The organism is Sphingobacteriaceae bacterium, from assembly GCA_016715905.1.
Taxonomy (GTDB): domain Bacteria; phylum Bacteroidota; class Bacteroidia; order B-17B0; family Aurantibacillaceae; genus Aurantibacillus.
Genome location: JADJXI010000017.1, coordinates 1 through 230,686, shown reverse-complemented (window position 1 = coordinate 230,686; position 230,686 = coordinate 1). Strand labels below are relative to the sequence as shown.

The window sequence follows — 230,686 nt, the reverse complement described above, 5'->3', positions numbered from 1 at the left end:
AAATTATTTTAAAGAATCTCTTAAACTGGGAAAAGAAATAAAAAATACAGCAGGTATAATCAATTCATTAAACAATATCGGCTATGTATACTTGAATCAGGGTAACATACCAAAGGCTGTTGAATTATTTAGGGAATGCATTAAAGTGGAGGAAAAAAACAAAGATTTTAAGAATCTCTCAGGATCCTTAACCAACCTGGGTAGTTTATATGCAGATCAAAAAGACACTTTGGAAGCTATGAAATATTATAATAGCGCTCTAAAAATTCAATTGCAACATGGATTAAAAAAAGAAGGGGCTGTAACGCTCATCAATATTGGAAGTTTATATTCCGAGGTTAACAAAAACGAATTGGCTCTAAATTACTATATCAAAAGTTTAGAAATAGCGCGTCAAATTAATAACCTGTACATTCAGGCCTATTGTCTTCAGAACTTGGGGAGCTTATACTTCAAACAACACGATCTCGAAGCCTCTTTAAATTCGCATACAGAAAGCCTTGTTCTTAGAGAAACGATTAAAGATGAAGCCGGTATAGCCCAATCTCTTAATTGGCTGGGGTCTATTTATTTGGCACAAAAGAAATATAGTAAAGCTAATGAGGTTACTACAAAAGCCCTGCAAATGAGCAAGAAAATCGGATACCCTGAATATATTAGTGGGGCTGCCAAAAATTTATGTGAAATTTATAAAGCAACCAGCAATTACAAACTCGCCTTAGAGAATTATGAATTATTCATACAAATGCGCGACAGCATCAATAATGAATTTTCCCGCAAAGCTTCCATCAAATCACAACTTAAATACGAATACGAAAAACAAGCAGCTGCCGATTCCGTTGCACACGCAAAAGAATCAGAAATTAAAAATGCCGAGCTCGCCAGACAGAAAGCAGAGATCTCGGCTAAGAAAAATCAACAATACGCTTTGTTTGGGGGACTGGGATTAGTGATGGTCTTTGCAGGTTTCATGTTCAACCGCTTTAAAGTCACGCAAAAACAAAAAGGTATTATAGAAAGTCAGAAGGAGATTGTTGAAGAACAGAAGAAATTAGTGGAGGAGAAACAAAAAGAAGTGTTGGATTCAATAAAGTATGCTAGAAGAATTCAAATGGCACTTATACCAAGTGATAAATGGGTTGAAACCAACTTAAATCGTTTGAAAAAATAACTTTTTTATCTTAGCCTTAGTTTATGCCTTATCATATTCATTTCATCTTAGTGTTTTTTCTCGCCTTTAATGGAGGAATGAAATATTTTGCGCAAACACCACAATTAGATTCTCTTAAACTTGCATTAGATGATTTGTCTAACAGTCAGGAAAGTGTATCAAACGATTCAACTCGTTGCCTTATTTTAGTAAAATTATTGGAAGCTGAAAAAAACGATGCTATTTGGCCGAAATACAATGAACAATTAAAATCCATTGCGGAAAAAAATCTTGCAAAATTAACTTCCTCTGATTCTGAATATGAAACGTATAAACTATATTTAGGAGATGCACTTAATAACATAGGATACCTGAATAGAAAACACGGAGATGTATATAAGGCTTTAGAATACTACAACGAAAGTTTTAAAATTCAGGAAGAAATCAAAAACAAAGAGGGAATTGCCTATGTATTAAACAATATGGGAAACATCTATCATTTCATAGGTGACATTTCAAGAGCACTGGAGTATTATAGCAATAGCTTAAAAATACAGGAAGAAATTGAAGATAAAGTAGGAATGGCACTTTCATTAAACAATATTGGAGCCATTTATAATTCTTTAAATGATATTCCTAGAGCTTTGGATTATTTTGGTGAAAGTTTAAAAATACAAGAGGAAATAGAAGATAAAAGTGGAATAGCTTTTTCATTAAGTAACATTGGGTTTATTTATTCCGGCCAAGAAGATTTTGCATTGGCACTAAATTATTATAATAAAAGCTTAAAAATACAGGAAGAAATTGGAGATAAAATAGGAATTGCAATCACATTAAATAATATTGGTGGCATTTATAAATCTCAAAAAAATTACGTTAATTCTTTAGCATATTATCATAAAAGTTTAAAAATTCAAGAAGAAGTTGATGATAAAAACGGCGCTGCTTATACGTTAAGTAACATTGGCGTTACTTATCTTTATCAAAAAAATTATTCAAAAGCATTAGACTTTTGTTTAAAGTCAATGAAAGTTAGCAAGGAACTTGGCTTCCCTGAAAATATAAAGGCTGCAGCAATTACTTTGAATAAGGTTTACAAAGCCACTAATAATCACAAACTAGCACTTGAAAATTATGAACTCTATATCCAAATGCGTGACTCTATTAATAACGAATCAAATCGCAAAGCTTCCATTCGTTCCCAACTCAAATACGAATACGAAAAACAAGCTGCTGCAGATTCTGCTGCACATGCTAAAGAAAGTGAAGTAAAAAATGCAGAACTCGCAAAACAAAGCGCAGAAATAAAAGCTAAAAAAAATCAGCAGTATGCCTTGTTTGGAGGATTGGGATTGGTTATGATCTTTGCGGGATTTATGTTTAACCGTTTTAAGGTAACTCAGAAACAGAAAGGAATCATTGAACATCAAAAAGAAATTGTGGAAGAGCAGAAGAAATTAGTTGAAGAGAAACAAAAGGAGATCTTAGATTCCATTCAATACGCGCGAAGAATACAAATGGCACAAATACCTTCAGAGACGCAGGTTAAAACAATGCTGAATAAGTTAATAACCGGAAATTGAAATGACAATTTTTATCCGCAAAATACTAGGTTTTTATTTATTGTTTTTTTATTTGGAAAATGCAATGGGTCAGTATATTTTGTCGGATAGCCTAACTTTAAAATTAAAAAACTTTACGCATGATTCTTTAAGATGTGCATTTCTTGAGGGTATAATTGAAGAAGAAAACGATCCGTCGGTTTGGATGCTGTATAATAGTGAATTGATTAGAATTGCCTCTGCCGCAAATAAAAAATATCCCGAAACACATCCATTACATAAGTTATTTACCCGATTTTGGGCTTCCGGAATTGGAAATCAGGCCTATTATTATCAAATGACGGGCGATAGTAAAAAAGCTATCACATGCTATGAACAAATATATTTGATTTATACTAAAAGTAATTCCAAATCATTAATGGCACTCACGCTAAATAATCTTGGTGTGGTATATAATAATTCGGGGGAGGTTGAAAAAGCAATTGCTTGTTATAACAGCGCGCTAAAAATAAATGAAGCCTTATTGCAAAGTGATTCGGGTATAAAAACGAAAAAACGGTATTCGCAAACGCTTACTAATTTGGGAACCATTTATTCACAACAAGGAGATCTTAAAAAAGCGGAAGAGTTTCTAGTTAATGCCGCAAAAATTCAACATGAAATTGAAAATAAATCAGGCGAAGCTGTATCATTAACCAATTTGGCTTCCTTATACGATACTGAAAAAGATGCCAATAAAATAAATAAATTAATCGGTGAAGTTTTAAAAATTAGAAAGGAAATTGGTGACACAGAGGGAATGTCGGATTCTTACATTACCATAGGGGCGGTATTATTTGATAATGGGAATTACGATTCGTCCTTATATTATTTTGAAAAAGCTTTGAAATTGCGTAAAAAACTGAATTATAAAACCGGAATTAGTTCCTGTTTAGATTATATTTGTAACGCGCATAAAAAACTTGGACATCTAAAACAAGCTATAAGTTATGGGGAAAGCGCATTTCAATTAGCTCGGGAAAGCAAAAGTCCGCGCCACATCCGCGAAAGTGCACTTTCATTGTATTATCTTTATAATCAAACAAAAAATTTTAAAAAGTCACTTGAAAACTACGAAATCTATATACAAATGAGCGACAGTATCAACAACGAATCAACCCGCAAAGCCAGCATAAAATCTCAACTCAAATACGAATACGAAAAACAAGCGGCTGCAGATTCTGTTGCACATGCTAAGGAAAATGAAGTTAAAAATGCAGAGCTTGCTAAACAAAGTGCCGAAATTAAAGCCAAAAAAAACCAGCAGTATGCTTTGTTCGGAGGATTAGCTTTAGTCATGATTTTCGCTGGTTTTATGTACAATCGTTTTAAAGTAACTCAAAAACAAAAAGAAGTTATAGAAAGGCAAAAGTTAGAAGTGGAAAGTCAAAAGCATTTAGTGGAGGAAAAGCAAAGAGAGATTTTAGATTCTATTTATTATGCTAAACGAATTCAGCTGGCCCAGATTCCATCCGATAAAAGGGTGTTGTGGATGATCACTAAAGTGATAGGAAAAAATAGCAATTGATTAAAATACATTTACGAAATTTGAATATGGAAAGAACAGCTGGTAGCAGCAGGAATTACCAACAGACAAAGTTCAAGAAAGTAATAATAGTTTTTTTACTTTTAATCTGTAGCCAAATTTTTTCTCAAAAAAGAGAACTTGATTCGATTTTAAATGTACTCAAGCAAAAAATACACGATACCATTAGAGTTACTGCGTTGCATAGTTTGTGTGGTTATTATGCGAATAACAAACCCGATACTTCTATACAACTTTGCAAAGAAGGTCTTAAAATTTCCGATCGTATAAATTACAAATTAGGACAAGCCGACGCACATGGCTGGTTAGGCTTCCTTTACCGAAACAAAGGCCTGCATAGTGCTGCCTTGGAGCATCAATTCAAATGTATAGCTATTCTCGAACAACTGGGTTTAAAGAACAGACTGGCTACTTCTTATTCCAATATAGGAGGTATTCTTTTTTCTCAAGGCGAATTTGATCATGCAATGCAAATCTTCAGAAAGAGTCTGAGTACTTATCTTGCAACCGGTAATCATACAATGGCGGCAACTCAGATCCATAATATCGGAGGCTGCTTTAAAAACCTGGGTAAGGATGATTCAACACTGACCTATTTTAATAGGGCCCTAATCATTCGCGAAAAATATGGTTCACCGGCTGATCGGGCCAATTCTTATTCAGGCCTTTCAGTGATCTTTTCTGATAAAAGTAATTTTGATTCAGCCCAATTTTATCTTGAAAAAGTGCTTGCTATTGATAAAAGTATCAATGCCATTTATCCATTGGCTATGGCAGAGGTCAAAATGGCCATGTTGTTACATAAAAAGTCACAAGACCCTGTTTATTCTACTCAAAAAGCTCAACTCTTGAAAAAGGCCTTGGTGTACGTGAATCTTGGATACCAAAAAGGCAAAGAATTAGGTTTTCCTGAAGTGATTAGTTCAGCTGCGAAAACACGATTTCGTTTACATAAAGAAATGGGGAATTTTAATGAAGCCTTGAAGGATTATGAATTACATATTAAATTGCATGACAGCATTCAGAATGAATCAACACGCAAAGCGAGTTTGCGGGCACAAATGAAACATGAATACGAAAAACAGGCCGCTGCCGATTCGGTGGCGCATGCCAAAGAATCAGAAGTAAAAAATGCTGAACTTGCTAAACAAAGCGCAGAAATAAAAGCTAAAAAAAATCAGCAGTATGCCTTGTTTGGAGGATTGGGATTGGTCATGATCTTTGCAGGCTTTATGTACAATCGTTTTAAAATTACTCAAAAACAAAAGGGGATAATTGAAAGTCAAAAGTTAGAAGTAGAAAGTCAAAAGTATTTAGTGGAGGAAAAACAAAAAGAAATTTTAGATTCTATTCATTACGCCCGCCGCATTCAAATGGCGCAAATACCAAGCGAGAAAAGGGTATCTTCAATTATAAAACGTATGAGAATATAGTTTTTTCTGTTAGTTTTATAGCGTGTTTCATATGCTTTTCAGAGTCTTTTTAATTTATATAGTATCTGTATTGTTATCAAACAGGTGTGGCAATCTCTCAGCACAGAATAAACTGGTTGATTCGCTTAATGTGCTTTTAACGAAAACTTCCGCCGACACTTCAAAATGCCTCCTGTTAAGTCAAATGATTGAAGCTGAAAGCGACGATAATGTATGGCCTACTTATAATGACCAATTACTGCGTATTGCAGAAAAAAATCTAAACATGCCTTCAGTTTCAGAAAATGAAAATTTAAAAATGATATACCTAAAATACAAGGCTGACGCACTCAATAATAAGGGGTATTTGTTCAACGTTCAGGGAAATTTTGAAAAAGCTTTGCAAAATTATTACCGCAGTTTGGATATCCGCGAAAAAGTAAAGGATCAAAAAGGTATAGCAAATTCACTAAGCAATATTGGCGTTATTTATTTTAATCAGGGAAAAATCTCAAAAGTGATGGAGACTTACGAAAAAGGTTTGTCCATTCAAAAGAATATAGGTGATAAAAGAGGGCTCGCACTCACCCTGAACAATATTGGATACTTGTTCCAAAGTCAGGGCGATATTGCGAAAGCGGTGGATTATTTTCATCAAAGTTTGGTGATACAGGAGCAAATTGGTGATAAATACGGGCAGTCTGTTTGTTACAACAACATCGGCAAAATGCTTGAAATGCAGGGAGAGAATGCTGATGCTATGAAAATGATTATGATGAGTTTAAAATTGAGGCAGGAGATAAATTTTAAACAAGGAATTGCTGAATGTTATGTGAATATTGGACTTTTGAATAATAAATTGGGTGATAAACACAAAGCCATGGAGTATAACTTTATGGCCTTAAAGTTGCTAGAGCAAATTGATAATAAGAACGGAATGGGCTATGCACTAGCCAATATTGCGCGAATTTATTTTAATGAAAATAAACTAGACTCGGCACAAAAATATTTTGCCATGAGCGGAAAAATACGCGACGAAGTAGGGGATAAAAAGGGCCTGGCCGAAGCCTACTACAACATGGGAACCATCTCATTAAAAATCGGCAAAATAGCAGAAGCAAGCGCCCATTTTAAAAAAGGATTGCAAATGGGGCAGGAACTAGGATATCCTTCAGATATTAAAGATAATTCGGGTCAATTATACAAAATCTACAAATCGCAGGGAGATGCTAAGAATGCCTTGGTCATGTACGAATTGCATTGTCGTATGAATGATAGCTTAAACAACGAATCGGCCCGCAAAGCCAGTATAAAAACCCAACTCAAATACGAATACGAAAAACAATCGGCTGCAGATTCTGTTGCACATGCTAAAGAAAGTGAAGTGAAAAATGCAGAGCTCGCTAAACAAAGCGCAGAAATAAAAGCTAAAAAAAATCAGCAGTATGCCTTGTTTGGAGGATTGGGATTGGTCATGATCTTAGCGGGCTTTATGTACAATCGTTTTAAAATTACTCAAAAACAAAAGGGGATAATTGAAAGTCAAAAGTTAGAAGTAGAAAGTCAAAAGTATTTAGTGGAGGAAAAACAAAAAGAAATTTTAGATTCTATTCATTACGCTCGGCGAATTCAAATGGCGCAAATTCCTTCTGAAAAAAGGGTGAATGCCATGATTAAAGCTAGTCGTACTAATTGTTAATTCAGTAGCAAATTTTTTTAAAAAGAGAAGTTAGGCCTTATTTTTCGACCAGTTTTAGGTTAGTTAAGACGAGAAACCCACATAATGCCCAATAACTAATCTTTTTTTAATTACTTTCATCCTGCAAAATTTTACACGATTTACACACATGGAAAATTATAGTTTAGAAGCATCCCCAAAAACACCTGAAATTAAATTCGATTTAAAGCAAGGTTCTCTGCAAATTAAAGGTTGGTCGGTGCCCGAAAATGCATTGGAATTTTATATCCCTTTAATGGATGCCTTAGATAAGTACGCCGATATAGCTAAGCCTACAACAAAAGTGAATATAGAATTGGAGTATTTCAATACCAGCACTTCAAAATCTATAATGGGCGTTTTAAAAAAACTCGAAAGAATTCACAATGGCGGAAGTGAGGTAACCGTTAACTGGCATTATGATAAAGATGATGAAGATATGCTTCAGGCTATGGAAGACTATAAGCAAGTTGTAAATATCCCTATCCAGGGTATTGTAATACCGGATAAGAATTAATTCTTTTCAAGCCTGTCATCTTTTTTCAAACCTTAAATTTTATCATTCGAGTTGCGTGTGCTGCATACGCAAAACCAAAATTTTAGGAAATGTTCTTCTAATTCTATACTTTCGAGTGTAAATGCTAAGTTTTAGTGCGCTCCACCAGGAGTTAGATAATTCTTTGAAAGACCTACCGGAGTCTAAAATTAAATTTTGGAAATATGTGGAACTAATTGTGAATTATTGCGATACTCTGGGAGATAAGATTCATGATCTGCAAAAGGATGCCCTGGCACTCAGCCGTAAACTAAATTTTAAAGAAGGGGAGTTTTTGTGCAATTACATCACGCAATATCAATTATTACTTTCAACAGGCTCGGTGAATGAGAAAGTGATTTTAAATAACGAAGCACTCATTCAAGAATTAAAAAATGATGAAAATGCTTTAACCGTAGCCTTAAATTTAAATGCTTATGTACATTGGTTTAAAGGAGAATACGAAACGGCCTTTAAAACCTTATTCAAAATTTTCCAACTCAATTTAAAAAATGAAAATAATTTTATAGCTTGGGTGTATTATGCCCTGGCAATTTTTTATGTAGACACGAAGGATATACCCAGTGCCAGAGAAAATTTAGCCAATGCCAAACAGTTGTTTGAAAAAGAACAATGCGATTATGGTATTGCCCGTGTAAATAATGCACAAGCCACTAATGAAATTCATTTAAAAAATTTACAACTGGCTCTTGAACATTTAAGGATATCCGAAGCCATTTACCGAAAATTATCGCATTATACCGGCTTAAGCCGAACCTTAAATGACTTGGGGCTGGTTGAAAAACAAAAGGGAAATACAATCGAGTCTTTGGGGTATTTGAAAGAGAGTTTAAATTATCGCAAACAATTAAATCATATTCAGGGATTAATAACTACCTATACGGAGTTGGGCGAAATTTATTTAAACACAGAAAAATACGAAGAAGCGCTTAATTCATTTAATGAAGCCCTGCAATTAATTGGCAAAAACGGATCTAAACAAAAAAAAATAAGGCTACTTAAGTTGTTGTATGTTTTAAATAAAAAGAAAAATAATTTGCAAGAGGCTTTAAGTTATTTTGAGCAATATTTTGAGGAACAAAATTCACTTTTAAGTGATGAAACAAGCACCAATATTAAACGCATGATCACCAGTTTCGAAAAGGAAAAATCTGATAAAATTGCCGAAATCGAAAGAACTAAAAATTTGGAACTGAAAGAAGCAAATACCTTAATTGAACATAAAAACAAGGAAATATTAGACAGCATTTACTATGCCCAGCGCATTCAAATGGTACAAATACCCACCGAAAAGGCCATTGCACAAATGCTAAATAAAGTAAGAAAATTATAAGGCCGGTATTTGCAGCATATAAAAATTTTTATATTTTTAATCTGTAAAATCTTCATCTGAAAATTAAGGCGGTATATCTACTTCTTTTTTTATCACAATTTGCTGTTTCATTCGCGCAAATCGAAATGGAAAGTTTGCCGGAACCGCCTGAATTTTTATTAACCAATTATGCTTTTGAGCAAACTCCTCATCCCGATGTTACTAAAGTTATATCGCTGGTTACAGAAGTAGAAAATAAAAATAAATTTATTGAGTGGTTTAGTCCCGATTCAACAGCCAGCTTGCCCTTTGGAATCATAAAGCAAAAAGGAGCAATGCGCTATGTAATTGCGGTAGATTCCATGCAGTTTAAAAAAAGTGAAGCCACTTTTTCTGCCTTTGCAGCCATAGATTTTCCCGGCACAACAAAAAAAATTGCTTTCCGAGCCTCCAATGTAAAATTCAATCCCAGCGGTGTATTAAATGGCGATCAGGCCAAATTATTTTTGGTGGGAGAACAATATATTAAAGTAAACTCTGCTGTAACTCTACATCTTTTTGAACATAATAAAAATTGGGTGGAGTGGAATTGCGGCGGTTTTAAAGCCATTAATTTAAGTGGCGAATTTATTTTTAGAAAGTCCTTGTTAGTTGCGGATGATAATGAAAAAGTAAAAACTACAATTAAAGGTGATATTACTAAAGATACTGTTGTTCGCGCAGTTTTTAATGTTTATACGGAAGATATTCAGAACTTTATTTGTTCTGCAAAAATTTCTCCCTTTAAATTAAGATGGTTAAAAGATTGGTCTTTTGTAGTTAATGATGCCACCTTGGATATGAGTATAAATGCAAATTCTCCGGTTATGGCTTTTCCTGCAGGATACGAAAATCCAAATTTGCCATCACTCAATGCCTGGCGAGGTTTTTATCTAAAGTCGGTAAAAATTACTTTACCTCCCGAATTTTCAAGTCAGGGTCAACGTCGTCAAATTTTAGCTAATAATATTATTATTGATGAAACCGGTTTAAGTGGTTATATAGAAGGCAAACCAATCTTAAGTTTAAATGAAGGAAGTATGAGCGGTTGGAAATATTCTATTGATGAATTGGGTGTAGGTTTTGTAAGAAATCAGATATCAGAAGGACATCTCACCGGCTTAGTGCATTTACCCATTACGGATGAAAATCAAAATTTGAAATATAAAGCAGCAGCCTTTTACAATTACGGAACCAATGAATTGGATTTTAATTTTATGGTGAAGCCCGAAAGAGAATTTAAGATGGATGTTTTTGGTGCTAATGTAGAGTTGACTAATAATTCTTCTATAAGCATTATAAAAAGAAATGGTTACTATAAACCAACCGCGCTTCTAAATGGTAAAATAGGATTTGATCATGCTAATTTCAGTACCGCCGGAAATACAATGATGTTTAGTGATTTAAGAATTAGCACGGAGGAACCATTTATACATGGTGGTTTATTTTCTTTAAATACCAGTGGTAATAATCCGGCAAATACCCATCGTTATCCGGTTTCTTTACAAGGCATCACTTTTGGTATAAAAGATAAAGCGCCAATTCTTGGATTCAACATGTTATTCAACCTGGTGGATGAGGCCGAAAAGAGTATAAGTGCTGGCACAGTGGTTTATATAAAAGGTAAAATCGAAGCGAAAGATGAACAATTTCCGGCGGATAATTTTAGACCGGCAGTGACTTTCAAAAAAACAAAATGGATGTTTGATAGAATTTATTTGGGAGGAGTGAGTGTCGACGTCCAAACACTACCTTGTACCATAAAAGGTTCTTTCGAACATAAACAAGATTTTGGAGAGTATGGTGAAGGTTTTTTTGGTAAAGCTGAGGTAAAAATTGTAAAAGTAATTCAAGATCCCATTGCAGTAAGTGCAGGATTCGGAAGGAAAGAAGATTTTAAATATTTTTTTCTGGACTTTATGGTTCCTTCTAAATATATAGTGCCCGGAACCCCCATGGCCCTTTCTCATTTTATAGGAGGGGTGTCTTATCACATGAAACCCGATAAACTAACGGAGCCGGAATATGTAGCATTAAGAAAAAGTTTTAATACAAATAACCCTTTTGCTTTAAAATATACCCCCGATAAAAATACAAAACTGGGTTTAAAAGCAGGGGCAAGCGGAGAGTTTACCGTAAACGAAACTTTATGCAACGGAGATTATTTTTTAAAATTAAATTTTAATGAGCATTGGGGATTAAGTTATATTGGATTAAGTGGAGAAATAAGAGCTTTGGCAAAATCTGATGATGTGGATATTCCAATTAAAGGAAAAGCAGCTATGGATATAGACTTAGACGCAAAGTCTTTTGATTTTTTAGCACAAGTGAGCGCCAGCGCATACGAGGTTTTATCCGGCACCGGTTATTTTAAATTTCACACCGAACCGGCTAAATGGCATGTTTGTTTTGGAACACCTTCAAAACCTATGAATATTAAATTTTTAAATTTTGCCGGCACTCCAACTTATATTATGACCGGTAATGATATTGAGCCGGCTCTACCTGCCCCAAATTCTATACAGCAACATTTCGGAAATGCATTTGTGAGCAGAGATGCTGAAGATTTATCGCGAGGTAAAGGTTTATGTATAGGCTCCAAAGTACATTCCAATATTTATAAAAATTTTCATTTTTGGTTTTTTAATGTAGAAGGCTTATTTGATTTTGATTTAGGTTTTGACATGATGTTGCGGAATTACGGTAAAAATGCTCGTTGTAGTCGCACTGATAAAAACGTAGGGTTCTTGGGATTTCAAGCAGAAGGGAATGCTTATTTGGTTTTTCACCCTCTGGTTCGGGTTTATGGTTATATTAAATTTCCATTCAATTGTCCGTATGATAAAGAAGTATGCGTGTGCGGAATTTGTGAAACCGTTAAAGTTAAATGCATATTGGAAGAGGATTTCAATTTTAAAGTATTCGAAGGAGGCATGCTATCCATTTTACATGCACAATTTCCAAAACCAATTTATTTCAACGGAACATTTTCTGTGCCTTTTGCAATTTGTGGAAAAGTGGACGGAAGATTTGATTTCAATTATGAATACGGTCAAAACTGCGGACCAATAATTAAGTAATGAGATTATTTTGTTTGTATATTTTTTTATTTTCTTTAACCTTTTCAATATTTGCTCAAAATTTTGAAGTCCGTTTTTTTGTTAAAAAGGACAGTGTTTTATTTCGTTTGCTACCAAATTCTAAAGCCGATTTGGATAAATACACCGAGTGGCCAATTCAAATTTCTCGTATAGATAAAAACGGAAACGAGAAGATTTTGCTCGATAAATTTTATCCGTATTCCATTATCGATACGGCGCATTGGCTTCCTCTCATTAGAAAAGATAAAAATAAATTCGGCTTTACTTATCAAAGTTTATTCGGAAATGTAAGTAAAGAAAAATTACCGCAGCAAAAAGCAAAAGACGAAAAAATGATGTATGAATTTTTATTGTTATCCTGCGATTTTGATAGAGAAGTTGCAAAAGCTTGCGGATTGTATTTTGCAGATAATGATTTTGTTTCGGGACAAACGTATACCTATGTGTTAAAGAATTATACCGGACCAAAAAATTTAAAAAAATTTAAGGAGATTGAGATTAATACTGCAACATTAAGTGCGAAAAAAGAAATGAGTCAGGTTTCGCACAAAACAAAGTACAACAAAATGGAATTGAATTGGGATGTGAAAGCCTTACAAGAATTTTATTCGGGATTTTATGTAGAACGAAGTGAAGATAACATACATTATCAATTTGTACATCAACAACCTTTAGTATTTATGGGTGAAGAAAATAAACAGAAAAAGAAATTAATATTTTATAGAGATACAATGCCTGTACTAAATAAACAATACACGTACCGAGTAAGAGGCTTAAATTATTTCGGAGAATTTTCTGCTCCTTCTAATTTAATTAATACTATCGCCAGTCAGCCTATTCAATCTTTTCCGCTTTTTGATAGTGTAGAAGTTCTGGGCAATAAAGATGTTTATTTGAAGTGGAGAATGGATGATACAGCTGAAACAAAATTTATTCAAAAGTTCATCCTCACAAAATGTAAAACCGAGTCGGGGAAATATAATACGGTAGCTGAACTTGCAAATGCTTTAAATTATCGCGATACAGCTTTAAAACATTCTTATTATTATAAAGTTTTTGCACTTACGCAGGCCGGCGATACTTTATCTTCCTTTTCTAAATTAGTTGTGATTACTGATTCTATTCCTCCTGATGTACCTAAAGGACTAAATGGCAAATGTGATAGAGATGGAAATATTACTTTACAATGGTTGAAGCCCAAGGATGAGAATTTGCTCGGTTATAAAATTTTCAGAGTAAATGCACTAAACGAAGAGCCCGTTCAAATTAACAGCCATTTTATTAGTGATACTGTGTTTAATGAGAAACTCGCCTTAGATAATTTATCACATTTTGCTTATTATGCTATTGCTGCAACCGATAGTAATTACAATACTTCGCAATTAAGTCCTTTTATCAAAATTAAAAAAACAGATACCATTGCGCCGGTGAAGCCAATCTTGCTGGGAGTGTCTGCTAAACTCAATGGAGTAAAACTAAAATACAGTGTTGCACAAGAAGAAGAAATATTAAAGCATGGAGTTTATCGAAGAACAAAAAATAAAAAATTTGAATGGATAGCTGCACTTAATTCAGCAGATACCTTAAATTACATGCTAGATACAACAGCTGTTAATGGCACCATGTATGGTTATGTTATTAAATCAAAAGATGAAAGTAATAACGAGTCGGTTTCCAATGAATTATTTATTTTTTACGAAAGCGGATTCAGGCCTAAAATAAAAGATTTTAACGCCGAGGTAGACCGCAAACAAAAGCACATTTTATTAAGTTGGAATTACGAGGCCAAAGAAATAGAAAAATTCATTATTTACCGTCAACAGAAAGGAAAAGACATAGAAATATTAAAAACCCTTGAAGGTAAAGAAAGAACATACAAAGATCAAAGCCCTCAGATGGGAAATATTTATTCTTTCCGAATAAAAGCCGTAATGTTAAACGGTACAGAAAGTTTATTGAGTGATGTTTTGGTAAGGGAGTATTAGTTATTGAATTTAATTGATTTTGGGCTAAGTAGTTCAGATTCCTTTATGTAGTTAACTTTCAAATTCATCTACGGGTCAATAGTCAGTCCTAATTTTTTTGCTGTTTCTTTACTACATAACAGATAGTTTAAATAATCACTCTTTTCAATTTTCTTTGTTTGCCGAATTCCCTTGTTCTCATCAATATTGAAATACAAATACTCGTATTTATTTACCGCATGGTATATATAATCTGCCACCGCTTCATTCAAAACTTCAATCAAAAAAGTGGGTTTAAATTGAGCTAAGTTCTTCATAAACCCTTCTAATACTTGAGGCTCATGTGCCTCAACGTCTATTTTCAATAAATCAATGCTTTTCAAATTATTTTTCTGAACGAAGCTGTCTAATTGTAAGGCTTCTACATTTATTGTGTGATTTTCTATTAAATAATCTTCAATAACAATATTACCATCAAGGTTTGAAACAGCATTTCTATAAGCTTTAATATCGTAGTTATTAAGTTCAATATTTTTTTGCAGCAATTTAAAAAACAAGGGCTGAGGTTCAAAAGCATAAACTTTCGCATTGGGATTAATTGTTTTAGCAATCAAGGCGTATATTCCGGTGTTTGCTCCTATGTCGTATATGTGATTTGAAAACTCGCATAAACGCATCCAAAGCTTAATGGATTCTTTTTCCCACTTTCCGGTTAATCCTTCCCAAAAAATTTCATTCTCTAATTGATAACCGTTGTGAATTTTAAATTTTTTAGTGTGATTAATTTTTACCTGAAAAGCTTGCTTAAAATAAAGATGCTTATAAACCGATTCTTTTGGTCGCCAAAAAATCTTTAATACGCTATAGATCTCCCTTTTAAATGGGATTATTCTGTAAAAAGATTTTAGTATTTGATTCAAAAGTATTTTGTTGTTTAATGGATACTAAATTCCGGCTCCGGATAAAAAAAACAATGAAATATAATTGTTAGCTTTTACTTCAACCTAAACAAAGATAAAAGAAAATTGTTATTAATTATTTTCAATTCGTTTCTATTATTAAAAATCTAATTGCAACTTGGCGGCTTAATTATGAGCGGAAAAGAAATACGATTAGTGCTGTTACTTGCTTTCATTCAGTTTACCGGTATTGTTGATTTTATGATTATGATGCCCTTAAAACCTTTATTAACGGCAGAGTGGGGCGTAACACCAAAAGAATTTGGCGTGCTTGTATTTTCTTACGGATTTGGCGCATTTATTTCATCTTTGATTTTTGTAAATAAAGTGGATTTGTATGACCGTAAAAAAGTTTTACTTTTAATTTATACCGGGTTTACCATTTGTACTTTTCTCTGCAGTGTTTCTACTAGCTATGCATTTTTATTAACTGCCCGATTTGCTACCGGTTTATTTGGCGGTATTGCCAGCTCTGTTATCCAATCTATTGTGGGCGACGCTATCCATCCATCTAAACGCGGACAAGCCATGGGGGTATTAATGACAGGTTTTTCTCTAGCCAGTGTTGTGGGTGTGCCCGGAGGTTTGTACTTGGCTTCTGCTTACACCTGGAGTACACCATTTCTGGTTTTGTCTTTCATCTGTTTTGTGGTTTGGTTGGGTGTAATTTTTATTGTACCCAATTTTACCAATCATCTGGCTACGGCAACAAAAATGAGTTTGGTTAAATTATTGAAAAACTTATTGTCAGATGCGAACAAAATAAAAGCACTGCTTCTTACTTTCACTATTGTTTGTTCTCATTTCTTAATCATTCCTTTTTTAACGGATTATTTTACGGCTAATTTAAAATTTGATTTCAGAAGCACAGTTCCCTTAGTTTATGTGGTTGGTGGCTTGTTAAGTGCTTTTATTTCTCCGCTGGTTGGGAAACTGAGTGATAAGTACGGCCGACAAATTGTAATTACCATTCTTACTTTTTTAAGTTTGATACCAATTTTAGGAATAACAAACCTGTATACTTCTTCTGTTTTTGTTTTGCTTAGTGTAACGGCCACCTTCTTTATTTTTAGTGGCACAAGAATGATTATCAATTTAGCGCATGTTACATCTACAGTAGAACCCAAACAACGTGGCGCTTTTTTAATTATCAATTCATCCATCCAACAATTTGGAACATCTATGTCATCCTTAATAGGCGGATTTATTGTTATGCAAAATGCAGATGGCACTTTGGTAGGATACAAATACCTTGGCTACGGTGCAGTAATTTTGGCATTTATTGCCCTGTTCTTATTTGGGAAAGTGAAGGCGGTGGAGTAAGGTTCCCAAGCAGGCTCAGATTGTTTTTGATACAGCGTCTACCGAAATATTGCGCCCGAGCGATGACCGAGTTCGCCCGCTTACGCTTGCTTGCTGGTTAGTGGCTGGTGCTTTAATGCTTAATTTTTTAAAGGGCTTTTATACCATAAAATAATTTCCCAGAACAAGCAATAGCCAAGTACCCAGGCTTTGTACTCCTTACTACTGTGATCCACAAACCTTGGTCAGAGATTTTGTATTTTGAAATCATACCTGCGTTGTCCCAAAATTCAATATTATTATCTACACCATTTTTTAACTTAAACGATTTATTAACTGTAGTATAAGTACTGGTCGGATTTATACAGTATAATGAGTCGGTGGAGGAGGAAGTATAACTAACAATAGAACTATTTAATATTAGAGAGTCTATTGTCGAACCTTGATAAGTGATTTTGCAAACAGGATTACCATTAAATGTATAGGTGTTTGTGCCACCGACAAGGTCTATTGCAGTTAAAGTCAGAGTAATATTATTATACTCTGGCACTGGTGTCGGAACGCTTGGTGTATTCTCAGTTTCGGTTTCTTTCTTTTTACATGAAATAAAAATCAGTAATGTAAACGCAGTGAAGATAATTAGTCTGTTCATAAAGTTATATTTTAATCGAAGATAAATCTAATAAATTAAACGTCAAAGCAAATGTTAGTCCGTCTATAGCACTTGCCCCTAACGGTTTCGGCGCTGGCGCAGTTGGGTTTCCGAAGATTCAACTGTCTACCCCGACAAAACTCTATACCGAAGATACACGGTTTTTAGCGAGCCGCAAAATAATGTCCAGAAGGGACAACTTGTCTGCGCGCGAGCGATGACCGACGTCCCCGCATAAGGCAAATGTGCTGTTAGGTGCTGGGTATTTAAACTATAGCTGTTCTTTTATAATTTGAATTACATTTTGAGTATAATCAGAACCGCCTCCAACATCGTAATAAATAATTTTTCGGTCAGTATTTCTATAAATATATGTTGTTGGAAAAAACTCAACAGGTATAGCTTTTGTTAAATTTTTATAGTTAAACAGAAATTTAATCGAATTATTTATTTTTTTAACTATAGAAATTGTTTGTTTATTTATTGGGTCATCTTCATTATAAGCAATTATTTGTAAGTCGGCTTCAGAAATTGAATTTCTTATTTTTTGCAAATTCTTCATGTTCGCTATACAAGGTGAGCATCCTTTGTACCAAAATTCAACAAGGACAAATTTGGACTTAATGTCTTTAGATGATATTAAAATACTTGAAGTGTCTTTACCTGAAAATTCAGGGAAGTATTCAATGTTCGGCTTCAATTGTTTATTATTTTTAACCGAGCTGTTATATGGAATGAAATTTTCTATTGTTTTTATTATTTCATTTTTTTTGGAGTTTTTGTAACTAAAATAATAAACAATTGAGTCATGGGATTCACCAACGTGATTTATAGTAGTTGGATGATTTGACGTTTTAAAAATTCTATAATCTTTTTTTGAAATATAATACTTATTTAAATTCGATTTTATCATTGTCGAACTATCCTGATTGAAATATCGTAGAGTATCTACAGTTTCAATAAGTATAAAGTCTTTGAAATTTTTCCTATTTATTATTAAGCTGCTTTTGTTATTTAGAATATCTCTAAATTCATTAGGGTTAAAGATAAAATGTGGTTTTAGTTTAGCTTCAATTGGATAAAAATCATAATTAAGTAACTTATAATTCGTGAATTTTTTATCTGGTAAATCGTTATATCCAAAGTGTTTTGTATTTCTTACCGCAATAAATCTTTTTTTGTAATCGATTAAATAATGAATATCTCCTTTTATTTTTCTTACAAAAATTTCACTATAAAAGGTGTCACAAATATTATCCGAACTTGAAAAATAAAGTCGTTTTAAATTGTAGTTAAAAGCTTTAAATTTATGATAGGAATTAATGACAGAGTCAGCCAACGATGATTGACCAGTCAATATTTGTAATTGCAGTATAAAAATAGTCAACAATAAAGTATTTTTATTGTTGACTATAATTTTTGAAATCATAAATCGTTAACATTAATATTTGTTGCTTTTATGATAATTGTACCTGATTTTGTGAAATCAGTTGTTCCTGTGCTATTTCCTGAACCACATCCGTCTGATACAGCTTTACAGTCAGTACAAGATCCGGAGCAACCAGTTGAGTATCCCTTAGGGTCACCCGCGTTGCTACCTTCATTGTCTGTCCTACAAGTTGTGGTTAAATCGTTACAGCGTTTTTGACAATAGATTTTGCCTGTCGTGCCACCATTAACATTACTACATGGTTCGGTTCCGGGTTCAAATGGTATGTGAAAAATTGTCGAACCTGGAATACCATCAATTTTAATAGTGTCCCCATCAAAACGAAAAGGTACATCGTTTGAAATAAAGTGTGTTGTCTTATCGAAGTTCTCATGTCCATTCACGATTGAACGTTCAATATCTGCGCTTCCATCGGTATTAAATTTCACTTTAACTCTATAAATCACACCTGTTATGGCATCTTTTGAAAGTAGGCTTAAATTTTTATCTACTTTAGCTTTAATATTCTCATTATTAATTGGGTCTATTTGACTAATTGGGTCTTCGTTGTCGATTGATTCTGGATTTGTAGCTAATTTTTGACAAGAAATAATTGAGACAATTAGTGCTAGTGTTAGCCCAAGGATGGTAATTCTTAATTTTGAATTCATAATTAATGGTTTTTAATGTTTAATCAAGTTTATAAAGATATTTCAATTAATGTAATTATTTAACAATACTTTATACCTTGCACCTAACGTTTGGCAGCTAAAAGAAGTGGCGGGTTTGGAACACTCAACTGTCTATACGCACTAATGGTAATTAGTTGCACAACTGTTTATATTCGCACTTCCCCGCCATTTATTTTAGGTGCTGTTAGCAGCTGGGTTACTTTTTCAAATCATAACGGTCTGCATTCATGATTTTTGTCCATGCTTTTACAAAGTCGGTTACAAATTTTTCTTTGTTGTCGTCTTGTGCATAAACCTCTGAATAAGATCTTAAAATTGAATTAGAACCAAATACTAAATCAACTCTTGTAGCAGTCCATTTGATTGTTCCGCTTTTTCTGTCAACGATATTGTATAGGTTATCAGAAACAGGTTTCCAGGAATAATTCATATCGGTAATATTTACAAAAAAGTCGTTGCTTAATACACCTTCTTTGTCTGTGAAAACACCGTGTTTCGTTCCGCCATAATTTGTTCCTAAAACACGCATACCGCCAATTAATGAGGTCATTTCGGGAGCAGTCAAACCCATGAGTTGTGTTCTGTCAAGAAGTAATTCTTCAGGTTTAACGGTATAGTCTTTTTTAAGCCAATTTCTGTAACCATCATGAATTGGTTCAAGCACTGAGAATGATTCCGCATCTGTCATTTCTTGAGTTGCGTCTCCGCGCCCATCATTAAAAGGCACTTTAATCTTTACACCGGCATCTTGAGCTGCCTTTTCAATTGCGGCACTTCCACCTAATACAATTAAATCAGCGATGCTTACTTTTTTACTTAATCCATTTTGGATTTCTGTTAGTTTATTAAGAACTTTTTCTAATCGTTTTGGTTCATTTCCTTCCCAGTCTTTTTGAGGAGTTAAGCGAATTCTTGCACCATTTGCACCACCTCTGTAGTCAGAACCTCGGAAAGTTCTTGCGCTGTCCCATGCTGTATTAATTAGTTCTGTTCTGCTTAAACCACAATTCAGAAGTTTTGTTTTTAATTCTTCAATTTCTGAATCAGTTAATTTGTAATCAACGGTTGGAATTGGGTCTTGCCAAATTAAATCTACTTTTGGAGCATCAGCACCAAGATAACGGCTTTTCGGGCCCAAGTCACGGTGCGTTAATTTAAACCAGGCCCTTGCAAAAACTTCTTCAAAATATTTAGGGTCTTTATAAAATTTCTCAGAGATTTTTTTATACTCAGGATCTATTTTCATTGCCATGTCGGCATCTGTCATCATTGGATTTCTTCTTTTTCCTTTAACATGTGCATCCAATGGTTTATCCTCTTCTTTGATGTTGATAGGTTCCCACTGCCATGCACCGGCAGGACTCTTTTTCAATTCCCATTCATAATTCAACAATAAGTGGAAGTAAGTGTGGTTCCATTTATCAGGAGTTGTAGTCCATGCTCCTTCCAAACCACTTGAAACTGTATCTTCTGCATTGCCTTTCCCTTTGGGATTCATCCAACCAAAACCTTGAGTTTCTAAATCTGCACCTTCAGGATTTGAACCTAAAATAGAAGCGTCGCCGTTACCATGTGCTTTACCAATGGTGTGGCCACCGGCAGTTAACGCAACTGTTTCTTCATCATTCATGGCCATGCGTTTAAATGTTGTTCTAACGTCTTTGGCAGTTTTTAAAGGATCTGGTTTGCCATCAACACCTTCCGGGTTCACATAAATTAATCCCATTTGCACTGCAGCCAATGGATTTTCAAGTGATTCGCTTTCTGTGCTATTTGAATAACGAGATTTTGCAAGCCATTCTTTTTCTCCACCCCAGTAAATATCTTTTTCAGGATGCCAAATATCCTCACGTCCACCAGCGAAACCAAATGTTTTGAATCCCATCGATTCATAAGCCATATTACCGGCTAAAATGAAAAGGTCAGCCCAAGAGAATTTGTTGCCGTATTTTTTCTTTATAGGCCACAAAAGCCTGCGCGCCTTATCGAGGTTCACATTGTCAGGCCAACTGTTAAGTGGCGCGAAGCGTTGATTGCCCGTATTTGCACCACCACGTCCGTCTGCTAAACGATATGTTCCTGCTGAATGCCAAGCCATACGAACCATCAATCCTCCGTAATGCCCCCAATCAGCCGGCCACCAGTCTTGGCTTTCTGTCATTAGTTTTTTAAGATCGTTCTTTAACGCTTCAAGATCAAGTTTTTTGAATTCCTCAGCATAATTAAAACTTACTCCTAAGGGATTTGTCTTTGTGTCGTGCTGATGTAAAATATCAAGATTAAGCGCATTTGGCCATTTGTCCATCACAGAATTATGCGTTTCTGTATTTGCGCCATGATGAAATGGGCATTTTCCTTTTTTTGAATTTTCCATAGTGTTTTATTTTACTAATTATACCGAGTTTATTTATTTAAAAAGGAAGAATACATCCAAACCAATTTTTCTTGTAAGCGAATATAATCACTCATTAAAGCATTCGTTCCTTCATCATCTGCGTCAGCCGAAATCGCAAGCAGTTCTCGTTGAAGTATAATGATTATTTGAAAGGAAGCTAAAATGTCTTCAACGGCTTTTATGCCATCACTCACTTGTGCACTCTCTTTTATTTTTGAAGTTGCGCGATAATCCGCATAATTATGTTTTGGCGTATGACCTAATGTCAATATACGTTCTGCAACTTCGTCTATTTTTAAAAGCAAGTCATTATATAATTCTTCAAATTTCAAATGTAGTTCAAAGAATTTCTCACCTTTTATATTCCAATGGTAACCACGAGTGTTTTGGTAAAAGATAGAATAATTTGCTAAAAGTTCATTTAGTTTTTCTGCTAAATGTTTTGCTTTATTGTTGTCGATTCCGATTCGATTTGAATTGTTCATGTTTTGCTTATTAAGTGAATAAAAATATTATTTCAAAAGTCGCTTTTTTATTTTTTAAATTCTGTATCAAATGTTACTAAGTCAAATATTGTCTGCTCATTTTTGACGATACTCATTGTCTTTTTAACCTTGCTGCTAACGGTTTGCGCACTGGCGCAGTAGCGGTTTTTGAAACACTAACCTGTCTAAATGCACCATATTTATTAATTGCACTACTGTTCATATTCGCACTTCCCCGCTATTGCACCAGTGCGCTGTTAGGCAATCGTTGCTTTATTCGCTTCTGCTTGTCACGGTCATTTTATATAATTGTCTACTGTCTTTAAAAGTGCGGTGGCAGAGATTTTTATTTGATTTTTTCTCGTTACTGTGCGTTTGCTTTTGGCATATCTTTTTGTTTGTGTGTCGGCTTAGCTCTTTTGCCCCGCAGGAACGAGGAGGCAAATGTGCTAAATGTGTGTTGGCACAAAAAGTATGACAAAAAATTAAAGGGATTCGATAAACTCTTTTACATTTTCCCAAGTCCACTCTTTGCAAGTCACACCATATAAATTGTCTGGTTTGTCAGCGTACGTTGCTTCCTTAATATAAATTCCAAGCATTTTAATTTTTTCCTCTTTAGCGCAGTCAATTTCCCACAATTCGCCTGTTGCTTTCTTTGTATTCTTTGATACCAAAGCAATAAAACCATCACAGCCCTTTATTTTAGTTCTACAATTAGTTTTCCACTTTTCATCCCATGGCTCTTTGACTGACATGTCAACGAAATCATACGGAACATTTTTATTCTTTGCCTGACCTGTAAACAGATTTTTTGTCACCTCGTCTTCAATTGCAAATGCAACGAATACTCTTTTGTTTGCCATATTTATTTAGTTTTAGTTAACAATAACACTTAGGTAATAATTGATATAAATGATAACCGAGATAAAGTATTTCAATAATCCCAACGATGATAATAAAAGTTCGGAAATACTTTATAACCTTTGTTTCTGTTCTTGTATTTGGTTCATACTTTATATCCTCGGTTAAAATTTTCCATTCATCTTCAAACATATTTGTCCGAAGTTGTTTTTCAATTTTATCAATCACCTTGAATTTTCCTGTGTTGAGTTTTCCGTAAGAGTCTATTAGCTTTTCCCAGAAATAAGAAACTAATAATGACATAGAGGTTAGGACAATCATTCCAATTGTTGCAGCAATCGTAAAACCGAATGTTTTACCTAAAACAAAACCAACAGATAGAATAGAAGATGTTATTGTAAAAAAAAGATTGTTCACCTTCATTCTACTTTCTGTTACTTTTTCAGTTGAGCTAACCATCATTTTGTACTGCTCAAATTTTAATTTTCTATCATCTTCATAGGTCTTTGCGAGGAATTTGAAAGATTGGTCTGCTTTATCAAACACTTGAAATCCTTGACAGAATAAAATGGATTCTTTCGAGGCTGTTGAAAGTTTGTAGCCAATAATTTGTTTGTTTAAAAATTTTGCTTTTGCATATTCCCATTTGATTTGTTCACTTTCAAATGTATCGGCACCAATTACGAAAACTATAAAATCAGATTCTTGCATCTTTTTTTCTACAAGGATTTTCCAGTTTTCTGAATGTTCCGTTTCTTGTTGTATAGCAATAGAATTTTCAGAAGCCGACAGCAAGTCATTGATAACGGCTTCTGTCGCTACTTTATCAGTACTTCTATTGCAAATAAATAATTTCATTATTTAATCGAGTTTAAAGTCTTTTCTAAGTTCCCCCAAGTCCATGTAATTATCTTTTTTCCTTTTAGTTCAGGAGGTATCGCCCCTTGGTCATTCTTTCTTATATGCATTCCAATCACTGGCACTCCTTCTTCTTTTGCACATTTTATTTCCCATCTTGCACCGCTTGAATGCCAAGTATTTTTGCTCAAAAGAACAATCATGCCGTCACATCTTTTAATTTTTGTTCGGCACTTTCTTTTCCATTCATCATTATTCCAAGGTTCTTTCACGGACATATCTACAAAACTAAATGGTGATCTTTCCAATTTCGCTTGTTTAACAAGATGGTCACGAGAAATTTCATCTTCAATAGCAAAGCTTATGAAAATTTTATTTTTTTCAGTTTTAGTTGTTCGTTTCTTAGATGGTTCTGAATCATCTGAAAACGCTCTAGCAATTAATGCTACTAATCCTGCTCCTATTAATATTGGCCACATATTATTTGCATTTTATCTCGGTCCCATAAATCGATCACCATTAAAGTGAATCATATGTTCTGGCACATCTGCCAACCATACTTCAGTTTCCCAAGCAATATTGTTTGAATGCTTTTTGAATTCAGCGAAATCAGGAAACGCTGTTACATAAATCTTTCCTGCTTTGCAATTCTTTAAAAATTCTTCGAGTTCAACAACTCGCTTCGGAGAAACAGGACCGTGTGAAGTAACTGCTTCAATTAAAAATAGCCAGTTTTTCGTGTGGTCATAAATAATAACATCGGGAAGTTTACTATGCTGATTTACTGGAATGCCTAATTCTTTCAGCATTTTTTCGTCAACGTATAAATCTTTTTTAGCGGTGTCGCCTAAATATAAAACAGAACCACCATTTGCAAAACGGGCAGCAAAATTGTGAACTATAGCTGCTTGAACTTCATTGTGTTTTCCGGATGACAATTTTAAAGTTTTACCATTGCTTAGTTTAACCGGTATTAAAATCTGTTTTCGTTCCTTTTTATACTTTTTAGATAGATCGCCTTCTTCTAATATGAATTTGTCAACTGCTTTCTTCCAATCTTTCGTTCCAAAAGTCTTGATGGCATCCAATGCGCCTTGTGTCAATGCGTAGTGAGCATTCGGACTATTTACGGGTAGTTTAGGATTATCAGGATTGTAATCTGCAATTCTTGCTTGAACAAATTGATGTAATACTTGTCTGCGAAAAGTTTCACGAGAATTGGGAGCATATTCTTTACTGTAAACTTCGTGTACAAAAGCCATAATTCCTTTTGAAACTTTCTGACTTGTTCTTGTAGCTTTAATCCATTTATCTCTTGGTTTAATACCGCATAAAGCTAAAAGCGTATACGCAGAAGTATCATTTTGCTGCGCTGTTGGCAGACCAAGTTCTTTCAAAATCTTTTTTGCATCGTCTAGTTTACTCATATAGGCTTGTTGAGAGTTCAAATTGTTCAATTACTATTTTGTTTGTGTTTTCAACTGAAAAATCATTTGAAAGAATAATGTTATTTCCGATTTCTTTTATTGTTTCAAGTTCGGGCAAAGGAATTTCTCTAAGCTCGGTTGCACTTACATTTACATTCCCGTTAAAAATTCTGAAAAACGAATCGAAGAGTGTACTATTTAACAATGCACATAATCCAACAATTTCATTTCGATCCAAATGACCTTTTGGGCGATAAATATAATTTACCTTATTCTCAACACCAATATATTCTGATTTAATGAAATTGCAGAAATACGGAGCCGCAATTAAACGGCTTTTGTCATCTTTACTGCTGAAACGTCTAAGTAAAATATAATTTTTGTTTGGAATTAAAATTGATTTTGATTCGTTTTCAATTCTTACATATTGTCCCTTTTCAGGCTTTGGAAGAGGCCATTCCAAAATCATTTGCTTTACATTATGCAACCAAAATAAAGGTGCAAGGAATACTGTTCCATTTTGATAATTGTCTTGAATATATTCTTTGCTTCTAAAGCCTACAACTGGTCCCGTGGATATTTGAATATTATATTTATTTAAATTGCCGTTCCAGTTTTTAAAAATGTTTAAAATGGATTCTTCAAAATCATTAGTCGGCAAATAAAGAATTTTTTCATTTGAACTTAAATCAATCAATACTTTTTGCTTGAATGTTTTTGTTTCGGGTGTAAGGATGTCTTTTAGTCCTTGTGATGTAGAAACAACAGCATTATGATTAGGATTGTTCTTTTCTTTTCGCTTCCCTTTAATAATTACAGTCTCTTGTAATACTTTGTCTCTGTTAAAGGTGTCTTTACGGGAAACAAATAAATGTACATTGTCAATCTCAATAATTTTAAAAAAATATTCACGGAACAATTTAAAATAACTTCCCGAAGCGTAGCTTCGGGGGGTTATAAAAATTATTTCTCCGTTTTCTTTTAAAAGCTTTGCAGAAACAGCCATAAAAATGGCATAAATGTTAGGATGTCCATTAACAACAGTTTTAGCTACAATTGAACGCTTGTCGTCTATTGGTAGTTTAAAATATGGTGGGTTAGAAATAATTATGTCAAATGGTTCTACTTTTTCTGAAAATAGATTTACATTTTCTGAAAGGCAGCTTGCATTTTCCAAAACAAAGTCCTTAGTATTTATTGAACAATTAAAATCAATCTTTTGGGTTTGCAACCACTCTTTTAAATATTCTAGTGATTTTTTAGATAGTGGAATTAAATCATTGTCCGTTTCATAAACCAATAATTCTATTGATTTCAAATTCTTATTAGATACAAGGTGTTCTATTAAGGCGCAAGTTAAAATTGCTGTTCCACATCCAGGGTCAAGAATTCTCAAAGATTTGTCCGAGGAGTTTGCAAAGGATCCCATCAGCGAAGCAATTTCTCTCGGTGTAAAAAACTGTCCTTTCTCTTTTTTATGTTCCTGATTAACTAATGAAGCATAATAAATCCCTAACCTGTCAGCAAAGTGACTAGGAAGCTCGTTAGCTATAGGGTGTATGGATTTATTATTTACCATTTTTGTTTTTGATGATATAATTAATTTTTCTTTCTGCCACCTGCATAGCTTTTAAAGCTACTTCTTCGTCTTGTACTTCATAAACTAATTTGTCACTTAGAAATGCAACAAGTAGTTCGTTCTCGTCTTTGCCGAAAAATTTTGCAAACCGTTTTATGTGGTCTCTTGTGGGCATTCTTTCGTTTCGCTCAATTTTACTTAGCAAGGCTTGGTCAATTTCTATTTCCGCAGCAACTTGTCTGAGTAAAAGAGATTTCTGTTCTCTCAATTCCCTAATTATTTCGCCTATTCTTTTCAATTTGTATGTATTTGACTTGACAACTAATGTCCAAAAGTATTAAAAGAATTTGAATTGTCAATGAATAATTATTAACAATTGATTATTTGAAATTATGAAGATATTTAGGGTCTTTACAATTATTGCTTTCGCTGAATTTAGGCGCTACTCTTTCTTTCCCCCAAAGTTTATTCCCTGCTCTTTTGGGGTTATTTTGGTAGAAAGTATTCCTTTCTTCAAAGTACCTATTTATTGCCTGCTTGCATTCTTCTACAGATTGGTAATTACTATTATGAATAATCGCCCTTGACATTCCACTAAAAACAGATTCTATTACATTTAAAAATTGTGCACAAGCGGGTAGCGGAGCAAGTTTAACTTTTGGTTTTTGTTTTCTTTTGTTATTTTCTTCAACTTTTTCGTAAAGTTTTTTTGATGCATGCCAAGATGCTGCATCCCAAGAGAAGTAAATGCAATCTTGATCTGAATATTTTGATACTAATATATCAAGAAGCCTAATCATTTCATCAGTATCTTTTTTTGTAGAATAAAAATGAGTCATTTGGTTAGTTGATAATTCTAATGCACCAGTCATTATTAGCCATCCTTTGCTTTTTTGAAATTGTTGAATTATTTTCCCTTGTCCTGGTAAAACTCTGGATTTTCCACCTTGCATTTTTATTGCAAATGGACCATATTCATCAATAGAAAAGAATTTTTCATTTGGTCCCAATGTAGAAAGGATGGCAGTAATTTGTTTGAGCTTTTCTTTATACTCAGGATCAGTACTTGTCAATACTTTTTTAGCAGTCCTAAACCTGAATCCTTGATTTTTGATAATTCTTATGATGTAATTTTTTCCAATTGATAGATTTTTTGATCTCATAGCAGCATGGATATCTGGAATACGCCAAGTCGTTCTATTAAAGCCGTAGTCTTTTGGAGGAGAGTGAAGAATTGAAAATATTGCTTCTTTATATTCGTCCTTTTCAAATTTTCTTTTTCGATTACCACTTAGTGTACTTCCATCGGGATGTTCTTTAAGTTCTTTTTCCCACTCATAGTATGAAGATCGGCCTATGCGGAATTGTTTAATTAATGTCCTTTTAGAACCGCTTGCATTTCCTATGATATTCACTATTTTTTGTTTTTCTTCTACTGTTAAATGATTATACACTTTATATAATCCGTTTCTTTTTAAGATATCTTTATAAATATCAATTGTTTCAAGCAGTTTATTTATTATTTTCTTTTGATTTTCAATTACAAGTTGCGTTAAGTTTTCCAATGAAGGATTTGGTCGTTTTATCATGCTTATTATTGTTAAGAGGGTGGGTAAATTTTTTGGCGTATGTTTTTGATAGTGTGGTGGGCTTTAGCTCTTTTGCAGGTGGTGCGAAGCAAGTTTTTAAAATGCGTAATTTCCCCTACGCATTTTAAAAACTAACCTGCAAATGTGCTAAAGGAAGCGTGGGCTCAAAAACTATGACAAAAAATTGTGTGTCGGCAAAAATCAAATAAAAAATCTCTGAAGGGTCGGCTTTTGCTTTTCTGTCATCTCAGTCAAATTACCGTGAAATTGTCTGCCGAAAATGTGTCGCCCCTTTTACTGTCGGGTCTGTTTAGCAATGTTGCCTAACTTCCCGCTAACCGCATAAACAAACGCTTACAAATAATTATAAGCATTTGTTTTAGCTTACTCAAAGATATAAGAAAATTAATAATGGCAAGCACATCCAATTTTATAAATTCACTACCTTTAAACCTGCCATGAAAAAATATAGTTTTATTTTAATTTATTTGTTATTCGCTTCCAATTTGTTTTTTGCTCAAACCCAGAAAAAAGAAGTTTATGAATTAAACTGGTTAAAGGATAAATCCTGGCACCTTATACAGGATAATGAAATGCCCGCGTTTACGGTTCAATTGTACACACCGCCAAACGAAACTATTGATAATTGGAGCGTTTTGGGAAATACTACCCACTATAAAAATGTGGAGGATATGCCCCTAGATACCCTTATGTATAAAATGTTTTACCAAACCAGAAATTTATTTTCTCAGGCACAACTTCATTTTATAGCTAAAAATGAAAATACCAAAAAAAACTGGATACTTTTTTATATGGATGTGCCCGAAGTAAGTGCCGAAAAAGCCGCCGATTCTCAAATACTTCATCTAACAATTGGTAAAAATGGAATTTACAGCAGCATCATTACCGTAAAAAAACGTCATTTCACCGACTCCGAAATAAAAAAATTCAGTGCTTTTCTTCGTAAGAGTAAGCTCGTTTACAAGTAATTTGTCGGCTATTTTTAGCCTTTGCGCTAAAATTCCCCCTATATTGGGGGATATTCATCTAAAAATTTAGAAAAATTGACCTTGAACTGTATTTTTGCAACGTAATTTTTTAGGATACTACCATGAAAAAGCTAAGCGTATTATTAAGTTTTGTGTTGCTGTTTAACTCAGTTTCTTTTAAAGCGGATGAAGGCATGTTTTTGGTTCATTTACTCGGCGAAAAAGTATACGCCAACATGGTGAAGCGCGGATTAAAAATGACCAAGGAACAATTGTATAGTGCAAACACAAACAGTTTAAAAGATGCTATTTTATTATTTGGCAGAGGCTGCACGGCCGAAATCGTTAGTAAGGAAGGCTTAGTGTTTACCAATCACCATTGCGGATATGAAGCCATTGCGGCAGCCAGCTCAACCAGTCATAATTATTTACGCGATGGCTTTTGGGCTAAATCAAAAGGAGAAGAAATTCCGTCAAAAGGTTTAACGGTTCAGTTTTTGGTTAAAATTGAAGATGTAACAGCAAAAGTAGAAGAAGCAATAAAAAATATTCCTCCCAATGAAATTTCCAGTAAGCTAAACGGAATTTTAATGGAAATGAGTAAAAAAGCTTCGGAAGGAAGTGAATATGAAGTTAGAATAAATTCTTTTTTTAAAGGAAATCAGTTTTTACAATTTACTTATCAGCGGTATAAAGACATCCGATTAGTTGGAACTCCGCCGGAAAGCATTGGAAAATTTGGCGGAGATACGGATAATTGGGAATGGCCACGCCATACCGGCGATTTTTCCGTATTCAGAATTTATATGGGCAAAGACGGAAAGCCTGCCGAATATTCAAAAGATAATGTTCCCTTTATTCCTAAACGTCATTTGGCGGTTTCATTAAAAGGAATAAAAGATGGTGATTTTGCCATGGTGTTTGGTTACCCCGGAAGCACAAACCGTTACGAAACATCTTATGGCGTTAAGTTAAAGGTTGAAATTGATAATCCAAGCATCGTAAATTTAAGAGACGTTAGATTAAAATGCATGTTTGCTGAAATGATTAAAGACCCGGCCGTAAAAATTCAAATTGGTAGCAATTATGCCTCTATTGCTAACTATTGGAAGTTTTTTGACGGTGAGGCCAAACAACTCACCAAATTAAAAGTGTACGAGCAAAAGCAAAAAGATGAAGCAGCTTTTGAAGTCTGGGCCAAAGGAAAACCGGAATACGATAATCTATTTAAGAATTTTGCTGATGCGTACGAAATGTGGACGCCATTTGCTAAGCATCGAATGTATATTATGGAAGGTATTAACGGTTCACCATTAATATCCTTTGCGGCTTCCTTAAAACAGTTGGAACAAACATTAGCGAATGAAAAATCCACGGATGAACAAAAAAATAAATTAATTGCAGCCGTAAAATCAGCTCATGATCATTTTATGGAATCTGAAAATATTAAATCGGATGAGTGTATATTATCGGCTGTTTTAAAAATGTTTTATAAGGATATCCCAGCATCGCAAAAACCAAATGAGTTTTTTACTAAACTGGAAGCAGATTATGGAAAATTAGATTGGGAAGAAACCTACGAGAAATTTGCCAAAAATGTGTTTGAAAAAACAATCTTTTTGAATAAAGATAAGTGGAATGAATTTATAGCTAATCCAAGTGTTAGTGCGCTAAAAAGCGACCCGGCCTATGCAGTTGCCTCATCTTTTAATGATAATTACTTTGATAATTACAATAAATATTTTAATGAATTCAACGCGCAGAAATATTTATTGGAACACAAGTATTTAAAGGGGGTAAATGAAATGAAAAAAGGTCAGGCTATTTATCCGGATGCCAATCAAACCATGCGCGTTTCATACGGCACGGTTGGTTCTTATTCTCCACGTGATGGTGTGAAGTATGATTATGTAACTACTTTAAGGGGATTAAAAGAAAAATATAAACCGGGCGATTATGAATTTGATGCTCCGGCTAAATTGATGGAATTGATAGAGAAAAAGGATTATGGGCAATACATCGATAAAGTTCATAATGATATTGTGGTAGGCTTTATTACTTCAAATGATATAACCGGCGGTAATTCAGGATCACCCATCATGAATGCCAAAGGCGAACTTATTGGTTTATGTTTTGACGGTAACTACGAAGCTTTGGGGCATAAAATTGCATTGGATAAGAATCTCACGCGTACCATTAATGTAGACATTCGCTTTGTATTATTTGTCATTGATAAATTAGGCGGGGCCACTAATATCATCAATGAATTAACGCTGGTGAGGCAATAAACTTCTAAATTTAGGTTAATGCGTAAGTGAGTTAAACCATTCCACTTAACTGCATTTAAATCGTTTTTAATTAACCCAAAGGAGATTATTTTGTTAAATGCGTTCTATTACCTATCTTAGTTGTATGGGGCGCCTAAGTAAAATCGATAAACTCACTATTAAACTTAAAAAGGAATTAACTAATCCTAAGATTTCCGGCATTAAAAAAATGTATTTGGTTGAAAAAATACGCATGTTGGCCGAGCACATGGTGAAGAAATAATTCGTATTAATTTTTTCTGAAAATGATTAGCACCGCTTCTTCTATTGAACGTGTTCCATTTAAAGTTAACAGACTTCTGCAAGTTAGTATAACGCTTTTCATAGTCTTCTGGCTATCAACTTTAATCGGAACTACCAATTTGGCAAATTGGATGATTGAAAACACACTCACCTTTTTATTTTTGATTGGTTTGTTTGTTTCGTATAAAAAATTCAAGTTTTCTGATTTATCCTATTTAATTATCACGCTTTATCTATTTCTTCATGTTTATGGCGCTAAATATACTTATGCTGAAAATCCGTTCGGGTATTGGTTAAAAGAAACATTTCATTTGGAAAGAAATCACTACGATCGCATTGTGCATTTTAGTTTTGGGTTTTTATTGGCCTATCCCATGCGTGAATATTTTCAAAATCATTTTCAATGGCCGTCTTGGGTGTGTTGGATTTTGCCTTGCGAAATTACACTTTCTTTCAGCGGAGCTTATGAAGTGATAGAGTGGGCGGTAGCCGATTTATTTTTTCCGGAGGAGGGAATTGCGTATTTAGGAACACAAGGAGATATTTGGGATGCTCAGAAAGATATGGGTTTAGCTTGGCTGGGGTCAATATTAATTATGGGTTTTGTGTATTTACTTAAAAAAATATTAGGCAAAAAAAAATCCCTGTAATAAAACAAGGATTTTTTTTAAAATTGATTTATGCTTTTAAGGCTTATTATTTGGCGTATTTGTTTTTCCTTCAACGGTATTTCCTGAGCAATGACACTCATTGGTGTTAATGACATCCAAAGATCCTTCAATTACACAATTACGGATGGTCGTGTACAAACTTCCATCGGAAGTAACTTTTCCTTCGATGGTGCAATTTTGAACAGAAAGAGATGACGCAGCACTAAAATCAATTTTTGCAGCTACATTGCTTCCGCTTACCACAACTGTGGAATTGGCAACAGCCGATTCTATTTTACTCAATATTTTTGAACCGTCTGCAACAACCAGGGTTCCTCCGTTAACTGTAACTTTACCATCAACCGTTCCGTTTATTAATACGTTGGTTCCCGCTGCCACATCCACTTTTTCGTTGGAGTTGGTGATCACCGTTCCTTTATCTAAAACAGAGAGAACAACGGTCTCGCCATTCGCATCTGTTTCAAACTCCACCAAATTGCCAACATTCACGTCTTCTCCATTGGCCGTAACCGGATTTCTGAATTCAAAGGTTGATCCAATTTCCATCGGCGGACTTGTTGGATCTGCTGACCCGCCTCCGTCAGTTACTGATATTTTACCCATTGTAGAACCTGATCCTACAGCCGGTTTTCTTACTACTATCCCTTTTGCCATAATCTTAAATTTTAATTAAACTTTGTTTTATTTGATACAAGTATAATGAGTTATTTCAAATATTAAAATAATTTTACCTAAATTGTCCTATTCTATGAAAATAAAGCTGTCCAGGGTTTATTTTTTTCTTTTTCTTTTCCTGATAGGTCAGGCATTGAAATCTAACATAGATTCTTTAAAGAACCTGTTAAGAAATGATCCCAAGAATAAGATGGAGATCTATTCTGTGCTTTGTTACAAGTATGTTTTTTTAAATCCTGATTCTTTACATCGATACAGCGATTTAGGTTTGGCATTGGCTAAAAAGAAGGGTTACGATAAATATGTAGCGCATATTTTAAATTGTTTGGGCACTTCTTATTATGAGATCGGTAAGTTCGACGTAGCCCTTGAGAATTATATTCAATCCCAAAACTTATTTGAACAATATAAAGATGATGAAGGCAAAGTTATGGTCATGGGAAATATTGGACAGGTTTATCAAGAGCAGGGTCTATTTGAAAAGGCACTGAAACAACTTGAGGATTGTCTGGAATTTTCAAAGCAAATTAAATATCATGTTGGCTATGCAGGCACACTCAGTAGCATCGGTCTATTGTATTACAGACAAGGCAATAAACAAAAAGCCATCGACTACTTTCAAGAAAGCTTAAAGGAATATACATCACTGAATGATGTTCCTCGGATTATGGAAGGACTCAACAATGTTGCTGTTATGTATCAGGAATTAGGAAAATACCAAGAAGCATTGAAGAACCTGGAGACTTTTCTTGATTATTCCCGTAAAATGAATGATCAAAAGAATATAGCTGTTTCATTTCATAACATCGCCTTGGTATACAAAGACAAAAAGGACCTTAATTACGCTATCAAATATTTAGATAGCAGTATTAACATATCCAAGGCTATCAGAGATTTTGATGATCAACGGGAGGCTTATTCTTCGCTTTCAGAAATTTACAAGGAGAAGAATAATCTGGATAAAGCATTGGAGTGTTTTCAACTTTCAGCTGCAGCAAAAGATTCTTTACTTGCCCAAACCCGCGCCAAGCAACTCATTGAAATGTCCACCAAATACGAAACAGAGAAAAAAGAAAAGGAGAACATCAGGTTAAAAGCCAAGCACGAACAAGACCTTGCAGTTGCCGCAGAGAAAGAAAAGAAATTGAACGTGATCACATATTCCATTACCATTGGCCTGATCCTGGTTGTCTTATTCTCTTTTGTCTTGTCACAACGTTTAAAGGTCACCCGACAGCAAAAGCGCATCATTGAAAAACAAAAACATTTGGTTGATGAAAAACAAAAAGAAATTTTGGATTCTATACATTACGCGCAACGCATTCAACATGCTATTTTAGCAAAAGAAGAAGATATTCAAAAGGAATTTCCGCAAAGCTTTTTATATTACCAACCCAAAGATATAGTAGCCGGGGATTTCTACTTTTTTGAAAGCACCAACACCCATGTATTTTATGCGGCCGCAGATTGTACCGGACATGGAGTGCCCGGAGCGTTAGTAAGTGTGGTTTGTGCAAACGCTTTATCCCGTTGCGTTTTGGAGTTTGATTTAAGTGACCCAGGAAAAATATTAGATAAAACCAGAGAATTGGTGGTAGAAACTTTTAAAAAGAGCGGACAAGATGTAAAGGATGGAATGGACATTTCATTGTTGGTGAAAGAAAAGAAAGGTGGAAAGTTTACATGGGCCGGGGCAAACAATCCGGTATGGAAAATAAACTTTAACACTAAAGGTATGGAAGAAATTAAGGGGAATAAACAACCCATTGGATTAGTCGAAAATCCAACGGCTTTTACTACCCATGAAATCAAAACGAATAAAGGAGATACTTTATTTGTATTTACCGATGGCATGCCCGATCAGTTTGGTGGACCCAAAGGAAAAAAATATAAATACAAAAGATTACAGGAAAAAATATTAGAATCACAGGATTTAAATTCCACTCAACAATGCACGTTTTTGAAAAATGATTTAATCCAGTGGATGGGAACAAATGAACAAGTAGATGATATTTTATTAATCGGAATAAGAGTTTAACTTATTCTTTGTTTCACTGCTTCAAATAAAACGATTCCGGTTGCTACCGATACATTTAATGAAGCGGTTTTTCCGGGCATAGGAATTTTTACCTGCGCATCGCTCCTTTTCAAATACTCGTTACTTATCCCGCTCTCCTCATTGCCCATAATAATTAATACCGGTTCTTTAAAATTAACCTCGTAAATTAATTTGTCGGTTTTTTCATGGCAGGCAATAATTTGTAATCCGCTTTCTTTTAAATAGGCCAGCGTATCTTTTAAATTTTCCTCTCTGCAAACCGGTATTCTATGCAATGCTCCGGCGCTAGTTTTAATGGCATCTCCGTTTATTAAGGCTGATCCTCTTGTTGGAATGATTATGAAATCAACTCCCGCGCATTCTGCTGTTCGGGCTATAGCTCCAAAATTTCTTACATCAGTAATTCTATCCAACATTAAAACCAATGGCGTTTTACCACTTTCAAAAACTTGAGTTAATAAGTCTTCAACTTGGTAATAAGTAATTTCTGTTAAGTAAGCAATTACTCCTTGGTGATTTCCGGTGGTTAATCGGTTTAATTTTTCCGGCGGTACAAATTGTAAAGGTATATTCTGGCCTTTTAATGCGGCACGTAGTTTATGGTACAACTCATTGGATAAACCTTTTTGCAGTAAAATTTTTTCAATTTCCTTACCGGCTTCCAAGGCTTCAATTACGGCACGGGTACCAAATATCAAGTGCTCTTCATTCACGATGTAAAGAACACAAATTTTGGGGGTTTTAACAAATGTTATTCTATTTTCAATGCATGGCATGGATGCTATATCTTGATTATATGAAAGATGGTTTTTTTATTTAAGCATTCCTTGTATCTTTGAGCCTTAATTCATGGAAGATTTAAAAAACAGAGTAGAAGAGGCTTTAAATACCATTCGTCCTTATTTGGAAGCTGACGGTGGTAATGTGGAGGTAGTTGACATCAGTATTGATCGGGTATTGAAGTTAGAATTAAAAGGTGCCTGTAAAACCTGTAACATGAGTCATATGACCATGAAGTCTGGCATTGAAGAAACAATTAAACGTGCCGTTCCTGAAATAAAAGAAATTATTGCTGTAAACACGTAATCAAATACTCCGGTAGTTTGAAAAATATCAAATTAAATGAAACTCACACAAAAGTTAGCACAAAGTAAAAGCACCTTATTTTCTATTGAAATATTACCTCCTTTAAAGGGGAAAAGCATACAAAGTATATATGATGGGATTGATCCGCTCATGGAGTTTAAACCTGCCTTTGTGGATGTAACTTACCATAGGGAGGAGTACATTTATAAAAAGCGTGAAGGAGGATATTTAGAAAAAGTGAGTACGAGAAAGCGTCCGGGTACTGTTGGTATATGTGCCGCAATTATGAATAAATACGATGTTGAAGCTGTTCCGCATATCATTTGCGGTGGTTTTACACGCGAAGAAACGGAAAATGCATTAATAGATTTGCAATTTTTAGGTATTGATAATGTATTAGCGCTTCGAGGCGACAGCATTAAATCGGAAGCTAATTTTATACCGGAGCCGGGCGGACATCCTTACGCACTCGATTTAGTTAAACAGATTAAATGCATGAATGATGCGATTTACCTGGATGAGGAAATGAAAGATGCTGCACCTACAAATTTTTGTATTGGAGTGGCGGCCTACCCCGAAAAACATTTTGAAGCCCCCAATTTAAATAGTGATTTAAAATATTTAAAAGCCAAGGTGGATGCAGGAGCAGAATACGTGGTAACACAAATGTTTTACGATAATAAAAAGTATTTTGATTTTGTTGAAATTTGCCGTAAAAACGGAATTAATGTTCCTATTATTCCAGGCTTAAAAATATTAAGTTCTAAAAAGCAAATCACTACATTACCAAAAATATTTCACATTGATATTCCCGAACCTTTTCATGAAGAATTGGAAAAATGTAAAGACGATAAAGCCGTAAAAGAAGCTGGTATTAATTGGTGTATTCAGCAATCCAAAGAATTGGTTAAAGCCAATGTGCCTTGTTTGCATTTTTATACCATGGGCGCCTCAGAAGCCACCAAACGCGTTGCGAAAGAAGTGTTTTAATTAAACTATTTATTTTTTATCAATTGGATTTTTACAATGGAGAAATATTATTAATTGATAAACCTTATACTTGGAGCAGCTTTCAGGCGGTGAATAAATTAAAACACGCCATTAAAAATCACCCATCATTGATCATTGAAGGTACAAAGGTAAAACCTAAAATTGGTCATGCCGGCACACTCGATCCTTTAGCTACAGGTTTACTTATTATTTGTACCGGGAAAAAAACTAAAACCATTAATGAGTGGATGGATATGGAAAAAGAATACACCGGCACTTTTTTTATTGGTGCTACAACACCTTGTTTTGATTTAGAAAAACCGGTTGATTGTACTTTTCCAATTGATCATATTTCCAATGATTCTATTTTTCAAATAGCTAAACAATTTGTTGGTATACAAAATCAGGTTCCACCATTATTCAGTGCAATTCAAATTGATGGCAAACGGGCTTATGCCTTAGCGCGTGAGGGAAAGGAAGTAGAATTAAAAGCTCGAGAAATTGAAATAAAAGAATTTGAAATTACACGAATAGAATTACCGCAGGTGGATTTTAGAGTCGTTTGCAGTAAAGGAACCTACATCAGAAGCATGGCCAGAGATTTCGGTTTAGCCTTGAACAGTGGAGCTCATTTGTTAAAATTGAGGAGAACAAGAATAGGAGATTTTAAATTAGAACATGCAGTGGATCCATTAGAATTTGCGGAAAAAATGAGAAGTTGATGTCAAAAAAGCTGAAACAGAAAGAATATATTCCTAAATTTATTATTCTGTATGAGCTGGAAGCATAAGATAACCCTGTTTTATATTTGCATACTTTGCTATTTTAATCACGCAATGCTGAACGCTCAAGTGGATCAAAAAAGGCAAGCAAGAGCAGACTCAATTGAAAATCTATTGCCAAATCTAAAAGATACATCACTTATTATAGCAAATATTAAGTTAACTAATTTCTACTTAGAATTCAAACCGGTTAAAGCTTTGGGTTTTGCCAAAAATAATATTGCCGTAATGCGTAAATCAAAGAATAAAAATTGGGTGATAAAAGGATGGAACAATTATTTACAAACAGAATATTATTTTGGAAGTGTTGATACTGTATTATCTTATCAGGAAGAATGTTTCAAATTAGCGTTAGATCAAAAGGATACGGCAAGTTATTGCAATTTTATGATAACGTTCGCTTCTGCCAACGATAAACAAAATAAAAGTACTGAAGCTGTCAAATTAAATATTCAAGCTGCCACATTAGCTACTAAACACAATATTCCTAAGATTTGTTCTCGAGCATATCATAACATTGGCACTAATTATTTGCATAAATCGGAATATGATGTTGCAATCGATTATTTCTTAAAGGCTAGGGAATATAAGTTAAAGGAAAAAGAAGAACAGGCCCTTGCAAGTACTTTAATGAGTATCGGAATTTGTTATGCCGAGTTAGGGTCGTTAGATTCTACAAAAAAATACTTTTTGGAAGCCGAAAAGATAGCTTTAAAATTCAACAACAATAAAACCCTGGCCTCCATTTCGGAAAATTTAGCCAACGTTTATATGCTTGAAAAAAATTATGACAAAGCTAGAGTATTTTATTTGAAATCTTTAAAGGCAAAAGAAGCATTAGGCGATAAGCATGAATTGATGTTGACCCATTCTAATTTAGCCGGTTTTTTTCTCACTTTGAATGATCCTACGCAAGCGCTGCATCATTTGGAAATAAGCTCAAACCTTAATTCAGAATTCAATGATTTACTAATCGAGCAAATAAACTTTGAACATTTTGCAAGCGCATATTCACAAAAAAAAGATTATGAAAAGGCTTATTTATTTTCTAAAAAGCAAATTGATGTAATTAATAAGTTAAACAAAAAGGAATCGGCAAAACAAATTGCAGAAATGAATTCTAAATACGAATCAGATAAAAAACAACTTCAGATCGATCAGCTAAATATAGAAACAAATTTTAAAAACGAAGAAATTAAACACCAAAGGAATATTTCAACACTAATTTCGTTTTTAGGAATTTTAATTCTTGTGTTTGCAATTGTTTTATTCGTTGGGTTTAGAAATAAAAGAAAAGCAAATGCATTGTTAAGCCGGCTTAACAGTGAATTGGAGCATAAGAAAACTGAGATTGAACATCAAAACCAAGAACTTTCCCAAAAGAATAAAGAAATTCTTGATTCAATTTATTATGCGCAACGTATTCAAAACGCTCTTTTACCCTCGTTTCAATTTATTGGTAAAACCATAAATAGATTAATTAAAAATGATTGATTAGATTATTCTTTTTTTTGTCTAATCTCTTTTCTATACAATCAAATAATTTTCAATTTTACTTATTGCCCGGTTTCTTTTTTAGCTTCCATCAGATCCATTCGTTCTTCACCTTTCATAGCTATTACAAAACAATCTTTAAAACCTTTTTCTCTCAGTACATGTTGATGTGCAGCAGCCTCTTTCATGGTTTTAAAATTTCCGGAAGTATATTTTAATACGTTTTTCTGTTTGTAAAAAGCTCCGTCTTTTATATCACTAAATTTTTTTTCATTTAAATTAAGTTCAGCATCACTACTGGCAAATTGCACTTTAAATCTTATTTTTTGTTCGTCAACTACTTTCTTTTCTTCTTCCGGTTTTTTTTCTTCAGACTTTTGTTGTTCCTTAAATTTTTCAGCTATAGCTTTTGCATCTAATGAATCCTGGTTTTGTTCTGCTATCTGTATTGTATCCGCCTTGTTTTTTTCGTTAACAATTAGCGAATCTTTATTTACCAACTTTTTTTCTTCTTTTGGTTTTTCGTCTTCTTCATCTTCTTCATCTTCATCGTGGTGTTTTTGTCCCGGTATATTTCCGGCTTTAATATTTTCATTTTCTAAGGGTTCCTGTTTTTCAATGTCATCGTTATATTCTTTTTTATTTCCGTCTTGTTCATCTTTATACCTTCTTAAACCCCTGAAGATGGCTTTGGCCAAGTAATCCTGGCCTTGTTCGCTGGCTAAAAATTTTTCTTCCAACGGATTGGTTAAATAACCTATTTCAGTTAAAATACTCGGCATAGATGTTCTCCATAAAACCCAAATGCTTTGGCGATGTACACCTCGATCATACCGTCCCGCTTTTTTAGTGTATTCTTCTTGTAATTTAACAGCCAAACTCGCGCTTTGTAATACATAAGCTGAAGTGTAATTGCTCATGATGATGTAACTCTCTTCACTCTCCGGATCAAATCCGCCGTATTTGGTTTCATAGTTGTCTTCTAAAAATATAGCGGAGTTTTCTCGCGTGGCCACTTTCATCTTTCCTTCTTCATTTTTCAGTCCCATCACATAAGTTTCCGTTCCAAAGGGAACTGGATTAGGTTTTTCTACCGGCACATACTTCCCTTTTTTGTTTTTGTAGGTTTTTACTCTTTTTTTACCGGTTTTTTTGTCCTTTATGTAAACTACTTTTCCGGCTGCATTGCAATGAATAGAAATAAATAAATCAGCTTTATTTCTATTCGCAATTTGTGCTCTTTCTTCTAATTCAACAAAAACATCTGTGGTACGGGTATAAATAACTTTAACATCTTTTAAGTTATCTTCTATCAATTTACCCAGTTTTAAGGCCACAGCCAGCGATACATCTTTTTCTTTATGGGAAACCCCATTACATCCCGGATCTTTTCCTCCATGTCCGGGGTCAATCACAATAATTTTAATACCGCTGCCTTTTCCTCTAGGCGGAATGAAAGAAATAGACAGGACGAATAGGCCTGCTATCAGGGATAAATATTGTAATTTTTTAACCATCTCTCTTCTATAAATTAGCCTTTTTCACATAAACAATTGTAGCTTTGTATGCTTAGCCAATTTGTAATCCTTTTGGTTTTTAAAAATATCTTTTTACACTTGACGAAAACGTTAAATAGCCAAGTAGTTTTCTTCCTGCTTCTGTTAATATCTTTCACTGTAAAGTATAACGCGCAAACCAATCCCTCGGATACAATAAAAACATTTAAACCCGATACCTTAAATACGGTTGAAAATGAGGAATTAGAGGGAAAAGTAAGTTATTTAGGTGAGGATAGCATGGTTTTCATTATGTCAGATTCTAAACTCTATTTGTTCGGTAAAGGACATGTAACTTATGGCGACATCGATTTAAAATCTGAATTTATTGAGGTGGATTATAAAAAAAATATAGTAACGGCATTTGGAAAAAGAGATAGTTTAGGTAAAGCTGTTGGTCATCCTGTGTTTAAGGAAGGAGATGAAGAAATGACAGCCGAAAAAATTATGTACAATTTAAAAACCAAAAAAGGAAAAATATTTAATGCTTTAACACATCAGGGAGAATTACTTGTTTTGGGAAGCGAGATTAAAAAAGATAGTACCGACGTTATTTACATGAAAGATATGCGTTGTATTCCGTGTAAGGATGAGGATGCAAGAACAAAATTTCGGGCAACCAAGGCAAAAATTATTCCAAATGATAAAATAGTAACAGGCCCACTTTATTTAGAAATTGGCGGAGTGCCAACTCCGCTTGCATTACCGTTTGGTTTTTTCCCAAATACCAAAAAGCAAAAAAGCGGAATTTTATTACCCATGCCGGGGCAATCTGCCTCGCAAGGCTTTTTTTTACAGGAAGGCGGATATTATTGGGGCATCAACCCGCAAACCGATATGATTATTAAAGGAGATATTTATTCCAATGGAAGCTGGGCAGCGCGTACTACAAATAATTATTATGTTTTGTATAAGGCGGCCGGAAGTGTTAACCTGGGATACAAATCTTTTAATTTTGGCGATAAGGATGTGCCCACTTCATACAGTAAGGATAAATCATATAGCGTTGCGTGGGTGCATAATCAGGATAATAAAAGCAATCCTAGTGTGCGATTTGGAGCGAATGTGAATTTTGTAAACAACCAACGTATAAATAGAATTAACGCCTTAAATTCCGGCGAATTTTTAAACAACACTTTTCAATCCAATATTAATTTTACAAAATCCTTTAAACTCACTTCACTAAGCATCAATGCCATGCATAGTCAAAACAGCCAAACAAAATATGCTGAAATTACTTTACCCGGTTTAACGTTTAACGTAAATCGCTTCTTCCCTTTTAAACGCGAAAATGCAGTAAGGCAAAATGTTTTTGATAAAATAGGGGTGAATTATTTATTGGAAGCAAGAAATACTTTGTCCGGGGCCGACACCACCTTATTTCAAGGTGATTTAAATAAAAAATTGCGTTATGGCATTAAACATTCATTACCTATATCTACCAATTTTAATTTGTTTAAATACATTACGATTACCCCGGCCTTAAATTTTAATGCGGTAATGTACACGCAAAGTACAAGTAAAAGATTTGAAAATGATTTTATAGCACCTAAAGTAATTAGTGATACCACCACCGGTTTTGTAGCCGGCTATGATGCGAGTTACAGTACCAGTATGAATACAAAAATATATTTTGATTATTTATATAAAAAAGGCAGACTATCGCAGGTTCGTCATTTAATGATTCCAACACTGGCTCACACGTATCGACCCGATTTTGGAAAAGAGCAATATGGGTTTTGGAAAAAAGTACAAACCGATACCATTGGAAATTTTACGCGTTACAGTATTTTTGAAAAGTCATTATTTGGAGGGCCGGGTATAGGAGAACAAAATGCGTTATCCATTAATTTATACAATACCTTGGATGCTAAAACTAAAAAAATGTCAGATTCAGGTTATGTCTACAATAAAATCTCGTTATTACAAGAAGCCAGTATTGGAGCTTCCTATAATATGGCTGCCGACAGTTTTCACATGAGCGATATAAGAACATCGGCACGTACAAAATTGTTTAAACAATTTGATGTACAAGCCAGTGCTTTTTTTGATCCCTATGCTTATGATTTCACCACAAATCGCCGCATAAATGAATTTGCGTATAATACCGGCGGTCCGTTAGGGAGATTTAAAAATGCTAATTTTATTGTGAGCACTTCACTAAGCAGTAATTTATTGGAAGCGGCCAAAGCAAAAAGAAATCCAAGCATCACGAATGGTGTTGAACAAGGCGCTGCAAATAATTTAGTAAAAGATGAAAAATTACCTTGGAATTTGTTTATTAATTATGGACTCGAATTAAGAAATATAGAAGACAGGGTAATTTACCCCACACATTCTCTAATGTTTAGCGGTGACTTAATGCCTACTAAATTCTGGAAAATTGGTTTAACCAGTGGGTTTGATTTTACCTCTCAAAAAATTAGTTATACCACGGTTAATATTTATCGCGATTTAAAATGTTGGGAAGCGCGTATTGATTGGGTTCCGTTTGGTTCAAATAAAAGCTATCGCATTGTAATCAATTTGAAAACAGCCATGTTGCGTGATTTTAAAATTCCGAAACAAAGCAGACCTTACGATAATTTTTAAGATGAAAGCAATCGTCTTTTACACACTTTTACTTTTAGTATACGAGGCTACCGCTCAAAAAAAAGATACTATTTTGTGGGTAGAATCAGAAAGATTAACATGGAATGATTTTCAAGGCGAACCCGAAGCGCGTTTTGCGGTAGCCTCAACCGCTTATGATATATTGTTGAACATTCAACAAATAAATCAATATACAATGGTGAGGGTTGAAGCTGTTTTTTTTAAGAAAAAATCCTGGAAAAAGAAAAAATGGATTTCAACGGAAGTTTTAAATCACGAACAATTGCATTTTGATATTGTAGAACTTTATGCCAGAAAACTCCGAAAGAAAATTGCGGGGTTGAAAATCAAAAAATTTGAACAACTAAAAAACACCATTCAACAACTTTATGAAGAGAATGATGAAGAAATGGATCGTTTTCAGGATTTATATGATGAAGAAACCGACGGATCAATGAATGGTGAAAAGCAAAGGGAATGGGAGTTAAAAATTGCTAAAGAACTTAAATTGTACCAGCAATACGCCAAAGTTTTGCAAAGGGTAGAATAGACTCAAACCTTCGAATTATTTTAATTTCACGCTTGGATCACTCTTTTTTTAATTCGTTTTTTATGCATACATTTGTGCCACGTTCTTTATTATACTTATCAAGAAAGACTGAGGGACACGCCCGTAGAAGTCTTCCCAACCCTTTTAAATTTAAGAAGCAGGAAGTAAGATTTAAAAATTATAAATCTTAAATCTAATATCCAAAATCTTAAATCATTAAAGAAGGTGGTAAATCGTGCCGGTGTAAACCGAAAAAGATAAGTCAGAGCTATATGAATTTTTAAACAATCATAAACCCTTCTGACCAAATTCAGAGGGGATTTTTTTTATATGACAAAAATAGAACAAGAACTTGAAACACGTGTATTGGTTATTGATGGAGCCATGGGCTCTCTTATACAACAATATAAATTGACGGAAGAAGATTTTCGAGGAGAAAAATTTAAAAATTTCCATAAAGACCTTAAAGGAAATAATGATTTATTATGCATCACCCGTCCGGATATTATTTTAGAAATACACAAGCAATACTTAGAAGCCGGCGCTGATATTTTAGAAACCAATAGTTTCAGCAGCACCCGAATTTCCATGGCCGATTATGATTTACAAGATCACTGCTATGAATTGAATTTAGCTGCGGCAAAAGTAGCCCGACAGGCAGCAGATGAATACACGCAAAAAAATCCAAATAAACCCCGTTTTGTGGCCGGAGCCATGGGCCCAACTACTAAACTATTATCGCTTTCGCCGGACGTGAATAATCCCGGCTTCAGGAGCATGACTTTTGATGAACTTTATGAATCTTACAAAGAGCAGGTAGAAGGTTTGGTAGATGGAGGAGTAGATTTATTATTATTCGAAACCATTACAGATACTTTAAATGCTAAAGCAGGTTTATTTGCGGTTCAAAAAGTATTTGAAGAAAAAGGAATTAATTTGCCGGTGATGATTTCAGGCACCATTACAGACGCGAGCGGAAGAACTTTATCCGGACAAACTACCGAGGCTTTTTTAAATTCAGTTTCACACGTAAATTTATTAAGTGTAGGATTAAACTGCGCATTGGGAGCAAAAGATATGCGGCCGTATTTGGAGGAATTATCCAATAAGGCCCCTTTTTATGTTTCAGCTTATCCCAATGCAGGATTACCCAATCAATTTGGAGAATATGATCAGGATGCTCACGAAATGGGACATCAAATTGAAGATTTTTTAAAAGCAGGATTTTTAAATATAGTTGGAGGATGTTGCGGAACAACACCAGAGCATATTAAAAAAATAGCAGACTTGGCAAAAGAGGTAAAGCCCCGTAAAAAACCTAAAGCCGATTCATTAATGCACTTAAGTGGCTTGGAACCGGTAACCTTAAGGCCTGAAAGTAATTTCATGAATGTAGGTGAAAGAACAAACGTAACCGGTAGTAAAAAATTTGCGAAGCTCATTATCGACGGAAAATATGAAGAGGCCTTAGCAGTGGCGAAAGATCAGGTGGAAGGAGGAGCGCAGGTTATTGATATTAATATGGACGAAGGGATGCTCGACGCCGTTAGTGCCATGACCACGTTTTTAAATTTAATAGCATCAGAACCGGATATAGCCAGGGTGCCAATAATGATTGATTCCAGCAAATGGCATGTGATTGAGGCAGGGCTAAAATGTATTCAGGGGAAAGGAATTGTAAACTCTATTTCTTTAAAAGAAGGCGAAGCGAAATTTATTGAACAGGCTAACCTTATAAAAAAGTATGGAGCAGCAGTTATTGTTATGGCTTTTGATGAACAGGGGCAGGCAGACACTTATCAGCGAAGAATTGATATTTGTAAACGCGCTTATGATATATTGGTTCAAAAAGTAAATTTCCCTCCACAGGATATTATATTTGATCCTAATATTTTCCCGGTAGCAACCGGCATGGACGAACATCGGTTAAATGCCCTTGATTTTTTTAACGCCACCAAATGGATAAAAGAGAATTTGCCACATGCCAAGGTGAGCGGGGGAGTGAGTAACGTTAGTTTTTCGTTTAGAGGAAATGATCATGTGCGCGAAGCCATTCATGCCGCATTTTTATACCATGCTGTTAAAAACGGAATGGACATGGGAATTGTGAATCCGGCCATGTTGCAGATTTACGATGATGTGGAGAAAGAATTACTGGAAATGGTGGAAGATGTATTGTTGAATAGAAGAGACGATGCCACCGAACGCTTAATTACAAAAGCCGAATCTTTAAAAGGAACAGGTAAAGTTAAAGAGGAAAAAAATGAAGAGTGGAGAAAAGGAAGCGTGCAGGAAAGACTTACCCATTCATTAGTGAAAGGTATTACAGATTATATTGAGCAGGATATTGAAGAGTGCCGTAAGCAATATGATAAAACCCTTTTAGTTATCGAAGGGCCGCTAATGGATGGAATGAATGTGGTTGGTGATTTGTTTGGTGCAGGGAAAATGTTTTTACCACAGGTAGTAAAAAGCGCAAGGGTAATGAAAAAAGCCGTGGCTTATTTATTGCCCTATTTAGAAGCAGAGAAAAAGTTAAGCGGTAATGTTACTAAAAATAACGGTAAAGTTTTATTAGCCACAGTAAAAGGAGATGTGCACGATATCGGTAAAAATATTGTGGGTGTGGTAATGGCCTGTAATAATTTTGAAATTATTGATTTAGGCGTTATGGTTTCCAAGGATAAAATTCTGGAAGAGGCTCAAAAACATAAAGTAGATGTAATCGGACTTAGTGGATTAATCACACCTTCACTTGATGAAATGGTTGACGTGGCTAAAGAAATGGAAAGATTAAAATTAAATCTTCCTTTATTGATTGGCGGGGCTACTACTTCTAAAGTGCACACTGCAGTTAAAATAGCTCCTCATTATTCTCATCCGGTGGTGCATGTAAATGATGCAAGCCGAAGTGTACCTGTAGTTAGTAATTTAATTAGTAAAGAGTTAAAAGAAGCTTATGTGAAAGAAGTAAATGCTGATTATGAAAGAGTGCGTGAGCAAAATAAAAATGCACAAAGTCAGAATAAATTTATTGCTTTGGAGGAAGCAAGAAAAAATAAGGTCAAAATAAATTGGAACGAGTTTAAACCGGTTGTGCCAATCAAAAAAGGAAATATTGTTTTTGATGATTTCCCTTTGAATGAATTGGCAAGTTATATAGATTGGACGCCTTTCTTTCACAGTTGGGAAATGAAAGGTTCTTATCCAAAAATATTAAAAGATCCAACCCGGGGCAAAGAAGCGCAAAAGTTATTTGATGATGCACAAGCTATGCTTCAAAAAGTCATTAAAGAAAAATGGTTAAGGGCTAAAGCGGTGGTGGGTATTTATCCGGCACACCAATTGAATGAAGATGATATAGCTGTTTACGATGAAGAAAACAAAAAACAAATTTGCACATTTCACACCATTCGTCAGCAAACTAAAAAACCGGCCGGACAATCCAATATTGCCTTAGCTGATTTTGTTAAACCTAAATTAAGCGGCGCAAATGGCGAGGCTATTGATTATATAGGGGCATTTGCCTGTAGTACCGGATTTGGTATTGATGAACGAGTAGCGGCATTTGAAAAAGATCACGATGATTATAGCGCTATTATGTTAAAAGCCATTGCCGATCGATTAGCAGAGGCATTTGCCGAATGCTTACATCAAAAAGTACGAAAGGAAATTTGGGGATATAGTAAGAATGAAGAATTATCGAACGAAGAATTAATTCAGGAGGTATACAAAGGCATTCGTCCCGCTCCCGGATATCCTGCACAACCCGATCACTTGGAAAAATTGACAATTTGGAAATTACTTGATGTAGAAAAAAATACCGGAATTATTTTAACCGATAGTTTGGCCATGGTGCCTACAGCCGCAGTAAGCGGATTGTATATTGCCCATGAAGAAGCTGCTTATTTTGGTGTTGGAAAAATTACTAAAGAACAGGTTGCCGATTATGCAAAGCGTAAAAATATTCCGTTTGAAAAAGCTGAGAAGTGGCTGGGTCCGGCTTTGGGTTATTCTTAATATTAATTTTTATATAAATTAATCATTGACTTTGTATTTCATCTAATTATGATTTAACTTGCTTCAATAATAAGTATATGAAGTTTTTTTCAATAGCTCTGATTTTATTTTTATTGTGCCCATTTCAGGTGTTTTCCCAAACAGAAGAAGTTTTAGTAAAGCAATTAGCACAAAAAAATCATGATACGGTTCATGCAAGAATACTCACCCAACTTTTTGCGTTGGGTATGATGAAGAACGATACTACCTACGGACATCAACTTTTATTGTTTACCCGCGAAAAACTTAAAAATAATGCGTTGGATGATTCAACAAAAAACAGAATTACCAGAGCGTTAATGGTTGGAATTGATAACATGGCTTTCCTTACCCAGCAAAGTGGAAATGGATTAAAAGCCATTAATATGTGGGAAGAAGTACTGGAATTAAATAAAAGTGTAAATGATGAATCAATCCTAGGTGCTACACTTTTGAATATAGGATATGTGCATGATCATAAAGGAAATATTCCGGTTGCATTGGATTATTATCACAAGGCCCTGCATTATTTGGAAAAAACAAAATACATTGACGGATTAGGAGCGGTATTCAATAATTTGGGATCTATCTATCGTAAACAAGGTGATTTAGATAAAGCAATTGAGTTTCAAGAGAAAGGTTTGAGTTTACAACACGATGATAATAACGCTGGCGCTGCTATTATGTTAGCTAACGTGGCGGGACTGTATTGGGAAAAAAAGGAAGCTGAAAAAGCCATGAAATATTGGGACAGATCTCTTAAAGCAAATGAGAAACTCAATAATAAAACGGGGATTGCTAACGTGTACGCTCGTTATTCAGATGTAGAACTTTCAAAAGGTAATTTCAAAGGTGCTCTTGAATATTTAAATGATGCATTGAAATTGCAAGAGGAGATGAATAATAAAATGGGAATTGAAAGAATTTATGGCTCAATGGGCCATATTTATTTTCTCCAAAAGGAATATCTTAAAGCAAAGGAAGTAACCTTAAAAGCTTTTCAAATGGCAGAGGAGTTTAAATATCCTGCGGAATTGGTGGGTATTAGTAATGGTCTTACAGAAATTTACGCAGCATTAGGTGATTATAAAAAGGCTTACGAAATGGAAGTTTATCATAAGCAAATGAGTGATAGCGTGAATAGTGAAAACGCAAAGCGTACAGCTTTACGAAAAGATTTTGAATATGCTTTTCAAAAACAAGTAGTTCAAGATAGCATTAAAGCGGTAGAGGAGAAAAAAGTGTATGAGGCTGAAATCAATCACCAGAAATCACAAAGTATGGTTTTGTATTTTGGCATTGGCCTAATTGCTGTATTTTCAATTTTTATGTATAATCGTTTTCGTATAACACAAAAGCAAAAAGCTATAATTGAAAAACAAAAAGCATTGGTAGACGAAAAGCAAAAAGAAATTATTGAAAGTATACATTATGCCAAGCGCATACAACAAGCTTTAATGCCCAATGAAAAAACTATCCGGAAAAAATTAGATAATTTTAATTAATGGCGTTTAACGAAAAATTAAATAATCGAATCCGAGAAGAATTACAAAACTTACCCAATGTGGAAGAAAAATACATGTTTGGTGGTGTATGTTATATGGTGAATGGAAAGATGTGTGTAGGTGTGGTGAAAGATGACATGATGTGTCGAATTGGTCCGGATGCTTACGAATCTGCACTCGAAAAAAAAGGTTGTAATGAAATGATATTTACCGGAAAACCCATGAAGGGTTATGTGTTTGTTAATGAAGAAGGAATGAAATCGGCCAAAGATTTTAAACATTGGATTGGTCTTTGTTTAAAATTTAACACAGAAGCGAAAGCAAGTAAGAAGAAAAGGAAATAAGGTTTAGTTATTCTCGGTGTATTTTTTAAAGTTGTTTAAAATCAATTGCCAACCTTCTTTTTGCATCTCTGCCGGATTTTCGGTTTCCGGATCAAATATTACTTCCAATTTGGTTTTATCTCCTAAAGAATTAAAAGATACTTCGGCTTGTCGGCCTTCACCTATTTGTGAACCCATGCTGTATGTTATTTTTTCTTCCGGCTTCACTTCATTATAAGTCACTTCAAAATCAAAACCAAAGCTCCCATCTTTAGCCTCCATTCTCGAAACTTGTTTTCCGCCAACTCTGAGGTCGTTAGTCGATTTTGGGCAACACCAATCGTCTGATGCAAAATTCCAATTCACAATATGTTTAGGATTGGTGTAATATTCCCAAACCTTTTTTATAGCTGAATTAATTTGCGCACTTACTTTAATTTTTTCCATGCTTTTTTAAGTTTTCTTGAACCCTGAATTTAATAATTTTCGTTATTAACCTAACTGGTAGTTTTTCATTTAAAGCAAATTGAACTGATCCCTTTCCTTGTTTGTATTTAGCCATTTCATCTTTAAATGCACTATGGCCACTAGGGGTAGCGTAGAAGCCGATGTGATTTTCATAAGCTGCATAATAGACCAAAGGTTTTTTACAAAGCTTATAAGCCGGCATACCGTATGAAATACTTTCTTCTGCGTCCGGAGCACACTTTTTAATTAAGTTGCGGATAAGACTTAATTGATTTTGGACATTTGCTGAAAATTGTTGAATGTATTCATCTACCGAATTAATTTTCTCCACAAAACAAAATTAAAGTGTTTACTGATTAATACTTTTAGTGCTTTTCTTTTTTGAAGGGATGATATAACCTAATCGCAATCCGCCCGTAAATGAAACGCCAACCACTGGTACTCTGAGCCAGCCGTAATAATTGTTCATTCTTCCTTCGCCATAAGCATAAAATGCATTGAAAGAGGAAGAATTAAGAGCAGTGCTAAATTCTGAATTGGTATAACGAAAGGATTGCATGGAATATCCAATTCCAACAAAACAATCTAAGGTTAACAAATTGCCTAATATTACTTGTCTACCAAAATTTATAAATCCACCATATGAATAAGTGTTTATGTCCGTTGTGATAATAGAGTAAGTAGGTTGTGTATATGCACCACTATTTTGATAATTGTAAACTCTTGCTGAAACATCCTGATAATTTAAAAAAGAGTAAGCTAAATCAAGTTTTATGTAAGTTCCCTTTAATGGATGAGCGTATCGCATGCCTTTAATGGCATAGTCTTGGCCAATAAAAAATTTCAAACCGGGTTTAAAATATGCACCAACATGGTAAGCGTCAATATTTAAACGCACTGAAGTGCTTCCGTAGTCAACAATTGAGGAATTAATAAATCCAGCCTGCACATCCAGATTCATACCTACCCTTATTACTTTTTCATAGGCAAAACTTATGTGATTAAGTGCTGAACTGAATGGATGTATTTTTATTACCTGACGATTATTAATTATAGATGCGTGTTCTTGTTCTAGAGAGAGCTCATCCGGAAGTATGATTTCAGAAAAGCCTCCGGATAGTATATATTTTCTTACTTTAAATTTATCGAATGTGTAAATAGGACCATTCTCGTCACCAATTCTACAGCGCATTTCGTATTCATTAATCTCATAGATTTTGCAGGTAATTTTTTTACCATCCACCATGTATAAGGTGTCTTTGAGCGCTACATTTTGTGATTTTCCGACAACAGACACCAGAAAAAGTAAACTGAAAAAAATAATCTTTTTCATTTTGTATTTATTTATACCGCCGTGTGTGTAAACGGGTATTTATAGTATTACTAAAATAGAACAAATTCACAAGTAACCCAACAGGTAAACGTTAAATCTTTTGTTCTTATTGTATAAAAACAATTTTTAGTCTAATAATTGTCTTGAATGGGCGCTCGGCTTGCATTTTTTTGCATTACTAAATATATAATAGGCAAAATACCGGCGGTATTGATTAAAGCCAAACAAATAAACCAACCCAATTGATTATTTCTACCGGCCTTCCACATGGCAATTAGTTTCCAGGTTAATTCCCAAAGAGCTAAAAGAATAATAATAGGTAAAATTAGTGTGAGTGAATCACTCATGTTTATTGATGCTTCCATATATAAAATTATTAATAAACTAATTTATTCAATTTTTTGTAAATAGCTCGATTTAACTTCTGTTAAATAAACCCGAAGAAAAATCACAGTGCTGATCAGCTAATAATCAGGTATTTATATTTAAATCATGATTTTTTATGGAAAATGCAAAACCCCAACATCTAAATATAAAAGTAAACATGAAAGCCATGGAAAATAAAAATATGATTATCCGAATTCCTGAACCTTGCCACGAAGACTGGAATAAAATGACTCCTGAAGAAAACGGAAAGTTTTGTGGGTCTTGTCAAAAATCTGTGCTTGACTTTTCGAACAAAACAGATGATGAAATTAAGGATATACTGATGCATTATAAGGATCAGAAAGTATGCGGACGATTTAAATCTACACAAATTAACAGGCCATTAAATTTGAGAATTAATTTGAACGAAATTCCCCGTAATATAAGCGTCACCCGCTTGTTTGCCTTGGCTTTATTACTTTCGTTTGGCAGTCATTTATTTGCTTGTTATGATGTGCAGGGAAAAATGATTGAGTCGTTTGAAATGTTTGCCGGGGATGATAAAAATAAAAGAGTTGTTGGCGAAGTAGAGGCATTACCAAAGGAAAAAGAAAAAGAAAAAAAGAAGGAGAAAGAAAAATGTACACCAACAATTAAAGGTGATGTAGATATTACTATGGTGGCGGGTGGATTACGTGTGGTGTATGAAGAGCCTCAACTAGCGGATAGCACCAAAAATATTAATCCTATTGAAGAAGAAAAATATATAAAAGGAAAAATAAAACAACCGGAAATTATTGAGAAGGAAGTGGAAATTAAGGAAGTAGAAATTGTTGAGCCCATTAAAGATTCTATACTACTTATCACCGAACCTATTGAAGAAACGTATATTGAATTACTTGGTGAAGTAATGGCTGTGAATACCGTAACGGAAGAAGTTATTGATAGCACGAATGTGAATGTTGGAGTAGAAGAGGCCGATATCATTGAAGTAGAAAATAGTTGGAATGTTTTTCCGAATCCCGCCAAAGGAGATTTTACTGTTTCTTACGAATTAAAAAAGCAAAGTTATGTTCGGGTAGATGTACTTGATTTGCAAGGAAAATTAATCAGCTCATTGGTTGAACCGGCACAACAGCACAGCGGTAAATATCAAATGCCTATAAATTTGGATGTTCCCAATGGAATTTATTTAATCAGCTTACAAATAAACGGAAGTTTAAGCAGTAAGAGGATTGTGATTGAGAAGTAGATTAGCCACACCCATTCAAAAAAGTGAATGATGTACTAAAACAAATAACAAATATTTAACCCGGCGAACCCCAAATGTTTTTTGCCAGCAATAAATTTATTTAAATTGTCAATTTTTATTTTATTGTTAAAATTTATATAAGATAATTGTAAACTCATTTGTATTGAATTTAATTTAATTCCAATTGAGGTAGAATAAGAAAAGTTTAGGGTTGAATTTATTCTATAAGTTTCTTGTATTTCTTGTGAATTACTATGCTTTATGCTATACCAACCATTTGGGTTTTCCGGAGTAATATAACTTGGGTCTTGTAAATAACTATAATATATTTCAGTTTGAGTGTAACTAGTAGAGTATGATTTTCCTAAATGGCTAGAAATTTTCAATGAAATAGAATTCGCAAAGAAAAATCTGTCCCATTCACACACATGTTCCAAATGTGCCCCCAAGTTTAAAGTTTTGAGGTTAGTTTTAAACGAATCCGATAAAAAAATATAACTTATTGCACTGACTTGTCCTGGACCTTTAAAATCGGAAATATAACTTTCTAATGGCAAAAAAAGTGTTCCCAAAGAAATTCCGACAAATATTTTATTTTTTTTTGGAATTTTATAAGCATTAATCAAGTAACTAAAATGACAATCAATTTGAGAAACTGAACCAAAATGATACTTAACTTCCATTTCGCTGTATTGCATATTCTGAAAAGGCGCATAATTATAAGAAGCACCTATTTTAATTCTTTGTAATTTACTCCTTAAAGTGTCAGCACCTTTTAAATCAGACAAAATAAACAGGAAAGAAATTAAGGTTATAAAAGATTTTAATTTGAATTTCATTTAGAGTTAATACGAAAAGTAAAGCTATTCCGTTGGTTTATGTGTAAATTATTTTATTTGAATGCCCATTTAAAAATTACACTACATTATATATTGCTTATTATAGTATATGAATTTCATGAATACGATAAATAAAAACGTCCATACCCGACCAAGTTGTTTGTTTTTCTCGGCTCAATCCGTTTTTTTCTGCAACGCGCTGTGATTTTAAGTTGTTCACATTTATAATGGAAATCACGGACTGTGTAAGTTGATGCTCAAATGCAAAATTGATAAATAGTTTGGCTGCCTCAGGAGCAAACCCTTGCCCCCAGTATTTTTTAAAAATGTGATAGCCGACTTCAATTTCGCTTTGTTCATCCACGGTTTGTAAAAGTAAACCACATTGTCCAACAAAGGCATTCGTTTTTTTATCAACTAAAGCTTGTAATCCGAATTGTTGATTTTCATAGCGTTTGAGTTGTTTCTCAATCCAAAGTTTAGCGCGCTCTTCTTCACTAAGTTCACCGGCATAGGGAAAATGTTCCATGGCTTCTTTATCTCTGAAAAAATTTGCCCAACTTTCGAAATCCTCTGAAATTAATTTGCGAGTGAGAAGTCTTTCGCTTTGTAAGTTATCTTGATATAAATAATTGGGCATAGTATTTATTTTTTAATAAGCCATAGTATTCGATCGTATGATAAAGTATAATGAAATAGTACAATAATTCCGAAAACGATACTGTATTTAGCAAATCCGGATTTATAAATCAATAAGGCAGCGAAAGTAAAAATAAAAAGTTCTATAAGTAAGCGAACAAATCCGCTAACTACTACCGGGGCATTGCCTGAACGACTGGGGTCTTGAGGGACATTAAAAACTCCCCAAACAATTGCAAAAGCCAAGGGTAAGGCGAAAGCAAAGATGAAACGATACCACTGATCGCTTTGTTTATACCCCCAATAACCCATTGCAAAAAGCGCAGTTAATTCTAAAATAAAACGAAGAGCAAGATTAAGTGCATGAGAGCCCATTTTGTCTATTATTGTTTTATGAATTTATTTTCGTTTTGGCTATAGCCTGATTTGTAATTATCAACTTTGTCAATGGCCGGAAAGGGAAATTCGTCAATTCCGAGCAAGGTATCTCCCGAAAGTCTTAGGGTTAAATTATCCTTGGAGATATTTAACTCACCGGTTTTTCTTTTCAGTTTAATGGTAATTTTAGCATTTCCGGGCGAGTAACTTTCTTTTTCGGTGATGGAGTATTTATTTTTGGTTAATACCGTTCCGTTTTTCATAAAAATAGCTTCTCCTTTATCATTTAATTCGAATGTAACCGAATAACCCGTTGTGTTTGGTGTTAACGAAGTGCTGGTATTACTAAAAATATTATTATCATTTAACATCGTATAGCTCCAAGTGTAATTACCAATAAAAGCAGCATATTCATTTTTTAGTTTATTTTTCTTGCAAGAATAAAAAGCAACTACAAGCAGTAAATAAGATAATTTGGTATTCATGGTTTGCGTGTTAATGTTTACATGAAGGTAATAAATTTAGGCCTTAAAAAAATAAATTCATGAAAATTAATAAAGCGTATATCGAAAGAGGATTCATGCACGAAAACATTAGAATATAATTTCTTAATTTTTTGGAGAGACTAAGTTTTGAATTTTTGAGTCATTTCGTTAAATCAATTTTCCAAATAAAATATTATCCGGTAAATAAGCGGAACGGAAATCGGAATGAGGACAAGTCGAATCAGCATAAATTTTAAAGAGAGTTTGTTGTGCTTAAATAACGCCAATAGAAGGGCTATGGACCAAAGTCCCGCAAAAATTAAATCGAGATAGCGAAAGTAGTGAGCAAGAAATATTTGTCCACTGGAATTGAGCGTCCACCAGGTGTTGAGGTTAAATGGAAAGGGTATTAATTCCCAAATAAATGAAAGTATATAAACTAAGTCGTAAATAAAATAAGCAATAAAAAATTCCTTTACTAGGCCTTCGGGTTTTCGTATTAGGAAATTTATAAAAAAGACGAATAATATTATTTTAAAAACCTGAAACGAAAGGATTAAGGCGTGAGGTGTTGTTCCGCAAGGCACACTATGATCCGACCAGTTTTCCTGAAAGTTTTCTTCATGAAATAAGTGAAGAACGGTAAACGAAAAAAAGTTATTGATTATCCGGTAAAAAGCGTAAGAAAAAAGATAAATTAAAAGTTTACGTTTATCTAGTATTTTTATTTGCTTAAGGATATTATTCAATGAATTTTTAATTATTTATTCCTGTTGTTTTTTTAAATTCTGAAATTATATTGGCTAAATAAATTGAGACAAGAAATTTAAGTACAAGCGAGTTGAAATTTATTTTAAGTATTGCTGTTTTATTATTTAATTGGGAGCAAGTTTTCAAATTTTTCCGCCAAATATGAATTTTTTAATGAGCTTTTATCAGTGGTTTCGAAAATGCCGATAGACATAAGTTCATCTTTTAAGACTATTCTTGGGTTTCTCATTTTTTCTTTTTAATTTTTTTACCTCTTTATCAAAGTCAGAAATAAATTTTTGGTCTTGAATCTTTCTGAATTTTAAATATTCTGATTCAGCTTTTTTAATGGCTATTTCGTGTGATATTTTTCCCGGATTATTCAATAAATCATAACGATTAATTTTTAAAAACGAATCCAATGCTTCAATCCACTCATTCATTTTCATTGGAATATTTCTTTCTGCTTGTAATTCAGCAAAATTCAAGTATAATTCGACAAGTCTGTTTAATTCACTTATTTCCTTTTCCGATAAATAGTTTTTTGCAATGTTTGTATCTGACTTCAGAATTTTTCCGTCAGGTGAATTCTTCCAAGTAGTTAATCCCATATTCGGGTTTTCAGCGTTTGCTCTTTTTTCAATAATTTCTGCCGCTGTATTTCCGGTAACTGCCCAATGAAATTTATTTTGAACGGTTTTATAAAAGTTTAAAGTTAAATCTGATTTATAATCGTAATCAATACTACATTGAGCATATATATCGGTTATTTTTTGATAAAATCTTCTTTCTGAGGCTCGGATTTCCCGAATTCTCTCCAGTAATTCTTCAAAGTAATCTTTGCCAAATACCTGACCACCTTGTTTTAATCGTTTGTCGTCTAGAACAAATCCTTTAATAATAAATTCTTTTAATGTCTTGGTAGCCCAAATACGGAATTGAGTTGCTTGTTTAGAGTTTACTCTGTAACCGATAGCAATTATGGCGTCAAGATTATAAAAATGGGTTTTATAATTTTTACCATCAGATGCAGTTGCCGAGAATTCCTCGGTAACTGATTCCTTATCTAATTCACCTTCTTTAAAAATATTTTTTAAATGAAGTGAAATATTATCAGAGCTACATCCAAACAGATGTGACATTGCCTTTTGAGTAAGCCACACTGTTTCATCATTAACGAATACATCAACTCGTACTTCGCCATCTTGTGAAGTGTAGATTATGAAATCAGATTGATTTGGTGTAGATTTTGCCATAAAGTCTAATTCTAAGTTAAAGAAATTTTGTATAAACAAAATCGTTTATATTTAATACATTTTTTCTTCTTGATCTTGCTTTAATTTTGCTCGTATTTGTAAATAGTATTTAATCTAAATTTATTTCTTATAATTGCAATAACACAAACATTGGGTCTAAAATTCAACCATTGGAAACGCTTGTTTAGCCTCTTAAATTTAATGTTTTATTAAATATGTTTTCTACAATTTTACGACCAATTAATTTAGAGTCATTTACCACAAATACATTTTTTGCATTTGCAATATTCAAAACACCAATAAAGTTTTTTAGTCTCTTCCTAGATGCTTGCAGGGAACCGTTTTCAAAGTCTGAGAAGTTGAATTGAATTTTTTTCATTGTGGTTAGGTTCAGTTCAAAATAAAATTCATCTTTTAATGTGGTTTTTTCAGGAAATTTAAAATAATAGCAAAAATTGCTAATAAAGTACTGATAATCCATTTTAAGTTTGTAAAGTCGTTCTTTATTAACCAGTTCTCTTTTTTAAGATAACCGCCTTTACTTAAATACTCTTCTCCTTTATTTGAGATTTTAAATCCATAGACGTCCTGTCTTGCAGATCCAAGTCTTGGCCTTTCGCCTAATTTATATTTGTCAACATATCCGTCTTCTTCCAATCTAATAAATGCACTTTCTGCTTCATGTATTTGAAGACTTAATTCATTTGCCCATTGATTAATTGCTTTGTATTTTCCTGTATTCACAGAAAGATGCAATAAAACACCTTGAACTAATTCTAGGGGGATTTATTTACCATATTTGAATTGAATCGATTGAATTACCAAGTTTATAAATCATGAAGGATTTCACACATCTTATAGCTTGTTACAGCCTATTAATTTGCTCATTTCCACTTCTATGCAAATTTACTTTCTCTTATTCACTTCTAATTTTTTAATACAGTAGTCTTATCAACTACTTATTAATAAAAATAATTTTGAACCAAACCCAAAAAAACCACGGCCCTCACCGTGGTTTTTTTCAAATCAAATCAAAACCAAAAATTTTTATTGAATGAGAATTTTTAAAACTCAATTGGCAAAAAAAGCGGTTAGCTATTCTAACGCTACGCATCTTCCCGCAGCTAACCGCCCCTAAGTTTTTATCCGGCCGCTTCTGCTTTCAGCGCCTCTTTAATTTTATTTTCTATCTCTTCGGCTAAATCCGGGTTTTCAATAAATAAAGCTTTAACCGACTCTCTTCCCTGTCCTAATTTAGTATCGTCATAACTAAACCACGATCCCGATTTTTTAATTATTCCTTTTTCTACTCCAATATCAATTATTTCTCCAACCTTACTAATTCCTTCTCCAAAAATAATATCGAACTCCGCCATGCGGAAAGGGGGAGCCACCTTGTTCTTAATTACTTTTACTCTGGCGCGGTTACCACTTACGGTTTCTCCATCTTTAATTTGTGAAATTCTGCGAATATCCAAACGTACCGATGCGTAAAACTTCAATGCATTTCCACCGGTTGTTGTTTCCGGATTCCCAAACATGATTCCAATTTTTTCGCGTAACTGATTAATAAATATACAGCAGCATCCTGTTTTATTAATGGTGCCCGTTAACTTACGCAAAGCCTGGCTCATTAATCTCGCCTGCAATCCCATTCTGCTGTCACCCATCTCTCCTTCAATTTCAGCTTTGGGCGTTAAGGCCGCAACCGAATCAATCACCACTAAATCTACAGCACCACTTCGTATTAAATTATCGGCAATTTCTAAAGCCTGTTCTCCATTATCAGGTTGTGATATTAAAAGATTCTCGGTATTTACACCCAGCTTCTCAGCATAAAATCTGTCGAAAGCATGTTCCGCATCAATAATGGCGGCAATGCCTCCTGTTTTTTGCACGTTAGCAATAGCGTGTATGGCCAACGTAGTTTTACCGGATGATTCAGGTCCGTATATTTCTACTACGCGCCCTTTTGGTAATCCCCCAATACCTAAAGCAATATCCAAACCTAAAGAGCCTGTACTAATTGCTTCAATGTGTTCTACCTGGCTGTCGCCCAATTTCATGATGGTACCTTTACCATAGGTTTTTTCTAACTTATCTAAAGTTAATTGAAGAGCCTTTAATTTTTCGGCGTTTACCGTTTTGTTGATCTCCTCTTCCATAAGATCTTCTGCATTTTTTCTAGCCATATATTTATTTTTTATTTTTTTCCTTTAATAAAACCGCTCATCGGTTTTGTGCTTAAGTTAAGATAAACTGTTTACTTCCCCTTCACTTCTTTTCACTCAGTTTACCTTAACTAGTGCACAACAAAGGTATATGCAGAAAGTAGCAAAGCCTTGCTACAATTTGTAGCTAAATTGTTAAAAGCTGTAAAAGCCTAGTGCCGCAAGGCTTCCAGCGCCTAATAAATTGTAAAACGAATAGGTGCGGTATTAGTTACACAAGCTTTTAAGCCGTTAAAACTAAGTTTAAGAAACTGCTCTTCCAATTCTTTTTTAACTTGTTTATTTTCTGTTTGCGCATTGGCCTCAATCACCTGACCGCTTTCATTTACTTTAAACAATACATTTACTTGTATAGATGATTGTTTACCCTGGGCTTGTTCCGACAGGTTAATGTTTTTACGAATTTTTTCCATGATCGATTCGTGTTCTTTTCCGTTGTGGCCTTTTAAAATTCCTAAACCGGTAATTAGTAAGGCCGTAATTAAAATTATATTTTTCATAATATAGGGTTTTAGTAGTTTGACGAAGCACAGGCTTATTTTGTTACATGAAATGTTTTAAAATCTGTTAAACGTTTTAATGTTTGGACATAAATCACGCGAAATGGGGTAGGGAATAATAATGTTTTTGGTGGAATTTTTATTTGGGCGTGCCCCCCAATACGTAAAACGATTTTGTTTATGTTCAATTAACGTTTTACTATTGGGGGTCGGGCTATTCGCTGCAATCTTTTGTTCGTTCCTCACAAAAGGATTTTCGCTTCTATCCCTCACGCAAAACTCGTTTTTGTCATACCGATACATGCAGAGGTGGTGTCAATGCTTCAATTTAATTTATCACCAAAACAAGCAATTATAATGACGATTTTGTCATGAAATAATAAATAGTTTTATTTTTTCTTGATAAATCCGCCGCGATGAAAAAAAAGCTTGAAAATGAATATTATCGCCCTCAAGGAAATTCTGTTAAGAATTTTGAGATAAATTTTTCTGCGGGTAATTTTAGATTTTATTTAAGCATTAAACTATTTAGCACTATTAAAATTACGGAGCCACGTCAGCGTCAAATATACATAAACGCAGTATGACGCCTTCGTGGCGACAATAAAAAATTTATATCAAAATTTAAGAATTGCCTTGAAGGCTTGATTTCTTTTGTTTCTTTTCTTTATCAAGAAAGAAAAGAAAGAGAAAGTATTGAGTTTTTAATTTTGCCTTGTCAGCTCAGCATTACAAATCGGATGATCATCCCTTTAATTACTTTTTCTATTAAATAAAAAAACAGGACTAGTAAGCCCTCAATCTTAAATGGCTTGCTTATTCGGTCAATATTTGGAATTGCCATGTCGCTATAACTTATTATATTTACTTATTCAATAAACCATGGACAGAATAGAAATACTAAAAACCTATAAAATTTATATTGGGGGTCAGTTTCCGCGTACGGAAAGTGGAAGGTATTATGAACTGAAAAATAAAAAAAATACCATTGCTAATATTTGTCTATCCTCTCGTAAAGATTTTCGGAATGCAGTGGTTGCTGCACGTAGTGCATTTAACAGTTGGAGTACCCGTGCCGCTTTTAACCGCTCACAAATAATTTACCGTATTGCTGAAATGCTGGAAGGCAGAAAAGCACAGTTTGTTGAAGAAATGTTAAGCATGGGTATACCCAAAAAAACGGCTGAAGCAGAAGTAAAACAAAGTGTTGACCGCTTAGTACACTATGCGGGTTGGTGCGATAAATACAAACAATTATTCAGTTCAGTAAATCCGGTTTCAACACCGCACTTTAATTTTTCAGTGCCTGAACCTATGGGCGTAATATCTGTTATTGCTCCTGAAGAAAGTACCTTACTTGGATTAATAAGTGTGATATGCCCGGTGATTGCCGGCGGAAATACCTGCGTGGTTTTAGCCAGTGAAAAATTACCGCTTTGTGCCATCAGTTTTGCCGAGGTATTGGCTACCTCTGATTTACCGGCCGGCGTGGTGAATATTATTACCGGTACCACTAAAGAATTACACACACATTTTTCTTCACACATGGATGTAAATGCTACAGTGTATTGCCGAAAAAGTAAGGAAGAAATAAAAAGTATTGGTGAAAATGCATCGCTTAATGTAAAGAGAACTTTTTTTTGGAACAAAGATTGGACCAAACCCGAAAATCAAAATCCGTATTTGATTATGGATTTACAGGAAATAAAAACCACCTGGCATCCCATTGAAAATATTGGTGCCGGCGGGGCAAAGTATTAGCCTTTTCAAATAATTTTAACGCTATTTAGCAGTCTAAACACGTTCATGGCGTTAAACTGCGTTAATCCTAAAATCGGACTATAAAATAGCTTTTACCTTTGAGCCTAATGGAAAATGCAATGCAAAAAGTTTCAATTCCTAGTTGGATAAAGTGGTTAAAGTATTTGGGCGTATTCACAGTTATATTTGGCGCCCTGGATCCTATGGAAGGTTCTATTCTAATCACTATTGGAGCGGGTTTACTTTTTTTGCACGCTAAATTAATGCACGCCTCAAATTTTAAAATTTACTTCATCCTCTTTCTTAGTATTTTATTTGGTGTGGCCGCACTTTTTATTATTTCTTCTTTTGGAGGATTGGGTCCACAAAACTTAAATATGTGGTGGGGACTTTTAATTTTACCCTATCCATTAGGCTGGTTAACCTTAATTATTTATTTAGCCTTACAAGGCATTAAATCCATCAAAAAGTAAATTCCGGCCTAATATTTAAGGTAAATTATTTTCCAAATTCAAAATTTTAATTAATTTCATTCTGTATTTTATTACACTCGTTTATGTGCGAGAATGGAATTGAAATATCAAAAAACAAAAATAAAAAGCTTCTGAAATTAAAGAAGTACAGCTTTCTTTTTCTATTATTGTGCTTAAGCCAATTTATTTTTTCTCAAATTTATCCGGTACAAATCAGCACGCAATTGATTCCACCCTATAGTGGCTATTTACCAGATTATGCTAGTCCAGGCGCTGAAAAACTAAAACTGATTCTGCAATTCAATGATTTTTCACAAACTCAGTATAATATTAAATTGCAATTTGAAATAAAAGGGAATGGCTTTACTTTAAAAACAAAATCATTTTATAATCCGGCGCCCATTACTTTAATTCCGGGTCAACCCTTACTTTTCACTTCGGTAGATTTAGCCCCGTATTTAAATAGCAGCAATCTCGATTTTTTAGGCATCAATCAATCTCAATACGAGCAGCGCATGAGTTTACCCGAAGGTTATTATTCCATTTGTGTAAAAGCTTTTGATTATAATAATGCACAGCCCATTCAGGTAAGTAATGAGGCCTGTGCCCAAGCCTGGTTTACCTTAAGTGATCCTCCTTTTTTAAATTTCCCCCTTTGCAACAGCACTGTTAAACCATTAACGCCGCAGAATATTTTATTTCAATGGACACCCATGAACCTGGGCTCACCAAATAGTGGTTTAGGCACTTCTTATGAATTTTCTTTGTTTGAATTCCGGCCCGATACCAATGCCAATCCTAATCAGGTTGTACAAAGTACGCGTCCGATTTTTACCTACACCACCAACCAAACATTCTTTAATTATAGTTTGAGTGAGCCTAATTTAAATTTGTATCAAAAATACATTTGGCGGGTGCGGGCCATGGATAACAGCGGAAGAGATTATTTTAAAAACGAGGGTTACAGTCAGATTTGTACATTCAGATACGGAAGTGTGCAGAACGTTATAGGCGAAGTAATCAAACTGGAATTAAATGCGCATGCCTTAAGTCACCGTTCCGGACAATGTTACTGGAATAAACAAAGTGCATTCACCCAATATCTTTTACAGGTAAGAAAACAAGGAACCGAATATTGGTTTGATTATGAAAATGTAAATGGTATAGAACGTATTTTAAATTTAGAAGAAGGAACCGTGTACGAAGCCCGGGTACGCGGAGAAGGAAACGGAATACAGGGAGAATGGAGTAATACGGCCACTTTTAAAACCGAAGAAGCTCCGCAATACAGCTGCAACGATCCCCAACCGGAGTACAATACAGCTCCGCCAGAAGCTTTAGCGTCCAATAAAGCCATACCCGGATTAATTTTTCAGAGCGGACAGTTTGAAGTGAGTTGTATTAAAATTCAAAGTACAGGCAGTGAAGGTTGGTATAAGGGCGAAGGTTATGTAAAAGTATTCGGAAAACGAATTCGTGTAAAGTGGGATAATATTTATATTGATGTGGATGGAAGAATGCAGCAAGGCACCATTGATGCCTTAACCGATGGCATTGATCAATGGCTGGAAGATTGGGACTTGAAAGTGGCAGAGCAAAATGCACATTATACCAACGGGGAAATTGATACGGTATTTATTAAAGGCAATCAAATTTGTTATACCTTTCAAGGAAGTGCGGAAAATATATGCATTCCTTTTAATCCCAATTCCAACATCACGGTAGTGAGAGATGGTGAAGGAAATGAATACATCATACAAACTTCGCCCCCTCCGCCTAAAGTAAAAGGTCCATTCAATTATTTAACACTGAGTAATGATAGTTTAGCAGCGAGTGATAGTATGAAAGTAGAATTTTTAGCCGCGGATAATCAAAAATTTGGGATGGATATCAAACAATACGCTGCCTTTATTCAGAATTACGAAGTCATACCACTTAAAAACAAAAAGAAATATTTTGTAGCGAATAAGAGTATAGGTGTTTCTTCCAACGATGAGGTTATAGCTGTTTACACGCTCCCGGAAAATACGGGTGCGTTAACTTTTAAAACAAAAAGCGGAGAAGCCATAACGGTTAATACCGGTCCGTCGGCCAATACCTTGCGTTTGCAAAACATTCCGGCTGATGCCGAATGCATTTATGCCTGGTATAATAATAAAAAAATAGGGAAACTTAATATTCACGCATTGGAGCAGTATAATAAAAAAGTTGTGGTAGTTCCCGTAAATGGCACTGCGGTTCCGGAAAACTTACAGGCACAGTTGAATGCTGTTTACAAACAAAGCAATACCACTTGGTCGTTAAGTGTGGCGCCCAACTTCACTTTTGATTTAAAAGACGGGAAACTGGAATCGGCCGATGCAGGAATATTGAGTAAATACAGTGAAGAGATGAGAGCCTTAAGAACAGCTTACCGGGAAAAAGATACCGCTTACGATAAAGAAGCGCTTTATTTATTTATAGTGAATGAATTTACTAACGCCGAGCAATTGGGTTATATGGCCAGAGGCAAAGCCATGGGATTTATTAAAAGCGGGGCGGTCCTAAAAACTATTGCCCATGAATTAGGACATGGAGCCTTTGGCTTTGACCATACTTTTCCTACAGCAGAAAAAGCAAGCACCAATAATTTAATGGATTACGGAAATGGAATACAAATGGTATTTGAGCAATGGATGCAAACCAAAATTTCTCCCGAAAAATTCAATTGGTTTGATGAGGAGGAGGATGGGAGTTTTTGGGGCAATGAACGCGGTGCCGAAGATATTTTTAAATTGATCGCCAAAATTAAACTTCATTATAAAAAAGGAAGTCAATTTCAGCTTAACAATAATACTTTAACCGAAACAGCTAAGAATTGCTTTCTTGGAGGGAGCAGTTATGATTATATAAAGGTTCAAATTGTAAACTTATTAAACGAACAAGTTAAACCAAGAAATAAAATAATTGCGGATAAAGCCGTGATCGAAAAAGGTGGGCCAAGCGTTGACATCGTTAATGTAGATGATAAAATAAAAATTGCTGTGCCACCGTACAGGATTCAAATGTTGATCAACTATTTAAAAGATACAAGTATTTATAAGAATCTTTTGGTTTTTGTAAACGGATACCGACCAACTGTTAATTTCAACGATGGATTATTAATTCCAAACTTAACAGAATACGTAGACACAGAAAATAAATGTGAAATGGGAGATTGCCGGGGCTACTGGAAAGGGTTGGATGCAAGATTTATCAATAGAATTGGCACGAAAAATGTAGTTTACTTTGACGGACATCACAGTGTAAAAACTTCGAATCATGAATCTGTTAGTTCTTATTTAGCCGGAAATATATTGTCGGATAAAATAAGATTGTTAGTTAAATTAGACCCTATAAATGTTGCTAACAATTATAAATTCGATAAATCTTATTTACACACCAAAGAAAATATTTCAGGATTTAAGATTAGGGAGGCAAGTGGGGCAATTGCAGCGTCCAATTTAATTTCAAAAATAAACACAGGCGATATAATTTTTAATAAAGAAAAAGACACGGTTGATGTGGTTGCCCATAGTATGGGATATGCCTACTCAGTAGGTTTAATTAAAATGTTAAAAATTGCGGGATTTAAATTCGGAAGATATTATATATTAGCACCAGAAAACGCATGTAGCGGAGGAGTTGAATTAAATATGTTTACAGAAGTTTGGCAATACGGCAGTAATTTAGGTATGCAAAACGAGGACCCTCCATGGTTGCAGGATGGGGTGGCACCGCAATGTAACGTGCAGGGGATTGGATTAAATCTTCCCGGATTTTCTTCAAAAAGAATTGAAATACCAAGAGAAGTTGAAACCAAGAGTTATTTAGGTTCACATTCTATAGGGAATTATTATTGGATATTTAATATTAAAAATGTTGCTGGTACACAAGGAGCTGGTTATGTTAAAAAAAGAAATTAAACTTATAATATTATTTTTTCTGCTTTTAAGTTGTAATAATTTGCAACAAAAAGACAATACAGATTTATACTTTCAAGTGAGTATTAACTCAAGTAGTGATACAGTCTATAAGGAAGTTCAAAACAATATTAACGATTCAGTATTTCATTGGAGAATAAACAAATTAAGTGAGTATACTCAAGAAATTGGTGTGACAGATTTTATTGTTGATTCATTAATTTGTTTTAATAAAAGTGCCAATAAAATAATAGTAGCAACATTATGGCGAACTTATGTTAATCCAAGTCCTACAGCTGCTATTGGAAAATTGCTAGGAGAAAAAATAGGGGATAAATGGTATTTTTTTAGTTCGAGCTCTTCAATATTTATTCCCAATGAAATGAAAAAAAAAGATACTACCAGTTATTTTTCATATCAACAACTTCATGAAATTGCTTTAAAGGAAGTATATAGTGGATATTTAATTAACGGGCAAATCAATGAGAATTGGTTTAAGGCGCATTTTGAGGGGATAGCCTGGGGAGATTTTAAAAATCAAGGTCCGGAAAATGATTGGTATTTAAAGGGGAGAAGATTTAAAACCGAGAAAGAGTTTTGTGAAGCCATGCATTTAAGTAATGTAAAAAACAATTGGTTGAAAAGAGACACCACTAAACCCATCATTCCACTTCCTGAAAAAAGTTTACCATAATATTTTTGGTATAGATTCTTCGCCGCTTTCATTTTTCATGCAATGCGGCTCAGAATGACAAATCGGATTCTTATCCGGCCAAGCCTGTCACTTCGAGTAGCGAGGCACGAGCGTATCGAGAAGTGTTACCCATGTCCAGGTCTCGATACGAGCACACCGAATGCACAAGCTTTACTCGACCTGACTTGAAGTTTTTATTAATACTAAATTAGATTTAAAAGTGTGGAAAAAAATACTTTTTTATCTTTACCCTCGTGTGGCAATACGGCAGTAATTTAGGTATGCAAAACGAGGACCCTCCATGGTTGCAGGATGGGGTGGCACCGCAATGTAACGTGCCGGGGATTGGATTAAATCTTCCCGGATTTTCTTCAAAAAGAATTGAAATACCAAGAGAAGTTGAAACCAAGAGTTATTTAGGTTCACATTCTATAGGGAATTATTATTGGATATTTAAGAAAAAAAGCAACGAAGAAGGTTATGTTAAACCTCGTAATTAAATTTAAAATATTAATTCTGTTCATTTTATTATATTCTTGTAATGAACCTGAAAAACCAAATTATAAATTGATTTCAAAAAAAATAATTGGTGAAACAGAATTTAATATAATTTACCAAAATGCATCTGACAGTATTAATTCGTGGACTATAAATAAGTTGGGATATTATAAATTTTGTGGTGATTCAAAAAATTGTTTTTTAGACTCTTTAATTTGTTTTAACACATCAAAAACGAGATTTATTGGATGTGTATTAAAACAGCAGTTGTTAGAATATACCGAAGCCGACGACATTGATTTGTTTTATGGAGAGTTTATTAATTCTGAATGGTTTTTTTTTGATGGATATAATATTATTATTCCTCGTGACATGGTTAAAGGTCATCCTTGGAATAAACCTTTGTCTTATCAACAACTTCATGAAATTGCTTTAGAAAAAGTGTACAATGGATATTTAATAAACGGACAAATCAATGAGAATTGGTTTAAGGCGCATTTTGAGGGGATAGCCTGGGGAGATTTTAAAAATCAAGGTCCGGAAAATGATTGGTATTTAAAGGGGAGAAGATTTAAAACCGAGAAAGAGTTTTATGAAGCCATGCATTTAAGTAATGTAAAAAACAATTGGTTGAAAAGAGACACCACTAAACCCATCATTCCACTTCCTGAAAAAAGTTTACCATAATATTTTTGGTATAGATTCTTCGCCGCTTTCATTTTTCATGCAATGCGGCTCAGAATGACAAATCGGATTCTTATCCGGCCAAGCCTGTCACTTCGAGTAGCGAGGCACGAGCGTATCGAGAAGTGTTACCCATGTCCAGGTCTCGATACGAGCACACTGAATACACAAGCTCTACTCGACCTGACATTATAATTTTTTTATAAATCCCGCAAGAAATTTACTTTTTCTTTTCAGCAGCTTTAGCGTCGGCTTTAATCTGTGCTTCTTCTAATTGTTTTTTACACTTTGCTTCTGCATCATCTATAATCTTCTGTACTTTTTTATCGGCTTCCTGTTTTGCTTTTTCGGCTGCTTTTTTAGCGGCTACTTTGGCAATTGGATTAGAAGCTTGTTCAACTAATGCATCGGCTGCTGCATATCCATCTTGTTTGGTTTTTTCGGCATTGGCTGCAGCTTCGGCCTTTTGTTTTTCACATTCGGCTTTGGCATCTTCCAATATTTTCTTCGCTTCTTCCGCCGCTTTATCTATAGCATTATTGACTACTTGTGTAGTAACTGTTGCCACCGTGCTCTTTGCATCATCTTTTAATCCGGTAGAAACGGTTGGTTTAGTTACAGTACCTCCAAAATTAGCAGTAACATTTATTTTATCACCCACGGCTAAATTAGTTCCGGCTTGGGCATTGGCTTTTTTCAATAAATCATCCATAACTCCGGCAGCCGCTCCTCCCATCATACTTTTTGGTATTTGCATTTTCCATTTATAATCAATGGTTTGATCAAAACCGGTGCTACCGCTAATGTTAGTTGGGATATTATTAATTTTAGTATCAAAAGGTTTCATTATTAATCGTCCACCCTCTATTAAATAATTTAAATTCAAATTATCTACATTCATGCTTTTAAGTTGTTCCATTTTTAAAACTTCACTTAATTTCATGAATGGAGGAAAGCCGCCCACAACTACTTTATCGGTTTTTAAAGTTCCGTTTGCTTTTACGGCATTTAAGTCAGGCTCCATTTTACTGTTTAAAGAAGTGTTAAAGTTTTCAAGTGTTGCCGTAAACTTTCCTTTTGCATATTGAGCTGAAGGTGCCATGGTTTTTAAAACATCAAATGAATTGTAAGTTTTTTGGATGTCAAAATTTTCAATCTTTAAAGTTAAGCCGGTGGTTGGTTTAGTTGGATTTGAAGTTTCATAGAAGCCATTGATGGTTAATGCGCCATCCATCACGTTCATTCTTAAATTCGTCATGTCCACTTTTTTATTCTTCACCTCAATATTTCCAACCATATTTTCTAAAACCAAATTAGTGTATAACACTTTTTTCACGTTGGTATTCATCACAAAATCAATATTTCCCGGCACATGCATCACTTCGGCTTCGGTAGTTGCAGTTGCTACTGCAGTTTCGGTACTTGCCGCCGTAGTTGTTGTTTCTGATGAACCCATCATTTCATTTAAGTCCATTAAATTACTATTCACATTGAAGTGACCGGTAATTAAATCATCTTTAAAAATAAATTGCATAAAGTTTTCGATTTTACCATTAGCCATAATATCACTTTTTCCTAATTTGGCATCAAAGGCTGCCAGTTCAACATATTGTGTGCTGAAATTTAAAATCATGTTTTTCAACTGCACGGCATATGGTAAAGTAGTGCTACTGTAATCCATATTTGAAATTTCTAAACCTCCGCTGGCTTTAAATTTTTCATAGTCCTGTTTTTCAATAGCACTTAAATTACCGGCAATGCTGATGTCAGATTTAATGATACCGTTTAAATTATCTCCTTTTTCCAACGGAATAAATTCTTTAACCGAAGCTAAATCAATTTTACCTTGAATGTCGGCTCTTAAACCCGGATCAGAAATTGGGGTTTTAACATGGGCGGCTAAATCAATTGGATTGCCGGCCATTTCTACATGAAATTTACTTACATCAATTGTGGTGGCATCCAGCTGACCGTTAGGATTTAAAACTTTTATATCAATATTTACATTATTCACCGACTTAGGTAATGCCGGATATTTAAACATTCCGTTTTCAACCAACAAGTTTACACCAAAGGCCGGTAAAGAGGAAGCGTTGTAAACACCTTTTGCATTTCCATCTAAAGCCATTTTTCCGGAAGCTTGTAAGCCTGCAAAATCTTTGGTGAATACGGCAGGTATTAAAGAGAGTATAGATTTAAAGTCGGCCTTGTTGGCTTTAAATTTAAGATCCATAGTAATGTTAGTGTCGGGCATTTCAACATATCCATCTAAGCCTAATGTTAATTCATTCAAACTAAATTCATTTTCTTTAAATGCGAATTTCATTTTAGGCATATCCATATCTAAATCGGCTTTCACCCGCGTTTTAACTTCGGTTAAATAATTTACACCGCCCATAGCAAAAGTAGTTTTAGCTATTTCCAATAAATTGCTTAACACAAAATTATCTTGCGTGAAATCTCCATTTAAGCTGTAGTTTAAATCTTCCAATTTGCTGTACATGCCTCCTTGCTGATCATCATAAACTATATGTGCATTTTCAATTTTAAATTCTTTAAGTTTCAATGAAAATTTAGTTTCCTCGCTACTTGTTTCTTCCGGCGCTGCTGCACTTGAGTCGGCTTTTGCAATATCCCAGTTTGCTTTACCATTGCTCAATACTTTTCCTAAAATTCGTGCTTTATTAATTACAATGGAATTTATACTGTAAGGTCCGCCACTGATTACGCTTTTTAAATTTAAATCCAGGCGTAATTGATTAATGGATGCTAAAGTATCATTGGCAAAATCATCAACGCCTACGACACTTACCTTGTTTATTTCAAATCTGAAATCAGGGAAAGTTGAAATTAAACTCAAATCAAATTCGCCAAAATCAACTTTTGCGTTCAAAGCATTGTTTGCTTCATCTTTCACCAAGGCAATAATTTTATCCTTAAAAATAAAAGGAGCAATAATGATTAAAATTAAAAGAAGCAGAAATGTAATTCCCGACCATTTTAATATTCTCTTAAAAAGTGATTTTTTGGGCTTGTTCATATTCATAAGGCATTAGATTTGGAGCTTTAAAGATAGAAAGAAAATCAGAAAGGAGACAATTGATTTTCCCGAATCAATTCACGGCCGAAAATGCACAAAAAAACCCCCCGATAATTCGGGGGGTTCACCTTAATTAAACCTCATCTTTATCCAAGATAAGCCTTTAATAGCCTGCTGCGTGAACCGTGTTTTAAACGGCGTACCGCTTTTTCTTTAATTTGTCGAACACGCTCGCGCGTTAATTCAAATTTTTCTCCAATTTCTTCTAAGGAATGGGCATGTGAGCCGTTTAACCCAAAAAATAATTTCACCACATCCGCTTCTCTTTCTGTTAGTGTGGCCAATGAGCGCGAAATTTCCTGTTGTAAACTTTCATTCATTAAAAATTTTTCAGGACTTACAGCTTCATCATTCTCCATTAAATCATATAAACTGCCACCATCTTCATTAAGATTTAAAGGCGCATCCATACTCATGTGACGGTGATTATTACGCATGGTATCCTGAATATCCTTCGGTAACATATCTAAAGCTTCACTCACCTCATCATAGCTGGGTTCTCTTTCCAAATCCTGCTCCATTTTAGAGAGTGCTTTATTTATTTTATTAATGGCTCCAATTTTATTTAAAGGCAAACGTACAATACGGCTTTGCTCTGCTAAGGATTGTAAAATACTCTGACGAATCCACCATACAGCATAAGAAATAAATTTAAAACCACGGGTTTCATCAAAGCGTTGCGCTGCTTTTATTAATCCTAAATTTCCCTCGTTAATTAAGTCGGGCAAACTCATGCCCTGATTTTGATATTGCTTAGATACCGAAACCACAAAACGTAAATTGGCCTTTACCAATTTATCCAAAGCTTTTTGATCGCCTTGTTTAATACGCTGGGCCAAAACCACCTCTTCTTCAGCCGTTATGAGTTCCACGCGGCCAATATCTTGCAAGTACATATCAAGCGAAGCGGTTTCGCGATTGGTAATCTGTTTGGTTATTTTTAGTTGACGCATAGTGTTGCTTTTTTAATTTATACGTAATTATTAGATATTACGTTGGGTGTAAAGTTTAGTTACAGGCTAAATAAATATTAAATGCACCTTGTTAACAAGATAAAAGGGGTATTGACTGAGTGAAAAAGGGCTACTATTGTTAAAATATGACTTGAATTTTGTTAAAATTGGCTTAAAACCATTGGTTTTTAATTCCGAAATTGCTGCCATGTTGCGCAAGCTATATATCCGAAATTTTGCTTTAATTAACGAAATGGATGTTCATTTTCCGGGGCACTTAAGTGTGATAACCGGCGAAACCGGAGCAGGGAAATCTATTTTTATTGAAGCCTTATCGTTGGTGTTGGGTAAACGCGCCGATACCGCCAGCTTAAGCAACAAAAATAAAAAATGCATTATTGAAGCGGAATTTGATGCCGGAGACTTAGATTTAAAAGCATTTTTTGAAAGAGAAAAACTGGATGAAGAAAAAATTTTAATTCTCCGAAGAGAAATAAATCCGGAAGGAAAATCGCGAAGTTTTTTAAATGATACACCGGTAAATTTAAATGCCTTAAAATTTTTATCCGAAAAATTAATTGATGTGCACTCACAACATCAGAATTTATTACTGAATCAAAATAATTTTCAATTGGAATTATTGGATGTCTTTGCCGGGACATCGGCCGAATATAAAGCCTACCAAAACAAATTTACACAATTACAAAAAATAAAAAGTGATTTATTGGTATTAAACGAGCAAGAGAGTCAAGCAAAAAAAGAATTAGATTATTATCAGTTTTTATTTAATGAGTTAGAAGAAGCCGGATTAAGTGCCGGACAATTAAAAAAACTGGAAGAAGAAAGTGCAACATTAGAAAATGCCGAATTCATAAAAGGCAGTTTATTGAAAGTAGCCGCTGCGCTGAACGATGGAGATAAAAATTTGTTGAATGATTTGCAACAGGTAAAACAAACATTGCAGGCCTTATTAAAAATCTCCGCTAAATACAATGGGTATTATGAAAGAATAAATTCTGCTTATATAGATTTAAAAGAATTAAGTGCCGAGCTGGAAGATGAAGGAAATGAAATTGCCTTAAACGAAGAAAAATTAAATGGGATAAATGCAACAATAGATCAGATAAATCGTTTACTCAAAAAGCATAACGTTAAAACAGAAGAAGAATTGTTGCATACAAAACTGGAAATTGAAAGTAAATTGAGTTTATTTAGTTCAGTTGGAGTGCAAATAGAAAAATTAAACCACGAATTAATTACTTTGGAAAAAGAATGCGACGTCCAGGCTAAAAAACTGAGTAAACATAGAAATAAAGCCATTGCTCCTTTAGAAAAAGAAATTATAAAAATCTTGCATGAATTAGCCATGCCTAATGCGGTTTTTAAAATCGAACTGGGTGAGCAAAGCATTTTAAGTACCACCGGATATGATAAGGTGCGCTTTTTATTTTCAGCCAATAAAGGAGGCAGCCCGGCAGAATTAAATAAAGTGGCCAGTGGAGGTGAGTTATCGCGCTTAATGCTCAGTTTAAAATCTTTAATGGCTGATAAAAAAGAATTGCCAACCATTATTTTTGATGAAATTGATAGCGGCGTAAGTGGCGATGTTGCAGATAAAATTGGGAATATATTAAGCACGATGGGAAAAAACAGGCAGGTTATTACAATTACGCATTTACCTCAAATTGCCAGTAAGGGAAATCATCATTTGTTTGTTTTCAAAAAAGATTCTGACAAAGCCACTGAATCGTTTATGAAAGAATTAAATAAAACAGAACGAATAAATGAAATTGCCAAAATGCTCAGTACCGGCAACCCTACTCCATCTGCATTAAAAAATGCAAAAGAGCTACTTAATGTATAATAAATTAATTCTTTTCCGTACGGATACTGATTTTATGTTTGAATAATTTCAGGCATAAATACTATATTTACAACATCAAAAAAAAAGACAATGGCTTATAATTTATTAAAAGGAAAAAGAGGAATAATTACCGGCGCTTTAGATGAAAATTCTATTGCCTGGAAAGTAGCACTAAAAGCACATGAAGAGGGAGCAAGCATAGTATTAAGCAACGCACCTATTGCCATGCGTATGGGAGCCATCAATAAATTGGCTGAACAAACCAATTCAAAAATTATACCGGCCGATGCAACGGTTGTTGCCGATGTAGAAAAATTATATACCGAAGGTATGCAGACTTTAGGCGGAAAATTTGATTTTGTGCTTCATTCTATAGGAATGAGTGTGAATATTCGCAAGAATATTCCTTATACCGAATTAAATTATGAGTATTATCAAAAAGGAATTGATGTTTCTGCTTTATCCTTTCACAAAATGTTAGCAGCTGCTTATAAGCTGGATGCTTTGAATGAGCATGCATCCGTAGTGGCGCTAAGTTATATTGCCGCACAAAGAGCCTATCCCTTTTACACAGATATGGCAGATATAAAGGCCATGTTAGAAAGTATTGCGCGTACTTTTGGTTATCACTATGGTAAATCTAAAAAAGTAAGAGTAAATACCGTTTCTCAATCACCAACTCGTACCACTGCAGGTAGTGGAATTAAAGGTTTTGATGATTTTTATAATTTCGCAGATGCGCAATCGCCTTTAGGAAATGCTAGCGCGGATGATTGTGCAAATTATTGCATTACCTTATTTAGCGATTTAACCCGCATGGTAACTATGCAGAATTTGTTACATGATGGAGGTTATTCTACTACCGGCGTAAGTCAGGATCAACTGAATATGTTAGGTGCTAAATAATTCTTACTCATTTTAAAAAGGAAGCGGGAAAATTATTTTCCCGCTTTTTTTATTTTTTCATTAAGGTAGCCCAATCTATTTTGCGGGAGTAATACATGACAATACTTAAGATAACAAATAAGCCTAAGCTGCCCATTAACAAGGCATAGTCTTCTAACTGTATTAAAGTAAAAATAAATCCGTACAGTAAAGTTAAATTACCACCAATCATCATCGCTAATTTTTTATCCTTTAAAACCCCGGAAGTATACCAGGAAATTAAACCAATAGTCATAATACTTGCAATAACATAAGCATAGTTATAAGGGATGTGTTCAGAAATGGAAAGTAGTAAAACATAAAAAATACACAATGCAAAACCTACCAATAAATATTGAATAGCATGAAAATATTTGTTGTTCATTAACTCTAGAAAATAGAAAATTAAGAAAGTAAGCGTAATAAATAAGAGTGAATACTTCATGCTTCTGTCCGTTTTTGTGTAGTTATCGGTTGGAATTTTTAAATTAATTCCAAAAGCAGAGCCTTCTATATTATGTTGGTTACCTAACCATTGTTGTGGAAAATTTCTATTGAGGTGTAAAACTCTCCAGTAAGCATTAAATCCTTTTTCATCAACTTCTCTTTTATCGGGAAGAAATGCACCGTCGAAACTCGGACTTGTCCATGGGGAAGAAATATTTACTTCGGTAGTTTTACCGATTGGAGAAAAATAAACATATTCAGACCCTTTTAAATTTAAACTGAAAGAAAAAGTATTTTTTTGTTGTAAAGTGTCTCTGTTTATTTTTATTCGTGTATTAATTCCGCTATATAAAACATCTTTGGATTCTAATCCTGAATTAAAAGAGTATTGTTCATCATTCCATTTAAAATCAACAGCCTCTTCAATTCCCCTTAAATCACTGATGCCAATAGATACAAAAGCATCTTGCCATAAAATATTTTGTTCAGGAACATTTAAATCTTTGATATCAAAGTGATCAAAATCGCCTTTAAATTCTATTTTAGAATTATAAACGGCAACTTGAAAAATCCCACGATATCGCATTTCTGGCGCAAGGCTTCCGTTTATTTTTAAATTATTGGGTAAAACATGTGCATATCGTTTATAAGAATGTACTCCTAATGAATCGCGGTAATATTCCAGAAAAGGAATACTGATAATAGGTCCGCTTATGGTTTGCCGGTCAGCCCATTTACTGCTCACTTCGCGTACAGCTTCTTCCAATCTTCTTTGTCTTTCGTGCACCATTTCATTAATTAAAATAGTAGGAATTGCAAGAAGAAGGATTAATAAAAAGATAACGCCGCCTTTTAAGGCCATGGCGTATTTGGGTTTTTCGGGTTTAATTTCCATTAATTGGGTAATTAGTTAAAGGGGGATTGAATACAAAGTAAACGTAAAAGAACCGGAAAAAGTATGGATTTAAGGAAAATTAAGAAAATAGGTAAAGCTAAACTTATGAAATGAATTTTAAGTTCATTTTATAGCCTTTTCCTTTTTGTGAGCGAATGATATTACGTCCTAAGGTTTTTCTGATGTTGTAAATATGAACATCAATGATTCTTTTATCGGCCACGGATTCATCGTTCCAAATAAGTTGAGCCAATTCTTTTTTGCTGAAAATTTTATCGGGATGTTGATGCAGTAATTCAAAAAGTTTGAATTCTTTTTTAGGTAAGGTGAATGATTTATTTTTAACCAGGATTATAAATTTTTCTTCATCAACCTGAATATTGTGTTGTGTTTTTTTAGATTCTACTTTAAGGCGTGAAATTAAGTTTTTTAAAAAGGGTAAAAGTACAGCCGGTTTTTTATGAAAACTGATAAAGGAATCTATTTCCGAATTAAAGGCCAGTTCCTGAATAAAATCATCCTGTTTGTCGGAGTAAATAATAGTAAAGGGTTTATGACTACTTTTTAATTTTAGAATTTCGTTTGCAAAAGTTATTGCATCTAAGGGCTGAAGATCTAAATTTAATAAAATTATATCGGCATTATTTTCTTGCAGGTACTTCATCCCTTCTTCTTCCGAATTGAAATAAAAAATATTGGCAAAGGTCTGTTTTAAAACATCCAATGTTTTATAAATGTTTTGAATGGAATTATCAATAAAAACGATATTATTTTTATTCGGGATCATCTAAATCAAATATCCTGTTAGGAGTTTAAACTATCGGGAAGAGAAGGTTAACTTAACATTAAATTATTCTATGCTAATTAAGAGCCGTGTTTTCTTAAAGAGATATTAAGCAGATTAAATACGCTACGGCAGTCAGCAATACTTTTTTTATCGGGTTTAGTTGTAAATCCATTACGTAAATTTTTAAAGAGCTGTTCGTTATTCTCAATCCAACTCATAACTAATTTTAGATTTTTTCGATTGATATTGTTTTTCAGCTTACTTCCCGGATTGCATTCCTGGTAAAGAATTTGAACGATTTTTTTTGGTTTAACCTCAATGGATTTTTGCTCACAAAACGTGTTATACAACTGATGAAGAAGTTCAATATTGAGCTGGTAGTGCAGGATATAAGCTTCTATCAGAAAATTTTTATCAGCTGCTTGATCTATTTTATCAAGTTTAGCGTGAATGTGTTTTGGAGTCATAGTTGGGATATAATAAACCCGTTGTTAACTCAATAACAACGGGTAATAAAGAATAAGAATAATATTATTTAGAAATAATTAGTTTAACAACTTCGTTGCCATTAATGCTGCTCAAACGAACAAAATAAATGCCGGTTTGTAAACTTTCAGCATTGATATCAATGTTGTTGTAACCAAAATTAATGGATTGATTAACAGCCGGAGTTAAAACAATTTTTCCGGTAATGTCTAATACTTCAACATTTACATTTATTGTTTCGTTAGTGCTTGAGTTGATAAACAATTTAGCATTACCATTACTTGGATTAGGAGAAAGTGTAATAGTTGTAAATTGCTCTTTGGTGTACTTTGCTAAATTCACAAAACCACCTGTAAATACACCCGGTGCAGTAAATGTAGCACCAGCTGATGCGGTTGAAGCTGTATTTAAACGTAAATCAGGCTTAGTTCCAAGAGCTGGAAAAGCATTTACCCAATTAACCTGCGCTTTAGTTTGAGTAGAATCGTTATTTCTTGCAGAGAACCATGAATAAAACGAATAAGGAGCAGAGATTACATTGGTGTTGTTAGCGAAATCAACTAATAAATTGCTTTCAAAGCGAGCGGTATCTCCTGTAAAGTTATTTTCAGTTTCTGCTGCTTCAATTGATAAACCTTTTTCCCAACCGGTAATTAATGAATTGTAGCAAGATGTTGCCGTATTTCTACGTAAACGAAAAGCTTTTTCAAATTTCTCACCTACCGGTAAAACAACTGTTCCGCTTCCTTTTGCACCAATAATAGTTAAGTTCGAAAATTTAGGAGCAGTTAAAGGTTGTGCAAATGAACCGGTACCATCGTTATCAGATTCGAAACAGTTTGAGTCACCGGCAGCATCCGATAAATCCGGATCACGAACAGCAACTGCAAATTGAATACGACCTCTGTAACCAAAATCAGTATCAAAATCATCATCTAAGTTTCTGTAAGAAACTAAATATTTAGCATCTACTGTTCCACCAAACCATTCAAAAGCATCGTCACCATTAAATGAAACTTGTACATAACGAATAGTAGTAGCTTTACCAACTGATCCCATAGTTAAACCATTAATTTCTTTGTTTGGTTGTAAAGGAATACCTGAAAACTCAATTCGGCAATAAGTAAGTGTACCTGAGTTATCATTATCATCACTTCCGCCATGTTCAGTGTCAGTAGAAACGGTTAAACCTTCAATATTGGCAATTCCGCCGGGTTGGTTATTGATGGCCTTTCCTAAAATAATTACTCCACCCCAATCGCCTTCAGCTCTATTTCCTACTGCTTCATTTGAAGTAAATACAATCGGTGCTGTTTTAGTACCTGCAGCATTAATTTGCGCACCTTTTGTAATAATTAATGTTCCTTGTGAAGTTTTATCACCTCTGATAATTGTTCCGGGTTGTATTGTTAATACAGCATTGTTCTTAACAAAAACTTTATTTACTAATAAAACCACACCGCTCCAAGTTGTGTTTGAAGTTACATCGGCCGAAACTGTAGTTGTAGTTGCAGGATAAGCTGTGTTTTCAGGATCCCAGTTACACCATCCATCAGTCCAATCTGTAGCGGGCGTATTATCAGTAATAGGAAATGCTCCTTTGTACGTTGTGCCAGTCCAAAAAGCCTGAGCACTCATTAATGCGGTAGCACAAATTGCTATACCGGTTAAATAAATTTTTTTCATTTTTTTGTTTTTAAAATTATGGTACAAATTTACGTCGGGAAGCAACAGGCATCATTAAGCAAAACTTACTAATCGTTTATGCTATTGTTAACATAACATTACCAATGTAAATTTTGTTGAAGAATTTTTAGAATTTAAATGACACGCCTAAAGAGAAGGATTGACCGAATGTAGTTTCTTGCCAGGTATTATCAAATTCTTTATTATAGCTTAAATCTTTTTTACCGTCTTTATCAATATTTTGATAGAAAATTAATTTTTGCGCTAACATATCTCTAACGTTAAGTTTAATTGTTAGTCTTTCTTTAAACGTTTTGCTTAGCTGCAAATCAATAACATGTCGGCCTTTTTCCCAAACATCCGGTTCCTGCACATTACCTACAATAAATATTCTACGTCCCACAAAATTATAAGATATACTGGTTGACCAGTTTTGAGTGGGATGTGAAAAGGAAATTCCGCCATTTAAAATAAATGGCGATTGACCTTGTAGCGGACGCTCATCTCCTATAGATCCAATGATTTGACTAACATCAACCTTGGATTGGATATAGGCTAAATTAGTGAAGAATGTGGTGTTATTTAAAAATACACTTGAATCGGAGTGTAGTAGTGTTCCTAATTTAAATCTATATTCGAGTTCGGCACCATAATTTTCAACACGGGGTACATTGGTATAATATAATTCATTCCCTCCGGATACTCCGGTTCGGTTAACTAATTCAATTGGATTTTCAAATTCCTTATAGAAGCCACTAACGCTTAGCAACTGTCCGGCACCCGGATAAAATTCAAAGCGAAGGTCGTAATTATTAATTACAGCTCTTTTTAAAGTTGGATTACCGGAAAGAATATTATCGAATAAGAAATTATAAAATGCAAATGGGGCTAGCTCTCTGAATTCCGGTCTAGAAACAGTTTTATAATAGGCCGCTCTAATATTGATTTTATCAGTTAAAGAATAAACGGCATTTATCGATGGTAATGGATCAATCACTACAGTGTCTGATGCAATTAAATTGTTGGTGCCTAATTCAAAATATTTAAAGGATTGTAAATACGATTCAACTCTTACGCCACCTATGAGGCGGAGTTTTTCATAAATTCGGGTATCAATCATTACGAAGCCGGCATGCAAAAGAGATGAGGCTGTATAACTATCACTTACTTTAGTAGCTTCATCTAACTTAAATCCACCCTTTCCGTTTTCCATTAATCCCAAGTGATTTGGCGCAAACAAAGTATCGGGGTGTGATAAAAGCAGGTAAGAATCAAAAGAAGCCTTAGGTGTTGTTGTTTTTCTGTATCTGGAAAATCCCATGTTTCGAACTGTAAATTCCCGATCTCTGTACTGATGCATTCCGCCTAACTTAAATTCGGTTTTAATATTTTTGAAATCAAGCGGTATAGAGACGTCGTACTTACCACTGTATATTTTTTCATTGGTGTATGCCCAAAACATATTTCCGGCTGCAGATGGAATGGTGCCGTTGTTTTGTACTACCGCAAAATATTTTACTGATGTATCACTTTCTTCTCGGGCAATTTTTTGATACATGAGTCTTCTCATGTTCGGAATGGATCTTTTAATTTCATTATAACCACCAATGTAATTAAGTTTTATTTTATTTTTTGGGAAATAATGAGTGCCTTCCATCTGACTACTTAACATGATATTTTGTGAAAACCAATAATTGGTTGCTTTTTCCCAAATTGGATCGCCCGAGTTGTTCAATAGAAAATCAAGATCTCTCCCGCCTTTTCGAATATTTACTCTATCGTCCGAATTAATGCTATATAAATTTTTAAATCCAAGCTTATGATTTTCGTTAAACTTGTATGCAAAATTCATCAAAGCGCTATTGAGTATAGTTTGCGAATACACGGTATCCGTTAATTCAACTTTCTTCAATACATCCGCCCCGGCGGTTCCTTGTTCTTCAAATTCTCTTCGTATATTTTGAAAAGTGTTGTTGTTATTTCGGTAACTGTACGCAAAAACAAATCCAAAATCTCTTTTAAATATTTTAAATACTCGTCCTATGGAATATTGCAAGGTTAATCGGGGTAAGGCATTTTTTGTTTTAATGGCCCAACTTGGAGTCATTAATTTAGCTTGTTCAGCTTTTCCATCAGAAGTTAGTGTTTCATATTCTTTTTGGTCTTTAATATCTTTTGGTAAATCTCTGGTTCCATCATCAAAGCCCAGCCAATCATACTTACCACCTTCGTATGTTTTAAATGGTTTAAAAGTAGTTAGTGTTTGATATCCGCCGCTGACAGAAATATTTTGAAAGTTTTTTTCAGGAATACTTTTGGTGGTGATATTAATTACCCCGCCTGCAAATTCGCCGGGAGTTTCGGGTGTTGCCGTTTTTAGAATAACCAAATTATCCAACATTTCTGCAGGAAAAATATCAAAGGCAAATGCTTTTCTGTCACTTTCAGAACTTGGCAAAGGTGCTCCGTTAATATAAGCTGCATTATATCTATCATTTAAACCGCGAATAATGGCAAATTTATTTTCCTGAATACTAGCTCCGCTTACGCGTTTTAATACATCGCTGGTATTTCTATCCGGTGTTTTTTTAATGGTTTCGGCACTTATTCCATCGCTCACACTGGCATTATTTTTTTGCTGAAGAACTAAAGCAGTATTATTTTCTTTAATGAGTGTAACTACCACTTCTACTTCGGCAAGTTCACCGGAGCCGGAAGGATCTAATTGAACATTTATATTATTTACATCGTTAGGTTTAATAACAATATCTGTTATTTTTTTTGTGGTGTATGAAATATAATTTACAACTAACGTTACTTTGCCTGGTTTAATATTAGAAATGGTGAAATTTCCGTCAAAGTCAGCCATTGCTGCATTATTTGTTCCTTCAATAAAAGCGGTTGCGCCGGGTAAAGTTTCACCTGTTTTTGAATCTACGATTATACCTTTAAGTGAACCGTTTTGAGAAAAGAGTAAATATTGTGTGAAAAAAGTAAAAAGAAAAAATAAGTAACGTTTCATTGGCATTATTATAAGTGACAAAATAAAGCATGTAAGATTACTGGTATATAAATTTCATGTTACCAAAGTTTTATGTAATTAAAGGATAATTCGTCATTATTTAATATTTACTTAACTTTGAACTGACAATTCATTTTTACATTTAGCGCAGTATTTACCGAATGGATAATTCACAATATAAAATTTTACTGGTTGATGACGAACAGGACATTATCGAATTTTTAAGTTATAATCTTAAAAAGGAAGGTTACCAGATTTTAACTGCGGGAAATGGTAAAGACGCCATTAAAATTGCCGCATCAGAAATTCCGCATTTAATTATTCTCGATGTGATGATGCCGGATTTAGATGGCATTGAAACTTGTAGAGAAATCAGAGAACAAAAAGGTTTGAAGGATGTGCTCATTGCATTTCTTACAGCCAGAAGCGAGGATTACACACAAATAGCGGGATTTGAAGTTGGAGCCGATGATTATATTACTAAACCTATAAAGCCTCGTGTTTTTATTAGTAGAGTTAAAGCACTATTGCGTCGCCTACAAAGCTCAGAACCCAAAGAAGCTAAATTAGAATTTGGCGAAATCCGTATTGATAAAGAAAAACATCTAGTATATAAAGGAAAGGAAGAAATAAACTTACCTAAAAAGGAGTTTCGTTTATTTGAATTATTAAGTAGTAAACCCGGGAAGGTGTTTACAAGAGAATATATTTTGGAAAAGGTTTGGGGTGAAGATGTTGTGGTGGGCGATCGCACCATTGATGTGCATGTTCGTAAATTGAGAGAGAAAATTGGCGAAGATTATTTCAAAACCGTAAAAGGTGTAGGATATAAATTCGAATTTTAATTTTTAATTCTAAAAAAACAGCATCTTTGTAAACTGATGCTGAACACTTCAAAAGCTTCATTAGGATTTATTTTTGCAACAATTTTAATTGATTGTACCGGTTTTGGCATTATTATTCCGGTTATTCCCAAATTGGTTGAAAAGTTAAGTGGCGCGGATATAAGTGAGGCCAGTACCATTGGCGGTTTGCTGATGTTTTTATATGCCATCATGCAATTTATTTGTTCTCCTGTTCTTGGTGGTTTAAGTGACAGGTACGGAAGAAGACCTATACTTTTAATCTCTTTATTGGGATTAGGATTAGATTATTTTTTATTGGCATTTGCTCCTAATATTAGTTGGTTGATTATTGGCAGAATAATAGCCGGAATTTGCGGAGCAAGTTTTACCACTGCTGGCGCGTATATTGCAGATGTTAGTCCGCCGGATAAACGATCTCAAAATTTCGGGTTAATTGGAGCCGCATTCGGCATAGGGTTTATTTTAGGCCCATTGATAGGTGCTTTGTTTAGTAAAATTGATGTGCGAGCCCCGTTTATGGCTGCCGGTGTTTTATCACTTTTGAATTTTTTATATGGATTATTTTTTGTTCCTGAATCCTTAAGTAAAGAAAACCGAAGAAAATTTGATATTAAAAGAGCTAACCCTTTGGGCACATTTGTAAATTTAAAAAGGTATCCTGAAATAATATTATTGGTGCTGGGTCTATTAATTCTTTTAATTGCCGGAAAAACTATTGAAACGATTTGGGGATATTATACCATTAAAAAGTTTGATTGGTCAGAAGCTGAAATTGGCTATTCTTTAGCTTTTGTAGGTGTACTCATTTCTATTGTGCAAGGCGGTTTAATCAGATGGGCCATTCCAAAATTCGGACAAGTAAAGTCTATTTTTATCGGATTAATATTTTATACTATAGGTCTTATCGTTTTTTCTTTCGCCAATTCAAGTTGGATATTATATGTTGCTCTAGTTCCTTATTGTTTAGGCGGATTAACAGGTCCTTCATTGCAGGGAATAATTTCAAATCGTGTTCCGGCTAATGAACAAGGAGAGATTCAAGGAGTATTTACGGCATTGATGAGTATTGCCGCTATTATTAGTCCACTCATCATGACTAATTTGTTTTATTTCTTTTCGAATAATCAAGCACCTATTTATTTTCCCGGAGCATCGTTTTTACTTAGCAGTATATTGTGTATCATAGCGGGATTTATACTTTTTGTAGGATTACGGCGAAAAAGCGCTAATTAATCATATAATTTAACAAATAAATCTTTTTTTTGAGTCTATTTTAACAAAAAAATTAAATTCATTTTGTTTTTTCCTGCTAATAATAAGGAATTAACACATTGTAGGTTTTGAATAAAATAGTATATTTGCAGTCCTTTTTTAAAGGAGAAAATTTGTTGGATGGGGAAGAGTCAATACAAAATAGCGTTTGGCGGATTACCGGTTGGAAACCACGAATTTGAATTTGAAGTTAAGGATAAGTTCTTTCAAAATTTTGAGTATAGTGAAATTGAAAAAGCAGATTTAAAGGTAAAAATGCTTTTGATCAAACAAAACAATACGCTAAAAGCTGAATTTAATATAGAGGGAACGATAGGAGTTGATTGCGACCGTTGTTTAAAATCTTTTGATTTACCTGTAGAAGCAAACGAAAGTTTGGTGATTAAATTCGGAAATCCCGAAGAGAGTAATGACGAAATTTTAGTTATTAATGAGGGAGAAACGGAATTTGACATTTCACAATACTTGTATGAATATGCTTTACTTGCTTTACCTGCAAGGAAAGTACCTTGTGAGATAGACGAAAAAATTTTCAAATGCGATAAAGCAACATTGAAAAAGTTAGAGAGTTATTTTCCGGGAAATGAAAAAACAGAACAAAACCCCTTGTGGGAACAATTAAATAAATTAAAGAATAAAAATTAAATAAAAACAAAAAGCCATGCCAAATCCAAAACGAAAAATGTCACGTGCACGTAGAGATTCTCGTCGCGCAACGTATAAGGCACCAAGCATGACCATATCTACAGATAGTACAACCGGCGAAGCGCATTTAATGCACCGCGCGCATTGGTTCGAAGGAAAACTTTATTACAAAGGAAAAGTAGTAATGGAAAAAGCAAATGCCTAGAAAAAATAAAAGCAGATTATTTAAATCTGCTTTTTTTATTTTAATAAGCGTAAGAGTTAATTTACCGAGCCAAAGTTTTTAGTAGATACGATTGCGCCTGACTCATCCCAATTGATCCATTCTCCGGTTTTTTCTCCATTCAAATAATTCATTTCAAATCTTTTATTTCCATGTTCATCAAACACCAACCAATTGCCATGTTTTTTTCCGGCACTATAAAATCCAATAGCTGAAACAATTCCACTTTCATTATAACGAGTCCATTTATTTTCTTTTAATCCATTTTTATACTCCCCGGATTCCAAAACTTTCCCTGAAGCAAAATAATAAGTTGCCGTTCCATCTTTTTTTCCTTCCTTAATATTCATTTCAAAACGAACACCTTTTTCATTTGAAGCAAATACTCCGGTATATAAGGTGCCATCGGTATTAACAAATAAACCTTCTTGGTTAAGTTGCTGGGCATTAAGGCTTATAAAGCTTAAAAATCCCATTATTAATAATACTGCTTTCATCTTAAAAAACTAAACGGTAGTTTAGATTTGCAACCGTTTGCTAATACAAAATTAAGACAGAATTTTCCTCTTAATGTTAAGGAAATCAAATGATAACAATTAATTTACTTACAAAAACAATAAATTTACGTAAGTGTTTGATTACAAAACTGTTAAAGTGATGAAAGTTGGATGTCGGAAAATAAATGAAGTTCGGTCGACTTAATCTGCTTGGGCAGATAACCTAACACTTCAATACTTAAGGTATACTCTTTATTATTTTGCAAAGCAAAAGTGTATTGCCCTTCTAAATTACTGAAATAGGTTTGATCTAATTCAACAATACGAATAGTGGCACCTGAAATTTCTTGTCCGTTTGTATCAATTATTTTGCCGCAAAAGCTTTTATTGTTTTTATTATTGCCCTTGTTGTTTTCATAGGAGAAACCCTGTAAAGACAACAGTAAAAGGAAGGTAATAATAACTGTAAATTTCATGTCACAAATTTGCTACATGATTATGTAGTTTAGTTTATCTGAATATTATGAAATTGTTAAAGATCTAAGGAAATAAAAAACCCCCCGAGTTTCGGAGGGTTTAACTTATTTGTGGGTGCTTTCGCTACTTACAGTTAATTTTGCGCGGCCTCTTTTGCGGCGAGCGGCTAATACTCTTCTTCCATTAGCAGAAGCCATACGCTTTCTAAATCCGTGTTTATTTTTTCTCTTTCGCTGTGAAGGTTGAAATGTGCGTTTCATGGCTATAACAATTTAATTTATTAATTTTTTAAAAAGGACTGCAAATATACGTTCTATTTAGAATTAAGCAAAATTTGAACTAAAAAAACTTAAAAAAAAGCCGGTATTACAATAGAATGACAAGAACTCTAAATATTGCGGTATTTTTGTGCCCCATATGGCAAAAAGAGGCCGCAGAGGAGGGGGACCGGCACATTCCGGGGATGAAGACCTTCCTAAAGCAAAAATAAGCATGGCTAACCTAAAACAGTCTTTACGGCTGTTTTCTTACCTGAAAAGGCAAAAATGGAAGTTTTTTGCTGGAATGCTCTTTTTAATAGGTACTGCATCGGTTGGCTTATTATTCCCGGTTAAAGCCGGCTCCTTATTTGGATTTTTTGATAGCAATCCCGATCATTTGGCAGAGAATAAAGAAAAATTATTTGAATTGGGAATTACACTATTAATAATCCTGGTTGTTCAGGGCGTGTTCTCCTTTGGTCGGGTTTACTTTTTTACTTTAGTTACCGAAAACATATTGCAAGGGTTAAGAAATGATTCTTTCAAAAGATTAATACAAATGCCCATGCATTTTTTCTCGAAGAACCAGGTCTCGGAATTAAATAGCCGCATAGCTACCGATATTAATGTAATTTCTGAAGCCTTTACCATTAACATTGCTGAACTAATTCGACAAACGATTGTTGGTACAGGCGGACTTATATTAATGATTTTATTGACGAAATGGGAAATTGCCAAATGGTTTGTTTTTATAATTCCTCCGCTCACCATCATTTCTATTTTATTCGCTAAAAAAATCAGAACCTACTCAAAAAACTTTCAGGAAAAAATTGGCGAAGCTAGTGTAATTGTTGGTGAAGTATTATCCGGCATTGTGAATGTAAAAACATTTACAAGCGAAGCGCATGAAATAAAAAGGTACAATGAGAAAACCAAGGATATTAAAAATTTTGGTTTTCGTTACGGTGTTTTCAGAGGAACTTTTTTTGCATTTGTGGTTACTTTTGTTTTTGGAACCGTATTTTTTATTCTTTACGTGATGGTTGAAATGGTGATGAAAGGTGAATTAACTTCTGAACAATTCGGTCAGTTTTTGATGTTGGCTTTATTTGTTGCGGGTTCTTTAGGAGGATTACCCGAACAAATTGCTTCTATACAAAGAGCCCTTGGTGCAACAGACCGGGTATTTGAATTAATTGATGGACAAATAGAGGAAATTAATTTAACCGATGTAGATACAAAGGCATCCAACACAAAAGGAGAAATTGAATTTAAAAATGTTTCATTCAATTATCCAACTCGTCCGGATTTTGATGTGCTAAAATCTATTTCATTTACGGCTTCAGGAGGCGAAACTGTTGCATTGGTTGGAAGCAGTGGTTCAGGTAAAAGTACTATTGCAAGTTTAATTTTACGATTTTATGATCCGCAAATTGGTGAAATTTTAATTGACGGCAAAAACAGTAAAGAAATTGAATTAACAGAATTAAGAAAACAAATTGCAATTGTACCGCAAGATGTGATGTTGTTTGCCGGCACTATTAAAGATAATATTTTATACGGGAAACCAAATGCAACGCAAGAAGAGGTGGAAGATGCGGCACGTAAGGCAAATGCATTTGATTTTATTCAATCTTTCCCGGATAAATTTAATACATTGGTTGGAGAAAGGGGAATCCAGCTATCAGGAGGCCAAAGACAACGAATTGCCATTGCAAGAGCAGTATTAAAAAATCCAAGAATATTAATTTTAGATGAGGCCACCAGCAGCTTAGATAGCGAAAGCGAACACTTGGTGCAAGAAGCATTAGATAAATTAATGGTGGGAAGAACAAGCGTGGTTATTGCCCACCGCTTAGCCACAATCAGAAACGCAGATAAAATTGTTGTTTTACAAAAAGGTACTGTACAGGAATCAGGTAAACATCAAGAATTAATAAAAAATGAAGATGGATTTTATCACAAGCTTAGCAAAATGCAATTTGAGTTAAGCTAAAGGCACAATGTTGTGATTTTCTGAAGTGTAGTATACTACTTCCGTTTTTTTTCTTTCTGCAATAAACTTGGCATACACTTCTTTATAGTCTTTTCGAAGATTAATTACTTCATTAAAATTCTCATTCATCTCCATCAAAAGTTCACATCCTTCTCTTATGGCGTGTTGCCCACCGGGAAAGTGAGTGACATAATCTGCTAAATTATTTTTAATACAATAATTAAAAAACAACGGATTGGCTTTCTGATCAATCAATATTCTTACACCACAAACGGATGCAATGGACAAATCCAGTACATCATCAAAAAAGTAGGCTACTTCTTCGGGTTTAATTCCTTCTTTTTCGCAAATAAATTCAAGAGCTTTTATTTTATGTGAAATTTTTGAAAACGAGTAATTAAAATTTTCGCGTTTAGTAAAAAAGGCGGCCATGTTGTTTTTTTCTCCGCTAATAATTGCTGATAGTGGAACTTTACCTGAAGTGAGGAAAAAAGAGAAACGTAATAAATTGGTGCCCATACTATCCACTTCACTAAAATTACTTCCTGCATCACTTTGTTTTTCGCCATTATTAAAAACGCCGTCCCAATCAAAAAGTAAGGCCTTAATTTTTTGCGATTTTTTTTTGAGTTGCGATTTGTCAATCACAAATTCCCCTTTAAAATCACGTAATTTAACCGACATATTACATTCCTTTCATGTCTTGTATATCCAGCATTCCTACCGGTTTACCTTGGTGAGTAACTACAATGGTATCCACATTGGTTTTTTTAAATAAACTGTTAGCTTCATTCAAAAGCACATCTCCGTCAATTGAAATGGGGTCACGATATTCTAAATCACTTAATTTTTTGTTAAGTATGTCGCGCCCTTTATCCATTAATAATTTGCGTAATGAACCGTCGGTGAATACACCTTTAATAGTCCCATCTTTTTTTACAACCGTAATTGCTCCAAAGTTAAACTCTGTCATTTTTATAATGGCATCGGTTAAACTGGTATCCTCTTGTACGATAGGATTAACACCATTAATGGCTTCTTTCACTTTAACCATCATTAAGCGGGTATCCATAATAAATTGATCTGTACCAACCGTAGTAAAATTGTTTTCGGTTAATTGTTTTAATATTTTTAATGGAACAGTAATTGTATGTACACCAATATTAATGGCATTTCTTACGTGCTCGGCTGTTCTTACCGAAGAAAACATAATTTTAGTATCATATCCATAACGGTCTACAGCATCCACACATTGTTCAACTAACGCTAATGCATCATGCCCTTGGTCTTGTAAACGACCAACCAGTGGACAAACATAAGTTGCACCGGCCTGCATGGCCATATAAGCTTGTTGTAAAGTATAAACCAAATGCACATTCACTAAATAGCCTTTGCTTCTTAGTAATTTACAAGCGCGCACGCCTTCTAATGAAACCGGAATTTTAAATACCGTTTTTTTAATATCAAGTCCCAATTTAATCTGTCTTTCTGCTTCCGCTAAAATTTCTTCAGCGGAATTGCCTAAAGCTTCAATTTGAAGAACCGGAACAATTTTGCTCAATTTCACAATAGTTCCGTCAATATCTGTAATTCCTTCCTTTTGCATAAAGGTTGGTGTGGTGGTAAGGCCGTTTAAAAAACCAAGTTTAAAACCCTCTTCAATTTCTTTGAGGTTAGCTGAGTCTAAGTATAATTCCATAGTTTAAAATAATGACGTAAAGAAACGAAAAAAATTGAAATTTAGCTTTAGCTTGATATACAATATATTAAACAAAAAAGGCCGCCTTTTGGGCGACCTTTTTAAAAAATCAGAAAGGATACTATTTAACAATAACCAATTTTTCTTTTAGTAAACCTTCTTTAGTATTTACCAGAATGTTATATGTTCCCGAAGCAAATTCACTGGTATTAATTTTAATTTCACTTGAACCCATATCAACTTGGGCCCCTTTGTTGTTATACACTACTTTTCCGGTGATATCCATGATAGTAATATCAACTGATGAAGGCGCATCTAATAAAATACCAACTAAGGCATAATCTTTAGCCGGATTAGGATAAACACCAATTTTATTGTCTTTCTCAAATGTTACAATACCATTTGGAGTTTGATAGAATGCAGAACCGGATTGTAAAACATCATTACTGATTTGATCCTGTACAAATACAACATATTCATATTTAATAAATGTACCACTCCAGAAATCAAAAGAACCCTGTGCTGGAGTAGCTGCTGATGTCACATTGTGAGTGAAATTAACAGTCTGAACGGTTCCGTCAACAGGCGTGAAAGCTGTACCGTTTGCATCCGGCAACATCTTACGCATTATGTGATAATAATTTTTTTGCGAAGTTGATGCGCCAGGGTAGTTATAGAAGTCTTGTAAAATGACCTGATGAATCCTTAACGGTGATGCAGAAGGAATTCCAACGAAAGGAGTAATATCTGCACTGCCTGATAATACACCGCCGGATAAACTTAAAGAGGCAGTAATATTTGCAAAAGCAGGTGCGTTTTTAGCCACATCAATTTCAGCCTGATTATGATTATTCATTTCTGTTATACCGTTAGTAATTGCTGTTGGAGCACCGGTAATATCATAAAAAGTTACACGAGCTGCTGAATGCGAATTATAGCTTGGATCGTTACCCGGACTCGGCCAATTCACCTGATTTTTTATCAAATTAACACGACCACCTGTATTTGGATTATTACTATTCAATAACGGGTCAAAAGTTTGATTTAATGAAGCGCAAGGCCCACAGGTAGAGGAAGTAAATTCTTCAATTAATGCATTTCTTAATGTTGTTTGTGAAGCAACATAAATGGTTGCAGAAGTTGTATCATTAACCAAATTGGTTTCAGCTGTACCATTCACTGAAGTAACCCAAACTTTCACTTTATTTGCTCCCAAAGGTATATTGGCAGGTGTACTAAAGGTGTATGCGCTATTTGCATTATAAGTCAAAGTTGGCGCAAAGGTCATCGTTTGTGTAACAACTGCTCCATTATTTACCTTGTAATTTAATACAGCATTTGTTGCCGTAATTGCGCCCAAATTTTTAAACGTACCACTTATAGTTTGTGTACCAGCGCCTGACATATAACGAGTAAGATTATTTATTCCAATAACTGACCCATCAGAGCTGGGTGGAACAATTACCTTCACATTGTCAAGAAATAAAACAACCATGTCATTCGAGTTATTTCTATAAGCTACATGTACACTCTGTCCTGCAAAAGCGCTTAAGTCAACAACTCTATGTGTCCAGCTTGAATTTTCAGCAGCAATTGTAAAAAGTGTGTTTGTGAAATTGGCCACTAAAGTGCCTGTATTTGAAAGAAGAACTTGATATCCGTCTGGAAAACTAGAATTGCCAACAACTGCATCCCATTCTAGATAAGTGTTAGTTGGAACAGTAAAATTTGGTGTTATCAACCAATCATTGGCAGTATTTGGTGAAGTATAATAGGAAGTGCTAACACCAACTTTATTATAGATTCCATCTTGCAGATTATACGTTACCCAGGCATTAGAACCAAAATTTAATGCGTTTAATGATGAATGCACAGTAAACCCATCAACATTGTTTTGCATCCATCCGGCAGGCAATGCTGGCGGTGTTGGCGATTCGAAATTTTGAGTGAATACCTGAGCATTCATCAATCCTGAACCAATTAATGCGATTGCTAATAATTGTTTTTTCATGTTTTTATTGTTTTTAATTAAAAGTTAATTGGAGATTATTATTTTTTTAGTCATTTTTTCTTCACCTTGTTTAATTTGTAAAAAATAAATACCCGAATTTAAATCAGATACATTAAAATCGAATGAATTATTTCCTGACGTAGTTGTTCTGATTTCAGAGATTATCAATGCCCCTAAAGAATTGTAAAGAGAGAGTGTGGTTTTTTTAATTTCCTTGTTTTGCAAATTTATTGACAACACTTCAGAAGCCGGACTAGGGTAAACAAGCAAAGAATTTATATTTTTATTTACTTCATTAATGCCAACCGGGGCATTGTATCTTAAATCAACATAAAAATCATTTCCTTCTGCAGAAATGCGGTATCTTACTTTAGACTCTCCAACAACAGAAGCTTCGTCTAATTTCGGAAGAAAAGTAAATGTACTACCACTGGTCATTTGAGTAGTTGCAGTAATTATACTAGGAATGTAACAATACGTGTTGAAACAGAAATAGGCCTCTGCTTTATCATTTACAGTAACAGTATTCATTAAATCCTCATATTTACGAACACTAACCGTGATTGTATTTGCGCTTGTGTTTTTTATTTCAAAGTGAAAAGAAAAATCTGTACCACCGGCAGTGGTTGTTTTTTGAAAAATCTGATTATTTGAAACCAGCGCGTTAGCATTATCAATATCGCGAACTTCAATAGGAATTTGAGCAAATAAGCGACAAGACACAGTTAAAAAAATTAATGAATAGAAATGTTTCATAAAATGGATTTAGATTATCAAATATATTGAATTTAAGAATAATATTATTTGGATAATTGTTAAACTGAATTGATTTTCCTCAATGAATCAGGAAATTATTTGAATGGTGGTAATACCGATTTAATGGTAATCTCAATAAAAAAAGCTGTCCCACATGGAACAGCTTTTTTTAGATAATTTAGATTGTATTATTTAACAACCACAAGTTTTTCAGTTAAAATACCTTCTTTGGTTTTAACAGTTACCTGGTAAGTTCCGGTTGCAAATTCAGATGTATTAATCATGATTTCATTTGAACCTTCTTCTACCTGAGCACCTAAATTAGAATAAACTAATTTACCGGTGATATCAGTAATGTTAATGTCAACAGCAGAAGCGTTGTTTAACTTAATACCTACAACTGCATAATCTTTAGCAGGGTTAGGGTAGATGCCAATAGAGTTATTGTCTTTAAATTCAACTACACCAACACTCATGGTGTTTGTGAAAGCTGAACCTGATTGCAATACCTGATCATTTACCACGTCTTGAATCCAAACAACATACTCGTAAGCAAATGTTCCGGTGTTATACCAGAAGTTTGAAGAACCTTGCGCAGGAGTTGCTCCACCAATGTTAGCATAAGCTACGGTATGATTAGTTGTAAATGTTTGAGCAACACCATCGGCAGGAGTGAAGTTTGTTCCTGCAGCCGGGTACATAGCTCTCATGGCGTGGCTATAGTTCTTTTGCGAAGTTGACGCACCTGGATAATTATATTTCTCCTGCACAATTGCGTGATATACTTTAATTGGAGTAGCAGATGGAATATTTACAAATGGAGTAATCGTTGCGTTTGCTGTAATTGCATTACCCGTAATAGTAATTGTTGGAGTAATTGTTGCAAATCCAGGCATTGCTTTGGCTATGTTAATATTAGTTTGATTTCCGGATCCCGGTGAACCATTAAATAAAACGGTAGGAGCTGCATTAACGCCATAATAATTTCTTCTGGTTAATACATCCGGGTTATAACTTGGATCATTCCCTGGAGAAGGCCAGTTAACTTGATATTTTACAGCATTTAAATTATTAGTTCCAGTATTCACACCGTTTGAAGCTAATAATGGATCGAAAGTGCTGTTTAAGGAAGCGCAAGGACCACAAGTAGATGAAGTAAATTCTTCAATTAAAGCATGGATAGTTACCGATTGAGAAGCTACAAAAACGGTAGCATAAGCAGTATCATTTGAAGTTACAACCTCATTTGAACCATTTAATGCGCTCACCCAAACTTTTACGTTATTGGTTCCTAAAGATAAGCTGGCATTCGTTCCAAAAGTAAATGAACCGGTTGAGAAATAAGGAATATTCACATTTAAAGTTTCAGTAACAACGGCACCATTGTTTACGTTGTAATTAACCACTGCTGTTGTAGCAGTTGCATAACCTAATTCTTTTAATGAACCTGAAATGGCTTGTGAACCTGCACCTGCACGGTAACGGTTTCCTGCACTAGCCGAAATCATGTTACCTTCTGTTGCATTAGCAGGTACAACTACTGAAAAGTTATCCAATGCTAATTGCCATTTGTTGTTTGAGATTTCATGAACTGCTAAATAAACAGTTTGATTAGAATAGGTATTCAAACTAACTCCATGTTGAGCCCAAGGGGAACTCACACTGCCATTTAATAAATCATCCTCAGCAGCAGTTGAAAATAAAGCTGGATTTACTGTAAAGTTTGATACAGTTGTTCCTGTCGTTGAAATACGAATCTCATATGCATTTTTTGAAACTGCATCAAATGAAACCGCTTCCCATGCAAAACATGCGTTAACAGGAACTGAGAACGAAGGAGAAATTACCCAATCATTTGACGTACCTGCTGGGGTATATCTGGACGTGGTGATTAAAGAAATACTTTTTGTAGAGGGAAATCCGAATGCGGAAGTAATGTTTCTTGTAACACCGGCATTTGTACCGAAATTATAAGAAGCCACTTGAGTTGAGGTGGTTAATCCATCAACGTTGTTTTGCATCCAGCCTGCTGGCAGACCTGGAGGCACAGCAGAGTTGAAATTCTGAGTCCAAGTTTGAGCTTGGCTCAATCCCGAAATCAATACTGCAATTGCGAGTAGTTGTTTTTTCATTTTTATTGGTTTATTGTTAGTTATTAATTGTGAACTTTTTTACAATTCTGTTGGAGTCATTTCCGATCTGAACAAAATAAATGCCCGATTGAAAATTTTGTGAATCGATAGTAACCGTGTTTTTTCCTTTATTGATTTGAATGAATTTTTCACTTTGAACAGCACCAAGGGTGTTGAATATTTTTACAGACACTTGGTTTAAATCTACCAAAGCATTTACATGAATAAATGAATTTCCGGAAGATGGATTAGGGTAAACCGATCCTACATGGGCAAAAGAGAAATTACTTTCTTTAAGGCTAGCCGGTGGATTATATTTAATCTGAAAAATAATAGCATCTGATGTATTATTAGCATCAAAAACCTCGTAATCAATATTAGAAACACCTTGTGCGCTTGCTTCATCGAGTTTAGGTAATAAACTGAACGATTGTCCTGCAGATAAAACCGTCACCGTGGTAGTCACTACATCGCTATAGCAATAAGTATCAACACAATAATAAGCAATTGCATTATCTCCAACGCCAATTGTATTTAAAGTATTATCTGTTCTTCTGATCCCAACCGTTTTTGTGGAAGCGCTCACGTTTTTAACTTGAAAATGGTGGGTTTTTGTGCTTGAAGCAGCAACCGTAGCAGTAAATACTTGGCTATTGGTTACTAAGGCTCCTCCATTATCTTCATCTTTAATTTCTAAAATAGTTTGTGCCTGCACAACTTTTAAAGAAAAAGCAATAAATAGTAATAAGTAAATTTTTTTCATTTCTATATCCTTTTAAACTCGGGTCTACAAATATAATGTTTTAATAATACGATGCAAGTAGGAAGTTCGTTGAAAGGTTTTATTTTAATTTAAATGGTTTTTAATTAACTGTTTGAAAAACAATACGATAAAATTATTATTCATCTAAATTGAATTTATCTTTATTTTAGATGCCTTATGTTTTCCGGAACAAAGCCCAACAGGGTTTTTGATTCGTATCTTAAAGATTTTGATACTGTAAAAATCCGACAACTCAGCGGATTTAATGGATCTTCTTTTGCCTTTTTTGTAGCATCCTACTTTTCAAATTTTTCGAATTCTTGTATTCTTATCGCTTCCGATAAAGAAAGTGCCGCCTATTTACAAAACGACCTGGAATCGTTAATGCCAAATGAAAAAATTCTATTTTTTCCGGAATCTAGTAAAATGCCTTACACCTTGGAAAAAACAACCAACGCATCTATTCAAGAACGTACCGAAATCATGAATTTGATTGCTAGGGATAATTTTAAAGGAATACTAGTAACTTATCCCCAAGCAATCTGTGAAAAAACAGCACATAAACAGCGCTTAAAAGAAAACACGCTTGAAGTTAAAATTGGAGAAAAATTATCGCCTGATTTTATCAGTGAATTTTTAATGGAATCTAAATTTAATCACGTAGATTTTGTTTTTGAACCCGGCCAATATAGTGTACGGGGTGGAATTATTGATATTTTTTCTTTTGCCAATGAATATCCATACCGTATTGAGCTTTTCGGTAACGAAATAGAAGCCATTAAAACTTTTGATCCCGTATCTCAGCTTTCAAACGCAACTTTTAATTTTATAACTATAATACCTAACCTTTCAAACGATTCGTTTGCTGAACATCGGGTAACTGCCTTAAATTATTTTAACGCTGAAAATTGTTTGTTATTTATTGAAAATGAAAAATTGCTTTTAGAAGTTTGTGAAGATAAGTATTCAAGCGCGCAAAAAATATTTCAATCACATACAGGCGAAATACAACAATTGCCTCCGAATGAACTCATAGCAAATGCTGCAGAATTGCAAAACGACCTGGAAAAATTTCGAAAAATTGTTTATGGAATCGCTGAAAATAGTAATGAACAAGTCTTAATTTTTAATCAGCAACCACAACCTTCTTTTCACAAAAACTTTGATTTGCTGCTGCAAAATCTGAAAGAAAATAAATCGAAGGGCTATACCAATTATTTTACTACGCATAACAACCGACAGGCTGAGCGCTTAAACAGCATCTTTAATGATTTGCTGGCCAAAGAGCATCGAACTGCAGATTCAATTATTTTACAAGTTCCACTCAATATTCATCAAGGATTTATTGATCATCACTTGAAAATTGCCGTTTACACCGATCATGAAGTCTTTGATAGATACCATCGATTTAAACTCCGAGAATCAAAAAATAAAAATGCCGAAGCTTTCACCTTAAAAGAACTTTTGTTATTACAACCCGGTGATTATGTTACACACATTGATCATGGTATCGGAAGATTTGCAGGCCTTCAAAAATTAAATATTAATGGAAAAACACAGGAAAATGTTAAGTTACTTTTTAAAGATAATGACACCTTATATGTAAATATTCATTCTTTACACCGCATCAGTAAATACAGTGGCAAAGAAGGCACCGTGCCCAAAATTAATAAACTGGGCAGCGCCGCTTGGGCAGCACTAAAACAAAAGACAAAGAAAAATGTAAAAGCCATTGCATTTGATCTTATCAAATTATATGCCGAACGTAAAACCCGTCCCGGACATGCATTTCCCCACGATAATTACTTACAACACGAACTGGAAGCCTCTTTTTTATTTGAAGATACACCCGACCAAATAAAAGTTTCAGCTGAAGTAAAAAAAGATATGGAGAAACCAAATCCAATGGATCGGTTAATTTGTGGAGATGTAGGGTTCGGTAAAACGGAAATTGCTATTCGGGCAGCCTTTAAAGCTGTATGCGATAGTAAACAAGTTGCAGTTCTTGTGCCAACAACCATTTTAGCCTATCAACATTACAAAACATTTAGCGATCGTTTAGCCAATTTGCCGGCAAACGTAGAGTACATCAGTCGATTTAAAACAGCTAAACAACAAACTGAGATATTCAAGAAATTACAAGAAGGCAAAATCGATATTATAATTGGAACACATAAACTGGCCGCCAAACAAATAAAATTTAAAGATTTAGGTTTATTAATTATTGATGAGGAACAAAAGTTTGGCGTAGGTGTAAAAGATAAATTAAAGACACTCAAAACAAATATTGATACACTTACTCTTACGGCAACGCCAATTCCGCGAACACTTCAGTTTAGTTTAATGGGTGCGCGAGATCTTTCTGTTATTTCAACACCACCCGCGAACCGTTATCCTGTTCAAACCGAATTACATTCATTTGATGAAGAATTAATTAGAGATGCCATTTCTTACGAGTTAAATCGGGGAGGCCAAGTATTTTTCGTAAACAATAATATTCAAAATCTGGATGTAATAGCAGGAACCATTCGCCGGCTTGTACCAAAAGCAAAAGTAGTAACCGGACATGGACAAATGAAAGGCGAAGACTTGGAAGAAGTTATGCTTGGTTTTATGGAGGGCGATTATGATGTGCTTGTGGCTACCACCATTATTGAAAGCGGATTAGATATCAGTAATGCAAATACCATTATTATTAATGATGCCCAAAACTTCGGATTAAGCGATTTGCATCAGATGCGAGGACGAGTAGGAAGAAGTAATAAAAAAGCCTATTGTTATTTATTGGCTCCTTCACAATTGGTATTAACCGACGAAGCCCGAAAAAGATTGAAGGCTATTGTTGATTTTTCTGATTTAGGAAGCGGTTTTCAAATAGCCATGCGCGATTTAGATATACGCGGTGCCGGAAATTTATTGGGCGGAGAACAAAGCGGATTTATAAATGAAATGGGATTCGATACATACATGAAAGTATTGAATGAGGCAATAGAAGAATTAAAGGAAGAAAACTGGTTTAAAGAAATTGCTGAAGCTGATAATACGAATAATACCGGAGTATTCTCTCGCCAATTTGTAAAGGAAACAATTATTGAAACAGATTTTCAATTACTTATTCCGGATGCTTATGTTTCAAGTACAACCGAAAGATTGGTGTTGTACCGAGAACTGGATAATATTATGAATGAGCAAGATTTGTTGCAATTTGAAACTTCAATTCGAGATAGGTTTGGACCCATTCCTCCGGAAACCAAAGAATTAATTAATGTGGTTCGAATACGTTGGTTGGCCATGAAGCTAGGATTTGAAAAAGTAGTTTTGAAAAACAATAAAATGCTCACGTATTTTTTAAGTAAACAAAATAGCGAGTATTTTAATACGCCAATCTTTACCGCGGCCCTGCAATTTGCACAAAAGAACCCGTCACTTTGTAAAGTTAAAGAACAAAATAATCGTTTATGGTTAATCATAGAAGATGTATCTTCGGTGAAAAGAACAATTGAAATATTAGACAGAATTTCCGAATTAACTTCATTAGAATTTAAAAGTGAATAAGAATAAACGCTATATAATCATTTTGATTGTTGTTTTTGGATATATCATCCTTCAATTTATGGCATGGGAAATTATGTTTGTCAGAAAAACAAATGAAATCACCGACCTTAAACAAAAATTAATTGAGCTTTCAACAACCAATAGCGATCAGATAAAAACTGAATTAACGCAATTACATGCTAAGAAAAACAAGCAGATTATTATGATAGTAGGTGAAGGCACGGTTTTTTTACTTCTTTTGCTTATTGGGGTTTATAAAATCAAACAAGCGGTAGATAAAGAACAACAGCTCGCTTTTCAGCAAAGAAATTTTTTCTTAAGCGTTACACATGAATTTAAAACACCGTTGGCGGCAACTAAACTTCAACTTCAAACTCTATTAAAACACCAGTTAGAAATTGAGCAACAAAAGGACTTAATCCGAAGTGCCTTAAACGAAACCGATCGATTGAATTCATTAATTGAAAATTTATTATTCGCCAATCAACTCGATTCAGGCCTGTTTACTTTTAAACCTGAAAAGATTAATTTAAGTGAATTAATAGTTGAAGTTTGCATTCGATATTTTGGTAAAGAAATAAATAGAGGTGAATTAAAGTTTGATTTGCAAAAGGATATTTTTGTTGAGGTAGATAAACAGGCTTTTCCTTCTGTTCTGATTAATCTAATCAGTAATGCCATAAAATATTCGAAAGAACAAATAAACATTCAGTTTGTTTTAAAGAAAGAAAAAGAAAACGTGATTTTACAAATTAAGGATAACGGTATCGGAATTAGTGATGAAGAAAAGAAAAAAGTATTTGATCGGTTTTACAGAAGCGGAAATGAAGAAACACGAGAAAGCAAGGGAACAGGTTTAGGTCTTTATATTACCAAATTTATAGTTCAAAATCACAATGGTATTATTCAAATTATGGATAATAAGCCCAAGGGAAGTATTTTTGAAATACAATTGAATGCATAAATATTTAAAATACTCGGCCTTTGTATGCGTTTTATTTTATGCTTGTAATAATGAGCTAAAAAACAGTCAAGAGACAAAGGCTTGTACGGTAAATCTTTTAAACTCTAATCAGCTTAAATACGCGAAACTTTTTTCATTTGCCGAAAACAAATTTCTAAAAGTAGTTTATGTGTATGATGATGAAAGCAGAGAAGATACAATTGGGGTATACTATTTATTAAAAGACAGCAGTTGCCGACTAAATACCAAAAAAAATAATTATATTTTTAATTCACCACTTCAAAAAATTGTTTCATTAAGTTGTGTATATAGCTTAATGCTTACCGAATTGAACCAAATTGATAAATTAGTTGGCATTGAAAATATTGATTATTACAATAATCCAGATATTATTTACAAATACAAGCAAGGCGAATTAACCGAATTGGCTAAAGGACCAAAACTGGATTTAGAAAAAACCATTCAATTAAAACCGCAAATTGTATTTGATTTTGGCATGCAAAAACCTGAATTTGATTCCAAACTGCGTAATTTGGAAATTGAGCAGGTATTTGTTTTTGATCATTTAGAAAAACACCCACTGGCCAGAGCAGAATGGATTAAGTTTTTTGCCTTCTTTACAAACGCTGAGCATTTGGCCGATTCTATTTTTCAAAAAACGGAAGAAAAATATTTAGCCTATAAAAATATTGCATCACAGCAACAAAATAAGCCCTTAGTATTAACTGAAGTTAAAACGGGAGAATTATGGTATGTGCCGGGCGGAAAAAGCGGTATGGCTACATTGCTTCAGGACGCAGGGGCTAAGTACGCCTGGAGTGAGAATGAGAAATCGGGTAGTTTACCTTTGGGATTTGAAGAAGTAATATCTAAATCTCAACAAGCTGATTTTTGGATAAACCTGGCATTTATTCAAACTAAAAAAGATTTAATAAATCAAGATAAAAGATACGCCGATTTTAAAGCTTTCCAAAAAAGTAATTTATTTAATAATACTTTACACCTCAATTCATCAGGTTATAGCGATTACTGGGAAAGTGGAATAGTTTATCCGGATAAAATATTAAGCGATTTAATTCAAATATTTCATCCTGCTTTACAAGATTCAATACAGGCAGAATTAAATTATTATAAAAAAGTACCGGAATGAAAGAAGGGATTCTTGTAAAATATATAATTATAGTGGCCGCTCTCTTCTTAACAATTGGGCTAAGTTTATTTTTTGGGGGCACGGCAGAATTAAATGAATATATTTTTTATGCTATACGATTACCTAAATCCATTACCGCATTTGCTGCCGGTGCTTCACTTGCTGTTGCAGGTTTAATTCTTCAAATCATTTTTCGAAATCCTTTAGCCGGACCTTATGTGCTAGGAATAAGTTCAGGCGCTTCATTAGCAGTTGCTTTGATTACCATGGGAGGAACCGCTTTTGGTTTGGTACAAAGTCAAATTGGTAGTAAAAGTATTATTCTTCTTGCTTCTGTTTTAGGGAGTTTAGCCATTATGCTGGTTATATTAATACTCGCAAAAAAAATAAATCGAAATGTAATTTTATTATTAATCGGAATTATGATTGCACATTTTTGCGGTGCCTTTCAAGGCGGATTGTCTTATTTTGCAAATCCGGGAGAACTTAAAAGTTTTGTGATGTGGAGCCTGGGTTCTTTATCGGATACAACTTTGCTCGATTCCATTTTGTTTTTTTCCCTAAGTTCCTTTTTCATATTTAGTGTTTTTTTATATGCAAAACCTTTGCAAGCTTTTTTAATGGGACAAAATTATACGGTTGCCTCCGGAATTAATTATGCAAAAAAACGATTCGGACTTATATTTATTTCCTCTGCGCTTACCGGAATAACTACAGCTTTTTGCGGTCCAATAGCCTTTGTAGGGATTTCTGTTCCATTAATAGCAAGAATTGTTTTTAAAACAGCTAACCAAAGTATTCAAATTTCGGCTTCAATTATTATTGGGGCAACGCTTGTTTTATTTTCTGATGTCATTTGTCATTTATTCCCCGATTTTACATTTCCAATAAATATGATAACCACACTCTTAGGAGCTCCTTTTGTTATTTATTTATTATTAAAAAGTAAAAATATTTAGATGAAAAATGAAAGTGTCATATCAATAAAACAGGCGGGTTTTGGTTATCGATCTCGCTCAGATTATTTTGTTTTAAAGGATGTTAATCTAATTTTGAATAAGGGTGAGCTTACCGGAATTATTGGCTTAAATGGTAGTGGTAAAAGCACATTTATTAAAAGTGTTTGCGGATTACATAAGGCATTAACCGGAGAGGTAGAAGTTTATAGTCAAAATATTTATTCATTAGATGTAAATGAAAGATCTAAATTAGTGTCTGTTGTATTAACTGAACGTAATTCCGGATTTAATTTAACTTGTTTAGATGTTGTGCGAATGGGAAGAATTCCATTTACGAATATGTTTGGGAAATTAACCGGTACCGATAATGAAATTGTTGATAATTGTGTTAAGCATTTGGGATTGGAAGAACATAAAAGTAAATTGTTGGAAGAATTAAGCGATGGACTATATCAAAAAACCATGATAGCCCGTTGCATGGCCCAACAAACATCAATTATGCTTTTAGATGAACCGGCCGCTTTTTTGGATTATGGTGCCAAACACGATTTATTTAAACATTTACGGGATTTATGTGTAATTCAACAAAAGTGTATTTTATTTAGTTCGCATGAACTTGATCTGATTTTAAAGTATTGCACAAACGTTTTAATACTCCATAATTCAACGGCACAGCTAATTCCGGTGAATGAAGCGATGAATCACAAATATTTTAAAGAAGTATCCGGTGGGTATATCTGAAAAATAAATTGTTGTTGCGTGTGAAATATTTTTATTTTTGCATCGCTATTATGAAAACTCTCCCAAAAAGTCAACTTCAAGTTAAAAGATCTCGTTTGCCTAAAGCCGGAAAAGGATTATTTACTAAACAAGCCATTAAAAAAGGCGAGGCCGTAATCGAATACAAAGGTGAAATTATTAATTGGAAAGAATATAGCATTCGCGTTAAAGAAAACCGCGATGGGTATTTATTTTTCGTAAATAACAAACATTGCATTGATGCTTATCCTACACCGAAACATATTGCCAGATACGCTAACGATGCTTCGGGTCTTGTTCGGGTAAAGGGATTGAGAAATAATTGTGTTTACGAAGTGCATAATAATAAGTGCTTTATTGTGGCTACCCGAAACATTGAAGCCGGCGAAGAAATATTTGTAGATTACACAAAAGAATACTGGGATTCTGTTCGATACAATATCAAGCACGGTTTTGAGCCTGCGCTTTAATTTTCTTTTTATAACTTAAGGGCTGATTTAGATGAGCAAATTCTTAATAGTCGGTCTGGGAAACATTGGCGAAGAATACGCCGAAACCCGTCATAATATTGGTTTTAAAATTGCTGATCAAATTGCTAATGAGGCTAAAGTTAAATTTAATTCGGAGCGATTAGCAGATGTGGCTTTAGTTAAACATAAAGGTAAAACCTTGATGCTAATTAAACCTACAACTTTTATGAATTTAAGTGGTAAAGCGGTTAATTACTGGCTCCAGGAAGAAAAAATTAAAACAGAAAACATGTTGGTTTTGGTTGATGAGTTAGCCTTGCCATTTGGAAAAATAAGAATCGGTCCTAAAGGAAGCGACGGGGGTCATAACGGTTTAAAAAATATTCAGGAAACATTAAATACAACAGCGTATCCCCGACTTCGATTTGGGATTGCCAACGAATTTGGCAAAGGCGGGCAAGTAGATTATGTTTTAGGGAAGTGGGGAAAAGAAGAATTAAAAACACTGGATGAAAGAATAAAAATTGCGGCTGACGCAGTAAAGGATTTTGCCTTTATTGGTTTGCAGAGAAGTATGAATATTTATAACGTGAAATAATGTTTTTTAAAGATATTATAGGTCAACAGGAAGCAAAAACTCGCTTAATAAATATGGTGAGGGAGGGTAGGGTTCCGCACGCCTTAATGTTAACCGGTAAGCAAGGTAGTGGTGAATTGCCGGCAGCCATTGCCTTTGCCCAGTATTTACTTTGCTCCAATCAACAAGCAAATGATTCATGTGGCACTTGTCCTTCTTGTCAAAAAGTAAGTAAGTTGGCTCACCCCGATTTACATTTGTCTTTTCCGATTTATCTTTCAAAAACCGAAGGAATAAAATCTTGCGATGATTTACTGGCAGATTTTCGCGATTCGGTGTTGCACCAACCTTATTTAAATTTAAATGATTGGTTTAATGAAATTAAATCAGAAAACAAGCAACCGGTTATTCCGGCAGAAGAATCGGCTAATATTTTACGGAAACTGAGTTTCACCAGTTATGAAGGCAAGTATAAAATTGCATTAATCTGGTTAAGTGAAAAAATGAATGCCGAGTGTGCCAATAAATTATTAAAAGTGCTGGAAGAACCTTCTGAAAAAACAATATTTATTCTAACCAGTTCGGCGCCTGAGCAACTTTTACCAACTATTTTATCTCGTGTTCAACAAATTCCTTTTTACAGTTGTACCGATGAGGAAATTGCAAATGGACTAAGGCAACGATATAATAGCACACAAGAAATTGCGCAGCAAATTGCCTTATTAGCCAATGGTAATTTTGGTGAGGCCATAGCCCTCTTGCAACATCAAGATGAAAATGTATCTTTTTTATCCAATTTTCAGGAATTTATGCGCCTGGCTTTACGCTTTGATGCAGCCAAAGCTTTGGATTGGATTGAAGTGAATGCAAAAATTGGAAGAGAAAAACAAAAGCAGTTCATTCAGTATGCGCTTGAAATATTCAGAGACAGCCTCATGTTCAATTTCGGAGATCAGTCTTTAGTACGCATCAGTGGTCAGGAAAAACAATTTCTCGAAAAATTTGCCCCCTTTATCAATCAAAAAAACTACGAGCAATTGGTAGAGGAATTTAACAGCAATTATTACTATATTGAAAGAAACGCCAATCCTAAAATTTTGTTTATGGATTTGCTTTTAAAAACCAATGAGTTGATCAATAAGAAATAACACGCCAATGATTGTTTAAACAAATCCCCTGTTTTTTCAACTCTTACCCTTCATTTCCATTAAAATTGTAATTTTAAATCCTCAATTAAAAAAAAATGTCAATTCAATTAAGCGAACAAGAAGAACTTAGAAGGTCTAAACTAAAAGAATTAACCGCCATGGGTATTGATGCTTACCCCGCCGAGGAATTTAAGGTGAATGCTAATGCCGCGGATATTAAAGAAAATTACGAAAGAGATAAATTAAATTACAAAGATATTTCTATTGCCGGCAGATTAATGAGCATTCGCGATATGGGCAAGGCTTGTTTTGCGGTGATTCAAGATGGAGGAGGGCGCCTTCAAATTTATGTGCGTAAGGATGATATTTGTCCGGGTGAAGATAAAAGTTTGTATGATGTGGTTTGGAAAAAATTAATTGATATAGGAGATATTATTGGTGTGCAAGGTTATGTGTTCACCACTAAAACAGGCGAAATTTCTTTGCATGTTACCAGCCTAAAGATTTTATGTAAATCCTTAAAGCCACTACCCATTGTAAAAACGGATGATAGTGGAAATTCATTTGATGAGGTGAGTGATCCTGAGTTCAGATACCGCCAACGTTATGTGGATTTAATTATTAATCCGCATGTACGCGATACCTTTAAGAAAAGAACTCAATTGATGAATTCAATTCGCAATACGCTAAATAATGCCGGATTATTAGAGGTAGAAACTCCGGTTTTGCAAAGTATTCCGGGTGGTGCAACGGCACGCCCCTTTATTACGCATCATAATGCTTTAAATATTCCTTTGTATTTACGTATCGCTAACGAACTTTATTTGAAAAGATTGATTGTGGGTGGATTTGAAGGGGTTTATGAATTTTCAAAAGATTTTAGAAATGAAGGGATGGACCGAACACATAATCCTGAGTTTACTGTGCTTGAGTTTTATGTGGCGTATAAAGATTATAACTGGATGATGAAGTTTGCAGAGGAATTGCTGGAAAAAGTAGCCATGGATCTTTATGGCCAAACAGAAGTAACTATTGGTGAAAAGAAAATTGATTTTAAAGCGCCGTTTAAACGCGTTACTATGTTTGAAGCTATTCAAGAGCATACCGGTTTTGATATTAGTGGAATGGATGAGGCTGGATTAAGAGAAGTGTGTAAAAAATTAAATATTCATACCGAGGCCAGTATGGGAAAAGGAAAATTAATTGATGAGATTTTTGGTGAAAAATGTGAAGGACATTATATACAACCTACATTCATAACGGATTACCCGGTTGAAATGAGTCCGCTCACCAAAAAACATCGTACCACAGCCGGCTTAGTTGAGCGATTTGAGTTGATGATAAACGGAAAAGAAATTGCAAATGCGTATAGTGAGTTAAACGACCCTATTGATCAACGCGAACGTTTTGAAGAGCAATTAAAATTACAAGAGCGCGGCGATGATGAGGCTATGTTTATAGATCATGATTTTTTACGCGCATTGGAATATGGCATGCCGCCTACGGCAGGTATAGGCATTGGCATTGATCGTTTAACGATGTTGCTCACAAATAATGTGGCCATTCAGGAAGTATTGTTTTTCCCTCAAATGCGACCGGAAGTTACTAGCGTTGAAAATCCTGCTTAGGATTTTTTAAGCGAATCTCTTATTTCTGTTAAAAGTTTTTCGGTAACTGTTGGTTCAGGAACGGGAGCAGGCTTTGCATCTTCCTTTTTCTTGGCGGCATTAATTCCCTTTACTACCATAAATAAAGCAATGGCCACAATAATAAATGAAATTAAAGTGGATAAAAAATTTCCGTATTTAATGGCTGTTCCCGGAATGGTAAGTTCTGCCAAATTGGTTAGGTTGGCTGCTGATAAGGCGGGTTTTAAAACCGCAGGTGTAATAATGTCATCCACTAATGATCCGATAATTTTACTAAATGCGCCACCTATAACAACACCAATGGCTAAGTCAATTACGTTTCCTTTAATCGCAAACGATTTAAATTCTGATAAAAATCCCATAATTCTTTTTAGTTAGTTTCTAAAACCTTTAATAATTCATCCAATTTAGGGGTAAGAATAATTTCTGTTCTTCTGTTTTTCTTTCTTGCTTCAGCCGTTTTCGAAGCATCAAGCGGAAAATGCTCTCCTCTTCCTGCTGAGGTAATTCTTTCGCCGTCAATTTTCGCACCTCCTAATATAATTTTTGTTACTGAGGTTGCACGCATTACACTTAAATCCCAATTGTCTTTTATTTCGCCTGCACCTTTCATGGGCACGTCATCGGTATGTCCCTCAACCATAATGTTAATATCCGTATTGGATTCAAGCACTTTGGCCACATTTCTCAGGGCCTCAACGCCTCGGGCCTCTACATTTGTTTTTCCGCTGGCAAACAATAAGCTTTCATCCAGGCTCACATATACTTTCCCGTTTTTTTGCGTAATCGTTAATCCTTTATTTTCAAATCCTAATAAGGCATCGCTCAATTTTTTTCTTAAATCAGCAGCTGCCTGATCTTTTTTCTTCAAAATGTCTTCCAATTCGTTCACTCTTTTTTCTCTTTGTTTCAGCGCAGTGCTTAGTTCATCCAATTCAGCTTTTTGCTTATTTAACCGCAATTCCAATCCTTTTAACTCATCTTCTTTTCTCAATAGGGCCTCTTTGGTTAATTGCAAATCTCCGCTCAGTTTAGCATTATCGCTTGCGCTTCCAGCCAATAATTTATTTAAGCGGTCCATTAATGATTGGTTTAACTGATCCAATTTATCGTATTTTCCGGTGAGGTTTCGGTAGTTACTCCCTACAATATTGGTATCACGTTTTAAACCGTCATTTTCTTTTTCATAACGGGTAAATTTTTCTTTTAACTCAGCCAATTGAGCTTCTGTTTCCTGAGCTTTCTTTTTAATATCGGCCAATTCGGTTTCGCAAGCTTTTTGTTTGGCTTTGCTTTCTTCTAATTGTCGAGCCGGCACGCAGGCAAAAGCAATTAAAAAGCTTAATATTCCAATGGCAAAATAATTTTTCATCATGTTTAAAATTAATGCGAATAAGTTTCAGCTTATGATACATTATGAAAGGGTTTTGAACTATAAAATGTTTACAAAATCAGTACATTTGAGGGTAGTTTAAGGCTACCATAATGTGATGGGTATCAATCGTAAAATAAAAATAAGTGCTTCTTTAATACTTTTCCTCTTTGCTACAAACTGCTTTTTGTTGTCTCAAAACAATAAAACCGATGTGATAATAGACTCGTTATTGCAATCCTTAAATAATGCCAATAGCGATACCTTAAAAGCTGATATATACGTTGAGTTATCTAATAATTTCAGGAGAACCGACCCGGAAAGAGCTATTCAATATGCCGAGAAAGCACTTTTAGTTTATCAAAGAATGAACAACCAAAATGGAATTATACGGGCTTACCTGGTACTGGGCACGGGTCATATGAATAAAAGTAATTATTTATCAGCATTTGATTATTTAAATAAAGCTTCTGATATGGCAATTGAGATTGGCGATAATAAAAGTTTGTCAAGAGCTAAAAATAATATTGGAATAATTTATATGAAGCAAGAGAATTACAAAATGTCTCTGAAATACTATCAAGAATCACTTAAGTTACGTAAGGCATTGGGCGTAGGCAATGAAATAGCCCCATCATTGAATAATATTGGAAATGTTTACTATTACCAGGAAAATTATGAAGAGGCACTTAATTATTATCAACAGACTTTGTTGTATTTCGAACCGGCAAATAATGGTTTTGGGCTAGCCGGAGCCTATGGAAATATTGGCCGGGTTTATGAAAAAATGAATAAAACTAAAGAGGCGCTCCATTACTACCATAAATCATTGTTTTATTGGAAATCGATAAATGATATTCGTGGCATGGGCTCGATACAAGTCGAAATTGGATCTTATTTTTATGAGGACAATATTTTAGATAGCGCTCAATATTATGTTTCAAACGCGCTTGAAAATAGTCTTAACTCTAAAGATTGGATAAATGTTATTGATGCTAAGATTGTCTTAGCCAAAATCTATATAAAAGCAAAAGAATATAATAAAGCTAATCAAAAATTAGACGCATGTTTAGAATTACTTAAACAAGAAAAGAGCCCTTCAAAATATGCAATTGCATACAATGTTTACAGCGATTTGTGCATAGCAAAAGGAGATTTTAAGTCGGCTTTAGAATACAAGAATTTAAATATTCAATACAATGATAGTTTCAATTTCGAAAAATTTTCAGCGGAATTGGTTAATCAAGAGTTATCGGCTGAATTTGCTGAAAGAGAAACTAAAATTAGGGAAGAACAACTCAGAAAGAATATAATAACTGAAGAAAGAATTAGAGGGCAGCGAATTATTATTTGGATAAGTGTTGGAGCCGGAGCGGTGGTTTTTATACTTTTAATATTTTCATTTAAAGCTTATTTGGATAAAAAAAGAGACCATATTATTATTGAAAATCAAAAAAAGCTGGTAGATGAAAAACAGATGGAAATTATTGATTCAATTACTTATGCTAAAAAATTACAACAAGCTTTGTTGCCGGGAGATGAAAAATTGAAAAAATCTTTCCCCAATCATTTTGTACTTTATTTACCAAAAGATATAGTGGCCGGCGATTTTTATTGGACTGCAGAAGTAAAAGTAGATGAAAATAGCGCAAACAAATTGAATTATTTGGCAGTTTGTGACTGCACAGGCCATGGGGTTCCGGGCGCATTTATGAGTTTACTGAATATTGGATTATTAAGTGAAGCTTTAAAGGAAAGAAATATTCATGCGCCTCATTTGGTTTTTGAATATGTTAGAAAACGACTTATTGAAAGTATTGGTAATGAGGGGCAGCAAGACGGTATGGATGGGATATTAATTTGTATTGATGAGAAAAATCATCAAATTAATTATGTTGCTGCTAATAATGCTCCCCTTCTGGTAAGCAAAGGCATAGCTAAAAAACTTCCTGTTGATAAAATGCATGTGGGGTTAACTCATGTTTCCAAACAATTCACTTTACAAACGGTTAAGTACGAAAAGGGAGATGTTTTGTATTTGTATACTGATGGATTTGCGGATCAATTTGGCGGTGAGAATTTAACGGGAAATAAAAATCGCGGAAAGAAATATATGCTTTCAAACTTTAATAAATTTTTAACTTCTATTTCAGACAAGGATACCAAAGAGCAATGTAAATTATTAAATGATGAGTTTCATAATTGGAGAAAAAATTTAGCTCAAATTGATGATGTACTTGTGGTTGGAATACGATTATAACGAGGATATGAAAATTAACACATTAGAGGAATACCAAACTGCTTACCAAAAAAGCGTAGAAAAGCCGGAAAAGTTTTGGGGGGAAATAGCTCAACACTTTGTTTGGAAAAAGAAATGGACCAAAGTGTTGGAGTGGAATTTTAAATCACCGGATATTAAGTGGTTTATCAACGGGAAATTAAATATTACCGAAAATTGTATAGACCGCCACTTGCCTGCAAGAGCAAAAGACACAGCGTTTATTTTTGAAGCCAATGAAATAAATAGCAATCCGCAAATAATAACTTATCAAACATTGCATGATGAGGTTTGTAAATTAGCAAATCTGCTGTTGGAATTGGAAATTAAAAAAGGTGATCGTATATGTATTTATTTACCAATGATACCTGAAGCTATTTATGCATTGTTGGCATGTGCTCGAATTGGCGCTGTGCATTCCGTTGTATTCGGAGGTTTTAGCTCACAATCGTTAACTGACAGAATTAATGATAGTTCTTGTAAACTTGTTTTAACTAGTGATGGTGCATTTCGAGGGGCAAAACAAATTCCAATGAAAAGTACGGTAGACGAAGCTTTAAAAAATTGCTCTTCGGTTAATCATGTGATAGTGAAAAAACGGACGCATGAAAAAGTAGAAATGGTAAAGGGAAGGGATTTAGATTGGGATACTGAAGTAATTAAACAAAAAAGCACTTGTAACCCCGTTGAAATGGATAGCGAAGATCCTTTATTTATTCTTTACACATCAGGTAGTACAGGTAAACCTAAAGGTGTTGTGCATTCAAGCGGTGGATATATGGTTTATACTGCTTATACTTTTTTAAATGTATTTCAGTATCAAAGCAACCAAATTTACTGGTGCACTGCTGATGTGGGTTGGATTACCGGACATTCTTATATTACTTACGGTCCGCTATTGTGCGGAGCAACTTCTGTGTTATTTGAAGGAGTTCCAAATTATCCTGATGCGGGCCGATTCTGGAATGTGGTAGATAAATATAAAGTAAATGTTTTTTATACAGCGCCCACAGCTATTCGGGCTTTGGAAGCCGCCGGATTGGATTATGTGAGTCCATACCGTTTGGATTCTTTACAAGTTTTAGGGAGTGTAGGGGAGCCAATTAATGAAGAAGCCTGGCAATGGTATTTTAAAAATATAGGAAAAGAAAAATGCCCAATAGTGGATACCTGGTGGCAAACAGAAACTGGAGGAATATTAATTTCTCCATTGGCAAATATCACAAAAATAAAACCCGGTTTTGCTACTTTACCTTTGCCGGGCATTCAACCCCTTTTGGTGGATGATAAGGGAAATGAAATTTTAGGTAATGAGGTGGAAGGAAATTTATGTATTAAGTTTCCTTGGCCTTCTATAATTAGAACTACCTACGGCGATCATGAACGCTGTAGACAAACTTATTTTGCAACGTACCCGAATTTATATTTTACCGGTGATGGATGTAAAAGAGATAAGGATGGATATTACCGAATTACAGGAAGAGTAGATGATGTAATCAATGTAAGTGGTCATCGTATCGGTACAGCGGAAGTGGAAAGTGCAATAAATGAACACCCTAACATTGTAGAGTCTGCAGTGGTGGGATATCCACATGAAATTAAAGGTCAGGGAATTTATGCCTATTGCATAGCGTTGGATGCAAATGTACCGGTAGAAAATATGAGGAAAGAAATATTGGAGTTAGTTACTAAAATAATTGGTCCTATAGCCAAGCCAGATAAAATTCAAATTGTAAGTGGCTTGCCTAAAACAAGAAGCGGGAAAATTATGAGACGAATTTTACGTAAGATAGCGGAGGGTGAAATTCATCAGTTGGGCGACGTTTCTACACTACTCGACCCATTGGTGGTGGAAGCCATAGTGAAGGATAGGTTATAAAGAAAAATAATTTGTAACTTTGGTAATAGCATTCGCATTAACAGTACTATGAAAATCGACCTTGTTGCAGAAAAAAAAGAAATTCTACACCGTTACAAGGAGTTAATTAAAGCTTGTAAGCGCAGGCTCGAAAAGGGCGATAAGGAAATTATCCGAAAAGCATTTGAGGTAGCCGTTGAGGCGCATAAAGAAATGCGTCGCAAAAGCGGCGAACCCTATATTTATCACCCCATAGCAGTAGCTCAGATTTGTGCAGAAGAAATCGGACTTGGCGCCACAAGTGTGGTTTGTGCTTTATTGCATGATACCGTGGAAGACACGGATTTAAGCTTAGATGATATTAAAGGACTGTTTGGTGAAAAGGTTTCGCAAATTATAAACGGATTAACAAAAATATCTGAAGTTATTGATCACACTTCTTCTCTTCAGGCCGAGAATTTCAGAAAAGTGTTGTTAACCATGAGTGAAGATGTGCGGGTTATTTTTATAAAACTGGCAGACCGACTTCATAACATGCGCACACTGGAGCACATGAAGCGTGATAAACAAATTAAAATTGCCGGAGAAACTCTTTTTTTGTACGCTCCTCTGGCACATCGTTTAGGATTGAATGCCATTAAAACGGAACTGGAAGATCTGGGATTAAAATATACTGATGCCGATTCATATAATGACATAGCTTTAAAATTACAGGAATCGGAACCTGAACGAAAGAAATTTGTACAAAAGTTCATCGAACCATTAAAGGAAATTTTAAGTGAACAAGGATTTAAGTTTAAAATTTTTGGCAGACCAAAATCCATTTTCAGCATCTTTAATAAAATTAAATCCAAACAAGTTACTTTTGAAGAAATATATGATTTATTTGCCATTCGAATTGTTATTGATACACCTCTAGATCTGGAGAAATCCGATTGCTGGAAAGTATATTCTATCATAACAGATTTTTATCATCCAAGCCCTGATCGACTTCGCGATTGGATAAGCACTCCAAAAAGTAATGGATACGAAAGCTTACATACAACAGTTATGGGTCCGGAAGGAAAGTGGGTGGAAGTTCAAATCAGAACCGTTAGAATGGATGAGTTGGCCGAAAACGGATATGCAGCTCATTGGAAGTATAAAGAAAGTGCTGCGGATAAAGAAAGTAAATTAGAAGGTTGGTTGTCGAGAGTGCGAGAAATGTTAGAGAGTCCGGATCCTAATGCACTGGAATTTATCGATGATTTTAAATTGAATTTATTCAGCGATGAATTATTTGCTTTCACACCTAAGGGAGATATGAAAACTCTCCCTGTAGGATCAACGGCATTGGATTTTGCATTTGAAATTCACACCAAGGTAGGAGAACACTGCATAGGTGCAAAAGTTAATCACAAATTAGTTCCATTAAGTTATATATTAAAAAGTGGTGATCAGATAGAAATCTTAACCAGCAATAAACAAACACCTAAAGACGATTGGCTAAATTTTGTAATTACTGCCAAAGCGAAGTCTAAAATAAAAAATTCATTAAAAGAGCAACGTAAAAAAGTAGCAGAAGGTGGTAAAGAAATTTTAGAAAGAAAGTTCTATAAAAATAAATTGGATTTCACTTTGCAGAATGTAAATGATTTTTGTAATTATTTAAAATTGCCATCCTCATTAGAATTATTTTATCGTGCGGCCTTGGGAAATGTAGACACTAAGGAAATCAAACAATTTATTAAATTTAAAGAAGCGCCACTTAAAATTGGTAAAAAAGGGGATGCGCCAAAATTAGAACAATTGGTTACCAATGCCAGAGGTTCTTCCAACATGTTGGTGATAGGTGATGATTTGCAAGAATTGGATTATAAGCTTTCACCTTGCTGTAATCCCATTCCCGGCGATGATGTTTTTGGATTTATCACCGTGAGCGAAGGAATTAAAATTCATAGGGTGAACTGCCCCAACGCCATTAAATTACTTTCAAATTATGCTTATCGCGTGGTAAAAGCGAAATGGAATAATGAACAACTCATATCATTTTTAGCCGGAATAAAAATTTCCGGTACTGATGAATTAGGCATAGTAAATAACATTACCAAAGTTATTTCAAATGAAAATAGCATAAACATGCGTTCAATTAATTTTGATACCGAGGATGGAATTTTTGAAGGAACCGTTATGGTTTATGTACATGACACCAAACATTTAAGTCATTTATTGGAAAAGTTGAAAAAAGTAAAGGGGGTAAGAAGAGTGGAAAGAATTGACGAGAAATAATTAAATCTCAATTATATTAAACGGAAAATTGAGCATGGATGAATAATCCTCACCTGCTTCTTTAATAGAATCATCTCCTTTTTCGTAATGCCAGTTTATTTGCGGCTGTTTTATTAAAAGCGACTTAAAATATTTGGCCAGCATTTTTGATGAAGTTGTGTTGAAATAATCAAGCTGAATATTTAAACTTATGTTTTCATTTTTGGTTTTAATGATACATTGTTCCGTCAGCACTTCAAGCTGATTGAAAAATTCATCAGGATTTTCAGGAATAATTTTTCCTTTAATACTTATAATTCCTTCGTCTTCGGAAGCTACAACTAGCGGAGTATGTTGAGTTTGAGGAATTACCACAATAGAGAATCTAAGTTAACTGTTTGAATACAAATAGCCTATTTTTTTCGTCAAATCAAGAATCTTATCGGACAAAGATTGGTTATTATTCAATTAAGACTTAATAATACGAGGTTTTAGTTTTGTGGCCGGATTTCCTTGATAAATCCAATAAGCTTCCAGGTTTGATGTAGCAATACTGCCAACCGTTAATAGACTATGAGACCCTAACTTTACACCTGGGCAAATAACGGTTTTGGCTCCGGCCCAGGCTCCTTCCTCTAAAGTTATTTCACCAATAATTAAATCAAAAGTTGTTTTTTTGTAATTATGATTACCACATAGTAACAAAGCGCCTTGCGACACGCAAGAATTGTTTTTTAAGGTTACTTTAGCCAGATTGTCAATCCAGGCATACTCTCCAATCCAGACATAGTCACCAAGATGTAATTTCCAGGGATATTTAATGGTAACGTGCGGTTTAATAATCACATTTTTGCCAACATATGCACCAAACAAACGTAACAGAAATCTTTTAATATTGTAAAAGGGAAAAGAAGATTTAAAGAAAGTAACGCTTGTTAAATACCAAAGCGCCCTCTTTAAAATACTTCCGGGTTTATACCATTTATTATTAAATGTGGCCAGATTAGTTTTTAATGCTTCCATTAAACATGTTTATATATTGTTGTATGGTTTCTTCTACTTTCATTTTACCGCTAATATAATTAATTGCCTGCTTACTTCTTTGGTTAAATTTATGTTGATCTTCTTCGGCTAATGTACGGATGGCATCAATAAAATACTGTTTTTGGGTTAAAGGAAATGCAAAACCGCAAGCCTTTTCATTCATGTCCGTCCAAGGTGTTTGATCGCTACATATCACCGCACAACCACTCATTAAACTTTCTACAATGGAATGGCCAAAATTTTCATTTAATGTTGGTAAAAATAAAGCATGATAATTTGAAATTGTACTTTGAACTTCATCAAAAGCAAGTTGCTTCTTATACTTTACTTTAATATTATTTGGTAATTTTTGAATTAAGTCAAAACATTCATTCCAATAAGATTCATTTTCCATGTTCCCGTAAATATCATATACAATTTGATACTTTGAGGGTATTTTTGCTAAAATTTCAAGAGCAAAATGGAGGTTTTTTACGCGATCTATTCTGGATAAATAAAATAGTTTTAATTCATGCACGTTTTTGATTCTAATATTAGAATTAGGCAAACCGGCATTTATGTTTGATATGATATTTACTTTTGCTTTTGGAAATTGCTTTTTAACAAATCGTTCTTCTAGCTTATTGCTGGCATGAAAAGTAATGTTTCTGTACAGATTACTTATTTTAGCAACCAACAAGAATATATATTTTTTAATCGCCTTAAGGTGTAATGCTCCGGGACTCAACATCCCTCTTGGAGCTAAAATGATAGGACAATTTATTTCATTTTTGTTTTTAGCTTTTATGATACCAATAGAAAATAAGTAAGACCAAAAGCTATTCAGGTAAACACAATCGGGTTTATAAAGTTGTATCTGAGCTATAATATTGCTCATATTCATTTTTTCGGGAGAGAAATAATAATACTTAATGTTACCGGCTTCTATAAATTGATCTGTTTTAATATTTTTATATTCTACATCACTTCCTAAATCTTTATTACTGGTAAATATGCATATTTCAAATTTATCTTTTAAAACTTCTGATAAAGATTGAATGGATCTAACCGGTCCGCCGGCTTTAGTGCCTGGTAAATACCAATCCATTAATATGGCTATTTTTTTATTTGTGTTAGTATTCAATTTTATTTAATTGTATCCAATGGTTTAAAACAACCAAATGCCAGATTCTGCTCCAGGTAATTTTTTGATCTCCATTCAAAAACCTCTCCCACATCAATAATAATTCGTCACCTTCAAATAATTTTCTGCCGGCCAGTTCTTTAATATTACTGTCGCAAAAGGTTTTTAATTCATTTTTCATCCATTCTTTCCAGGGGAATGTAAATCCCATTTTGGGTCTATTAATAACTTCAGAAGGTAAAAGATCTTTAAAACTATCGGTTAACAATTTTTTTGGACTGTGAGGATATTTAAACTCATCCTTAATATTCAAAACATACTCCACCAAAAGATGATCTAAAAAAGGCTCCCGTACTTCTAAAGCAACCGCCATACTCATTTGATCGGTGTCGCGCAGCAATATGTTTTGTAAATAGGTTTGAATTTCAGCTATGGAAATTGCACTTAAAAGCCATCCTTTTTGTAATGGAACTTTTTGGAGAATTTCTTTAATTTGATTATCCGGCTCTGCCGTTTTTAAAAGTTTTGTTAATTCTTTTTTGGTATATAAACTTCTGTTTAAAGGGAAAGAGGTTTCAAATGATATTTCTTTTTCAGAAAGCAATTCAGCTATTTTATCTCCGCTTACTGATTTTTTCTTTTTCTGAATAATTAAACCGGCAGTTTTGCGGGCAACACCAGGAACATAATTCAGCCATTGTTTTTTGCTAAGTTGATCCATTCTTTTAAAAACATCGTATCCGGCAAATAACTCATCACCGCCAATTCCGCTTAAGGCCATAGTTACACCCGCATTTTTAGTAGCCTTAGAAACCGCATAAGTATTAGGGCCATCTCCGCTCGGATGGTCCATGGCGTTTAAGGCTTCAGGTAAAAGTTTAAGAAATTCGCTTGGTTTTATTTTTATTTCATGATGCTGTGTATTGAATTTTTTGGCAATGAGTTGAGCGTATTTAGATTCCGAAAAATCACTTTCGTCAAAGCTGATATTAAAGGTGTTTATTTTGTCGGCACTCAATTTACTCATTAAACCAACCACTATACTTGAATCAATACCCCCTGATAAAAATGCACCAAACGGAACATCGCTTACCATTCTTCTTTGTACCGAGTGCGTTAATAATTCCTGCACCTTTAAACAAACATCTTCATATGCAGCATTTGAATTAGTGTATTGGGGGTTAATTTGGTAGTATTTACTTTGCGTCAGTTTACCATTTTGTAATTCTAAATAATGACCCGGCTCAAGCATATAAACACCTTGAATGAGGGTGTTAGGCGCATAAACTGTTTGATACATGGCGTATTCGGCCAAACTTTTTTTGTTTAATGTAAATTTTTTAAATCCACAGTGAAGTATAGCTCGTAATTCACTCGCAAATAAAAATGCTTCTGTTCCATTATGAAAATAGAAAGGTTTTACACCTTGCCGATCTCTTGCTGCGAATAATTTTTTATCTATTTTATCGTATATAACAAAAGCAAACATGCCATTAAAGTACTTAAGGCAATCTTTACCCCAACGCAAATAAGCTGCAAGTATTACTTCGGTGTCGCTGTTTGTTTTGAAAAAATACGGATTTTGATGGCTTCCCTGAGAAGTCCGTTGTAACTCTAACTTAAGTTCGGCGTAGTTGTATAATTCACCATTATAAACAATAACATAACGGTTATCGTTGGTGTGTAATGGCTGATTGGAATTTGGGTTGGGGTCAATGATAGATAAGCGTCGATGGCCTAAACAAACAGGGGCGTTATACCAAATAGCATCGTGATCAGGCCCTCTGTGAGCCTGACTATTATTCATGTTGGCAACATATTGTTTTAGATCGGCCTCGGAGCGTGTTTCTGATACTATGCCGGCTATTCCACACATGTTTTAATGAATGCCAATAGCTTTTAAAAATTTTTGATCGGCCAACATTCGTTTAACTCCTTCTTCAATGCTTATTAACTCCTTCTTCAGAATTTCTTTCATTTTGGTATTATCAGGTTGTCTTCTGGTCATGTCGCCTTCTTTTAATGGATCAACAAATTTAATTACAGATTGAGATTGCGTTAATTTAATAATTAGTTCAGCCAGTTCTTTAATAGATAGGAGTTGATCGTTACCGATATTTATCACATCATTTATTAGTAATTTGTTTTCAAAAACTTTATGGCAAACTTCAACAGTATCATCCACGTAAGTGAATGTACGGGTTTGAGATCCGTCGCCGTAAATGGGTATAGGTGAATTTTTTAATGCCAGTTCTAAAAAACGGCTTACCACAAAATCGGTACTTTGATTAGGACCATAAGTATTAAAAAAACGAAAGATGGTATAAGGTAATTTGTAGGCTTGCCAATAACTCCTAAAAAAACATTCTCCAACATTTTTTACTACGGCATAAGGAACTCTTGAATTTAAAGGGGTGCGATGTTCATTTTGAGGTAATTCAACGGGTTCACCATAAACCTCAGAGCTGGATGCGAAGTAAACATGTTTAACGGAGGAGTTTTTGGAAAGATCGAGTACGTTTCTAATTCCATCAATATCATTTAAAACACTAATTGGATTTTGTTGCGTACGTTCAACGCCAACAACAGCTGCAAAATGAAACACATAATCAAAATTATTGGCCTGCATAATTTCCGATAAGTCTTTTAAGTTGTTTACATCCGCTTTAATAAATTTCCAATTAGGATTTGTGGGAGGAGGTAATTTTTCTTTAAAGCCTGTCGAAAGGTCATCAACTATTACCAGATAATTGTTTGGATTGCCAAGTATTTTTTCTGCCAATGCACTTCCGATGTTTCCGGCGCCACCGGTTAATAGGATTTTATTTACGATTGAACTCATTTGTAATTTTCTTTAATGTATTAATCCAGTTTTCCGGATTTATTTTTTGTGCAAGCAAATGGCTGTATTCGCCCATTTTAACTAATTCTTGTTGCTCTAAAGATAACACCTTTTTGAGATTGTTCTTTAATTCATTAACGTTTTCTTTCCGAAACGAATAGCCGTTTTTGCCGGATTCAAGAAATGCTTCCGACGCTCCAACTTCCTGGCTAAGTAATAATGGAAAACCTGCCGCTGCAAATTCTTGTACCACCACGGCCCAAGGTTCAAAACGACTTGGAAGTATAAATACTCCGGTTTGCTCCATTATAGATATTAAATCGTCGGGTTGTATGAATCCAAAATGTTTTATTTTGGGATGTATTCGAGGTTTAACACTTCCGGTTCCTACACACCATAATTCCCATTCGTGATTTTGTTCATCACTTAATTGTACAAATGCCTCCCATAATTCTTCAATCCCTTTAAAATCGTAGTATCTGCCAACATAAATAAATTTTTGAGGAAAATTTGTTTTTTTCTTTTCGAATTGTTGTAGGTATGCAGCATTAAATTTTTTGAGGTCACAACAGTAAAAGTCCAATAAAATATTGTTCTTTTTAAATCCAAGTTTTGAGGCATACCTAGCTTGTTGTTTACCGGGCACCCAAATGTGTGAAAACCGATTGGTTAAATAAGCTCTGCTTAAAAGTGTGGCTGTTAATTGTTTTACAGTTCCTCTCCATTTGGTATCTAAAGTAATTACAGTTGGAATTTTTTTAAAATAAGGTTTAACCTGTTTTAAATAATCTTTATCAATCCAGCCACTACAAATTATAACATCCGGTTTTATTTTTTGAATTAATTGGGTTAAACCCGCGAAATCATAGTCGCTTTTATTATAAACTTTTAAAGCCTGGCCAAAATCAAATTGAAAGGGAGCTTCTTTATTTACAGGCCATCGAATAATGTGAACTTCATTTTGTACACTTAAGGCCTTGCAACAGGAAATAAAATAATCTGCCAATTCGGTATATAAAAACAAATAGGTCATGCCGGTCAATTAAATGATATTCACTTCGCGTTCAAGCGCTACTTCAAATTTATCAAATACTTTCTGCATTACATAAGCTGACAAATCGTAAATGGATTGGCCGTTTGCCTTGTCTTTATTTACTAATACCAAGGCTTGTTGTTTATGAACGCCGGCGCCATTCATCTCAAATCCTTTCAGCCCGCACTGTTCTATTAACCAACCTGCAGCTAATTTTATATTTCCATTGGCCAACGGATAAGAAACTATATCCGGAAATTTATTTTTTAAGGATTGAAATTTATCCATAGAAATTTCCGGATTTTTAAAAAAGCTACCGGCATTACCAAGTACTTTTGGATCGGGTAATTTACTTTGCCTTATTTGAATTACGGCTTCTGAAACATCTTTTATTCCCGGATTTTTCACGCCTTTTTTTTCTAATTCCTGTTGTATGGCCCCGTAGCTTGTGTTCACAACAGCATTTTTAGTTAACTGAAAAGTAACCGAAACTATAATAAATTTATTTTTTAATTCTTTTTTAAATACACTCTCCCGGTAGTTAAACGCGCAATTTTCTTTATTGAATATTTTTAATTCACCGCTTTTTAAATCTACAGCTTCTAATTCAACAAACGTATCTTTTATTTCTACTCCGTAAGCTCCAATATTTTGCATGGGTGATGCACCTACACATCCCGGAATTAATGATAAATTTTCAAGTCCGCCCCATCCTTTATTAATACAATACATTACAAAATCTTGCCATACCTCACCGGCCATGGCTTTAACTTTAACCGTATCCGTATTTTCCTCGGTTATTTGAATACCTTTTAAACTGTTTTTTAATACAAGGCCTTCAAAGTTTTTAGTAAATAGTAAATTACTGCCACCGCCAATAATCAATACCTGATTTTTTATAAATTGTTCCGTTTTGAGTACATCATAAAGTTGATTTATTTGCGTTATTTCAGTAAAAAAACTACAACTACAATCAACCCCAAAGGTATTGAGGTGTTTTAAGTTGAAGTTCTTTTTTATTTCAGTCATGAAGTAAAATTATATAATTATTTAGGCTGAATATTTCTATCTTTAACCCAATATCAACAAAGCGTTTGTTTACAACCAAAAAGAAAGTTATAGTTAGTGTTATCAATGATTTGGTAACCGATAACAGAGTACAAAAAACCTGCGGCGTTTTAGCGGAATCGGGTTATGAAGTGCTTTTGGTAGGCAGAAAATTAAAGAATTCATTACCGGTTCCGAATTGGAATATGCAAACCAAGCGTATGAAACTAATATTTACTAAGGGTCCGCTTTTTTATCTTTTTTTTAATATTCGTCTTTTTTTTATACTACTGTTTACAAAAGCCGATTTACTTTTTGCGAATGATTTAGACACCTTATGGCCAAACTTTATAGTTTCTAAAATTAAATCTATTCCGTTAGTTTATGATAGTCATGAATTGTTTTGCGAAGTGCCAGAGCTTAAAAACAGCAATTTGAAAAGAAAAATTTGGCAATCATTAGAAAGTAATATTGTTCCAAAATTAAAATACTGCATTACCGTAAATCAAAGTATTGCCAATATTTTCAACGAAAAATATAAGGTTCATTTTTTTGTTATCCGAAATATTCCACAAAAGCCGAATGTAAACACAAAATCAAAAGAACAATTGAATTTACCGGCTCAAACTAAAATTATTCTGATGCAAGGGGCGGGAATTAATGTGGAGCGTGGGGCTGAGGAGTTGGTTGAAGCCATGAAGGAGGTTAATCAGGCTTTGTTATTAATTATTGGAGGTGGCGATGTTTGGAGCAAGCTTGCTAAACTAGTTGAAGTACATCAATTACAGGATAAAGTCATATTAATAGACAAGATTCCGAAAGAGGAATTAATAAGTTATACTTTGGTAGCTGATTTGGGCATTAGTATTGATAAAAATACAAACTTGAATTATTACAATAGTTTACCAAATAAGCTTTTTGATTATTTACAGGCCGGCATTCCGGTTTTAGCTACACATTTGCCGGAAATAGAACGGATACTTAATCAGTATAATGCCGGTTGGTTTATTGAAAATCACCTTCCCTCACACATTGCGGAAAGGATAAATTATATTCTGGGCTCTGAAGAATTAGCAATTAAAAAAACTAACGCATTGCGGGCCGGAATGGAATTAAACTGGGAAACTGAAAAGGTGAAATATTTAAAACTTATAGAAGGAATTCAATTCTAAATTATTAATTTTAAACTTATGGAATTTTCTGCAGAACAAATTGCACAATTATTAAACGGAACCGTTGAAGGAGATGCAGGTGTTAAGGTAAATAACATTTCAAAAATTGAGGAAGGAAAACCTCAAACGCTTTCATTTTTAGCAAACCCCAAATACTACGCTTATATATATACTACCGATGCCAGCATTGTTTTGGTAAACCATACGCTAAAGTTGGAAAAACCAGTAAAGAAAACATGCACGCTTATTCGAGTAGAAAATGCTTACGAGGCTTTTGCCAAACTGCTTCAAATGTATCAACAGTTTAAAGCAAATAAAGTGGGCATTGAACAACCTAGTTTTATTCATCCCAGCGCACAATTGGGGGAGACCTGTTATATTGGAGCATTTGCCTACTTGGGTGAAAACGTAAAGTTAGGAAACAACGTAAAAATTTATCCGGGCGTAAGCTTGAGTGATAATTGTGAAGTGGGGGATAACAGTGTTCTGTTTGCCGGCGTAAAAGTTTATCATGATTGTAAAATAGGAAAAAATTGCACCATTCATTCGAATACAGTTATTGGTAGTGATGGGTTTGGTTTTGCGCCCAATAGTTCAGGTGAAATTTTTGAAAAAGTGCCTCAAATTGGAAATGTAGTAATTGAGGATTATGTAGAAATTGGCTCTAACAGTTCAATTGATAGAGCAACTTTAGGCTCTACTATTTTACGCAAAGGAGTGAAGCTGGATAATTTGGTACAAATTGCGCACAATGTTGAAATAGGAGAGAACACGGTAATTGCTGGATTATCAGGCGTGGCCGGTTCAACTAAAGTGGGTAAGAATTGTATGATTGCCGCTCAGGTTGGAATTGTTGGACATATTAGAATTGCTGATGGAGTTAAAATAGCGGGGCAATCGGGTGTGGCCGCTAGTATTGAAAAAGAAGGTGAAATTGTACAGGGTTCTCCTGCCTTTCCTGTTTCGGATTATCGCAGAAGCTATGTGTTATTTAGAGGTTTGACTAAACTAAATGATAAAATTAATAACTTGGAGAAAAAAGTATTTCCGAAATGAAACTTGATATTTTAGCAATAGGCATACACCCCGATGATGTAGAATTGTCGTGTGCAGGAACTTTATTGAAACATAAAGCGCTCGGGAAAAAAATTGGTGTTTTGGATTTATCACGAGGAGAATTAGGTACCAGAGGAAATGCAGAATTGCGAACGCAAGAAGCCGAACAAGCAGCAAAAATTTTAAATTTGGATGTACGCGTTCAATTAAATTGCAAGGATGGTTTTTTTGAAAATAATGAAAGCAATCAGTTGATGATTATTGAACAAATCAGAAAGTTTCAGCCGGAAATTGTGCTCTGTAATGCCATTACCGATCGTCACCCAGATCACGGAAGAAGCGCCAAATTAGTAAGCGACGCTAGCTTTTATTCGGGTCTTATAAAAATTAAAACAAATAACGACGAGAAGGAGCAAAAAGCCTGGAGACCAAAAGCTATATATCATTACATACAAGATTATTATATACACCCTGATTTTGTAATTGACGTTAGTGATTTTATGGAAGTTAAACTCCAATCTATTTTAGCATATTCCTCTCAATTTTATAATCCTAAATCTAACGAACCGGAAACGGCAATTTCTTCCAAACATTTTTTAGATACCATAAAGGCAAAAATGAATATTTGGGGGCGATCAATAGGAGTAGAATATGCCGAAGGATTTACCGTTGAAAGATATCCGGGTGTAAATACTTTGTTTGATTTGTTATAACTAAAAAATAAAGAGAACCAAGGCTAAGTAAACCAGTATTACCAACCAAAATCCGGCTGCAATTCCGGCCATCCAAACGCCTCTACGATCATAACCAATGGCTAACGTGAATGCGGCCAAAGCTACTCCAATAATTAACGCGCTCATTGCAATAGCAATTCCTACGGAACCCGGAATAAAAAAACCTAGAATCATTAATGGGATAAGTAAAAAACTTACAAAGGCCAAGCCATTTACCTGAGTGATACTCAGTTTATATTTTTTAGCCGGTGCATTTTTTTTAACCCGTGTTTCTTCAATTTTTTGAAAAGACCTATTACTTTTTTTGTGTTCACCGGTTTTAGGTAAAGAGATTTGCATGTGCCGGATAACTTTTAAATTTTCCGAATTTTCAATTTTCACATATTTTGCTAACTCAATTGTTGTGTGCTGTTCTGATTCAAACGGAACTTGCTTTTTAATAAATTCTTCTTTAGAGGTAAATTTATTTTGATGCCAAATATTAATTCCTGCCAATTGAAATTTTCTATGAATTGCACAAGATGAAAGTAAAAGTAGCATCAACAAAATGCCGATAATAAGAGTAGGGGTATTGAAAAATTTATTTTGCAAGAAATCTTTTTATATAAGCGCAAACTTCAACAACTCCTTCGAGATTCAACGTGTGCCCAACATTTTTAATTACAATAAATTCAGAATTTTGAATGTGGGTGTGAACTTCTTTGGCCATATGAAGTGGAATTAATAAATCCTTCTCGCCGTGAATAATTAATGTGGGGTTTGAAATTTTTAGAAGATCTTTTCTATAATCTCGTCGTTCACCTGTTGCTTTCATCAATTTTAAAATGGCTTCGGTATTTTCGTTCACTCCTTTTCTTGCTTCTTTCATAACCTCCATGGGAATAAGCGGATTATTAAAATATTCTTCACTTAAAACATTCGGTAACATGACATCCAATAATAAATTATAACCTCCCATTTCCAAAGCTCTTGTCCAACTTAATCCAATGGCCTCAAAATAGGGTGTTTTATGCGCAAAAGTGGAAAGTAAAATTAGTTTATTTACGCGTTCGGGAAAAAGTAAGGTATAATTTTGTGCTACTAAGCTTCCGTATGATAATCCAACCAATTCAATTTTCTTCAATCCTTCTTTTTCAATCACACAATTTAAATCATTGGCGTGTTGGTCAAAATCTCTCCACTCGGAGTCTTTATCACTTTGCCCCTGAAAAATGAAATCAAGTAAAATAATTTTATAATCTTCTTTAAAAACAGCGCTCACAAAAAACCAGGATAAAGTACTTTGCGTTAATCCATTTAAAAACACAATGGCTTTATCAGATGAAAAATTACCCTGAACTTCGTAATATAGGTTGAGATTATCTTTTGTTTTACAGTACATCATCCGGATAATTTATGTTTACTTTTGTTTTGAATACTTCTAATTTTATAGTTTTTCCCAATAGGATGGGAAAATTTTCTTTTACATGTCCGGCGGGGAAATCAAAACATACCGGATAATCATATTCAGCCACCGCTTCTAAAATTATTTGTTGAGCGGTTTTTCCAAAGGGAATGGCGTTATCTTTCATCTCAGTAAATCCGCCAACAATCAGGCCTTTCAATTTTTTTAATTTTCCATTCCTTTTGAGTTGCATCATCATTCTGTCTAAATGGTATAGGTACTCATCCAGGTCTTCTAAAAATAAAATTTTATTCTTGGTGCTTAAATCCGAGTCGGTTCCGGCTAAAGCATATAATAACGATAAATTACCTCCTACAATTTCTCCTTCGGCTTTTCCAACTCGATTCAACGCATTTGGCTTCACATTGTAATTTGTTTTTATTCCAAACAAAACTTTATGTAAAGCATCCAGGCTTTTTTTGTCTTTTAAAAAATTAAAAGGCATGGGTCCATGAATAGAAGGAATACCCTTATTATTTAGCTCAGTGTGTATTGCGGTAACATCGCTAAAACCAACAAACCATTTCAAGTGATGTTTAATATTTTTTATTCGAACTTGATCCAGAATGCGTATAGTGCCGTAACCACCGCGAGCAATGAATACAGCTTTAGCCACAGGATGGTCTATTGCCCATTGTAAATCAGATGCGCGCTGCAGGTCAGTTCCTGCAAATTGATGCCGCGATTTAAACAGATTGGCGCCCAACTCAATTTTTAATCCCCATTTTTTTAATTCAGCCACAGCAGGTTCAATTTCTTTTTCAGAAATTTTTCTGGCTGTGGCAATAATTAATACGGTATCTCCTTTTTTTAAAAAAGCAGGGGTTTTCATTTTCTGCCTTTGCGCTTTGATTTGGAAGGGCTTTTCTTTTTAGATTTTACGGGTTTAACCGTTTTTTTGGCTAGTTTATTTTGATATTCAATATTAGCCAGATTTTGTAAATATTTTTTGGTCTCCGGCTCATTTGCCACTTTCACGTGAAACCAAAGCTCGCCACTTTTAATTCTGTAAATCTGCATTTCAGAAACACCGTATTTTTCGGCTATTTGTTTAAAAGTAAGTTTACGCTTTGGATCCCAAATTAATTTCTTTACCGCTAAAATCGATTTTTCATTAAATACTTTTGAAGTATGACTTTTAGTGAACGCACGTTTTTTTCTAGATTTAACGGCATTCGGGCTAAAGGTAACGTGCTCACGATGCTCTTCCGGGGTAACCCATTTTAAATTGGCAGCGCTATCATTTAAATAATTATGATCTTTATGAATAACCATGGTTTTTTTGCTGGAAGAATTAGCTAAAAATGCCTTAGCGACTTCTTTATAAACAAACAACGTGCGTTGTTCTCCATTTATCTTAAAGTTGTAACGGTAAACGCCATTTTGAGGTTTAAATGATCTTGCTTCATACTTCCCGTTTGCTTGTTTAACACCAAATCGACCTTTGTTTGAAACTGCATAAGTAACCGAAGGTTTTTTACCTTTAAAGGAAATTACTTTCCATTTTTCATTTTTAAGACTAGCCATGATTTTAATTTAATTTTAAATTGTTAATATGTATCTTTGTGCTAAGTTAAACAATTAAACGTATTATTCAAATCTAACGGTTAGCAGTATTTTGTATGTCATCAGATTTTAAGCGAACTTTAGTTACTGCAGCCCTTCCGTATGCAAATGGGCCGGTACACATTGGGCATTTGGCCGGATGTTACTTACCGGCGGATATCTATGTTCGTTATTTACGAAGTGCCGGAAAAGATGTGATTTTTGTTTGTGGAAGTGATGAACACGGTGTTCCAATTACTATTAAGGCAAAAAAAGAGGGTATTACTCCTCAACAAGTGGTGGATAAATACCACAAAATGATGGGTGATGCTTTTAAGGAATTTGGCATTTCTTTTGATATTTATTCGCGAACTTCTTCTGAAACACACAAAAAAACAGCTTCTGACTTTTTTGAAGTATTGTACAATAAAAAAAGTTTTACTGAGCAAGTAACGGAGCAATATTTTGATGAAAGTGCAAATCAATTTTTAGCGGATAGATATATTACAGGAACTTGCCCGAATTGTAAAAATCCGGACGCCTATGGAGATCAATGTGAAAAATGCGGGTCTTCTTTAAATCCAACCGAATTATTAGATCCTAAGTCTGCTTTAAGCGGAAATAAACCGGTATTGAAAGAAACTAAAAATTGGTTTTTACCTTTAGATAAATTACAGCCAAAAATTAATGCTTACCTCGAGCGGCATAAAGATTGGAAAGTGAATGTTTACGGGCAGTGTAAAAGCTGGTTAGAAAGTGGTGATGGTTTACAACCCAGAGCCATGACCCGAGATTTGGATTGGGGAGTGCCCGTTCCGGTTCCGGGAGGCGAAGGCAAAGTATTATACGTTTGGTTTGACGCTCCTATTGGATATATTTCTGCCACAAAAGAACTTTTTCCTGATAAGTGGGAGCAATATTGGAAAAGCAAGGATAGCAGATTGATTCATTTTATTGGTAAGGATAATATTGTTTTTCATTGTATAATTTTTCCGGCTATGTTGATGGAACATGGTGATTTTATATTACCGGATCAGGTTCCTGCTAACGAGTTCCTAAATCTGGAAGGAGATAAAATTTCTACTTCCAGAAATTGGGCCGTATGGCTACATGAATATTTAATTGATTTTAAAGATAAACAAGACAGTTTGCGTTATGCCCTTTGCTCTAATGCGCCGGAAACAAAAGATAATGATTTTACCTGGAAAGATTTTCAACTCAAGAATAACAGTGAATTAGTAGCTGTATTCGGTAATTTTATTAATCGCACATTGGTTTTAACCCATAAATTTTATAACGGTTTGGTGCCTGCAGCTTCTACTTATACAAAGGAAGATTTAATTGTGTTGGAAGAATTAGCTAAAGCGCCTGCAAAAATTAGCAGCGCTATTGAACAGTTTAAATTTCGGGAAGCAGTAAGTGAATGGATGAATGTGGCTCGACTTGGAAATAAATATTTAGCAGAAACTGAACCCTGGAAACTAATTAAAACGGAAGAAGAAAGAGTAAAAACGATTATGAATGTGGCTTTGCAAATTTCCTGCAACCTGGCCATTTTAGCCGAGCCATTTTTGCCTTTTACTTCTGAAAAATTATTTAAATTACTAAACCTTTCGCCGTTAAAATGGCAAAGTGCTGCTAATACTTCTAACATAAATAGTGGGCATTCAATAAATAAAGATGAATTGTTATTTTCAAAAATTGAAGATGAAGAAATTAAAAGGCAGATGGATAAATTAAACGAAACTAAAACTAATTCAACTTCATCGGCAGATTTAGCTTCTTTAAAAGGGGAAACATCTTTTGATGATTTTTTGAAAATGGATATTCGAGTGGCTACTATTTTAGAAGCCGAAGTAGTTCCTAAAACCGATAAATTATTGAAACTGAAATTGGATACCGGAATTGATATACGAACCGTGGTTAGTGGTATAGCTCAATATTATAAACCTGAAAACATTATTGGACAAAAAATAGTTATGCTGGCAAACTTGGCACCTAGAAAAATTAAAGGAATTGAAAGCCAGGGTATGATTTTAATGGCTGAAAATCCCAATGGTGAACTTAGTTTTGTTACTCCAACCAAACCTGATAGTTTAAATGGTGCAATTGTTAAATAAATATTTAATTGTACTTGGCCTGCTCTTTACAACCGGGTATTTTGCGCAAATTGATCTCGATGGAAATAATAGTAGAGATTACAAAAACAAAAAACAATTTGAAAAGTTCTATAAAAAGAAAAACCTGGTTGGCAACTGGCAAATTAACCAATTCAAAAAAGGGGCCTTAGTGGTTAAGTTAAAAACAAATTCAACTTTAATCGATCAACTCGAGAAAGCCGGAAAAACTGAATTGGCAGAAGAAAAACGGGTAGAAAATTTTATTTACAACAGAATGGTGATGGAAGCCTTTAAAGATAAATTTACCTTTTGCAAGGTTTATTTTATTTTTAGCCACTTTACAGATAGTTTATTGAACGGCGCAAGAAAAGGAATATTTTTAGACACTAATTTAAGTGTTAATCAAACTATAGTCATGAATGAGATTTTTTATTTGATTGGAGAGCGGGATCGAATTTATAATTCTTCGATTGGATTTGTGCCCGAAGATTCAGCTCGTTTTGTTAAAGAAAACGGAAATCCAAGTGGGTATGATGTGCTGGCTGTTATTAAAAATAAATACGGACATCAATTAAAGAAACCATTCCCATATGTATGTGGTTACGGAATAAAAAATAGTGGAGCTATAAGCCATACTTTTGTGAAAGAGATTCCGGTTTATTATTATCGGGATTCGCTTTTTAAATACAGAATATTGATTGACAAAACTCAACTGGCCGATTATAAAGCCAGTGAAAAAAAAGTATTTAAAAGAGCTCCGGCAGGTGCGCAAACTTATATTATTAAAAAGGAATTCGCCTTTGAAGTATTAGCATCGGGTGTTGAACGATATAATGATGAGGTGAGTAGTTATTACCAAGCGAGCCCTCCAATTCCTGAGGATCGTATGCCCGAAAATATTAAAGTGTACTTATATTAAAGAAGTTTTAGTTCTTTCAGGAGATCTTCCAAATCCATGTTTTTTTGCAGTAAATAAGCCCTAATACCACAGGCGCCGGCTCCTTGTACGTGCTGTATAGAATCATCAATAAAAATTGTTTCTTCTTTATTTAATTTATTTTCTTTTAAAACAAGTTCAAATATTTCGGCATTTGGTTTTCTTAAGCCCACTCTGCAGGAATAATAAGTTTTATCAAAATAATCCCCAAAGTTTTTTACGCCATGTTCTTTATAAAGTTCTTTTTCGAAGGAGGAGATGTGCGTTTCATTGGTGTTGCTTAAAAGGAAGGTGTTGTAATTTTGTTTGGCAGCAACTAAAACATCCAAACGTTGTTCGGGAATGTCAAGCAGCATAGCATCCCAAGCCTGCATTAATGGTTTTAGGTCTCCATCATAGTTTAACTCAGCACTTAATTCATTAAAGAAAGTTTGCTCGGTAATTTTTCCGATTTCAAATAAATCAAAAAGCGGGTGTTGTTTAGCCTGGGTATAAAGTTGGCTAAAGGATTTTCCGCTTAATTGAGTCATTTTCTCAATAGTTAAAGCGTAATCCAGGTTAATGATTACACCCCCTAAATCAAATATGATATTTTTAACCTCTTTCAATTTAGAATACTGCCCTTGAAATTAAGTTTTTTTATTTTGCTATTCATGCCTAATTGCATATTTTTGCACACCCTTATTTATTGGGGGTCATATCCGGTCCTATAGCTCAGCCGGTTAGAGCATCAGACTCATAATCTGAGGGTCCTTGGTTCGAGCCCAAGTGGGACCACAAAGCCCGAAGAGATTCGGGCTTTTTTATATGGAGAAGTTTTATACGATATATGTTATTTATTCAGACGCTAAGAAAGTAAAGTACACTGGCTATACGGATGATTTGGATAGAAGATTAAAAGAGCATAACGAAGGTATATTAGGAAAATTCACAAAGAATAAAGGTCCATGGCGATTAATTTATCAGGAAGAAGTTGATAATATAATTGAAGCAAGAAAAAGAGAAAAATATTTAAAGACGGGTTCAGGAAGAGATTTTATTAAGTTAAAAACGGGATATTGAAATAGGAGGGTCCTTGTCCGGGTATCTGCGCCATCTGAATTCTGCGAGCGTATTGTATGGAATCTAAAATTTCTTTTTGTTTCTCTTCAATCTCTTTATTCTTAAGCTCAATTAATGTTTTTTGCTTTCTTGTGGCTTTTAAGGTTTTGAAGACATAGCCGGCAAAAACAAGTACCAATAACAAGCCCATAGCTACAAAGCCAATAATTATATTTTGCCTGGTATTCTTTTCTTCTGCTAGTGCTTGTTGTTTTTCTAATTCTTTTTTATGTTCTGCCTTTGCAACTTCTTCTTGCTTTTCATAAGTGTATTGCATTTGTTTTTTGATACTTGCTTTTTGAGTTTCTTGATTGTTAATGCTATCTCTCATTTTAATCTCCAACTCATACATTTCAAAAGCTTCTTTGTATTTGTTTTGTTTTTGGAAGATTGTTTTGAGCATCTTGGCTGATTTATTAATAATCTCAGGAGCGGCTAATTCTTTAGCCAGTTGCATTCCCCTACTGGCAAAAACCAGCGACTCTTTTATTTGCCCTTTTTTAAAAGTCAGGTGAGCTATGTTATTTAAAGAGAATGCTATTCCTTCTTTATACCCAATCTCTTCATTAATCTCTAAAGCCCAATGAGCATACTTCAAAGCGTTGGGAATGTCGGCTTGGTTATTATACACACCTCCAATGCCAGCTAAAGAGAATGCTATTCCTTCTTTATCCCCAATCTCTTCCTTTATCTTTAAACTCCTGTTAAAATACTCCAACGCTTTGGGGTAGTAACCTTGGTCGTTATAAAAATTCCCAATGTTATTTAAAGAACTTGCTATTCCTTCTTTATCCCTAATCTCTTCCTTTATCTTTAAACTATTGTGCCAATACTCAGATGCTTTGGTGAGGTCACCTTGGTAATAATATATGATTCCAATGTCGTTTAAAGAACTTGCTATTCCATTTTTATCCCCAATCTCTTCTTGGATCTTTAAACTCTTGTGATTATACTCTAAAGCCTTGGGGATGTCGCCTTGGATTCTATAAATAACTCCAATGTTTCCTATGGTACTTGCTGCTGCTTTTTTATCCCCAATCGCTTCAAAAATCTTTAAACACTTACGAAGATATTCCAATGCTTTGGGGATGTCACCCTGTTCCTTATATATATTACCAATGTGGTTTAAAGAGGTTGCTATCATATTTATATCCCCAATCTCTACTCTCATCTTTAAACTCTTGTGAAAATACTCTAGTGCTTTGGGGATGTCTCCTTTGTATTTAATATCATATGCGATACAATTCATGGCATCCGCAAGGTGTTTTAGGTAAACCTTTTTGGGTTCTGAATTATTAGCAATGTTTTTTTCTGCAAGTACTTTTAATTGCTCATTAAAAGCCAGCCAATCCTTATCACTTGCCGTTTCAACTAAGACTGACAAAATATTACATCTTGTAGTATCATGCTTAGCATTTTTAAGAACCAACTTTAAAGAGTCTATGGTTCGACTTTGCTCACCACTAGTAGTTCGGTTCTGCCCAAATGAATTGAGTTGAAACAGAAGAATAAATATTAATGCAATGTTTCTCATCCGCTCTTTTTCAATTTATTTATCATTACTAAAACCCTTTTCTCACTCGGTATCTGAGCCATTTGTATTCTTCGCGCGTATTGAATGGAATCTAAAATCTCTTTTTGTTTTTCTTCTATTTCCTTGTTCTTGTGTTCAATTAATGTTTTCTGTTTTCTTGTGGCTTTTAAAGTTTTAAAAACATATCCGGCAAAAATCAGTACCAATAACAAACCCATAGCAACTGAACCAATAATAATGTTTTGCCTTGTGTTTTTTTCTTCTGCAAGTGCTTGTTGTTTTTCTAATTCTTTTTTATGTTCAGCTTTTGCAACCTCTTCTTGTTTTTCATAAGTGTATTGTATTTGTTTTTTAATAGCTGCTTTTTGAGTTTCCTGATTATTAATGCTATCTCTCATTTTAATTTCTAATTCATACATTTCAAAAGCTTCTTTGTATTTGTTTTGTTTTTGGAAGATTTGATTGAGGGTGTATGCTGAGTGTTTAATATTTTCAGGATACCCTAATTCTTTAGCTGTTTGCATTCCTTTCTTGGCAAACACTAATGCCTCTTTTACTTGCCCTTTTTTTAAATTCAAATTAGCAATGTTGTTTAAAGATCGTGCTATTCCTAATTTATCCCTAATCTCTTCCTGAATCTTTAAACTCTTGTGATAATACTCCAAACCTTTGGGGATGTCGCCTTGGTTGCTATAAGTACCTCCAATGTTGTTTAAAGAAAGTGCTATTCCTTGTTTATCCCTAATCTCTTCATAAATCTTTAAACTCTTGCGATAATATTCTAATGCTTTTGAGATGTCGCCTTGGGCTTGATAAATAAATCCAATGTTGTTTAAAGAAGTGGCTATTCCTAGTTTATCCCCTATCTCTTCTCTAATCTTTAAACTCTTGTGATAATACTCTAGTGCCTTTGGGATATCGCCTTGGTTGCTATAAATACCCCCAATGTTGTTTAAAGAAAGTGCTATTCCTTCTTTATCCCCAATCTCTTCATAAATCTTTAAACTCTTGTGATAATATTCTAATGCTTTTGGGATGTCGCCTTGGTTGCCTGCCAAATACCCGATGTAATTCAAGGCATCGGCTAGGTGTTTTAAGTACAACTTTTTAGGTTCTGAATTATTGGCAATATTTTTTTCTGCCAATACTTTTAATTGCTCATTAAAAGCCGGCCATTCTTCATCACTCGCTGTTTCAGCTAAGATTGATAAAATATTACACCTTGTAGTATCGTGCTTTGCATTTTTAAGAGCCAACTTTAAAGAGTCGATTGCATGGTTTTGGGCATTGATTTGGAGATGCTGAAACAAGTTCAGCATGACAATAAGAACGAATATTTTCAACTTCAAATTCAACACTTTTTTAGTCTTTGCAAAATATTTCCAACCCTTTTCTCCGAAGGAATCTGCGCCATTTGTATTCTTCGCGCGTATTGAATGGAATCTAAAATCTCTTTTTGTTTTTCTTCTATTTCCTTGTTCTTGTGTTCAATCAATGCTTTCTGTTTTCTTGTGGCTTTTAAAGTTTTAAAAACATATCCGGCAAAAATCAGTACCAATAACAAACCCATAGCAACTGAACCAATAATAATGTTTTGCCTTGTGTTTTTTTCTTCTGCAACTGCTTGTTGTTTTTCTAATTCTTTTTTATGTTCTGCCTTTGCAACCTCTTCTTGTTTTTCATAAGTGTATTGCATTTGTTTCTTAATGGCAGCTTTCTGAGTTTCCTGATTATTAATGCTATCTCTCATTTTTATTTCAAGCTCGTACATTTCAAATGCTTCTTTGTATTTGTTTTGCTTTTGATAAATACTTTTTAGTATTGCTGCTGAATTTTTTACATTTTCAGGATAACCAATTTCTTTTGCTGTTTGCATACCTTTAACGGCATAAATAAGTGCCCCCTTAAGCTCACCCTTTTCCATCATTGAATTGGCAATGTTGCTTAAAGTATATGCAATTCCTCCTTTATTGTCAATTTCCTCATTTATCTTTAAACTCTTGTGATAATAGTCCAAGGCTTTTTGAATTTCGCCTTGACGTTTATAAATATTTCCAATGTAGTTTAAGGATCTTGATATTCCCATTTTGTCCCCAATGTCTTGCTGAATGTTTAGGCTCTTATTATAATTCTCTAATGCCATAACGACTTTCCCTTGGTTGGCATATATGCCGCCGATGCCACCTAATGCTTTGGCTATTCCTTCTTTATCCCCAACTTCACTCTTAATTTTTAAAATTTCCTGAAAGCACACTAATGCTTTTTGAATATCGCCTTGGCTATAAATAACAACTGCAATGTTGTTTAAAGTATTTGCCATCCCATCTTTATCACCAATTTCTTCAAAAATCATTAAACTTTTGTAATAATATTCTAGCCCCATGGTTATGTTGCCCTGGTTTTTATAAACACGACCAATGTTGCTCAGAGTAATTGCTACTCCTTCTCTGTCTCCAGCCTCCTCCATAATATTCATAGCCTTCTTATAATATTCAAGCGCCCTAGGCGCATCTCCATGATTATTCGCCGTAATTCCTATATAATTTAACGAGTATGCGAGGTGTTTTAAATAAACCTTTTTTAGACTTCCGCCATTTAATATGTTTTTTTCTGACAATAATTTTAATTGCTCATTATATTTTGGCCAAACCTTTTCGTCACTCCAATATTCGTCAATCAGCGAATACAATATAGAACACCTTGTTGTATCGTGCTTAGCATTTTTAAGAGCCAACTTTAAAGAATCAATAGTTCGGTTCTGCCCAAATGAATTGAGTTGAAACAGAAGAATAAATATTAATGCAATTTTTCTCATCCCCTCTTCATCAATTTATTTATCATTACTAAAACCCTTTTCTCACTCGGTATCTGCGCCATCTGAATTCTTCGCGCGTATTGAATGGAATCTAAAATCTCTTTTTGTTTTTCTTCTATTTCCTTGTTCTTGTGTTCAATCAATGCTTTCTGTTTTCTTGTGGCTTTTAAAGTTTTAAAAACATATCCGGCAAAAATCAGTACCAATAACAAACCCATAGCAACTGAACCAATAATAATGTTTTGCCTTGTGTTTTTTTCTTCAGCAAGTGCTTGTTGTTTTTCTAATTCTTTTTTATGTTCTGCCTTTGCAACCTCTTCTTGTTTTTCATAAGTGTATTGCATTTGTTTCTTAATGGCAGCTTTCTGAGTTTCCTGATTATTAATGCTATCTCTCATTTTTATTTCAAGCTCGTACATTTCAAATGCTTCTTTGTATTTGTTTTGCTTTTGGAAGATTGATTTGAGGGTGGCGGCTGAGTTTCTAATAGTCTCAGGGAAGCCAATTTCTGTACTTATTTTCAATCCCCTTTGAGTATAAATAACGGCATCGCTTAATTTTCCTAATTGATTATATTCATATCCCAAATTGTTTAAAGCATATGCAATTCCGTCCTTATCTCCAACCTTTTGACTACTTGCTAAACTTTTTTGGAAATACTCTATGGATTTATTTAAGTCACCTTGATCAGAATATATTGTCCCAATATTATTATATGAAATTGCCTTTCCATTTTCATCACTAATACTTTCGTAAATACTCAAACATTTAAGGAAATATTCCAAAGCTTTAGGTTTATCCTCAATTTTATCGTAGAGATTTCCTAAGCAATTTAAAGCAGAGGCAGTGCCTTTTATTGAGCCAATACTTTCCATCAAGTTTAAACTTTTGTTTAAATAATTTAGGGCCGAGGTAATGTCATCTAATTGACTGTAAATATTTCCAATATTAATTAAAGTTCCAGCTACACCTACTTTGTCGCCAATTTCTTCAGAAAGTTTAAGGCTCTTATGTTGATATTCTAAAGCCTTTGATATATTGCCTTGGTTTTTATAAATATTCCCAATAATCATTATCGAAAGCGCCATTCCTTTTTTATCACCTATTTCTTCTTTAATCTTAAGACTTTTTTCTAGATATTGGAAAGCTTTATTAATATCTCCTTGACCTTTATAAATTGTACCAATATTACTTAGAGTCATTGCCATCCCATTTTTATCACTGGCCTTGTCGTAAATTTTTAGGCTTTTAAGGTAAAATTCTAGGGCTTTTGGGATATCAGATTGACTATTGTAAATTATTCCAAATTGATTTAAGGCTCCGGCTTTTTGTTTTAAAAAAAAGAGCTCATCCGTTTTATTTTTATTGGCTAGATTTAGCTCGGCAATTTGCAATCTCTTTGTTACAATTTCTAGTTTTAATTTTTTGTCTGACTCAGCATTGAACAATAACTTAAGTGTTAAACACCTTGTACTATCTTGCTTGGCATTTTTAAGAGCCAACTTTAAAGAATCAATAGTTTTACCAGCCTCGCCGGCAGGCGGGTTCTGCCCAAATGAATGGAGTTTACAAAAAACTAATACTAACACTAATACTATGTACTTAGAGGCCATGCGCATTAGGAATAAAAGTAATAATTACTATTCTGATATTTTCCTCAAAATATTACACATTAATACTAAATTATTCAGGTAATTATAATAATGCCACGTCGCTTTATTTTGAATCTATAGGAGGGATGGCATATGTCAATTCTTATAGTAAAATCTTTCATTATTTAATAGAATACAATCAGCTTTATAAAGATAACACCACAATGTTAATTAATTCTTCACAGGTACAAAATTGCCTGATTGCATTTGTCTAATTTAGTAGCTCATGAGCGATCAATTAACAAGAAAGCGGGTTAGGACATCAGGCATTACTGTGGTAATAAGTCTTGCACTGGTGTTATTTATGCTGGGATCTTTAGGTTTATTGGTAATTAATGCCAATAAACTAAGTACGCATTTTAAGGAAAATATAGGATTTCAGGTGTATTTAAAAGATACCGCCAGTAGCGCCCAAACGGATGGTTTGATACAGGAAATTTCTAATTCAAGATATTGCAAAAGCGTTGCATTTATTAATAAGGAACAGGCTGCCGAAAAATTAAAAGTGGATTTGGGCGAAGATTTTGTGTCTTTTTTAGGTGTGAATCCGCTTTTGAATAGCATCGATATTAAATTAAATGCCGACCAGGCGAATACAGACACTTTGTTGCATGTTGAAAAATATCTTTTGCAAAAACCTTTTGTAAAAGAAGTGGTTTATCAAAAAGACATGATTAATAATTTGAACAAAAACACAAAGGCCATAGCATTTTTTATACTCATTTTTAGCGGAGCCTTATTGGTGGTTGCCATTGCACTCATTAATAACACCATTCGCCTTTCCATTTACTCAAAACGATTTATTATTCGAACGATGTATTTGGTTGGCGCAACACGAGCTTTTATAAGCAGGCCATTTATCTTTACCGGAATACGGCAAGGTATTATTGCAGGCATTATTGCGGGAGTTTTATTGGCCGGTTTTTTAGTATTGAGCACGCGCTTTATACCAGACTTATTACAAATTCAGGATGAAAATATTTTGCTTATTTTATTCGGCGGATTACTAGTTCTTGGGGTGTTTATTTCGGCTTTCAGTGCTATGTTGGCTGTACTCAGGTATCTGCGCTTAAAAAGCAGCGATTTGTATTTTTAAGTTATTTAACCTCTTTCCTTTTCCATTTTTTGTATCTTTACTTTCGTAAATTTTTTATAAAATGGAAAATAATTTTAATTTCAGAAACACCAATATTGAACAGTTAAGTGCTGAAACGGTTACCAAACAAAACACCTTGTTAAGGTCGGCTTTTGCCTGGATGGGCCTAGCCATGGTACTAACTACATTATCGTCTTTATTATTTGCCTTTGTTCCGGAATTAACTTCCTTATTATTGGTAGAAACGGAAATGGGTGTAAAGCCAACCACGTTAGCTTATGTGGTGATGTTTGCGCCATTAATATTTGTTTTTGCTATGGGTTTTGGCGTAAATAAAATGTCTTTACCGGTTTTAATAGGAACTTTTGTTACCTATGCTATCATTAATGGAATTAGTTTTAGCTTCATTTTCTTTGTTTATAATATCGGGTCTATTTTTAAAGTATTTTTAAGTACATCTGCTTTATTCGCTATTATGGCCATTGCAGGTTATACCACCAAAACCGATCTTACTAAAATGGGAAGTATATTAATGATAGGGGTAATAGGTATAGTAGTTGCTTCATTAATAAATATGTTTATGCATAGCGCTCAAATGGATTATATTATTTCCATTTTAGGCGTTATTATATTTACCGGATTAACAGCATACGATGTTCAGAAAATTAAAAATTTGGGAGATACAGTACAGGGAGATTCAACTGCAACCGGAAAATTGGGTATTATGGGCGCCCTAACCCTTTACATCGATTTTATCAATCTGTTTTTATTCTTACTGAGATTATTCGGCGGCAGAAAGGATTAAAAATCTTATTTATTTTGGCGAATAAACCGGTTTCTGTTCTTTAGGATCCGGTTTTTTTGCTTTATCGTTTTTGGTTTTTTCTTTTCTTATATCCACATCTTCTACAGTTACCCATTTTCCTTTCTTCAATTCCAACGCATCAAAACTTCCGTCAGGTCCATAGTATTGTGGTATCCCTTCTAAAATATCTCCTTCTTTGCGGGGTGCTAAATGGCTATAAATTATTTGTCCTCGTTTCTCATTGTATTTTACGCTCATGCTAATATCAGCACTGTACTCAAACATTAATCTTCTTGGATTTTTTTTAGCAAACTTAAACACATCTTTCCCGAATACAGGAACGCCGTTACTTCTAAAATAAAGCACATCAATAAATTTCCGGCTCACCAACTTATCATTCGGGTCAAACCCAATTAAGGTATAATACCCATCGCATGGAATTACCGAATAATAAAGCATTCCAAACCATTTTCCCGGATTCCCAATATAGGTTTCAGGGCTTTTTACCAATGGAGACTGATCGATTAACGTAAAATGTTCATAGGCTTCTATCGTTTCGTGTTTCAAAAAACCTTTTTTAATGCGTTTACTGTTATTCACTAATAAATAACCAAAAAAAGCATGCGTTCCATCGTCTTTAAATAAATTCCAAGTGATGAGCATAAATTTTTTATCCTTTGGCACCAGAATTGAAACTTCTTTTAAACTATCAAACGAATAATTAATTATTTGTGGATTACTTATAATTTCGTTCCAAGCGCTTAGGTATTTTTTGTTGGTTTCAATTCTTTCTTTTTCAATTTTACTTAAAAACCCTTTTTCAATAGCTTGCAATTTTAATTCAGTTTTTTTGAAAACCTGAAGCAATGAATCGTTAGTCCCAATTAAAGATAAGGGGATAAAAAAAAGAAACAGAAGCCGATTAAACATTACTTTTATAACGATATTGTGTTACAAAGTTACAAATAACCTCATGCTTTTACTCATTCGATATATCAGATTATGCATAAGCTATTGTTTATTTGTCTTTTTTGTGATTGCAGGTCTATATTACGATACCAGCATGTATTTAATGGGTCAGGCGAGAGGACAATTATATATATTAACTCATACCATTACGTTTGCAGAATTTGCCGAAAAGAATGAGCTTACTGAGAGGCAAGTGGAAAATCTTGAACAAATTGAAAAGATAAAAAAATACGCTATAGATAGTTTGGCGTATAAAGCCACCTCAAATTATAATTTTATTTACAACCAACAAAACGCACCAAGTCTTTGGGTAATTACGGCTAGTGAACCTTATCGCTTAAATGCCTATTATTGGAATTTTCCTATAGTAGGAAAAGTAAGTTATAAAGGTTTTTTTGATGAAAAAAAAGCAAAAGCTGCGTTTAATCACCTGCGTTGCTTGGGTTATGATGTAGACTTACGAGAAGTAAGTGCTTGGAGTACCTTGGGTTGGTTTAGCGATCCCATAATGAGTAATTCTTTAAACCGAAGTAAAGCCGAAATGTGTGATCTGCTTTTCCACGAATTGTTTCACGCCACCTATTATAAAGCTAACGCGGTAAATTTAAATGAAAACCTGGCTTCGTTTATTGCTGAAAAAGCAACCATAAAGTATTTGCAAAAAGATACATTTGCTATCCGTAAATATTTAAATGATAAAAAAGAAAGAGAAATAATTAATGCGTTTATTCTGAATGAGGCAAATGAACTTCGTAAATATTATGATACTATTTCCGAAAAAACGGACAGAAATATATTAAAATTAAAGCGAATATATCAAATCGCGGAGCGACTTAAAAATATTCAGTTGGGCAACCAACAACTCATTCAATATCACGTAAAAAGTATGATGGAACAAAAAAATGCCTATTTCATAGATTTTGAACAATACAACAGTTTGCAGGATAGTTTGGAGCAGGTTTTTAACAAATTTTATAAGGGCAATCTTAAAAAACTGGTACAAGATTTGAAGCAAAATTAAACAATCGTTACATTTGATAATTAATCGTTTATGAGAACTTTATTTACCACTTTTATCCTTTCCTTTTTTGTGCTGTTTAGTAAGGCGCAATACGACATTAAAATAAATTTTAAAGGCTGTAAAGACACAACAGTTTATTTGGTTACGCATTTATGGCAATCGAACAGCATTGTGGATTCCTGTAAAAAAGTAAAAAACGGTGTAATTCGTTTTCAGGGAAAAAAACCTTTGGAAAAAGGATTTTATATTTTAGTGAATCAGGAGAAGAACACTACTTTTTTTGAATTTTTTGTTGGGGAACAACAAAAGTTTTCTATTAACTCAGAATTTGAAAATGTAAAGAGGTCTTTGAAGTGTACCGGTAGTAAAGAAAATGAGTTGTATTTTGAATACGAGCGTTTTTTTGCTGACAAAGACGCTGAATTTTTAGGATATATCAATGAATCCAAAGGGAAAAGTAAAACCGATAGCGCCGCTTTTATCGCTGAAAAAATTAAAAAATTACAGGAAGAATTAAAAAAGTTTGATCCGGTTTTTAAAGAAAAAATTAAAGGAACTTTAGTAGAAGAATTTTTCGCTATTAAAACCGAGCAACAAGCAACGGATATACCAAAAGCATCTAACGGTAGACCGGATAGTTTATATCAATACTTTTGGTATAAAAATCATTTCTGGGATGGAGTAAATTTAGCTTCAGATTTTGCCATTCACACCCCTCATTTGGATGATAAGGTAAAAAGATATTTTGAGCAAGTAACCGTTCAGCATCCCGACACCGCAATCAAGGAAATTGGTTATGTAATGCGAAAATGTAAACCCGGAACTTTGACTTTTCAAATGTTATTGGGGCATTTCACATACAAATACGAAACCAATAAAACGATGACCTTTGACCGCAAAGGGAATTCTATAACGTATGAAAAAGTGTTTATTTATCTGGTTGATTCATTTATAGCCAACGGTAAAGCGAAGGGTGTATATACAGATGAAACCGTTGAGAAAATAAAAGAGAAGGCAAACAACAACCGGAATATATTACCAGGCGCAGTTGCCCCTGATATTTTTGTGCTCGATACCACGGATGGAAGGGAAATTATAAAATTGCGTTTTGATACCTGCAGCAATAGTTCAATTCTTACCCGCTACTATGAGCAACACGCTGCGCGATTATCTACCATGTGGAAAACATTGCATCAGGTAAATGCTAAATATACCGTATTGGTTTTTTGGGCTTCTGATTGCGGACATTGTAAAACAGAAATGCCACGCCTGAACGATACGCTTAAAACGATCAAAGGGAAAATTGATTTTAAAGTTTTTGCGGTTCAAACCAAAGATGATTTTGAGCCATGGCGTAAATTTATTATAGATAATAAGCTTGATTTTATAAACGTATTTGATCCGGTACATATTAACAGTTATCGCACTAAATATGATGTAGAGGCCACACCGGTAATATTTTTATTGGATAAAGATAAACGCATCAAAGCAAAAAAGATTGGTGTGCCGCAAGTTGTTGAACTATTAGAGATATTCGATAAAATAGAAAAAGAAAATTCAAAAGAAAAATAACACGCATTTAAAATCGTTACTCATGAATTACAAAAAGTATTGCACTAGTGTTTTATTATTTTTCGCCTGTTCATTTTATTTCGGGCAAGGCTATGAAATCAAATTAAATTTTAAAGGGAACAAAGATACCGTAATGTATTTGGTAAAATACACCTGGGATCAGCAATACGTAGCAGATACGGCTAAAAAAATTAAAAACGGACAAGTACTTTTTAAAGGAAAGAAAAATTTAGACAAAGGTGTTTATACTTTAGTGAGTCAGGCTAAATCTGTTTATTTCGATTTTTTTATTAATGAGAGTTCAAAGTTCGGCATCAATGTTTCATCTGATGATATTGTGAATACCTTACAATCTGTAGGAAGTAAGGAGAATGAACAATTTTTCTCCTACATTAAATTCATTACCAATAAAAACAAGGAATTACAAAAAGTAAAGGAACAAACGAAAGGGATGAGTCAGGTTGATAGTGCTAAATTTATGATGGAGAAAATAAGCATGCTTAATACTGAAGTGAGGAAATTTGATTCTGATTTTTTAGAAAAAACAAAAGGCACATTCATTCACGATGTGATGAATTTAAAATCAGAGAAAGAAGCAAAAGAAATTCCGCTTGCTAAAAACGGAAGGCCTGACAGTTTATTTCGGTATACTTATTATAAAGAACACTATTTTGATGGCATTAATTTTAAAGATGAGCGCTTAATTCATACTCCGTTTTTTGACGACAGAATCAAAAGGTATTTTGAGAGCGTTATTGTAACTCATCCCGATACAGCCATTGTTGAAATAGATCGCTTGTTAAGTAAATGCACCAAAGACAGTTTAATTTATAATAGTTTAATAGGATTTTTCACCTATAAGTATGAGCAAAGTAAAATAATGGGATTTGATAAAGTATTTGTTCATATGGCTGATAAATATATTATTCCGGGAAATGCCAGTAAAATTTATTCAGCCGAAACAGTTTCAAAAATAAAAGAACGCGTGGATATTTTAAGAGGATTGTTGTTAGATGCCAAAGTGAGCGAATTATATATGATTGACACTACTTATGGCAAGCAAGTAATGAAGATGGGATTTGATACGGCCAAAACAAGTAAGTCGGTTACTGATTTATATTATAAAAATCTGGAGAAATTAACTCCGATGTTTAAGACGCTATATTCGGTAGAGGCCAAGTATACGGTATTGGTTTTTTGGGCATCAGATTGCGGACATTGCCAAACTGAAATACCAAAGCTTCAGGAAAATTTGAATACTATTAAAGGAAAGATTGACTTTAAAGTGTTTTCAGTTCAAACTAAAGAAGATTTTGAGGAGTGGAGGAAATTTATAATTAAAAATAAATTAGAATTCATCAATGTGTTTGATCCCATTCACTTGAATAACTTAAAAGAAAGATTTGATATTTATTCAACTCCGGTTATATACATATTGGATAAAGAAAAGAAAATCAAAGCCAAACGTTTGAGTGCCGATCAGGTATTAGACATGCTCAAACTAATGGATTCACACGATAAGAAGTAATTTAAATTTTATAAATCACTGCTTTCTGTTTTCAAAAGCTCAATGTCGGATATTAATTTTAAAACTTCGGCATGATCTGTGCCGTCATACATTCCACGAATCCTGCCTTTTTTATCTATTAATAAAAACATTTCACTGTGTAAAAACCCCTCCGGACTTCCATCGTCTTCAAAAGCATTTACCATATACCCGTTGGCAGCAAGTGCATAAATATCTTTTTTATCTCCGGTAAGTAAATGCCATTTATTTTTTAATGCCCCGTAAGTGTTTGCATAGGCCTCAAGTACCTCAACACTGTCGTGCATAGGATTTACACTGTGAGATAGAATTAAAACAGAATCATCATTCGCAAATGCTTTTTGTACATCAATCAAATTTTTACTCATTTCCGGACAAATACTCTGACAAGTAGCAAAAAAGAAATTGGCCACGTAAATTTTATTTTTTACCGTTTGTTCTGTAACGGCCTCATTAAATTGATTAGTGAAAGAAAAGTTTTTTATGGTATGAAAAACGGTGTCATCTTGTTGAACATACTTGGCGCCAAAAACAGGTAGTACTTTTTTTTCTTTGGATTTGCCACAAGCTAAAAAGAATATGGCAATAATTAGGGTACTGATATTAAGGATTAGTTTTGATTTCATTGCTTTCAATCAATTTTATTTTTTCTTCTTTTAATCTAAGGTGTGTGAATTCGTCAATCAATCTTTTTATTTCAGATGCAAATCTCCCGTCATAGTAACCTCTGATATTTCTATTCGCATCAATGAGAGCAATATAACCGTTATCTACATAATAGGGTTTTCCTGCAAAAAATTCTGCGTTTTTTTGATAAAAATTTATGCTATCCATCACCAAAAAATTTAGGTTAGCGTATTGAGTAAATTTTTGAAACACTTGTTGCGATTCAGGGATGCCCGTATTAGATTTCCCGATAATAAATACAGGAACTTCCTTTATTTTTTCGTATTTGTAAGTGAAATACTCATTAAAACCTAAAAACCGATAGTCTTCATTTTTAAAAGATTCATCCATAAACTGAACTACAAAAACCGGATATTTTATCGTATCAATATTAAAAACAACTAATGAATCTTTTCTGATATTGAAATGATTATTTATTTGGTAAAACAAGGAATCACCATTAGCCTCCACTTTTTTGGGACCATAATAGTTTAAACGGTGCGAATGAATGGTGCTGCTTTCAAGAATTAACCAAAATAAAGATGGAAAAGCAATAATAAGCAGTAGCAACCATTTTTTGTTTTTCATTTCTTTAAAAATAGACGACAAAGATACAATAAAAAACCCGGCACTGTAAAGGGCCGGGCTATTATAAAGTGCATATAATTACTCAACAATTAATTTTCGTGTGGATTGACGCGGACCTACGGTGGTTTTTACCAGGTAAACACCTGGGTTTAAATCACGAATAGAAATATCCGTTTTTATGGTTGAAACATTATCTAATATAATTTTCTTTTCCATTTTTCCGGTTACACTATATATTTCTATAAAGCTATCTTCATTTGAATTATTATATAGGTTTACATGAAACGCGTCTTTTGCCGGGTTAGGAAAAATTTGAAATGTTGCATCAAAATTTTTCTCATTTAATCCGGTTAACACCGCGTTATTTACATGTATTTTTACCGTAAAGTTTACTGTAGGGGTTACTATGGTTTCTGTTTCTCTTTCATAGCTCACGGTTACCAACGGAAATTTTTGTCCGGTTTGATAGTACGAATAATCTGTTGAATTAATATCATTGGTGTAACCAAACGACGGAACTAAAAGTTGTAAAGTTTGCGTCATTTTTATTTGAAGTATATTATTCATTGGAAAGTTACCCGGTAAATTTAATGAACCTGTTCCGGTAGCTTGTGTGGTAATCGTTCCATCTACGGTTCCTGTATTTCCTCCAACGCTAAGTGTGCCTGAATAAAAGTCCGTAACACTATATCCCATGGCCACGGGCCATTCTATAACTTTTGCTGAGTTAGTATATGAAAGTACAACACCCGAAACTTGCTCCATACCTAACAATTCAAATTGAGGCGTAGGGCTAGCAACAGACTTCCAAAATAATTTATCTGCACCTTGTAATTCCACAAGCGTACTGCCAGGAAAATTACTTGCACTTGGAATGGAACCTGCGTTGGAATATGTGCTTATAGCGTTTACTGTAGTTTGAGTGAAGGCGCCAAAATCCCAATTTAATCCAGCGCCGGTATTTTTAGGAACAACTCCAACAGAGTCGTATTTCTTTTTTGAATTTACATCGCCTTGGCTTGGCTCATTAGCTAATGCAGTTAATGTTTGTGCGTTACTTATCGCGCATAACAATACAGAACATAAGGTTAAGTAGATTTTTTTCATATTTCGTTATTTAGTGTTTAATAAATTTTTTATGAATAATTCCTTTGTTAGTTTTTATTTCCGCAATATAAATTCCGTTAGCCATGTTTTCGCAATTTATTTTTTTCGTATCGAGATACTGAACAATTAATTTTCCTTGTGCATTATAAATAGAAATATTTTTCACTTCGGCGGCTATAAAATCAATGTTCAGTTCATCACTTACCGGATTTGGAAAAAAAGTTATTTGGGCCTGATCTAAGTTATTTTCATTCACGCCAATTACGAAATTATTTTTATTACCAATAACCTGGGCAGAAACTGTTGGTGATCCGGCTCCGGTTATACTCATGGTTTGGTAATTGATACTGAGAATTGGAAATTTTTGTGAAGCATCGTACCAACTATACATGGTTTGACGGATTGATCCCGTGATGATAAGCGCATTGAAATTGGTAATTTGAGTGCTCTTTAATCGTAATACATTGTTAAAGGTAACGCCGTTGGGTAAAATTAAAGTTCCATGTCCATCGGCCACAACAGTAGCATTTCCACTGGCGCTCCCGCTTAAAGAAAAAGTAAATGCCCCGCTGAAGTTATCGGTAATTACATCTTGATAAGTAAAAGGGTAACGCATGGATACGGCTGTATTACTGAAGTTCATTGTTATCGATGTAGAGTTTACCCCTTGAAATTCTGTTTGCGTTGACGGACTAGTTACCGATTTATAAAAGGTGTTTAATAAGCCTTGATTTTGAACTATGGTACATCCCGGGTAGTTAGTTGACGCAGGAATAGAGGACGGATCTACATAGGCCGAACTAATACTGTTGCCGGTTGCTGCTAAATTGGAGTAAGTCCAAACAGTGTTGGCTCCTGTTTGACTAACATTTAATCCATTGGTATAATAACTCGTATCAACAATATATGCTCTGCTGGTATCACCAATAACGGGTTCGAAAACCGCTTTTGTCATAACCAATGTTTGCGCATTGGCATTCAAATAAAACGAAATGGAAAGTAGAAGTAGAAGTTTTTTCATAATAATAATTTAAATTAAAAGTAGTAAATTTTAAGATTCCTTTTACAAGGGCTTGTTTTTTGATAAAATCAATATTTTATGGCTTAAATCGAGTGGGTTCGAATGAGTTAAAATTACTTTAAAAAAGTCGCTTCCATACTCATTATAATACTGCGCAAAATTCTCTGTGCGCTCTTGAAGTTCTCTTTCCGGAAACAATTTATCTAATACATTTTTCAATTGATTTAACGCGCCGTCTGATTTAAGCTTTACGGCTTTGTTAATTTTAGATTGTAAATTATCAATGCCTTTTAAAACAGTTTGCAATTCAGCTGAAACGGATCCTTCTAGGGTGGGTTCAAATTTTTTCATTTTATCCTTAAGTTCCGTATACAGCAATTGGAGTTTAAGCTTCTCTTCTGTTAATTCAAAATATTGAGGTAAGGATTGAATAACTTGTTTTTCTAAATCAATTTCATTAGAGAAAATATTTTCAGGAGAAAGATTTAATTTTTCCATTTTCAGAGCAGTCTTTTCTTCCACCAAAGTAAAGGAATCTCTGGGTACCAAAACCGGAAAAAATAAATCGTGTTTTTCAAACATGGTTTTGTACTGCAACCAATAAGCTAATTCTCCCGCCCCTCCAACATAGGCTAAATTCGGAAGTAAAAATTGCTGATACAAAGGTCGGGTTACAACATTGGGACTTATATTGATTGGGTTGTCAGCTATATGATTAAAAAATTCAGTATCCGTAAATTGTTTATCTGTATTTAATACCCGGTATTTTTTATCTTCATAAACAATTCTTTCCCTACTTTGCTCACTTGCATAAAAGAAATTTATCTCTCTTGGAGTAACCTGAACTTTATAATTTAAATTCTCAAGCTGCTCATTGGTTTTTTGCACCTCATGATGTGAAATTTTTTCTTTTATATCGTGGGTAAATAAATGCATTGCTGCTTCTTTAAAAGCTAAGTCATCTCCATCCACAATTACTAAACCATACTCGCCGAATAAATTATTAACCAGAAATCGTGCAGCGTCTTTCAGGTTATCATGTTTTAAATAGGAATTTTCAAATAGAGACTTTAAATAATCAGAATGCATTGTAGATCCTAATAATGTTTGATAGTCTGAAAAAACCGCATCAAGTGTATTCGTATTTAAATGACCAACTGAACCTTTGGCATCGATATTCCATTGTAATTGTTTTTTATAAATATTGAAATGGTTAATTTCATCAAAGTCGTGATCCTCACCCGCAAGCCAAAAAACGGGAATAAAATTTGTAAGCGGAAATTCTTTTTTTAATATTTGAGATAGACGAATTACCGAAATTATTTTATAAATAAAATATAATGGACCGGTATTTAAACATAACTGATGGCCGGTTGTAATTGTAAAACTGTTCTGTTTACTCAGCAATCTTATATTTTCTTCACTTTCTTTTGTAGAATTTTTAACAAGGCCATGTTGTTTTAATAAAATTTCAGAAAGAATACTTTGTGGAATTGTTTTTTTGATCGGGGAAGCAATCGCTTTTCTAAATCCATCAAGCGATGGATAAAATGAATAAAAGGATTCCGTTTCTGATTTTTTATTGAGATAATCTGCAATCAAAGCATTTACAGAACGAGTGTGCTGTAATGGAATTTTTACAGGGTTTTTCATTTTATATTTTGCTGCCAAATGCAAGATCTCCTGCATCTCCAAGTCCGGGAACAATATAAGCTTGCGCAGTTAATTCCTCATCTATTGCGCCACACCAAAGTGTAAAATTAGTGTTTGGCATATTTGCTTTAACATACTCAACACCTTGCTTACTACAAATTGTAGAAACTAAATGGGTGTGCGCAGGCACTCCTCTTTTTAAGAGCGCTTTGTAAGTTAATACAATAGAAGAGCCCGTTGCGAGCATGGGGTCACAAAGAATAAGTGTTTTGCCATTTAAATCAGGACTGGCAACATATTCCAAAGCAATTTCAAAAGTGTTATCCTTGTGATGTCTTCTGTATGCACTGATAAATGCGTTTTCGGCTCTGTCAAAAAAATTAAGTATTCCAAAGTGTAAAGGCAAACCGGCTCTTAGTATAGTTGCAATTACCGGTTGTTCTTTAATTAACTTACTTTCTGATTCACCTAAGGGAGTTACTGTAGTTTGCGAATCATATTTCAGAGTTTTGCTGATTTCATACGCGCAAATTTCACCAATTCTTTCTAAATTTCTTCTGAATCGCATAGGATCTTTTTGAATGTTTTTATCTCTTATTTCTGCAAGAAATTGATTAAGTATAGAAGGGTTTTGAGAAAGATTGTGAACCATAATTTTTATTTTTTCTAATTTACGTTTTTTGCTTTGAATAATTAGCATTTTTCGATGATCATGGCATAACCCTGACCCACACCGATGCACATAGTAACTAAAGCATATTTTTTATTATGAATATGTAAATCAATAGCTGCCGAATTTAAAATGCGGGCACCGCTCATTCCTAAAGGATGTCCTAATGCAATAGCTCCCCCATTCACGTTTATCCTTTCGTCATTATCCGCTAATCCCCAGGCGCGGGTACAAGCTAAGCTTTGTGCGGCGAATGCTTCATTTAATTCAATTAAACCCATATCTTTCATTTGTAAGCCGGCCAATCGAAGGGCTTTATTGGCTGCTTCTACCGGACCAATTCCCATAATACGCGGCTCTACACCCACTGCAGTTCCGGATACTATTCTTGCTAAGGGTTTTAAATGATAATCTTTAATGGCTTGTTCTCCTGCTAAAAGCAAAGCGGCTGCGCCATCGTTTAATCCACTGGCATTGCCGGCGGTTACGGTTCCATCTTTTTTAAACGCAGGTTTTAATGAAGCAAGTTTTTCTAAAGCAGAATCGGGTTTTGCAAATTCATCATTTGAAAAAACAATCGCATCACCTTTTTTTTGAGGTATACTTAAGGAAACAATTTCTTTTTCAAATCGGCCAGATTTTTTTGCTTTTGCTGCTTTTTGCTGACTCCAAAATGCAAATTGATCCTGATCGTTTCTATTAATTTTATATTTCTCGGCCACGTTTTCTGCGGTTTCACCCATAGAATCCACTCCGTAAATTTCTTTCATTTTAGGATTTATAAATCTCCAACCGAAACTACTGTCAAACATTTGCTGATCTCTTCCGAAAGCACTGCCTGCTTTGCTCATTACCCAAGGTCCGCGAGTCATATTTTCAACTCCACCTGAAATCATCAATTCCTCATTTCCGCTTTGAATAATTCTTGCCGCATCCATACTGGCGCTTAAACCACTTGCGCATAAACGATTCACGGTTTGACCCGGAACCGAATGTGGAATCCCCGCTAATAGCGAAGCCATTCTGGCCACATTGCGATTATCTTCTCCGGCCTGATTTGCACAACCCAAAATTATATCCCCAACTTTAGAAAAGTCAATTCCTGTATTTTTGTTTACTAATTCTTTTAATACAAAGGCTGCTAAATCATCAGTTCTTACGGTTGATAAAGTTCCGCCAAAATTTCCGATTGCGGTTCTTACTCCATTAATTAAATAAGCCTGTTTCATAATAATAATATTCCCTAAAATTAAATATTATTATCAGAAACCCGCATCGAAAAGCAAATTATTCCAAATAGAACAATGATAATTTTTTTTAAAGCAGTATCACTCAGCCTTGTAATCTTTTTTGTGTTCAGTGTTTGAAGTCTCTATTTCATCGGTATCATCTTCCGCTTCTTTTAATTCACTATGTTTTTCTTTATCCAGATTTACATTTACCACCACGGCCGGAGGCGCAGGCTGTGAAATCCAAATGGTTCCGTTCCAGAAGCGATAATGATTTCTCCAATTATCCCAATACAAATTATACTTCGGCCAATAAACCCATCTGCGATGATAAGCGTACGCCGGGCGCCAGTGCGGATGATAGATCACCACTTTTGTAGGACGATAAGGACTGCGTTTAACAACAACCGCTTTTCGGTGTGCATGATGCTTATGAGGGTGGTGACGTTTTTGAGCCTTAACATAGCAAACCGAAAAAACTAGGCTACTTATTAATAAATATTTAAATAATGTTTTCATGTTTGTTTGACTTTACAAAACTATAAAGGTTTAATCCCAAATTTTTGAAGTTTTGTACACCATACCCTTAAAGAGTGCGATTTTATTTTGTTTAGCGTTATATACAGTGATTTGATAATGCCCTAATTTTTCTGATTCTGTAACACATTCGGCAATTGCGGTTATTTCTTCTCCTTCATGCAGAGGCTCAATGTGAGCAATGGAGGTTTCTATACTCACGCTTTTTTTACCTCCCGAGTTTGAAGCAAAAGCTAATGCACTATCTGCAAAACTGTAACTTATTCCGCCATGAGCAATACCAAATCCATTCAACATTTCTTTGCGAACTTGCATGGAAATTTTACAAAAACCCGTTTTTACTTCTAAAATTTTAATACCCAACCACTGACTAAAAAAGTCTTTATCCATCATTTTGCCAACTATTTGCTCGGGTTTCAATTTATTTTTTTGGCTTCCAGGGTAATTCAGTTATTTTATTGGAAAAAGCTATCCATCGCGATAACATAAAGAAATAATCAGATAGGCGATTTAAATATTGAATATATAATTCATTAATTTTTTCCGTTTGAGTAAGATGTATAACCGATCGTTCTGCTCTTCTGCAAACACAACGAGTAATATGACAATAGGAAACATGCAAATGTCCTCCCGGAAGCACAAATGATTTCATGGGTGGAACTACTTTGTCCATTTCATCAATAGCAGTTTCGAGTTTTAATACATCTTCTTCATCAATTTTAGGTAATTCCATTTTATTCTTAACGGGATCGGCAGCTAAACCCGCGCCAATGGTAAATAATCGATCTTGAATATCAATCAGTAAATTTTTTGTTTTTTCATCCTCTAAACAATCTCTTAATAATCCTACATAAGAATTCAATTCATCTACATTTCCATAAGCTTCAATTCTTACATGATGTTTTGGTAAACGGGTACCGCCCAATAGGGAAGTAAGGCCTTTGTCGCCGGTTTTGGTGTAAATTTTAGATGACATGATAATATAAACTTACTAAATATTTAATGTAAAACAAATTGAAATTAAAAGGTAATACTCAAATTCACATTTGGCATTATTGGTAATTGATTGATGGTTTTAAAAGTAAAACGATCTACATAAAAAATATTTTTTCTGTTATAGATGTTTGTTGCTCCGGCGTTAAGTTCAAAAGTTGTTTTATCGCTGTGCACGTATTTATATTTAAACCCTATATCCAAGCGATGATAATCCGGTAATCGGCCGCCGTTTAAGGTTGAAGGAATGTAATTTAACTGCCCGTTTGCCGTATTGAAATTGTAGTTGATATTACCTTGTGGATTAAATTGATTGATGAAACCCTGTGTTTGAGTAAACGGAAATCCGGTGCCCATATTCCATCTTGCGTTTAATTCAAAGTTTTTCTTTTTGCCAAAAGTGTAAGAGCTAACCAGGTTTACGTTATGTCGTCTGTCGAAATTCGGAGGATAGTTCAACACTGTTCCGGTATTATTGTTACCAACCCATCTGTCGTTAAAAGTGAGGGAATATACAGCCCAGAAATAAAATTTCTTTTTATCGTATTTCAAAACCACATCAAAACCGCGGGCTCGGCCTTGTTCTACAACAAAGTCCTTTTTATATTCATCGGGTCGGTACTCATTTTCTTTATTATCGTCATAAATTTTAGAGCGGTTGGTATTGATGATTTGATTAAATATTTTTTGATAGGTTTCTATATTAAGTTCAAAAAATTTCAGGAAGTCAAACTCAATACCGCCAACCATATGATTTGATTTTTGAACCGTGTTCTTCATGTCTTGTACGGCTCCGGTGTAGTCTATGTATTTATCGGCAACCTGGTCAACGTTAGGTGCATTAATGAAGCCATAAAACAAGTTTACCACATCTCTGTCGCTGTTTGCGCTGATTAATGTTTGACTATAGTAACCTGCTGCCGCTTTTAATCTTATTTTTTTAGTGATGTTTATTTTAAGGGCAGCTCTTGGTTCCGGTGAAATAACATTTAAACTGGCATATTGTTGTAAACGAAAGGATGGTTCAAAAACTATATTTTTTCCTCTGTTCATGTATTTAAATTTAATATAGCCTGCATCATCAATGGTTTGTTTATTTAATTCTATTTTTGCGAAAAACGGATTAAGTAAAGTAAATTTGGTTGTAGTTACAATGCCTTCAAAACCAAATCTCAATTCCTGTTTACCTATATATTTCACAAATGAAAAACCGGTATTCACACTACTCACTTCGCTACTTTTGGTGTCGGTTTCCAAACTGGGATTAACAAAATTGATGTTATATTTTGAAAACGCAAAAACGCCTTCAACCAATAAATTGGAAGATGGGGGAACGAGAACGAAATTAGAACCAGCACCAATATTTTGCCAGTTAAAAGTAGCCACATCACTGTAATCAACTTTATCATTAAAACTAAAACCAAACAAGCTAAACTTGCTTCCGCTGGTAGAGTTCACCGACATTTTTCCAAATAAATCTGTATAATAAAAAGGCAAACCGTTTGGATTAGCGTAGCTATACAAAATTTTAGAAGTTTGCGGGAGATAGGAGTGTTTAGCAGATAATAAATAAGAAATGCTGGTATTGCCATCGTCGGTTAATTTTTTAAAAGGACCCTCAAGTGTGGCCTTTGCTCCAAAAGTAGAAAGTGAAACTTTCCCACTTGCTCTTTTTTTATTTCCATCTCTTGTAGTTACATCCATAATGGAAGAGGTCCTTCCTCCATATTCAGCACCAAATCCTGCACTATAAACATCTGCATTTTTCATGATGTCACTATCAAAAACCGAGAATAAACCGATGGAGTGAAATGGATTATAAACTATTAAACCATCTAAAAGAACTTTATTTTGAACGGGTAATCCTCCACGAATGTATAATTGTCCACCCTGATCGCCCGTAAAAACTACTCCGGGTAATACCTGTAAATATTGAGCAATATCGGGTTCACCAATACTTGGGAGTTTATTTATGGCTATTGGATCAATTTTTTGAACGGCAACAGTGGTGTTTTCAATTTTTTCGGCAGCGGTGGTTGAAACCTCAACTTCATCCAGTTTAACACCGCCCTTTTTAGCATAGAATTTTTTATTTAAAAATTCACCAGCCTTTATTTCAACACTTTCCGAAATGGTATCAAAATCTAAACTGGTAACTAAAAGCGTATAATTACCCGGTTTCACCCGGTTAATACTAAAAAATCCATTTAAATCGGTATTGGCGCCAATAGTAGTTCCTTTAAAATAAACATTGCAAAAAGGAACAGGTTCTCCATTCGCATGATCATACACAAATCCTTTTATAGCACCGGTTTGAGATTTACCACCGAAAGATGCCAGCATAAGAATAGAAGCAAGTATGATTTTATAAAAATGGATAAATGGGACACGCAAAAACATAGAAATTATTAAGTATCAATTTAAGAATGGTAAATGTATTAAAAAAAGACTATTAAGTTTGGGGGAATGTGTAAGAAATGTTAGATTTTTAAAATTTTTTAGATGGAGAAAAACGACCAATGCATTGATTTTATCTTCCAATTTTCTTGGCGATGTGAAACCAAAGAACTAAATTTATCGTAAAGAATTTTAAACACCCTTTATTATGAGGAATATATATATTTTAATTTTCAGTTTAATTTGTTTGATTGGGAAGTCGCAGTTTACTTATACTTGGACTAACTTGGACGGCGACTTTGATTTTGATAATGCAAATAATTGGGATTGTGGTTTTGGTCCTGGATTTGGAGTACCCACATTTGCTGATAATGCATTTTTTAATGCAACAAACACAGATGTATGTAACATGCCAAGTAACACACAAGTTGTATCTTTAATGTTGCTTTCAGGGTATACAGGAACGGTTGATGCAAGTTCAATCGACCTAACTATGGTTAATTTTAATGTGCAAGCCGGAACGTTTATATCACCATCCGGTTCATTACACGTAAGTGGAAACATGACCAAAGGTGCAGGAGGAACTTTTAACGCAAATTCGGGAGTAGTACATATCGATTTACAATCGGCCTCTGCAAGAAATATTAATGGTGCTTTTAATTTTGCTGTGGTTAGTTTAACTGCATCTAGTTCAGCTGGTAACAGAGTGATGAATTTTGGCACAACCGGCACCTCATCTTGTACCACCTTGGAATTAAATTGCGGTACATATCCGCTTGCACTAAGAGGTATTATGAATGTTTCCGCCGGGTTGAATATTACAGGTACCTCAACTGTTATTACTACATCCACCCTATCATCAAGTCAAAATACAGGAACAATATTGTTCGTAGGTGGAGGTGCAAAAACTATTGTAGGAACCGCAAGTGCCATGCAAAATCCCATACCAAATGTAAGTTTTAATACTACAGGTAGCGTGGCTATGAGTGGACATATCACGATTTCAAGAACCTCTGCCGGCGCTGAAACCGGTGGTACTTGGAACGTTACGAATATCGGTAGTTTTATACCCGGAACATCAACGGTTACCATGAAAGGGGGAACTATTACAGCCGGAACCACAAGCGCCAGTGAAGCAAGTTTTGATCATTTATCCATTTTAACCGGAAGTACGGTTAGTTTCGCCGGAAATAGTTGGGTAAATGTAAGAGGTGATTTAGTCAATAATGGAATAATTACACCTAACACAAGTTTACTTCGTTTGACAAATACAACCGCTCAATCCATTGGTCCGGCAACTACAACATTGAACGCTTTAGAAATTACAAACTCAGGAACGAAAACATTGGGTGGTTCTGTGATTATTTTAGACTCCGTAAAAGTGAATGCCGGAACATTAGCCAGCGGTGGAAATTTAAGGTTAAGATCAACTAGCTCCTTAAAGGGTAGAGTGGCTGAAATTACGGGCGGAGGTTCAATCTCCGGAAATGCAATTGTTGAAACTTTTATGCTTGGAGGAACAACCGATTGGGCAAATTTAGGAGTGAGTGGCGTAACGGGTCAAACTTTTGGTAGTTGGTATGGTCCAATTCCAATGGCAATTGAAGGTTCATCAACAGGTGTTACTTCAGTAGGAGGTAACTATTTTGAGTCGGTACAAAGTTGGACAGAATTTGATGGATATGGTTATGATACTACGATTACTTTGGGCTCCCCAATTACTGTTTCAAAAGGATATTGGGTTTATTTAGGAGATAATTTCGGAACAACCGGAAATATTACTACTGCCGTTACCGGAGCTTTGGTTCAGGGAAATCAACCAATATTATTAACAAGAACCCCGGCCGGAGCAAATCCGGGGTATAATTTAATTGCCAATCCTTACGCTTCTCCAATTTCATGGACTAAACTAAGAAACGGAAATGCCTCTGTAGCGAATGCAATCTATATTTATAACGCGGATATTGGCGCAACAACTTCCTTTGTGAACGGAGTTTCCAGTCATGGTGTTGGAGTAGGTGCACAAGACGATATTCCAATGGGTCAAGCTTTTTATTGTGAGGCATTAGCAACAACTGTTATAACCGCACAAGAATCCAATAAAAATTCAAACAATACAAATGCCGATCAATTATTAAAATCGGCAAACGTAAATCAAAGTCCAAATCAAACATTTTGGTTGAAATTAGAAGGCGCCAATGATTATGACATGACCGCTATTAATTTTATTGACGGTGCTTCTGATAATTTTGATCCTGAAGTGGACGCTCATAAAATTTATTCTTCTCCGGGTTATATTGGTTTTCCAGGTCAATGGAATAAAAGAACGGCTATCGCCAGCCAGATTGGAAATGAAGAGTATTCTATTAATTCTGTACAACGTTTAAATAATCAAAGCACAGTAATAGATATAATTACTCGTCCGTATTTATCCGGTAACTTCAGTATCAGTGCTGAAAATATTGAGAACATTGCTTATGGGACTTGCATGATGTTAAAGGATAAGGCTACAAACACTACTCATGATTTAAGAAGTGGTCCTTATTCATTCTACCTTAGTGATACAACTTACACGGCTCGTTTTGAGTTAACGGTTTGTGGTGTGAATGCTGTAGCCAATGTAAACAATCAGGTTATCAGTGAAGAGTCTATTACAATAGGACAAGATAAAATCGCAGCTTATGTTAATTTAGCTTTCCCTGCTCAAACAGAAGCTTTGATTTCGGTTTACAATATCTTAGGACAAAAAATTATTAAAGACAAAAAAGTAGTTACCACAAAAGAAACGGTACGATTAGACCTTCCTTCCAATAATGAGATTTTAATCATATCTGTTAAAACAAATGACAGAACAGTCACTAAAAAGCTAGTTCGCTAGTTGAATATAATCCTTAAAAGCCTCGTTTTTTAAAACGGGGCTTTTTTTTGTCCGCTTTTGAACAAGATTTCCATAAAAGTTGATAATATTTTTGTTACACCCCCCTTTTTTTAGCCACCTGCATCAAAAAATTGATTTTTTTCTTTGTACACCCCCCTTTTTTCACATACTTTTGTCAAAAAAAACAGAAAAACATGAGTACACGAAGAACTTTAGCCATGCAGGATGTAATAAATAGAAAACCTGTAGAAGTAAATCAAACAGAAAAACCCGTTAGTGAATATTTTGGAGCCAATGTGTTTGGTATTGATGCCATGCGTACATATCTAAGCGAAGAAGGTTTCACTAGTGTAACAGAAGCCATGGAAAAGGGAACAGCCATAGATCGAAAAATTGCCGATCAGGTAGCTGCGTGTATGAAAGCCTGGGCGCAAAGTAAAGGTGTTACCCATTACACGCACTGGTTTCAGCCTTTAACCGGAACTACTGCAGAAAAGCATGATGGTTTTTTTGAACCCATTGGCGGCGGAAGAGCCATTGAAAGATTTAGTGGCTCACAATTGGTACAACAAGAACCTGACGCCTCCTCGTTTCCAAATGGAGGTGTACGTAGTACATTTGAAGCCAGGGGTTATACGGCCTGGGATCCAACATCACCTGCTTTTATTTGGGGAAATACTTTATGCATACCTACTATATTTGTTTCATATACCGGAGAAGCGTTAGATTTTAAAACCCCTTTATTAAAATCACTTTCTGCGTTAGATAAAGCCGCCACAGAAGTTTGTCAGCTCTTTGATAAAAATGTAACTAAAGTTATTGGAACGCTTGGTTGGGAACAGGAATATTTTTTAGTAGATGCAGCGCTTTATCACATCCGTTATGACTTGCAACAAACCGGACGTTCTTTGTTTGGTCACGCTTCAGCAAAAGGACAGCAATTGGAAGACCATTACTGGGGCTCTATTCCGGAGCGTGTATTGGCTTATATGAAGGACTTTGAATACGAAGCTCATTTATTGGGAATACCGGTAAGAACCAGACATAATGAAGTGGCGCCGGCACAGTTTGAATGTGCGCCGGTTTTTGAAGAAATAAATATTGCGGTTGATCATAATCAATTATTAATGGACGTCATGGAAAAAGTGGCTATTCGACATAACTTTAGAGTACTCTTACACGAAAAACCTTATGCCGGTGTAAACGGTAGCGGTAAACATAATAATTGGAGTTTAGCTACAAATACGGGCAAAAATTTATTATCTCCGGGCAAAACGCCTAAAACAAATTTACAATTCCTTACTTTTTTTATCAATACTGTTAAGGCTGTACACGAGCATGCTGATTTAATGCGCGCTTGTATTGCATCCGCCAATAATGATCATCGTTTAGGAGCTAATGAAGCTCCTCCGGCCATTATGAGCGTTTTCTTAGGCGAACAGTTAAATAAAGTGTTGGAAGAAATTGAGGTAAGTGTAGGAGATAAAAAATTAAGTCCGGAAGAAAAAACAGCTTTAAAATTGAGCATTGGAAAAATTCCGGATATTCTATTAGACAATACAGATCGAAACAGAACTTCGCCTTTTGCCTTTACCGGAAATAAGTTTGAATTTAGGGCTGTAGGTTCATCTGCCAATTGCGCGGGAGCAATGACCGTATTGAATACCATTATGTCCGATCAATTGCAACAGTTCAAAACGGAAGTTGATCAATTAATTAATAAAAAGAATTTGGACAAAGATGATGCCATTTTACAAGTATTAAAGAATTACATTATTGAGTCTAAAAAAATACGATTTGAAGGGAATGGCTATGGAGATGAGTGGAAAGCGGAAGCTAAAAAACGAGGGTTGAGCAACATTCCAACTACGCCCGGAGCTTTAGAAGCCTTTGTTTCACCAAAAACAATTAAGTTATTTGAAAGCCAAGGTATATTGAATCACCGGGAACAAGAATCGCGCTATGAAATTTATCTGGAAACTTATACCAAAAAAATACAAATCGAATCCAGAATTATGGTGGATATGGTAAGCAACCAAATTATTCCCGCTGCGCTCAATTATCAAAAAAGTTTAATCGAAAATGTAAATGGATTAAAATCATTTTTAAAAGAATCGGAATTTAGCAAAACAGCATCTACACAAATCGAATTAATTAAAGAAATCAGTGAAAGAGTTTCTATAATTAAAAAGTCGGCGGATGAAATGACGGAAGCCAGAAAACAGGCTAATCAATTAAACAGTGCAAAAAAGCAAGCGCACGCTTATTGTGATAAGGTAAAGCCTTATTTTGAAGAAATACGATATAATGTAGATAAACTGGAAAACATCATTGATGATGCCATTTGGCCATTAGCGAAGTACAGAGAGATGTTGTATTTGAGATAGGAAAGCCATTTAAAAGTCAATTTAAACCATAAAAAAACCCCGATATAAAATATCGGGGTTTTTTAGTAACCTGAAATAAATTATTTCAAATGCTTTGATAAATGTTTAGCCATATCAAACATTGACACTTGGTTAGCGCCATTGAAGATAGCTTTTAATTTAGCATCAGAATTAATCATTCTTCTGTTTTTAGAATCTTGAAGTTTGTGTGATTTAATGTAGTTCCAGATTTTTTTCACAACTTCAGTACGAGGTAATGCTTTGCTTCCAACAACTTCAGCTAAAGCTGAGCTTGGAGTTAATGCTGCCATAAAAGCTGCATTAGGCTTACGGTTAGATTTTTTCTTTACTTTTTTAGCAGGCTTTTTCTTAGCTGCTTTTTTAGCTGGCTTCTTAGCCGCTTTTTTTGCTACTTTTTTAGCAGGCTTTTTTGCTGCTTTTTTCGTTGCTTTTTTTGCCATTTGTTTTTAGTTTTTAAGATATAATGAAGCAAATCTATGCGTTTTTCTATAGGGGAGGTAAAAAAATAATTAACATATTTCACTTTTGATACCTTTTTGAGACCAGTTTCTTCATTGGAAGATTAAAGATTCAAGTGGTTCAAAAACTTCACTTTCTCCAATGAAAATCACGTTTTTCCCAATGGAAAAAAAACGATTTTTTTCAATCCCCCAATGCGATTTTAAATTGTGAATAAAGTTTTTTTTCGACCTAATGACGGGTTTTGGTTAATAAGACCCGTACTTTCATTGGTAATTCTCCTATTTCACCGTAATTGCTAACCACCTTTTATTGGAGAAAGTCGATACTTAATAGTAAATGGGGGGGGTAGCTTTATAATAGAGTCTTGCAAAAAACAGAATAGGCATTGCATTTAATTAGAAGCTTTTGCTTCCTTCTCGTATTAAAATGACTCCATCGCTAAATCCTCCTTATTTAAGGCATTTAATCCAATAGGCATTTAAAAGAATAAAGGAATAAGAAAGATGAGGGATTTTTTTCGCTTAAACTTAGTTTGTCAAACACATAATTTAATCAACCAAAGCAACCACTTTTAATTCAATGGCAATGGGTGTCGGTAGCTTATTTATTTCAATGGTAGTTCGGCAAGGTTGATTTTCTTTGAAGTATTCGGCCCATAAGGCATTGTACTTCGGAAAATCATCTTTCATGTTGGTTAAAAATACAGTAACGTCAATTATCTTATCCCAACTGCTACCTGAATCTTCTAAAATATATCTGATGTTTTTAAATACACTGTGGCATTGCTTTTCTATATCATAGGACACAATGTTACCCATTTCATCCAATTCAACACCTGGTATTTTTTTAGTCCCTTTTTCCCTCGGCCCAACTCCACTCAAAAAAAGTAAATTTCCAACTTTACGCGCGTGAGGATATAATCCAACAGGCTCTGGCGCTTTTGATGATTCGATTTTTGTATTCGACATAAGCCAAAAATACTAAATATACTAAGGTTAAAAAATAAAAAGAAATGAAAAGTGGCATATTTATTTCCACTTAAACTGTGTAACTTTAGACTAGATACTATAAAGACAAATTTTATGAAAGTAAATCAATTATATACCAACTGCCTGGCTCAGGGCGCCTATTATATTGCGCACAAAGGAGAAGCTGTAATTATTGACCCATTAAGAGAAACGGAACCGTATTTAAAAATTTTAAAGGAAAACGGAGACAAACTAAAATATATATTTGAAACCCACTTTCATGCGGATTTTGTAAGCGGACACGTTGATTTAGCAAAAAAAACCGGCGCAACCATAGTTTTTGGCCCTAACGCAAATACCGATTATAAAAGCTATGTTGCAAAAGATAATGAAGAGTTTAAAATTGGCGACTTAACACTACGGGTTTTACATACACCGGGACACACTTTGGAAAGCAGCAGCTTTTTATTATTGGATGAAAATGGCAAACCTCAAAGTATTTTTACCGGCGATACTTTATTTATTGGGGATGTTGGAAGACCCGACTTAGCTATTAAATCGGATTTAACACAAGAAGATTTGGCCGGAATGTTGTTCGATTCTTTACGCACTAAAATTATGAATTTACCGGATGAGGTAATTGTTTATCCGGCGCATGGCGCAGGTTCTGCTTGCGGAAAAAACATGAGCAAAGAAACTTTTGATACTTTAGGAAATCAAAAGAAAACTAATTATGCTTTACAAAATATAAGCAAAGAAGAATTTATTAAGGAATTGACTACAGGAATTTTACCGCCGCCGCAGTATTTTTCTAAAAACGCCATGTTAAATAAGGGGGGATACAAGGAGTTTGACAGTGTGTTAGAAAGTGGAGTGCGTCCTTTAAGTCCTGCCGAGTTTGAAGAAAAAGCTAAAGAAAAAAATGTATTGATTTTAGATGTAAGAAAAGCGGCTGATTTTGCAAAATCGCACGTGCCTAACTCATTATTTATTGGCTTAGACGGGCAATTTGCCCCTTGGGTTGGAACAATAATAGAAGATTTAAATACACCTATTTTAATTGTTACACCGGAAGGAAAAGAAGAAGAGGCCGTAATGCGATTGAGTAGAGTAGGATATGATAATAGCATAGGGTTTTTAGAAGGAGGGATAGAAGCTTGGAAAAATGCCGGTAAAAAAACGGAACAAATAATTTCTATTACGGCCAATGAATTTGCGCAACGGGCAAAAAATTCAAAAATAAATATATTGGATGTGCGAAGGCCGGGCGAACACGAAGCACAGCATCTTGAAAATGTTAGCAATAAGCCATTGGATTTTATTGTTGATTGGCATGTTACTTTAGATAAAGAAAAAGAACACTATATACATTGCGCCGGAGGATACAGAAGCATGATTGCTTCTTCCATTTTAAAAAGAAACGGTTTTAAAAATTTAATAGATGTAGAAGGCGGTTTTTCTGCTATTGCAAAAACAGATTTGCCAACTACCAGCTTTGTTTGTCCGTCTAAAAAGGTATAGATAACCTTGTTCGCATATTTTTTATCGAATAAGCGCCATTCAACAATAAATCTTTATCTTTAGGGGTGTTGAATTCGTTAGAATTATTTGATCAGGGATTATTAATTAAAATAAATTCTCTGCATAACGAGTGGTTGGATTTAATCATGTGGAAGTCCAGCCTAACTATTTTCTTTTTGCCTTTCCCAATGCTAATTCTTTATCTGTATTTTAAACGATACAAGTTAAGAAATACCATTGCCTTGATTTTGTGTTGCGGCATTTCTATAACCTTAACCGATGTGAGTACAAACCGGGTAAAGCATTTAGTGAAAAGATACCGACCCACGCATCATGTTGAAATAGGACCTAAACTTCATTTGGTAAACGAGTATGTGGGGGGGAAATATGGTTTTTTTAGCAGTCACGCTTCCAACACTTACGGAATAGTTACCTTATTGTATTTTGCAACTACTTGGATTTATCGAAAAAGAAGAGTTTTGTTTTTTCTGATTCCCCTGCCGGTAATTTACAGCAGAATGTATCTGGGTGTTCATTATCCATCGGATGTTTTTGTGGGCGCTTTGAATGGATTTTTAATGGGATATTTTACTTTTTTATTATACAGAAAGTATTTTTTTAAATCACCATTGATTAATGAGTAAAATTATTTTTTTTATTTTTTGCAGCTCGGCGCTTTTTTCACAACTCCCCGAAACGGACTTGATACTCTTTAAGCTGAAAAATGTAAAGAACGAATTAATAATTACGGAATCTAAAACATTAACAAACCGCCCCGGATACGATAATCAACCTTCATTTACAGCCGATCAAAAAAATGTATTTTATGTAGCTATTGGTGAGGATAAACAAGCAGATATTTACAGCTGCGATTTCAAATCCGGCAAAACTATGCAAGTCACCAAAACGGCCGAAAGCGAATATTCTCCTACTTGGCACGCAGATAAAAATGTAATACACGCTGTGGTTGTTGAAAAAGACAGTTCACAACGCATTCACGCCTATGATGTATTATCCAGAAGTGAAAAAGGTTTATTATTTGATGAGGATTCAATTGGGTATTTTACATATTTGAATAGCGATACCGTTTTATATTATAAACTCACACAACCGCATTCTTTGCGTATGCGAGCTTGTTCGTCCGGGCAAGATCAGTTCATTGCGTCTTCCATCATCCGCGGATTTAAAAAGATAAACAGGCACAGTTTTATTTTTGGAATTAAAGACAGTACTAAAGTAGATTTTTATACCTATGATTTTAATTTAGCCAAAGCGTTTTATTATTGTACTTATCCCAGTTTGGCAGAAGATATTATTTGGCATCCACAATGGGGTTTGTTGAAGTCGGAGAAGAATCAGATTTTAAGATTTTCAGAAGAAACGAAACAGTGGACCACTTTTTTGGATTTAGAAAAATTCGGAATTAAAACTATCACCCGTTTTATTTTTGATAAAAAAAATAAATACTTAATCGTCGTAAATAACAAATAAAGTATGTTGGCATTTGCAATTTATTTTTTGTTGTTATTACTGATTATTTTAAGAGGCTCACGTATTACATTATTTCACGATGAAATAATTAACAGAAAAAACTTTACTTTCTTTTTTATTCTTAAAGTATTAGCGATTCCCGCCTTCTATTTTCTATTTTTAAAATTGTATGGCGGAATAGAAAAATTTGACGCCGGTAAATTCTTTTTCGATGCAAAAACAATTGGAAATTTCGCATTTCAGAATTTTCCGGAATATGTAAAAACGATATTTGGTTTACAAGATGAAACCGAAGGAGGTCATTTTTATAAAATGATTATAGAACCCACTTTTAATTGGGAGAATGGTGCTGAAAAAGATTTTTTTTATAATGATAACCGAGTTGTTATCCGAATTCATGCCATCATCCATTTGATCGCTTTCAACTCCTATTTTGTACATGCCTTATGGGCCTGTTTTTTTAGTTATATCGGCTCAGTGCTTATTTACAAGAGTTTAAAAAATTTCTTTCCGGGCAAAGAAAAACTCTTTTTTGTTTTAATTTGTTTTTTTCCCTCTCTTTGGTTGTATACCGGCGCATTATTGAAGGAGCCCTGGTGTGTGTTTTTTTTTGGCTCCATTATTTATACTACCAAACAATTAACTGAACGTGGATTTTCAATTAAAAGAATACTGGCATTCGCGTTTTTACTTTTAGTTTCCATAATGCTTAAACCTTATATATTATTTTTTGGGTTAATTTCATTTCTTTTGTTTTATGCCATTCAAACTAAAGTTATTGCAAAATGGAGAATAGCAGTTTTTACCGGAGCAATATTGGTATTGGCATTAACGGCAAATCTAACGGTATTACAAATAAAAAAGATTTCCTTGTATGATGTTGCAGTTGGTAGATTGTTAAGGTTTGACGATGTGGCCAAAGGCGGAATTTTTTTAACGGATACTCAACAATTGATTCGTGTAGATTACGATTGGAACCTGTTAAGTAAAGATTCTCTCAGCAAAAATCATTTCAAATTGAAGAAAGGCACTCCTTATGTTTATTGGGAGTTCAGTCACAAGAATGATACATTACGAAATTACTTTAATACCAACACCACTTCTTCTTACAGCTTGGCTTATGTTATTCCTAAAGCCGGCTCCAATATTCAGGTAAAACAAAATAATGCGGCATATACACTTTTAAATAGTTTATATTATACTATGGCTTATCCCTTATTTGTAAATGCAAAGGGTGCAGTACAATATTTAGCATCTTTTGAAAATCTGATCTTGTTATTATCCGTACTACTAATTATTAGCGGATGTTTATCTTCTTCCAAAGAAAAATTTCCGACGTATTTTTTTCTTTTTCTAAGCCTTTCCATTTTTATGTTAATCGGATTTACTACCCCTAATAGCGGCGCAATATTAAGATACAGAGCACCTATGGCCATTTTTTTATTGGCGGGGGCGCTGTATTTTGTGGATTTTTTTAAAATAAAGCAGGGTAAATTACGTTTCTGATTAAGTGTTATCTTTAAGGCATATTCATGAAAAAATTATTTCGTAAAAAGCAGATTAAAGATATTCTGGAAAGAGCTGATGTGGATAAAGAGCACAGTTCACTTTCTCGTCATTTAGGGGTAAGAGATTTAACGGCTTTTGGTATTGCAGCCATTATAGGCGCCGGTATATTTTCTACTATTGGTAAAGCCAGTGCAGATGGCGGACCCGGAGTAATTTTCTTATTTATTTTTACGGCAATAGCTTGTAGTTTTGCAGCTTTTGCATATGCTGAATTTGCTTCCCTTATTCCGGTGAGTGGAAGCGCTTACACGTATAGTTATGTGGCCTTTGGCGAATTATTTGCCTGGATAATCGGATGGGCATTAATTATGGAATATGGAATTGGAAATGTTACTGTAGCCATTTCCTGGAGTGATTATTTTACTTCACTCATAAATAATGCTACTTTCTTTAAAGTAAGTGAATGGCTATGTCTCGATTATTTTACAGCCAAAACAAATTATAATGAGGTAAGTGCCCTGTTAATGAGTGGCACAACAATGGAACAAATTTCAGCAAATTCGGATACAAAAGGATTAATGGAAGGATTCACTGCATATTCAAATGCTCCAAAATTATTGGGATTAAGAATAATTTTTGATTTCCCGGCTTTAATTATTAATGTACTCATTACCATTTTAGTTTATCGTGGTATTAAAGAAAGCAGAAATGCGAGCAACATCATGGTTGCTATAAAATTGGTTGTAGTAATATTAGTAATTGTTGTAGGGGTTTTTTACGTGAATACCGAAAATTGGGATCCGTTTTTACCTAACGGGATAGGAGGATTATTGTCAGGCATAAGTGCCGTATTTTTCGCATACATTGGTTTCGACGCTATTTCAACTACAGCCGAGGAATGTAAAAATCCACAACGCGATTTGCCGAGAGGAATTTTGTATTCCATAATCATTTGTACCATATTGTATGTAATTATTGCTTTAGTAATCACCGGTATGGTTAAGTATTCCGAATTAAATGTTGGCGACCCCTTGGCTTACGTTTTTGAGAAAATAAAAGATTTAAAATGGTTAAGTGGCGTAATTGCGGTTAGTGCTGTGGTGGCCATGGCCAGTGTTATGCTTGTTTTTCAATTGGGTCAACCTCGAATTTTTATGGCGATGAGTAGAGATGGACTTTTACCCAAAAAGTTTTCTAAAGTTCATCCGAAATATAAAACGCCGGGCTTTTCTACCATTGTAACCGGATTACTGGTTGCAATTCCTATCTTTTTCGTAGACATGAATATGGTTACAGATATCTGTTCAGCCGGAACGTTATTTGCCTTTATGCTGGTTTGCGGCGGCGTATTAAAATTAAGAATGGATAAAAATGCGCCCGAATCTAAATTCAAAACGCCTTACATCAATTCAAAATATATTGTGCCCGGATTATTTGTGCTATCCTTTGTATTACTTTTTTTATTCAATAAATCATGGTTAATTGAAACATTTGTTATTCATAATTCCGCGCAGTTCATAGAAAATATACCCATGTATTTTTTCCTGCTCGGATTTGGAGTATTTTCGGTTATGGCCTTTAAATTTAATTTCTCTTTAATTCCATCATTAGGCTTATTGTGTTGTTTTTACATGTTATCACAACTGGGTTCCAAAAACTGGCTCTATTTTACCATTTGGTTAATCATTGGCTTAATCATTTATTTTTTATACGGAAGAAAACACAGTAAACTAAATTCATAAAAATGACAGTACTAATTACAGGAGCAACGGCAGGTATTGGTAAAAGCACAGCTGAAATTTTCGCAAAAAACGGATATGATTTAATTATTACCGGAAGAAGGGAAGATCGCCTTTTGGCATTTAAAAAAAACCTGGAGTCACAATATAAAATAAATGTGCAAGTTTTAAATTTTGATATACGAAATCAAAAAGAAGTTCAGCAAGCAATAGACTCTTTGGGAGAAAATGCGAAGCGGATTGATATCTTAATAAACAATGCGGGTTTAGCCGCAGGTTTATCTGCTATACAGGATGGAAATTTAGATCATTGGGAAAGAATGATTGATACCAACGTGAAGGGTTTACTTTATATGTCTAAAATAATTGCTGGAAAAATGATTCAGCGAGGCAGTGGACATATCATCAATATCGGTTCAATTGCAGGCAAAGAAGTTTACGCTAATGGCAATGTGTACTGCGCAACAAAACATGCCGTAGATGCTTTAACTAAAGGTATGCGTATTGATTTGTTGCCACATAATATAAAAGTTACTTCGGTTAGTCCGGGTATGGTGGAAACGGAATTTAGTATTGTTCGGTTTGATGGTGACGAAGAGCGCGCAAAAAATGTATATAAAGGCTTGCAGCCACTTTTGCCGGAAGATATTGCCGAAACTATTTATTGGTGTGCAACTCGTCCGGCCCATGTAAATATTAATGATATTTTAATTATGCCGGCTGCACAAGCTTCCTCTATTAATGTACTTCGTAAAAGCGATTCATGATCAATAGAATTGTAATATTTTTGATATTATTTTTTTTCTCCTCTTTTATTTTTGCTTCGCCTCCAAAAGGTGGAGTAAACGGTCAGGGATTTCGTTTCGGTTTTGGACCCTGTGTAGGATTTTATAAAATTAACACCAATCATGCACAATCTCCTTCGGGACGCATGAGTGCTTGCGTTAATTTTAAAAAAGAAATTCGCTGTGATCGCGAACATAAAGTGTTTTTTCTTTTTGGCGTTGAATATTTTTTTCACGGTATAAATTTTCGTTCTTACTATTTTGATCAGGATACGTTGCAGTTGTACGATAAAAAATTTGTTTACGATTACAGCTTGTTTATTCAGGAAATACAAGTGCCATTACAAATGAAATTTTCATTTAATCGAGAGAACAATACTTTGTTTAGTCCGTACGTAGCCTTAGGCTATCATTTACGAATTTTATTACCGACAAATGTTACAGTGAAACAAGACGGCAATCAAATTTTAAAAACTAGTGAAACCATGTTGTTTAGAAATAAAGTAATGAGCGACCGATTAAATTCATTTGTGAGTATTACAGCAGGATGGCAAAAAAATACGATTAATAATTCAAGAAGCGGAATTTTTATTGAAGTAAGCTATAAACAAGGCTTTTCACCTTATTATTTTCAATCTAAGTATGCGGCAAATTCACTTTGGATAAACAGCTCACACTTATCTCTACAGGTAGGATTAAAATTTTGAGATAAATCCGTTTAGGCCTATAAAACGAAATATATTATTCAAAATATCTTTACGGCCCCATTTAATAATTGTATTTTTATAAAAAATTTAACAATGAAAAACTATATTATTTGTCTGATCTCAATTTTGATTGTATTGAACAGCCGTGCTCAGCTAACAGAAAAAAATTATGTGATTTTTAATAATCAAGAGAAGACAAAGACCGTTGATGATGTTATTAAAGAAACAGCTCAGATGGATGTTGTTTTTTTTGGTGAAGAGCATAATGATTCTGTTGCGCACTACATGGAACTAACTTTATTAAAGAAAATGCATGAATTGCATAAAGAAAAATTGGTGTTGTCATTAGAAATGTTTGAGCGTGATTGTCAAGTTGTTTTAAATGAATATTTGCAAGGAAAAATTAAAGAAAGTCATTTTAAAAAAGATGCGCGAGCTTGGTCAAATTATAAAGATTATCGCCCTCTTATTGAATATGCCAAGGCAAATGGAATCCGAGTTGTTGCTGCAAATACTTCTATGCGTTATGTGTCCATGGCAAACAAAGGAACGCAAGCTGCGCTCTTAACATTGAGCCCTGAGGCAAAAAAATGGATCGCACCTTTACCAATTGATACAGCAAAAGGTGCTTATTACGAAAAATTAAAAGATATAATGGGCTATAATTCTCATGAGCCCGGCATGTCGGCAATGATGCCAAAATCATTAAACGGACAATCAGTTTGGGATGCAACAATGGCACATTCAATTGCAGAAGTGCTAAACGAAAAGAAGGGTTATAAAGTATTACATTTGGTCGGCAGATTTCATGTAGATGAGAAATTTGGAATTTGCGAGCAAATTCTGAACTATAAGAAGGATGTGAAATTTACTGTTCTGACCGAACAAACAGATGAAAATTTCCCAAATATTAAATTAGGAGAAAATAAAAAGTTAGGAGATTACATTATTTTTTCAGATCCTAAAGTTCCTAAATCATATCCCGATAAATAAAATGATAGTTTGTTGTTATTTTATCGAATGAATAAAATCAATAACGCCATTCATAAATACTTCCTGATCATCCCACATGGCCAAATGACTGCCGTTTGGACAGTATAAATAAGTGCCATTCTTTACCAACTTACTCTGTTCTTCCATGGCTTTAGGATCCATCGTGTCGTACTTTGCGCCAATCATTAAAGTGGGAATTTCAATTTCCACTAATCTGTTTTTTATATCCCAATATTTTAATCTACCGCTAATTCCAAATTCACTGGGTCCTTGCATCAACGTGTAAATTTCATTATTCGCGTGTTTAAAGGATCGGTTTAATCCATCTGGCCATTCATCCAACCTGCATAAATGTTGTTTGTAGTAATACTGAATTAATAGTTCCATGTATCTCGGATTGGTAAAATCTTTTTTACTTTCTAAATCCCTTATTTCACTTAAAACTTCGGGTGGCATTTGTTTGGATAAAACTTCATCAGCATATTTTCCATATTCCGGAGCGCTGGCCATCATGTTCGCAACAATCAATCCCTTTAAATTTTTTTGATATTTAAGTGCATATTCCATACCTAATATCCCGCCCCAGGAATTTCCTACAATAAAAAAGTTTGAACTATCTGCATTTATAGCTTTTCTTACTTGTTCAACTTCCTCCACAAAACGCTCGTTAGTCCATAAACTGCTGTCAGTAGGTTGATCGCTGTAGTAAGAACCCAATTGATCGTATTCGTAAAATTCAAATCCCTCGCGCAGAAAGAAAGTTTCAAAGCATTCCATGTATTCATGTGTCATGGCCGGACCACCATGAAGTAATAATATTTTCACTTGTGGATTATTACCAAAACGTTTGGTCCACACCTTAAATTCACCAAGCGGCGTTTGGATGGGAATGCGTTTTATACCGGCGGCTTCCGGACTTTGATTATAAGAGAAGTAATTTGAATTTTCGTTTTGTTTAACCGGTTCAGGAGTAGAGCAGGAAACAAGTATTGTAAGAAGAAAAAAGTAAAGTATCTTAATTTTCATGAATAAGGGAATTCAATTTATCTGTTTAAAACGTAAATCAGCATGCTTTTTGAAAAGATACCTGTCCATTCATAAATTTTACTACCGGTTCTATAATCTTTTAAATAATTTCCGGATATTTCATATAATTTGCTTCCGGTTTTGTAATCTTTTAAATACGTTCCGCTCCATTCGTATAATTTACTTCCGGTTTTATAATCCTTAATGTATTCTCCACTCAACTCATAAATTTTACTTCCGGTTTTGTAGTCTTTGATGTAATTACCATTCAATTCACAAAGTTTACTTCCGGTTCTATAATCTTTCAAATAAGTTCCGTCCCATTCGTATAATTTGCTTCCGGTTTTATAATCCTTTAAATAAGCTTGGCTTTTTACATGATTAGTGAAAAACAGGATAGAGAGTATTAAAAATAATTTTTTCATAAATAAAATAATAGACTAAGCTAAAATTACGGAAGAAAAAAAGAATTAACAATCTTTTTTATTTTGGAAATTATGTATTAAAAAATACATCATAGCCATATCTGCAAATCATGAGACTTACAATAAGTAAAAATATTTTTCTTACAAAAGAATTACCTTTTTTAAAGGCCATGCGTGTTCCTAAAAAGTTGCCCGCCATATTACAAACGGCCATTAAAATAGCTAATTCAATCAGGTAATTCCCATTTTTGATAAATACAATTAAAGCGGAAATGTTGGTAATGCAATTGATAATTTTAGTGTAAGCCGAGGCTTGTATAAATTCAAAGCCGAGTATAACCACAAAGCCCAATACAAAAAAGCTGCCGGTACCCGGGCCAAAAAAGCCATCGTAAAATCCAACTACCAAACCGAGGATGCTACCCCATAAAAGTTGTTTACGTAAGGATAGATTTTTAGATTGAAATTTGCCTAAATCTTTTTTTATAAAAGTGTAAACGGCAATTAAAATTAAAATAAAAAGTATAACCGGTTTTAATTGCTTAGAATCAACATAGCTCACCAAGCGCGCTCCAAAAAAAGACGCGATAAAAGCAAAAGCTGAAATTGTAATTAATAAAATATAATTGAATTTTATTTTTCGGGAGAATTGAACGGCTGCAACGGATGTGCCCGCAAGCGCTGCAATTTTATTAGTACCAAAAAGAGTAGCCAGGTTGGTATTCGGGAAATTAATTAACAACATCGGAATTTGAATGAGTCCGCCTCCGCCAACTACCGCATCAATAAATCCCGCAATAAAAGGAAAGATAATAAAGGAAAGCAGGATTAAAAACGAGTATTCTGAAAATAGATTCAATATTATATTATTTCTGAAGGCTTACATTAATACGCCGTTTTTAGCTTCTATAGGCGGTGGTATATCTTTTTCATTCAACATTTCTTTTAAATCAATTTCTATGGTTCGGCAAATAGATAACATGGGTACATCATTGCCCAAACCTTCAAATGGATTTTCAGAATAATCACCAATCAGTTCCATCATAATAAAAACCCAACCAACAATAATAGTAAAAGGTATAGAAAGCCAGGCGCCCCATTCTGATAAATCATGAAATTCGGTTACTAAACCAAAAGGCAATAGAAAAATAAAGATGCCGATAAAATAAAAACTTAAGCTGGCGTACTGGCGGGGAAGTGGAAATTTTTTAATCCGTTCGGCCATGCCTTGGTGTGTATAAAAATCGTTCAGCACTTTTTGCATTTCCATATGCCTGAAATCATCTATGATATTTTTTTCTCTTAGCATTTTTAGTTCCTGAGATTGGCTATCTATGATTTGGGTAGCGGTATTTTGACTATTAATGAGTTTATCATACTCCTCATTGGATAAACATTTAGGAAGCGTATGTTCAGTTATTTCATCGGCATAAAGTCCTTTACCGAAAGTTTTCATGCGTTTTTCGGTGAACTTTTTCATGTAGCCTCCTTGTCCTAAATGTTCCCAGGGTGTTGGAAGTAATAATTGACTGCGTAAAGAATACAACCAACCGATATGACGATAAATTAATTTTTTATGCAAGCCTTTTAATTCTTCATCACTTAATTTTTGTTCGGTGAACTGATTGGACACGTAGGCTTTTACATTGGTACCCCACATTCTACTGCTGTTTACAATAGCGCCCCATACTTTACGGGCCTCCCATAATCTATCGTATGAACTGTTGTTTTTGAAACCCACGTAAAACGCAACTGCGGTGCCCACTAAACTTACCGGTAACCAAGGCACTTTAAAACCCTGAATATTTTTTGAATGTAGATATTCAATGAATATTGGAACAGATATTGCCCAAACGGATAACCAAAGAATATGGAATCCGGAAAATGTTAGTATTGATTTTAGATTAAAATTCTTTTTTACGTACATATTAATTATTTATTATTCCCAAACATAAACTCGTTTTACCCGTGCGGATACTCCTGTTAATACTTCATAAGTAATGCTATTTGCGCAATCGGCTAAAGCTTTTAGTTGATTAAAATTTTCAAAAACAATAACCTCCTCACCCTCATTACAATTTAATTCGCCCAAATCAATCATACACATATCCATGCAAATATTTCCAATGGTTTTGCAATATTTTCCTTGAATATAAACACCGGCTTTTCCATTACCATAAACTCTGTGAAATCCATCGGCGTAACCAATAGGTATGGTGGCAATTCGTATTTCTTTTTCCGCTTTTCCGCTTCGGTTATAGGATACCGTTTCTCCGGCATTTACGGTTTTTATTTGAGAAACTCGGGTTCGTAAGGTGCCAACGTTTTCAAGCTTTTTTTGTTCTTCCTTATTCACGCCAATGCCATGCATTCCAATACCTAATCGCACCATATCAAAATGCGCATGGTTAAATCGGCTAATTGCACCCGAATTACAAATGTGACGTAAAAATGTATAAGTAATTCCTTTTTCTATTCGCTCACAAATTTGAGTAAACTGATTAATTTGTTGATTGGTAAAATCATCCAAATTAGAATTATCACTAGCACTTAAATGAGAAAAAACCGATTGCACTTTTAGTTGAGGATGTTCATTTAAAAAATGTATCAATGCATCTACATCCTTTTCTTCAAATCCCAAACGATGCATGCCCGTATCAATTTTAATATGAACCGGAAATGCAGTGGCATTACCAACGCGATCGAGGGTATCACAAAATTCTCTTAAAGTTTTAAAACTGTACAATTCGGGTTCTAAATTAAATTGTATGATGTCATCGTAAGCTTCACTTTCTGGACTCATAACCATAATGGGTAAATGAATTTGAGATTGACGTAGTTCTACCCCTTCATCCGCATAGGCCACTGCCAGATATTGCACGCCCTGGTGTTGTAATGTTCTGGCTAATTCGCTTCCGCCTCCTCCATAACCCATGGCTTTTACCATACACATGAGTTTTACTTTTTCGCCCACTAACAATTTATAATAATTGATATTGTGGGTGAGTTTATTTAAATTAATTTCAAAAACAGTATCATGACTTTTTAATTGCAAAAGATGAGAAATTTTTTCAAAGCCAAAACTACGTGCTCCTTTCAATAAAATAGTGGCATCACTAAATCGAAATGAGATCTTTCCGAAATTTTCAATAAACTCTTCTGTGCTCTCATAAAAAACCGAATCGGCTTTCAAAAAAGACCGGAAGTTACCGATTTTTTTTCCAATGCCTACGATTGTATCGGCTTTAGCTGACTGTAACAGACTTGCTATTTCACGATACAATAACGTGTCGGGCATACCCGATTGTTCAATATCCGAAATAACAATAACTTTTTTTAGCCTTCTGTTTTGCTGCTGTAAAAAAGCTAATGCAATTTTAAGCGAATCTAAATCTGAATTATAATAATCATTAATTACTAAAGAACGTTGAATAGCATTTTTAATTTCTAAACGAAGTGCAACAGTTTGTAGCCAAGGAATTCTTTTTTGAATTTCCTCATCATTAACCAACAGCGTTCTTAAGGTTTGCACGCAGGTTACTACATTTTGAATACTAGCCGAATCAGTAAACTGAAAAGTAAATTGCAAAGGTGGATTTCCGCCAATCTCTATTTGATTTCCATTTATACTAAATCGAACATCTGTATCATTATTTTCAGAAATACAAATGCACTTACTTTGAAGAGATTCCGGGATTTCCGATTTCTTTAATCCATTTGTAATAATTTGGTTGGAATTTTTTGCCAGTAAAAGTTTTTCAGAAATTTTTTCTTCCCGGCTTTTAAATCCCTCATCATGTGCTGAACCAATTGCCGTAAATAAAGTTAGCGTAGGGCGGATTATTTCTTCAAGAACCTGCATTTCTCCTTTGCGTGAAATGCCGGCTTCAAAAATAGCGAGGGTATGCGTAGGATTTAAATTTAAAATACTAAGCGGAACACCAATTTGTGAATTATAACTTTTAGGACTTCGACAAATGCTATAATCAGGTTTTAATAATTGATAAAGCCATTCTTTTACAACTGTTTTACCATTGCTTCCGGTAATTCCTATAACCGGAATATTAAATTTTGAACGATGAAAAACAGCTAACTGCTGCAGGGCTCGAAGAGTATCTTCCACCACTATAAAACCAATTTCCGGATTTCGAAAATCAGTAGTATTAAAACTGTTTTTTTGAACTAAAAAACTTTGAACCCCGCTTTTTATCAATTCGGCAATATACTGGTGACCGTTATTTTTTCCCGATTGAAGGGCAATAAATAAAACAGATTGGCTGGAATTTAAATTACGACTATCCGTTAAAAAAGTATTAATTTTTTGAAATGATGAACCGTGCACATTTCCATGAACAACATCAGCTATTTCCTTTAACGTGTACATTTATTTGTTGTTGTTTTTATGAAAGCAGGTTCTGCAAAGGGGAGTGTAACTTTCTGTTTCTCCCAATAAAACTAATTTATCATTATCAGTGATGCGATGACTGACATAAGCCAGTTCGCCACACTGCATGCATATGGCATGTACTTTAGTTACATACTCAGCAGTAGCCAATAATTGAGGCATTGGACCAAAAGGTTTTCCGGTATAATCCAAATCCAATCCTGCTGCAATTACCCGTATTCCACGCTTGGCCAGTTCGCCACACACATTTGATAATTCATTGTCAAAAAATTGGGCTTCATCAATTCCCACCACATCCACATCATTAGCCAGCAATAAAATATTGGAACTATTAGGAACAGGAGTGCTCATAATTTCAATTCCCGAATGACTTACTACTTTCAATTCGTCATATCGGGTATCAATCATGGGCTTAAAAATCTCAACTTTTTGTTTAGCAAACTGCGCTCGCCTTAATCGTCGGATTAGTTCTTCGGTTTTTCCCGAAAACATACTGCCGCATATAACTTCCACCCAGCCTCGTTTATTACCGGTATTATTGTTTTCTAAAAACATTGTTTAAAAGGCGTTAAAAACAAAACTTAAATGTAAGCCAAGCCTTAGTAAAATCAAACTAATTTTAAGTTAATTATTCACAAGCCATGATATTAGAAAGAACATTAAACCGTATACAAGCTCAAATTAATGATCTGGCACCAACGCTGGAGTTGTTTGTTGAAGAGAAAATTCAACCAACTGTGCATGAATGCGAAACTTTGCAAAAATTACTGGTGAAATTACAGGAAGATTTGGCTGTTTATACCTATCATAAAAGAGAAAAGGACATTTCGCCTTCCTTTAATATTCATGCTAAAGTAAGTAAGCAGGAAGATGCATCCATGCCAACAAAACAAGCAGAACCGGAAGTGAAGAATGAGGGAAGCGTTGAATCTAAAATTGTTGCCGCCATGTCGATTGGGGTAAATGATAAATTCAGAATCATTAATGAATTGTTTAAACAAAATTCAGCGGAATACAATATAGCAGTTGAACAAATTGGCAGTTTGGTAAACTGGACGGAAACCGAATTGTATTTAAACAGTTTAAAGAGCATTTATGGATGGAAAGATAATTCCGAAGTGATGATTTTATTTTATAACCTGGCCAAAAAAAGATTTTTATAATGCGTACTATTTTCTTTGTTCTAATTTTCTCAAGCAGCACTTTTTCTTTTTCACAAGATACGATATACGCCAGAAAAGTTATTAAAGAACTTACATCCAAAAAATATTCAGGTCGGGGTTATTTAAAAAATGGTGTAGAAAAGGCTGCCATATATTTGCAATCTGAACTTAAAAAATATAACGCTATTCCATTATTTACTAATGATTATTTTCAAACTTATTCGTTTAATGTAAACACTTATCCGGATGATTTATTATTAAAGTTAAACGGGAAGGAATTAAAACCCGGAAAAGATTTTATTATTGCCCCGGAAAGTAATTCTTTAGATGGAATTTTTCCGCTGACAAAAATTGATAGTGTTACTTGGAGAAATGAAAGTCATGATTACCCCTTGTTTATTGAGCGCAAGAAAAAACTTACTTTTTCTGTTTCTACACACACGGCTCCTTATTGCAAATTTGAAGTATTAGAAACGAGTATACCCAAAGGTAATTTAGTAGCAGAAGTTGAGGTAGAGAACAAATTCAGCATTGATTACAAGTGTAAAAATGTATGCGGTTATTTAAAAGGTACGCAAAATAATGATACTATGATTGTATTCACGGCCCATTTCGATCATTTAGGTGGTATGGGTAAAAAAGTATTTTTTCCGGGCGCCAACGATAATGCAAGTGGAGTAAGTTTTGTTTTAAATCTGCTAAAATACTACGTAAAGAATCCTCCTAAATACAAAACTTTGTTTTTGTTTTTTTCGGGTGAGGAGGCCGGCTTATTAGGCTCACAATTTTTTACAGAGAGCAAAGCGGTTGATTTATCCAAAATCAAATTTTTAATAAATTTGGATTTACTCGGTACGGGTGAGGATGGTATTATGTTGGTGAACGGAGCGATTCATGAAAAGGAATTTACCGCAATTCAAAAAATTAATGCCGAAAAAAATTTAGTAAAGGAAATTAAAAAAAGAGGGAAGGCAAGGAACAGTGACCATTATTGGTTTAGTGAAGCAGGAGTGCCGGGTTTTTTTCTGTATACCTTAGGCGGTGTGAGTTTTTATCATGACATTTATGATCAGGCCAAAACTTTATCCTTGGCCGATTATAACGATGTTTTTAAATTAGTCACTACATTTATTAATCAACTATAATTTTTTATTATGTCATTTATACAATCTAATGTAAACGGTCATGTTTTGTTTATTCGTTTAAACAGGCCCGATAAATTCAATAGCTTTAACCGGGCCATGTCATTACAATTAATAGGAGAATTAGAAAAAGCGAAAAAAGATCCTAACGTACGCTGTGTTTTGATAAGTGGAGAAGGAAAAGCTTTTTGTGCCGGACAAGATTTGGCAGAGGCCTTAGACCCTAATGGCCCCGGGATTCAAAAAATTGTAGAAGAGCATTACAATCCCATTATATTAAGAATAAGAAATATTGAAAAGCCGGTGATTGCATTAGTGAATGGTGTAGCTGCCGGGGCGGGTGCCAATATTGCCCTGGCCTGCGATATTGTTTTGGCAAGTAAAAGCGCGTCATTTATACAAGCATTCAGTAAAATTGGGTTAATTCCTGACAGTGGAGGAACATTTACCTTACCGCGATTAATAGGCATGCAATTAGCCTCGGCATTAATGATAACCGGAGATAAGTTGAGTGCAGAAGCTGCTAAAGGATTTGGAATGGTGTATCAGATTTTTGAAGATGCAGAAGCCCAAGATGCCGCTTTGCGTTTTGCGGAGAATATCGCTGCTATGCCTACCAAAGCCATTGGTTTTACTAAACGATTATTAAATCAATCGTATAGTAATAATTTAGAACAACAACTAAATGCAGAAGGAGAAATTCAGGTGCAAGCTGCCAATACTTATGATTATAATGAGGGCGTAAAAGCTTTTTTGGAAAAAAGAAAACCTTTGTTTAAAGGAGAATAAGAATTAAGAGAAGCCAGGTAATATTCCGCCGGCTGCTTTTTTCATTTCTTCTTCATTTAATTTTTCTGCTTTTATTAAAGCTTCGTTAAGGGCCTTTACTATATTTTCTTCTAAAAATATTTTATCTCCATGTTGAACTGCAGAAGCAATTGTTACGGATAATACTTTTCGATTTCCGTTCACCTGCACTTTAATATCCCCACTTGCAGCCTCACCTTCCACAAGAGTTTGTTCTAATTTATTTTTAATTTCATCTGCCAGTTTTTTTGCTTCTTTCAACTTAGCATACATGTCGCCCATTTTTCCAAGCATAGCATTTATTTTAAATGTTCAGGAATCAAGCAAACAGGAATTGGATTCATTTTATGCAAATTGGTCCTATTTCTGTTTAAGTAAATTTCCATTATTTTATTTTGTTTATCATTGAGGGGATAGTTCATCTTTTTTTCAATGTATTCCATGGCCCATTCCAATTCCGCATAGGTAGCTCCAATCTGATCTTCGTCGCTTCTACCATCCGCAAATAAACCATCAGTTGGCGGTGCAACTAGAATGCTGTTGACTATTCCTAATTCTTTGGCCATAGCGTAAACTTGCGTTTTATATAAATCAGCAATGGGTGAAATATCAACTCCACCATCACCATACTTAGTGAAAAAACCTATTCCAAAATCTTCCACTTTATTTCCGGTACCGGCAACCAATAATTTATGATGTGAAGCAAAAGCATACAAGGTTGTCATTCTTACTCGAGCCCGAGTATTTGCCATAGTTAAAAAATCCTGAATGGAATTGGGCAAACTTTTTTCGTAAGCTTCTAAAACGGATGTAAGTTCAACGGTTTCGGTATTTACATTTTTAAAGTTTTTCATTAACCAAGCAATGTGTTCGTTTCCGCGGTCAAATTCACTTTGGTTTTGCCGGATAGGTAAATTCAATACGGTGGTTTTTTCCCCTGTTAATGCACATAAAGTAGAAGTAAGGGCGCTATCTATTCCTCCCGAAATTCCAATTACAAACCCATTTGTTTTTGAATTTTGAGCATAATCCTTCAACCAATTAACAATGTATTTTGAAACTTCGGAATACTTCATTAAGAAATAATTGTTTGTAAAGTTAAAAAATTGAACGGTATAAAAGTGAAATCTAAATTATATTTGTTTAATGGACGCCAGGGCGGTACAATTTCAACGCAATTCGGAAATACTTAAAAAGTATTTACCTGAACAGGCTGTGCCTATTATAGCCGAGTGGATTATCACCTATGATTTTAAACTGAAAATTAAGCGTGAACGAAATACTAAGTTGGGAGATTACATGAGTCCGCTTAACGGAATGAATCATGTGATTACCATAAATCATAATTTAAATAAATACTCTTTTTTAATTACGCTAGTGCATGAAATAGCACATTTGGTTACCTACAATGAATTTAAAAATCGGGTAAACCCGCATGGCGTGGAATGGAGAATGAATTTTAAAAAGTTAATGGTTCCATTTTTAACTCCTGATATATTTCCAATTGAAGTTTTTTCGGCTTTAAGAAAATACATGGCTAATCCTGCAGCTTCCAGTTGTTCGGATATTGATTTGTTAAGGGTATTGAAACTTCATGATGAAAATACCGGAATGGTTTTTGTAGAACGTTTGCCTGCAGGTGCAGTATTTCTCTATCGCGAAAATAAAATTTTTAAGAAAGGTGAAAAAATTAGGAAGCGGTACAAATGTGTTGAAATAACAACCGGATTTGTTTACCTGTTTAATCCTTTAACCGAAGTAAGTTTATTCGAAGAAACTAACGATTTATCAAAGTTGTAGTTAATATTACATTTGATTTTTCAGTATGTTTCCCATCGATAATATCCAGCAATAAAGTAGACGCATTTTTACCTATTTCCTCAATTGGTTGCGATACCGAAATTACCGGCCGGTCTATAATATTAAATAAATCAATGTCATCAAAACAAGCAATTTTGATACGGTCAGATAATTCTGCAAATTCCTTCTTTTTTAACTCGGTTAAAATTGCCGTTGCGATATTATTATTCAAGGCAAAAATGGCGTCTACATCTTTTTGATTTTTTAATTCCACCAATGCATTATAAACATCTTTTTGAATATTTTCAAAGTGAATCGGTTTAATTAAATTTTCATTTATAGGTAAATGGTGTTTGCTTAATGCATCCTTATAACCGTTTATACGATCTTCTATTGTACTTAAAAAAGTGGGTGTTATAGCAAAGCAGGCAATGTTTTTGCAATTATTACTTATTAATTTACTAACTACTTCCAGTGAACCACCATGATTATCAATAATCACATAGTTCGCTTGAAAAAGTGGGATTAAACGATCAATAAAAACAATAGGGGTATTATTAAATCTTGGCTTGTCGTAAAAGGATGAATCTTTAAAAGTTGTGGCAATTATAACTCCGTCAACTCCTTGTTGATTGATCATCATTTCCACTAATCTTTTTTCTTTTTCTTCGTTTTCTTCGGTACTACAAACCATTAAATTATACCCTCGGTCAAACAAAACATGTTCAATATTTTTGGCTATGGTAGAATAAAACGGATTAGAAATATCAGCAACAATTAAACCCACAAAAAAACTTTTGCCGGTACGTAAAGCCTTCGCAAATTTATTGGGTGTATAATCCAAAAGAGCCACCGCGTCAAGTACAGCGGCTTGTGTTTTTTTGCTTATTCCATATTGATTACCTTTTCCATTTAAAACCATTGATATAAGCGTTTTGGAATATCCCAGTTGCTTGGATAAATCTTCTAATTGTAATCGTTTCATAGTGGAGTTTTTTAACGTTAATACTAATTTAGCAAGATTTTTAGGTTATCTAAACTAATTTTAGGAAAATTTAAAAGGTTTTAGACAGGAATCCAAGAATTCACGATAATGTAGGGTAATTTATAGTTGAAAAGCGGATTTTGCGGCATTGATTTTCATTAACAAGTTTTTAAGGCATTGCGTGAATAAACACAGAATAGCTTAGGTTTGTGGCTTTAATTTCCAATTCATAATGAAAGTATCTAAACTAGCACAAAACATCATTGGTTCCGAAATAATAAAAATTGCCGGTGAAGTAAATGAAAAAATTAAAGCAGGGGAGAAAATATACAATCTCACTATTGGCGATTTTAATCCTAAAGAATTTCCTATTCCACAACTTTTAAAGGAATTTATTATTGAAGAGTATAATAAAGGGCAAACCAATTATCCGGCTGCAGATGGAATGCTTGAGTTGAGACAAGCCGTTTCAAAATTATTAAAGGAGCGTGGTGGATTAACATATGCTCCGGAAGAAATATTAATTGCCGGTGGAGCTCGACCAATTATCTATAGCATTTTCAGAGCCCTAGTTGACGCAGAAGATACTGTAATTTTTGCTGTTCCTTCTTGGAATAATAATCACTACACTTATTTAAATGGTGCTAAACCCATAGTTATTGAAGCTACCCCGGAAAATAATTTTATGCCGCAGGCCAAAGATATTGCACCGCATATTGCTGAAGCGCGATTAGTTGCTTTATGCTCTCCTCAAAACCCAACCGGAACAGTTTTTACTAAAGAAGGTTTAACCGAAATTTGTGATTTGGTTTTAACCGAAAATAAAAAGAGAAAAGAAGGCTCGAAACCTTTATACTTAATGTATGATCAAATTTATTGGGCCTTAACTTCAAAGAATGCCGAACATTTTGACCCGGTAAGTTTGCGTCCGGAAATGAAAGAGTATACCGTATTTGTGGATGGAATTTCTAAATCATTAGCAGCAACGGGGGTTAGAGTAGGATGGAGCATGGGCCCAAAATTTATTATTGATAAAATGAGGGCTATACTTACCCACGTTGGCGCATGGGCGCCAAAGCCAGAACAGTTAGCTACAGCCCGATTTCTTTCTGACCTAAAACAGTATGATGAGTTTTTAAGTGTACAAAAAGAAAAAATTAATGCCCGCTTAATTGGATTTTACAATGGATTTCAGCAATTAAAAAAAGAGGGTTTTTCAGTTGATGCCATTGCGCCACAAGCCGCTATTTATTTAACGGTTCGGTTTTCATTGAAAGGAAAAACAACAGCCGATGGTAAAAGTATTGCTAGCACTAAGGATATTACGAAATACTTGCTGAATGAGGCTAAAATAGCTATTGTTCCTTTTTATGCCTTTGGTGCAGATGAAAATTCGGAATGGTATCGCCTTTCCATCGGAACCTGTAATTTAAAGGATGTGGATGATGCTATAGAATCTTTACGGAATGCTTTGAAAAAATTAAAGTAAGTCGGTAATAAACCGACTTACTTTTTTATGAAATTATTCTACAATAAATTTTCTCACCTGCTCTGTATTCCCATTTTTAAATTTTAAAAAATAAATTCCGGGTGTATAATTTTGAACTGGCATAGTGAATTCATTTTCTCCTGTATGAAATTGCGTCTTTTGTTCTACAATTACTTGACCTAAGCAATTAATAATAAACACTGAAGTATTCGATTCTTTATCTAAACTAACTTTAAGTGTAATGTGATTAGTAGCCGGATTTGGATATAGTAAAAATACACTTTCCGTTTTACTCATTTCTTTCACCCCAATAGTTTGATTAGAGAAAACATAAGATAAAAGAGCACCGGTGTACCAGGTTTGATTATTGGTTAACTGGCCATATGGATTGCTGTTAGTTACTGTAAAGGGTGTTTTAATATCTACCGTACTGGAAATAGGAGTTGATATAACCGCAGCGCTTCCTGTTATCGGCGACATGTAATGTAAAGTTGAGCGGGAATTGATATTCGGATTTATAGTTCCGGTTCCGGGAGCAGGTTTACTTACATTTATTTCTGTTGCCGATAATTTATAAGCATTAACCGCACCTCTGGCACTCAAACATCTTGATTTAATGTTTGGTAAAGTATTCCATTTGTGCGAACCGTTAGTGAAGTTAGTATCTGTTTCACTCCATGAAAACGTAATGTAATTTCCTTCGGGCGTTCTGCCCAGTTGAATTCTAGGATCCATATTCACTTTAGCGTTATTTGTTCCTGTTGGATCCCATGGGTTTTCTAAATAACCCGAGCTTGTTGAAGCTGCACCCGGATCTTCAGTGGTTAATGAATCTAATGTAACAGCTTTCCAGTTTCCTGTTCCATCACCAATAAAATCATAGAGGTAAGGTCTAAGTCCGGCTCGGTGTCCCCACAAGTATCGAGCACCCGGATTAATAGACATGGTGTATTGTGCAATATAATTCAGTGAATCATTATGAGCAATTGCCCCGCTGCAAACCGTTGCGCCAATGTGTAAAAATCCGGCGGAATCAACCGCTAAATCAAAATTATTAAAATAAGGTAATGCGATAGTATCTGTACCTGATACTACACCGGCTAAATGACTTGTAACGTCATTCATAGTTGGGGAATTGAAATTTATACCATTTACTTCAGCCCAACTTGCACCGCTATTTACTGTTTTAAATATTATGGGTTGATATCCTCTGTTAGATAAGGTTGCCGTGTTTTTAGCACCAAGCATAACTACATAACCAATCGTTCCATCTTGGTTCCAGGCCATTTGTACATCGGAGGAAATTACTTTAACGCCTTGTGTGGTAAGAATAGTTGCGGGAATCATAGTATCGGTAGTCCAATTGAAAGTACCGGCAGCAAAAGTTCCTTTTACTACAGCAACTCCTCGCATGTTGGCCGCATTGCCCAAGGTGGTTTGATCATTTTGTATTAAAGCTAAAGAACGAACAGCCCCATCATTGGTGGAACTGAATCCATATCTTGACCAACCATGTCGGGTTTGCGTATTAGAATAACTGGGAAGTGAAAAGGAAAGAAATTGTTGTGCATTGGTATTGGGATCTGCTGTGGTATTATACAAAGTGGATCCGGCTACCGCCAGTTTTTTACTGGCGTAAAAATTTCCGGTAAATGTACTATTCGAAACCGTTGGTCCCATGCCAACTATATAAGCGTTATCAATATTTGAATTTCCAACCGGATTATATATTCCACCTTGTGGATAACGGCCTGCATGTGTACTTCCTGCCCAAATGCAAGTGCTATCCCAGGTATTTCCCCAATTTAAACTTACTTCAGCAACAATTACTCCGCTTTCACTGCCAGCAGGTACAGCCGGCGTGGCAGTGTAAAAATTACTTTTCCTGTGAACGTAACTTACGGCATTAAGTGCCGGGTTGTATTGCAGCGGCTTGGAATTACTTACCAATTGACCATAAACATTCATCGAACCACATAAACGACTCCAAACAATAGAACTAGGCGGCTGATTGCTTTTATTCGCATTTTCATCCATTTCATTTTTAAGTAGAGGTGTTTTTAGTTGTGGTTGATGAATGGGGTCATCCGTAATATGCATTGCTCTGGATTCATTTCCATTTATAAATCCGCTTGGTTTCAATTTAGAATGAGAAGATTGGGCATACATTTGCGCAATGGCAAATACACCCAGTAATGGGAGTAAATTTTTTTTCATAATGTAAGGATTTAGTTGTTACAGAGATTATATTAAAGTTACTTTATTCTGCTTCAAAACAATCGGGATATTTTTAAATGCGCATTCTAAACAAATAGGTGGTTCAATATTTAGAATAAGTGGTAATAAAAAAGCCGCTCTTTTGGAACGGCTTTTATTCAGAGAAAGGAAGAATTTATTGTATTATCAGTTTTTTAGTGCTTACAGACTTGCCTGTATTTACTTGAACTAAATACAAACCGGATTTTAAATCGGATAATTGGAGTTCATATGTATTTGCGCCTGAATGAGCTAAAATCTCTTTGGAATACATAATCTGCCCAATGATATTTAATACTTCAATTTGTATTTTTTCATCCTTAGGTAAGTCTAAGGTGAGTAAAGTATTACCATTACTTGGGTTTGGATATAAATCCATGTTACTTACTTCGTGACTTAAATTATGTTGAAATCCAGTACAAATAGTGAGCCCTGCAAATTCCATGGTAACAGCGGAGAACCAATGTCTGTTTTCAGTTAATTGAGAATATGGGTTACTGTTTGAAACCGTGTATGGAACTCTTAGTTGCACGGTATTCGAACCTAAACAATTCACGTACAAACATGTTGGTGATTGAAAATGAAACATGGCTCTGTTTGCTACATTAGGATTAGCGCTAAAGCCGGGTCCGGGAGGTGTTGGTTTGGTTACGTTCACTTCAGTTGGCGAAAGTGAATTAATAGTTCCTGTTACCATAGCTCTGGCTTTAATATTGGGTTGAGTATTGTATTTTTTTTGTCCGTTGGTAAAATTCGTGTCTGATTCGGCCCAAGAGTAAACGATATAATTTCCATCGCTTGTTCTGCTTAATTGTAAACGTGCGTCGGATGATACTTTTGAATTTTGATCTATATCCCATGGGTTATCGGTATAACCGCCGGCTGCAGGCACAGAGCCAGGAACCTCGGTTGCCATAGAGTCAACCAGAGTAAATGTCCATGTACTTGTTCCATCTCCAATAAAATCGTATAAATAAGGGCGGGCCCCGGGAGTGTGCGGCCAGTTATATCCATCCGCACCAAAATTATAAGTATATTCTAAAGAATCATTGTGTTGTGAAGCCGTTCCAACTAAAGTAGAAAAAATATGCAATTTATTATTTACATCTACACTAACATCATAACCTTCGTCTACTTTAAAAAATGGAACTTCTAAAGTTGGATTTACATTAACAGCGGCAATGGATTGTTTAACCGGAGCAAATGCAGGAGCATTAAAGTCTATCCCCGGAATTAAGGCCCAAGAAGCTCCGGAATTAGTTGTTTTATAAATTATGGGTTGCCATCCTTTATTAGAACCGGTTGCCGTTGCGGCAGCACCTAAAAAAACTACGTAGCCATGTGTTCCACTTTGGTTCCAGGCCATTACCGGTTGATCCCAGGCTTGTTTAGTTTGATTTGTACGTGTTACAAAATCTGGTATAATTGTATCGCTGGTCCAAACAAATGTTCCGGCATTAAAAGTTCCCTTTACTATGGCGGCACCTCTAAAATCTGTTGGTGCTCCGGCACCACCATCATAACCGTAATAACGGTTTGCAATGGTGCGAACAATTCCGTCATCAGTTGCACTGAAAGAAGGTCTTGGAAAATCATGTTTGGCTAAACCAGGCGCAAAGGGCGGTGTATTAGCAATAAATTGTTGTGCTCCCGGTGCAGCACTAGCTGTATTATCATAATTTCCCATGCCTAATTGTTTACTGGCGTACCAATTTCCTGTCCAAGCAGTTCCGTCAGTTATCGGACCCATCCCTACTATATAAGCGTTACTCATTTGTAAATTACCCGGTGGATTATAAATTCCACCTTGCGGATAGCGGGCTAAATTACTTCCATTACTCCAAAAGCAAGTACTGTCCCAACTTTGTCCCCAACTCGTGCTAATTCTTGCAATCATTGCACCGGTATTTGATACCGGCAATGCAGTATAAGTACTCCCCTTTCTATGAATAAATGAGATGGCATTTAATTTTTCATTATAATTCAGTGGTCGATTCTGAGAAGATAATACGCCATAAATGTTTTCTGAACCTCCAATTGCTGTCCATGTTGCGGAAGGTAAGGCTCCGGGTTTGGCCTGGCTTTGATCAATAATGTTATTTGATTTAGTATTTGTTTTAACCACTGAATTACTTTCGTGTGGACTATTATACTTATCATATTTAGAAGCCAACTTTTCGGCCATATTGGTGTATCCGGTTATGGATTTAAATTTAGCCTGTTGGGCATTTAACTGTAGTGATAATAAACCAACAAGTAAAAACGAAATTTTATTTTTCATTAAAATGTATTTAAAAAAAAACGTCCCGTTTTGGGCGGGACGTTTTTAAGTGAATGATTAAAATTATTATTCAATAATTAATTTTTTAGTGCTTGTTGCATTACCAACTTTTACATTAACAATGTACATACCTGCACTTAAGTTTTCTAATGAAACATCAGTTTTGTTTACACCAAACTGACCTTCAAATGAAGAACTTTGAACTAATTGTCCAACTGTGTTGAATATAGAAACATTTACATTTCCGCTTTGCTCTAAGTCAACTGCAATGGTAGCTTTTGAGTGAGCAGGGTTAGGGAAAATTTCTATGTTCTTAACATTGTAAGCTAAATTTTGTTGAATTCCGGTACATGTTGTCAATCCGCCAAACTCTAATGTTCCTGCACTCACCCAATGTCTGTTTTCAGTTAACTGTGAATACGGATTACTGTTTGTAACAGAGAAAGGAACTTTAATTTGAACTGTGTTAGATCCAACGCAATTCGCAAACAAAGCTGTGGTTGACATGTAATGGAACATAGCACGGTTAGATACGTTCGCATTAACTGAGAAAGTACCCGGTACTGCAGGAGTTGGCTTTGTAACGTTAATCTCTGTTGGAGACATAGTCATTGAACCAGCTGAAACTAAAAGACAACGTGCTTTGATGTTTGGAAGGGAATTCCATTTTTCCTGAGCATTGGTAAAGTTAGTATCAGACTCCGCCCATGAATAAATAATATATTGTCCGCTTACATCTCTACTTAATTGTATACGAGAGTCAGAAGAAACTTTTTGGTTACTGTTAGCTGGATCTGGATCCCATGGATTAGCGGTATAACCGTTTGATGTACTTGTTGCACCCGGACCTTCAGATGAAAGTGAGTCAACAACAATCACTTCCCAAGGTGCTGAACCATCACCTACGAAATCATATAAATATGGTCTGAAACCAGGCGTGTGACCCCAGCCATAGCCATTTGGTGTAAATTGGAAAGTATAATTTAATGAATCATCGTGTGCTCTTGCAGTTCCTACAATGGTAGAGGCAATGTGTAATTTACCATTTGCATCAACTACAGCGTCATAACTTTCGCCGATGTTAAAGAAAGGAATTCCTAAAGCGGTATTAGTATTTACAGATGCAATGTAGTCAGTTACTACAGACATACTAGGAGCAGTAAAGTCAATTCCTGAAATTTTAGCCCAAGAACCGCCACTGTTAGTTGTTTTGTAAACGATTGGTTGCCATCCTCTGTTTGGAGAGTTTGGTTGTGCAGAATAGGTTGCATCAGAACCAATAAATACAACATATCCAATTGTTCCGGCTTCGTTCCAAGCCATGATAGGTTGACCCCATAGGTTATTTCCTGATACACTACTTTGAATAGTCGCAGGAATAATAGTGTCGCTGGTCCAAGTAACATTACCACCAACAAATGTTCCTTTTACAACAGCTGCACCTCTAAACCCGATCGGTTGACCGTTACCATCGGTGGCGTCATAACGACCACCAATTGATCTTACTAATCCATCATCGGTTGAAGCGAATGAGTAACGAGAGAAATCATGTTTTTGTAATCCAGGAAGGTAAGGAGGAGTGTTAGGAGCAAACTGCATACCGTTACCGGTAACTGCTGTAGCGTTATAGTTAGCTGAACCTAATTGCTTTGAAGCATAGAAGTTTCCAATCCATCCCGAACCATTCGTTAAAGGACCCATACCAACACCATATGCATTACTAATGTTAGTATTACCAGCAGGGTTGTATATACCACCTTGAGGGTAACGTGCACGCATTACTCCGTCATCAGATGCCCAAATACAAGTACTGTCCCAAGTTGAACCCCAGTTTTGCGATAAATGCATTACAATTGAACCGGAAGTACTAAAAGGTAATGTAGTATAAGTACCACCTTTTCTGTGTACAAATGAAACCGCATTCAATTGGTCATTATATTGTAAAGGTTTGCTATTAGAAACCAATACTCCGTAAATATTCATTGATCCTGCAATGGCTTTCCATTGAACAGTAGGAGCCGCAACAGCGCTCATGTTTTCGTCTCCGGCAGATGTAACTTCAATGTTACTGCCGTTTTGACTTGGAGCTTGTTTTGCAGTATGAGCAGCTGCCGGCTCATGAGGATTGTTTACAGTTGCATATTTAGAAGCTAATTTCTCAGACATATTTACTTCGCCTGTGATAATAGCTTTTGCACGACTGTTTTGGGAATAAGACGTTACTGCTGCAAGTAAAGCTGTCCCAAGTAGTAGTTGTTTTTTCATGTTATTTGGTTTTAGTTGTTTTCTTTAATTTTTAGAAGTAGCTAAAGTAATAATTAATACTTAAAAAACGTAAAAATTATAAGCAGTAAATGGAGATTTCTGCTAATTCTTTATGACAGTACGAGAATAAATGATGAAAGGTTGGTAATACGGTTGATATAACAAGTTAAATTCGAGATTTTAACAAAAAAATGAAAAAAGCCATTGATATTCAATGGCTTTTATTTTTATTGCAAGAATAAACTATTTTTTATTTACCGAGTCTGCTAAATCGGTTCCGGCTTTAAACTTCACCACTTTTTTTGCGGCAATTTTAATTTCTTTACCGGTTTGCGGATTTCTTCCCGTTCTGGCTGCTCTTTTTGCAACTGTAAAAGAACCAAACCCAACTAATCCGATTCGTTCTCCTTTTTTTAGTGCTTTGTTGATCGATTCAATCGTAGCATCTAATGCACGACCGGCGTCTGCCTTGGTTAACTTTGCTCCTGCTGAAATAGCATCAATTAATTCTGCTTTGTTCATTTTTTATAAATTAAGTTTATTAATATTAGTCAAGCGAATTTATAGTAAATAAGGCATTAATAAAAATGCTTATCAATAATATTAAGGCAATGTTGAAAAAGTAAATTATTGTTGATAAGCAGTCGATTTTTTTTTTGATCGTAAAATTATTGTAAACAATATCCGCTTTGAAATTTAAATCCTCTTAAAAAATCAGCGCTTAACATTCTTTTTTTTCCTTGCTGTTGCAATTCTATTATTTCAATAATTCCATCTTTGGCAAACACCATAATTTTATAATTTTCAATTAAAAGTGTACCTGCTTTTTCAGCATGTGATTTTAATTGATAGTTTGATTTTAATATTTTCCACTCCGAAAGTTCTTTATTCTCCAGCATTAATATGGAATAAGCACCGGGATAGGGAGATAATCCTCGTATTAAATTATGAATACTTTTTGCTGAATTATGCCAGTTTATTTTGCAGTTTATTCTATTCAATTTAGGAGCGTGACTAATTTTTGTTTCGTCCTGCTTAATAAATGGCAGTTCAATTTTATTTTCATCGGCATTACTTATCGCCTTAATTGTTTTCACAAGCAATTGCGCTCCGGTTATTTTTAATTTATCGTGCAAATCACCGGAGTTTTCAAAATCTGCAATTTCAATTTTTTCCTGAAATAAAATATTTCCCGCATCAATTTCATGCACCAGTTTAAATGTAGTTACTCCTGAATAATTTTCGCCATTGATAATACTCCAATTAATGGGAGCCGCACCTCTATAGGCAGGTAATAAGGAAGCGTGTAAATTATAAGTACCTAACCTTGGCATATTCCAAATTATTTCGGGTAACATTCTAAATGCCACTACAATTTGCAAATCGGCGTTAATGGCTTTTAATTCTTGTGCAAAATCGGAGCTTTTTAAATTGGCAGGTTGTAAAAGGGGTAAGTTGTGTGTTAGTGCAAATTTTTTAATCGGACTTTCAGTTAATAATTTACCTCTGCCGGCAGGTTTATCCGGCGCGGTAACAACAGCTACAATATTTAATTTGTTTTGGATTAATGCCTCTAAACTTGCCACGGCAAATTCAGGAGTTCCCATAAAAACAATGCGCATGTGTAAATTTAAGCACTATTGTTCGGATTCATTCAAAAAAAAACCGCAGATATAAATTACCTGCGGTTTTAAAAGTAAAGTAAGAAAATTATTCAATAATAATTTTCTTAACGCTTTTGTGTCCTTGGCTCTGAACGGTCAAGAAATAGATTCCAGAAGCTAAATCACTAACATTTAATGAAACTTTTTCTCCACCAGATAAACCTGCTTTTACCGGTTTGCCCAATACATCAGTTATTAAGAAGCTATAATCAATTACACCTGTAATATTGATGTTTAATTGATCTTTAGCCGGATTAGGAAATACATTCATTGAATTAATAGCTGAAGCAATTTCATTTACACCTGCACAAATAGAAACATCAACTGTTCTTGTTGTTGTACTTGTACTTCCTGTATTGTTTGCAATTAATGTAATAGTATATGGCCCTGTAGCTGTAAAAGTTATAGAAGGGTTAACAGCATTAGAGTTAGAAATAGAAGCTGCAGGATTTGTGCTCCATGTGTATGTAGGAATTGGAGCGCCTGTTGAGTTATTAGTCATGGTAACAGCAACACTTGCACATTGACTTGCATTTACTGTAAAATCAGCAACCGCATTAGTTGGAACGAATAAGTTCGGTCCGCTGTATTTAAATACGCCACCTGAACTGGCTAATGTATTACTACTAAATGAACCTACCCAACCCACTTGTGATGAAGCAAAATCAATGGCTAAGTATCCGATGTTTTGGCTATTCCAGCTATTCCAGGTAACACCGTTATCTGTTGAAAAAGAAAGTAACTGGTTACCTGCACCGTTTCCGCAAGACGCGAAATAAGCAGTTCCCGGAATTGCACAAAAATCATTTAAACCAAAGTTAGGATCAACGTTTGGAATTAAATTCCAAGTTGCACCACCATCAGTTGTATTAAATAAGGTTAAAGTACCTTGTCCTGTTGGTCCCCAATAGCAACTAGCTAAACCATAATTTTGATTTACAAAAGCTACATCTGTTACACCTAAAGCTGCTCCACCACCAATGGTTGAAGTTAACGCAGAAACTGACCAGGTTAAACCGGCATCAAAAGAGCGATACATACGGTTTTTATTGGTACCAAACCAATGATTTGTAGTACCCTCTTTACAATATACATTAACAAGACCATATTCACCTGCTGTTGGGTTAGGAATATTGGCGCCTGGAACCTGAGTCCAAGTTGCACCTGCATCTGTAGTACGATACAATTCCATTTCACCTCCAATAGCATCACCTTGTAACATACCTACAGAAGGTGTCCAAAATGAAACTACATTTAAAAAAGATTGTCCGGCAACAGAATACATATTAGGAGCTAACATATTCGTCCAAGTTGTTCCACCATTAGTAGTTGTATGCGCGGCACCGCGATCGGTAGTCCCTTTTAAGTAAGCAGAAACCCAAGCTGTGTTTCCATCAATACCTTCCATGTTAGCCATAATATAAGTATTTGTGTCAGCATAAGTGTTTCCTGAAGTAAATGTTGTTCCACCATCTGTACTTTTAGCCCACCAATTGTAATTTTGATTAGGAGCTCCACCGTTATATCCGGTTACCCAAACTGTATTTACATCAATGGCATCTAAAAAGCGAATACCGGCCGATGTAATGGAAAAGCTTGCGTTTTGTTGAATTGTCCAACTTGGGCTTGGCATTGGTTGTCCAAATGCAGCAGTTAAGCCTAATAGACCTAAAATTGTAAGTAATGTTTTTTTCATGTTATTATTAATTTTCTTGATTGATTGATAAAATTAGTGAATTTTTTAATTAAAAAATCACTTTTTTTATCGGGTATACCTTAAATACTCTATTTTTGCGTAAATTTTTTATGATATCAACAGATATAGCAATTATTGGTGCAGGCCCTGTAGGTTTATTTGCTGTATTTGAAGCCGGATTATTAAAAATGCGATGCCATTTAATTGATTATTTACCCAAGGCTGGCGGACAGTTATCTGAAATATATCCTAAAAAACCCATCTATGACATTCCGGGCTACCCTTCTGTTTTAGCACAGGAATTAGTAGATAAATTATTAGAACAAATTGAACCTTTTAAACCCGGATTTACTTTTGGAGAACGAATTGAGAGTTTGGAGAAAAAAGATGAAAGAGATTTTTTGTTAACCACAAACTTAGGAAATGTAATACAAGCCAAAGTAGTAGTAATTGCAGGAGGTTTGGGCTGTTTTGAACCTCGTAAGCCTGAAGTGACAGGCTTGGAGAAATTTGAAAACGGAAAAGGTATTCATTATATGATTATTGATCCGGAAAAATTCAGAAATAAAAATATTGTGATAGCCGGCGGAGGTGATAGTGCGTTGGATTGGGCAATTTATTTAGCTGATATCTGTGCAAATTTAACGCTGATCCACCGCAGTGAAAGTTTTAGAGGCGCACCGGATAGTGTAGCTAAAGTGATGAATTTGGCAGCAAGCGGTAAAATAAATTTAAAAGTTAATTCAGCCATTTCAGCAGTTGATGGAAACGAAAATTTGGAGTTAGTTGAAATTCAGAATTTAAAATCAAGCGAAAAAGAAAAAATTAAAGCAGATTGTTTAATACCCTTATTTGGTTTGAGTCCTAAATTAGGCCCTATTGATAATTGGGGATTAAATATTGATAAGTCAGCTATTGAAGTTAATACAGAAGATTACAGTACTAACGTACCGGGTGTTTACGCCATTGGCGACATAAATACTTATAAAAATAAATTAAAATTAATTTTATGTGGTTTTCATGAAGCTGCATTAATGAGTCATAGCGCTTATAAATATATTAATCCGGGCGTGAAATACACCATGAAATACACCACGGTGCAAGGAGTTAATGAGTTTTAGTTATAGATTGAGTTCGTTTAAGCAATTTTGCAAACAAATTTCTGCCCCATAATTTTGTTTCCACCAGCTCGCTAAATACTCTTGTTCTGTTTGACCGGGAGTTGGAATTAAAATCAAATTATTTTTTTTCATTTTATTTAAATCCATTAAGGTGCTAAACCCGCTTCTGCAAATTATTTTATTTGAGGAAGCAATTTTTTGAGATAAGGTTTTTGCATCGGGATTTATTACCATACTTACGTTTGGAATTTGCATGTTTATTTTTTGCGGACTAACTAATGCAAATTTTTTGGTGGGGTGTTTTTTACAAAGTATGAGCAATTTAGTGAGAAATATGTTTTGTTGGGGCTGCGGTCCGGAAAGGATTATGCAGTAATCGAATTCTAATTTCGATTCTAAATAAATTAATCTGGATTGTGGATTTATATAACGCACTTTAGTATGAAAATGTTTTCCATGTGAAAGCGCTCCCGACAAATTAAGTTTTTCGTTTTCAAAATCAGGAATCCATAATTCATCAAAATTTTGTAGCCACGATTTATTTATTTTTTGCAGGTAGGTATTTAAAAAAGGTGTTTTCAAAAAAACTTGATGACTAATTATTATGTTGTGTGTTTGATTGGAGAATAAACCGTAACGGCTATCGCTGATCACCACTTCAATTTGGTATTTAGCAATTAAGGCGTTTAATATTTTTTTTTCTTGTGCTACAATCGATTTTATTTTATTCGCTTGTAAAAATAATTTTAGCCAAAGGGGTAAAAAAGAAGAGTATCTTATATTATAGGCGGGTAATTCTTCAAAAGTTAAATCCGGAAATTCAGATTGAAAAAACGGTTTTGTTGCAGAGCACACCCCTAAAATTATTTTGTTTTCTTTTTTTAGTTTACGAATGATAGGAATACAGCGCGTGGCGTGACCCATGCCCCAATCCAATGCAGAAATAAATATTTTTTTTCCGGTAAACAGAAATGTTCAACTGTATTTAGCAAAAATGGAGGCCAAGATTTTATTACTATAGCAAAGGGCAATCATTACTCATGCGGATTTTGGTAAATACAAACTTTACAATCAAGCAAGTTGTATCTATCCAAAGTAAATACCCGCTTGATTTAATTAGGCATCAATTTTTGCGTACTTCGCGTTTTTCTCAATAAATTCTCTTCTTGGTGGAACTTCATCTCCCATCAACATGCTAAATATTCTGTCTGCTTCAGCAGCGCTGTCAATATTTACTTTTCTCAGGGTTCTGGTAGTTGGGTCTAAAGTGGTTTCCCATAACTGTTCTGCGTTCATCTCTCCCAAACCTTTATAACGTTGGATATTTACACTATCCGTTTTATCGCCACCCATTTCTTTTACTGCAAGTTCTCTCTGTTCCTCATTCCAGCAATAACGCTGATCTTTCCCTTTTTTAATTAAATACAAAGGAGGGGAGGCAATATACACATGTCCTTTTTCTATTAATTCTTTCATGTGCCTGAAAAAGAAAGTAAGAATTAATGTGGTGATGTGCGAACCATCCACGTCGGCATCACACATAATAATAATTTTATGGTAACGTAGTTTTTCAATATTTAAAGCTCTTTCATCCTCGGTGGTTCCTCTGAATACGCCGAGTGCTGTAAAAATATTTTTTATCTCTTCGTTCTCATATATTTTATATTCCAATGCTTTTTCTACGTTTAATATTTTTCCACGCAATGGAAGTATAGCCTGAAACTCACGATTTCTGCCTTGTTTAGCTGTTCCGCCTGCAGAATCACCCTCTACTAAAAACAATTCACACAAAAACGGATCACCGCTGGCGCAATCTGCTAATTTTCCCGGTAATCCGGATCCGGTCATCACATTTTTTCGCTGAACTAATTCACGGGCTTTTCGGGCTGCATGACGTGCCGTGGCCGCTAAAATTACTTTATCAATAATGGTTCGTGCTTGTTTCGGGTGTTCTTCCAAGTAATTTTGAAGAGCTTCACTAATCGCCTGGTCAACTGCCCCTATAGCTTCATTGTTTCCTAATTTTGTTTTGGTTTGTCCTTCAAACTGAGGTTCCGCTACTTTTACCGATATAACAGCTGTTAACCCTTCTCGAAAGTCATCTCCGCTAATTTCAAATTTTACTTTAGATAATAATCCGTTTTTATCTGCATAATTTTTCAGTGTACGTGTTAATCCTCTTCTGAAACCTGATAAATGTGTTCCTCCCTCGTGTGTATTAATATTGTTTACGTAACTCTGAATGCTTTCTGCAAAAGAGTTATTATAAAGCATAGCTACCTCAACAGGAATAGTTCCGCTGTTATTTTCAAAATAAATAGGTTCTTCAATTAATTTTTCTTTAGCTCCATCTAAATAAGTAACAAACTCGCGTAAACCGCCCTCGCTGTAAAAAACCTCACTAATCGGATTACCATTTTCATCTTTTTGTCTTTCATCTTCTAATGTTAAACGGATTCGCTTATTTAAAAACGATAATTCGCGTATACGATTAGCTAAAGTGGTGTAATTATATTCGCCGGTAATAAATATGCTTAAATCGGGCGTAAATGTTACTGTAGTGCCTCTTTTATCTGTGGTTCCTACTACCTTGGCCGGATAAAGTGGCTTACCTTTCGCAAATTCCTGTTTTGTAATTTTTCCATCGCGATGTACCTCGGCAATTAATAAATCCGATAATGCGTTCACGCAACTTACACCAACACCATGTAAACCACCAGAAACTTTGTACGTGTCTTTATCAAATTTACCTCCGGCGTGTAAAACTGTCATTACAACCTCCAGGGCGCTCACGCCAAGTTTAGGGTGAATGTCAGTTGGTATTCCTCTTCCATCGTCTGTAACACGTATTGAATTATTTTCCAATATGGTTACTGTGATATTTTTACAATGTCCGGCTAATGCCTCATCTATGGAGTTATCTATTACTTCATAAACTAAATGATGTAGTCCTTTAATTCCGATATCGCCAATATACATGGCCGGTCTTTTTCTTACTGCTTCGAGTCCTTCTAATACTTGTATATTATCCGCCCCGTAATTCGATTTTTCTGATGAAATCTCTGACATAAAATGGTTCTGTTACTTATTTTTTATTAACTTTTAAATATACCTAAAAATTGGCTTATATCGCTCTAAAATTCCACTTGTTTTTACTAACAATGTGTTAAAAAAATCGATTAAAAAAATAAGGTTATTTTTGTTACAAATCGTTGTTATGTTGTGGCATTTTTTGCGTTACCTGCTTACCTTTATTTATCCAACTTTTTACAGTCGGATACAAACCAGAAATAAGCATTTTTTGCAAAAAAAAGGACCAGTAATTGTAGCCATGAATCATCCGAATGCTTTTACTGATCCGGTTGCCGTTATTTTTAATATATATCCAACCAGATTATATTATTTGGCAAGGGGCGATGCCTTTAAAGCCGGATTGGTGACAAGGCTTTTAGAGTCTTTGGGAATTGTTCCTATTTTTAGAATTCAGGATGGCGGAAAGGAAGGATTAAAGAAAAATGAAGATGCTTATAGGCGAGTGAATTATTTGTTGGACAGGGATAAAAAAATGGTGGTATTTGCTGAAGGTTTATGTATTCAGGAAAGAAGATTGCGCCCGCTAAAAAAAGGAGTTGCCCGCATGACCTTTGGTGCACAAGAATATTTAAAAAACAAACAATTACTGGTAATACCGGTTGGTGTAAATTACAGTCAGCCCGATAAACTGAGAAGTACTATTTTTTATAATGTGGGCGAACCTTACACTTTGGATAAATATATGGCGGAGTACAACGTGAGTGAAGCCAAAGGATATAAAAGTTTTTTGAATGAGCTGGAGGGTAAAATGAAAGCATTAATTACCCACATTAATAACAGTGAATATGATGAAACCGTTATACTGATTGAAAAGATGTGCAAATCAGCCTTTTTAAAAAGTCAAAATTTAAACAAGAAAGACCTTTACGATGATTATAAGGTTACCAAACAAATTACTGAATTAGTTAATAGCGCTGAAATTAATAATAAGGAGGTATTGGATGAAGTTAAAACTAAAATTAAACCTTATTTCAAAGCACTTCATAAAGCCGGAATGCGCGACTGGATAATTGATCCGCAAAATAAAGAGTATTTAAAAACGCTAGCTGTGTTGTTGAGGTGTTTTATAGTAATTATTGGTTTCCCGGTTTATTTAACGGGATTGTTATTGAATTATTTACCATTTAAATCAACCGAACTTATTACCAAAGCGATTTTGAAAGGGAATAAAGAATTTTATTCCTCCATTTGGATTGGCTTGGCTACTTTTATCTTTTTGATTTATTACGTGTTATTATTTATTGTGGTGTATCATTTCTCTTCTATCGTATTATATCCGATACTGGCCTTTTTAACAGCAGGAATAACCGGTAAATTCGCCTTACACTTTCATTATTATTTTTTGAAATTTTTAGGCATAATAAGAGCTGTACTAAACAAAAGGAAATTTTTTGAACTGAGCACTAATAGAGCATCAATTGTGGAATTAATTAACAAATTTTAATTAAAAGAATAAATAGCTTTGGCATAGGATTTGAATCAAATGGATTTAAATATGAAGCATAAATCAAATAAAAATTTAATATTTCTAATTTCAAGTATTGGAATTTTGTTTGCGTTTGCTCCTTTACAAGTGCCTCAGCTTTTTATTCCTGTACAAGCGTGTTCGGTAAGTGCCGAACCTTTGCCGGTTCAAAAAAACATAGCATTTAGAGAAGGGGAAGTTTTGACCTACAGAATGCACTATGGTGCATTAAACGCCGGTATGGCTGTTTTGGAAGTGAAACCGGATTTAATTGAAGTAAACGGCCGAAAAGTTTATCACATTGTTGGCAATGGTTTTACAATTGGTAGCGCCGATTGGTTTTTTAAAGTGAGAGACCGATACGAGACTTATTTAGATAAAGATGCTTTATTGCCCTGGTTGTTTGTAAGGCGAGTTGATGAGGGCGGATACAAATTCAGTCAGGATTACAGTTTTAATCATTACACTAAAAAAGTGGATATTGGTAATGGCGAAAAATTTGATGTGCCGGTTGGCGTGCAGGATATGGTTAGTGCATTTTATTCAGCCAGAAATATGGATTTAAGTAATGCTAATCCCGGTGATATTTACACGATGGAATGTTTTGTGGATAAGGAATTGTGGCCGTTAAAAATAAAATTTGTTGGACGAGAAGAAATAAAAACCGACTTGGGAAAATTTAAGTGTTTAAAGTTTTGTCCAATTGTACAAAAGGGCCGTGTTTTTAAAAAGGATGAGGATTTAACGGTTTGGATAAGTGACGACTTAAATCACATTCCAATGCGGGCTCAGGCCAAAGTATTAGTAGGCAGCATTAAAATGGATATTACGGGTGTAAAAAATTTATCAAACCCAACCAGTAAAGTAAATTAAATTTTCAAACCAATTAAAATCATGTCGTCCGTTTGCGGCATACTGGCTTTCCAACTATTTATTGTATTATAGATATATTGTTTTTGCTCTGCCATTGGTAATTTCGAGGCTTGCAGTAATATATCGCGAAATCTTTTCATGGATAATTTTTTATTATCAGGGCCACCATGTTGATCGCGTATACCATCGCTAAATAAATAAAAGCTACAAGCAGATTCTTTTAATAATGTTTGGGCTGTAAACACGGTGTCAATATTTTCTCCAATGGATATACGTTGAGACCTCAGGTCAACTAGTTCATTTGGAGTAATCATAATCGCATCTAGTTTTGCGCCGGCATAATACACTTTTTTGCTTTTCATTTCGATGGAGATCACTGAACAATCCATTCCGTCTCTTACATTTTCAACATCCAAACTAAGTTGACGATAAAAAATATTGTTTAAACGCGTAAGAATTTCTCCGGGATTCCATAACATTTCCTCATGCACAATTTGATTGAGTAAGGATGTTCCTACAACACTTAGTAAAGCGCCCGGCACTCCGTGACCTGTGCAGTCACCCGCAAAAACGATTAAATGATTTTTACATTTTCCAATCCAATAAAAATCTCCACTCACCTTATCTTTTGGTTTGGTATAAATAAAACTTTCCGGAATGGATTCGTTTAACTCATTAGCGCCAACAAAAATTGCCTTTTGAATTCTCTTCGCATAAATAATACTATCCAACAACTCTGCTTTTTGTTCCTGAATTTCTTTCGTGCGTTCTTTAATTATTTTCTCCAACATGTCTCGCTTTTTGGCGTTGGATCTAAATCTTAAAAAGACGAAAAGAACAAAAACAACAAGCAGTGTAATTAGTAAAACCGGAAAAAACCATTTGGTTTTATAAAATGGCGGAACTATATTGATGTTAATGACAAAAGGTTCCATACACCAAATCTGATCTGCATTGGCTCCCAGCAATTCAAAGCGATATTGTCCCGGCGGCAGGGAGTTAAATATTAAATAATTTTCTCCAACAGGTGAGCGCCATTCATTTTCAATAGGAAGTAATCTGAATTTAAATCTGTTTTTTTCGGGAAGATTAAAATCCAATACCGTAAAATTAATGCGGAAAGTATTTTGTCTTTCATTTAAAACAAGCTCATCATTACTCTGAATATTATTGAAGGTTAAATTATCAGAGAGCACTTCAAATTTTGTAACATCAACTTTAGGTGAAATGAAATGGGACACTTGAAAGTCGGGATTCATGATAGACAAGCCATTATGTGATGCTAAATACATGTAGCCATCCAGTAAATCAATTTTATGAACAACATTAGAAGGCAGCCCGTCATCGGTGTTCACTTCCGTAATTTCTTTCGTATCTAAATTATAACGAGTTAAGCCTCCATTACCGGTAAACCATAAACTGCCTTTGTACAATAAAATTGACGATGGCTCAGAAAAATATTCATTATTCTTATTATAAAGTATTTCATACTTGTTATTTCCAGTCGAAAATTTTATTAATCCTAAAAATTGTGAACCCAAAACCACTTCGTTATTATCAGAAACCACGGCACAACTGATGTTGCCGGTGTTTGGTAAATCTATACGTTTTGTTTCGAGTGTAGTTGGATTTAATTTAATTAAACCATTTTTGAAACCGAAGTATAAATTACCGCTGCAAAAGAAAGTGCTGTAAAATACGCCATCAATATTATTCAATCCATCTACAACATTAATTTTTTGAGATTGTTTATCGAAATAAAATATTTCGTTTTTTCCTCCTATCCAAATTCTGTTTGAGTCGATTGGGTCTTGCATACCCGAAGCGCAATAATGTTCTTGAAGTCCGTAATAATATTTTTCCTTTACGGATTCATTTTTAAAAACGAGTTTTTGAAAATTATTTTGACCAAGCACATACACATCGCCGTTTTTGTCTTCAATAAACTGGTTAACGAATCGTTCTATATTTTTATACTCTGCATTTGGTCCGAAGTTTATGGCTTTACGCGTTTTTTTATTATAAATTGAAAATCCTTCGCCATCTACTCCAACAAAAACCGTTTGATTTTGCTTTCTGCTTGGTAATACTGCAGTGAGCATGTTGCCCATTAATGATTGCTTAAAATTTTGCGGATCTTTTTGGATGATATCAATATTGGGCCTTTTGTTAGTGATTTTTTGTAGGCCTACATCTGAACCAATCCATAGGATATCATTATCATCTCTTAATAAAGCCCAACACTTATTACTCATTAGGGAGTTTGGTAAATCGGGACTATGACTATAAGTTTGAAATTCCTTTTTATCAATATCAAAAGAAGTAATGCCGTAACTCCAGTAACATTGCCAAATGTAATTATCTTTGGTGTGTGTGTACGAAACATTTGAATAGAATCCGTTTGGGGCCAGATAAAAAGTACTGTTATTAGTTCCGGGATTGATACAAGTTAGGCCATTGTCGTTCGCTACCCAAATATTACCCAAATAGTCTTCAGAAATTCCACAATGATGTGTTTTATTTTCAATATCAATTTCATGTAGTCTACGACTACTAAAATTATAACGAAAAACTTGATAAATTAAACCAGAGCTTTTTCTTATTCTTGCGCCTATCCATAAATTCCCTAATCGATCAACGCACATACAGGTAATATGCCATCCTTCTAACAATTTTGAGTTGCGATGGGAAATGGTTTGTAGTTGATTTTTAGTTTCATCAAATAATAAAATTCCGTCGCCAGTACCAGCAACTACAGTTTTACTAACTGCTGTTAAACAATTGATATTATTTTTTAAACCTGCATTTTCTTCTTTCTCGTTGAAATAAATTCTCTTGAACTGATCTGAATCGTAGTTGTAAATGTTTAAACCATTACGAGTACCTATAAAAACATGATTGGGCTCATTTTGATAAAAAGAGGTAATTGCGGGATTACTCAAAGAACTCGAATCATTAATTAAGTAACGGTATCTGGTAAAGCCGTATCCATTATATTTATTTAATCCGCCGATGGTGCCTACCCAAAGGTATCCCTTTGAGTCTTGAAACAAAGCACTTACAAAGGGGTTACTCAGGTTTTTGGTGTTTACTTTATCAATAATCTGTGTTTGTGAAATAAGTGTTTGACTTGAGGAAAACACAAGAACAAATAAATAGTAATAAATTTTTTTCACACGCAACATAAATGGCACAAGTGCATATTCAAATATACAGAATTATTATGGGTTGATTATAATAGCCCGGATAAGATTTGACCGAAACGATAGATGTCATAAAAGGAGTTATACAAAGGAACCGGAGCACAGCGTATTACATTTGGTTCTCTCCAGTCGGGAATTACTCCATTTTCGATTAATCCTTTATATAAATTCTTGCCATAGCCATTAGCAACTATTGAAAGTTGACAACCTCTGTTTTTAGCAGGTGTTATTATTTCAAGGCAATTGTTTTTAGTGGTATTAATTTCATGAATTACTTCTTCTAAAAAGTTGACCAGCTTTTTGCTTTTTTCATTTAATTTTTTCATTCCAACTTCATCAAAAATATCCAAACTTGCATTGCAGGCAGCCATACTTAGAATTGGAGCATTACTCAGTTGCCAACGTTCGGCAGTTTCGATGGGCACAAATTTTTTATCCATCAGGAATCTTGTTTTTTTATCATGTCCCCACCACCCGGCAAAATGCGGAATTTCGATATTAGTTAAATGTTTTTGATGCACAAAAGCACCGGCCACGCTTCCCGGTCCGCTATTTAAATACTTATAAGAACACCAAACTGCGAAATCAACATTCCAATGATGTAATTCCAATTCTAAATTCCCGGCAGCGTGTGCAAGATCAAATCCAACAAAAGCTCCTGCTTTATGACCGGCTTCAGTGATGGCTTTCATATCAAACACTTGTCCGGTAAAATAATTAACGCCACCCATTAGAATTAACGCAAGTGAATCCTTATGTGTTTCTATGGCCTTTAAAATATCTTCTTCCCGGATATGATATTCTCCTTCTCTTGGACTAACTTCAATTATGGCATCCTGCTCATTAAACCCATGCGAAGTGGCTAATCCGGCATGAAATTTTACCTGAGATTGCAAAGCATACTGATCGCTGGGAAAAGCTTTAGCTTCACATAAAATTTTATAACGTTTAGCGGTAGGGCGATAGAAAGAAACCATTAATAAATGCAGGTTAACTGTAAGTTGGTTCATCATTATCGTTTCTTCAGGCAAGGCGCCTACAAGAGTAGCCATTTTTTGCGTGAGAATTTCGTGATAAGAGAGCCATGGATTTTTGGCCAGAAAATGACCTTCAACGCCAAACTTAGCCCAGTCGTTTAATTCCTGTTGCAGGTATTGAGCGGTGCTTTTTGGTTGTAACCCCAAAGAGTTTCCGGTGAAATACACCACATCTTCATTATTATGTTGCGGAATATGAAACTTTTCGCGGTAAGCTTTTAGAGGATCAAGTTGATCTAGTTCAAGAGCCCGTGATTTGATTTTATTTTCAGTTGTCGATTCTTTCATGCCCAACAAATTTACAAGAAAAAAGTAAAACGAGTTTGATTTAATTTGGCTTTAGAATTAGCATTATTTCGAATTTATTTTCTCCCATTTTGCTTTAAATGTATAAGTGAGCACCTGAGCGCGTTGAATTGCTAAATCAGCCTTTTCACCTTTAAAATTTTCTGATACTGTTCTAGTCCAAACTTCAAGCCAAATATCAAACATGGGTAAGTGTATCGGTAAATGCAAATGTTTATCAAATACATTAGTTTTATATCCCTCTTCCTCTAACAACACAAAAGACCAGAATTGAACAATATTAGGAATGTGTTTTTCGAAATTTAATCCTTCGAATGGCGGTTTCATTTCGTCTATTTGCAGTAATGCGTTGTAGAATTTTTTTATTAAAAACTCTATGTCATTTTTACTCTTAATGTCCTCCATACGACGTGTAAGCCTTACTTGAGTTCGGGTTCTTCTGTTTTGGGAATAAGTTCATCCAATGGTTTAGATTCCATTTCTTCAGCACTTTTCTTTTTTTTCGCTGTTGAATTTTCGGTGGTGCCGGCGAGTCGTTTCAGAATATATCCGGTTTCGCCGGTTGTACTGAATTTAACTTTTAAAAAATAGTTGGTGATTTCATAAACGTTATAATTTTTGCCTCCCGGCAAATTGCCAATTACTTTGGAAGCAATATTTGGAGATTCATACACCTCACAGTTATTTGGAACAAACCAAGCAGAAATCGCTTTCTGTTCCGTGGTTAAAGAAGAAGTATTTATTACTATGGAAGGTGTTGGTGTTGTTGAATTCACAATTGCTGCCAGCGTTGGGCTAGCTTCTGTTATTAATTTAAGAGAATCAACTGCTGTAGAATCTGTTCTTGTTTTTTCAGGTAGGATGGAATCTTTAACAACAGGTATAATTTCAGGGTTTTGCTGAGGTTGAATATTTTCAATGGGCTTATCCAACTGTTCTGTTACTGTATTTGAAGCGTTTTTAATTTCTATAAACTTATAAAGAATGATAGATAGAAGTAAAATAGCAACTCCAAAAATTACGGGAATAATAATATTACGTCCAATACTTAAATTAAAGTTTGGTAAACTGCGAGGTTTATGCGAACTTTTATTGTATTCCGAATAAGATTCAAACTGTATAAAAGCATCTTCTCTATAGGGAACGGTCCGATCTTTTAATCTCGAGCGTAGGTTTTTTTCGTCTATTTCGTAATTAAAAGGACTGCTCATACTTGGTTTGTCTCAAACTTTTTTCAATATTTTTTTGTAAATTGAATCGTGCTTTTTCCAAATTACTTTTAACTGTTTGTTCGCTCGCTTCAAGTAATCGTGCTGCTTCTTCTATGCTATAACCTTCAATAATGTGTAAATTAAATATTAATCGTTGCGATGGCACCAATTGCTGTAAAGCTTTAATCAGAATATCCATATCAACTGTGTAATAGTCTATAATTTGGTTGGCATTAAAAAGATCATAATCACTACTCAATTTTTGTGTAGCGTACACGGTGCTGGCAACATAATATTCGCTGCGTAGATTTTTAATTTGCCGAATAGTTTCTTGTATAACTTCTTTCTCCAAAAATTCAGGCAAGTTAATCTGTGTGTTTTTAGATTGTTGCAGTTGTTGCAGTGCAAAATTAAATGCAACGTGAAAAATCTCGGTGGCCTGAGCCTGACTTTTACAATAACGCTGAACTAAAGCAAATAATTTCCCGTAATGCGTTTCAAAAAGGTATTTTTTACATGCCTTATCATTTTTGTGCAAGCCCTGTATGATTTCAGTTACGGTCATGAAAAGGGTTCTTTTATCTCCTTTAACGAATTTACTTTAAATAAGTTGCAAAACTACCACATTTTAAGCCTTTTCCAATCAGAATTTTAGAGAATAAGACAATATGAAGCACTTATATCCATTTAGGGGAAACAAATGGAGATGGTTTCAATAGATTTCTATTAGCTATATAAAAATCTAATTTAATACAGCAACCTTTTTTTAAATTATTTCTTCATAATTATTACTGTATTGGTAATCAACACGCTTATTCACTTCATCTTTTTTTCTCCATTTTGAACTGTTTAAAACTAAGCACCACATGTTAATTCATTATCTGATTCGCCTGACCTTTTTTTTAAATATTTGCATTTACTAAAATCAACACACACATTATATAATATATTAAAGAGATCTTACGCATTATGACCGAACCAATTCTAGCAGAAAACAAGGACCGTTTCGTCCTCTTCCCGATAAAGTATAAGGACATTTGGGAATTTTATAAAAAAGCCGAAGCCAGTTTTTGGACGGCAGAAGAAATTGACTTGGCCTCAGATTTACAGGATTGGAATAATAAATTGAACGATAATGAAAAACATTTCATTAAACATGTATTAGCTTTTTTTGCAGCCAGCGATGGAATTGTGAATGAAAATTTAGCGATAAACTTTACTAATGAAGTTCAATATCCGGAAGCCCGTTGTTTTTACGGATTCCAAATTATGATGGAAAATATTCATTCGGAAACCTACTCCCTTTTAATTGATACGTATATAAAAGATCCGGTAGAGAAAGATTATTTATTACACGCAGTTGATACAGTGCCTTGCGTGAAGGAAAAGGCAGATTGGGCTTTAAGGTGGATAGGTAATGGCAGCTTTGCTGAAAGGCTAATTGCCTTTGCGGCAGTAGAAGGAATATTTTTCTCCGGTTCTTTTTGTTCTATTTTCTGGTTAAAAAAGCGGGGTTTAATGCCCGGCTTAACTTTTAGCAATGAACTAATTAGCAGAGATGAAGGTTTACATTGTGATTTTGCATGTTTATTATATACTAATCATGTAAAAAATAAATTGCCTAAAGAACAAGTTACTAAAATCATTGTTGATGCGGTAACTATTGAAAAAAAGTTTGTGGTTGATGCAATTCCGGTTAAATTGATTGGAATGAATTCAGACCTCATGTGTCAATATATAGAATTCTGTGCCGATCGATTACTATTGGCATTGGATTGTGAAAAATACTTTAACGCTTCAAATCCATTCGATTTTATGGAAATGATTTCGTTACAAGGAAAAACCAATTTCTTCGAAAAACGTGTGGCAGAATACCAAAAAGCAGGCGTGATGGGCAAAAGCGAGGAAAATAATGTATTTAAGCTAGATGAGGACTTCTAGAAAAATACTGGTAGGTTAAAATCCCCAATTCAACAGATGTGGCTTCAAATTGAGCCGGAACGAACATTCCGGCAAGGGAATTTCAGCCTCAAATGTTAAAGTTTGGAGAAAAAAAATAATTAACCGGCAGATTGTTGAAATGTTAGATAAAGTAAAAATCGGGAAGACTGAAAGCAAGCGTAACTTGTAAGTCCGAACTGAAATAAAAAAATAAAGTATTAATCTCAAAAAACTAAATTAAATTCTGGCCTATGTTTGTAATTAAAAGAGACGGAACCCGCGAATCGGTAAAATTTGACAAAATCACAGCACGTGTACAAAAGTTAAGTTACAGTTTGGATCCGATGCATGTGGATTCTACATTGGTAGCAAAAAAAGTAATTGATGGTGTATACGATGGTGTAACTACTAGTGAGTTAGATAATTTGGCTGCAGAAACCGCAGCTTCATTAACGGTCCGTCATCCTGATTATGCTCAGTTAGCTTCCAGAATTGCTGTGAGTAATTTGCATAAAAATACCATTAAGAGCTTTTCAAAAACAATTGAAGCCTTATATAAGTATATAGACCCTAAAACCAACACGCCGGCGGCCTTAATTGCTGAGGATGTTTATGAAATTGTAAAGAACAATGCGCACACATTAGACTCTTCTATAATATACGATCGTGATTTTGGCTACGATTATTTCGGATTCAAAACGTTGGAGCGTTCTTATTTATTAAAAATGAATGGAAAGGTTGCTGAGCGTCCACAGCACATGCTTATGCGTGTTGCGGTGGGAATACATAAATCAGATATTGAGTCGGCCATCAGAACATACAATTTAATGAGTGAGCGTTGGTTTACACACGCAACACCAACCCTTTTTAACGCAGGAACACCAAAACCACAAATGAGCTCATGCTTTTTATTGCAGGTTAAGGAAGATAGTATTGATGGTATTTATGATACATTAAAAAATTGTGCTAAAATATCGCAGAGTGCCGGAGGTATTGGTATTAATATTCACAATGTAAGAGCAACAGGTTCATATATTAAAGGTACCAACGGAACCAGTAACGGAATTATTCCAATGCTAAAAGTGTATAATGAAACTGCACGTTATGTAGATCAGGGTGGCGGAAAACGTAAAGGATCCATAGCAGTATACTTGGAGCCATGGCATGCAGATATATATGACTTTTTGGATATACGCAAAAATCATGGTAAGGAAGAAATGCGAGCCCGTGATTTATTTACGGCTTTGTGGATTCCGGATTTGTTTATGAAAAGAGTGGAAGAGGAGGGAGACTGGAGTTTAATGTGTCCAAATGAATCACCGGGATTAAGTGATTGTCACAGTGCCGAATTTGAGGCTTTGTACACAAAGTATGAAAAGGAAAAACGTTTCCGTAAGCAAATAAAAGCGCGTGAATTATGGGCAGCCATTATTGAAGCGCAAATTGAAACCGGAAATCCATATATGTTGTTTAAAGATGCAGCTAACTCAAAATCAAATCAACAAAATTTAGGGACCATTAAATCATCAAATTTATGTACTGAAATTATTGAGTATACCAGTAAAGACGAAGTGGCTGTGTGTAATTTAGCTTCCATTGCATTACCTCGATTTGTGGATGAAAAAACCGGAACATTTGATCACAATAAATTATTTGAAATTACTTATGTAGCCACAAAAAATTTAAATAAAATTATCGACCGTAATTATTATCCGATTCCTGAAGCCAGAACTTCCAATATGCGTCACCGTCCTATTGGATTAGGCGTTCAAGGATTAGCGGATGCCTTCATTTTAATGCGTTTCCCTTTTGAAAGCGAAGACGCTAAAAAATTAAATGCGGAGATATTTGAAACTATTTATTATGCGGCATTAACGGCTAGTAAAGATTTGGCGAAAATTGAAGGACCTTATGAATCGTATCAGGGATCACCTATTTCCAAAGGAATTTTCCAGCACGATATGTGGAGTGTAACGCCAAGCTCAAGATGGGAGTGGGATACATTAAGAGAAGAAATTTTACAATTTGGTGTTCGCAATAGTTTATTATTAGCTCCAATGCCTACTGCAAGCACTTCTCAAATTTTAGGAAACAACGAATGTTTTGAACCATATACGAGCAATATTTATACGCGTCGTGTTTTAAGCGGAGAGTTTGTGGTTGTGAATAAACATTTGTTGCGCGATTTAGTGAAATTGGGAATATGGAATGACAATGTGAAAAACAAAATCATAGCTGCAAACGGATCCGTTCAAAACATAAACGAAATTCCGGATAACATTAAAGAATTATACAAAACAGTTTGGGAAATTAAACAAAGAACTATAATTGATATGGCTGCCGATCGCGGCGCATTTATTGATCAGTCTCAATCTTTAAATTTGTTTATTCAGGATGCTAATTTTGCCAAAATGAGTTCAGCTCATTTTTATGCTTGGAAAAAGGGATTGAAAACGGGTATGTACTATTTACGCACAAAAGCAGCAGCGGATGCCATTAAGTTTACAGTTGATCAAAGTGCATTACAAAAACCGAATTTGATTCTAGGCAACGAAGATCAGTTATTGGTTGATAGAGGTCAATCTCATGTACTCACCCAGGAAGAAATAAACGCACAGTTAGCCTGTAGCTTAGACAACCCCGAGGCTTGTGACTCTTGTGGATCATAAAAGTGATCGTTAAATTTTAAAATCCCCTGTTTTGCTCAGGGGATTTTTTATTTCACTCATTTAACCCCGCTTTAACAATAAATAGCAAAAATTTAAATCATCATTCTGTATTATTGTATATGAAAAACTCCTTTCTAAAAATCACCCTAATTTTTGTTTCGATAATTTTATTAGTCCCTAAAAATTTCGCTCAGCAAAAACCAGCAGAAAAATCACCGCTAACCTGGTATACAAATCTGATGGAGGCTCATGAAATATCCAAAAAGAAAAAGAAACCCGTGTTTGCTTTTTTTACGGGTAGCGACTGGTGCGGCTGGTGTAAAAAATTACAGGCAGATGTTTTCGCCAAAAAAGAATTTGTGGATTGGGCAAAAAAAAATGTGATTCTTTTAGAAGTTGATTTTCCGAGAATGAAAGCATTAGATCCGGCCTTGCAACAGCAGAATAATAATTTGCAACAATCGTTTGGCGTAATGGGGTATCCTACCATTTGGATGTTTAATATGATAAAAAATGATAGTGCTAAAACTTTCGGTATTGATCCGGTTGGTTCATTAGGTTATCCTGTAGGAGCATTACAAGGAGCAGAACAAATCAAATTTCTCCATACGGCAGATTCTTTGCTAAACAACTATAAGGCTAATAAGAAAAAAGGAAAATCGTAATTAACGATTAAATGGAATTGAATACCAATTGACCTTCGCTATTTTGAAATAACAAGTTTACTGTTGTATTCAGCTGTGCCGTTACTTACTTTCACAAAGTAAATCCCATCATTTAAAAACGATAAATTCAAATTTAATTTATCTTCAATAACTTTTGCAGAATAAACAATTTTCCCTGTGCAATCATTAATTAAAACTTCTTTTTCACCGGTAATTGGAAATTGAAGATTTGTATGACCTGAAGTTACCGACGGGAAAATTGAAATTTCATTTAAAGAATTTTCATTATTTATGGAAATCACTTTGGATACAGTAGAACTTCCGTCAAACTCAAATTGACGTAAACGATAATAATTAATTCCTCTATTTGGTTTTGTATCCGTAAAACTGTATTCATGAATTACGTTTGAATTACCGCTTCCGTTTAAATCACCAATTGATTCAAAAGATAATCCATCTACACTTTTTTCTACTTCAAATTTCTTATTATTTTTTTCATTTCCGGTTACCCAATTTAAAACATTAGCGTTTTTGTTTTCTGATGCGGTAACTGTAAATTCAAGTAACTGAATTGGAAGAATAACAGAGGTGTTAAAATCATCAAAATAACAAATAGTGGTGCAATAACTTCTAAAAGAAATGCCGTTAGGAACTAGTGTAGCTATATTTGTATTTACAGTAGCTTGCAAAACCATGGCGTTGTCATATAATCTACCAGTTACATTTGTAGTAGTATTCCAGGTTAACTCTAAATAATACCAATTAGCCGTGTTATAGGTGTAAGGTGTGGTTGCTAAATCGGTGTATCCCCAGCCGGCATTGGCCTGAATAATTAAACCACTGGTGTTAGGGGCAAGTACTAATGACCAACCTCCGCCGCCTGTAGCTCCAAAGCCCATATAATTTCTTTGATTCCCCTTGGCCCATACCCCTAAAACATCACCCGGATTTCCAATAGAAACATCCGTTCTATAAAACCAAGGATAACCACTGGTGGCCGCTTGCCATCCAAAAGCCCCCGAATAAGCCGCAGCTGCAGCTTTTGTTCCGTTATTTGTTCCGCTTCCTATTAACCAAGGCGACCAAGTCCAAGTTCCTGCTGCCTCAAAATCTTCAATTACCTGACTTTGTAATCCTAAAGAAGATATGAATATTGAAAAAATTATTAATTTGATTTTATTCATTTTAATTAGTTTACGTTTATGTTAAGCAATTCAAGTGATAATATTTGAGGGAGTGAATTTTGTGCCGGAAAATATTCATTCGGAAAAATTTCTTTTCCTACAAATGACGTATTGGAATTGTTAGTTGAACATGGCGTGGCATTTAATGACGATTGCGCATTTAAAGTAATAGATACAGCATTGGCCGGTTCCCAACCTTGATTAGCTGAAAATATTTTAGGAGTAAAAGTAATAGTTACATTATTATTGGAAGTGTTATTGATTTGCAACAATACCTCATCTCCGGTACTGCAATGATTGATTCTATATGCAAACTCAACATTGTTTTGAGTTGTAATTGGAATCATAGATGCACTATGTGCACCTGAACAATTCTGTCCAAAAGCACTGCCTTGAACATAAAACATTCCAATAAAAAGAAAGAAGTAAAATTTAATCATGTATGAGTATTAAAAATAACAACAACAAGTTAAAATTAACCTGGAATTATTGCAAATAATTAACTACCCAACAATTATTAAAACGTTTTAGTATTAAGAATTTGCCACTCAACCTTGAATAATCGAATATGCAGGGCAGAATTTCATTGTGTTTTTAATTCGTAGTTTTGGACTATGAATAGATTAATACTTCTGATTGTACTTTCATCAAATGTTTTACTTGCTCAAAAGGCTAAAAAAATAAAGGCCGAGGATTTAATAAATTGTTGGTCGCGTTCATTTGAAGATGAAAATCAAAACGCAAAGGTAGCCGCATTCAGAAATTGCGATTATCAATTTCCTCCACGTATTTATAGACCAACTGTTAAACTGGAAGCGAATGGAAAATGTCAGATTCTGCATATTGGAGAATCAGACATACGTTCATTTAAAGAAGGAACCTGGACGTTTTCAAAGCGCAAAAAAAGAGTAACAGTTATCAACGGCAATAAAGTAATTGAAATGAAATTCCGAATTAAAAAAATGGAAAAAGATTTTATTATTTCAGATTGGGAATTGTAGTTACTGAATTACAATTATTTTTTTACATAGGATTTTATTTGGAGTTTTTACTTCTAGCCAAAATATTCCGGCATTTTTTATTTCCACATTTGTATGGTTTGAATTTGTAACTTCTACTTTTTCTTCAAAAATTATTTTTCCGCTTAAATCCATAATCCGAATTTCCGATTTCTGATCAAAAACTACCGTAAATTTTCCGCTTCCCGGATTTGGATAAACTAAAATTTCATTTTCCGAAAATGAATTACTTTGCAAGTTTGTGCAAAGTGCAACTTCTTGAGTAAAGGTGGTGAAACTAGTACACGTGCTAATACTGTCATGACTTGAAACGGAATAAGTGCTGCTTACAGTTGGACTAATCACTAAAGAATTAGAAATAATGTTACCCGGATTCCAGGTATAAGATGTAGCGCCCGAAACATTTAATGTAGCTGTTTCTCCCGTACAAATTAATGAGGAACTTGAAGATGGAGTGATGTTACCTGCAGAGGCGTTATACACTTTCCAAATTTCGCATGAATCTAATACTCTGTTCCAAATGGCAATATCATCTAGCTGCCCCTTAAAATTTTTACCGCCCCCAAAAACACCATTGTTTTCAGCGCCAAACCTCATATTTGCTATTAAAGTTCCGGTTGGTGCGGATGTAAATGTATGAGATAGTACTCCGTCCGAATAAAATCTCCATTCGGTATTTGTTCTTATCACCAATAAATGATGCCATGTAGTAAAATTTGGAACTACAGTAAATCCTACAGAACTATTATTAATATCAAAAGTTCCGGCGCCAGTGCCTAACATATAAGTTATTTTTTGATTGCTTCCGTTCGGTGCGTGATTAAATAAAACCCCTTCCTGAAAAAACGGATTGATGCTGTAAAAGGTTTGTGATGCTTTTGTATAATCTCCCGTTTTCCACCACATTGAAATGGTATGCGGTTCACTAGAATTAAAGAAATTCAAAGTTGAATTTATATAATCATTTACTCCATCCAAAGAAAACGAGGATGCAGCATTATTAAATCTATCCGGCTTTAATGTTGGTCCGTTGAATGCTGCGCAGTGATTTCCGTTGCCACTCATATCTAACGTGTTTCCATCAAACGGATACCAAGCCACTAAGCTTGATGTTGGAATATACGCAGGTAATTGTGCAAGGAGTTGAATACAGAATAAAAAAGCAAGACCCGTGATTTTAATTTTCATGATAATTTTTTTTAAAGATAAATTTTATTCCTTTTATATTGAATAAAATAAATATCAAAACAAATTTAAATCGATTTTTATAATAATTGTAAGTTTATTGCTCAAAATGCGTTAAAAGCAATCACGGAGGCATGGGTCCCGAATAATGGATGCAAGGAGAATCTGAATTCACAAAACATTTTTTATGAAACGTAATTTGCAAATCATACACCGGTTGTGCATCAACATGAATTTGTAATAATGGGATAGTCCACCATTGGGCATAACACGAAGAATCGATATTTAAATGTGAGTTTTTTGAATTTTTGATTGAAATCTTTTTAGTTTGCTCTTCGCATACTATCATGTAATTTCCTTTTGGTAAATGAAAAGAAAAACCCCCGGTTGAGTCGACAGTAAATGAAAATAGTATTTTAGACTTTAAGTTATTGCTCTCTCCTTTTTTTACAAAAAGTTTTTTTCCTACGTAAGGTTTTGCTCTGTTACACTCATCTAAAACTTCTTTATTTGGCATTACACCACCGCAATAACTGTTAGTATAAACAACTTTACCTTTTATAGTATAGGTTTTATTGTTTTGAGTACGAGTTTGCGCAAATAAACCGAATTGCAAAAGAAGAAATATATACGTTGTTGCTTTCATGTTTATAAATGAAGATGATATTTTATATACAATTCCATAAAAAATAATGGCTCCCCGGCGGGAGCCAATAAAAATTTGTGTTGTTTTTTATCCCCATTACCCTCTTGTATCAGAAGAGCATAAAGGTTAATCCGATTTCGGCACAGGCCTTCATTAAACGGAAACAAACACAGCATTAATACCTCATCATCCAAAAAAAGGTTTCAAGTTTTATTAAATTCAATTATTAAAAATCATGACTTAGTTGATTGGTAGCCTTTTGCAAAATTTCAAAGGCATTCTCAGCCATTAAATTTTCCCGATCAAGTGTTGGATTAATTTCAACCATTTCAAAGCAAATAATTTTTTTACTACGCATAATGTAATAAATCAAATTTCCGGCTTCTTTTTCAGTAATTCCATTGGGCACCGGTGTTCCGGTTCCACTCGAAATTCTGGAGTCCATACTATCTACATCAAAGCTCACATAGATTAAATCACAATGGTCGAGATAATTTAAGGATTCAATGGCTACACGTTCCACTGCTTTTTTACGAATTTCTTGTAAAGTAAATATCCTCACTTTATTTTTCTTGATGAGGTATTCTTCCTGGGGTTCAAAATCTCTTAAAGTAATGAAAACCAAATCGCTATAATGAACTTTTGGACAAATGCCACCTAAATTTTTTAATTTTTCCCAGTATTCAACTGTTTCATCATCCGGTCTGTTTTGTTGTCTGTCTTTGTTATCTTCCCCTAAAACACAGGCAAGTGGCATACCGTGCATATTACCACTTGGGGTGGTGTAAGGACTATGAAGGTCGGCATGGGCGTCAATCCAAATCACTCCAAGTTTCTTTTCGGGGTGAGCTAATCGAATCCCACTTATGGTCCCTAAGGCCGAACTATGATCGCCGGCTAAAACTATGGGTATTTGTCCACCCTTAATGGTTTTTTGTAATTCCTTGCTAATACGATCGTTAAGATTATAAATACCTTTAATTCTCTTAGCATAATCATGTACAACGGGTTCCAATAATAAGTTGTTTTCAGTAGGTATTTCTACTGATTTATAGCGTTTAAAGAATGGACTACCGAAATCTAAGGCGGCTATTTTAATAGCATCAACCCCCATACTTGAGCCCCTGGTTCCGGCTCCAATTTCACTTTTTACTTCAATAATTTTAATCGGTTTTATCATTTTTTCCGTATTATTTTAATATTTGGTCTATTTTTGTATTAAAGTAAATCACTTACATTGCTCAATAGAGGGTGTAAGTAACTAAGTTGAATCTTATGAATAACCTTTATTCTAATCTTATTACACAAACATTTAACTTTCCTCAGGAAGATTTTCATGTTGTGGATGATGAACTGTATTTTAACGACATTCCCCTAATGGAGGTCATTAAACAGTATGGTACTCCTCTCAGAATCAGTTATTTGCCTAAAATCGGAGCTCAAATTCAAAAAGCAAAAAGGCTATTTAATGTGGCCATGGCTAAAGTTGATTACAAAGGCAAGTATGTATATTGTTATTGCACTAAAAGCTCACACTTTAGTTTTGTGCTGGATGAAGTTTTAAAAAATGAAGTGCACATTGAAACTTCTTCAGCATTTGATTTACAGATTCTCAAGGAACAATTTCAAAAAAAGACCTTAAACAAAGATACATATATTATTTGTAACGGGTATAAACGCAATTTGTACAAACAATATATTACTGAATTTATCAATGATGGTTTTAATGTGATTCCGGTATTGGATCACCTGGAAGAAATTGATTATTACAAGAAGCACGCAAAAGCCGAAAAAATAAATTTAGGAATTAGAATAAGTACAGAGGAAGAGCCATCCTTTGCTTTTTACACTTCGCGTTTAGGAATTCGAAATTCTGAAATCATGAAATTGTATAAAGAAAAAATTGAGCCCAATCCAAAATTTAGTTTAAAGCTGCTTCATTTTTTCATTAATACAGGAATTAAGGACACTATTTATTACTGGACAGAATTAAACAAGTGTTTGAATTTATATAAAGAATTAAGGGCCGTTTGTCCGGAGTTAGATTCCTTAAACATTGGAGGTGGAATGCCAATTCGCACATCCTTAAGTTTTGATTACGATTATGAGTACATGATAGAGGAAATTGTAGAGCAGATTAAAGCATTTTGCGAACAAAATGAAATTCCTGAACCGCATATATTTACTGAATTTGGATCTTTTACAGTAGGTGAAAGTGGAGCAACCTTATATTCTATCATTGATCAGAAACAACAAAACGACAGAGAAACCTGGTATATGATTGATAGTTCATTTATAACCACACTTCCGGATACCTGGGGAATTAATCAGCGTTTTATTTTGTTGGCCATTAATCAATGGAACAAGCCCTACATTCCGGTTAATTTGGGAGGATTAACTTGCGATAGTATGGACTATTACAATACGGAAGCGCACACCAATCAGGTGTTTCTTCCTAAACTGGACAAGAATGAAAAAACACCACTTTACATTGGCTTTTTTCATACCGGTGCCTATCAGGAAGCATTAAGCGGATATGGTGGCACACAACATTGTTTAATACCTGCACCCAAGCATGTTTTAATTGACAGAGATGAAGAAGGTAAATTAGTAACTCGCTTATTTGCCAAGGAACAAAGCTACAAGAGCATGCTAAAAATACTCGGTTACTAAATCAATTGAGGTAACTCTAATATTTTCTTATTCTTCCATTAGGCACAATGTACTGTTAACTACTTTTGAATTGTTTGATGATTCAATTTAAATATTAGAGATCAAACTCCTTATCTTTGCTCTGAAATTCTGCTGCAGTAATTATGGCGCTATTTGATTTTTTAACCCAAGACATAGCAATTGATTTAGGAACCGCTAATACAATTATTATTAGCAATGATAAGGTTGTTGTGGATGAACCCAGCATTGTGGCAGTTGACCGAACAACCGGTAAAGTAATTGCTGTGGGTAGAAATGCACAAATGATGCATGGTAAAACCCATGAAAACATTAAAACCATTCGTCCACTCAAAGACGGGGTGATTGCAGATTTTCAAGCGGCAGAAGAAATGATTAAGGGAATGATTAAAATGATTAACACGGGTAATCGTTTTTTTAAACCTTCTTTACGTATGGTAATTTGTATTCCAAGCGGAATTACAGAAGTAGAAAAAAGAGCGGTTAGAGATAGTGCTGAACATGCAGGTGCAAAAGAAGTTTATATGATTCATGAGCCCATGGCCGCAGCAATTGGTATGGGTATTGATGTGGAAGAACCCATGGGGAATATGATTATTGATATTGGAGGTGGTACATCTGAAATTGCCGTAATTGCTTTAGGTGGAATTGTGTGTGATAAATCTATTCGTATTGCCGGCGATGATTTTAATGCCAACATTGAAGAATACATGCGTAGGCAACATAATATTTTGATTGGTGAACGAAGCGCAGAACGTGTGAAAATAGAAGTTGGTGCCGCACTTACTGAAATCGAAAATCCACCGGCAGATTATGCTGTGCAGGGAAGAGATTTAATGAGCGGTATTCCTAAAGAAGTTTATATCAGCTATGTGGAAATTGCACATTGTTTGGACAAGTCAATTTCTAAAATTGAAGAAGCTATTTTAAATGCGCTGGAAATGACCCCCCCTGAATTAGCAGCAGATATTTACAGAAAAGGAATTTACATGGCGGGCGGTGGCTCTTTGCTTCGTGGTTTGGACAAGCGAATTTCATTGAAAACAAAATTACCTGTTCATGTGTGTGAAGATCCATTAAGAGCTGTGGCCAGAGGAACAGGAATTGCACTTAAAAATGTTCATAAATTTCCATTCCTTATTAAGTAACACGCACGGCTTCCTTGTAATTTAATACGAACATTTTAATTAAACGGATTCATTTTAGTATTCGTCATTTGCTGTGAAAAATTTAGTTGCCTTTATTGTTAAGCATCATTTTATTTTTGCATTTTTTTTAATGCAAGGCATTTGTGTTTGGCTGATGCAAAAAAATCGGAAATTTCAGGGATCTCAAATTTTAAATTCATCGAATGAAGTAGCCGCCGGAATTTATCAAGCTGCAGCTAATACCAAAGAATATTTTGATTTACGAGGTGAAAATGAAAGACTCGCGGAAGAAAATACAAGACTAAGGAATAGATTAAAAAGTAATTACAATATAATTCCACTTACGGTGTTTGAAAAGAACGACACGCTTTACATGCAACACTATTCTTATATCAATGCTAAAGTGGTGAATTCAAGTATCAACAAACGAAGAAACTATTTAACGATAAATATTGGTAAATCACAAGGAGCAGGTAGAGATATGGCTGTAATGAGTGTGCAAGGAATTGTTGGGTACATAACAGATGTATCGGAAAATTTCAGTAGCGCCATGAGTTTGTTGCATAAAGATTCTAAAATAAATTGTCAGTTGAAAAATGATGGCAGTTACGGAATTTTAATTTGGGATGGCACAGACTATCAACATTGTTATTTAACTGATATTCCTACTCACGCGAAATTAAAAAGAGGTGATACGATTGTTACGAGCGAACTATCAGGAATTTTCCCTGAAGGTTTATACGTAGGTACCGTAGAAAAATGGGAACAAAAACAAAATGAATCTTTTTTTACAGTAAAAATAAAATTAGGGGCCGATTTAAAAAAAGTAAATCATGTATACATTATCCAAAATAAATATAAAGGTGAACGCGATTCACTAGAAAGAAATTCGCAAAAACAAATTGACGACTGAAATTTTTAGAAATATTCTGCGATTTATCGCATTGTTATTGTTACAAGTTTTAATTGTACAAAATATTAATTTGGGTTCTTACATTATTCTTTTCCCTTATGCATTAATTATTTTAATTCTCCCATTTGAAACAGGAAGGGTGGTACTTATGCTTATTTCATTTTTGGTAGGTGTGAGTTTAGATATGTTTTATGATTCGTCGGGTTTACATGCCTCAGCATGCACACTTATGGGTTTTAGCAGATATTATGTTTTAAAATTTATTTCACCACGAGATGGATACGATAAAGGCGTACAACCTACAGTGGAAGATATGGGTTTGGCCTGGTATTTTAGATATGCGGGTACACTGATATTACTTCATCATGCAGCGTTTTTTTATTTGGAAATTTTCAGAATAAATCAATTCTTTGAAACATTATTAAGAACAATCTTAAGTAGCCTCGGAACTTTTATATTAATTTATTTGCTGCAATTTTTATTTAATAGTGGCAAAAAACGATAATGTCAGGAAATTTACAATTATCAAATAGAAAATTTTTTATTGGCGGTTTTTTTTGCCTAATTGCTATTATATATTTATGTCGTTTATTTTACATTCAAATAATAGATGATCAATACAAAGTAGCTGCTGAAAATAATTCTTTGCGTAGACTTACCGAATACGCAACGCGTGGCTTTATTTTTGATCGGAACGGAAAAATTCTGGTTCAAAATGAACCTTCTTATGATTTAATGATAATTCCAAAAGAAACCAAAGGTTGCGATACCATGGCCCTCTGTGAAATATTACAAATCACAAAAAAAGAATATCTCAAACGTTATAAAAGAGCGTGTCAGGCACCTAATTCTCCTCGAAAGCAAAGTATTTTTGAAAAACAAATGTCGGCCGACATGAATGCAACGCTACAAGAAAAATTGTATCGGTTTAAAGGATTTTACGTACAAAAGCGAACCGTTAGAAATTATCCACGTCCCATTGCTGCCCATTTGCTTGGTTATGTGGGTGAGGTAAGCAAAAAGAAGGCAAAGGACGATCCTTATTATGATGAAGGTGATTATATTGGTATTACGGGAATTGAACGTAGCTACGAAGCAGAATTAAGAGGAATAAAAGGAGTTCAAAAAGCCGTAACCAACGTGCATAATAAAATAATTGGAAGTTATAAAAACGGATTGTATGACACCTTAGCTGTTCCGGGTAAGGAGTTGTTTTGTACCATCGACATGGATTTACAGGAATATGGAGAAAAATTATTGAAAGGAAAAAAAGGCGCAGTTGTAGCCATTGAACCTTCCACCGGAGAAATTTTGGCTTTGGTTTCTGCACCATCCTACGATCCTAATTTATTGGTAGGCGGAAAAGAACGTTCCAAAAATTTTACCAAATTGTATTACGACTCTTTGGATATGCCCTTATTTAATCGCGCGTTACAAGGCATGTATCCTCCCGGTTCTATTTTTAAATTGATTGGTGCCCTTATTGCACAAAACGATGGCTTGATAAACCGAAATACTGTTTTTCCTTGCAATATGGGTTATCCACCCATGGGAGGAAAACCAAAATGCCATGCACACGGTGGCGGTAAAAGTTTAGTGGGTTCTATCGCAGCTTCCTGTAATTCTTATTACAGTTATGTGTTTCGTGAAATTGTTGATCAAAAAAAGTATCCCAAATTTATTGATGGATATAATCATTGGCGAGAAACCGTTAAAACTTTTGGACCGGGAAACAGATTAGGCACAGATTTGCCCTATGATAAACCCGGTAACGTTCCATCGGTTGAGTATTACAATAAAATTTTCGGAAAAAATGGCTGGCGTAGTAATACCATTGTTTCGCTGGGTATCGGACAAGCAGAATTATTATTAGTTCCATTGCAAATGGCCAATGTGGTGGCTATAATCGCCAATCGCGGATTTTATTACACACCACATTGCATAAAAGGAGTGGGCGAAGAAAAAAAATTAGATAAGAAATTTAAAGAAAAACATTATGTAGCTGTTCAAAATCAGGAAGCCTATCAAAACGTAATTGATGGCATGCAAGGCGCAATGGAGCCCGGTGGTACTGCGTTTACCAATCGAATTAAGGATATTGTAGTTTGTGGTAAAACCGGAACTGCACAAAATCCGCATGGAAAAGATCACGCCGTTTTTTTAGCCTTTGCGCCAAGAGAAAAACCAAAAATTGCCATTGCTTGTATTATTGAAAATGCAGGCTTCGGAAATACCTGGAGCGCACCGGTAGTTACTTTAATGATTGAAAAATATTTGAAGGGAAAAACAGATCGACAGGAACTGGAAAAAAGAATTATGGATGCCGACTTAATTCATACAACAACCTTAACAGTTGAAAATCATTAATGAGAGGAAATCAAAATAGTGTTTTTTATGGTGTAGATAGACTAACCATATTCATTTATTTTGTTTTAGTGTTGCTGGGTTGGTTTAATATTTACGCCGCTGTTTATAACGATGATCACCAAAGTATTTTTGATGTTTCTCAAAAATACGGCAAACAATTATGGTGGATTGTTGGCGCAACAATTATCGCATTTGGTATATTATTGATTGATGCTAATTTTTATACGGTATTCTCCTATGGGTTTTATGCTTTTTTTATTATTGCCAATATTTTGGTGATATGGCTGGGTCGTGAAGTTAAGGAAGTAGATCTTGGTTTAGATTTGGAGATTTTGGAATTCAACCGGCCGAATTTATGAAATTTGCTACTAATCTAGCGCTCGCTAAATTTTTAAGTAACAGTACAATTATTATTAATCAAAAATTCCGATTAAGAATTAAGGATTTAATTAAAAATTATAAAAACACCTTTATTGCATTATTAATTATCGGATTACCACTTTTATTAATTAAAAAATTACAAGATGAAACCGGATTAGCCATTGTATTTGTAGCCTTTGTAATTGTTTTGTATAGAGAAGGATTAAGCGTTAACTTTTTTAGTGTTTGGTATATTGGCTGCAATATTGTTTGTAGTAACACTAGTTGTTGGTAATGTGGCTACCATCATCATTACTTTAAGTATTATAGCCGCACTTTCACTTTTATTTATTGAGCGAAGTAAGATAAACTTATTCACCGTTTTTTTAGTTTTGATAAGTTGTGCGGCTGTGGTAAAGGGTACAGATTATGTGTATGATCACCTCGAAACGCATCAGCGAAACAGAATTGATGTATTGTTGGGAAGGGGAAATGTAAATTTAAAAAAAGAAGGCTATAATGTAAACCAAGCCAAAATTGCTATTGGTAGTGGAGGAATGATGGGTAAGGGATATTTACAAGGTACACAAACCAAATATGATTTTGTGCCGGAACAGGACACTGATTTTATTTTTTGTACAGTAGGCGAGGAGTGGGGATTTATTGGAAGCACTATTGTTATTTTTCTTGAACTTTTTCTTATCCTCCGAATTATCTTATTGGCCGAAAGGCAACGTTCTGATTTTAGTAGAATTTATGGATACGGAGTTGCATCTGTTTTGTTTTTCCATCTGGCCGTAAATATTGGCATGACCATTGGTTTAATGCCGGTGATTGGAATTCCTTTGCCCTTTTTCAGTTACGGAGGATCTTCGCTCTGGTCCTTTACTATTTTGCTTTTTATTTTCATTAAGTTAGATGCCAATCGTTTAATGATTTTGAGGTGAGTATACGCTATACGCCAAATAAATTAATTATTATAGGATTAGTCTTTTTACTATTTTCTTGTAGATACACAAGAGTACCATCCTATTTAAAAAAAGAATTTAAGTATGAACCTCATATAGACACTTTGGCTCAAGAAAAGATTCAACTTGCCAAAGGCTTTTACAGGGAATTAATGATTGATGAAAATATGCCAATAACACAAGGACTTTGTTTTAAAACGTATTATTTTGATAGTAAAGATAGTTCACTTAGAGAAAATACAGGTTATTGTGATATCATGTTTTTTGAAAATGGATTGTGTTTTTAGGACATTTAAATCCTTTAAGGTGGGAAATAAACCCAAAAGAATTTCATCGTAGTGTCGAGGAAGGAATTAGATTAAATAAACCCGGTTACTTTAGTGATGTTGTTTATTCTTATTGGGGCCTTATGAAATAAAAGGCGATACAGTAAAAATAAAAGTACTTATTAGAAATTCATTAATGTCGGCCAGTGTTTTAGCTTATGAGCAATGGTATAGAATTATTGATAAGAATACTTTGAGGCCGATGCAATTTAAAGGACTTATAAAAGGTCATTACAATAAACAATGTGATTCTGTTGTTAAATTAAATCCAAAATATTATCCAGATTCTAAATTTATACCATTACAAAATATAAATATTAACCCCAATTATAATTGGATTATGAATAAAAAATGGTTTTGGAGGAATAAACAGGATTATGTTCGTTGGAAAAAATCTACGCTTTAACTATTTTATAGATTTTATTTTTATTACGAATTTTTATTTTCATTAAAAAAATTCCGGTTTCATTTCACTTAAATTAATCTTTACAGTTCCATCATTTGGTATGGAATCAAAATATTTTGTAAATAAAACACTCCCAAAAGTATTTAAAACCTCAATTGTAAGTTTATCTTCAGATTCTAATTCTATTTGGATATTTACTAAATCTAGGGTGGGGTTCGGAAATAAATTAACTCCAGTCAGCGTTTTTCTAATTCATTAATGCCTATACATTCATCAACTATTTGAGTTACTATTGCTGTATCAGAGCATCCATTCAAATCTAATCCTGTAACTATGTAATTTGTTGTTAGAGTTGGTGAAACAATATTGATTGATGAAGTAATTCCATTATTCCACCAATAGCTATTAGCACCAGTTGCGCTTAGGGTGGAAGATTCACCTGTACAAATCAAGGTCATGTTACTTGATGCATTCACTAACGGAGGTGTGCCAGTACATTGACTCAATTTATAAATAAAACTAGATTGTAAATTTGAAATTAAATTGTAAGTTCCAATTCCTGAATCAAAATCACAAGTATCTTGAAAGTATCCAGTAACTAAAACATTATTTGTAACATCTATGGCTATTGAAGAGCCTCTATCGTCTATTTTCCCACCCAATTTTAATGCCCACAAAAATCACCTAAAGGATCTAACTTAGTTATAAAACCATCTGATGAAAGAGCCGTTAAAGGGTAATTTCCAATATTTGGATTAAAATCTACTGTCCCATAAAATTGGCCTGTTGCATAAACATTATTTGAAGAATCAAACGAAAGAGAAGTTCCAAAATCATCTCCTATGCTACCATAAGTTTTCACCCATACAAAATCACCAGATGGGTCTAATTTTAGAATATAATTATCTTGAAGTCCCGCTGAGGGTAAATTCATTATTCCTGGGCCTGGATCAAAATCAACTATATCATGAAAATAACCAGTACAATAGATATTATTTAATTGATCTATACGCATACTTAAACAGTTATCAATTCCAGAGCCTCCATAACTTTTTAGCCCAAATAAAATTCCTGCGTTATCCAATTTAATTAGGAAAATATCTTGCCAGCCACTAACCGAGCTTAGAGTTGATGTTCCTGGTCCCGGATCAAAATCAATAGTAAATTGGAAATAACCGGATAGGTACACATTACCAAATTGATCACATGCAACTGTGCTTCCACCATCTTTTTCCTGTACTTCCAAATGTTGCTGCCCAAAGAAAATCACCAATGGAATTTAATTTTTAATAGAAATACATCTTCAGAGCCGTTAGATGTTGCTGTGAATATTGCTGGACCAGGATCAAGATCAATCGTATTAAAAAAATTTCCTAAACAAAACATCGCCTATTTGATTAATGAATAAACCATAAGCATAATCAGAACCAGAAGAACCTACATTGTTATCCCAAATAAAATTTCCTGAAGCATCTAGTTTAACTATAAAAACATCACTTTCTGAAACACCATTAGAAATCAGATTTGTTACTCCCTGTCCTGGATCGAAGTCACATGTGCCCCTGAAAATGCCACTAACCTAAATATTTCCAATCCCATCTAAAAGCAATCCTGCAGCCTGCATCAAAACTTGCCCCGCCAAATTTTATAGCCCAAATAAAATTTCCCGAAGCACTTAATTAAGAACATATGCATCATCATAACCTGCAGAAACAATGCTGAATGTATTAATACCGGGGGTCAAAATCAACGGTGTCTTGAAATCGCCCTGTTGTATAAACGTTACCGGATGGGTCGGTAACAATTGACATTCCTAAATCTGTATTAGATTCTCCTATACCATGTGCCCAATTTAAGGAAAGGTGATTGAGATTGCGCTATAAAAACCGCAAAAATAAAATTAATGAATATAAAACCCTTTTTTATAATAAATGATATTCTAATAAAATTAATCATTTTTTTTATTTATTGTGATTAATAGATTAGTGGGAGTATATTGCTTTAGTTGAAAGCATAATTTTTAAATGAGCGTTAACGAAAATTATCCATTATTTATTTTCCTTAAGATAAAAAACAAAGGATATAATAAGTTATATTATACCCTTTGAATATGGTTATTTTCACAGGATGGTGCTTTTTTCTTATATAGCCAATCTGAAAGCACTCTCTCAAAAAACCAGTGAAAAATACAATATCAAAACAGATTATTTATTTATGTGGAATTCAAAACCAATCAAGGATTGAATGATCACATGCAGCTGGACTATCAGCAATTCATTTAGCTTCTATTGTTCCAAAAGCTGTGTATTAAGGAGTGAAGATTAATTTTCGTACTTTGAATTAAAGTTGGTATTTGTTGTTAAAACATCCAGTTAATTTTGTAGTAAAAGCGAGTATTTTAGACTTTTTGATATTAAAACAGGCGTTAAATTTAGATTTTTCTCCAGTTTATTTTATAACTGCTTTATGAATTTTATTGGCAACTATTTCCACACCTAAGTCCTGCAGTCAATGCCAAATCTTTCTGATAGCGTCGGAGAATACTCGTATACTTCTTTTTTGATACCCCAGCCCAGATCGGTAAAATTAAGTTTTGGTTTCAATTATTTCTCTAGTGAAAATGGCGTTAAATTCAATTTTTGTCCAACCGTTATTTTTAATAAAGTTCGGGGACAAATGAGTACACATTTATACAATTTATAATGCCTCTGTAAATCTCCGTCAGCATAAAGTGGACTAAATTTAACTAAAACCAAGAGAGTGTTTCCTCAGAAACAATAAATTTATAATACTATGGAAACAAAGAAAAACAAACAGCGGAGAACTTATAAAAGATACGTCGCAAATCAAAAGAACATTTAGTTCAGAACAAAAATAAATATTGTAATGGAAGCTATACGAGCTGAGATGCCAGTAGCCGAATTATGCAGGAAGTATTCCATTAACCCATCTCAATTCTATAAATGGAACAAAGAGTTTTAGAAGCGGAAAGAAGAGATTATCAGGATACAAACCAGGAAGCAACCAGATGAAGTAGCGGAGCTCAGAAAAGAAAATCAAAGCTAAAGGAATGTAGCTGATTTAGTATTGCGCCATGATATCGTAAAAAAAAGCTTTGAATATATTGGAGAATCTGTAAAATTCAAAAGTATGGCGAGATTTACAGCTTCCGAAAACAATAAGAGATAATCAAAATTGTTGTCCGTTCCGGGAAATCGGCGTTAATAAAATGCTTCGCGTAAATCGGTTTAAACAAAAGCACGTTTACAATTGGTACAAATCCTATTCCGACAATGGTATTGATGGTTAGAGCCTTGTAAGCGCACTTAACAGGCAGTGGAACACAATACCCGGGAACAAAAACTTAGTTGTAGAGCTTGCTTTAGAGTGTCCTGAATTATCGTCAAGAGAGCTCGCGCACAAATTAACCGATGAACAAATAAATTTTTATTTGAATGAGTGTTTACTTGATTTTAAAAGCAGAAAGAGGACTGATAACAACACCCCGAGCATATTTTTTAGCAGCTAAAGATGAGTTTACAAACAAAACAGGATTCGTTCATCAAATGTGGCAAACTGATTTTACTTACTTTAAAATAATTGATGGGGCGCCAGTAATACGGGAGTACCGTTTTAGATGATTACAGCCGTTATATTTACACTGGGAGCTTTGTGCAGGAATGAAAGTGCAGGACGTAAAAAGAACCGTTGACAGAGCAATTATAAAAGCGTAGCATAATTGTAACTAAACAACGGCCCAGATTATTATCTCGACAATGGTTCAAAAGCGTTACATTGCAGGCGAACTCAAAACATATTTGAAAGACAATCATGGAATGGATCAGGTGCATGGCAGACCCATGCATCCGCAAACGCAAGGCAAGATTGAACGTTATCACCGAACAATGAAAAACGTCGTAGCTTGATAATTATTATTCACCGGAAGAATTAATTGCGGCCATTGAAAAGTTCGTGGAAAATTACAACAATGCTCGTTATCATGAGTCTTTAAAAATCTAACGCCTTCCGCTGATTATTTTAATGAGGAGAACCTTAATTTTAAAAGAAAGAGAAAAATCAAACAAAATTCATTAAAAAAAGAAGTGAGGAATATGAAAAATGAGAAAAATTATGAAACATCAAAAAACTAA

At 34.4% G+C, this 230,686-nt stretch carries 200 protein-coding genes, 1 tRNA gene, 1 pseudogene and 1 riboswitch (1 of these 203 cut by a window edge); of the genes and pseudogenes, 95 read left to right on the top strand and 107 right to left on the bottom strand.

The window, feature by feature from the left end:
- From IPM51_13540 to IPM51_13500, 9 genes are all read left to right on the top strand, one after another.
- On the top strand, window positions 1-1,171 hold the 3' portion of the coding sequence (locus tag IPM51_13540) for a tetratricopeptide repeat protein (GenBank protein ID MBK9285319.1). 581 nt of this gene lie to the left of the window's left edge; 1,171 of the gene's 1,752 nt are visible here — the last part of the coding sequence; its start codon lies beyond the left edge, outside the window; it ends in the stop codon at window positions 1,169-1,171.
- A gap of 23 nt (window positions 1,172-1,194) precedes the next feature.
- Window positions 1,195-2,733: a tetratricopeptide repeat protein gene (locus IPM51_13535; protein ID MBK9285318.1), complete on the top strand. Its 1,539-nt coding sequence runs from the start codon at window positions 1,195-1,197 to the stop codon at window positions 2,731-2,733.
- A 1-nt stretch (window position 2,734) separates the two neighbouring features.
- Window positions 2,735-4,279: a tetratricopeptide repeat protein gene (locus tag IPM51_13530; GenBank protein MBK9285317.1), complete on the top strand. Its 1,545-nt coding sequence runs from the start codon at window positions 2,735-2,737 to the stop codon at window positions 4,277-4,279.
- Between the two features lie 26 nt (window positions 4,280-4,305).
- Window positions 4,306-5,730 carry a tetratricopeptide repeat protein gene (locus IPM51_13525; GenBank protein ID MBK9285316.1) on the top strand — a complete coding sequence of 475 codons (1,425 nt, stop codon included), beginning with the start codon at window positions 4,306-4,308 and terminating at the stop codon, window positions 5,728-5,730.
- 184 nt (window positions 5,731-5,914) lie between these two features.
- Entirely contained in the window at window positions 5,915-7,408 is a 1,494-nt protein-coding gene (locus IPM51_13520) for a tetratricopeptide repeat protein (GenBank protein ID MBK9285315.1), read from the top strand.
- A gap of 148 nt (window positions 7,409-7,556) precedes the next feature.
- Window positions 7,557-7,943 carry a DUF1987 domain-containing protein gene (locus IPM51_13515; protein ID MBK9285314.1) on the top strand — a complete coding sequence of 129 codons (387 nt, stop codon included), beginning with the start codon at window positions 7,557-7,559 and terminating at the stop codon, window positions 7,941-7,943.
- 121 nt (window positions 7,944-8,064) lie between these two features.
- Entirely contained in the window at window positions 8,065-9,315 is a 1,251-nt protein-coding gene (locus tag IPM51_13510) for a tetratricopeptide repeat protein (GenBank protein MBK9285313.1), read from the top strand.
- A 125-nt stretch (window positions 9,316-9,440) separates the two neighbouring features.
- Window positions 9,441-12,413, top strand: coding sequence for a hypothetical protein (locus IPM51_13505; GenBank protein ID MBK9285312.1), 2,973 nt, complete (start codon window positions 9,441-9,443; stop codon window positions 12,411-12,413).
- On the top strand, window positions 12,413-14,419 hold the full coding sequence (locus tag IPM51_13500) for a fibronectin type III domain-containing protein (protein ID MBK9285311.1): 2,007 nt from the start codon (window positions 12,413-12,415) through the stop codon (window positions 14,417-14,419). Before IPM51_13505 ends, IPM51_13500 begins: the two co-directional genes overlap by 1 nt.
- 68 nt (window positions 14,420-14,487) lie before the next feature.
- Here IPM51_13500 and IPM51_13495 read toward each other — a convergent pair whose 3' ends face one another.
- A complete protein-coding gene (locus tag IPM51_13495; GenBank protein ID MBK9285310.1) occupies window positions 14,488-15,318 on the bottom strand; it encodes an FkbM family methyltransferase in 831 nt (276 codons plus the stop codon).
- Between the two features lie 171 nt (window positions 15,319-15,489).
- Between IPM51_13495 and IPM51_13490 the strand changes: the two genes are divergently transcribed.
- Entirely contained in the window at window positions 15,490-16,680 is a 1,191-nt protein-coding gene (locus IPM51_13490) for an MFS transporter (GenBank protein ID MBK9285309.1), read from the top strand.
- Between the two features lie 127 nt (window positions 16,681-16,807).
- Here the strand turns inward: IPM51_13490 and IPM51_13485 are convergent, their stop codons facing one another.
- The 12 genes from IPM51_13485 to IPM51_13430 all read right to left on the bottom strand — a co-directional run bounded on the left by IPM51_13485 (window position 16,808) and on the right by IPM51_13430 (window position 28,413).
- On the bottom strand, window positions 16,808-17,311 hold the full coding sequence (locus IPM51_13485; GenBank protein MBK9285308.1) for a hypothetical protein: 504 nt from the start codon (window positions 17,309-17,311) through the stop codon (window positions 16,808-16,810).
- A 271-nt stretch (window positions 17,312-17,582) separates the two neighbouring features.
- Window positions 17,583-18,740 (bottom strand): redoxin domain-containing protein, encoded by a 1,158-nt coding sequence (locus IPM51_13480; GenBank protein MBK9285307.1) that lies wholly within the window; start codon window positions 18,738-18,740, stop codon window positions 17,583-17,585.
- Complete coding sequence (locus tag IPM51_13475; protein ID MBK9285306.1) at window positions 18,737-19,411, bottom strand: hypothetical protein; 675 nt, start codon at window positions 19,409-19,411, stop codon at window positions 18,737-18,739. The genes IPM51_13480 and IPM51_13475 overlap by 4 nt, the downstream gene beginning before the upstream one ends.
- A gap of 217 nt (window positions 19,412-19,628) precedes the next feature.
- Window positions 19,629-21,806, bottom strand: a complete 2,178-nt coding sequence (gene katG, locus IPM51_13470; protein MBK9285305.1) for a catalase/peroxidase HPI — start codon at window positions 21,804-21,806, stop codon at window positions 19,629-19,631.
- Window positions 21,807-21,835: 29 nt separating this feature from the next.
- Window positions 21,836-22,312, bottom strand: a complete 477-nt coding sequence (locus IPM51_13465) for a DNA starvation/stationary phase protection protein (protein ID MBK9285304.1) — start codon at window positions 22,310-22,312, stop codon at window positions 21,836-21,838.
- A gap of 485 nt (window positions 22,313-22,797) precedes the next feature.
- Window positions 22,798-23,178, bottom strand: a complete 381-nt coding sequence (locus tag IPM51_13460) for a hypothetical protein (protein ID MBK9285303.1) — start codon at window positions 23,176-23,178, stop codon at window positions 22,798-22,800.
- Window positions 23,179-23,194: 16 nt separating this feature from the next.
- Window positions 23,195-24,034, bottom strand: coding sequence for a hypothetical protein (locus tag IPM51_13455; GenBank protein ID MBK9285302.1), 840 nt, complete (start codon window positions 24,032-24,034; stop codon window positions 23,195-23,197).
- The gene (locus IPM51_13450) at window positions 24,034-24,513 is read right to left on the bottom strand and encodes a TIR domain-containing protein (GenBank protein ID MBK9285301.1); all 480 of its coding nucleotides are present in this window, start codon (window positions 24,511-24,513) and stop codon (window positions 24,034-24,036) included. The genes IPM51_13455 and IPM51_13450 overlap by 1 nt, the downstream gene beginning before the upstream one ends.
- Window positions 24,514-24,525: 12 nt before the next feature.
- Window positions 24,526-25,461 carry a restriction endonuclease gene (locus tag IPM51_13445; GenBank protein ID MBK9285300.1) on the bottom strand — a complete coding sequence of 312 codons (936 nt, stop codon included), beginning with the start codon at window positions 25,459-25,461 and terminating at the stop codon, window positions 24,526-24,528.
- Window positions 25,454-27,040: an Eco57I restriction-modification methylase domain-containing protein gene (locus IPM51_13440; GenBank protein MBK9285299.1), complete on the bottom strand. Its 1,587-nt coding sequence runs from the start codon at window positions 27,038-27,040 to the stop codon at window positions 25,454-25,456. Before IPM51_13440 ends, IPM51_13445 begins: the two co-directional genes overlap by 8 nt.
- On the bottom strand, window positions 27,030-27,338 hold the full coding sequence (locus tag IPM51_13435; protein MBK9285298.1) for a helix-turn-helix transcriptional regulator: 309 nt from the start codon (window positions 27,336-27,338) through the stop codon (window positions 27,030-27,032). Before IPM51_13435 ends, IPM51_13440 begins: the two co-directional genes overlap by 11 nt.
- Before the next feature lie 82 nt (window positions 27,339-27,420).
- Window positions 27,421-28,413, bottom strand: a complete 993-nt coding sequence (locus IPM51_13430; protein MBK9285297.1) for an IS630 family transposase — start codon at window positions 28,411-28,413, stop codon at window positions 27,421-27,423.
- 674 nt (window positions 28,414-29,087) lie between these two features.
- Between IPM51_13430 and IPM51_13425 the strand changes: the two genes are divergently transcribed.
- The 4 genes from IPM51_13425 to IPM51_13410 all read left to right on the top strand — a co-directional run bounded on the left by IPM51_13425 (window position 29,088) and on the right by IPM51_13410 (window position 32,838).
- On the top strand, window positions 29,088-29,618 hold the full coding sequence (locus IPM51_13425; GenBank protein ID MBK9285296.1) for a hypothetical protein: 531 nt from the start codon (window positions 29,088-29,090) through the stop codon (window positions 29,616-29,618).
- A 122-nt stretch (window positions 29,619-29,740) separates the two neighbouring features.
- On the top strand, window positions 29,741-31,906 hold the full coding sequence (locus IPM51_13420) for a S46 family peptidase (protein MBK9285295.1): 2,166 nt from the start codon (window positions 29,741-29,743) through the stop codon (window positions 31,904-31,906).
- A 124-nt stretch (window positions 31,907-32,030) separates the two neighbouring features.
- Window positions 32,031-32,168 (top strand): hypothetical protein, encoded by a 138-nt coding sequence (locus IPM51_13415; GenBank protein ID MBK9285294.1) that lies wholly within the window; start codon window positions 32,031-32,033, stop codon window positions 32,166-32,168.
- A gap of 22 nt (window positions 32,169-32,190) precedes the next feature.
- Window positions 32,191-32,838, top strand: coding sequence for a DUF2238 domain-containing protein (locus tag IPM51_13410; GenBank protein MBK9285293.1), 648 nt, complete (start codon window positions 32,191-32,193; stop codon window positions 32,836-32,838).
- Window positions 32,839-32,874: 36 nt separating this feature from the next.
- Here the strand turns inward: IPM51_13410 and IPM51_13405 are convergent, their stop codons facing one another.
- Complete coding sequence (locus IPM51_13405) at window positions 32,875-33,513, bottom strand: hypothetical protein (GenBank protein MBK9285292.1); 639 nt, start codon at window positions 33,511-33,513, stop codon at window positions 32,875-32,877.
- A gap of 94 nt (window positions 33,514-33,607) precedes the next feature.
- On the opposite strand from IPM51_13405, the gene IPM51_13400 reads away from it, so the two are divergent.
- The gene (locus IPM51_13400) at window positions 33,608-35,572 is read left to right on the top strand and encodes a tetratricopeptide repeat protein (protein ID MBK9285291.1); all 1,965 of its coding nucleotides are present in this window, start codon (window positions 33,608-33,610) and stop codon (window positions 35,570-35,572) included.
- Here the strand turns inward: IPM51_13400 and rlmB are convergent.
- Window positions 35,569-36,369, bottom strand: a complete 801-nt coding sequence (rlmB, locus tag IPM51_13395; GenBank protein MBK9285290.1) for a 23S rRNA (guanosine(2251)-2'-O)-methyltransferase RlmB — start codon at window positions 36,367-36,369, stop codon at window positions 35,569-35,571. The genes IPM51_13400 and rlmB overlap by 4 nt on opposite strands.
- A 73-nt stretch (window positions 36,370-36,442) precedes the next feature.
- Between rlmB and IPM51_13390 the strand changes: the two genes are divergently transcribed.
- The 4 genes from IPM51_13390 to IPM51_13375 all read left to right on the top strand — a co-directional run bounded on the left by IPM51_13390 (window position 36,443) and on the right by IPM51_13375 (window position 39,945).
- Complete coding sequence (locus IPM51_13390) at window positions 36,443-36,679, top strand: NifU family protein (protein MBK9285289.1); 237 nt, start codon at window positions 36,443-36,445, stop codon at window positions 36,677-36,679.
- A 36-nt stretch (window positions 36,680-36,715) separates the two neighbouring features.
- Window positions 36,716-37,669 carry a methylenetetrahydrofolate reductase [NAD(P)H] gene (metF, locus tag IPM51_13385; GenBank protein ID MBK9285288.1) on the top strand — a complete coding sequence of 318 codons (954 nt, stop codon included), beginning with the start codon at window positions 36,716-36,718 and terminating at the stop codon, window positions 37,667-37,669.
- 11 nt (window positions 37,670-37,680) lie between these two features.
- Window positions 37,681-38,391 (top strand): tRNA pseudouridine(55) synthase TruB, encoded by a 711-nt coding sequence (gene truB / locus IPM51_13380; protein ID MBK9285287.1) that lies wholly within the window; start codon window positions 37,681-37,683, stop codon window positions 38,389-38,391.
- A 114-nt stretch (window positions 38,392-38,505) separates the two neighbouring features.
- Window positions 38,506-39,945: a tetratricopeptide repeat protein gene (locus IPM51_13375; GenBank protein MBK9285286.1), complete on the top strand. Its 1,440-nt coding sequence runs from the start codon at window positions 38,506-38,508 to the stop codon at window positions 39,943-39,945.
- Window positions 39,946-40,007: 62 nt separating this feature from the next.
- Here the strand turns inward: IPM51_13375 and IPM51_13370 are convergent, their stop codons facing one another.
- Window positions 40,008-41,462, bottom strand: coding sequence for an N-acetylmuramoyl-L-alanine amidase (locus IPM51_13370; GenBank protein ID MBK9285285.1), 1,455 nt, complete (start codon window positions 41,460-41,462; stop codon window positions 40,008-40,010).
- Window positions 41,463-41,561: 99 nt separating this feature from the next.
- Here IPM51_13370 and IPM51_13365 point away from each other — a divergent pair, with 99 nt between their 5' ends.
- From IPM51_13365 to IPM51_13345, 5 genes are all read left to right on the top strand, one after another.
- Window positions 41,562-44,093: an LPS-assembly protein LptD gene (locus IPM51_13365; GenBank protein ID MBK9285284.1), complete on the top strand. Its 2,532-nt coding sequence runs from the start codon at window positions 41,562-41,564 to the stop codon at window positions 44,091-44,093.
- 1 nt (window position 44,094) lies between these two features.
- A complete protein-coding gene (locus IPM51_13360) occupies window positions 44,095-44,643 on the top strand; it encodes a DUF922 domain-containing protein (GenBank protein MBK9285283.1) in 549 nt (182 codons plus the stop codon).
- 92 nt (window positions 44,644-44,735) lie between these two features.
- A riboswitch (SAM riboswitch) is annotated at window positions 44,736-44,907 on the top strand.
- A gap of 66 nt (window positions 44,908-44,973) precedes the next feature.
- Window positions 44,974-48,663: a methionine synthase gene (gene metH, locus IPM51_13355; protein ID MBK9285282.1), complete on the top strand. Its 3,690-nt coding sequence runs from the start codon at window positions 44,974-44,976 to the stop codon at window positions 48,661-48,663.
- Between the two features lie 77 nt (window positions 48,664-48,740).
- Window positions 48,741-50,186, top strand: a complete 1,446-nt coding sequence (locus IPM51_13350; GenBank protein MBK9285281.1) for a tetratricopeptide repeat protein — start codon at window positions 48,741-48,743, stop codon at window positions 50,184-50,186.
- Complete coding sequence (locus IPM51_13345) at window positions 50,186-50,530, top strand: TfoX/Sxy family protein (protein ID MBK9285280.1); 345 nt, start codon at window positions 50,186-50,188, stop codon at window positions 50,528-50,530. Before IPM51_13350 ends, IPM51_13345 begins: the two co-directional genes overlap by 1 nt.
- Window positions 50,531-50,533: 3 nt before the next feature.
- On the opposite strand, the gene IPM51_13340 is transcribed toward IPM51_13345, so the two are convergent.
- The 4 genes from IPM51_13340 to IPM51_13325 form a co-directional block, all read right to left on the bottom strand.
- A complete protein-coding gene (locus IPM51_13340; GenBank protein ID MBK9285279.1) occupies window positions 50,534-50,956 on the bottom strand; it encodes an SRPBCC family protein in 423 nt (140 codons plus the stop codon).
- The gene (locus IPM51_13335; GenBank protein MBK9285278.1) at window positions 50,943-51,299 is read right to left on the bottom strand and encodes a DUF1801 domain-containing protein; all 357 of its coding nucleotides are present in this window, start codon (window positions 51,297-51,299) and stop codon (window positions 50,943-50,945) included. The genes IPM51_13340 and IPM51_13335 overlap by 14 nt, the downstream gene beginning before the upstream one ends.
- Before the next feature lie 27 nt (window positions 51,300-51,326).
- Complete coding sequence (locus IPM51_13330) at window positions 51,327-52,310, bottom strand: hypothetical protein (GenBank protein ID MBK9285277.1); 984 nt, start codon at window positions 52,308-52,310, stop codon at window positions 51,327-51,329.
- A 131-nt stretch (window positions 52,311-52,441) separates the two neighbouring features.
- Window positions 52,442-52,657, bottom strand: a complete 216-nt coding sequence (locus IPM51_13325; protein ID MBK9285276.1) for a hypothetical protein — start codon at window positions 52,655-52,657, stop codon at window positions 52,442-52,444.
- 155 nt (window positions 52,658-52,812) lie between these two features.
- On the opposite strand from IPM51_13325, the gene IPM51_13320 reads away from it, so the two are divergent.
- Entirely contained in the window at window positions 52,813-53,928 is a 1,116-nt protein-coding gene (locus IPM51_13320; protein MBK9285275.1) for a T9SS type A sorting domain-containing protein, read from the top strand.
- Between the two features lie 35 nt (window positions 53,929-53,963).
- On the opposite strand, the gene IPM51_13315 is transcribed toward IPM51_13320, so the two are convergent.
- The 9 genes from IPM51_13315 to IPM51_13275 form a co-directional block, all read right to left on the bottom strand.
- Window positions 53,964-54,767, bottom strand: a complete 804-nt coding sequence (locus IPM51_13315; protein MBK9285274.1) for a hypothetical protein — start codon at window positions 54,765-54,767, stop codon at window positions 53,964-53,966.
- Between the two features lie 100 nt (window positions 54,768-54,867).
- The gene (locus IPM51_13310; GenBank protein MBK9285273.1) at window positions 54,868-55,407 is read right to left on the bottom strand and encodes a GNAT family N-acetyltransferase; all 540 of its coding nucleotides are present in this window, start codon (window positions 55,405-55,407) and stop codon (window positions 54,868-54,870) included.
- Window positions 55,408-55,412: 5 nt separating this feature from the next.
- A complete protein-coding gene (locus IPM51_13305) occupies window positions 55,413-55,781 on the bottom strand; it encodes a YrdB family protein (GenBank protein ID MBK9285272.1) in 369 nt (122 codons plus the stop codon).
- Between the two features lie 8 nt (window positions 55,782-55,789).
- On the bottom strand, window positions 55,790-56,269 hold the full coding sequence (locus IPM51_13300) for a hypothetical protein (protein ID MBK9285271.1): 480 nt from the start codon (window positions 56,267-56,269) through the stop codon (window positions 55,790-55,792).
- A 968-nt stretch (window positions 56,270-57,237) separates the two neighbouring features.
- The gene (locus tag IPM51_13295; GenBank protein MBK9285270.1) at window positions 57,238-58,275 is read right to left on the bottom strand and encodes a virulence RhuM family protein; all 1,038 of its coding nucleotides are present in this window, start codon (window positions 58,273-58,275) and stop codon (window positions 57,238-57,240) included.
- Window positions 58,276-58,459: 184 nt separating this feature from the next.
- Window positions 58,460-58,654 (bottom strand): hypothetical protein, encoded by a 195-nt coding sequence (locus tag IPM51_13290; protein ID MBK9285269.1) that lies wholly within the window; start codon window positions 58,652-58,654, stop codon window positions 58,460-58,462.
- Window positions 58,655-58,689: 35 nt separating this feature from the next.
- Window positions 58,690-59,019, bottom strand: a complete 330-nt coding sequence (locus IPM51_13285; protein ID MBK9285268.1) for a hypothetical protein — start codon at window positions 59,017-59,019, stop codon at window positions 58,690-58,692.
- Between the two features lie 398 nt (window positions 59,020-59,417).
- Window positions 59,418-60,467, bottom strand: a complete 1,050-nt coding sequence (recA, locus tag IPM51_13280; GenBank protein MBK9285267.1) for a recombinase RecA — start codon at window positions 60,465-60,467, stop codon at window positions 59,418-59,420.
- Between the two features lie 215 nt (window positions 60,468-60,682).
- Window positions 60,683-61,006 carry a hypothetical protein gene (locus IPM51_13275; GenBank protein MBK9285266.1) on the bottom strand — a complete coding sequence of 108 codons (324 nt, stop codon included), beginning with the start codon at window positions 61,004-61,006 and terminating at the stop codon, window positions 60,683-60,685.
- An 882-nt stretch (window positions 61,007-61,888) separates the two neighbouring features.
- On the opposite strand from IPM51_13275, the gene IPM51_13270 reads away from it, so the two are divergent.
- The 6 genes from IPM51_13270 (at window position 61,889) to IPM51_13245 (ending at window position 69,060) form a co-directional block, all read left to right on the top strand.
- Window positions 61,889-62,767, top strand: a complete 879-nt coding sequence (locus IPM51_13270) for an aldehyde dehydrogenase family protein (GenBank protein MBK9285265.1) — start codon at window positions 61,889-61,891, stop codon at window positions 62,765-62,767.
- A gap of 119 nt (window positions 62,768-62,886) precedes the next feature.
- Entirely contained in the window at window positions 62,887-63,240 is a 354-nt protein-coding gene (locus IPM51_13265; GenBank protein MBK9285264.1) for a hypothetical protein, read from the top strand.
- Window positions 63,241-63,323: 83 nt separating this feature from the next.
- On the top strand, window positions 63,324-67,184 hold the full coding sequence (locus IPM51_13260) for a hypothetical protein (GenBank protein MBK9285263.1): 3,861 nt from the start codon (window positions 63,324-63,326) through the stop codon (window positions 67,182-67,184).
- Window positions 67,165-67,875, top strand: coding sequence for a hypothetical protein (locus tag IPM51_13255; protein ID MBK9285262.1), 711 nt, complete (start codon window positions 67,165-67,167; stop codon window positions 67,873-67,875). Before IPM51_13260 ends, IPM51_13255 begins: the two co-directional genes overlap by 20 nt.
- Window positions 67,876-68,156: 281 nt before the next feature.
- Window positions 68,157-68,375 (top strand): hypothetical protein, encoded by a 219-nt coding sequence (locus tag IPM51_13250; GenBank protein MBK9285261.1) that lies wholly within the window; start codon window positions 68,157-68,159, stop codon window positions 68,373-68,375.
- Window positions 68,356-69,060, top strand: coding sequence for a hypothetical protein (locus IPM51_13245; GenBank protein ID MBK9285260.1), 705 nt, complete (start codon window positions 68,356-68,358; stop codon window positions 69,058-69,060). Before IPM51_13250 ends, IPM51_13245 begins: the two co-directional genes overlap by 20 nt.
- A gap of 217 nt (window positions 69,061-69,277) precedes the next feature.
- Here the strand turns inward: IPM51_13245 and IPM51_13240 are convergent, their stop codons facing one another.
- The gene (locus IPM51_13240) at window positions 69,278-72,097 is read right to left on the bottom strand and encodes a membrane assembly protein AsmA (GenBank protein MBK9285259.1); all 2,820 of its coding nucleotides are present in this window, start codon (window positions 72,095-72,097) and stop codon (window positions 69,278-69,280) included.
- 146 nt (window positions 72,098-72,243) lie between these two features.
- Complete coding sequence (locus IPM51_13235; protein ID MBK9285258.1) at window positions 72,244-73,110, bottom strand: RNA polymerase sigma factor RpoD/SigA; 867 nt, start codon at window positions 73,108-73,110, stop codon at window positions 72,244-72,246.
- A 151-nt stretch (window positions 73,111-73,261) separates the two neighbouring features.
- On the opposite strand from IPM51_13235, the gene recN reads away from it, so the two are divergent.
- Both recN and IPM51_13225 read left to right on the top strand, forming a co-directional pair.
- Window positions 73,262-74,974, top strand: coding sequence for a DNA repair protein RecN (gene recN, locus IPM51_13230; protein ID MBK9285257.1), 1,713 nt, complete (start codon window positions 73,262-73,264; stop codon window positions 74,972-74,974).
- Window positions 74,975-75,064: 90 nt separating this feature from the next.
- Window positions 75,065-75,880, top strand: coding sequence for an SDR family oxidoreductase (locus IPM51_13225; protein MBK9285256.1), 816 nt, complete (start codon window positions 75,065-75,067; stop codon window positions 75,878-75,880).
- Between the two features lie 49 nt (window positions 75,881-75,929).
- Here IPM51_13225 and creD read toward each other — a convergent pair whose 3' ends face one another.
- The 5 genes from creD to IPM51_13200 form a co-directional block, all read right to left on the bottom strand.
- Complete coding sequence (gene creD, locus IPM51_13220) at window positions 75,930-77,207, bottom strand: cell envelope integrity protein CreD (protein ID MBK9285255.1); 1,278 nt, start codon at window positions 77,205-77,207, stop codon at window positions 75,930-75,932.
- Window positions 77,208-77,343: 136 nt separating this feature from the next.
- Window positions 77,344-78,027 (bottom strand): response regulator transcription factor, encoded by a 684-nt coding sequence (locus IPM51_13215; GenBank protein ID MBK9285254.1) that lies wholly within the window; start codon window positions 78,025-78,027, stop codon window positions 77,344-77,346.
- Window positions 78,028-78,104: 77 nt separating this feature from the next.
- Window positions 78,105-78,494: a hypothetical protein gene (locus IPM51_13210; protein MBK9285253.1), complete on the bottom strand. Its 390-nt coding sequence runs from the start codon at window positions 78,492-78,494 to the stop codon at window positions 78,105-78,107.
- A 64-nt stretch (window positions 78,495-78,558) separates the two neighbouring features.
- A complete protein-coding gene (locus IPM51_13205; protein MBK9285252.1) occupies window positions 78,559-80,199 on the bottom strand; it encodes a T9SS type A sorting domain-containing protein in 1,641 nt (546 codons plus the stop codon).
- 127 nt (window positions 80,200-80,326) lie between these two features.
- On the bottom strand, window positions 80,327-83,221 hold the full coding sequence (locus IPM51_13200) for a carboxypeptidase-like regulatory domain-containing protein (GenBank protein ID MBK9285251.1): 2,895 nt from the start codon (window positions 83,219-83,221) through the stop codon (window positions 80,327-80,329).
- A gap of 161 nt (window positions 83,222-83,382) precedes the next feature.
- On the opposite strand from IPM51_13200, the gene IPM51_13195 reads away from it, so the two are divergent.
- From IPM51_13195 to rpmF, 4 genes are all read left to right on the top strand, one after another.
- The gene (locus IPM51_13195; GenBank protein ID MBK9285250.1) at window positions 83,383-84,066 is read left to right on the top strand and encodes a response regulator transcription factor; all 684 of its coding nucleotides are present in this window, start codon (window positions 83,383-83,385) and stop codon (window positions 84,064-84,066) included.
- 36 nt (window positions 84,067-84,102) lie between these two features.
- Window positions 84,103-85,320 (top strand): TCR/Tet family MFS transporter, encoded by a 1,218-nt coding sequence (locus tag IPM51_13190; GenBank protein ID MBK9285249.1) that lies wholly within the window; start codon window positions 84,103-84,105, stop codon window positions 85,318-85,320.
- A gap of 159 nt (window positions 85,321-85,479) precedes the next feature.
- Entirely contained in the window at window positions 85,480-86,004 is a 525-nt protein-coding gene (locus IPM51_13185) for a DUF177 domain-containing protein (protein MBK9285248.1), read from the top strand.
- A gap of 16 nt (window positions 86,005-86,020) precedes the next feature.
- Window positions 86,021-86,209, top strand: coding sequence for a 50S ribosomal protein L32 (gene rpmF / locus IPM51_13180; GenBank protein ID MBK9285247.1), 189 nt, complete (start codon window positions 86,021-86,023; stop codon window positions 86,207-86,209).
- A 56-nt stretch (window positions 86,210-86,265) separates the two neighbouring features.
- Here rpmF and IPM51_13175 read toward each other — a convergent pair whose 3' ends face one another.
- The 3 genes from IPM51_13175 to rpmH all read right to left on the bottom strand — a co-directional run bounded on the left by IPM51_13175 (window position 86,266) and on the right by rpmH (window position 87,461).
- Window positions 86,266-86,724, bottom strand: a complete 459-nt coding sequence (locus tag IPM51_13175; GenBank protein MBK9285246.1) for a toxin-antitoxin system YwqK family antitoxin — start codon at window positions 86,722-86,724, stop codon at window positions 86,266-86,268.
- Window positions 86,725-86,876: 152 nt separating this feature from the next.
- Window positions 86,877-87,200: a carboxypeptidase-like regulatory domain-containing protein gene (locus IPM51_13170; GenBank protein ID MBK9285245.1), complete on the bottom strand. Its 324-nt coding sequence runs from the start codon at window positions 87,198-87,200 to the stop codon at window positions 86,877-86,879.
- A 105-nt stretch (window positions 87,201-87,305) separates the two neighbouring features.
- A complete protein-coding gene (gene rpmH / locus IPM51_13165; GenBank protein ID MBK9285244.1) occupies window positions 87,306-87,461 on the bottom strand; it encodes a 50S ribosomal protein L34 in 156 nt (51 codons plus the stop codon).
- A gap of 157 nt (window positions 87,462-87,618) precedes the next feature.
- Between rpmH and IPM51_13160 the strand changes: the two genes are divergently transcribed.
- A complete protein-coding gene (locus IPM51_13160; GenBank protein MBK9285243.1) occupies window positions 87,619-89,457 on the top strand; it encodes an ABC transporter ATP-binding protein in 1,839 nt (612 codons plus the stop codon).
- Here the strand turns inward: IPM51_13160 and IPM51_13155 are convergent.
- The 6 genes from IPM51_13155 to IPM51_13130 form a co-directional block, all read right to left on the bottom strand.
- Complete coding sequence (locus tag IPM51_13155; protein ID MBK9285242.1) at window positions 89,449-90,141, bottom strand: phosphatase; 693 nt, start codon at window positions 90,139-90,141, stop codon at window positions 89,449-89,451. The two genes, IPM51_13160 and IPM51_13155, sit on opposite strands and share 9 nt — an antisense overlap.
- 1 nt (window position 90,142) lies before the next feature.
- Complete coding sequence (locus IPM51_13150; protein ID MBK9285241.1) at window positions 90,143-91,156, bottom strand: CBS domain-containing protein; 1,014 nt, start codon at window positions 91,154-91,156, stop codon at window positions 90,143-90,145.
- 121 nt (window positions 91,157-91,277) lie between these two features.
- The gene (locus IPM51_13145; protein ID MBK9285240.1) at window positions 91,278-93,167 is read right to left on the bottom strand and encodes a choice-of-anchor J domain-containing protein; all 1,890 of its coding nucleotides are present in this window, start codon (window positions 93,165-93,167) and stop codon (window positions 91,278-91,280) included.
- Window positions 93,168-93,191: 24 nt separating this feature from the next.
- Window positions 93,192-93,923 carry a T9SS type A sorting domain-containing protein gene (locus IPM51_13140; protein MBK9285239.1) on the bottom strand — a complete coding sequence of 244 codons (732 nt, stop codon included), beginning with the start codon at window positions 93,921-93,923 and terminating at the stop codon, window positions 93,192-93,194.
- A gap of 188 nt (window positions 93,924-94,111) precedes the next feature.
- Window positions 94,112-96,055, bottom strand: coding sequence for a T9SS type A sorting domain-containing protein (locus IPM51_13135; GenBank protein MBK9285238.1), 1,944 nt, complete (start codon window positions 96,053-96,055; stop codon window positions 94,112-94,114).
- A 16-nt stretch (window positions 96,056-96,071) separates the two neighbouring features.
- Entirely contained in the window at window positions 96,072-96,818 is a 747-nt protein-coding gene (locus tag IPM51_13130; GenBank protein MBK9285237.1) for a T9SS type A sorting domain-containing protein, read from the bottom strand.
- Between the two features lie 177 nt (window positions 96,819-96,995).
- Here IPM51_13130 and mfd point away from each other — a divergent pair, with 177 nt between their 5' ends.
- The 9 genes from mfd to lysS all read left to right on the top strand — a co-directional run bounded on the left by mfd (window position 96,996) and on the right by lysS (window position 108,028).
- A complete protein-coding gene (gene mfd / locus IPM51_13125) occupies window positions 96,996-100,373 on the top strand; it encodes a transcription-repair coupling factor (GenBank protein MBK9285236.1) in 3,378 nt (1,125 codons plus the stop codon).
- The gene (locus IPM51_13120; protein ID MBK9285235.1) at window positions 100,366-101,337 is read left to right on the top strand and encodes an ATP-binding protein; all 972 of its coding nucleotides are present in this window, start codon (window positions 100,366-100,368) and stop codon (window positions 101,335-101,337) included. The genes mfd and IPM51_13120 overlap by 8 nt, the downstream gene beginning before the upstream one ends.
- Window positions 101,330-102,487, top strand: a complete 1,158-nt coding sequence (locus tag IPM51_13115; GenBank protein MBK9285234.1) for an ABC transporter substrate-binding protein — start codon at window positions 101,330-101,332, stop codon at window positions 102,485-102,487. Before IPM51_13120 ends, IPM51_13115 begins: the two co-directional genes overlap by 8 nt.
- The gene (locus tag IPM51_13110; protein MBK9285233.1) at window positions 102,484-103,446 is read left to right on the top strand and encodes an iron ABC transporter permease; all 963 of its coding nucleotides are present in this window, start codon (window positions 102,484-102,486) and stop codon (window positions 103,444-103,446) included. Before IPM51_13115 ends, IPM51_13110 begins: the two co-directional genes overlap by 4 nt.
- Window positions 103,447-104,187 carry an ABC transporter ATP-binding protein gene (locus tag IPM51_13105; protein ID MBK9285232.1) on the top strand — a complete coding sequence of 247 codons (741 nt, stop codon included), beginning with the start codon at window positions 103,447-103,449 and terminating at the stop codon, window positions 104,185-104,187. It abuts the gene before it with no gap.
- Between the two features lie 50 nt (window positions 104,188-104,237).
- Window positions 104,238-104,675, top strand: coding sequence for an SET domain-containing protein (locus IPM51_13100; GenBank protein ID MBK9285231.1), 438 nt, complete (start codon window positions 104,238-104,240; stop codon window positions 104,673-104,675).
- 31 nt (window positions 104,676-104,706) lie between these two features.
- Entirely contained in the window at window positions 104,707-105,273 is a 567-nt protein-coding gene (locus IPM51_13095) for an aminoacyl-tRNA hydrolase (protein ID MBK9285230.1), read from the top strand.
- Window positions 105,273-106,400, top strand: coding sequence for a DNA polymerase III subunit delta (locus tag IPM51_13090; GenBank protein MBK9285229.1), 1,128 nt, complete (start codon window positions 105,273-105,275; stop codon window positions 106,398-106,400). The genes IPM51_13095 and IPM51_13090 overlap by 1 nt, the downstream gene beginning before the upstream one ends.
- Window positions 106,401-106,495: 95 nt before the next feature.
- Window positions 106,496-108,028, top strand: a complete 1,533-nt coding sequence (lysS, locus tag IPM51_13085; GenBank protein MBK9285228.1) for a lysine--tRNA ligase — start codon at window positions 106,496-106,498, stop codon at window positions 108,026-108,028.
- On the opposite strand, the gene mscL is transcribed toward lysS, so the two are convergent.
- Window positions 108,025-108,411 carry a large conductance mechanosensitive channel protein MscL gene (mscL, locus tag IPM51_13080; protein MBK9285227.1) on the bottom strand — a complete coding sequence of 129 codons (387 nt, stop codon included), beginning with the start codon at window positions 108,409-108,411 and terminating at the stop codon, window positions 108,025-108,027. The genes lysS and mscL overlap by 4 nt on opposite strands.
- Before the next feature lie 8 nt (window positions 108,412-108,419).
- Complete coding sequence (locus tag IPM51_13075; protein MBK9285226.1) at window positions 108,420-109,424, bottom strand: OmpA family protein; 1,005 nt, start codon at window positions 109,422-109,424, stop codon at window positions 108,420-108,422.
- 115 nt (window positions 109,425-109,539) lie between these two features.
- Here IPM51_13075 and IPM51_13070 point away from each other — a divergent pair, with 115 nt between their 5' ends.
- Genes IPM51_13070 through IPM51_13060 form a run of 3 tightly spaced genes read left to right on the top strand, consistent with a single transcriptional unit; the run spans window position 109,540 to window position 115,825 of the window.
- Entirely contained in the window at window positions 109,540-111,681 is a 2,142-nt protein-coding gene (locus IPM51_13070; GenBank protein ID MBK9285225.1) for a tetratricopeptide repeat protein, read from the top strand.
- 7 nt (window positions 111,682-111,688) lie between these two features.
- On the top strand, window positions 111,689-113,578 hold the full coding sequence (acs, locus tag IPM51_13065; protein ID MBK9285224.1) for an acetate--CoA ligase: 1,890 nt from the start codon (window positions 111,689-111,691) through the stop codon (window positions 113,576-113,578).
- A gap of 48 nt (window positions 113,579-113,626) precedes the next feature.
- Entirely contained in the window at window positions 113,627-115,825 is a 2,199-nt protein-coding gene (locus IPM51_13060) for a bifunctional (p)ppGpp synthetase/guanosine-3',5'-bis(diphosphate) 3'-pyrophosphohydrolase (protein ID MBK9285223.1), read from the top strand.
- Here IPM51_13060 and IPM51_13055 read toward each other — a convergent pair whose 3' ends face one another.
- The 7 genes from IPM51_13055 to murB form a co-directional block, all read right to left on the bottom strand.
- Complete coding sequence (locus IPM51_13055) at window positions 115,826-116,179, bottom strand: DUF1987 family protein (GenBank protein ID MBK9285222.1); 354 nt, start codon at window positions 116,177-116,179, stop codon at window positions 115,826-115,828. It abuts the gene before it with no gap.
- A 93-nt stretch (window positions 116,180-116,272) separates the two neighbouring features.
- Entirely contained in the window at window positions 116,273-116,827 is a 555-nt protein-coding gene (gene wcaF, locus IPM51_13050; GenBank protein MBK9285221.1) for a colanic acid biosynthesis acetyltransferase WcaF, read from the bottom strand.
- Window positions 116,808-117,971: a glycosyltransferase gene (locus IPM51_13045; protein ID MBK9285220.1), complete on the bottom strand. Its 1,164-nt coding sequence runs from the start codon at window positions 117,969-117,971 to the stop codon at window positions 116,808-116,810. Before IPM51_13045 ends, wcaF begins: the two co-directional genes overlap by 20 nt.
- Window positions 117,961-119,847 carry an asparagine synthase (glutamine-hydrolyzing) gene (gene asnB, locus IPM51_13040; GenBank protein ID MBK9285219.1) on the bottom strand — a complete coding sequence of 629 codons (1,887 nt, stop codon included), beginning with the start codon at window positions 119,845-119,847 and terminating at the stop codon, window positions 117,961-117,963. Before asnB ends, IPM51_13045 begins: the two co-directional genes overlap by 11 nt.
- A gap of 3 nt (window positions 119,848-119,850) precedes the next feature.
- A complete protein-coding gene (locus IPM51_13035) occupies window positions 119,851-120,813 on the bottom strand; it encodes an NAD-dependent epimerase/dehydratase family protein (protein ID MBK9285218.1) in 963 nt (320 codons plus the stop codon).
- Entirely contained in the window at window positions 120,794-121,846 is a 1,053-nt protein-coding gene (locus IPM51_13030) for a glycosyltransferase (GenBank protein ID MBK9285217.1), read from the bottom strand. The genes IPM51_13035 and IPM51_13030 overlap by 20 nt, the downstream gene beginning before the upstream one ends.
- Window positions 121,847-121,855: 9 nt before the next feature.
- Window positions 121,856-122,875, bottom strand: coding sequence for a UDP-N-acetylmuramate dehydrogenase (gene murB / locus IPM51_13025; protein ID MBK9285216.1), 1,020 nt, complete (start codon window positions 122,873-122,875; stop codon window positions 121,856-121,858).
- Between the two features lie 65 nt (window positions 122,876-122,940).
- Between murB and IPM51_13020 the strand changes: the two genes are divergently transcribed.
- From IPM51_13020 to bshB1, 3 genes are read left to right on the top strand one after another with little or no spacing between them, the layout of a single operon-like run.
- Window positions 122,941-124,065 (top strand): glycosyltransferase, encoded by a 1,125-nt coding sequence (locus IPM51_13020; protein MBK9285215.1) that lies wholly within the window; start codon window positions 122,941-122,943, stop codon window positions 124,063-124,065.
- A gap of 18 nt (window positions 124,066-124,083) precedes the next feature.
- Window positions 124,084-125,121: a UDP-3-O-(3-hydroxymyristoyl)glucosamine N-acyltransferase gene (gene lpxD, locus IPM51_13015; GenBank protein ID MBK9285214.1), complete on the top strand. Its 1,038-nt coding sequence runs from the start codon at window positions 124,084-124,086 to the stop codon at window positions 125,119-125,121.
- A complete protein-coding gene (gene bshB1, locus IPM51_13010; protein MBK9285213.1) occupies window positions 125,118-125,834 on the top strand; it encodes a bacillithiol biosynthesis deacetylase BshB1 in 717 nt (238 codons plus the stop codon). Before lpxD ends, bshB1 begins: the two co-directional genes overlap by 4 nt.
- Here bshB1 and IPM51_13005 read toward each other — a convergent pair whose 3' ends face one another.
- From IPM51_13005 to IPM51_12990, 4 genes are read right to left on the bottom strand one after another with little or no spacing between them, the layout of a single operon-like run.
- Window positions 125,835-126,446: a hypothetical protein gene (locus IPM51_13005; GenBank protein MBK9285212.1), complete on the bottom strand. Its 612-nt coding sequence runs from the start codon at window positions 126,444-126,446 to the stop codon at window positions 125,835-125,837. It lies immediately after the preceding gene.
- A complete protein-coding gene (locus tag IPM51_13000) occupies window positions 126,436-127,239 on the bottom strand; it encodes an alpha/beta hydrolase (GenBank protein ID MBK9285211.1) in 804 nt (267 codons plus the stop codon). The genes IPM51_13005 and IPM51_13000 overlap by 11 nt, the downstream gene beginning before the upstream one ends.
- Complete coding sequence (locus tag IPM51_12995; protein MBK9285210.1) at window positions 127,226-128,131, bottom strand: LD-carboxypeptidase; 906 nt, start codon at window positions 128,129-128,131, stop codon at window positions 127,226-127,228. Before IPM51_12995 ends, IPM51_13000 begins: the two co-directional genes overlap by 14 nt.
- Entirely contained in the window at window positions 128,128-128,826 is a 699-nt protein-coding gene (locus IPM51_12990) for a hypothetical protein (GenBank protein MBK9285209.1), read from the bottom strand. Before IPM51_12990 ends, IPM51_12995 begins: the two co-directional genes overlap by 4 nt.
- Before the next feature lie 95 nt (window positions 128,827-128,921).
- Between IPM51_12990 and metG the strand changes: the two genes are divergently transcribed.
- Together metG and IPM51_12980 are read left to right on the top strand one after the other, a co-directional pair.
- Window positions 128,922-130,964, top strand: coding sequence for a methionine--tRNA ligase (metG, locus tag IPM51_12985; GenBank protein MBK9285208.1), 2,043 nt, complete (start codon window positions 128,922-128,924; stop codon window positions 130,962-130,964).
- Window positions 130,945-131,883, top strand: coding sequence for a hypothetical protein (locus IPM51_12980; GenBank protein MBK9285207.1), 939 nt, complete (start codon window positions 130,945-130,947; stop codon window positions 131,881-131,883). Before metG ends, IPM51_12980 begins: the two co-directional genes overlap by 20 nt.
- Here IPM51_12980 and IPM51_12975 read toward each other — a convergent pair.
- A complete protein-coding gene (locus IPM51_12975) occupies window positions 131,880-132,509 on the bottom strand; it encodes an HAD family phosphatase (GenBank protein MBK9285206.1) in 630 nt (209 codons plus the stop codon). The two genes, IPM51_12980 and IPM51_12975, sit on opposite strands and share 4 nt — an antisense overlap.
- Before the next feature lie 95 nt (window positions 132,510-132,604).
- Between IPM51_12975 and IPM51_12970 the strand changes: the two genes are divergently transcribed.
- Together IPM51_12970 and IPM51_12965 are read left to right on the top strand one after the other, a co-directional pair.
- Window positions 132,605-132,678, top strand: a tRNA-Ile gene (locus IPM51_12970).
- Between the two features lie 30 nt (window positions 132,679-132,708).
- Window positions 132,709-132,963, top strand: coding sequence for a GIY-YIG nuclease family protein (locus IPM51_12965; GenBank protein ID MBK9285205.1), 255 nt, complete (start codon window positions 132,709-132,711; stop codon window positions 132,961-132,963).
- Here the strand turns inward: IPM51_12965 and IPM51_12960 are convergent.
- Genes IPM51_12960 through IPM51_12945 form a run of 4 tightly spaced genes read right to left on the bottom strand, consistent with a single transcriptional unit; the run spans window position 132,941 to window position 138,964 of the window.
- The gene (locus tag IPM51_12960; protein MBK9285204.1) at window positions 132,941-134,536 is read right to left on the bottom strand and encodes a tetratricopeptide repeat protein; all 1,596 of its coding nucleotides are present in this window, start codon (window positions 134,534-134,536) and stop codon (window positions 132,941-132,943) included. The genes IPM51_12965 and IPM51_12960 overlap by 23 nt on opposite strands.
- Window positions 134,533-135,846 (bottom strand): tetratricopeptide repeat protein, encoded by a 1,314-nt coding sequence (locus IPM51_12955; GenBank protein ID MBK9285203.1) that lies wholly within the window; start codon window positions 135,844-135,846, stop codon window positions 134,533-134,535. The genes IPM51_12960 and IPM51_12955 overlap by 4 nt, the downstream gene beginning before the upstream one ends.
- Window positions 135,847-135,887: 41 nt before the next feature.
- Complete coding sequence (locus tag IPM51_12950) at window positions 135,888-137,351, bottom strand: tetratricopeptide repeat protein (protein MBK9285202.1); 1,464 nt, start codon at window positions 137,349-137,351, stop codon at window positions 135,888-135,890.
- Window positions 137,348-138,964 (bottom strand): tetratricopeptide repeat protein, encoded by a 1,617-nt coding sequence (locus IPM51_12945; GenBank protein MBK9285201.1) that lies wholly within the window; start codon window positions 138,962-138,964, stop codon window positions 137,348-137,350. The genes IPM51_12950 and IPM51_12945 overlap by 4 nt, the downstream gene beginning before the upstream one ends.
- A gap of 265 nt (window positions 138,965-139,229) precedes the next feature.
- Between IPM51_12945 and IPM51_12940 the strand changes: the two genes are divergently transcribed.
- The gene (locus tag IPM51_12940; GenBank protein ID MBK9285200.1) at window positions 139,230-140,099 is read left to right on the top strand and encodes a hypothetical protein; all 870 of its coding nucleotides are present in this window, start codon (window positions 139,230-139,232) and stop codon (window positions 140,097-140,099) included.
- 61 nt (window positions 140,100-140,160) lie between these two features.
- Entirely contained in the window at window positions 140,161-140,904 is a 744-nt protein-coding gene (locus tag IPM51_12935; protein ID MBK9285199.1) for a Bax inhibitor-1/YccA family protein, read from the top strand.
- A gap of 9 nt (window positions 140,905-140,913) precedes the next feature.
- Here IPM51_12935 and IPM51_12930 read toward each other — a convergent pair whose 3' ends face one another.
- Window positions 140,914-141,834, bottom strand: a complete 921-nt coding sequence (locus IPM51_12930; protein ID MBK9285198.1) for a hypothetical protein — start codon at window positions 141,832-141,834, stop codon at window positions 140,914-140,916.
- Window positions 141,835-141,937: 103 nt separating this feature from the next.
- Between IPM51_12930 and IPM51_12925 the strand changes: the two genes are divergently transcribed.
- The 3 genes from IPM51_12925 to IPM51_12915 are packed head-to-tail and all read left to right on the top strand — an operon-like array spanning window position 141,938 to window position 145,994.
- Window positions 141,938-142,894 (top strand): aminopeptidase, encoded by a 957-nt coding sequence (locus IPM51_12925; GenBank protein MBK9285197.1) that lies wholly within the window; start codon window positions 141,938-141,940, stop codon window positions 142,892-142,894.
- Between the two features lie 30 nt (window positions 142,895-142,924).
- Window positions 142,925-144,466, top strand: coding sequence for an AhpC/TSA family protein (locus IPM51_12920; GenBank protein ID MBK9285196.1), 1,542 nt, complete (start codon window positions 142,925-142,927; stop codon window positions 144,464-144,466).
- A gap of 22 nt (window positions 144,467-144,488) precedes the next feature.
- Complete coding sequence (locus tag IPM51_12915) at window positions 144,489-145,994, top strand: DUF5106 domain-containing protein (protein MBK9285195.1); 1,506 nt, start codon at window positions 144,489-144,491, stop codon at window positions 145,992-145,994.
- 8 nt (window positions 145,995-146,002) lie between these two features.
- Here the strand turns inward: IPM51_12915 and IPM51_12910 are convergent, their stop codons facing one another.
- The 11 genes from IPM51_12910 to IPM51_12860 all read right to left on the bottom strand — a co-directional run bounded on the left by IPM51_12910 (window position 146,003) and on the right by IPM51_12860 (window position 156,819).
- Entirely contained in the window at window positions 146,003-146,638 is a 636-nt protein-coding gene (locus tag IPM51_12910; GenBank protein ID MBK9285194.1) for an SCO family protein, read from the bottom strand.
- Window positions 146,616-147,266: a hypothetical protein gene (locus tag IPM51_12905; protein ID MBK9285193.1), complete on the bottom strand. Its 651-nt coding sequence runs from the start codon at window positions 147,264-147,266 to the stop codon at window positions 146,616-146,618. The genes IPM51_12910 and IPM51_12905 overlap by 23 nt, the downstream gene beginning before the upstream one ends.
- A 78-nt stretch (window positions 147,267-147,344) precedes the next feature.
- The gene (locus tag IPM51_12900) at window positions 147,345-148,373 is read right to left on the bottom strand and encodes a T9SS type A sorting domain-containing protein (protein MBK9285192.1); all 1,029 of its coding nucleotides are present in this window, start codon (window positions 148,371-148,373) and stop codon (window positions 147,345-147,347) included.
- 10 nt (window positions 148,374-148,383) lie between these two features.
- Complete coding sequence (locus IPM51_12895; protein ID MBK9285191.1) at window positions 148,384-149,394, bottom strand: T9SS type A sorting domain-containing protein; 1,011 nt, start codon at window positions 149,392-149,394, stop codon at window positions 148,384-148,386.
- Between the two features lie 42 nt (window positions 149,395-149,436).
- The gene (gene bshC / locus IPM51_12890) at window positions 149,437-151,047 is read right to left on the bottom strand and encodes a bacillithiol biosynthesis cysteine-adding enzyme BshC (GenBank protein MBK9285190.1); all 1,611 of its coding nucleotides are present in this window, start codon (window positions 151,045-151,047) and stop codon (window positions 149,437-149,439) included.
- 1 nt (window position 151,048) lies between these two features.
- Complete coding sequence (gene upp / locus IPM51_12885; GenBank protein ID MBK9285189.1) at window positions 151,049-151,702, bottom strand: uracil phosphoribosyltransferase; 654 nt, start codon at window positions 151,700-151,702, stop codon at window positions 151,049-151,051.
- Window positions 151,703-151,740: 38 nt separating this feature from the next.
- Window positions 151,741-152,946, bottom strand: a complete 1,206-nt coding sequence (pcaF, locus tag IPM51_12880) for a 3-oxoadipyl-CoA thiolase (protein MBK9285188.1) — start codon at window positions 152,944-152,946, stop codon at window positions 151,741-151,743.
- Between the two features lie 99 nt (window positions 152,947-153,045).
- Window positions 153,046-153,465, bottom strand: coding sequence for a hypothetical protein (locus IPM51_12875; GenBank protein ID MBK9285187.1), 420 nt, complete (start codon window positions 153,463-153,465; stop codon window positions 153,046-153,048).
- A 30-nt stretch (window positions 153,466-153,495) separates the two neighbouring features.
- Window positions 153,496-153,876 carry a hotdog fold thioesterase gene (locus tag IPM51_12870; protein ID MBK9285186.1) on the bottom strand — a complete coding sequence of 127 codons (381 nt, stop codon included), beginning with the start codon at window positions 153,874-153,876 and terminating at the stop codon, window positions 153,496-153,498.
- Between the two features lie 28 nt (window positions 153,877-153,904).
- Window positions 153,905-154,459: a cob(I)yrinic acid a,c-diamide adenosyltransferase gene (locus IPM51_12865; GenBank protein ID MBK9285185.1), complete on the bottom strand. Its 555-nt coding sequence runs from the start codon at window positions 154,457-154,459 to the stop codon at window positions 153,905-153,907.
- A gap of 44 nt (window positions 154,460-154,503) precedes the next feature.
- A complete protein-coding gene (locus tag IPM51_12860; GenBank protein ID MBK9285184.1) occupies window positions 154,504-156,819 on the bottom strand; it encodes a TonB-dependent receptor in 2,316 nt (771 codons plus the stop codon).
- Window positions 156,820-157,081: 262 nt separating this feature from the next.
- Here IPM51_12860 and IPM51_12855 point away from each other — a divergent pair, with 262 nt between their 5' ends.
- Together IPM51_12855 and IPM51_12850 are read left to right on the top strand one after the other, a co-directional pair.
- Window positions 157,082-159,751: a hypothetical protein gene (locus IPM51_12855; GenBank protein MBK9285183.1), complete on the top strand. Its 2,670-nt coding sequence runs from the start codon at window positions 157,082-157,084 to the stop codon at window positions 159,749-159,751.
- A gap of 194 nt (window positions 159,752-159,945) precedes the next feature.
- The gene (locus IPM51_12850) at window positions 159,946-162,138 is read left to right on the top strand and encodes a glutamine synthetase III (GenBank protein ID MBK9285182.1); all 2,193 of its coding nucleotides are present in this window, start codon (window positions 159,946-159,948) and stop codon (window positions 162,136-162,138) included.
- 80 nt (window positions 162,139-162,218) lie between these two features.
- Here IPM51_12850 and IPM51_12845 read toward each other — a convergent pair whose 3' ends face one another.
- Window positions 162,219-162,599: an SWIB/MDM2 domain-containing protein gene (locus IPM51_12845; GenBank protein MBK9285181.1), complete on the bottom strand. Its 381-nt coding sequence runs from the start codon at window positions 162,597-162,599 to the stop codon at window positions 162,219-162,221.
- 570 nt (window positions 162,600-163,169) lie between these two features.
- Window positions 163,170-163,589 (bottom strand): RidA family protein, encoded by a 420-nt coding sequence (locus IPM51_12840; GenBank protein MBK9285180.1) that lies wholly within the window; start codon window positions 163,587-163,589, stop codon window positions 163,170-163,172.
- 114 nt (window positions 163,590-163,703) lie between these two features.
- Between IPM51_12840 and IPM51_12835 the strand changes: the two genes are divergently transcribed.
- The 8 genes from IPM51_12835 to IPM51_12800 all read left to right on the top strand — a co-directional run bounded on the left by IPM51_12835 (window position 163,704) and on the right by IPM51_12800 (window position 172,334).
- Window positions 163,704-165,110 carry an MBL fold metallo-hydrolase gene (locus IPM51_12835; protein ID MBK9285179.1) on the top strand — a complete coding sequence of 469 codons (1,407 nt, stop codon included), beginning with the start codon at window positions 163,704-163,706 and terminating at the stop codon, window positions 165,108-165,110.
- A 68-nt stretch (window positions 165,111-165,178) separates the two neighbouring features.
- A complete protein-coding gene (locus tag IPM51_12830) occupies window positions 165,179-165,754 on the top strand; it encodes a phosphatase PAP2 family protein (protein ID MBK9285178.1) in 576 nt (191 codons plus the stop codon).
- Window positions 165,747-166,601 carry a hypothetical protein gene (locus tag IPM51_12825; protein ID MBK9285177.1) on the top strand — a complete coding sequence of 285 codons (855 nt, stop codon included), beginning with the start codon at window positions 165,747-165,749 and terminating at the stop codon, window positions 166,599-166,601. The genes IPM51_12830 and IPM51_12825 overlap by 8 nt, the downstream gene beginning before the upstream one ends.
- A gap of 6 nt (window positions 166,602-166,607) precedes the next feature.
- Window positions 166,608-168,107, top strand: coding sequence for a hypothetical protein (locus IPM51_12820; GenBank protein ID MBK9285176.1), 1,500 nt, complete (start codon window positions 166,608-166,610; stop codon window positions 168,105-168,107).
- 26 nt (window positions 168,108-168,133) lie between these two features.
- Window positions 168,134-169,852 carry an amino acid permease gene (locus tag IPM51_12815; protein ID MBK9285175.1) on the top strand — a complete coding sequence of 573 codons (1,719 nt, stop codon included), beginning with the start codon at window positions 168,134-168,136 and terminating at the stop codon, window positions 169,850-169,852.
- Between the two features lie 2 nt (window positions 169,853-169,854).
- Window positions 169,855-170,616: an SDR family NAD(P)-dependent oxidoreductase gene (locus tag IPM51_12810; GenBank protein MBK9285174.1), complete on the top strand. Its 762-nt coding sequence runs from the start codon at window positions 169,855-169,857 to the stop codon at window positions 170,614-170,616.
- Window positions 170,613-171,341: a hypothetical protein gene (locus IPM51_12805; protein MBK9285173.1), complete on the top strand. Its 729-nt coding sequence runs from the start codon at window positions 170,613-170,615 to the stop codon at window positions 171,339-171,341. Before IPM51_12810 ends, IPM51_12805 begins: the two co-directional genes overlap by 4 nt.
- A 93-nt stretch (window positions 171,342-171,434) precedes the next feature.
- Window positions 171,435-172,334 (top strand): ChaN family lipoprotein, encoded by a 900-nt coding sequence (locus IPM51_12800; protein ID MBK9285172.1) that lies wholly within the window; start codon window positions 171,435-171,437, stop codon window positions 172,332-172,334.
- A gap of 15 nt (window positions 172,335-172,349) precedes the next feature.
- Here IPM51_12800 and IPM51_12795 read toward each other — a convergent pair whose 3' ends face one another.
- The 6 genes from IPM51_12795 to IPM51_12770 form a co-directional block, all read right to left on the bottom strand.
- A complete protein-coding gene (locus IPM51_12795) occupies window positions 172,350-173,360 on the bottom strand; it encodes a proline iminopeptidase-family hydrolase (protein MBK9285171.1) in 1,011 nt (336 codons plus the stop codon).
- Window positions 173,361-173,377: 17 nt separating this feature from the next.
- Window positions 173,378-173,785: a hypothetical protein gene (locus IPM51_12790; GenBank protein ID MBK9285170.1), complete on the bottom strand. Its 408-nt coding sequence runs from the start codon at window positions 173,783-173,785 to the stop codon at window positions 173,378-173,380.
- Between the two features lie 70 nt (window positions 173,786-173,855).
- The gene (locus IPM51_12785; GenBank protein ID MBK9285169.1) at window positions 173,856-174,614 is read right to left on the bottom strand and encodes a TSUP family transporter; all 759 of its coding nucleotides are present in this window, start codon (window positions 174,612-174,614) and stop codon (window positions 173,856-173,858) included.
- Between the two features lie 51 nt (window positions 174,615-174,665).
- The gene (locus IPM51_12780) at window positions 174,666-175,712 is read right to left on the bottom strand and encodes a hypothetical protein (GenBank protein MBK9285168.1); all 1,047 of its coding nucleotides are present in this window, start codon (window positions 175,710-175,712) and stop codon (window positions 174,666-174,668) included.
- A gap of 12 nt (window positions 175,713-175,724) precedes the next feature.
- Window positions 175,725-178,169 (bottom strand): bifunctional UDP-N-acetylmuramoyl-tripeptide:D-alanyl-D-alanine ligase/alanine racemase, encoded by a 2,445-nt coding sequence (locus IPM51_12775; GenBank protein MBK9285167.1) that lies wholly within the window; start codon window positions 178,167-178,169, stop codon window positions 175,725-175,727.
- Window positions 178,170-178,745: a thymidine kinase gene (locus IPM51_12770; GenBank protein ID MBK9285166.1), complete on the bottom strand. Its 576-nt coding sequence runs from the start codon at window positions 178,743-178,745 to the stop codon at window positions 178,170-178,172. It abuts the gene before it with no gap.
- Window positions 178,746-178,831: 86 nt separating this feature from the next.
- On the opposite strand from IPM51_12770, the gene IPM51_12765 reads away from it, so the two are divergent.
- Genes IPM51_12765 through IPM51_12755 form a run of 3 tightly spaced genes read left to right on the top strand, consistent with a single transcriptional unit; the run spans window position 178,832 to window position 181,284 of the window.
- Window positions 178,832-179,353, top strand: coding sequence for a hypothetical protein (locus IPM51_12765; GenBank protein MBK9285165.1), 522 nt, complete (start codon window positions 178,832-178,834; stop codon window positions 179,351-179,353).
- Complete coding sequence (locus IPM51_12760; GenBank protein MBK9285164.1) at window positions 179,353-180,498, top strand: Zn-dependent exopeptidase M28; 1,146 nt, start codon at window positions 179,353-179,355, stop codon at window positions 180,496-180,498. The genes IPM51_12765 and IPM51_12760 overlap by 1 nt, the downstream gene beginning before the upstream one ends.
- A gap of 9 nt (window positions 180,499-180,507) precedes the next feature.
- Window positions 180,508-181,284, top strand: coding sequence for an enoyl-CoA hydratase/isomerase family protein (locus tag IPM51_12755; protein ID MBK9285163.1), 777 nt, complete (start codon window positions 180,508-180,510; stop codon window positions 181,282-181,284).
- A 3-nt stretch (window positions 181,285-181,287) separates the two neighbouring features.
- On the opposite strand, the gene IPM51_12750 is transcribed toward IPM51_12755, so the two are convergent.
- Together IPM51_12750 and nadE are read right to left on the bottom strand one after the other, a co-directional pair.
- On the bottom strand, window positions 181,288-181,596 hold the full coding sequence (locus tag IPM51_12750; GenBank protein ID MBK9285162.1) for a YbaB/EbfC family nucleoid-associated protein: 309 nt from the start codon (window positions 181,594-181,596) through the stop codon (window positions 181,288-181,290).
- A gap of 5 nt (window positions 181,597-181,601) precedes the next feature.
- The gene (gene nadE, locus IPM51_12745) at window positions 181,602-182,378 is read right to left on the bottom strand and encodes an NAD(+) synthase (protein MBK9285161.1); all 777 of its coding nucleotides are present in this window, start codon (window positions 182,376-182,378) and stop codon (window positions 181,602-181,604) included.
- A gap of 70 nt (window positions 182,379-182,448) precedes the next feature.
- Between nadE and IPM51_12740 the strand changes: the two genes are divergently transcribed.
- Window positions 182,449-183,102: a SprT-like domain-containing protein gene (locus tag IPM51_12740; protein MBK9285160.1), complete on the top strand. Its 654-nt coding sequence runs from the start codon at window positions 182,449-182,451 to the stop codon at window positions 183,100-183,102.
- Here the strand turns inward: IPM51_12740 and IPM51_12735 are convergent.
- The gene (locus tag IPM51_12735; protein MBK9285159.1) at window positions 183,080-184,087 is read right to left on the bottom strand and encodes a LacI family DNA-binding transcriptional regulator; all 1,008 of its coding nucleotides are present in this window, start codon (window positions 184,085-184,087) and stop codon (window positions 183,080-183,082) included. The genes IPM51_12740 and IPM51_12735 overlap by 23 nt on opposite strands.
- Before the next feature lie 232 nt (window positions 184,088-184,319).
- Between IPM51_12735 and IPM51_12730 the strand changes: the two genes are divergently transcribed.
- A complete protein-coding gene (locus tag IPM51_12730) occupies window positions 184,320-185,576 on the top strand; it encodes an aminotransferase class I/II-fold pyridoxal phosphate-dependent enzyme (protein ID MBK9285158.1) in 1,257 nt (418 codons plus the stop codon).
- Window positions 185,577-185,609: 33 nt separating this feature from the next.
- Here the strand turns inward: IPM51_12730 and IPM51_12725 are convergent, their stop codons facing one another.
- The 6 genes from IPM51_12725 to IPM51_12700 all read right to left on the bottom strand — a co-directional run bounded on the left by IPM51_12725 (window position 185,610) and on the right by IPM51_12700 (window position 195,738).
- Window positions 185,610-187,793, bottom strand: a complete 2,184-nt coding sequence (locus IPM51_12725) for a T9SS type A sorting domain-containing protein (GenBank protein MBK9285157.1) — start codon at window positions 187,791-187,793, stop codon at window positions 185,610-185,612.
- 175 nt (window positions 187,794-187,968) lie between these two features.
- Entirely contained in the window at window positions 187,969-190,113 is a 2,145-nt protein-coding gene (locus IPM51_12720) for a T9SS type A sorting domain-containing protein (GenBank protein MBK9285156.1), read from the bottom strand.
- A 66-nt stretch (window positions 190,114-190,179) separates the two neighbouring features.
- On the bottom strand, window positions 190,180-192,378 hold the full coding sequence (locus IPM51_12715) for a T9SS type A sorting domain-containing protein (protein MBK9285155.1): 2,199 nt from the start codon (window positions 192,376-192,378) through the stop codon (window positions 190,180-190,182).
- Window positions 192,379-192,621: 243 nt separating this feature from the next.
- Window positions 192,622-192,900 (bottom strand): HU family DNA-binding protein, encoded by a 279-nt coding sequence (locus tag IPM51_12710; protein MBK9285154.1) that lies wholly within the window; start codon window positions 192,898-192,900, stop codon window positions 192,622-192,624.
- 146 nt (window positions 192,901-193,046) lie between these two features.
- On the bottom strand, window positions 193,047-194,000 hold the full coding sequence (locus IPM51_12705) for a methionyl-tRNA formyltransferase (protein MBK9285153.1): 954 nt from the start codon (window positions 193,998-194,000) through the stop codon (window positions 193,047-193,049).
- An 88-nt stretch (window positions 194,001-194,088) separates the two neighbouring features.
- Window positions 194,089-195,738, bottom strand: coding sequence for a T9SS type A sorting domain-containing protein (locus IPM51_12700; GenBank protein ID MBK9285152.1), 1,650 nt, complete (start codon window positions 195,736-195,738; stop codon window positions 194,089-194,091).
- Window positions 195,739-195,848: 110 nt separating this feature from the next.
- On the opposite strand from IPM51_12700, the gene IPM51_12695 reads away from it, so the two are divergent.
- On the top strand, window positions 195,849-196,859 hold the full coding sequence (locus tag IPM51_12695; protein ID MBK9285151.1) for an NAD(P)/FAD-dependent oxidoreductase: 1,011 nt from the start codon (window positions 195,849-195,851) through the stop codon (window positions 196,857-196,859).
- Here the strand turns inward: IPM51_12695 and IPM51_12690 are convergent, their stop codons facing one another.
- On the bottom strand, window positions 196,860-197,783 hold the full coding sequence (locus IPM51_12690; protein MBK9285150.1) for a hypothetical protein: 924 nt from the start codon (window positions 197,781-197,783) through the stop codon (window positions 196,860-196,862). It lies immediately after the preceding gene.
- 192 nt (window positions 197,784-197,975) lie between these two features.
- Window positions 197,976-199,928, bottom strand: coding sequence for a DNA topoisomerase (ATP-hydrolyzing) subunit B (gene gyrB / locus IPM51_12685; GenBank protein MBK9285149.1), 1,953 nt, complete (start codon window positions 199,926-199,928; stop codon window positions 197,976-197,978).
- Window positions 199,929-200,160: 232 nt separating this feature from the next.
- Here gyrB and IPM51_12680 point away from each other — a divergent pair, with 232 nt between their 5' ends.
- Together IPM51_12680 and IPM51_12675 are read left to right on the top strand one after the other, a co-directional pair.
- On the top strand, window positions 200,161-201,396 hold the full coding sequence (locus tag IPM51_12680; protein ID MBK9285148.1) for a 1-acyl-sn-glycerol-3-phosphate acyltransferase: 1,236 nt from the start codon (window positions 200,161-200,163) through the stop codon (window positions 201,394-201,396).
- A gap of 51 nt (window positions 201,397-201,447) precedes the next feature.
- Window positions 201,448-202,290 carry a DUF3108 domain-containing protein gene (locus IPM51_12675; protein MBK9285147.1) on the top strand — a complete coding sequence of 281 codons (843 nt, stop codon included), beginning with the start codon at window positions 201,448-201,450 and terminating at the stop codon, window positions 202,288-202,290.
- Here the strand turns inward: IPM51_12675 and IPM51_12670 are convergent.
- From IPM51_12670 to IPM51_12650, 5 genes are all read right to left on the bottom strand, one after another.
- Window positions 202,287-205,433, bottom strand: a complete 3,147-nt coding sequence (locus IPM51_12670) for a SpoIIE family protein phosphatase (protein ID MBK9285146.1) — start codon at window positions 205,431-205,433, stop codon at window positions 202,287-202,289. The two genes, IPM51_12675 and IPM51_12670, sit on opposite strands and share 4 nt — an antisense overlap.
- 89 nt (window positions 205,434-205,522) lie before the next feature.
- Window positions 205,523-206,818, bottom strand: a complete 1,296-nt coding sequence (kynU, locus tag IPM51_12665) for a kynureninase (protein MBK9285145.1) — start codon at window positions 206,816-206,818, stop codon at window positions 205,523-205,525.
- Window positions 206,819-206,881: 63 nt separating this feature from the next.
- Window positions 206,882-207,241, bottom strand: a complete 360-nt coding sequence (locus IPM51_12660) for a group III truncated hemoglobin (GenBank protein ID MBK9285144.1) — start codon at window positions 207,239-207,241, stop codon at window positions 206,882-206,884.
- A gap of 14 nt (window positions 207,242-207,255) precedes the next feature.
- Window positions 207,256-208,047, bottom strand: a complete 792-nt coding sequence (locus IPM51_12655) for an SH3 domain-containing protein (protein ID MBK9285143.1) — start codon at window positions 208,045-208,047, stop codon at window positions 207,256-207,258.
- Window positions 208,031-208,612 (bottom strand): sigma-70 family RNA polymerase sigma factor, encoded by a 582-nt coding sequence (locus tag IPM51_12650; GenBank protein MBK9285142.1) that lies wholly within the window; start codon window positions 208,610-208,612, stop codon window positions 208,031-208,033. Before IPM51_12650 ends, IPM51_12655 begins: the two co-directional genes overlap by 17 nt.
- Window positions 208,613-209,016: 404 nt before the next feature.
- Between IPM51_12650 and IPM51_12645 the strand changes: the two genes are divergently transcribed.
- The 3 genes from IPM51_12645 to IPM51_12635 all read left to right on the top strand — a co-directional run bounded on the left by IPM51_12645 (window position 209,017) and on the right by IPM51_12635 (window position 213,322).
- Window positions 209,017-209,988 carry a ribonucleotide-diphosphate reductase subunit beta gene (locus IPM51_12645; GenBank protein ID MBK9285141.1) on the top strand — a complete coding sequence of 324 codons (972 nt, stop codon included), beginning with the start codon at window positions 209,017-209,019 and terminating at the stop codon, window positions 209,986-209,988.
- Between the two features lie 251 nt (window positions 209,989-210,239).
- On the top strand, window positions 210,240-212,657 hold the full coding sequence (locus IPM51_12640) for a ribonucleoside-diphosphate reductase subunit alpha (GenBank protein MBK9285140.1): 2,418 nt from the start codon (window positions 210,240-210,242) through the stop codon (window positions 212,655-212,657).
- Between the two features lie 119 nt (window positions 212,658-212,776).
- Complete coding sequence (locus IPM51_12635; GenBank protein MBK9285139.1) at window positions 212,777-213,322, top strand: thioredoxin family protein; 546 nt, start codon at window positions 212,777-212,779, stop codon at window positions 213,320-213,322.
- A 38-nt stretch (window positions 213,323-213,360) separates the two neighbouring features.
- Here IPM51_12635 and IPM51_12630 read toward each other — a convergent pair whose 3' ends face one another.
- Together IPM51_12630 and IPM51_12625 are read right to left on the bottom strand one after the other, a co-directional pair.
- Window positions 213,361-214,506 carry a T9SS type A sorting domain-containing protein gene (locus IPM51_12630; GenBank protein ID MBK9285138.1) on the bottom strand — a complete coding sequence of 382 codons (1,146 nt, stop codon included), beginning with the start codon at window positions 214,504-214,506 and terminating at the stop codon, window positions 213,361-213,363.
- Between the two features lie 5 nt (window positions 214,507-214,511).
- Complete coding sequence (locus IPM51_12625) at window positions 214,512-214,946, bottom strand: hypothetical protein (GenBank protein ID MBK9285137.1); 435 nt, start codon at window positions 214,944-214,946, stop codon at window positions 214,512-214,514.
- Between the two features lie 174 nt (window positions 214,947-215,120).
- On the opposite strand from IPM51_12625, the gene IPM51_12620 reads away from it, so the two are divergent.
- The gene (locus tag IPM51_12620; protein MBK9285136.1) at window positions 215,121-215,507 is read left to right on the top strand and encodes a hypothetical protein; all 387 of its coding nucleotides are present in this window, start codon (window positions 215,121-215,123) and stop codon (window positions 215,505-215,507) included.
- Here IPM51_12620 and IPM51_12615 read toward each other — a convergent pair whose 3' ends face one another.
- The 3 genes from IPM51_12615 to IPM51_12605 all read right to left on the bottom strand — a co-directional run bounded on the left by IPM51_12615 (window position 215,508) and on the right by IPM51_12605 (window position 218,536).
- Window positions 215,508-216,713: a T9SS type A sorting domain-containing protein gene (locus IPM51_12615; GenBank protein ID MBK9285135.1), complete on the bottom strand. Its 1,206-nt coding sequence runs from the start codon at window positions 216,711-216,713 to the stop codon at window positions 215,508-215,510. It lies immediately after the preceding gene.
- Window positions 216,714-216,834: 121 nt separating this feature from the next.
- A complete protein-coding gene (locus tag IPM51_12610) occupies window positions 216,835-217,356 on the bottom strand; it encodes a hypothetical protein (protein ID MBK9285134.1) in 522 nt (173 codons plus the stop codon).
- Window positions 217,357-217,582: 226 nt separating this feature from the next.
- A complete protein-coding gene (locus IPM51_12605; protein ID MBK9285133.1) occupies window positions 217,583-218,536 on the bottom strand; it encodes an arginase in 954 nt (317 codons plus the stop codon).
- 95 nt (window positions 218,537-218,631) lie between these two features.
- Between IPM51_12605 and IPM51_12600 the strand changes: the two genes are divergently transcribed.
- The 8 genes and pseudogenes from IPM51_12600 (at window position 218,632) to IPM51_12565 (ending at window position 226,535) form a co-directional block, all read left to right on the top strand.
- Window positions 218,632-220,029, top strand: a complete 1,398-nt coding sequence (locus IPM51_12600) for an arginine decarboxylase (protein ID MBK9285132.1) — start codon at window positions 218,632-218,634, stop codon at window positions 220,027-220,029.
- 143 nt (window positions 220,030-220,172) lie between these two features.
- Window positions 220,173-221,195 carry a rod shape-determining protein gene (locus IPM51_12595; GenBank protein MBK9285131.1) on the top strand — a complete coding sequence of 341 codons (1,023 nt, stop codon included), beginning with the start codon at window positions 220,173-220,175 and terminating at the stop codon, window positions 221,193-221,195.
- A 73-nt stretch (window positions 221,196-221,268) separates the two neighbouring features.
- Complete coding sequence (gene mreC / locus IPM51_12590; protein MBK9285130.1) at window positions 221,269-222,108, top strand: rod shape-determining protein MreC; 840 nt, start codon at window positions 221,269-221,271, stop codon at window positions 222,106-222,108.
- Entirely contained in the window at window positions 222,098-222,613 is a 516-nt protein-coding gene (locus IPM51_12585) for a rod shape-determining protein MreD (protein ID MBK9285129.1), read from the top strand. Before mreC ends, IPM51_12585 begins: the two co-directional genes overlap by 11 nt.
- Window positions 222,613-224,475: a penicillin-binding protein 2 gene (gene mrdA / locus IPM51_12580; protein ID MBK9285128.1), complete on the top strand. Its 1,863-nt coding sequence runs from the start codon at window positions 222,613-222,615 to the stop codon at window positions 224,473-224,475. Before IPM51_12585 ends, mrdA begins: the two co-directional genes overlap by 1 nt.
- A pseudogene (gene rodA / locus IPM51_12575) lies at window positions 224,475-225,782 on the top strand (rod shape-determining protein RodA). Before mrdA ends, rodA begins: the two are co-directional and overlap by 1 nt.
- Window positions 225,779-226,090 carry a hypothetical protein gene (locus IPM51_12570; protein ID MBK9285127.1) on the top strand — a complete coding sequence of 104 codons (312 nt, stop codon included), beginning with the start codon at window positions 225,779-225,781 and terminating at the stop codon, window positions 226,088-226,090. The pseudogene rodA and the gene IPM51_12570 overlap by 4 nt, the downstream one beginning before the upstream one ends.
- 175 nt (window positions 226,091-226,265) lie before the next feature.
- Complete coding sequence (locus tag IPM51_12565; GenBank protein ID MBK9285126.1) at window positions 226,266-226,535, top strand: hypothetical protein; 270 nt, start codon at window positions 226,266-226,268, stop codon at window positions 226,533-226,535.
- 236 nt (window positions 226,536-226,771) lie between these two features.
- Here the strand turns inward: IPM51_12565 and IPM51_12560 are convergent, their stop codons facing one another.
- From IPM51_12560 to IPM51_12550, 3 genes are all read right to left on the bottom strand, one after another.
- Entirely contained in the window at window positions 226,772-227,197 is a 426-nt protein-coding gene (locus IPM51_12560; protein ID MBK9285125.1) for a hypothetical protein, read from the bottom strand.
- 2 nt (window positions 227,198-227,199) lie between these two features.
- Window positions 227,200-227,808 (bottom strand): hypothetical protein, encoded by a 609-nt coding sequence (locus IPM51_12555; GenBank protein ID MBK9285124.1) that lies wholly within the window; start codon window positions 227,806-227,808, stop codon window positions 227,200-227,202.
- 454 nt (window positions 227,809-228,262) lie between these two features.
- Window positions 228,263-228,373: a hypothetical protein gene (locus IPM51_12550; protein ID MBK9285123.1), complete on the bottom strand. Its 111-nt coding sequence runs from the start codon at window positions 228,371-228,373 to the stop codon at window positions 228,263-228,265.
- Window positions 228,374-229,421: 1,048 nt separating this feature from the next.
- Between IPM51_12550 and IPM51_12545 the strand changes: the two genes are divergently transcribed.
- The 3 genes from IPM51_12545 to IPM51_12535 all read left to right on the top strand — a co-directional run bounded on the left by IPM51_12545 (window position 229,422) and on the right by IPM51_12535 (window position 230,461).
- Complete coding sequence (locus IPM51_12545; protein MBK9285122.1) at window positions 229,422-229,517, top strand: transposase; 96 nt, start codon at window positions 229,422-229,424, stop codon at window positions 229,515-229,517.
- A gap of 473 nt (window positions 229,518-229,990) precedes the next feature.
- Window positions 229,991-230,176 carry a hypothetical protein gene (locus IPM51_12540; protein ID MBK9285121.1) on the top strand — a complete coding sequence of 62 codons (186 nt, stop codon included), beginning with the start codon at window positions 229,991-229,993 and terminating at the stop codon, window positions 230,174-230,176.
- A gap of 135 nt (window positions 230,177-230,311) precedes the next feature.
- Window positions 230,312-230,461 (top strand): hypothetical protein, encoded by a 150-nt coding sequence (locus tag IPM51_12535; protein ID MBK9285120.1) that lies wholly within the window; start codon window positions 230,312-230,314, stop codon window positions 230,459-230,461.
- The last annotated feature ends 225 nt before the right edge of the window (window positions 230,462-230,686 follow it).

Bases quoted from the DNA above. Each gene is read 5' to 3' on its own strand.
- IPM51_13535 (MBK9285318.1), top strand. From the start codon at position 1,195: ATGCCTTATCATATTCATTTCATCTTAGTGTTTTTTCTCGCCTTTAAT.
- IPM51_13530 (MBK9285317.1), top strand. From the start codon at position 2,735: ATGACAATTTTTATCCGCAAAATACTAGGTTTTTATTTATTGTTTTTT.
- IPM51_13525 (MBK9285316.1), top strand. From the start codon at position 4,306: ATGGAAAGAACAGCTGGTAGCAGCAGGAATTACCAACAGACAAAGTTC.
- IPM51_13520 (MBK9285315.1), top strand. From the start codon at position 5,915: ATGATTGAAGCTGAAAGCGACGATAATGTATGGCCTACTTATAATGAC.
- IPM51_13515 (MBK9285314.1), top strand. From the start codon at position 7,557: ATGGAAAATTATAGTTTAGAAGCATCCCCAAAAACACCTGAAATTAAA.
- IPM51_13510 (MBK9285313.1), top strand. From the start codon at position 8,065: ATGCTAAGTTTTAGTGCGCTCCACCAGGAGTTAGATAATTCTTTGAAA.
- IPM51_13505 (MBK9285312.1), top strand. From the start codon at position 9,441: ATGGAAAGTTTGCCGGAACCGCCTGAATTTTTATTAACCAATTATGCT.
- IPM51_13500 (MBK9285311.1), top strand. From the start codon at position 12,413: ATGAGATTATTTTGTTTGTATATTTTTTTATTTTCTTTAACCTTTTCA.
- IPM51_13490 (MBK9285309.1), top strand. From the start codon at position 15,490: ATGAGCGGAAAAGAAATACGATTAGTGCTGTTACTTGCTTTCATTCAG.
- IPM51_13485 (MBK9285308.1), bottom strand. From the start codon at position 17,311: ATGAACAGACTAATTATCTTCACTGCGTTTACATTACTGATTTTTATT.
- IPM51_13480 (MBK9285307.1), bottom strand. From the start codon at position 18,740: ATGATTTCAAAAATTATAGTCAACAATAAAAATACTTTATTGTTGACT.
- IPM51_13475 (MBK9285306.1), bottom strand. From the start codon at position 19,411: ATGAATTCAAAATTAAGAATTACCATCCTTGGGCTAACACTAGCACTA.
- katG (MBK9285305.1), bottom strand. From the start codon at position 21,806: ATGGAAAATTCAAAAAAAGGAAAATGCCCATTTCATCATGGCGCAAAT.
- IPM51_13465 (MBK9285304.1), bottom strand. From the start codon at position 22,312: ATGAACAATTCAAATCGAATCGGAATCGACAACAATAAAGCAAAACAT.
- IPM51_13460 (MBK9285303.1), bottom strand. From the start codon at position 23,178: ATGGCAAACAAAAGAGTATTCGTTGCATTTGCAATTGAAGACGAGGTG.
- IPM51_13455 (MBK9285302.1), bottom strand. From the start codon at position 24,034: ATGAAATTATTTATTTGCAATAGAAGTACTGATAAAGTAGCGACAGAA.
- IPM51_13450 (MBK9285301.1), bottom strand. From the start codon at position 24,513: ATGTGGCCAATATTAATAGGAGCAGGATTAGTAGCATTAATTGCTAGA.
- IPM51_13445 (MBK9285300.1), bottom strand. From the start codon at position 25,461: ATGAGTAAACTAGACGATGCAAAAAAGATTTTGAAAGAACTTGGTCTG.
- IPM51_13440 (MBK9285299.1), bottom strand. From the start codon at position 27,040: ATGGTAAATAATAAATCCATACACCCTATAGCTAACGAGCTTCCTAGT.
- IPM51_13425 (MBK9285296.1), top strand. From the start codon at position 29,088: ATGAAAAAATATAGTTTTATTTTAATTTATTTGTTATTCGCTTCCAAT.
- IPM51_13420 (MBK9285295.1), top strand. From the start codon at position 29,741: ATGAAAAAGCTAAGCGTATTATTAAGTTTTGTGTTGCTGTTTAACTCA.
- IPM51_13415 (MBK9285294.1), top strand. From the start codon at position 32,031: ATGGGGCGCCTAAGTAAAATCGATAAACTCACTATTAAACTTAAAAAG.
- IPM51_13410 (MBK9285293.1), top strand. From the start codon at position 32,191: ATGATTAGCACCGCTTCTTCTATTGAACGTGTTCCATTTAAAGTTAAC.
- IPM51_13405 (MBK9285292.1), bottom strand. From the start codon at position 33,513: ATGGCAAAAGGGATAGTAGTAAGAAAACCGGCTGTAGGATCAGGTTCT.
- IPM51_13400 (MBK9285291.1), top strand. From the start codon at position 33,608: ATGAAAATAAAGCTGTCCAGGGTTTATTTTTTTCTTTTTCTTTTCCTG.
- rlmB (MBK9285290.1), bottom strand. From the start codon at position 36,369: ATGCCATGCATTGAAAATAGAATAACATTTGTTAAAACCCCCAAAATT.
- IPM51_13390 (MBK9285289.1), top strand. From the start codon at position 36,443: ATGGAAGATTTAAAAAACAGAGTAGAAGAGGCTTTAAATACCATTCGT.
- metF (MBK9285288.1), top strand. From the start codon at position 36,716: ATGAAACTCACACAAAAGTTAGCACAAAGTAAAAGCACCTTATTTTCT.
- IPM51_13375 (MBK9285286.1), top strand. From the start codon at position 38,506: ATGCTGAACGCTCAAGTGGATCAAAAAAGGCAAGCAAGAGCAGACTCA.
- IPM51_13370 (MBK9285285.1), bottom strand. From the start codon at position 41,462: ATGGTTAAAAAATTACAATATTTATCCCTGATAGCAGGCCTATTCGTC.
- IPM51_13360 (MBK9285283.1), top strand. From the start codon at position 44,095: ATGAAAGCAATCGTCTTTTACACACTTTTACTTTTAGTATACGAGGCT.
- metH (MBK9285282.1), top strand. From the start codon at position 44,974: ATGACAAAAATAGAACAAGAACTTGAAACACGTGTATTGGTTATTGAT.
- IPM51_13350 (MBK9285281.1), top strand. From the start codon at position 48,741: ATGAAGTTTTTTTCAATAGCTCTGATTTTATTTTTATTGTGCCCATTT.
- IPM51_13345 (MBK9285280.1), top strand. From the start codon at position 50,186: ATGGCGTTTAACGAAAAATTAAATAATCGAATCCGAGAAGAATTACAA.
- IPM51_13340 (MBK9285279.1), bottom strand. From the start codon at position 50,956: ATGGAAAAAATTAAAGTAAGTGCGCAAATTAATTCAGCTATAAAAAAG.
- IPM51_13330 (MBK9285277.1), bottom strand. From the start codon at position 52,310: ATGAAAAAGATTATTTTTTTCAGTTTACTTTTTCTGGTGTCTGTTGTC.
- IPM51_13325 (MBK9285276.1), bottom strand. From the start codon at position 52,657: ATGAGTGATTCACTCACACTAATTTTACCTATTATTATTCTTTTAGCT.
- IPM51_13320 (MBK9285275.1), top strand. From the start codon at position 52,813: ATGGAAAATGCAAAACCCCAACATCTAAATATAAAAGTAAACATGAAA.
- IPM51_13315 (MBK9285274.1), bottom strand. From the start codon at position 54,767: ATGAAATTCAAATTAAAATCTTTTATAACCTTAATTTCTTTCCTGTTT.
- IPM51_13310 (MBK9285273.1), bottom strand. From the start codon at position 55,407: ATGCCCAATTATTTATATCAAGATAACTTACAAAGCGAAAGACTTCTC.
- IPM51_13305 (MBK9285272.1), bottom strand. From the start codon at position 55,781: ATGGGCTCTCATGCACTTAATCTTGCTCTTCGTTTTATTTTAGAATTA.
- IPM51_13300 (MBK9285271.1), bottom strand. From the start codon at position 56,269: ATGAATACCAAATTATCTTATTTACTGCTTGTAGTTGCTTTTTATTCT.
- IPM51_13295 (MBK9285270.1), bottom strand. From the start codon at position 58,275: ATGGCAAAATCTACACCAAATCAATCTGATTTCATAATCTACACTTCA.
- IPM51_13290 (MBK9285269.1), bottom strand. From the start codon at position 58,654: ATGAAAAAAATTCAATTCAACTTCTCAGACTTTGAAAACGGTTCCCTG.
- recA (MBK9285267.1), bottom strand. From the start codon at position 60,467: ATGGCTAGAAAAAATGCAGAAGATCTTATGGAAGAGGAGATCAACAAA.
- IPM51_13275 (MBK9285266.1), bottom strand. From the start codon at position 61,006: ATGAAAAATATAATTTTAATTACGGCCTTACTAATTACCGGTTTAGGA.
- IPM51_13270 (MBK9285265.1), top strand. From the start codon at position 61,889: ATGGACAGAATAGAAATACTAAAAACCTATAAAATTTATATTGGGGGT.
- IPM51_13265 (MBK9285264.1), top strand. From the start codon at position 62,887: ATGCAAAAAGTTTCAATTCCTAGTTGGATAAAGTGGTTAAAGTATTTG.
- IPM51_13260 (MBK9285263.1), top strand. From the start codon at position 63,324: ATGTGCGAGAATGGAATTGAAATATCAAAAAACAAAAATAAAAAGCTT.
- IPM51_13255 (MBK9285262.1), top strand. From the start codon at position 67,165: ATGTTAAAAAAAGAAATTAAACTTATAATATTATTTTTTCTGCTTTTA.
- IPM51_13250 (MBK9285261.1), top strand. From the start codon at position 68,157: ATGCAAAACGAGGACCCTCCATGGTTGCAGGATGGGGTGGCACCGCAA.
- IPM51_13245 (MBK9285260.1), top strand. From the start codon at position 68,356: ATGTTAAACCTCGTAATTAAATTTAAAATATTAATTCTGTTCATTTTA.
- IPM51_13240 (MBK9285259.1), bottom strand. From the start codon at position 72,097: ATGAACAAGCCCAAAAAATCACTTTTTAAGAGAATATTAAAATGGTCG.
- IPM51_13235 (MBK9285258.1), bottom strand. From the start codon at position 73,110: ATGCGTCAACTAAAAATAACCAAACAGATTACCAATCGCGAAACCGCT.
- IPM51_13225 (MBK9285256.1), top strand. From the start codon at position 75,065: ATGGCTTATAATTTATTAAAAGGAAAAAGAGGAATAATTACCGGCGCT.
- creD (MBK9285255.1), bottom strand. From the start codon at position 77,207: ATGGCCTTAAAAGGCGGCGTTATCTTTTTATTAATCCTTCTTCTTGCA.
- IPM51_13215 (MBK9285254.1), bottom strand. From the start codon at position 78,027: ATGATCCCGAATAAAAATAATATCGTTTTTATTGATAATTCCATTCAA.
- IPM51_13210 (MBK9285253.1), bottom strand. From the start codon at position 78,494: ATGACTCCAAAACACATTCACGCTAAACTTGATAAAATAGATCAAGCA.
- IPM51_13205 (MBK9285252.1), bottom strand. From the start codon at position 80,199: ATGAAAAAAATTTATTTAACCGGTATAGCAATTTGTGCTACCGCATTA.
- IPM51_13200 (MBK9285251.1), bottom strand. From the start codon at position 83,221: ATGAAACGTTACTTATTTTTTCTTTTTACTTTTTTCACACAATATTTA.
- IPM51_13195 (MBK9285250.1), top strand. From the start codon at position 83,383: ATGGATAATTCACAATATAAAATTTTACTGGTTGATGACGAACAGGAC.
- IPM51_13190 (MBK9285249.1), top strand. From the start codon at position 84,103: ATGCTGAACACTTCAAAAGCTTCATTAGGATTTATTTTTGCAACAATT.
- IPM51_13185 (MBK9285248.1), top strand. From the start codon at position 85,480: ATGGGGAAGAGTCAATACAAAATAGCGTTTGGCGGATTACCGGTTGGA.
- rpmF (MBK9285247.1), top strand. From the start codon at position 86,021: ATGCCAAATCCAAAACGAAAAATGTCACGTGCACGTAGAGATTCTCGT.
- IPM51_13175 (MBK9285246.1), bottom strand. From the start codon at position 86,724: ATGAAAGCAGTATTATTAATAATGGGATTTTTAAGCTTTATAAGCCTT.
- IPM51_13170 (MBK9285245.1), bottom strand. From the start codon at position 87,200: ATGAAATTTACAGTTATTATTACCTTCCTTTTACTGTTGTCTTTACAG.
- rpmH (MBK9285244.1), bottom strand. From the start codon at position 87,461: ATGAAACGCACATTTCAACCTTCACAGCGAAAGAGAAAAAATAAACAC.
- IPM51_13160 (MBK9285243.1), top strand. From the start codon at position 87,619: ATGGCAAAAAGAGGCCGCAGAGGAGGGGGACCGGCACATTCCGGGGAT.
- IPM51_13155 (MBK9285242.1), bottom strand. From the start codon at position 90,141: ATGTCGGTTAAATTACGTGATTTTAAAGGGGAATTTGTGATTGACAAA.
- IPM51_13150 (MBK9285241.1), bottom strand. From the start codon at position 91,156: ATGGAATTATACTTAGACTCAGCTAACCTCAAAGAAATTGAAGAGGGT.
- IPM51_13145 (MBK9285240.1), bottom strand. From the start codon at position 93,167: ATGAAAAAACAATTATTAGCAATCGCATTAATTGGTTCAGGATTGATG.
- IPM51_13140 (MBK9285239.1), bottom strand. From the start codon at position 93,923: ATGAAACATTTCTATTCATTAATTTTTTTAACTGTGTCTTGTCGCTTA.
- IPM51_13135 (MBK9285238.1), bottom strand. From the start codon at position 96,055: ATGAAAAAACAACTACTCGCAATTGCAGTATTGATTTCGGGATTGAGC.
- IPM51_13130 (MBK9285237.1), bottom strand. From the start codon at position 96,818: ATGAAAAAAATTTACTTATTACTATTTATTGCTTTTTCTTTAAAAGTT.
- mfd (MBK9285236.1), top strand. From the start codon at position 96,996: ATGTTTTCCGGAACAAAGCCCAACAGGGTTTTTGATTCGTATCTTAAA.
- IPM51_13115 (MBK9285234.1), top strand. From the start codon at position 101,330: ATGCATAAATATTTAAAATACTCGGCCTTTGTATGCGTTTTATTTTAT.
- IPM51_13110 (MBK9285233.1), top strand. From the start codon at position 102,484: ATGAAAGAAGGGATTCTTGTAAAATATATAATTATAGTGGCCGCTCTC.
- IPM51_13105 (MBK9285232.1), top strand. From the start codon at position 103,447: ATGAAAAATGAAAGTGTCATATCAATAAAACAGGCGGGTTTTGGTTAT.
- IPM51_13100 (MBK9285231.1), top strand. From the start codon at position 104,238: ATGAAAACTCTCCCAAAAAGTCAACTTCAAGTTAAAAGATCTCGTTTG.
- IPM51_13095 (MBK9285230.1), top strand. From the start codon at position 104,707: ATGAGCAAATTCTTAATAGTCGGTCTGGGAAACATTGGCGAAGAATAC.
- IPM51_13090 (MBK9285229.1), top strand. From the start codon at position 105,273: ATGTTTTTTAAAGATATTATAGGTCAACAGGAAGCAAAAACTCGCTTA.
- lysS (MBK9285228.1), top strand. From the start codon at position 106,496: ATGTCAATTCAATTAAGCGAACAAGAAGAACTTAGAAGGTCTAAACTA.
- mscL (MBK9285227.1), bottom strand. From the start codon at position 108,411: ATGGGATTTTTATCAGAATTTAAATCGTTTGCGATTAAAGGAAACGTA.
- IPM51_13075 (MBK9285226.1), bottom strand. From the start codon at position 109,424: ATGATGAAAAATTATTTTGCCATTGGAATATTAAGCTTTTTAATTGCT.
- IPM51_13070 (MBK9285225.1), top strand. From the start codon at position 109,540: ATGGGTATCAATCGTAAAATAAAAATAAGTGCTTCTTTAATACTTTTC.
- acs (MBK9285224.1), top strand. From the start codon at position 111,689: ATGAAAATTAACACATTAGAGGAATACCAAACTGCTTACCAAAAAAGC.
- IPM51_13060 (MBK9285223.1), top strand. From the start codon at position 113,627: ATGAAAATCGACCTTGTTGCAGAAAAAAAAGAAATTCTACACCGTTAC.
- wcaF (MBK9285221.1), bottom strand. From the start codon at position 116,827: ATGGAAGCATTAAAAACTAATCTGGCCACATTTAATAATAAATGGTAT.
- asnB (MBK9285219.1), bottom strand. From the start codon at position 119,847: ATGTGTGGAATAGCCGGCATAGTATCAGAAACACGCTCCGAGGCCGAT.
- IPM51_13035 (MBK9285218.1), bottom strand. From the start codon at position 120,813: ATGAGTTCAATCGTAAATAAAATCCTATTAACCGGTGGCGCCGGAAAC.
- IPM51_13030 (MBK9285217.1), bottom strand. From the start codon at position 121,846: ATGACCTATTTGTTTTTATATACCGAATTGGCAGATTATTTTATTTCC.
- murB (MBK9285216.1), bottom strand. From the start codon at position 122,875: ATGACTGAAATAAAAAAGAACTTCAACTTAAAACACCTCAATACCTTT.
- lpxD (MBK9285214.1), top strand. From the start codon at position 124,084: ATGGAATTTTCTGCAGAACAAATTGCACAATTATTAAACGGAACCGTT.
- bshB1 (MBK9285213.1), top strand. From the start codon at position 125,118: ATGAAACTTGATATTTTAGCAATAGGCATACACCCCGATGATGTAGAA.
- IPM51_13000 (MBK9285211.1), bottom strand. From the start codon at position 127,239: ATGATGTACTGTAAAACAAAAGATAATCTCAACCTATATTACGAAGTT.
- IPM51_12995 (MBK9285210.1), bottom strand. From the start codon at position 128,131: ATGAAAACCCCTGCTTTTTTAAAAAAAGGAGATACCGTATTAATTATT.
- IPM51_12990 (MBK9285209.1), bottom strand. From the start codon at position 128,826: ATGGCTAGTCTTAAAAATGAAAAATGGAAAGTAATTTCCTTTAAAGGT.
- metG (MBK9285208.1), top strand. From the start codon at position 128,922: ATGTCATCAGATTTTAAGCGAACTTTAGTTACTGCAGCCCTTCCGTAT.
- IPM51_12980 (MBK9285207.1), top strand. From the start codon at position 130,945: ATGGTGCAATTGTTAAATAAATATTTAATTGTACTTGGCCTGCTCTTT.
- IPM51_12965 (MBK9285205.1), top strand. From the start codon at position 132,709: ATGGAGAAGTTTTATACGATATATGTTATTTATTCAGACGCTAAGAAA.
- IPM51_12960 (MBK9285204.1), bottom strand. From the start codon at position 134,536: ATGAGAAACATTGCATTAATATTTATTCTTCTGTTTCAACTCAATTCA.
- IPM51_12950 (MBK9285202.1), bottom strand. From the start codon at position 137,351: ATGAGAAAAATTGCATTAATATTTATTCTTCTGTTTCAACTCAATTCA.
- IPM51_12945 (MBK9285201.1), bottom strand. From the start codon at position 138,964: ATGGCCTCTAAGTACATAGTATTAGTGTTAGTATTAGTTTTTTGTAAA.
- IPM51_12940 (MBK9285200.1), top strand. From the start codon at position 139,230: ATGAGCGATCAATTAACAAGAAAGCGGGTTAGGACATCAGGCATTACT.
- IPM51_12935 (MBK9285199.1), top strand. From the start codon at position 140,161: ATGGAAAATAATTTTAATTTCAGAAACACCAATATTGAACAGTTAAGT.
- IPM51_12930 (MBK9285198.1), bottom strand. From the start codon at position 141,834: ATGTTTAATCGGCTTCTGTTTCTTTTTTTTATCCCCTTATCTTTAATT.
- IPM51_12920 (MBK9285196.1), top strand. From the start codon at position 142,925: ATGAGAACTTTATTTACCACTTTTATCCTTTCCTTTTTTGTGCTGTTT.
- IPM51_12915 (MBK9285195.1), top strand. From the start codon at position 144,489: ATGAATTACAAAAAGTATTGCACTAGTGTTTTATTATTTTTCGCCTGT.
- IPM51_12910 (MBK9285194.1), bottom strand. From the start codon at position 146,638: ATGAAATCAAAACTAATCCTTAATATCAGTACCCTAATTATTGCCATA.
- IPM51_12905 (MBK9285193.1), bottom strand. From the start codon at position 147,266: ATGAAAAACAAAAAATGGTTGCTACTGCTTATTATTGCTTTTCCATCT.
- IPM51_12900 (MBK9285192.1), bottom strand. From the start codon at position 148,373: ATGAAAAAAATCTACTTAACCTTATGTTCTGTATTGTTATGCGCGATA.
- IPM51_12895 (MBK9285191.1), bottom strand. From the start codon at position 149,394: ATGAAAAAACTTCTACTTCTACTTTCCATTTCGTTTTATTTGAATGCC.
- bshC (MBK9285190.1), bottom strand. From the start codon at position 151,047: ATGAAAAACCCTGTAAAAATTCCATTACAGCACACTCGTTCTGTAAAT.
- pcaF (MBK9285188.1), bottom strand. From the start codon at position 152,946: ATGAAACAGGCTTATTTAATTAATGGAGTAAGAACCGCAATCGGAAAT.
- IPM51_12875 (MBK9285187.1), bottom strand. From the start codon at position 153,465: ATGAAAACATTATTTAAATATTTATTAATAAGTAGCCTAGTTTTTTCG.
- IPM51_12870 (MBK9285186.1), bottom strand. From the start codon at position 153,876: ATGATGGATAAAGACTTTTTTAGTCAGTGGTTGGGTATTAAAATTTTA.
- IPM51_12865 (MBK9285185.1), bottom strand. From the start codon at position 154,459: ATGTCATCTAAAATTTACACCAAAACCGGCGACAAAGGCCTTACTTCC.
- IPM51_12860 (MBK9285184.1), bottom strand. From the start codon at position 156,819: ATGCTGGCATCTTTCGGTGGTAAATCTCAAACCGGTGCTATAAAAGGA.
- IPM51_12855 (MBK9285183.1), top strand. From the start codon at position 157,082: ATGAGGAATATATATATTTTAATTTTCAGTTTAATTTGTTTGATTGGG.
- IPM51_12850 (MBK9285182.1), top strand. From the start codon at position 159,946: ATGAGTACACGAAGAACTTTAGCCATGCAGGATGTAATAAATAGAAAA.
- IPM51_12845 (MBK9285181.1), bottom strand. From the start codon at position 162,599: ATGGCAAAAAAAGCAACGAAAAAAGCAGCAAAAAAGCCTGCTAAAAAA.
- IPM51_12840 (MBK9285180.1), bottom strand. From the start codon at position 163,589: ATGTCGAATACAAAAATCGAATCATCAAAAGCGCCAGAGCCTGTTGGA.
- IPM51_12835 (MBK9285179.1), top strand. From the start codon at position 163,704: ATGAAAGTAAATCAATTATATACCAACTGCCTGGCTCAGGGCGCCTAT.
- IPM51_12825 (MBK9285177.1), top strand. From the start codon at position 165,747: ATGAGTAAAATTATTTTTTTTATTTTTTGCAGCTCGGCGCTTTTTTCA.
- IPM51_12815 (MBK9285175.1), top strand. From the start codon at position 168,134: ATGAAAAAATTATTTCGTAAAAAGCAGATTAAAGATATTCTGGAAAGA.
- IPM51_12810 (MBK9285174.1), top strand. From the start codon at position 169,855: ATGACAGTACTAATTACAGGAGCAACGGCAGGTATTGGTAAAAGCACA.
- IPM51_12805 (MBK9285173.1), top strand. From the start codon at position 170,613: ATGATCAATAGAATTGTAATATTTTTGATATTATTTTTTTTCTCCTCT.
- IPM51_12800 (MBK9285172.1), top strand. From the start codon at position 171,435: ATGAAAAACTATATTATTTGTCTGATCTCAATTTTGATTGTATTGAAC.
- IPM51_12795 (MBK9285171.1), bottom strand. From the start codon at position 173,360: ATGAAAATTAAGATACTTTACTTTTTTCTTCTTACAATACTTGTTTCC.
- IPM51_12790 (MBK9285170.1), bottom strand. From the start codon at position 173,785: ATGAAAAAATTATTTTTAATACTCTCTATCCTGTTTTTCACTAATCAT.
- IPM51_12780 (MBK9285168.1), bottom strand. From the start codon at position 175,712: ATGTACGTAAAAAAGAATTTTAATCTAAAATCAATACTAACATTTTCC.
- IPM51_12775 (MBK9285167.1), bottom strand. From the start codon at position 178,169: ATGTACACGTTAAAGGAAATAGCTGATGTTGTTCATGGAAATGTGCAC.
- IPM51_12770 (MBK9285166.1), bottom strand. From the start codon at position 178,745: ATGTTTTTAGAAAACAATAATACCGGTAATAAACGAGGCTGGGTGGAA.
- IPM51_12765 (MBK9285165.1), top strand. From the start codon at position 178,832: ATGATATTAGAAAGAACATTAAACCGTATACAAGCTCAAATTAATGAT.
- IPM51_12760 (MBK9285164.1), top strand. From the start codon at position 179,353: ATGCGTACTATTTTCTTTGTTCTAATTTTCTCAAGCAGCACTTTTTCT.
- IPM51_12755 (MBK9285163.1), top strand. From the start codon at position 180,508: ATGTCATTTATACAATCTAATGTAAACGGTCATGTTTTGTTTATTCGT.
- IPM51_12750 (MBK9285162.1), bottom strand. From the start codon at position 181,596: ATGCTTGGAAAAATGGGCGACATGTATGCTAAGTTGAAAGAAGCAAAA.
- nadE (MBK9285161.1), bottom strand. From the start codon at position 182,378: ATGAAGTATTCCGAAGTTTCAAAATACATTGTTAATTGGTTGAAGGAT.
- IPM51_12740 (MBK9285160.1), top strand. From the start codon at position 182,449: ATGGACGCCAGGGCGGTACAATTTCAACGCAATTCGGAAATACTTAAA.
- IPM51_12735 (MBK9285159.1), bottom strand. From the start codon at position 184,087: ATGAAACGATTACAATTAGAAGATTTATCCAAGCAACTGGGATATTCC.
- IPM51_12730 (MBK9285158.1), top strand. From the start codon at position 184,320: ATGAAAGTATCTAAACTAGCACAAAACATCATTGGTTCCGAAATAATA.
- IPM51_12725 (MBK9285157.1), bottom strand. From the start codon at position 187,793: ATGAAAAAAAATTTACTCCCATTACTGGGTGTATTTGCCATTGCGCAA.
- IPM51_12720 (MBK9285156.1), bottom strand. From the start codon at position 190,113: ATGAAAAATAAAATTTCGTTTTTACTTGTTGGTTTATTATCACTACAG.
- IPM51_12715 (MBK9285155.1), bottom strand. From the start codon at position 192,378: ATGAAAAAACAACTACTACTTGGGACAGCTTTACTTGCAGCAGTAACG.
- IPM51_12710 (MBK9285154.1), bottom strand. From the start codon at position 192,900: ATGAACAAAGCAGAATTAATTGATGCTATTTCAGCAGGAGCAAAGTTA.
- IPM51_12705 (MBK9285153.1), bottom strand. From the start codon at position 194,000: ATGCGCATTGTTTTTATGGGAACTCCTGAATTTGCCGTGGCAAGTTTA.
- IPM51_12700 (MBK9285152.1), bottom strand. From the start codon at position 195,738: ATGAAAAAAACATTACTTACAATTTTAGGTCTATTAGGCTTAACTGCT.
- IPM51_12695 (MBK9285151.1), top strand. From the start codon at position 195,849: ATGATATCAACAGATATAGCAATTATTGGTGCAGGCCCTGTAGGTTTA.
- IPM51_12690 (MBK9285150.1), bottom strand. From the start codon at position 197,783: ATGGGTCACGCCACGCGCTGTATTCCTATCATTCGTAAACTAAAAAAA.
- gyrB (MBK9285149.1), bottom strand. From the start codon at position 199,928: ATGTCAGAGATTTCATCAGAAAAATCGAATTACGGGGCGGATAATATA.
- IPM51_12675 (MBK9285147.1), top strand. From the start codon at position 201,448: ATGAAGCATAAATCAAATAAAAATTTAATATTTCTAATTTCAAGTATT.
- kynU (MBK9285145.1), bottom strand. From the start codon at position 206,818: ATGAAAGAATCGACAACTGAAAATAAAATCAAATCACGGGCTCTTGAA.
- IPM51_12660 (MBK9285144.1), bottom strand. From the start codon at position 207,241: ATGGAGGACATTAAGAGTAAAAATGACATAGAGTTTTTAATAAAAAAA.
- IPM51_12655 (MBK9285143.1), bottom strand. From the start codon at position 208,047: ATGAGCAGTCCTTTTAATTACGAAATAGACGAAAAAAACCTACGCTCG.
- IPM51_12650 (MBK9285142.1), bottom strand. From the start codon at position 208,612: ATGACCGTAACTGAAATCATACAGGGCTTGCACAAAAATGATAAGGCA.
- IPM51_12645 (MBK9285141.1), top strand. From the start codon at position 209,017: ATGACCGAACCAATTCTAGCAGAAAACAAGGACCGTTTCGTCCTCTTC.
- IPM51_12640 (MBK9285140.1), top strand. From the start codon at position 210,240: ATGTTTGTAATTAAAAGAGACGGAACCCGCGAATCGGTAAAATTTGAC.
- IPM51_12635 (MBK9285139.1), top strand. From the start codon at position 212,777: ATGAAAAACTCCTTTCTAAAAATCACCCTAATTTTTGTTTCGATAATT.
- IPM51_12630 (MBK9285138.1), bottom strand. From the start codon at position 214,506: ATGAATAAAATCAAATTAATAATTTTTTCAATATTCATATCTTCTTTA.
- IPM51_12625 (MBK9285137.1), bottom strand. From the start codon at position 214,946: ATGATTAAATTTTACTTCTTTCTTTTTATTGGAATGTTTTATGTTCAA.
- IPM51_12620 (MBK9285136.1), top strand. From the start codon at position 215,121: ATGAATAGATTAATACTTCTGATTGTACTTTCATCAAATGTTTTACTT.
- IPM51_12615 (MBK9285135.1), bottom strand. From the start codon at position 216,713: ATGAAAATTAAAATCACGGGTCTTGCTTTTTTATTCTGTATTCAACTC.
- IPM51_12610 (MBK9285134.1), bottom strand. From the start codon at position 217,356: ATGAAAGCAACAACGTATATATTTCTTCTTTTGCAATTCGGTTTATTT.
- IPM51_12605 (MBK9285133.1), bottom strand. From the start codon at position 218,536: ATGATAAAACCGATTAAAATTATTGAAGTAAAAAGTGAAATTGGAGCC.
- IPM51_12600 (MBK9285132.1), top strand. From the start codon at position 218,632: ATGAATAACCTTTATTCTAATCTTATTACACAAACATTTAACTTTCCT.
- IPM51_12595 (MBK9285131.1), top strand. From the start codon at position 220,173: ATGGCGCTATTTGATTTTTTAACCCAAGACATAGCAATTGATTTAGGA.
- mrdA (MBK9285128.1), top strand. From the start codon at position 222,613: ATGTCAGGAAATTTACAATTATCAAATAGAAAATTTTTTATTGGCGGT.
- IPM51_12565 (MBK9285126.1), top strand. From the start codon at position 226,266: ATGTCGGCCAGTGTTTTAGCTTATGAGCAATGGTATAGAATTATTGAT.
- IPM51_12545 (MBK9285122.1), top strand. From the start codon at position 229,422: ATGGAAGCTATACGAGCTGAGATGCCAGTAGCCGAATTATGCAGGAAG.
- IPM51_12540 (MBK9285121.1), top strand. From the start codon at position 229,991: ATGAGTGTTTACTTGATTTTAAAAGCAGAAAGAGGACTGATAACAACA.
- IPM51_12535 (MBK9285120.1), top strand. From the start codon at position 230,312: ATGGTTCAAAAGCGTTACATTGCAGGCGAACTCAAAACATATTTGAAA.